Below are 229,107 nucleotides of genomic sequence, written 5' to 3' on the forward strand. Positions count from 1 at the left end.
ATGCGGGCGCTGAACCAGCTGGCGCCGGCGAGCGTGTCGGTGGACTTCCGCGCGGCACGCGAGGGCTACACGGCGACGATCCGCAACACGGGCCGCACGGTGGCCGCGATGGTGCGCCTGTCGCTACGCGAACACGACGGCGAGGAGCGCGTGCTGCCGACCCTGTACGAGGACAACTACTTCTGGCTGCTGCCAGGGGAAAGCCGTGAGGTCACGGTATCCCCCCGGCGGCCCGTGCAACGCCCGCGGCTGCGGGTGGAGGGCTACAACGTCCCGGGAAAGCTGTGGTGAGAGCCCGTCGGGGGTGACCCGAGCAAACCCCACGGTGCGATGTTCACCAGGCACAGCCGGCACAGGCCGCGCACGTAGCGGCTCGACCGGTTGTCCTGGGGCAGCACCAGGGTGGGGCGGGTCAGCACCGCGCCGTTGTAGTGCGTCGCCAGCAGGGCCGGGCGCGCGCCGAACTCCGGGTCGATCTCCGCCAGTGACAGGGCCACCTGGTAGCCGTCCTCGGAGTTGGCCACCACGACCACGTTGAGCAGGCCCCGCTTGTGCCGCGCGTCCACGTCGAAACCCGCCTCGGCGAGCACGTCGTACAGCGGCACTGCGTACACGTGGTGCACCTCGCGCCGCCGCCTGGTCACGTACGGCACCTCGTACCGCTCCCGCGCGCGGGCCGCCAGCTCCGCCGTCTCCAGCACCCGCTCGGCGGCCACCGCACCGGTGATCAGCACCTGCGCGGGCCCCAGCGGCGTGCGCGGCGCGGGGATCGGCGGCGCGGCGGGCTCCATGATCCCACGGTAGGACGGCGAATCCCGCCACGACATCCACCAACCGGGTCGAATCCGCGGAAACGGAACCATCGATCCAGACAAGCACGCACCAGCGGCGAAGAGGGGCCCAGGAAGCCGCAAGCAACCAAACCGCCACCGGACACCACCAGCGTACAAAGGAAGCCAAGAGGTGATGTCCTTGTCCGTGGTGCGGGGTGCCCGGCGGCGCCGGTGGGCCGTGGTGGTGGTCGTGGCGGTGCTGCTCGTCGCCGTTCCCCTCGTCGTTTCCGCGCTGCGCCCCGCCGGGCACTCCCTCGACGCCGCCCGCCTGCGCGACCTCGTGCTCGCCTCGGAGTCCGTGCCGTACCAGGGTTACGCGCAGAGCACCGGCTCGCTCGCGCTCCCGCAGCTGCCCGACCTCGCCGACGTCTCGGCCCTGTTCTCCACCACGACGACCACGCACGCCTGGTACGCCGCCCCGGACCGCTACCGCGTCGCCGTCCTCACCACCGGCGGCGAGCGCGACCTCTACCGCCTGCCCGAGGGCGAGTACACCTGGGACTACGGCGCCGACCAGCTCACCGAGCTGCAGGGCGAAGCGCCGGTCCGCCTGCCACGGGCGGCCGACCTGCTGCCGCCCGAGCTCGCCCGGCGGATCCTGCGCACCGCCCCGCGGGACGCCGTCACCACGCTGCCCGCCCGCCGCGTCGCCGGGATCGCCGCGTCCGGACTGCGCCTCGTACCGGCGGATTCCGGCACCACCATCGGACAGGTCGACGTATGGGCCGACCCCGGCAGCGGCCTGCCGCTGCGCGTCGAGGTCACCGCGCGCGGGCAGCGGGCGCCGATCCTCGTCAGCGAGTTCCAGCAGGTCGGCCAGACCGCGCCCGTGGTCACCGCGCCCGTCCCCGCTCCGTCGAGCGGCTTCACGGTGACGACGGCGCCGGACCTTTCCCGCGCGCTCAACGCCCTCGGCCAGGTCCGCCTGCCCGGAACCCTCGCCGGGCGCCGGGCGAGCCAGACGAACGTCGGCATCCAAGGCGCCGCGCTGTACGGCGAGGGGCTGGCGACGTTCGCCGCGGTCGCCATCCCACGCAACGTTGCCGACTCCGCGGCCGACGCGGCGGCGAAAGCCGGTGCTGCCACCGTTCCGCTGACCTTCGGGGACGCCGTGCTGCTCTCGATCGCGCCGCTGTCGCTGGCCGTCGTGCGCCCGCCCGGCGGCCGTCGCGCGTTCCTGCTCGCCGGGCTGGTCACGCCGGCCGTGCTGCAGGCCGCGGGCGAGGACCTGACGCACCTGCCGCGGAGCTTCCGATGATCGTCACGAGGGCGCTGACCAAGCGCTACGGCCGGGTGCTGGCCGTCGACGAGGTGGACCTCGACGTCCGGGAGGGCGACCGCTACGGCTTCCTGGGGCCCAACGGCTCCGGCAAGACCACGCTCGTCCGGATGCTCCTCGGGCTCGTCTTCGCGACCAGCGGCGAGATCGAGGTCCTGGGCCGCCCGGTGCCGAAGCGCGTCGCGGAGGCGCTGCCCGAGCTGGGCGCGCTCGTCGAAGGCCCCGGCGCGTACCCGCACCTGTCGGGCCGCCGGAACCTCGCGTTGCTCGACGCCGTCGGCAAAGGCGCGCGCCGCACCCGCCGGCAGCGGATCGAGGAGGCGCTGGAACGCGTCGGGCTCGTGACGGTCGACCAGCGGCCGGTGAAGGCGTACTCGCTGGGCATGCGCCAGCGCCTCGGGCTCGCCGCCGCCCTGCTGAACCGGCCGCGGCTGCTGATCCTCGACGAGCCCACGAACGGCCTCGACCCGCAGGGCATCAAGGAGATCCGCGAGCTGCTGACCGGGCTGAACCGCGACGGCACGACGGTGTTCCTGTCGAGCCACCTGCTGACCGAGGTCGAGCAGCTGTGCACGCGCGTCGGCATCGTCGACCGCGGCCGCCTGGTGCTCCAGGACGACCTCGCCGCCCTGCGCGGGGAGACCGGCCGCGTCGTGCTCGCCACCCCCGACCCGGCGGCCGCCGTCGCGTTGCTCGACGGGCGGGTGGAGCACCGCGACGGGGACCGGCTCGTGGTCCGGCACGACGACGCGGCCGAGCTGAACGCGAGCCTCGTCCACGCGGGGGTGCGCGTCCATTCCCTGGTGCCGCACCGGCGGACGCTGGAGGACGTCGTGCTCGACGTGACGGGACCGGGTTCGGACCGCTTCGGGGAGCGCCCGTGATCGGCGTGGAACTGCGGAAACTGGTGCTGCGGCCGCGGGTGTGGGCCAGCGTGCTGCTGCTGTGTCTGCTGCCCGCGATCGTCGCGGTGTTCCTCGCGACCGCCGACTTCGCGCCGCCGCCGGGACAGGGCGGGGCGTTCCTGAGCGCCGTGGTGTCCGACGGCACGCTCTACCCGGCCGCGGCGCTGGCGCTCGTGCTGCCGCTGTTCCTGCCGATCGCGGTCGCGGTGACGGCGGGCGACGCGATCGCGGGCGAGGCGGCCGGGGGCACCCTGCGCTACCTGCTCGTCCGGCCGGTCGGGCGCACGCGGGTGCTGACGGCGAAGCTCGTGGCGATCGCGGTGTACGCGACGGCGGCGATCGGCATCGTCGTGCTCACGTCGCTGGTCATCGGGGTGCTGCTGTTCGGCACGGGCGCGCAGGCGGTGCCGGGGGGGCCGCCCGCGGGCGCGGTGTCGCTGTCCGGGGTGCCGCTGACCTCGTCGTCGCTGGCGTTGCGGCTGCTCGGCGCGGTGGGGTACATCGTGCTGTCGATGGTCGGCTTCGCGGCGATCACGCTGTTCCTGTCGACGGTCACCGAGTCCGCGGTCGGCGCCGCGCTCGGCGGGCTCGCCGTGCTGATCACCAGCTCGGTGCTGGAAACGCTCGACGCGGCGGCGCCCGTCAAGCCGTACCTGCCGACGCACTACTGGCTGTCGTGGCTCGACTTCTTCCGGGATCCCGTGCTGTGGCGCAACATCGACTCCGGGCTGCTGCTGCAGGCCGGGTACATCGTGGTGTTCTTCGGTGCGGCGTGGGCGAACTTCGCGACGAAGGACATCACGGACTGATTCACGGACAGCTCGCCGGTGCGGCCAGGGGAGCGGTGCCGAGCGCCCGCAGCACGAGTGCCGTGGTCGCGGGATCAGTCGGCAGATCGCCGTGTGCCGCATGGTTTCCGGGACAGACCTGTTGCAGCGGCACGTTCACCGCGCCTTCGAGCCGGGCCGAGTCCGGCGGCACGACGGTCTGGTCGTCCTGCGTCCACACCGACAGCCACGGCAACCCGGGCGGCAGCGGCGGGAGTTGGCGAAGCAGCGCGCTACCGGGCGTGAGCTGCTGGCACGCCACCGGGCACGCGCCCGGCACGAGCGCCCCGCCGGCGGACGCGACGGTGGTCCCGTGCATCGGCGCGCCGAGCGTGACGACGCGGCGCGCCTGGTGCTCCCCGCCTCGGTCCGCGACCCACAGCCGCGCCACGACGCCGCCCGCCGAGTAGCCGATCACGTCGACCGAGGGGGCACCCTGTGCGTACGCGCGCTGCACGGCGTCGGCGAGAACTCCGGCCTGCTGCCGGAGATCGCCCGTGCCGTCCCCGGCGAGCGTGAGCACGTCGGCCTGCCGCCCGGTGTCGCGGATGGCCGCGGCGAGCCGTTCGAGCGCGTCGCGGCTCCCGCCGTAGCCGGGCACGAGCAGCACGGGACCGAGGGCGTCCTGACCCGGCCGGCCGCTCTGGGGTGCGGGATCCTCGCTGACGGCGAGCCCGGTGCCGACCGCGGCGACGAGCACGACCGCGACCCCGGCGAACACCAGCCGTCGGCGGAGACTCAGGGCGCGCCACCGGTCGAGGACGCTCACCACGGCCGCCGTTCCGGGAGGGGAGGCCCGGATCCCTTGATTCCGTCCACGCTCCCGATTGTCCCGCCGGTTGTTCACCCCAGCGCCAGCACGAGGCCGAGCGCGACGAACACCGCGGCGGTGAGTCCGTGGACGCCCAGCGCGGTGAAGCGCTTTCCGCCGTTGGTCAGCACGATCACGGCGTCCGCCGTCGGTGTGAGGGCTGTGGCGACCAGCGCCCAGCCGAGCGCCGTGCTGCCGGCGGCGGCCCACACCACGAGCAGCACCACCCCGGCGGTGAGGTCGCGAACGGCCTTGATGGCGGTCAAGGCACGCAGATTGTCCGCGGCGACCCCGTAATCGAGGGTCGCCTGCCGGGGTGCCAGCAGGAAGCGGGCGCCGAGGGTGAGGCCGACGGCACAGACGAGGAGCGCGATGACGAGTCCGGCGAGAGACATGGGGGGACATCCTTCCGAGTTAGTCTAGCAACGTTATCTAACGATGCTAGACTACGCTCATGTCACCCAGACCAGCTCCGGATCTCGAACAACGACGTGCTCAGGTTCTCCGTGCCGCCCGCGAGCTCGCCGAGGCCGACGGCTGGCCCGCCGTCACGGTGCGCCGCCTCGCCGGGGAGCTCGGCGTCACCCAGCCGGTGATCTACTCGGCCTTCGCCGGCCGCCAGGCGGTCATCGACGCGGTGGCGCTCGCGGGTTTCGACGAGGTCGCCGCGGCACTCGAGGCGGTGGACCCGTCGCCCAGGGCACGGATGCGCGCCTACCTCGACTTCGCCGCCGCGCACCCCCGCGTCTACGAGGCGATGTTCTCGCTGCCCTCGGGGTGGGCCTTCGCGACCGACGACAGCCCGGAACCGCTCCGGCGCGCGTTCTCGGCTCTCCAGGCCGCGTTCCCGGACGCCGACGGCACCCGGGCGGAAGTCGCCTGGGCGGCCCTGCACGGCCTGGCCACCCTCCAGGCCGGCGGGCGCCTGCGCGCGAGCCACGCCCAGGCCCGGCTCGACCTCGTCCACCGCATGCTCACCCAGGAGGAGACCCGCTGATGCACACCCTCGTCGAAATCCTTGCCGGTCTGGCGATCCTTGCCAACGGCGTCGTCTACGGCACCGACGTCTTCGGCGCGATCGTCCTGCGCCCCGCCGTTGCCGCGGTCGACGACCGCACCCTCACGCAGCTGCTCGGCCACATCCACCGCATCGCCGACCGCCGTTTCGCGGCCGTCGGCGCCGGTGGCCTGCTCGCCGCCGTGGCGACGGCCGTGCTCGCCGCCGCGAGCGCCCGCTGGGTGAGCGCCGCGGCCGGTGCGCTCGCCACCCTCGCCCTGGTTGTCTTCCTGGCGATCTACGCGCGGATCAGCAAGCCCGTGAACACAGCGCTGACGGCGGCGGCCCTCGCGGACCGCGTGCCGGCCGACGCCCGCCGGCTCCAGGCCCGCTGGGACTCGGTGATCAACGGGCGCGTCGCGCTCCAGACCTTCGCACTCGCCGCACTGTGCGTCGGGCTCGTCGCGGCCTGATGTTCGCAACGGCCACCCGTCCGGCCGCGGTCAGCTCCAGCGGCCGCGGTGCACCACGGTGTCGACGGGCTTCCGGCGCGAACGCAGGTCGCGGGGCGGCTCGTCGCTGTAGCCGAGGGAGATGGCGCCGATCGGCCAGTACTCCGGCGGCACTCCGAACGCCGCGCGGTAGGAGTCGACGCGGTCCTTGGGCAGGCCGAAGAAGCACGCGCCGAGGCCCTCGTCCACTGCGGTGAGCAGCATCAGCAGCGAGGCGAAACCGGTGTCGATGTCCCAGTACGGCGCGGGCCACCAGGAGTCGTCGCGGTCGGTGAAACCCTTGTCGGGCTCGGCGTAGCGGTCGAGGTAGGCGGACTTGTTCGAGTGCGCCACGATGAGCAGCGGCGCGTCGAACGTGGCGGCGAACCAGTTCTCGGGCTGCTCGTCGGGCCGCACCGAGTCGCGGAACAGCGCGAGGTCGCGCGGTTCGTCGAGGACGAGGAAACCCCAGCCCTGGGAGAACCCGCCCGACGGCGCCCGCAACCCGTTCCGCACGATCCGGTCCACCACCTCCGGGGGCACCCGCCGTCCGCGGTCATAGGTCCGGACCATCCGCCTGCGCCGCACGACATCCTGGAATTCCATGCGTCCCAAGGTAGAAGGCCGCCGCCGGGGGCGGAAGTGGTTCGCCCGGCCCGGGATGCGGGCCGGGCGAGAGGCACCACTCAGGCCGTCACCAGTGACAGCCCGTACCGCTGCAGGATCTCGTTCACCGGCTGGAACCACGTGTGCCCGCCGGACGTGCAGTTGCCCGTCGTGCCCGAGGTGACGCCCTGCGCCTGGTCGCCGGAGATGAACGAGCCACCCGAGTCGCCCGGCTCCGCGCACACCGTGGTCTTCGTCAGCTGGTACACCAGGCCCTGGGAGTAGTTCACCGTCTCGTTCAGCGCTTCCACGACACCGCAGTGCCAGTGCGTCGTCGAGCCCGAGCGGCAGATCGACGTGCCCGGCGCGGCCACCGCCGAGCCGCGCACCAGCTGGTCGCTCACCGTGCCCCAGCCCAGCACGACCGGCGTGGTCCACCAACCGTTGCCGATGGTGATGTAGGAGTAGTCGTCGCCGGGGAAGGACGAGCCGACGAACGTGCCCTGCGCCGAGCCGTCCCAGCCCGTGGTGGTGGAACCGGGGCTGCCGCAGTGCCCGGCGCTCACGAACCCGCCCTGCACCGAGAAACCGATGGAGCAGCGGACGTTCCCGTTGATGTAGTACGGGTCGCCGCCGACGGTGCCCGCAGACACGGTTTCCGGCCGCTGCCCCGTCTCCACGGTGACCGGGACCCCGGTCTGCCGCGCCCGCGCGAGGAACGCGTCGGCGTCCGTCGCGCCCGGCAGCACCGTCACGACGAGGCTGCCGCTGCGCGGGTCGGTGCGCCAGCTGGTGACCGAGGCCGGGACGGACTGGGCCTTCGCCGACTCGTCGAGCGCGTTCTTCGCGCCGTCCAGCGCGGCCGCGCTGACCCGGGCCGGGACCGTCGCGGCGCCGGTCCGCTCGACCGCCGCGGCGGCCGCCGGATCCGTGACGCCGACGACGAGCTTGCCCTGTGCGGCGTCGAACCACGCGCCGCCGAACGCCGCGCCCGCGGCGCGCTCGGCCGCGGGCAGCACGTCGGTGGCCGTGTGCTCCTGGCTCAACCTGGTCTGGACCTGTTCGGCGGTGAGGCCGAAATCCCGTTGCATGGCCGCGAGCAGCCCGGGCGACGCCTGCGCGGCGGGGGTGAGGGTGGCGGCGGTGGTGAGGGCGAGCGCTGCCGCACCACCGAGGGCCAGTGCGATTCGTCGACGCATGGGATGCACCTCCAGGGGGACCGGGAAAAACACACCGTGCAGGCAGTGTGCGAGGTGCTACCGATATTGGTCTAGACTTTTTCGCCGCTCTGTCCGATTCCTGTCCCGGACTGCTCCGTTCGGCCCCGGCCGAAAGTTCTGGCGTGTGTCCACACAGGAGGAACGTGAATGTACGGCGGCACTGACGGTGTGGCCGACGAGGGCCCCGCCGTGGTGCCCGCCCGCAACTTGCTGTGTGCCGGGGCTGCGTCAAACCTGGCACCCCCGGCACGGCCCCGCGAACGGAGGGGGTGGATCGCGGAGGCGTTCGCGCTGGGCGCGGCGGTTCATCTCGACGCGGGCGCGTGAGGAACTCGGCTCGCCGCCCCGGCACAGGGACATGCTGGCGGTCCTCGCGCGGAGCTAGAGTCGGCACGAGGAGGAATATTCACCTTGCTGTAACGATCTGTTCATTGGCGGCGACCCAGCAGTGACTCGAGCGTGGTCACCGGAGGTTCGCTGTGCGCAAGGTCGTGATGTTGCGGGTGAGTTTGTGGCGACTTTGGACCTTTCTTCGTCGCCGTCCATGGGCTATCGGCCTGGGTGTCGCGTTGCTGGCGTCGGATCTCTTCACCCCGAAGAATTCCGCACACTTGCTGCTGCTCGCGGTCACGGCGATCGTCGTGGTGAAGGGCCTGGCGGACGTCGTGTGGCCGGCGGTCAAGGATTTGATGACAATCTTCCGAGTGCAGTCACGTCCGCGCCCCGCGCCCGTGCTCCGTCCGTATTCGGGGGTGTATAAGAGCTGGCAGCGCCTGGTCCGCGGCGGCGACGAAGCCATTCACGATCCGGTGCTGGACGCGGAGCTTGCTGATGACGTTTTCATCAAGATCGAGCACAATTCCAAGCTCTGGCTGCCCGGTGGTGAGTACGAGGAGCTGCGAAAGCTGAAGGTCTCGACTCTCCATTTCGACGAATACAAGGCGCGACTCGAGTCCGACCTGCTGCCTGGTGGCAAGTCGGTGCGCCTTCAGAAGACGCTTTACTCGGCGTTTTTGGTCACCAACAGGCTTGCGTCGTCCGAGTACCGGATGCGTGGGAGCCTGCAGGAGTACCTCAGTTTCGACAAGATCGCGTTGGACGACAGGAAACGGATCCCTCGGTTCCCTTTGAGTACCTGCTCCAACCATGTGGGCGTTGACGTGCTCGCGATCTGCGACGGGAAGCTGCTTCTGCAACGGCAAGGTCAGGCGGCCATGGTCAACCCTGGTAAAATCGTGGCTTCCGCCAGTGGCTCTGCGGACTGGGGCGATGCCGAGAACGTGAAAGACCTTTTGACGTTCGTTCGCGCGGCTATGGCTCGGGAAATGAAGGAAGAACTCGGTCTGAGCCGGCAACCCGCTTCGGCCCGAATCAAGGTCTTGGGATACAGCCGACTGACGTCGCTGGCGGGCAAACCACAATTCTACGGCATCGCGAACATCGATCCGTCCAAACAGAAGGTCAAGGGACTTGACCACGTGTTCGTGGACGATTACGTGGTGCAGCAGTTCGATCCGGACGGCGGGACTCGCGATCTTCTGAAGGCTCTCGACAGAGTGGAGAAGAGATACAAAGATCAACTCTCTTTTCCGCTGCACATCACGTTCTGCATGGTCCGTCAATGGCTCGCCAGGGAGCCGGCAGCCGCGAAGTGGTTAGGTATCGCCGCTTAACCGGACGCGGATGTAGGCGCGATCGTCGAAGGAGTTGGCCCCTCGCCCTACTCCTTTCGTCGCTGTCGGCTCCTCGATCATCAACGGGTCGCGCTCGATGCGGCCGGCCAACAGCTTCTCGGACTCGCCCAGCGTGGGTGCGATCGTGACGTAACCATCGGTCGCTATCACGATGTCGTGATCTCCGTCGCGCAAGGGAATGATCTCGGTCAAGTGATCGGGAACCGGGTTCCCGTCTATGGCTGCGTGGGCGAAACGGGACGTCGCAGAGTTGCGCAGCTCCACCAGGGACCGTAGCAGGGGCTCCACAGCGGCGCGGCCGCGATCCACATCGCGGAGGGACTCAGGAGTTTCGCCGGCCGCCAGGAAACTCTCGATCGCCAGTGCTCGTGCGGTGGCGACGACGTCTTCGGCTTGACCGGGAGTGGGAACAGGCCGACCATCGATCATGACCCGTGCCTCGCCCACCCGCCAGATCTGCCTTTTCGCCGGCTGCAGGACGCAAAACGAGACGGCAGAACCACGACCAGGGCGGATGCCGGCCTGGGCCAACATCTCGGCGACCTCGGCCGTCGCCGCCCGGACCGCTTCGGCAAAATCGGCCCCCCTTGGCAGGTTCGCCAGGAGAGTGGAAACCGCGTCGGCCAGAATCGCGCCGTCAGGGCCACGCGGGTCGTCCCACGGCTTTGCGGTTGCGCCGTCCGCGACTCCCCAAGTCGCTGGTCCCGCGATCAGTCGATCGGCGCAGGGGCTATGGTCGGACTTCGGCACCACGACCGACTCGACTACCTCGATCATCGTCCTAGTCGTGCCCGGCCCAGAACGCGCACGCGAACTTCGCCAGCGCGCCTGCTTGCCCGCCGAGTTCCGTCGTGGCTTCCGCTATCGATTCGGCACTGAAGTACCTTTGCGCCGTCGTCACGAAGTCGAGTAGTAGGTACGTTCCGACGAACCGGGCGGCGACGGCTCCGGAAGCCGCCTCGGACAGCGAAAGCTCTTCCCGAATGACCTTCGCTACCGGCTCCGCCAGGTTTCCGCCGGCCGGGTGATGCCGGTTGCCATCCAATGTCGAGAATCCCAGTCTCAGTGCCAGCTCGGCGACGCCTTTCCCTGCGGCAAGGTCGTTCGCGATCTGGAGGGGATTCAATTTCTCGGCGCTTCGGCTGATCAGGGGAAACTGCGCCATCGCGTTCGTGACGGAAAGCAAAGGGGAAGGCTGGACTGCCCTGAGCGTGTCGGCCAATCCCGCTTCGCGCACCTGCCGATCCGCATCCGCGGCCACCCTGGTCTGCGCCATCAGCTCCGCGGCCGTCGCCCTCATCGGGTCGCTGGCGAGTAGACGCTCTGCCAGTATCTGGGCGGTGGTGGGATCCGCCGGAGCCGGTCTGGTCATCCGCAGATCATAGCTGGTGGTCGACGCGAGGAAACTGCTCCGATTGCCCTTGACCGGTGCAATTCGGAAAAGCCGATCAGCCGACGACGCGCACTACTTACGCGGCGCTAGAGTCGGCTCGTAGACGTCACCTCGGGCGTGCGACGGAGCGGTTGCTCCTCGCGCAGCGGCGTTGTCCTGGCAGTTCGGGGCGCTCGAGGGGAGGTCGACTTCGACGAAGCTGTTCCTGAAGCCGTCTCAGGGCGTCCGGCGCGCGCCGGTCGCGTAGTCGCGGAAGGTGCGCACCGCGGGCAGTAGCGGGCGCTCCGCCGACCAGACCAGCCCGATCTCCCGGAAAGCGGGCGACTGCAAGGGGATCTCCACTGTGCCGGGGTTGGGCAGCGGCTCCGACTCCGGCAGGACCGCCACGCCGAGCCGGGCGGCCACCATGCCGCGCAACGTGTCCGCCTCCTCGCCCTCGAACGAGATCCGCGGCGTGCAGCCCGCCTCGGCCAGCAGCCCGTCGATGATGCCCCGCAGCCCGAAGCCCGGCTTCAGCGACACGAACTCCGACTCGGCGAGCTCCGCGAGCCGCACCCGGCGGCGGGTCGCGAGGCGGTGGCCCGCGGGCACCACGGCCACCAGCGGCTGCTGCGCGAGGGCCCGCGTGTGCAGCGCGGGGTCGTCGGCGGGCAGCGGCGCGGTCAGCACCAGGTCCGCCTCGCCCGTCCGCAGCCGCTGCAGGATCTCCTCGTGCGCGCCCTGCACGAGGTCGAACCGGACGCCGGGGTGCGCGGTCCGGAACCCGGCGAGCAGCTCGGGGACGCGGACGCCACCCATGGTGTGCAGGAAGGCCAGCGACACCTGCCCGCGCTCGGGGTCGGCCTCGGCCAGCGCCGCCCGGTAGCCGAGCCGCAGCTCACCCGCCGCCCGCCGCGCGGCCTCGGCCAGGCGCTGCCCTGCCTTGGTCAGCCGGATACCGCGCCCGGCCCGCGTCACCAGCGGCGTGCCCAGCTGTTCGCCCAGCTCCGCCAGCCAACGACTCGCGGTCGGCTGCGGGACACCGGCGAGTGCCGCCGCACGGGTGAGGTTGCTCTCCTCGGCCAGCGCGTCCAGGAGCGCGACGCGAGGCGCCAGCGCCGGAACGCTCGCGGTCAGCGGGTCGTCCATTCGATTCATCCACTCATGGAGGTTTCGAGCACGATCTTCGTATTGGACGCATAATATGTCACTGCTTAGCGTAGGAAGACGTGGACACGAAGACCCAGCCCGCCGTACTCCGGCACCTGCGCGGCACCCCCGGCTTCCGGCGCATCACCCTCGCGCTGTTCGCCTCCGGGCTCGCGACCTTCACCACGCTCTACTGCGTGCAGGCGCTGCTGCCCGCGTTGAGCACCCAGTTCGGGCTGTCGCCCGCGGAGTCGAGCCTCGCCGTGTCGTTCGGCACGGCCGGGCTCGCGGTGGGCGTGATCCCGCTGACCGCGCTGTCGGGCGTCGTCGGGCGCACGCCGATGATGACCGTCTCGCTGTTCACCGCCGCGCTGCTGGGGATCGCGCAGGCGCTGAGCCCGTCGTTCACGGTGCTGCTCGTGCTGCGGGCGCTGCAGGGGCTCGCGCTCGCCGGGCTGCAGGCGACCGCGATGTCGTACCTGTCGGAGGAGATCGACCGCCGCTCGCTGGGCTACGCGATGGGGCTCTACATCGCGGGCAACGGGATCGGCGGCATGGCCGGGCGGCTCATCGGAAGTCTCGTGCTGGACCTGTCGAACTGGCGGTGGGCGCTGGCCGTCGTCGGGCTCGTGGCACTGGGCTGCGCGGTCGTGTTCCGCGTCGCCATCGTGCCGTCGGCGTTCTTCGTGCCCAGCCCGCCGCGCGTGCGGCACCTGGCGGCGTCGGTGGGCCGCGCGTTCACCGATTCCGGCCTCCTCCGCCTGTTCGCGTGCGGTTTCCTGCTGATGGGCTGCTTCGTGACGGTCTACAACTACCTGGGCTTCCGGTTGCTGGCCCCGCCGTTCGCGTTGTCCCCGGTGGTCGTCGGGCTGATCTTCGTGGTGTACCTGGCGGGTTCGGTGTCCTCCACCGTCGCCGGGCGGCTCGTCGACGTGCTGGGGCGGCCGCGGATGCTGCCGGTGACCGCCGTGCTGACGCTGGCCGGGCTCGTGCTGATGCTGTCGTCGAACCTGGTGGTCGTCGTGGTGGGGCTGGTGATCACCACGGGCGGCTTCTTCGCGGCGCACTCGGTGGCCAGCGGCTGGGTCGGCCCCCGCTCGGCGACGCTGGGCGTGCAGGGGCCCGCGGTGTACCTGTTCTGCTACTACCTCGGCTCCAGCGTGGGCGGTTCGGTGGGCGGGCTCGCCTACGGGGCCGACGGCTGGCGCGGCGTCTCGTACTACGCCGGCGCGTTCGTGGTGGCCGTGCTGGTACTGGCCTTCACGCTGCGGAAGCTGCCCCAGGCACGGCCCCGCTGACGTCCGCAACAGCGCACACAATTGTAAACAATCTGGTACACAGTCTTGTCGCCGAACGGACGAACGGCTACCGTCCTGCCGCATGTCCGCCCCTGAGATCCCCGTCGACGCCGCCCGGGTCCTCGCTCGCCTCGACCGGCTCCCGCGCCGCGCGGTGTCGTTCGCCGCGACCGGAATCGCCGGCGCCGCCCTGTTCTTCGTCTTCTACTGCAACTTCGACATCAACGTCTCCTTCATCCAGACCTGCACGCAGATCCGCTCCGGCTGCACGCCCGGTACCTCGCAGGGCTGGCTGGTGCTGCCGACCTGCCTGTACCTCGTCGGCTACTTCGCGGGCGGGCTGCTGTTCGCCCCGGTGTCGGACCGCATCGGGCGGAAACGCGCGCTGGCCATCGGACTGTCCTTCGCCTGCGTCGGTTCGCTGCTCGCGGCCGTCGCGACGGGCTATCCGCTGTTCGTGCTCGCCAGGGCGCTGACGGGGATCAGCATGGGCGCGGTGCTGCCGGTCGCGAACACCTACATCGGCGAGATCGCGCCCGCCGCGGCGCGGGCGAAGTACACCGCGGTCACGTTCGTGCTGTGCACGCTCGGCGCGATGTGCGGCATCGGATTCGGGCTGCTGCTGACCACCGAGGCGGCGTCGTTCCCGGAGGGCCTGCCGTTCGCGCTCGGGCTGGAGTCCGGCTGGCGCTGGATGTACGCGATCGCGACGGTCGTCGGCCTGTTCGCGTTGCTCAACACCGCCCGGCTGCCCGAGTCCCCGCGCTGGCTGATCGAACACGGCCGGGCGGCGGAAGCGGACACCGTGGTGTCGGCGCTGGAGCAGCGGGCGCGCGGACCGCTGCCGGAACCGGCGGCGACCGTTCCGCTGCCGCCCCGGCAGGCCGAGCACGCGTACCGGGAGTTGTTGTCCAGCAAGCGTTACCGGCGCCGGGTGCTGTTGCTCGTCGCGATGTGGTTCACCGGCTACGCGACGGTGTTCAGCTACTCCACCGGGTCCACGGTGATCCTCACCAGCCTGCACTTCACCGCCCCGGTCGCGGGCATGATCTCCGCCGTCGGCGGGGTCGGGTTCTTCGTGCAGGGCCTGTTCTCCGCGCGCTGGTCCGAGCGGCTGGACCGGCGTTACTGGCTGCCGATCGGGGCGGCGCTGACCGTGCTCGGCGGCATCCTGATCGCGACGCTGGGCACGAACATCGGCTGGGCGTTCGCGGGGTCGTTCCTGGTGTTCTTCGGGTTCAACGTGTGGGTGCCGCCGACCTTCGCGCTCTCGGCCGAGAGCTTCCCGACGCGGGTCCGCTCCGCGGGCTTCGGCCTGGTCGACGGCGTCGGCGTGCTCGGCGGGGCGATGGGCGTGCTGGTGATCGCGCCGCTCGTGCCGCGGCTGTCCCCGCTGCCCGCCCTGCTGCTGATCGCCGCTTTCCTGGTGGTTTCGGCGATACTGGCGCAGTTCACCCCGCACACCCGCAACCGGGTGCTGGAGGACGTCTCGCCCTGACCGGCGGAGGACCACCGGCCAGGGCGAGCGCGTGCTACGGGTGCAGCGTCCGCACCGTGACGGGGCGGTTCGCCTGCGCGGGCGTCTTCACCGTCACGGTGTTCGACGCCGCGTCCCAGGTCCAGCTGCCCGCGGCGGCGAGCCGGTTGTCGACGAACACGGCCAGCGGCCGCGTCGCCGCGGTGAACCGGACCGTCCACGTGTGCCGGTCGGGCCGGTAGGCGCCCTGAGGAGCACCGATGGTGACCGTCGAGGAGAAGCGGTCCTCGGCGTAGGTCACCTTCATGGTCGCGCTCTTCGGGGCGGCCTTGCCGTCGTCCTCGTAGAGGGTGAACGAGCCGTTGTGACCGCTCGTGACGTTCACCGTGAGGTCGCCCGCCTTGCCGGTGACGACGATGCCGCCCGACCGGACGAACACCGGCATGGTGTCCAGGGTCGTGGTGACCTGCGCCGAGGTACCACCGCGGTAGGTCTTGCCGGTGAAGTAGTCCGTCCAGTCGCTGCCGGGCGGGAACCACACCGAGGTGGTCGCGGTGGTGCCCGGCGTGGTCACTGGCGCCACCAGCACGTCCGGGCCGTACAGGTACTCCCCGCCGGCCTGGGCGTACGCCTCCTGCTCACCCGGGTACTGCAGGTACAGCGGCCGCACGATGGGCTGTCCGGTCGCGGTCGCCTGCTGGGCGAGCGTGTAGGTGTAGGGCAGCAGGTCCTCCCGCAGGTTCAGGAACTTCGTCGCGGACGCGTCGGCCGCGGCGCCGTACTGCCACGGGAGCCGGTCGCTGTGGTTGGAGTGCAGCCGGTCGATCGGCTGGAACGTGCCGAACTGCACCCACCGCGCGTACAGGTCGTCGGGCAGCTTCGTGCTACCGGGCTCGCTGCCCGGCTCCTGCAGCCCGTTCGTGTGGCCGCCGATGTCGTGGCTGACCGAGGGCAGGCCGGTCGCCGCCGACTCGCCGGGCGTGTAGCCGACCTCGAAGCCGAGCGTGGCCCAGTCGGAGATCGTGTCCCCGGTGAAGTGCAGCGTCGTGCGCTTGTCGGCCCACGGTCCCGTCGGCACGGCGGTCGGCGAGCTGTACCCGCCGGCCTGCAACGAGCCGTACGCGCGGGAGAAGGCGAAGCCGCGCGTACCGTCCGGCGTCGGCTCGTTGGCGTACTGCTGGTTGATCCACGCGTCCGGCGTCACGCCGGGCAGGCTCGACTGCGAGCCGTCGCAGCACCAGTCCAGCCACCAGAAGTCGACGCCCTGCTGCTCCATCGTGCGGTGCAGCCCGAGGTAGGCGTTGAGCTGGTCCGGGTCACCGAAGTCGAACACGTAGCAGTCGCTGCCCCCGCCACCGCAGCCGCCGGGCTTGAGCTTGCCCTTCGCGGCCGCCTGCGCCGCCGGGAACTGCGGGTCCGAGGCCAGGATGCTCGGGTGGATGTTCAGCGTCGTGTGCAGGCCCTGGTCGTGCACCCACTGGAAGAACGCCACCGGGTCCGGAATGCGGGTCGGGTCGATCTCCCAGCCGTTCCAGCGGTTCGGGGACTTGTAGTCGGTGTCGACGACCAGGACGTCGAGGGGCACGCCCTCGGTGCGGAAGCGGTTCACGATGTCCTGGTACTCCGCGGCCGTGCGGTCGAAGTACTCCGAGTACCAGACGCCGTAGGTGTACTGCGGCAGCAGCAGGGCCGGGCCGGTCAGCGTGGCGAGGTCCTTCAGCGCCTGGGAGTAGTCCTGCCCGTAAGCGAAGACGTAACCGTCCTGGTAGGCGTCCGCGGCGTGCGCGGGCCGCTGGGTGACCTTGCCGGTCTTCGGGTCGTACAGGGCCGACGCCGTGTCGTCGAGCAGCGACCAGCCGTCCTGGTACAGGATTCCCGGCGCGGTGACGGCGGTGCCGTCCACGCCGTCGAGGCCGCGCCGGTAGCCGCCGAGCGCCGCGTGCGGGGCGAGCAGCGGTGAGTGCGACGGGGTGACGGCGACGGTGTCGAGGTTGACGTGGCAGCTCGTGGCGTCGGGGCAGCCGATCGTCACGGTCTGCGTGCCCGCCTTGAGCCGCACCGGCACGGCGACGGTGCGCCACGAGTTCCAGCTGCTCGTCGAGGCGAGGCTGACCGTCGAGGCGGTACCGTTCCCGACCTGCACCGAGACGTTCCGGGACTGGACGGGATCCTTGCCCGCGGCCGCGTTGGCGTACCGCAGCTGCAGGTCGTACTGGCCGTCCTTCGGCACACCGGTCACGGTGAGGGTGTCGGACGCGCCGGCCTGTTCGAGACCCGCGAGAAAGCCCTTTCCGGAGTACCCGTCGTGGTCGTTCGCCAGGTGCCCGCCCCCGGCCGCGGTGCCCTGCTCGGCCTCGCAGATCGCGGCGAAGGAACAGGAAACCGCCGCCGGCGGGGTCGGCCCCGGATAGGCCGCGCCCTGCTGGACCAGCGCGAGGCTGTCGATGTTGACGTCACCGGAGTCGGTGGCCGTCCGCTGCACCGTCACCTCGTGCTGCCCGGCGGGCAGGGTGACCGGCACACTGGTCAGCGCCCAGGTGTCCCAGTCGGCGGTGGGGGGCAGCGTGACCGTGCCCGCCGCGCCGCCGTCCACGAGCACGGTGAGCGTGCGCTGCGTGTGCTGGCCGTCGCCGCCGGTCGCGTTGGCGTAGCGCAGGTCGAGCTGGTAGTCGCCCGCCGCCGGGGCCTGGACGCGGAACGCCAGCGAGTTGCCGGTGTTCTCGAAACCGGCCGCGAAGCCGCGCCCGGTGTAGCCGCGATGGTCGGTCGCCACGCCCAGCCCGCTCAGCCGCAGGTCCTCCGCCTCGCAGAGGGCGCCGAAGGTGCAGGCGGGGGTCAGCTTCCCGGCCCAGGGGTTCGCGGTGACGGTCTGCGCGCCCGCGCGCAGCTGCACGGTCAGGTTGTCGTCGCCGAACGGGCCCGACCCGACCTTGTATCGCAGCCGGGCGCCGCTGGTCTCGATGGTGAGCCAGCCGTCCTTCGTCGTTGTGGTGTAAGGAGTCCTGGCGAAGTCCCCACGGCCGACCGCGTTGAACGTGCCGGCGTCCACGAACCGGGAGTCGCCCGCGTACTCGGTCCGGATGAGCGTGGGGGAGAGGACCTCGAACCGGGCCTGCCCCGCCGTCACCACCTGCCCGGGGGTGTGGGCGGGGGTCGCCACCGCGGCGGCCTCCGTCGCCGTCAACGCCGCCACCACACACGCCACACCGGCTACTGCCACCGAGGCCCGTCTCCGGACCCTGCGCGCCATTGTCGCCACTATCGCCTCCTCGACAAATCTCACGCGAAACTAACCGAGGATCGATCAAGGACGAACGGTTCGCGGCAATCCTGGCCGGTGTTCTGTCTCGTTCAAGCCCTTGCGGTGGCGGGGCTCACTCCAGTGCGCCGCCGAGCACGCCTCTCGTCACGCGGTCGTCGAGCGAGCTGACCGGGGACTCGGTGCGCACCCAGCGGTCGCCGCCGAAGTAGGTGGTCACGATGTTCTCCGCGGTGCGCGTCGCCAGTGCCTGCGTGGTCAGCGTGGGGTTCGGGCCGCCGAGCGAGTTGGCCAGCGCCGAGTTGTCCGCGACGAACAACCGGTCCACCCAGCGGGCTTCGGCGTTGTCCTTCAGCACCGAGTCCGCCGGGTCGGTGCCCATGCGCATGGTGGAGTGCACGTGCAGCGGCACCGACGGGAAGTCGATGCGCAGCACCCTCGTCGCGCCCGCGGCCCGCGCGATCCGCGCCGCCTGGTCGCACAGGAACTCGCGGTTGCGCTGCGTCCGCGCGGTGCGGTCGCGGTACTCGAACTCCACCTTCGGGATCGGGCCGTTCTCGTCCGGCGGGAAGGCCGACCGGATCACCCGGTTGTCCGGTTCCACGTCGTCGTCGGTGAGCACGAGGATACTCAGCAGATTGTCCACATCGGACAGCACGTCCTTGAGCTCCGCGCCCATGACGCGGCCCGACTTGCCGTCCCAGGACCCGGTGAACCCGCGACCGTTGTCGTAGTCACCGCGCACGCCACTGGCCGACAGCCCCATGGCGAGCGCCTGCAGCGCGGGCGGCAGGCCCGACTGCTGGATGGAGCCGCGCCCGGGGTAGTCGGCGCGCGCGGCGGACGACGGGCCCCGGGAGTTGCCGGTGTACTCGTCGAAGACGCCGATGACCCAGTCGATGGCGTGGTCGGTGTAGCCGCGGCCGACCCAGTCGTTGGGGTCGGGCAGCCCGCTGTTGAGCCACAGCCGCGGGTTTTCGGTGCAGCCGGCGGACAACACGACCACCGACGCGGTCTCCTCGTGCTGCTCGCCGGTCTGCGTGTCGCGCCACCGCACCCCGCGCGCTACCGTGCTCCCGCCCTGCTGTTCGGTGAGCACCTGGGTGACGAACGCGTTCGGCACCAGGGTGACGCGGCGGCCGCCCGGCGCCCACAGGTCGGCGGTGAGCATCATCGGCAGGTAGGAGTTGTCCGCCTGCCGCTTGGCTTTCAGGTTCCGCGGGGCGCGGCGGGGTTCGAGACAGCCCTGGAAGCAGTAGCCGCAGAAGGTGCAGCCGGTGGCTTCCGGATACCGCAGTCGCGCGTCGTCGTCCGTGCGGCCCGCGGTGCCGCCCGGTTGCAGGATCGCGTTCTCCTGCGGCCGGAAGCTGTCGCGCAGGATGTCCTTCGTCGCGTTCACCGGCAGCCCGAGGCGCTCGCAGCCGCGGAAGAACACCGCCTCCTTCGTGCCCACCGCCGCGGTCTGGACCGGCAGTGTCGCCTCGACCCACTCGTAGTACGGGATCAGCTCCCGGTAGCCGAGCGGGAACCGGTGCGCCACGTCGTAGGCGTCGCTGTCCGCGCCGGTGTAGTCCGAGAACACGCCCGGCATCGCGCGTGGCGAGTTGCCGAAGTAGTGCTGCGTGGTGCCGCCGGTGCCGGCGAGCTGGAACACGAACGAGTACTGCGGCAGCTCCCGGAACCACGGCGGGTGCTCGAACCGGTCCGCCGCCCCGAACCGGAAGTACCCGTCGGCCGGGTTGTTGCAGTCGTTCTCGTACCGCGACCACTGCGTCTCCGGGTCCCGGTAGAACGGGCCCCCTTCCAGGACGAGGACGTCCAGCCCGCGCCCGGCCAGCTCCTTGCTCACCACGGTCCCGCCGCCACCGGAACCGACCACGATCACGTCCGCCATCAGCTCTCCCCGTACTCGGGCGCGGTGGAGACCGCGCGCCGTCCCTGGTAGTAGCCGAGGAACTCGGCCCAGCCGTCCGCCGGCGTCGTCCGGCCCGGCATGTAGTCGCTGGTGTCCCAGCCGACCGGCCGGGCGGTGACCGTCCTGGTGGCCCGGTCGAACACCCCGAACTCCGTGTACGCCGTGAAGGTCGACAGCGTCAGCACCAGGCCACCGGCGAACCGCAGCAGCCCGGACGCGGACTTCGTCAACGGTTCCGGCAGGTGTGCGTCGATCAGCGCGACCAGGTCCGGGTCCGCCTGCTCGATCCGCTGGCAGGCCTGGGCCTTCTCGGCGTGGCCGAGGTTGGCGAACGGCGAACCGGGGAACGGGCCGAGCACCGCGGTCGGGCGGACCTGCGTGGCGGCGAGGTTGAACAGCAACGCCAGCACCAGCGACGCCGGGAGCGCGTTGTCGTTCAGCGCCAGGCGCAGCAGGTCGGCGAGCGTGGCGCCGCCGGGCAGCGGGACGTTCCCGGCGCCGTCCAGGAAGGCCTGGGTAAGCGCTTCCAGGTACTCCAGCGGCCAGGACACGAAGAAGTCCACCGTGTGCTCCATCAGCTCCGGTGCTCGTGCCTCGATGCCACCCGGCGTCGGACTGGTCAGGGCCTGCACGATCGAGTAGCGGTCCGGACCGGGCACGGCGAACACCGAGATCCCCGCGAACGTGTCGTAGGCGAGCAGGTCCAGCGCGGGCTGGACGACGGGTTCCGCGGCGGCGGACGCCGGCACCGACAGCGCGCCCGCCGCGGCGAGCGCACCGATGAGTCCCGCGCGGATCAGCAGGTCGCGTCTGCCCCATTCCCGCGGGATCGAGGCGTGGTTCTCGGTCATTCAGCCATCATGGCGACGGTTCCCGGGTCTCGCGTGATCGACTTCATTTTCCCTTGTGGAGAGGGGAAAAAGTCGTGTGTCGGTGACAAACTTCCCGGGCGTCTTCATCATCGCCACACGATCCGGGCGCCGCCGGGTCCGCTGGCCGGGGACTCGGCGCTGACCGGGGCGGGCGTGCTCTCCGGGTTCCGGACTCCGCCCGCGCGGGCACCGTCCGCAAAGGACATTCGACAGTTTTCCCGGAGCGCGGAATACTGGGCCGCATGCGCCTCGGTGACCTTCCGTTGCCCGACACCGCCGCCTGTTCCCACGCCCTCGAAGTGACCACCACCTACAGCTCGCCCGCGCTGGTGAACCACTGCCTGCGGGCCTACGTGTGGGCGGCGGCTTTCGGCGAGGCACGCGGCATCGCGTTCGACGCCGAGCTGCTCTTCGTCGCGGCGATGCTGCACGACCTCTCGCTCGTCGAGGAGTTCGACAACCACACCGTGCCGTTCGAGGTGGCCGGCGGGCACGTCGCCTGGGTCTTCGCCGCGGGCGCCGGCTGGCCGGCCGACCGGCGCCGGCGGCTCGCGGAGGTCATCGAGCGGCACATGTGGGCCGAGGTGGATCCGGCCGGGGACCCGGACGGGTTCCTGTTGTGCACGGCCACCGGGGTCGACATCAGCGGGCGCCACGCCGACGAGCTTCCCGCCGGGTTCCGGGCGGAGGTGCTGGCACAGTATCCCCGCCTGACGCTGACCGAGGAGTTCCTGCGTTGCTTCCAGGACCAGGCGAACCGCAAGCCGGACAGCTCCGCCGCGGCCGCGATGCGCAACGGCCTGCCCGCGAGGATGGCCCGGAACCCGCTGGAGCAACCCTGAGGAGACGTCCATGCGAGCTGTCACCAATCAAGGACCGCCAGGCCGGTCTCGGCGGGCTCGCCCTGACGGACGTGCCGTACCCGCACGCGTCGGAGAACGACGTCGTCGTGCGGGTGCACGCCGCCGGGTTCACCCGAGGCGAGCTCGACTGGCCCGCCACGTGGACGGACCGCGCCGGCCGCGACCGGACGCCGAGCGTGCCCGGGCACGAGCTGTCGGGGGTCGTCGTCGAGCTGGGGTACGGGACCACCGGCCTGACCGTCGGCCAGCGGGTGTTCGGGCTCGCCGACTGGGCCCGCGACGGGACGCTCGCGGAGTACGTGGCGGTGGAGGCGCGCAACCTGGCGCCGCTGCCCGCGGACGTCGACCACGTCGTGGCCGCCGCGACGGTCATCTCCGGCCTGACCGCGTGGCAGGGCCTGTTCGAGCACGGCCGTCTCGCCGCGGGGCGGACCGTCCTGGTGCACGGGGCCGCGGGTGGCGTCGGTTCGCTGGCCGTGCAGCTCGCGCGCGAGGCGGGCGCCCGGGTGGTCGGCACGGGCCGGGCGGGTGACCGGGACACCGTGCTCGGGCTCGGCGCGGACGCCTTCCTCGACCTGGAAGCCGGGCCCCTCGACGGAGTCGGCGAGGTGGACCTGGTGTTCGACGTGATCGGCGGTGAGATCCGCGACCGCTCGGCCGCGCTGGTGCGCGCGGGTGGCGTCCTCGTCACGATCGCCTCGCCGCCGGAGGTCCGGCCCGCGGCCGGGCAGGCGGTCTTCTTCGTCGTCGAACCGGACCGCGCGCAGCTGGTGGAGCTGGCACAACGGCTTCGCGACGGGCGCCTGCGCCCGATCGTGGGCGCGGTGCGCCCGCTCTCCGAGGCGCCCGCCGCCTTCGCGCCCGGCCGCCGCACCCGCGGCCGGACGGTCATCCGGGTCGCGGAAAACGGATGACCCATCCGGGACCAAAGCCCCCTGTGCGGGGGAGCGCGCCCGGCTAGCGTGCGGGGCACCACGGCCGCACCTTCGAGGAGGCGTCATGCCCCACGTCACCGTCGGCACGGAGAACGGCGCCGACATCCAGCTCTACTACGAGGACCACGGCGACGGCAGGCCCGTCGTGCTCGTCCACGGCTATCCGCTCGACGGCCGTTCCTGGGAACGGCAGGAACGGGTGCTGCTGGCCGCGGGGTACCGCGTGATCGCCTACGACCGGCGGGGTTTCGGCAAGTCCGGCAAACCCGTGATCGGCTACGACTACGACACCTTCGCCGCCGACCTCGCCACTCTGCTGGACCACCTGGACCTGACCGGCATCGTGCTCGGCGGGTTCTCGATGGGCACCGGCGAGGTGACCCGCTACCTCGGCCGATACGGCTCGGAGCGCGTCGCCAAGGCCGTGATGTTCGGTGCGATCCCGCCGTTCCTGCTGCGGACGGAGGACAACCCCGAAGGCGTCGACGGGAAGGTGTTCGAGGACATCAAGGCCACCGTGCTCGCGGACCGCTACGCCTGGTTCGAGAAGTTCCTCGACGACTTCTACAACGTCGACAAGCTCGGGCCGGAACGCATCAGTCCGTACGCCTGGCAGGCCGCTTTCGCCGTCGCGGCAAGCAGTTCGCCGCACGCCTCCTACGTCTGCGTGGACGCGTGGCTGACGGACTTCCGCGACGACCTGCCGAAGATCGACGTGCCGACGCTCGTGGTGCACGGCACCGAGGACCGCATCCTGCCCTACGACGCCACGGCGAAACGGCTGCCGGGGCTGATCAGGGACCTCAAGCTGGTCACCGTCGAGGGCGGCCCGCACAACATCGGCTGGACCCATCCGGAGGAGGTCAACAGCGCGCTGCTGGACTTCCTCGGCGACTGACGTCGCCGGTGCGCTGAACGGCCTGGGTTCGCCGCCGGATTCCTGCCATCCTGGACCGATGTTCGAGCGGTTCAACGACGAGGCCCGCCGGATCGTGGTCCGGGCGCAGGAGGAGTGCCTGCGGCTCGGGCACCGCCACATCGGTACCGAACACTTCCTGCTCGCCCTCGCCCGTCAGGACGCCGGCCGCGCCGCGGCGGTGCTGTCCGCCGCGGGAGTTCCGCACGCCCGGGCCGAGGCGGCGGTCGAACGGCGGGAAGGCAGGGGACACGGCGTGCGGTCGGGTCACCTCCCGTTCACGCCGGGCGCCAAGGCGATCCTGGAACGGGCGCCGTCGGTGGCCGACGAGCACCAGCACGAGGTGGTCACCCCCGAGCACCTGTTCCTCGCGTTGCTCACCGATCCGGACGACACGGTGGTGCGGGTGCTCACCGCGCTGGACGTCGATCCCGCCGCGCTCCTCGGCGACGTCACGGCGCTGGTCGACGGCGCGTCCTGAAAGCGTGTCTGCCTTCCGGGGACGCGGTCGTAACGGCGCGGTGACCGCGTGCGACCGTTATGTCGTGATCCTTTTTCGACCGCTGCTGCCCTGCGTCCTGCTCGCCGCCGTCGTCGCCGGGTGCTCCAGCTCGCAGGGCGGGCAGGCGCAGTCGGAGCAGGCCGCCACCCAGGTGGTCACCGTCGTCGCGGTGGACAAGCTCGGCAATCCGGCGCCGGGCTACGAGGTCGAGGCCTCGGACGGCTTCGTCGAGTCGTGCTACGCGAGCCCAGCGGGTGGCGAAGGGCTCGCGTCGTGCTCGCCCACCGCCGCGGGCGCGGACGTGTGCTGGGTGGACAGCGACCGCGTGACCCTGTTGTGCGGCACGGATCCCTGGGAGAAGAAGCTCGTCCGGATGACGTCGGACGAGGAGATCGGCACCCTGACCCCGAAGCCCACGCCCGACCCGTGGGGGCTCGTGCTCGCCGACGGCGCGCGCTGCCGGCTGCGCAACGGCGGCTCGTGGGGCGGCCGCGCCGATGGCTGGGTCGGCGCGTACTCCTGCGACCGCGGCGAGGGCGAGTACGTACTGGTGGACCAGAACGCCCCGGACACCGTGGTGGACCGCTCCGGTCCGGTGTGGCACGTGCGCATCGGCGCGCTGGGCGGCGCGGACGAGCAGTTCCCCGCGCCCACGCCGATCGCCGTGACGACGGCCTACTTCGCCGGGACCCCGTAGCCATGCCCGTTCGGGACTACCTCGGGCGTGTCGTCACCCCGGACGGCGAGGCGGCGGGCACCTGCTTCCAGATCGCGCCGGGCCTGCTGGTCACCGCCTGGCACGTGGTCGCCGGCCTGCCCGCCGTGGCGGTGGAGGCGCTCGACGGCTCCGGCGAACGCGCCGACGCGCACGTGCTGCGCGCCGACGAGGTGCACGACCTCGCCCTGCTGCACAGCACCGGCCCGCTGCCCGGCTCCGTGCGCCGCTGGCTCGCCAGCGACGGCGTGCCGCTCAACACCGAGGTCGTCGTCACCGGGGTGAGCCGGGTCGACGACGAGGACCGGGAGTACCGCTACCTCGACGCCCCGGGCACCTGGGCCGGCGGCACCACGCGCGACGGGGACGTGGCGCTCGGCCGGTTCTCCTCCGGCGACGTCGTGCTCGGCATGAGCGGGGCGCCCGTCCGCCGGGTCGCCGACGACCGCGTGGTGGGTGTCGTGTCCGCCCGCTACAACAGCGCCGACGGCTGGCTCGCCGGCACGGTGTGGGTCGCGCGCACCGAGGATCTGCGCCGCCTGCTGGAGGACGTCCGCGCCGCGCCCGGCCCGCGGCCGGTGCACTGGGACGAGCTCGGCGGGCTGCTCGACCTGCCCCGCACCGCCGCGGTGCCCGCGCGGGTGAAACCGCTGACCGCGCTCCTCGCGGTGGCCGCGGCGATCGTGCTCGCCGTCGCCGTCACGCTGGTCGTCCTCCGCCCGGGCAGCGACGCGAGCCCGCCGCCGGGCACGCCCGTCCGGTCGGCGGCCAACGCCAGCCCGGTGCCCGCCGATCCGGCCGCGCCGCCGGTGCTCGTCGAGAACGTCACGGCGTTGCGCGACAACGCGAGCGACGGCAGCTTCGCCCTGCCCGAGCCGCTGGCCATGACCCCGGCCGAGCTGGCGCGGTTCAACCAGGAGGTCTCGCCCAGCACGCGGGACTGGGAGGGCTGGTACGGCGACCGCGGCGGCGCCGCGCTCGGCTCGGGACTCACCACGATCACGGTGCGCGGCAACAAGGACGAGCAGGTCCGGATCGTCGACCTCAAGGTGGTCAAGCAGTGCGGACCGCCGTTCGACGGCACGTTCTTCCAGGGCTACAGCCAGGGCACCGGCGACAACGTCACGATCGGCTTCGACCTCGACCAGAACGACCCGTCGGCGCAGGAGATGGCGTTCACCGGCGCCCGCGGGCTCTTCCCCACGGGCGACCACTTCTTCGACCGCCACACCGTCACGCTCGCGCCCGGGGAGGTCGAGACGATCACCGTCGGCGCCTTCACCACGCAGCACTCCTGCACGTTCCGCCTGCAGCTCATGGTCGCGACCGCCGAGGGATCGTTCACCGAGGACGTGACGAACGCGGGCAAGCCGTTCGTGGTCACCGCGATGGCGCCGCCCGTGACGGCGGGCAAACCGCTGTCGGGCTACCGCCAGGCGTACCGGCTCGACGAGGGCCGGGAGTGGATCCAGGTCGCGCCGGGCGCCTGAGCGGAAGGGAGATCGCGTGCGGGTCAAGACGCTGCTCGTGCTGCTGGCGGCGGTCGTGCTGCTCGCGGCAGCGGTCACGGTCGTCGTGGTGGTCAAGCCCTTCGCGGGCTCGTCCGCCGCCGACGACGGCACCTACGCCTACACGACCGAGCGCGAACTGGTGGTGATGCGGGACCGCACGGTGGTCAGCCGGGTGAGCCGGATCTTCGACCTCGCCGACCCGATGCACGACAAGGTGGTGTGGACCGACGACGGCCAGCGCGTCGCGGTCCTGTCCGACACCGCGATCCGCCAGGAGGACCCGCAGGAGACGGAACTGCTGTGGGTCGACGTGCGGTCGGGGGAGCAGCACCGCAGTCCCTGCCCCCACTGCGACGACCTCGCCGCGGCGGGCGGCTCGTCCCTGCTGCTGATGACCTGGGAGTCCGAATCGCGGTCCACGTTCACCACGCTCGACCTCGCCGACCCCGCACACCCCACGCCCGTCGCATTCCCGCCTGCCGCCGACAGCAGCTACCTGCGGATGTTCCTCACCTCCGGCGGCGGCAGGCTGCTGACCCGGCAGGGCGTTTCCGGGCAGCGCAACACCTACTTCCAGCGGGTGGAGCTCGTGCGGATCGGGGATCCGGAGGGCGTCGCGGTGGGCCGGTTCGAGTCGAACGACTACCCGGTGGCGACGGCGAGCTCCGGCGGCGACGGCGGATTCGCGGTGGCGTTCCGGCCGGCTCCGGGGGAGTGCGTGGCGGACTTCCCGGTCTACCTCGTCGACACCGCCGGGCACGCGACGAAGACCGACCTGTCCCAGGCGTATCCGCCCGGGTACGTCCGCGGCACGCAGGGCGGGATCGAGGTCCACGACCTGTGGTGGGGACGCGAAAACCGGCTCTACGCCACGATTTCCTCGTGGACGTGCGACGAGGGCAAGCAGGCCGAGGACGAGAAGCAGGTGCCCGTCCGGCCGTCCTCGGTGTGGCGGCTGGACGGCAACCGGTGGGTGCCCGACGCGGGCGAGGGCGTCACCTCCGCCCGCGAGATCGGCCCGGCCCGGATGGAGCTCGCCGTCCCGTCCTGCACCGGCCCGCGGCCGCCGGGGGCGGACACGGACCCGGCCTACTGCCGCACCGGCCCGCTGTACCGGGCCGAGGACGGGCGGCGTGACCTGGTCGCCGACCACGTGCTGGCGCTGTCCGCGCCACCCCGGGGCTGATCAGGCGCGGGGCCCGGCCTCGTAGGTCAGCTTCACCTTGACCGTCGCGTCGAGGGAACCACCCGCGACGATGATGTTGCCCTTCGCCGAGAACCCCAGCCCGAACTCGATCTCCAGCTTGTCCGGGGACACGGCGTTCTCCAGCCTGCCGAACATCTCCGCGGTGGAGCGTGCGGTGCTCACGATGACCTCCTGGGCCGTCTCGAGCAGGTCCACCGCCCGGCCGCCCGCGTCGCTCAGCCGTGACGTCGGTTCCGAACCCGGCACCGGCACCGTTTCCACGAGCACGTCGACCCCACCGAACCGCATCCGCTCCAGGCGTCCTGCCACCGCGCGTTTCCTTTCGCTCGACCCCGCGACAATCTACGCGGACGGTGTTTCACTGGTGGTGTCCCGGGCGATCCCGGGGGCGGGAGGCCATCATGAGCCCTGTGACGCCGACCAGACGGGCCGGATTCCTGTCGCGCCGAAGCACGGAGGCGGCCCGGAACGTCGACCAGCGTTATCACGCCTCGGCGGGCCTGCGGCGGCAGCTGAACAAGGTGTTCCCCACGCACTGGTCGTTCCTGCTCGGGGAGCTGGCGCTGTACAGCTTCATCGTGCTGATCGCGACGGGCGTGTACCTGACGTTGTTCTTCGACCCGTCGATGCGCGAGGTCACCTATCAGGGCAGCTTCCGGGACCTGCAGGGCGTGGAGATGTCGCGGGCGTTCGCGACGACGCTGGACATCTCGTTCGACGTGCGCGGCGGGTTGTTCGTGCGGCAGCTGCACCACTGGGCGGCGCTCGTGTTCGTGGCGGCGATGATGGTGCACATGTGCCGGATCTTCTTCACCGGCGCGTTCCGCCGTCCGCGTGAGGCGAACTGGCTCATCGGGGGCCTGTTGCTGATCCTCGGGATGTTCGAGGGCTTCTTCGGCTACTCGCTGCCGGACGACCTGCTGTCCGGCACCGGGGTGCGCGCGACGTTGTCCGGCATCGTGCTGTCGGTCCCGGTGATCGGCACGTGGTTGCACTGGGCGTTGTTCGGCGGGGAGTTCCCGGGTGACGTGATCGTGCCGCGCATGTACTCGCTGCACATCCTGCTGCTGCCGGGGATCATGCTGGCGCTGGTCGGGGTGCACCTGGCGCTGGTGTGGTACCAGAAGCACACGCAGTTCCCGGGCGTGCGGCGCAAGGAGACCAACGTCGTCGGCGTGCGGATCATGCCGGTGTTCGCGCTCAAGGCCGGGGCCTTGTTCGCGATCGTCACCGGCGGTCTCGCCCTGATGGCGGGGGTCTTCCAGATCAACCCGATCTGGAACATCGGGCCCTACAACCCGGCGCAGGTCTCGGCGGGCTCGCAGCCGGACTGGTACCTCGCCTGGGCCGACGGCGTGCTGCGGGTGTTCCCGGCGTGGGAGCTGTACCTGGGCCGGTACACGGTGCCGCCGGTGTTCTTCGCCGGGGCCATCGGGCTGACGGTGCTGTTCACCCTGCTGCTGACCTACCCGTTCCTCGAACGCAGGCTGTCGGGGGACACCGCGCACCACAACCTGCTGCAGCGCCCGCGTGACGCGCCGGTGCGCACCAGCATCGGCATCATGGCGCTGAGCTTCTTCATGCTGCTGGAGCTGTCGGGGTTCAACGACATCATCGCGCTAAACTTCGACATCTCCCTGAACGCCACGATCTGGGCGGGCCGCATCGGGCTGCTGGTGGTGCCGCCGCTGGCGTACTTCCTGACGTACCGGATCTGCCTGGGTCTGCAGCGGGCCGACCGCGAGGTGCTGGAGCACGGCATCGAGACGGGCATCATCAAGCGGCTGCCGCACGGCGAGTTCATCGAGATCCACCAGCCACTCGGCGGCGTGGACGGGCACGGGCACCCGCTGCCGCTGGAGTACCAGGGCGCGCCGCTGCCGAAGAAGGTGAACAAGCTGGGCCTGGCGGGCACCCCGGTGCCGGGCAGCCTGCTGCGCCCGGACCCGGACGAGGAGAGCCGCGCGCTGATCCGCGCCCGCCACGCGAACGGCGACGCCGAGGACCGCAGTCAACCCGCGAGAAGCACCACCTCGACCGGCGCCCCGTCGCAGGAACTGCCACCGTAACGGGCGGGAGTGTGAAGTGCGCCTTTCGTGCGGCCGCCGCTGCTTCCCGGCGTCCGGTGGGGCGCTTCGTGGGGTCGCTGCTTTCCGGGTGTCCCGGTGGCCGGGCCTCTCGTGAGGCCGCCACTGCTTCCTGGTGGGGGGCTGGCCCTCCGTGGGCTCGCCGCTGCTTCCTGGTGGTCTGATCGGGTCGCTGTTTCCCCGGCCCGTCACGACGCGGGGCCTGCCATCACCGGATTTCCGGCCCATCGCCACGACCGCATGGGCCCGACCGCGTTGGCGGCCGCCGCTGCTTCCCCGCGGCCTGACCAGCCCCGCCCGCCCGCCTCCGGAGGTCAGTCCGTCCCCGCGGCGGCGAGGCCGATGAGGTACCGGTGCCGCTGGGCGAGTTCGTCCAGGTCCGGGATGTCGGTGACCAGCGTGCGGGGTTCGCCCGCCGCCCTCGGGGGGAGCAGGATCAGCAGCGTCTGCCGCCGCTCGGCGGTGGTGGCGATCCAGTCCTCCGGCATCGCCAGCGGGCCGGTGCCGACGCGCAGGTGGTGACCCGCGGCGGCCACGATGAGGCCGGTTCCGTCGGCGGCGGCGAGGACGCGGCAGCCCGCGGCGAGCGGCCACAGGCCGTGGCGCCACTCCCACGGGTTGAGCGGGGCCAGCCCGGCGCGGGCCAGCACCGCGACGAGGCACCGGTGTTCGTCCGGCCCACCCGGTTCGAGCAGGAGCAGCGGATAAGGAGTGGCGTCGTCGTCGTACGAGACGAGCTCGAACTGCCAGCGGCCTGCCAGTGACATCAGCACGGGGACCCGCCTTTCGGCGTGCGGAGGGAGGGACGCCCGGTGGCTGCAGGCGGCGCGGACCGGAGTCCGGTCACCGCGTGGTACCCCGCCGCGGCGGCGGAAAAACCGGGATTTCCCGGCGTTCGGCGCTGTCCCCGGTCCTCCGGCGGAACCGGTCCCGCTTCGGGTAGCCTCACGAGGCGTGTTCACGAAGTGAACAGCGTTCCCAGGCTCTCGATCACCGTCCGGCGGAGGCTCCCGTGACCAAACCGACCCGGTCGGACGCGGCCCGCGGGGGCGACCAGGCCGACATCCAGGCCGTGAGCCGGGTCAGCCAGATCCTGTCGCTGTTCGACCCGGCCACGCCCGAGGTGACGCCGGGGATGGTCGCCGAGCGGCTGGACCTCAACCGCACCACCGCGTACCGGTACTGCACCTCGCTGGTCGCGGCCGGCCTGCTCGAACGCAGCGCCGAGGGCGGCTACGTGCCCGGCGCCCTGCTGCTGCAGCTGGGCGCGTTCGCCATCGGCCACCGCCGGGTCGTCAACCTCGCGCCGCGGCACATGCAGGCCCTTTCGCGCGCCACGCAGTGCAGTGTCGTGCTCAGCCTGTGGGGCCTCACCGGCCCGGTGGTGTCGCGGGTGGAGGAGAACACCTCGACCATCGTGATCGTGTCCGTGCGCGTCGGCAGCCACCTGCCGATGGACACGGCGCAGAGCAAGGTCTTCCTCGCCTACCACGCCGACCAGCTGTCGATGGAGCGCCTGATGGCGAACCTGCCCGGCCCGGCGCGGGACGAGCTGCGCGCCGAGGTCGAGCGCGTCCGCGAGGTCGGCTACTGCACGGCGATGAGCACGCCCGGCGTGGTCGCGGTGGCCGCCCCGGTCTTCGACGAGTACGGCATCTGCGCCACCATCGCCATCGTCGGCCCGGACAACACGCTCTCGATGTCCGACGACGCGCCGGAGCTGCGCGTGGTCATCGACACCGCCCGCGGTCTCACCCACGAGCTCGGCGGCCACTACCGCCCGGACGGCGCGGTGTAGGGCAGCCAGGCGGGCGACGGGTTCGGCGGGATGTCCGCGTAGTCCCGCGTCCCGGCGAGGGCGCTGCCGGCGAACTCCTCCGGATCGCGCCCGGACAGGTACGCCTCGACTCCGGCGACCAGGTCCGCCAGCACGCCGGGCCCCTTGATCCACAGTGCGGTGACGACCTCGACGGCACGGGCACCCGAGGCCAGGAACCGCAGTACGTCCGCCGCGGTGCGCGCGCCGTTCGTGCCGATCAGCGGCGTACCGGGACCGAGCGCGAGACGCGTTTTGGCGACCCAGTACAGGCTCATCGGCAGGCACGCCGGTGAGCCCCACGCGCCCCACGACCCGAGCACCGCGCCGCCGTCGAGGTCCGGCAGGAAACCCGGGTAGCGGCCGACGAGCCCGACGGCGTCCGCCCCGGCCGAGCGCGCGGCCCGGGCGAGCGCCACGACGTCGGACGCCTGCCCGGGCAGCTTGACGAACAGCGGCACGTCGACCGCGGCCCGCACGGTCCGCACCGCGTCGTGCACGGCGTCCACTTCGGTCAGCTGGCGCACCGCGCGGGCCTCCCGGCCGTGGGGCGCGCCGACGTTCAGTTCGACGGCGGGCACCACCGCCGCCATGGCACGCCCGATCCGGGCGGCCGCGTTCGCGTCGCCGAGGGTGATGCTGCCGAGCACCGGGCAGTTCCCCGGCGCGCCGTGCTCGACCGCGGCGGCCAGCACGCCGAGCCATTCGTCCAGCTCCACCTGCGCGAGCCCGGACCGGTTCAGCAGCCCGTCGCCGAGGTCGGCCGAACCGGTGGGGCGGACCCGCCGGTCGCCGGAGACGAAGGCGTAGCCGGCGATGTCCAGCTGCCGCCGCGCGGCGGCGCTCTCGTTCACCGACTTCGCCACCACGGCCCCGGCTCCCGCGTCGATGCACGCGGTGATGCCGTCGAGCGTCATGGTCAGTTCCGACGAGCCCACCCACACCGGGTTGGCGGTGCGCAGCACGTCCACTCAGGACAGTCCGGGGATCGTGCGGTCGTCGGCCATGTCGACGTCCTTCGTCTCCGGGCCGAGGAAACCGCCGAGGCTGATCAGCAGCCCGGCGAGCGCGATCAGCACGGCCGGTGCCAGGTGCGCGGGCAGCACGCCGTCGAGGCGCTGCAGGTAGAACTGGTAGAACGCGGGCGCGATCAGGGCGAGGCTGTAGCCGACGCCGTACGCGGTGGAGCGGATGCTCGCCGGGAAGCGCTCGGTCAGGTAGGCCGCGATGGGGCCGAACGTGCCCACGGTGAAGATCCCGATCAGCACGCCCCACCCGAGCGCCGCGCCGAAACCGCTGTGCGACACCATCAGCAGGGAGTAGGACCCGGCGCCGAGCACCACGACCGACAGGCCGTAGCCGATGTAGAACCGGCGCCGCCCGATCCGCTGCGACAGCAGGCCGAACAGCGGGTACGACAGCGCCGCGGCGGCGTTGATCACCAGCATGGTGAGCGTGACCTGCTTGCTCGACAGGTGCAGGTGCGAGGCCAGCTGCCCGGGCGTCACGGCGGCCTCCATGTTGGTGGCCAGCCAGGTGCCGGTCATCAGCACGAACACCTGGGCCAGCGCCTTCGGGTAGCGCGCCAGCAGCCGCACGAACGGGAGCTTGTGCCGCTCGCCGGTCACCGCCGCCGGCGGTTCGTGCACCTGGCGCAGGTAGTAGCGGAACAGCACCACGGCCAGCAGCGCGCCGATGACGAACGGCACCCGCCAGCCCCACTGCACGTAGGCGCTGTGCAGGCCCTGCGACGGCAGCAGCTGGAGCATCAGCAGGGTGATCGCGGCGATCATGACGTACGCGCCGGGCGAGGTCGAGGTGATGATCGAGGCGTACAGGCCGCGTTTGTGCCGCGGGCTCCACTCCATCGCCAGCGGGACAGCGGTGGTGTACTCGCCGCCGAGGAAGATCCCGTCGACGAACCGCAACGCGATCAGCAGGCCGACCGACCACACGCCGATCGTCTCGTGGCCGGGCAGGCACGCGGTCGCGAGCGTGATCGTGCCGAACCCGCCGACGGCCACGAGTGTCGTGCGCTTGCGCCCGACGGTGTCCGCGAAGTGGCCGAAGATGATCGCGCCGAGCGGGCGCCCGATGAGCGTCGAGGCGAACACCAGCGACGACAGCAGGGCCGTCGTGCTCGCACTCAGGTTCGCCGCCTGGAAGTAGGCCGTCGCCGGGGCCAGCACGACGATCGGCAGGTAGATGTCGAACTGGTCGACGAAGTAGGCGAGCGTGCCGCCGCGCACGGCGGCGCGGACCTTGGCGGGATCCGGGGCGTGCGCGGTGCGGGGCGGGTCCAGGGCCGCGGTCGGTTCCGTGGCAGGGGACGGTGTGGACATCGTCGTCCTCCGAACTTCCAGTTCGCGAAGTGAACAGCCCATACCGTAATCAGGCCGAAGTGCTGGCACAAGAGGCTCGACGGGGTTGACTAACGGTCCTATAGTGAACTGTGACTTCACATTACGAACGAAGGGCGTCCCTATGAGCCAGCGTCCCGCCGTCGCCGCCGTTCTGGACGGTCTGGTCGACATGCACGTCCACTCCGGCCCCAGCCCGTTCCCCCGGCGCTTCGACCACGTCGAGGCCGCGCAGGACGGCGCGCGGATCGGGATGCGCGCGATGGTCGCGAAGTCCCACCACCACAACACGCAGATGGACATCCTCGCGATGAAGGGCCGGTTCGCCGGCGTGGCCGCGCAGGCGTTCGGCGGCATCGCGCTCAACAGCACGGTGGGCGGGCTCAACGTGCACGCCGTGCGCATGTGCCTGCGCATGGGTGGCAAGGTCGTGTGGTTCCCGACGATCTCCTCCGGCAGGCACATCGAATGCCACCCCGAGGACGGCGCGTTCCCCACCACCACGGTGCCGCTGACCCTGGAGCGCATCGACATCGTCGACGAGCGCGGGGAGCTCAGGCCCGAGGCGGGCGAGATCCTCGACGAGATCAAGGAGCAGGAGGCCGTCGTCAACGGCGGCCACATGTACCCCGAGTACATCCGCACGCTCTTCCAGGCGGCGAAGGACCGCGGCATCACGCGGATGGTGGTGAGCCACCCGGACTTCGTGATCGGTGCCGACCCGGACCTGTGCCGCGAGCTGATCGAGCTGGGTGCGTTCGTCGAGCACGAGGTCGGCATGTACGACCCCGAGGGCACGCAGAAGTGGGACCCGAAGCAGCTGCTGAACTGGATCGAGGCGCTGGGCCCCGAGCACACCGTGCTGGCCTCGGACTTCGGGCAGAAGGCCAACCCGAAGCCGGTCGACGCGTGGCTGCGGGTGAGCGAGGCGCTGCTCGACCTCGGTCTGTCCGAAAAGGACCTACGACGGATGGTCCGTGACAACCCGACGTACCTGCTCAACCTGGACGCCTGAAAGGACTCCCCGGTGTACGAAAAGGACGATCCCCGGTCGGCGCTCGCCACCGCGGCCCGGCCCGACAGCGGCGACGCCATCGCGGCGCCGCAGTACTTCGACCTGCGCGAGCACCCGGTCGTGCGGGCGCAGAACGTCATCCTGGTGCACACCGATGCGCACGCCGGTGACGACCTCGACAACGGGACGCTGGAAGGCGAACTGGCGGTGATCGTCACGGACGCGTCACCGGCGTTCACAGTGCTCACCGCCGACGGCGCGACGAAGGTGACCGAGCCCGGGCTCGTCGTCGTCCCGCCCGGCGCCTCGCGGATCAGCGTGCACGGCGACGGGCCGCTCGTGCGGCTGGTCGAGGCGACCGAACCGGCGTGGCGCGACCGCGTGGCGAACGCCGACGCCTACGCGCAGGACGCCCCGCGGGTGTCCTTGTTGCGGCGCTGGCCGGAACCCGTTGGCGGACAACGGGTCCGCGTCTACCCGCTGTCCGAGGTGCCCGACGATCCGAAGCGGTTCGGCCGCATCTTCCGCACCCGCTCGTTCATGGTGAACTTCCTGCCGCTGCAGGACGGGCCACGGGACCCGCGTAAGCTGTCGCCGCACTCGCACGACGACTTCGAGCAGCTTTCCCTTGCCGTGCAAGGGGAGTACGTGCACCACATCCGCACGCCCTGGCTCACCGACAGCACCGCCTGGCGCGAGGACGAGCACGTGCGGATCGGCAGCCCGTCGGTCACGATCATCCCGCCGCCCACCGTGCACACCTCCGCGGCGAGCGCCCCGGGCGTGAACCAGCTGATCGACATCTTCAGCCCGCCGCGGGTGGACTTCTCGGAGAAACCGGGCTGGGTCCTGAACGCCGACGACTACCCGATGCCGTGAGCGCGCGCACGGGCGGTGGGCTGTTCTCCCGCGACCGGACTCCCGTCGGCACCTGGCTGAAGATCGCGTCGGGCGAACCGGTGGAGATCATGGCCTACGCCGGGTTCGACTTCGTCGTGGTCGACCTGGAGCACGCGCCGCTGGACCTGCAGACCGCGTACCAGATGATCAACTCGGCGGCCGCACTCGGCCTGGCGCCGCTGGTGCGGGTGCCGGACAAGACGCCGTCGACGATCCAGAAGATCCTCGACGCGGGCGCCATGGGCATCCTCGTGCCGCACGTCGACACCGTCGAGCAGGCGGCCGCGGTGGGGCAGGCGTGCCGGTTCCCGCCCCAAGGCGTCCGCGGCGCGGGTGGCACCAGCCGAGCCGGGGCGTGGGGGCTGCGCCCGAACGCCGAGTACCTCGCGACCGGCAACGACGACGTGCTGTGCATCCCGCAGCTGGAAAGCGTCGAGGCGATCAAGGCGGCGCCGGAGATGCTGGCACTGGACACCGTGGACGCGGTGTTCGTGGGTGCGGCCGACCTGTCGATGTCGATGGGCAGCACCCCGGCCTCACCCGAGGTGCTGGAGCTGGTCGCGTCGGCGATCGAGGCCGCGCACGCGGCGGGCAAACGCTGCGGCCTCGCGTTCGGCGGTGTCCCGGCCCGCGCGGCGCAGGCGGTCCGTGACGGGTGCGACTTCGTGCTGCTGAGCAACGACACGTCGATGCTGGCCGAGGCCGCGCGCGGGCTGGTCACGGCGTTCCGGGACGCGGCGGGATGACGCTTTCGCTGCCCCGCACGGCATTGTCGCTGGCCGAGCTGGACGACCTCGATCACGAAGGCGTCGTCCGGTTCGTGCGGAGGCTCGAAGAGTACGGCCACCGGATGGTGTGGCTTCCGGAGATCAACGGCCGCGAGGCGTTCACGACCGCGGCCCTGGTGCTGGCGTCGACGGAGCGGCTGGTCGTCGGCAACGGCGTGGCCCGCGCGCTCGAACGCGTGCCGAAGTCGGCGGGGTCGGCGGCGCGGGGCCTCGCCGAGGGCTATCCGGGACGGTACGTCCTGGGCCTCGGGGTCAGCGGTGCTGTCCGTGCACGCGGGACCGGGCCGCTGCCGTTCCTGCGCGAGTACCTCGACGGCGTCGACAAGGTGGCCGCGGGCGTGCCACGGGTGCTGGGTGCCTACTCGCCCGGAATCACCCGGCTGGCGGCCGAACGCGCCGACGGGCTGATCACGTTCCTCGTTCCGCCGGAGCACACCCGGTGGGCGCGGGAGACCGTCGGTCCGGACCTGTTCCTGTCGGTCGTGCAGTGGGCGGTGGTGGGCCGGGACCGCGCCGCCGCGCGTGAGGTCGCCCGCCGGCGCCTGGCCTACTACCTGACGCTGCCGCACCAGATCGCGAAGCTGACGCGGCTCGGGTTCACCGACGCCGACCTGGCGCCGCCCGGGTCGGACCTGCTGGTCGACGCGCTCGTCGCCGGCGGCACCCCGGAGCAGGTGCGCGAGGCGCTGCGGCGGCAGTACGACGCGGGCGCGACCCAGGTGGCCGTCAGCCTCCTCGGCCCGCTCGACGACGCCAAGCTCGACGCCTACCGGGCCCTCACCGATTCGGAGAACTGATGCGTGCAGCTGAGAAGGTCATCATCACCACGGCGGTCACGGGGTCGGTCAACGTGCCGTCCCAGAGTCCCTACCTGCCGCTGTCCGCCGACGAGGTCGCCGAGTCCGCGCTGGAGGCGGTCGAAGCGGGCTCGGCCGTCGTGCACCTGCACGCCCGCGAGCCCGACGGGCGGCCCACGGCAGACCCGGAGGTGTTCGAGAAGATCGTCGGGCGCATCACCGAGCGGACCGACGCCGTCATCAACATCACCACCGGCGGCGCGTCGTCGATGACCATGGAACAGCGGCTCGCGGCGGCGCTGCGGCTGCGGCCGGAGCTGGCGTCGCTGAACATGGGCTCGATGAACTTCGTCTACTCCGGCATCGCCGACAAGGTGACGGAGTGGCAGCACGACTGGGAGAAACCCTACGTGCTCAACACCTACTCCCACCCGTTCGTCAACACGTTCGACAGCATCGAGAACACGTTGCGGACGCTGGGGGAGTCCGGCACCCGCTTCGAGTACGAGTGCTACGACATCGGGCACCTGTACTCGCTCGCGTACTTCGCCGACAAGGGCCTGGCGAAGCCGCCTCTGCTGATCCAGGGCGTGTTCGGCGTTCTCGGCGGGATCGGCGCGGACCACGCGAACCTGGAGCACATGGTGCGCATCGCCGACAAGCTCTTCGGCGACGACTACACGTTCTCCGCGTTCGCCGGCGGGCGCGACCAGCTGGCGTTCGGCACGCACAGCGCGTGGCTCGGCGGCCACGTCCGGGTCGGGCTGGAGGACAGCCTGTGGCTCGGCAAGGGGCGGCTCGCGGAGAGCAACGCCCAGCAGGTCACCAAGATCCGGGCCGTGGTGGAGGACCTGGGCAAGCAGGTCGCGACCCCGGCCGAGGCACGGGCGATGCTCGCCCTGCGGGGAAAGGAAAGCTGATGCTCGCCGGAAAGACCATCCTCGTCGTCGGGGCGAGTTCGGGGATCGGGGCGGAGGCCGCCCGCGTGTTCGCGGAGGACGGCGCGTCGGTGATGCTCGTCGCCCGCACCGAGGAACCCCTTGCGGCGCTGGCGAAAGACCTGGAGTCGGCGGGGCACGACGTCGCGTACGCCACGGGCGACGTCGCCGACGCGGCGAGCGTCGCCGCGTTCGTCGACGCCACGGTCTCGCGGTTCGGCCGGCTCGACGGGGCGTTCAACGCGGCCGCGATGGGCCAGGGCGGGCGCCTCGACGCGGTGCCGGAGGAGGACTTCGACCGCATACTGGCGGTGAACGTGAAGGGCACGTGGCTGTGCCTCCGCGAGGAGGTGCGCGTCATGGCGGCGCAGGGCTCGGGCTCGATCGTGAACGTGAGCAGCATCGGCGGGCTGCGCGGCAGCTCCGGCATGGGCGCCTACCAGGCCACGAAACACGCGGTGATCGGCCTGACCCGCACCGCCGCCCACGACTTCGGGCCGCTCGGCATCCGCGTCAACGTCCTCGCCCCGGGCCCCACCGAAAGCCCGATGCTGGACGAGCTGCGCCGGACGATCCCCGGCGGGGTGGAGGCACGGATCGCCGCCACGCCGCTGCGCAAGGCCGGCACGGGCCGCGAAGTCGGGGCCACCGCGGCGTTCCTGCTGAGCGACCGGGCGAGCCACCTCAACGGCGTGGTGCTCCCGGTCGACGGCGGCTTCACGGCGTGAGGTGCCGGCGCCCTGCCGGAATTGGTCTGTACCCATCACCTGCACGGCGGTGTGCTCCGCGCGATCTCCGCCGTATGGTCCAGTCCACTGAGGGGGACTGACCCGGAGGTGTGCCATGCCACGGAGACTTCCCCCGCTGTTCCAGGCCGCGTTCCTCGCCGCGGCCACCGTCGCCGCGATGGCGGTGCCCGCGGTGGCCGACGCGGCGCCGGCCGCGACCGCCGCGATCTGCGACAAGTACTGCGACGCCAGGGATCCCGCGCTCACTTCGGGGGACCGGATCGCCACGGCCGTGACGTCCGGGTCCCGCCGGTTCGAGCTGCACCTGGACGACGGCGACGACATGGGCTGGGCCGGGGTCAGCGGCAGCGCCGCCGGGGACCAGGTGTGGCTGGACCGGTCCTTCGACGGTGGCCGGACGTGGGCTTCGGGCAGCAGGCTCGGCAACACCACCACGCCCTCGGGCTACTCCGGCTGGCGGACACTGATGTACAACGTCGACGACTGGAACGCACGCGCGGTCGGGCTGCTGCGGGCGTGCGGCCAGCCCTCCGGCGGCGGCATCGTGTGCACCGGCTGGGCGCGCACCACCTGGAACGCGGGCGACCGGCGCACGGCGGCGGCCACCGCGCTCATGGGCTTCTACAACCAGGGCACCGGGCTGTTCGACACCACGGGCTGGTGGAACTCCGCCAACGCGGTCACGGCGATCATCGACAACATCCGCGCCAGCGGCATGGGCAGCTACACCTACGTGGTCGCGAACACCTACGACCGCAATATCGGCGCGCAGGGCGGCAACTTCACCAACGACTACCTCGACGACACCGCCTGGTGGGGCCTGGCCTGGGTGGATGCCTACGACCTCACCGGCGACAGCCGCTACCTCAACACGGCGCGCGCCGACGCCGACCACATGTTCGCGTACTGGGACGGCACATGCGGCGGCGGAGTGTGGTGGAACACCACGAGGACCGCGAAGAACGCGATCACCAACGCGCTCTACATCGAGCTGAACGCCGCGCTGCACAACAGGATTTCGGGCGACACCGCGTATCTTTCCCGGGCAAGCGCGGGCTGGACGTGGTATTCCGGCTCAGGCATGATCAACTCGCAGAACCTGGTGAACGACGGCGTGAACCTGAGCACCTGCCGCAACGACGGGAACCCGGTGTACACGTACAACCAGGGCGTCCCGCTCGCGGCGCTGACCCAGCTCTACCGCGCGACCGGCGACAGCAGCCTGCTCGACCGCGCCCGCGCGCTGGCGAACGCGTCCACCACGAGCACTTCGCTCAACAGCAACGGAATCCTGCACGACCCGGGCGAGACGGCGGGCGGCGGTGGCCCCGACGGCCCGTCGTTCAAGGGCGCGTACGTGCGAGGGCTGTCGCAGCTGAACGCGGCGCTGTCGGACCACCCGTACACGGCGTACCTGCAACGGCAGGCGAACTCGGCGTACGCGAACGACCGCAACACCGCCGACCAGTACGGCCTGATGTGGGCGGGCCCCCTCGACACCCCCGACGCGGCGCGGCAGCAGTCCGCGCTCGACCTGATGAACGCGGCGGGCTGAACCCGCGAAGGGCGCCCGGCTCGGTACCATCGGGCGGATGGGGGTAGCTCGCGATCGTCCATCCGCGGGGCTTCCGCTGCTCGCCGTCGGGATCGTCGTGCTGGAGTTCGCCGCCGCGGTGACCAGTTTCGTCGCTTCCACCCTCCTGCCGGTCGTCGCCGGCGACCTGGGCGCGCGGGACCGGCTCGCGCTCCTGGTCGCCGGCTCGACGCTGGGGTTGTTCGTCGCGCTGCCGCTGGCGGACCGGGTGCTGCGGCGGCTCGGTACGCGCGGCACCCTGGCCGCCGGGATCGCCGCCTACACCGGCGGGCTCGTCCTCGCCGCCACCGCCCGGTCCGCGGAGGTGTTCGCGCTGGGCCAACTGGCCACCGGCCTGGCCAGCGGGCTACTGGCGGTGTTCGGGGTCAGCTCCGCGATCCGGCACCTCGACGACCGGGTGCGCCTCCGGGTGGTCGCGGCGTCGTCGGCGATGTGGCTCCTGCCGGCTCTGGTGGGCCCGGCCGCGACGCTCGGCCTGGACCACCTCGTGGGCTGGCGCTGGACGTTGCTGGTGCCGGTACCGTTCGTCCTCTTCGGACGGTTGCTCGTCGTGCGTGCCGTCCGGCACGACCCACCGGACCACGGCGCGCCCCGGCCGCTGTGGCGCACCCTGTGCATCCCGCTCGGCGCGGCGTGCGTGGTGCTGAGCGGGGATCGGTGGCCGCTCGCGGTCCTCGGCACGCTCGTCACCGTCGCCGGGACGGTCGCGGTCCTGCCCGAGGGGACCGCGCGCCTGCGGCCGGGAACTCCCGCCGCGCTCGCGGCCATGGTGTTGTTCGCGGTCGGCTACTTCGGCGCGGACAGCCTGGTCACCGTGCTGCTGACGGCCGGGTTCCGGGTGAGCCTCGGGCAGGCGGCGATCGTGCTGAGCGCGGCACCGTTGTGCTGGGCCGCGACGAGTCTGGTCGCCACGCGGTTCACCTCGCGGGGATTTCCCGCGGCCGGCCTGGGCCTGACCGCCCTCGGCACGGCCGTGCTGGCGGCCGACCTGGCCGCGGGCGGGTCGTTCGCCGTGGCGCTCGTCGCGTGGGCCGTGGCCGGAGTCGGCGTCGGGCTCGCCTATCCCGGTCTGTACCTCCGGGCGACCACCGCGGGCACGAGTGGCTTCACCGCGGCGGAGCTGGCCGCGGCGGTCATCACGGCCGAGTGCACCGGCCAGCTCCTGGGCCGCACCCTCGGCGGCACCTTGAGCTCGGCCGACGAGACCGGCGGCCTGTTCGCCTCCTACGTGCTGTTCGCGGTCGCGCTGGCCGCGGCGGCGGTGCTCACCGTGCGCGGCAGGTGACAGAACAGGACAGGATTCCCCGTGCCACGGGAAAAGACCGGCTACCGCGTGGTGCAATGCCAGACGTGCGCAAACTCCGAGCGGGTATCGCGATGTTCGCCGCCGCGGCCCTGTGCAGTGCGGCCCTCGGCTACGGGGCGGGTGGTGCGCAAGCGATTGCGCCCCCGTCCACGCCCTCGCTCGAGTTCGCCAACCCCGACAGTCAGGCGCTTTTCGGCACCGCGTACGACGAGGCGCTGAAGAACCTGCTGCAGACCAACACGATCGCGGCCGACCCCGCGCGGTACGGCAAGAGCGGGCTGCTCGACCCGGACACCGGGATCGTCCGCGCGGGCGGGGGATACGGCCAGCCGTGGACACGCGACGCGTCGGTGAACAGCTGGAACGCGACGAGCCTGCTCTCGCCCGCGCTGGCGGAGAACACGCTCTGGGCGGTGGTCGACAAGGACGCCGCGGGCAACCTGCGGGTGCAGCAGGACGACCAGCAGTGGGACCAGGTCATCTGGGTGACCGCCGCGTGGCACCACTACCTCGTCACGGGGGACGCGGGCTTCCTCGGCAACGCCTACCGGACGGCCGCCGACACGCTGGCGATCCGGGAGCACGCCACGACGGCCGGCTTCAACCCGCGGTACGGGCTGTTCACCGGCGCGTCGTTCTTCAACGACGGCATCGCCGGCTATCCCGCGCCGCCCGCCGACGCCACGGAGTCCGTGAGCACCGGCAGCATGCCCTGGCCGGGCGTCTCGACCGGAATGTTCCTGAGCACCAACGAGGTCTACTACGCCGCGTACACCAACCTGGCGAACATGGCGGAGAAGCTGGGCAGGCCCGGCTGGGAGGTCACCGGGTACCGCGTCAAGGCCGCCGCGCTGAAAACCGCCATCAACAAGCACTTCTGGAACGCCGAGACCGGGTCGTACGACTACCTGCTGCTCGCCGACGGCACCACCGGCGCGTACCAGGAAGGCACCGGGCTCGCGTTCGCGGTGATCTTCGGCATCGCGAACCCGGCGCAGGCCCGGTCAATCCTCGCGCACACCACGGAAATGCCGTGGGGCATCCCGGACACGTACCCGAACTGGACGCGCTACTCCGACGAACAGCCCGGCCGCCACAACGCGATCGTGTGGCCCCTCGTGCAGGGCCTGTGGGCGAAAGCGCTTTCCCAGCAGGGAGACCAGGCCGCGTTCGCGTCCGAGACCGCGCGCCTGGCCAAGCTCGCCGGCAACAACAGCGGGTTCTGGGAGATCTACAACGGCAACACCGGCGTCGTCGACGGCGGCTGGCAGCGACTCGGCGACACCGTGAAGTTCCACTGGGGCTCGGAACCGGACCAGACCTGGTCGGCCACCGCGTTCCTCGACATGGTCCACTCCGGACTGTTCGGAATGGACTTCACCGACCACGGCCTGTCGTTCACCCCGGACCTGCCCGCGGGCTGGGGCGACGTGACGTTGCGGGACCTGCACTACCGCGACGCGGACCTGACCATCGCACTGCACGGCGCGGGCACGCGGATCCGGTCGTTCACTGTGGACGGTGGAAACGTGCCGGGAAACGACATTCCGGCTTCCTTGCGCGGCAAGCACACCATCGACATCACCCTCACCGGAGCGACGGCCGGGGACCGCGACGGTGACGGCGTGACCGACGCGCGGGACCTTTGCCCGGACACGGCGGGCACGACGGCGTTGCACGGATGCCCCGATCCCGCGCACCTCGAAGCGGAGGACGCGCTCAACACCGGTGGCGTGAAGACCAACGTGAACCACACCGGCTACTCGGGCCGCGCCTTCCTCGACGGGCTCTGGGCGCAGGGCGCGTCGTCGTCCTTCACGGTGCACCGCACCACGGCCGCCGCGGGCACGGGCACGCTCACACTGCGGTACGCCAACGCGAACGACGACGCCCGCACGATGACGTTGTCCGTGAACGGCCGGAAGGTGCGGCAGGTGGCGTTCCCGAAGGTCTCCGGCAGCTGGGACTCCTGGGGCACCGTGACGTTCGGCGGCGTTCCGCTCACCGGCGCGAACCCGGTGGTCACGCTGTCCTACGAGTCCGGAGACACCGGCTCGATCAACCTCGACTGGCTGGAGGTCCGCTGACCGCCGCGGCGGATGAGCACGGCGGCCACCGCTGACCCGAGGCGGACCCCCGGCGGCCGCGGTGCCCCCCGGGCGCATCGCGGCCGCCGGAGTTCACAGGCGGCGCACCCGGTAGCGCAGGTGCAGCACGCGGTCACCCTGGAGCACGAGGTGCGGGTCCTCCAGCAGGTACTGGGCGTCGACCCCGCCGAAGTACCGCTTGCCCCGGCCGAAGACCACCGGCACCACGTCCATCGCCACCTCGTCCACCAGCCCGAGGGCGAGCGCCTGACCGCCGACGTCCCCGGCCGCCACCGCGACGACGCGCTCGCCCGCCAGTTCCCGGGCCTTCGCGACCGCCTTCGCCACGTCGTCGACGAAGTGGTACGACGCCTCGGGATGCCACCCCTCCGGCTTGGGCCGGTGCGACACGACGACCACGTGTTCCCCCGCCGGCGGGGTGCCCTCCCAGCCGTTGGTGAGGTCGAACAGGTGCCGCCCGATCACCATCGCGCCGATGCTCGCCCACATCGGCCGCACGTACTCGGCCGAGCGGCGCGAAACCCGGAACGGGCCGCCGTCGACGAGTTCGGTGTCCCCGTTGGAGTACCAGTCGAACAGCGGTCCGACGTCGTCGAGCGGGTCGGCGATGAAACCGTCCACCGACACGACGTTGTGCATGATCACGGTGCCCATGACTTCTCCTCAGCGGTTGCTCCTGCCGGTACAGACCGCTGCGGCGGAGAAGACTCATCGCGGCGGCGCCGGCTCGCACGATGGCCGCCGTCCAGTCGTGATCCGCGGTCAGAGCGGGCACACGGTCCCGGGTTCGACGGCGCGCACGGTGGCGGTCCGGGTCACGCTGGTCTGCGGCGGAAGCCCGAAACTGGCCTCGCTGAAGATGCAGTAGTTCAGCGTCGTGTTGTTGACCAGCGCGCGCACCACGAGCGGCGGTGAATACGCCCGGCTCTCCCCGGAAGGCACTGTTTCCACGGGCGCGCCCGAGCTGGGCACCAGACACAGGTATCCTGCGGGGCACGCGACGCCGGGCCCGCTGCCCGCCGCGGCCGCCGTGCCACCCGTCGCGAGCGCGGCCACCGCCACGGCCGCCATGGTCGCCGCTGTCTTCCTGAACCCCATCGTCCTCTCCTTCGGCTCTCGTTGCTCCCCACCGCCAGCCTGGCCGGACGACGTCGCGAGCCACAACGCATCCCGGCAAAACCGGGACGGCGAGACCCCGGCGACCTGCGCGTTTCACCCCTCCCGGGACGCACCCGGGGCAACGGCTCAACGGTCCGCAATGGACACTCAACCCTTACGGAATCCTCACCACGTCACCGAACCGCTTACCCCGCCTCCCCGGCGTCCCTAGCATCAGGCCCGTGCGAAGCTTTCGTCCGCGGTTCCGCAGTCCGTTGCGCGGTCCGTGGCTCACCTCCGTCCTCGGCGTGGTTCTGCTGGCCTGCCTGCCCGTCGTGCTCGTCACGGGCCTGCTCGACTACGTCGCCTACGGGCCGCACCAGGGGATTCCCGCCGACGTGGGGCTGCTGCACCTGCCGGTGTTCGATTGGCCCACCCGGCCCGCCTGGCTGTTCCGCCTCACCCAGGGCCTGCACGTCGGCCTCGGACTGGTCCTGGTGCCGGTGGTGCTCGCCAAGCTGTGGTCGGTGATCCCGAAGCTGTTCGCGTGGCCGCCGATCTCGTCGCCGGCCCAGGCGCTCGAACGTCTCACCCTGCTGCTGCTCGTCGGCAGCATCCTGTTCGAGATCGTCACCGGCGTGCTGAACATCCAGTACGACTACGCGTTCGGGTTCAGCTTCTACACCGGGCACTACCTCGGCGCCTGGGTGTTCCTCGCCTCCTTCATCGCGCACGTCGCGCTCAAGCTGCCCACCGCCGTGCGCGCGCTGCGGGGGTCCCGGGCGGACGAGAAGGCCGAGGATCCCGCACCGGCGACGATGAGCAGACGCGGCGCGCTCGCGACGGTCGGCGGCGGGGTGCTCCTGGTCGGCGTGCTCACCGCGGGACAGACCATCGGCGGCCCGCTGCGGGACCTCGCGTTCCTGCTGCCCCGCGGCAGACAGCCGGGGGACGGGCCGAACGGGTTTCCCGTCAACCGCACGGCGGCCGCAGCCCGCGTCGTCGTCGGCGAGGACTGGCGCCTCACCCTCGGCGCGCTGAACCTCACTCGCGACGAGCTCCTCGCGCTGCCCCAGCACACCGCGCGGCTGCCGATCGCGTGCGTCGAAGGCTGGTCGACCGTGCAGACCTGGACGGGCGTGCCGCTGCGGGATCTCGCGAAGCTGGCCGGCGTGTCCGAGCCGGAATCGGCGCTCGTGACCTCGGTCGAACAGGGTCCCTTCGCGCAGGCGATCCTCAACGCCGGCCAGGTCGCCGACCCGGACGCGGTGCTCGCGCTGCGGGTCAACGGCGCGGACCTGAGCCCGGACCACGGTTTCCCGGCCCGGATCATCGTGCCCGCGCTGCCCGGCGTGCGGTGCACGAAATGGGTCCGGTCGATCGAATTCCGGAGGACCCCGTGAAGCCCTTCACCCGCCTGTACGGCGCCGGCCCGGCGCACCTGCTCGTGCTGCTCGCGTGCCTCGCGCTCGCCGCGTACGCGGCTTCGTTCCTGCTCGGCGATCCCGCGCTGTTCACGATTCTCGTCTGGTTCGCCGGTGCGGCGGTGGCACACGACTTCGTGCTGTTCCCGCTGGCCGCGCTCGCCGACCGGCTGCTGTGCCGGGCTCCGATGCGGGTGGTCAACCACCTGCGCCTGCCGCTGCTGGGCGCCGGGCTGACGTTCGTCCTGTTCCTGCCGGGCATCGTGCGCCAGGGCGGGGACACCCATCTCGCCGCCACGGGGCTGACCCAGCAGCCCTACCTGGGGCGCTGGCTGTGGCTGGTGCTGGCGATGTTCGTGCTGTCCGGACTGGTCTACGCCGTGCGTGCGCTGCGCGCCCGGTGGGTGGAGGAGGATTCGTGAAGGTGCTCGTCACGGGCGGCGCCGGGTTCGTCGGCTCCCACGTCGCGGACGTGCTGGCCGAACGCGGGCACGAGGTGTGCCTGCTGGACAGCTTGCTGGACAAGGCACATGGTGGCTGCGGCGCTCCACAGTGGACCGTGGGGAAGAACTTCGTCCACGGGGACGTCCGGGACTCCGAGCTGGTCGGAAAGCTCGTCCGCGACTGTGACGTGGTGTGCCACCAGGCCGCCGTCGTGGGGCACGGGCTGGACCCGTCGGACGGCCCGCTCTACGTGGCGCACAACGACTACGCCACCGCCGTCCTCCTCGCCGCGATGCACGAGTCCGGCCGCCGGCGGCTCGTGCTCGCGTCGTCGATGGTCGTCTACGGCGAGGGCCGGTACGCGTGCGCGGAACACGGCGTCGTGCGGCCGGGCCCACGTAGCCGGGAGGACGTCGCCCGCGGCCGCTACGAGCCGCCGTGCCCGGAGTGCGGCCGCGCGCTCGACTGGCAGCTGGTCGGGGAGGACGCGCCGGTCGACCCGCGCAGCACCTACGCCGCGACGAAGGTGGCGCAGGAGCATCTCGCGTCGGCCTGGGCGCGGCAGACGGGCGGACAGGTGTGGGCGCTGCGGTACCACAACGTGTATGGGCCGCGGATGCCACGCGACACGCCGTACGCCGGGGTCGCGTCGCTGTTCCGCTCCGCCCTTTCGCGCGGTGAAGCGCCGACGGTTCTCGAGGACGGGCAGCAGCAGCGGGACTTCGTGCACGTGCGGGATGTCGCGCTGGCCAACGCACTGGCCGTCGAGCAGGCAGGCGAGCCGGGCGCGCTCGTGCCGGTCAACGTGTGCTCCGGCGAGCCGCACACGGTCGGCCAATTGGCGGCGGAACTGGCCAGATCGTGCGGCGGCCCGGATCCCGTGGTGATCGGCGGCGCCCGCTCCGGCGACGTCCGGCACGTGGTGGCCGATCCCCGCCGGGCGGTGGAGCTGCTGGGCTTCCGGGCGGAGGTCGGTTTCGCCGAGGGCATCGCCGCGTTCGCACACGACCCGCTGCGCGAACCGGCGGCGCTGGGCTGACCTGGCCCCGCCGCGGGGCGACCGGCCCTCGAAGTGGTGGTCGGTGGCACCCACTCCGCCGCCGTCCGGCCGCGCGAAACCGGCGGCGCTGACCTGAACTCGCCCGCCGCGAGCGGCAACCGACCCTCGAAACGGCAGCCCGGCCCGTGGTTGTGCAGGTGGACGAGCCGCCGGGTGGTCGGTGGTGCCTGCTTCGCCGCCGTCTGGTTGCGCGAACCGGCGGTGCTGGCCTGAACTCACCCCGCCGCGAGCGGCAACCGCCCCCTCGAAGCGGTGGTCGGTGGGCACCCACTTCGCCGCCGTCCGGCTGCGTGAACCAGCCGCGCTGGGCTGAACTCACCCCGCCGCGGGTGGCGACCGGATGTCGATGTGGTCGTCGGTGGCGCGCCGCCGTCCGGCTGCGTGAACCAGCCGCGCTGGGCTGAACTCACCCCGCCGCGAGCGGCAACCGGACCTCGAAGCGGCAGCCCGGCCCGTGGTTGTGCGCGTCGATGCGCCCGTGGTGCGCCTCGACGAGGCCCTTCGCGATCGCCAGACCGAGACCCGCGCCCGCGGGCTGGTCGCCCGACTCCGGGGTGCGGGCCGCGGCGCCGCGAAACGCCACGTCGAAGACCCGGGCCAGCTCGGCGTCCGGGATGCCGCCGCAGGCGTCGTCGACGGCGAGCACCGCGTCCGTTCCGTCGCGGTCCACGCGCACCGTCACGGTGCCGTCCGGCGGCGTGTGCCGGATCGCGTTCGCCAGCAGGTTGCGCACCACGCGACCCAGTTCCGTGTCGCTGCCCAGCACCGTCGGCCAGGCCTGCGCGTCCGCGAGCACGCGGACTCCTTTGCGCAGCGCGACCGGCGCCTGCGCGGCGAGCGCGTCGCCGACGACCTCGCGCAACGGGACCGCCGCCATGGTCAGGCTCAGCGCCCCGGCCGTGATGCGCGAGAGCTCGAACAGGTCGTCCACCATCCCGGACAACCTGCTGGTCTCGCTGCCGATCCGGGCCGCGTAGCCCGCCACCTCGTCCGGCTCGGCCACGACCCCGTCGGCGAGCGCCTCGGCCATCGCGCGGATGCCCGCCAGCGGGCTGCGCAGGTCGTGGCTGATCCACGCCACCAGCTCCCGCCGCGACGCCTCCGCGGCCCGCTCGCGCTCGCGGGCCTCCCGCTCCCACACGGTGCGGCGCGCGGTCAGCCGCCCGATCACCAGCGCGACCGGCACCACGACGAGCGCCACCAGCAGGCACACCAGCACCATCGTGGCGAGCGTGCTGGTGAACATGAACCCGCTGATGCCCAGCACCCCGGCGAGCAGCGCGACCAGCGGGATCAGCACCAGCAGGGTCATCGTGGTGCCCAGCGCCCGGGTCCGGCGCAGCAGCAGCGCGCCGACCGCGACCACCGGCAGGACCAGCGCCAGCGCCACCGGCAGGATGTGCAGGGCGTGCTGCACCATCGCGGCCCACGGCTCGTGTGGATCGATCACCGGGAGCCCCGCGGGTCGTAGCGGTAGCCCACACCCCACACGGTCGCGATGCGCTCCGGCTTCGCGGGGTCGCGTTCCACCTTCTCCCGCAACCGTCGCACGTGGACGGTCACAGTGGACTGGTCGCCGAAGTTCCAGCCCCACACCCGTTCCAGCAGCTGCTCCCGGGTGAACACCGTGCCGGGGTGGGTCACCAGGAACAGCAGCAGGTCGAACTCGCGGCCGGTCAGCGCCAGCTCGGTGCCGCGCAGCGCGGCCTTGCGCGCTCCCGGGTCGACTTCGAGGTCGCCGTCGGTCACCGGCGCAGTGGACACCGCGGGCGCGACTTTCACGCGGCGCAGCACCGACGCCACCCGGAGCACGAGCTCACGGGGGCTGAACGGCTTGGCCACGTAGTCGTCCGCGCCCAGTTCGAGGCCCGCGATGCGGTGCTCCTCCTCGCCGAGCGCGGTCAGCATGACCACCGGCACGGCGCTGGTCCGGCGCAGCCGGCGGCACACCTCCAGCCCGGTGATCCCGGGCAGCATGAGGTCGAGCACCACCAGGTCCGGCGGGCGCCGCGCGAACGCGGCCAGCGCCTGCTCGCCGGTGCCCGCCACCGCGACCTCGTACCCGGCCTTCTCCAGGTACCGGCACACCACGTCCCGCACCGTCACGTCGTCGTCCACCACGAGGACCCGCATTCCCACCTCACCAGTTGGTCAGCACGAGACTGTTGACCGCGAGCGCTGTCGCCGCCTGCGCGGCGAGCCACCAGCGCCGCGACGCGGCGGGCAGCAGCGCGCCCGCGGCCACCAGCCACACCGCGAACGGTAACCAGATCCGCTCGACCTCCGCCTTCGACAGGCCCGACAGGTCCGAAGCGGCGACCGCGACGACGGCTCCGGCGACCACGGCGGCCAGCCCCGTCCGCGGCGCGCGTACCACCCGCAGCAGGCCCGGCCCCACCACCGGACCGGTGGCCAGCGCGAAGCACGCCAGGTTCGCCCACACCCAGTAGCCGTAGGGACGGACTGTAGCGATGCCCTGGTAGTAGCGTTCCACGACCAGGTGATATCCGTCGAACCACCAGAACCCGGCGGCGGTGAAGCCCGCGACCACCGCCAGCGCGCCCGCCAGCGCCACGGCCAGCGCCGCCCACCGCCGCGTCACCAGGACCACCGCCAGCGCGATCGCGCCGACGAGCACGAGCCCGTAGGACAGGAAGATCCCGAAGCCCAGCACCAGGCCCGCCACCGCGGCCCAGGCCAGGCGCCCGGTGCAGCCGAGCGCGAGCAGCGCGATGCCGAGCGCGGTGACGCCGGTGAACAGCCCGTCGGCCGACACCCCGACCCACACCGCGCCGGGGAACAGCGCGAGGAACGGCAGGGCCGCGCGGGCCAGGTCGCGGCGGCCGAGCGCGGACAGCGTCACCGGCACGGCCACCGCGGCGAGCGCGCCGACGAGGATGCACGCGACGCCCGCCGCGGCGCCGCCGCCGAGCCCGAGGCGGTCCAGCCACACGAACACCAGCGTCGCGCCGGGCGGGTGGCCCGAGACGTGGGTGGTCCAGGAGCCGGGCCGGAAGTCGAGGATGCGGTCGCTGAACGTGTGCAGCATGACCCCGATATCGGTGATGCCGGGTACCTCGGACAGGTATTCGGCGCTCGTGGTGAGCCGTCCCGCGATGCCGGTCTGCCAGCCGTCGATCAGCGCCAGCGAGAAGGTCCACGCGACCGCGGAGCCGTAGGTCGCCGCGAGGGCGTGGCGCCAGGGCAGCCGTTCCGCGAACGCGGGGCCGTGCAGGACGACGGCGAGCGCGATGAACGCCGTGGTGACGGTGGCGGGCCCGGCGTGGGGGAGGAACGTGCCGAGGATCGGCCATTCACCGAACCGCGGGTTCGCCCCGGCGAAGGCGGTGGGACCGAGCTGGCGGCCGGGGTTCCACCACAGGCAGCCGGCGACCGCGGCCAGGACGAGCACGACGACAGCACCGCCGGCGAGGAGATCCCCGCGCCGGGCACGGGTGCGGACGGTGGTCACCGGGGCGACGGTAGTGCCGGGGCGCGACGGCGCGCCAGGGTCCGGGCGGAGCTGTCAGAAGTCCGTAAGACTTGGGTGTGCGTCATGAATCGGTAAGGAGGACAAGGGTTCTCGACCGGCCACTGTGGATTTACGGTGACCGGCGTGAAGCCCGAACCCAGTGTCGACGTGATCCTGCCCTGTCTCGACGAGGCCGCCGCGCTGCCCGGTGTGCTCGCCCGCATCCCCGAGGGGTACCGGGCGATCGTGGTGGACAACGGCTCGACGGACGGTTCACCCGCCATCGCCGCCGCCCACGGGGCGAAAGTGGCGCACGAGCCCCGCCGTGGCTACGGCGCCGCTGTCCACACCGGACTGGAGCTGGCGACGGCGGAAGTGGTGTGCGTGCTGGACGCGGACGGTTCCCTCGACGGGGCGGAGCTCCCCGCGCTGGTGGCGCAGGTCGCCCCGCGAACGCTCGTGGTGGGGGCACGGCGCCCGGTGCGGGGTGAGGCGCGGCCTCGGCGCGCTCGTGCCAGTGGCGGGGCGTGGGCGGTGCTGCCGCGCCGCCGGGGGCGGCCAGTGACCGACGGCGACCCGGTGCGCGCCGGAGACCGGGTGCCGTCGGTGACCGACCTTGCCCCGGTGCGGCGTGGGTTGTGGTCTCGGCCTGCCCGTGCGGGCGGCGGGGCGTGGGCGGTGCTGCCGCGCCGCCGGGAGCGGCGCGACACCAGCGGCGACCCGGTGCGGCGTGACATGCGGCCCTGGCCTGCCCGTGCGGGGAACGGCGCGCTGACGGCCTTGTTTCGCCGCGAGGGGCTGCCGGTGACTGACGGCGACCCGGTGCGTCGTGCTGTGCGGCCCCCTGCGGTGGCGGCTCTGTTGCGCCGCGAGGATCTGCCGGTGACTGACGGCCGCCCGGTGCGCCCTGGCGTGTGGCCTTGGCATGCCCGTGCGGGGAACCGTGTGCTGGCCGCCCTGCTGCGCCGTCGGGGGGTGGTGGTCACCGACATCGGGCCGGTGCGCGTCGGGCGGCGGGTGGATCTGCTGGCGCTCGGGGTGCGCGACCGGGCGTTCGGCTACCCGCTGGAGGTGCTGCTGCGCGCCGGCGCGGCGGGCTGGCGGATCATCGAACTGCCCGTCTCCTACGGGCCCCGCGCCGCGGGCACGAAGAGCAAGGTGTCGGGCTCGGTGCGGGGCACCATGCGGGCGATCCGCGACATGGCGGGTGTGCTGCGGTGACGCGGATCGTGCTCGTGGTGGCCAAAGCCCCGGTGGCCGGACGCGTCAAGACGAGGCTCACCCCGGCGGTGACGCCGCACCAGGCCGCCGACATCGCCGCCGCCGCGCTGCTGGACACCCTGGCCACCGCACTGTCCACTCCGGACAGCCGCGTGCTGGTGGCCCTGCACGGCGATCCCACCGAGGGCGAGCGCGCCTCCGAATTGCACGCCATGTTGTCGCGCTGTGAGATCTTTCCGCAGCGCGGCGAGGACTTCCCGGCCCGGTTGGCCCACGCGCACGCGGACGTCGCCGCCCGGTACCCCGGTGCGCCGGTCGTGCAGATCGGGATGGACACCCCGCAGGTCACGGCCGGGCTGCTGACCGACGCCTTCGCCGAGCTGGCGTCGTTCGACGCGGTGCTCGGCCCCGCCGTCGACGGTGGCTGGTGGTGTCTCGGCCTCAACGACCCGGCCGCCGCCGGGTGCCTCGCGACAGTAACGATGTCACGTGGTGACACCGGTTCCCGCACCCTCGGGGCCCTGCGTGCCCGGGGAAACCGCGTGGGAGCGCTGCCCATTCTGTCCGATGTGGACAACTGGGCCGATGCGCGAGCCTTGGCCGTGAGCGTACCCGGGTCGAGGTTCGCCGCCGCGGTCGCGGACGTGGTCGCGTGCTGACCGGTTTCGAGCCGGGCCTGCTGGGCAGGCGGGTGTGCCTGGAGCTGGGTGACGGATCGCGGATCTCGTTGCCGGTCGACCGGTGGTGGGCGCCTTCGGACGGTGGGGACGAGCTGCTGCTGCGCAGGTGCACCGGACCGACCGTCGACCTCGGCTGCGGCCCCGGCAGGCTCACGGCGGCGCTGACCGACCGCGGGATACCCGCGCTGGGGGTCGACATCTCGCCGGTCGCGGTGGCGCTCACCCGCGGGCGCGGCGCCGCGGCGGTGTGCCGGAACCTGTTCGACCGCCTGCCCGGCGAGGGTCGCTGGCGGCACGCCCTGCTGGCCGACGGCAACATCGGCATCGGCGGTGATCCCGGCGCCCTGCTGCACCGGGTGGGCGAGCTGCTCGCGCCCGGTGGCACCGCGCTGGTCGAGGTGGAGCGCCCGGGCACCGGCCTGCGACGGGGCCACGTCCGCCTCACCGGCGACGGCCACCCGCCGGGGGAGTGGTTCGCGTGGGCGTGGCTGGGGGTGGAATCGCTGCGTGAGGTGGTGGGTGCAAGTGGTTTGGTACCGCGGTGGTTCGCGGAACGGGGCGGGCGTTGGTTCGCGGGGTTGGTGAAGGTGGCGGCTTGAGCCAGCGGCGGGTGGCAGTGGGCTGGTGCCGTGGCTTCAGGAAGCCAGCGCGCTCTGGAAGATGCCGAAGTTCCCGGTCATCCAGCGCGTCGTCAGCTTGAGCCCGGCGATCCGCCAGCCGCTGGCGGTGCGCTCGAAGCGGTTCGTGTAGTACCCGTACACGGTCTGGTCGCTGTCGCCGGTGTTGTTCGGGAGGTGGTGGGTGGCCCGCAGGTAGGCGACGCAGGTGGCGTGATCGTCGCCGTCGAAGGTGATGGCCAGGTTCGTGATCATGTGGTGCGTCGCCGTGAAGGACTCCATCCTCGGCGCGGTGCTCTGCACCCAGTCGTCGGCGTTCAGGCGCACGACGGGCTGACCGAAGCCCTCGCTGAAGTCGACTTCGACCTCGTCGGTGAAACAGCTGCGGAAGAGCTCCCAGTCGCGGGAGTCGGTCCCGGTGGCGTAGCGGAGCTGGACGTCGCTGATCTCGGCGCGGTCGTACAGGCGAGTTTCATGTGACACTGTCATGTGAACTACTGTTTCCCATTCAGCTGACGTTGTCAAGTAAACTCGGCCGCGTGAAACGAACCGAGAGCGCAGCGGCCACGCGCCGGGCTCTCGTCCGTGCGGCGGCCGAGCTGCTCGACGAAGGCGGGCCCGGCGCCGTGACCCTCCGCGAGGTGGGAGCCCGGGCCGGCGTCTCGCGCGGCGCGCCCTACGGGCACTTCGAGAACAAGGACCATCTGCTGACCCAGCTCGCCATCGACACGTGGAGCTCGCTGGCCGACGACGTGGCGCAGCTTCGCGCGGACCTCGCGGATGCTCCTCCCGAAACGCGGCTGGAGCGGGCGATCCTGGCGCTCATCGAGGTCGCCCGCCGCCGGCCGCACCGGTACGCGCTGATGTTCGGCACCCCGGCGGGCACCCCGGCGGCCGCCGAGGCCGCGACCCGCCTGGAGAACGAGTTCCTCACCCTGGTCACGGACGTGGTCGGCGAGCCGGACGCCTTTCGCTACGGCGCCTTGCTGATGTCGAGCGCACACGGCATCGCGGGCATGGAACTCAGCGGCCACCTGGCGAAGGACCAGTGGCAGGTCAGCGTGGAAGAACTGGTTCGCACCCTGGTCGACGCCATCCGGCCGGGCTGAAAATCACTTCTTGAGGTGTCTTTGTGCGGCCTCTCGAAGTGCCCGGGAATTGCGGGGGTTGCCGGCCAAGTCACGCAAGAGCTGACGGCCCCGTTTTTGCTCGAGTTTCTTGGCCTCCAGTGCCGCTTCCAGGCGGAAAGTGTCCTTCTCGTGGCGGTCACAGGCGATTCTCGTCAGCGCGTCCACCGCGGATGTTCCGGTCAGGGAGAGGGCCGCGTCGATCCGGATTTGGCCCTGGTTGCGCTTGACCAAGCCCTTGAGCGCTGACTTCGCGCTCGACTGGTCGAATTTCGCGAGCGCCTGAGCGGCTTCCAGCCGAAGGGTTTCCGGGCGAGCGGTGGTGGACAGCTCGCGAAGCGAACCCATCGCTTCGCGGCCGGCTTCCTGCGCGGCGGCCAAGCGGTAGGGGAAGCTTGCCGTCGTCCTCGCAGCCAGCGCAGCCATCAGGCGCCGCCCCTGGCCCGGGTCGGCCGCGAGGACTTTCCGGGCCGCGGCCAAGGCCGTCTCGTCGTCGGCGGTGGCGGCGATCTCGCTGTAGAGGGCGAGCCGCCGGGGCTTGCCGAGCGCGGGACCGGCGAGATCGACGGCCTGGATCCGAAGCCTGCCTGGGGCGCGCCTGTTCCCGGCGAGCTTCGCGAGTGTCTCCGCGGCGAATTTCGGGTGCAGTGCGTGCGCCTTCTTCAGGAGGTCCAGCCGGCTGCTGTCCAAGGGAGCGCTTTCCGCGAGGGCGACGAGCAACCGCGCCCCGGTTTCCGGCTCGATCCTCCCGGCCTGCTGGGCGGCGCGGGCCCGGTGAGTCCGTGACACGTCCGTGGCTTGGGCGAGTTTCACCAGTGCGGTGACCGGTCCCTGGTGTTCGGTCACGATGTACGTCGCCGCGTCCAGCCGGATTTCCGCGGGCACGGACGCCGTGGCCGACAGCTGTTCCAGCGCGGGGATCGCCTTTGCGGGATCGATTTTTCCGATCAGGATCACCGCGCCGAACCGCGTGCCGCCGTCGACCACGGAATCGGGCGGCCAAGCGACGGCGTTCGCGATGCGTAGCGCTTCCCGTGCGTCGTGGGGCTTCAGCAGTTCCGCGACCCGGAGCCGGGTTGCCGCGGCGGCGGTGGCGGCGAACCGTTGGGCCGCCGCCACTCCCCGGGCGCGATCACGCGTCAGCAGCTCGGAGATCAACCGCAGCCTGGCCTCATCGGACAGACCTCGCCCGTGCTCGACGAGTTCGGCCATGACCCCGGGCCGGCCGCTGGCGATCGCGGCGTCCGCTCGCAGGTCGTGCATGTCGGGGGTGTTCGCGAGCTGCAGCAGCACCCGCACCCCCAGCGCGGGATCGAGGTCGGCGATCGCTCTCGCCACTTCGAACCGTTCCGGTGGGGGACCGCAGAGGTTGGCAGCCAGGATTTCGAGGCTTCCGCGGCCGCGGTCCGGAACGTGCTTCAGGAGCCAGGTGGTGGCCAGCAGCCTCCGCCGATCCGAGGTGCCAGGCAGGGGAAACCGGACGATGGTTTCGAGTTCGGCGACGGCGTTCTCGGGATCGAGCTGGTGGAGCCAGCCGGCGGTGTTCGCCCAGTCCTGCTCGTCCAGCCGGTCGCCGGTGAGCGCCTCGCGCAGGAGCCGCGCGGTCCGTGGCCCCAGATCGCTGCCCGGCAGCAGGTTGCGCCGGACCAGCTCGAGGACGAAGTGGACGTTCGGGTCGCGGTACCGCTCGTGCAGCAACCGCGCCAGCTGTCGTTCCACGGCCGTCCGCGCGCCCGGCCACCAGAGGGCGGCGAGGAAGAGGTGCACTTCGGAGCCGGGCCAAGGCCACGTCGGTTGCGGCGCCAGGTACTTCCAGGTCCGCGGATCCCAGCGGCGGGGCCCGCGGGGATGCCGCCGCACGACCTGCCAGGCGGCGAGGTACGCCTCGACCTCCGGCCGGGCGAACCGGAAGTCCCCGGCGTACTCGACGATGATTCCACAGCCACCGAGCAACCGGCCGACGGTTTCGCGTCGCTGCGCCTCGTTCAGTTCGGGCGGCCAGGTGAACCGCTTCGCTCCGGCAGCGATGTCGACCATCGAGGTCGAGCTGCTGACGAACGCCCGGTGGTGCGCTGTTTCCGCCAGCAGTTCACGGGCACCGGACGGGTCGAGGTAATCGCTCTTGCTCATTTCCTCCACGGCAGCCTGGACGACTCGTTCCAGCTCGACGATTTCGGCGGGCGTTTCGTCGTGAGCTGTCACGCCAGCAGAATAATTTCACGCCTCCCTCCTGCCCAGGACAAAAACATGACAACACCTATCCCCGTTCCCCGGCGCCGTGGGAGAAGGAGGCGCTTTCCTTGCCGTGCTGGGGTTTGTCCTGGTTGCGCAGCCGGGGCAAGACGCGTTCCAGTGCGTCCACCAGCAGGTCCGCCAGGTCGTGGCTGAAGCCGTTGCGCACGACGATCCTCAGCACCGCCAGGTCCTCGCGGTGCGCCGGGAACGTGTACGCCGGCACGAGCCACCCCTGCTCGCGCAGCGCCGCGGACACGTCGAACACCGAGTAGCCGGTCTCGCCCTCCGCGAGGGTGAACGCGAACACCGGTAGCTGTCGTCCGTCGGTGAGCAGCCGGAACGGGCCCAGTGCGGCGATCCGCTCGGCGAGGCTCACCGCGACCTCGCGGCAGTACTGCTGGACCCGCGTGTAACCGGCCCGGCCGAGGCGCAGGAAGTTGTAGTACTGGGCCACGACCTGGCTGCCGGGCCGCGAGAAGTTCAGCGCGAAGGTCGGCATCTCGCCGCCGAGGTAGTTCACCCGGAACACCAGGTCCTCCGGCAGCGCTTCGGCGTCCCGCCAGACGATCCAGCCCACGCCCGGGTAGACGAGGCCGTACTTGTGGCCCGAGGTGTTGATCGACGCGACCCGCGGCAGCCGGAAGTCCCAGTCGAGGTCCGGGTCGCAGAAGGGCGCGATCATCGCGCCGGACGCGCCGTCCACGTGGACCGGGATGTCCCAGCCGCGCTCGGCGTGCAGCCGGTCCAGCGCGGCGCAGATCTCCGCCACCGGCTCGTAACTGCCGTCGAACGTGGAGCCCAGGATCGCGACCACGCCGATGGTGTTCTCGTCGCAGTACTTCACCGCTTCCTCGGCGGTGAGGTGGAACCGGTCGCCGTCCATCGGCACCAGGCGGGCTTCGACGTCCCAGTAGTTCGCGAACTTCTCCCAGCACACCTGGACGTTGATGCCCATCACGAGGTTCGGCCGGTCGGTGGACAGCCCGGCGGCGCGGCGGCGGTGCTGCCAGCGCCGCTTGAGCGCGAGCCCCGCGAGCATGCACGCCTCGCTCGATCCGGTGGTGGAGCAGCCGACGGCGTCCTCGGCGTGCCACAGGTCGGCGAGCATCTTCACGCAGCGCTGCTCCAGGTCGGCGGTGCGCGGGTACTCGTCCTTGTCGATCATGTTCTTGTCGAAGCACTCGGCCATCAGGTCACGGGCCGTGGGCTCCATCCACGTGGTCACGAACGTGGCCAGGTTGAGCCGCGCGTTGCCGTCGAGCATCAGCTCGTCGTGCACGACCTGGTAGGCGGTCTCGTGGTCGAGCTCGCCCTCGGGCAGCCGCCCGCGGGGAATGGTGACCGGTTCGCGCGTGAAGACCGGATTCACCGAAACGTTCTCGCGCGGACCGTCCTGCGGGTGCGAGGGATGGGCGAGGGGCATGGGGAAACCTCCAGTTCGGCGACCGCGGGCAAACTACCCCCGATGCGGGCGACCATGCGCCCCTTCCCGGCGTGCGTCACACTGGGTCCGATGATCAGGAAGCGGGTACTGCTCACCGGCGCCACCGGCAACTGGGGCCGCGCCGTGCTCGCCGAGTTCGCGCGCCGGGCCGACCGGTTCGAGGTGGTCGCGCTCGTGCTGCCGGGCGACCGGCAACGGGCGGTCCTGCGGCGGTACCGGGACGTGGTGCGCGTGGCCGAGGGCGACCTCACCGACTACCGGACGGTCGAGGCGGCCGTGCGGGGCGCCGACTACGTGGTGCACCTGGGCGCGGTGGTGTCGCCGCTGGCCGACGACCTGCCGGAGCTGACCCACCGCGTCAACGTCGGTGGCACCCGCAACCTCGTCCGCGCGATCCGGGCGCAGCCGGACCCGGACGCGATCGGGCTCGTGGCGGCCGGATCGGTCGCCGAGACCGGGGACCGCAACCCGCCCGTGCACTGGGGCCGGGTCGGGGACCCGCTGCGGGTGTCCCGGTACGACGAGTACGGGCAGAGCAAGGTCGCCGCGGAACGCGAGGTGGTCGACTCCGGGCTGAACCGCTGGGTGTGGCTGCGGCAGACCGGCATCTTCCACCCGGGCCTGCTGAAGGTCCGCGACCCGATCATCACGCACACCCCGCTGGGCGGGGTGATGGAGTGGGTGTCGGCGGAGGACTCGGCGCGGCTGGTCGCGGGGATCTGCGAGGCCGGCGCGCCGCCGGAGGTGTGGGGCGGGGTCTACAACATCGGCGGCGGCGAGGCCTGGCGGCTGACGAACTGGGAGTTCCTGGTCCGGCTGATGGGGGCGCTGGGCGTGGCGGACGTGCGCCGCTGGTACGAGCGGCGCTGGTTCGCCACGCGCAACTTCCACGGCCACTGGTTCACCGACTCCGACCGGCTCGACCAGCTGGTCCCCTTCCGGCAGGACACCTTCGCGGAAGCGCTCGCCCGGGCGGTGCCGCCGATCGGACGGCTGGCGGGAAAGGTCCCGCCGTGGCTGGTGAAGAAGTTCCTGCTCGGCCCGCTGACCCGGCATCCGCGCGGCACGATGGCCTGGCTGCGGGACAACGACACCGAACGCCTCGACGCCTACTTCGGCGCGGACGTCGTCGGCGACTGGACGGACTTCGCCGAACCGAGCCCGTCCCGCACCCCGGCCCACCTCGACCACGGTTACGACGAGGACCTCGACCCAGCACAGTGGACAGTGCGGGACCTGGCCAAGGCCGCCGCCTTCCGCGGCGGGGAACTGCTGTCGGAGAACCTGGTTCCCGGTGATGTGCGAACCCCGCTGCGGTGGCGATGCGCCTTCGGGCACACCTTCCCCGGCAGTCCCCGGCTCATCCTGCGGGCGGGCCACTGGTGCCCGGAGTGCGTCCGGAACCCGGCGGACTACGCCCACCAGGCCGAGCGGAACGCCTTCCTGGCACAGGTGATCCGCTGACAGTGGGGGCCTTCCTTCCGGGAAAGCCCCCACTGCTGTCCACTCAGGACGGTACCCGTTCCTCGGCGAGGCGGAACCGGAAGGAGCGGAACAGTTCCGTCTCCCCACGGCCGGCGCCCCGCAGCCGCAGCGCGTAGCTGACCAGCGCGTGGTCCAGCATGTACAGCCGGCTGCCTTCCTCGCGCGCGTCCTCGGACAGGTGCTCGATCACCCACTCCACCGGCGAACGACCGCCGTACCGGGCGCGCGGGGTGAACAACCGGTCCGCGGCCCCGATCTCGCCGAACATGTTCAGCGCGTAGCTGAACGGGTAGGGCCGGTTGGCGCGGTCGAGCGGGGTCCGGTCGAGGCTGGGGAACGCGTCGGCCAGCCGGTCGAGCAGCTCGCCGGTGAGCAGCTCGGTCCGGCCCGTCACCATCGCGGTCTCGATGAGGTACGGGTAGGCGATCCCGTGCAGGAAGAAGTTCTCGCCGGGGTCGATGTCCCGCCACTGCCCGACCAGCTCCGTGACGAACGTGCCGAGGTCGGGCACCTGCTCGTCCAGCCGGCCGAGGTTGTGCAGCGCCACCAGGTAGTACAGGCCCATGTGCGTCCGCTCCACCGGCCCGAGCGCCCCGAGCAGCTCCTTCGCCTCCGCGAGCCGGTCGCGGCCGTAGGTCAGGTACTCCTCGCGGCCGGTCATCGCGATGGCGTTGAGCATCGTCAGCAGCGGGTACACCTTCGGGAAAGCCGGGGACATCGGCTGCGGGAACGCGGGCGGCAGGTTCAGCTCGTCGGCCCGGTCGAGGTAGTCCAGCACCTCCCGCAGGTGGTCGCGTTCCCCGTCGAGCGCGAGCGAGTCGAAGCCCAGCAGCGACAGCACCGAGAACAGCATCGACCCGCCGCGGCCGCGGAAGAACGGCGCGGGCACGCGGTCGAGCAGCGCCAGCGCCTCCCGGACGTGGTTGCGCGGCCCGGAAACCAGCCGGTCCGCCAGCCCCAGCTGTCCCAGCGCGAGGAACACGGCGGTGGACGCCGACAACCGCTCGTAGTCGCCGTGGCGGCCCTGGTTCTCGTCCTTGATCTGGTTCGGCTCGATCTCGTCGAGGACCGCAAGGACCTCCGCGGGGAGCCCGCCCAGCAGCGAGGAGTCGAGCCCGAGCTTCGCGAACGCGTCCATCAGGATGCAGCCCGCCATCAGCCGCCAGTACGGGTTGCGCTCCGCGCGCGCCGCCTCCAGCACGGGCCCGAGCGCCTTCTCGACGTCGGCGCCGGAGGACGGGTCGGCGACGTCCAGGACCAGCTCCGCCAGCAGCCGCGAGAACCGCGTGTACGCGCCGGACGTCTTCGCCGTGAGCCGGCCGAACGCGTCACGGATGCGGGCGGCGGCCACCGGGTCGTACTCGACCGGGTACTGCCCGAGGCCGATGCCGCGCACCATCCGGCTCCACGGCGTGGCGATCATGCGGGACTCCGCGGTCAGGTCCGCCAGTCCCGTCACGGGTGGTGTCATGGGGAACCTCCAAGGAGAACACGGAATTCACGCGCCGACGAGGCTGAACGACCCCTCGTCGTCGAGGTCGCGGCGGGACTGCCCGGCCAGGTGCGGCAGCGCGGGCACGGCGAGGCCGAGGAACTCCGTGCGCCGCCCCTCCAGCATCTCCAGCGCCCAGTTGAGCCACTTGATGCCCTCGCAGTAGATGGCGACGGGCCTGCGCTGGGTCTGGTAGGTGTCGGTGAGCGTCCCGTCGAGCTCGGCCTGGAAGTGGTACGGCGGCATCGCCGTGAAGTGCGTGCCCATCAGGAACACGAAGCGCACCAGCCAGTACGGGTCGTCCCGCAGGTACGGCGAGTCCGGATCGTCCAGTCCGTACACGGCGGTCATCACGGGGGCGAAGAAGTCCTCCATGCCCTGCGGGTCCGCGTGGTCGACCCGGCCGCCGCGGGCCGTCACGTCCCGCACCCGGTACGCCTTCTGGTAGGCGTTGCCAGGCAGGAACTCGACGTCCACGCTGGGCGTCCGCCCCGGCCCGGTGTCCACGCGCAGCCGGAACTGTTCGAAGTGGATCTCGTCGTAATGGCCGAGCGAGTTGTGCCACGGCTTGTTGTCGTACATGGCGTCGTCACGCGTGGCGGCGCCGTCGGTGGCGTAGCCGATCGCGCGCGGGTCGAGGAACTTGATACCGAGGGAGTCCGCGGTGATGTCGGCCAGCGCCCTGTCGACGGCCTCGCGCGGTGCGTTCGCCTCGATCAGCCGCTGCGCGCGCAGCAACGGCTCCACGTCACCGATCTTGATGTTCTCGGTGTTGGTGTCGCCCATGACGAGGCCGTGGTAACGCGGCTCCAGCACCTCGCGGTACTCCGGGTGCTCGCGGAACCGCCGGAGCAGGGCGCCGTGGTTGAGGTAGGACACGCCGTCGATGAGGATCCGCTCGGTGTCGAGCAGCTCGGGCGAGAACGTGGCGGGCGCGGTGCGGCGGCACAGCGCGAGCCGGTCTTCGATCTTGCGGAAGTAGGACTCCTCCAGCGTGCCGCCCGGCGCCGGGGCACGGTTGACCGGGTGCACGTTCCGGTGCAGCACCTGGAAGATCTGCTCGTACAGCCGGGCGATCACCGCGGGCGGCGGGGAGTGCCGCTCGACGAACCGGCTCACCTCCGCGCCGGTCACGTACGCCATCTCGCAGATGACCTCCCTGGCCGTCCCGCCGGACGCGGCCGGGATCTCCCGTTCCACCACCCGGTGCACCTCCGGGAAGTACCGGCGCACCGGCTCCGGCAGCGCCTGCAGGTACTCCGCCTGCTTGCGGGCCTTGGCGAACGGCGGCAGCATCACGCCCTTGCCGTCCGGGTTCCAGCGCGCGGTGGTCAGCGCCTCGCTGAGGATCTTGCGGACGGTGACCCCGTCCCCGCCGTCACGTTCGAGGAAGATCGTCATGGACTCGCTGCCGCCCTTGCCGAAACCGGTGATCCGTTCCCCGGCCTCGACGTAGGCGTGCACGGTGCTGCTGAGCAGGCGGCGGCTCTGCGCGTACCGCACCACGCGTTCGTTCTCGTCGGTGAGCGTGAACACGCAGCGGTCCTCGAACGCGTCGAGGGCCGGGTTCAGGCGCCGCTGCCAGATCTCTTCCGGGTCCACTATGGACACAGCGGCGGTCTCGTAGCCACCGGTGTCGACGTCGCCGGGGTCGAGAGGTGAGCCGAGCGAGAGGACCTCGCAGTTGCCGTTGAGGTGCAGGCGCCGCACCGGTTCCGTCAGCGCCTTCCCGGCGAACACGGCCCGGGTGGCCGCTTCGAGGTCCTTCCTGGACCGCAGGGGCACGCCGTCCGGAGACACGACGGGCAGCTCGGCCGAGGTGAGGGAGAGGATCATCCGGTCCACAGCGGACTCGACGACCTCTCGCGCGGCGCCGCGCAGGCACAGCGCGTAGGGCTCGACAATCTCCTCCAGCGGCACGGCTCCGGCGGCCGCCAGCGCGACCAGCCAGCCGAGCGGGTCCGCGCCCGCGAGGTAGTAGTCGCTCTGCGCGAACAACGCGGGCCGGTGCAGGTGCAGCAGGTGGAACAGCGTGTACTGGTAGCCGAGGCGGCACAGCGCGGGCTCGGCCGGGTCGGCCCCGTGGCGCACCAGCTCGTCGGCGATCTCCGCGGCGAGCGGCTGGCTGTCGAGCATGGGCCGGGCGCGGCGGGCCAGCTCGTCACCGGAAAGGCCGGGCAGGCCGTCGAAGTGGCACACCACCACCTCGGGCCGGGTCGTGTCGGTGGTGTCGCGGACGCTGACGGTGCCCGTCGCGTCGAGGACCTCCAGCTCGGTGTAGGCCCTGCCCACCTGGTCCGGGCCGCCGGTCAGCCGCTTCTTGAGCCGGGCCCGCAGCACCAGCTCACCCTTCGCGGCGTCGATCCGGTCCTGGAAGTTCCACGTGTGCTGGCAGGTTTCCAGGAACTGGTAGAAGGCCGGCGCCGCGCCGCGCTCCGGGCGCAGCATCTCGTCGGCGATGGTGCGGGTCAGTGTCCGGCGCACGTACTGTTCGGTGAAAGCGCTTTCCGCGGCCAGTCCGACGAGCGTCCGGAGCGTCTCGTGGTGGCGCGGCTCCACCCGGCGGCCCGGCGCGTACAGCTGCCGCAGGCCGTCGAGCAGCTCGCCCGTCAGGCTCACCGTGCGCAGCAGGACGTCGGCCTCGGCCGCCGCGCCGGTGTAGGCGAGTGCCGGTGTCTCGATCCCGTTGTCCGCCAACAGGTCCAGGGACTTGTGACCAAGCCCGAGTTCGAGGATCGCGTCGGGCTGCAGGCTCTCGACCGTCTCGACGGTGGTGCGTGACGCCATCACCTCGTCGGTGAGCGCGAGCACCGCGTCCCGCACCTGCGCGGCCGTCGTGAGCAGCCCGGCGCCGGAGTTCGAGACCACCGGGGTGTGCGGATCCCGGAAGACCACGCCGTGCTCGTCGAGGAACCGCTCCAGCGCCGGCCTGGCGGCCCGCAGGCGGCGTGAGTGGGCGAGGAACGTGGTCGGGGGCTTCAGCTCTTCCGCCCGTACGGCGGGGAAGTTCCGCAGGAACGCCTCGAACTCGGCACGGGCACCGGCCCGTACGTAGACGTTCGTCTGCCGCGGCGAGTACAGCTTGTGCACCTCGACGTCGGCTTCGGAAAACGCTTTCGCGACCTCGTGCAGCACCGCGGACAGGTCATCCGGTTCGGCCCGCAGGCCCACGACGTGGTACGGCTCGGGCACGAGCGGCTCCGCGCGGACCGCGTCGGGCAGGAAGCGGCGCAGCTCGTTCGCGAGCGGGTCGTCGTGCGCGCCACCCTCGGCGGCCACGAGCATCAGCGGCGTGAACGCGTGCGCGATCAGGACACCGTCCCGCACCGACAGCGCGCCACCGGCCACGGCGGCCGCGAGGGCGCCGAAGCTCTCGCCCGTGTAGGCCAGGAAGCTCAACGGCCCGCCCCGCTCCTCGGCAGCCGCCCGCAACTGCGCCTCCAGCGCCAGGTTGTGGGCCAGGAACGCGGCACCGAGGAAGCCCTGGCGCGCGAGCCCGCGTTCCGGCAGGTTCTCCGGCACCAGCAGCAGTTTCCGCGGATCGGACAGGCCCAGCGCCGCCGCGGCTTCACGCGCGAGCGCGGCCACCTCGGCGCTGCCGGAATTCAGCGGAGAATCGGTGAGATCTTGGTACGCCGACCGGCTGCCGAGTCCGGGAAAGAATCCGACGAGACGGGCCTGCCCGGTTTTCGCGGGTATCTTCCGCAGGACCTCGTTCCGGCGGCGTGAACGCTCTCGGAAATAACGGAAGGAATTCTCGTGGGGAAGCGAGGAGAACATTTCCGGTCATCTCTTCCAGGCTGTGCGCGGCGGGGTCTCCGCCGGTTTTCGGGTCGTCGGCGCGCCCGGGATGACCGGGCGCGAATGCGGTGGTCCGGCGCGGCTGGAACGTCCGGGGGCGGCGTGTGGCCGCGGCCGGGCTCGCGAGGATCGGTAACGCTCACGGCGGCAGCCCCACACCAGCGTGGTGACTCCTCGCCGCGACATCCATTGAAGCGCGGAAAACGGCAGTGGTCAAGACCACCGGACCGGGTGCGCTCAAATGAGAAAAAAAGGGTTCCCGGCATCAGGAAAGATGCCGGGAACCCGGGGTGGGGGAAATTGCCGGAATTGTTTCAGTTCGCTGCGACGGCAGTCGCGGAAGTGCCGCCGGAGGCCGGCTGGCGGGACCGCACGGACCCGGCGGCCAGTACCGCGAGCCCCGCGACACCGAGCCCCGCGCCGACCCAGAGTGGTGACACGTAACCGAAGCCGGCGCCGAGCGCCAGGCCGCCGAGCCACGCGCCGATCGCGTTGCCGATGTTGAACGCCGCGATGTTGGCGCCGGAGGCCATCGTCGGCGCGTCCTGCGCGTGCTTCATCGTCCGCAGCTGCAGGCCGGGCGCGGTGGCCAGGCCGACGGTGCCCATCAGCAGGAGCGACACGATCGTCATGATCTTGTTGCCCGCGGTCAGGGCGAACACGGCCAGCACCACCGAGAGCAGCGCGAGCAGCGTCGCCAGCGCGGGGTTCAGTGCCCGGTCGGCGGCCTTGCCACCGACGAAGTTGCCGACGAAGGTGCCCGCACCGAACAGGATCAGCAGCCACGGCACGGTGCTGGTGGCGAAGTGGCTGACCTCGGTCAGGGTGAAGGCGATGTAGGTGTACGCGCCGACCACACTGCCGAAGGCGAGCACGCTGACCGCGGCGGAGATCCACACCTGCGGCCGCCGGAACGCGCCCAGCTCGCCACGCAGGCTGGTGCCCGCGGGCGCCGGGGCCGACGGCACCAGCAGCGCGATACCGGCCAGCGCGACCAGGCCGATGATCGTGATGGCCCAGAACGTCGAGCGCCAGCCCAGCTGCTGGCCGAGGAACGTGCCGAGCGGGACGCCCAGGACGTTGGCCACGGTGAGCCCGCCGAACATCAGCGAGATCGCGCCCGCCCGCCGGTTCTCGGCGACCATGTCGGCGGCGACGACCGCGCCGACGCTGAAGAACGCGCCGTGGCACAGCGCGGCGACGATCCGGCCCAGCAGCAGCACCGAGTACGTCGGCGCGATGGCCGAGATCAGGTTGCCCGCGATGAACAGGACCATCAGCGAGAGCAGGACCTTCTTGCGGTCGAAGCGGGTGATCGCGACCGTCAGCGCGAGCGCGCCCAGCGCCACGCTGAGCGCGTACCCGGAAACGAGGTAGCCGGCCACCGGCTCGGAGACGTGGAAGTCCCCGGCGATCTCCGGAAGCAGGCCCACTATCCCGAACTCCGTGAGTCCGATGCCGAAGCCCCCCAGTGCGAGGGCGAGAAGGCCGATAGGCATGGTCAAACCCTCCGTCGCAGTGTTGGTGTCCACCTTCGTACGGCGTCTGCAATGGTTGCACACGCGGGCTACCTCTGCAAGCGGGGTAACGTAGGTCACATTTGTTGCGCACGCGGGTAACAGGCGGGGTAAGCCGGACGATGACCGTTAACCTGGGGGAGAACGGAAGGGGTGAACTTCGTGGTACTGCCCGACGATGCGGTCGAAGCCCGCGCGCACGGCTGGCGGACCCTGGCGGCCCTGCACGCGCTGATCGAGGACAGGCTCGAACGCGCCCTGCAGCGCGAGCACCAGCTCTCCGTCAGCGAGTACACCGTGATGGAGGTGCTGTCCCGGCAGGACGGGTTCCACCTGCGGATGAACCAGCTCTCCAGTGCCGTCGTGCTGAGCCAGTCCGCGACCACCCGCCTGGTCACCCGCCTGGAGGACCGGAGCCTGCTGCAGCGCTGCCTGTGCCCCGACGACCGGCGCGGGATCTACACCGAGGTGACGGAGGCGGGTCGCGCGCTGCTCGACGCCGCCAAGCCCACCCACGACGCGATTCTGTCCACGGCCCTCGCCGAAGCGGAGGAGCGCCCCGAACTGGCGCCGCTGGTGAGCGCGCTGAAGACGCTGGAGAAGCCCGCGGCCGCGCACGCGGGAGTGTTGTAGCCCGGACGTCGGGGGAGTCCCGCGCGTCCGCGTTGATCTCGGTAGGGGTGTTGCGGCCTCGCCTTCTCGACATGCCCACCGCTGTCAATCAGTGATTGAATCAGTGCTGGAAGTGTGCTGCCATGGGTAGGTGACGAGGACGGACGCGGCGACGCGCGAACGGCTGCTGACGGTGGCCGAGCGGCTGCTGCTGGAATCTGGCTACGACGGGGTTTCCGTCCGGGCCGTCAACAGCGCGGCGGGGATGAATCCGGCGGCGGTGCACTACCACTTCGGGTCGAAGGACGGGCTGATCGCCGCGTTGCTGGAGGCACGGCTCGCGCCGGTCTGGCGGCAACGGCTGGACCAGGTCGCCGAGCGGCGGCGTACCGGCTGGGTGCCGGCGGTGCCGGAGCTGGTCGACCTGATCGTGACGCCGCTGGCCGAGCTGGCCGCGGACCCGGTGGGACAGTTGCGGCTGCGGCTGCTGGCCCGGTTCGTGCTGGACCGGCGGGAGCAGGCGTGGACGTCGCGGTGGTTCGGCCTCGGTCCGTGGATCGAGCTGCTGCGGGCGGCGCGGCCGGAGCTGTCGGGCGAGGCCGCGGCGCACCGGTGGCTGCTCGCCTTCACCCTGGTGCTGCAGTTCTTCGGCGACGGGATGCCGGCCGAGGTGCCGGTGGAGACCCTGCGGGGGTTCGTCACCGCGGGACTGGAGGGATCATGACCGACGTCTTCGCGCCCGCGACGCTCGGGCCGGTGCGGCTGCGCAACCGCATCATCAAGGCGGCGACCTTCGAGGGTGCCACGCCGCACGCCCTGGTCACCGACCGCCTGATCGAGTTCCACCGGCGGGTGGCCCGCGGCGGTGCGGGGATGACGACGGTGGCGTACTGCGCGGTGTCGCCGGAAGGGCGCACCGACCGGCACCAGATCTGGATGCGCGACGAGGCGGTGCCCGGGCTGCGCAGGCTCACCGACGCGGTGCACGCCGAGGGGGCGGCGGTGAGCGCGCAGATCGGGCACGCGGGCCCGGTCGCCAACGCGGCGTCGAACCGCGCGCCCGCGCTGGCGCCGGGGCGTTTCCCGAACCCACTGGGGATGCGGATGACGCGAGCGGCCACAGTGGACGATCTGGACCGCCTCGTGCGGGCACACGCGACGGCCGCACGCCTGGCCGCCGAGTCCGGTTTCGACGCCGTGGAAGTCCACTTAGGACACAACTACCTGGTCAGTTCGTTCCTCAGTCCGAGGTTGAACCGCAGGCGGGACTCCTACGGCGGGTCGTTGGAGAACCGCGCCCGGCTGGCGCTGCGGGTCGCGCGGGCGGTCCGCGAGGCGGTGGGGGACCGGATCGCCGTCACGGCGAAGCTCAACATGGACGACGGCGTGCCGGGCGGGTTCTGGCTGGACGAGAGCCTGCAGGTCGCGCGGTGGCTGGAGGCGGACGGCGCCCTGGACGCGCTGGAGCTGACCGCGGGCAGTTCGCTGCTGAACCCGATGTACCTCTTCACCGGAGACGCGCCGCTGCGGGAGTTCGCCGCCCAGTTCCCGCGGCCGCTGCGGTGGGGCATCCGGGCCGCCGGCGGTGCCTTCCTCCGCGAATACCCTTTCCAGGAGGCGTTTCTGCTCGACCGGGCCCGCCAGTTCCGCGCCGCGCTGAGCCTGCCGCTGATCCTGCTCGGCGGGATCACGAGGCTGGAGACGATGCGGCAGGCCATGGCCGACGGCTTCGCGTTCGTCGCGATGGCCCGGGCGCTCCTGCGTGAACCCGACCTGCCACTGCGCCTGCGGTCGGGAGCACGGTCGTTGTGCGTGCACTGCAACAAGTGCATGCCGACCATCTACCGGGGGACGCACTGCGTGCTGGAGACGGAGTCCGCGGAACCGCTAGGGAAGTAAGCGGTTTCTCACCTGCCTGAGGTGGGCGGGCGTCGCTCCGCCCTTCAGCAGGTAGGCGGGCACGCCGCCGTGCCGGTCGTCCAGGTGGGCCAGCGTCCGGAGGATGGTGTCGCCACGGCAGCCGTCCGTGAGCGCGTAGTCCTCGGCGATCGCGGTGGGTGGCACGCCGGCGACGAAGACGCCGGTGATCCGGCGCTGCAGTGCACCGCGAGTGGGCCGGGCGGCGCGTCGCTGAGCTGGATGAAGACGCCGGTGATCCGGCGCTGGTTGTCGTCGAGCATGGACCGGTAGGCGTCCGGCATGGTGGTGCCCTGCTCCGCCAGCTCGGCGATCATGGGCGCGTTGCGGTAGGCGGGATCGCCGGCGAACGGACTGGGCTCCTGCGCGGTTTCCCGCGGCCACCGGAGGTCGAAGATGCGGCTCAGGCCCACGGCGCGGACCGCCGCTATTCCCTCGGTGGTCAACCGGCTGTGGCTGTCCGACCGGAAAAGCGCGCCGAAGCGGATACGGGAACCGCTGGACGAGGGCAGTCCTCCGACGTCGCGGCCGTTGGGGCAGCCGTGCCAGGTCAACGTCATCGAGCAACTCCAGGGTCTTCGCCTCTTGACTTCCCCGTCCTTCGTTGCCACTCTAGCCAGTTCCAGGTCTAGACCAATGTGACACTCCGGCCCGAGAGGAGCGACACGCCTCATGTCTCCCCGGAAACCCCTCGCCGTCGCCGCCGTGCTCGCCGCGGCCGCCGGTCTCGTGCTCACCCAGGGTCCCGCCCAGGCCAGTTCCCGGAGCGCCTCCTGCGGCGTGCTGTTCGACGACTTCCACTACACGGGCCCGGCCGACCCCGCGTTCGGCGCCGCCGGCTGGGCGACCCGCAACGACGTCGGCAGTCCCGGCGTGGCGGGTGCGCACTGGCTGACGAGCAACATCAGTTTTCCCACCGTGGCGGGGGAACCGGTCGCCCAGCTGAGCGCGACGACGGACGGCGGCGCGGCCGGGACGACGCAGGCCGAGCTGTACCAGAACCAGCAGCGCTTCTTCGAAGGCACCTACGCCAGCCGCGTGAAGTTCAGCGACGCGCCGGTCAGCGGCACGGACGGTGACCACATCAACGAAACCTACTTCGCGATCTCCCCGCTGCGCTATGACCGCGACCCGCTCTACAGCGAGCTCGACTTCTCCGAGTACCTGCCCAACGGCGGCTGGGGCGGCTCGCAGGCGGACTACCAGACGTCCTGGTACACCTACTGGAACAGCCCGTCCTGGGACGGCCTGCGCACGTCGACCGCGCAGAACCGCAGCTTCGACGGCTGGCACGACATCGTCACCCAGGTCTCCGGCGGCCACGTGAAGTACTACCTCGACGGCGTCCTCACCGCCGACCACACCACCGACGCCCAGGGCGACCCGGTCTACCCGCGCACGTCGATGTCGATCGACTACAACCTGTGGTTCATCGACACCGCCGGCCACACGAACGGCACCAGCACCTACGCCGAACAGGTCGACTGGACCTACTACGCGGGCAACCAGGTCCTGACACCCGCCGCCGCGGTGGCGCAGGCAGCGACCTACCGCAACACCGGAACGGCCCACGTCGACACGGTCGGCACCTGCGGGGCGTAGCCCTCTGCTCGACTTCGCACTCGGCTCCCGCCCCCGGGGGGCGCCTGGCCTGGTGCAGCACCACTTCGGGACCTCGCCCGCACGCTCGTGAACGGTGACGCGACGCCTGGTCCGGCGGGATTCGCGGGAAGGGTGAACGCGAGGCGTAGTGTCGTCCGTGTTTCACCCTGTCCATCAGCCGGGTACCAGGAAGCGTCGTTCAACAGTGAGCGAGGGGGACCCACGCCATGCCAGACGCAGTCGACCAGCCGTCGCCGGTGGACGAGCCGGCGCGAAGACCCGAAGCCACCCTCGTCCGTGAAGTCGCCGCCGTGCCCGTGCAGGCGACCATCCTCCGCCAGATCCTGGCCCGGTGGGCGCGGGAACGCGGGCTCGCCGCCGAGCTCGCCGAGGATCTCACCCTCGCGGCCTACGAAGCGATGGCGAACGTCGTCGCGCACGCCTACCCCGCCGGGGCGGACGGCACCATGACCGTCGAAGCCCGGGTGGACGCCGCTGCCGTCACGGTGACCGTCAGCGACACCGGACACTGGCACGACGGCGACAGCCGTCCCGGCGGTGGCCGCGGTCTGCTCCTGATCCGCCTGCTCGCGCCCGAGGTGAGCGTCACCACCAACCCGGCCGGTACGACGGTCCGGATGTCCTGGCCCGCGCCGCCCGCCCGCTGAAGATCACGCGAAAACGGCCGGCGACCGCCGGAAATGCGCTAACTTCCTCCGGGTGAGCTCGGTGGTCGTCTTCCTGTTGGGTATGGCCGGGGCGCTGGCTCCGGAGATCGTCCGGCTGTACGGGATCCGGCACGATCCCAGCCGGTTCCGGTGGTCCTGGTTCTACCTGGTCGTGTCGCTGGCGTTCGCGGGGCTGGGCGGGCTGCTGGCGCTGGCCCTGCCGGCCACCACCTACTGGGGCGCGATCTACGTGGGGGTGTCGACGCCGGTGCTGGTGAACTCGCTGGTGCGCAAGGGACGGGAGACCGGCCGGTCGGAGCTGCGCGGCGAGCGGCGGGTCCGGTACTCGCTCGTCGACTCCTACCTCCGCGGGTTCTAGCCCGTGGAACTGGGGTCGCCGCAGGGGATTCGGCTGCGCTTCGCCGGCGGCCTGCTCGCCTCCCTCCTGCTGGACCTGCACCGCAAACCCGAGGCAGCCCTTCGCGAGCACCTGCCGGGGGCGGAGCCGCTGGCGCCGTCGAGCGTGCCGGTCACCCGGGTGCGCCAGGCGCTCGGCGCCGGCACCCGGGAGCTGGAGCTCACCGGCAACGGGGGCACCGTCACCCTGCGGCAGCGGTTCGACCTGCGTTCGCCACTCGACTGGCGGCTGACCGTTGGCGCGCCGGGTGAGGCGACCGAGCGGGGCGTGGTGTTCGCCCTGCCCGGTCAGGTCACCGTGACCGTCGAGTCGGCGGCGCCCTGGGTGGCCGACGGGGGAGAGGTGCGGGTGTCCTTGCCCCCCGGTGCCTCGGAACTCACCGTCGCCGTGGCGAGCGAGCCGGTGTTCGAGGTGGCGGACACGGTGGTCGTGTGCCGGCCGGACCAGCTGCGGGAGGCGGCGGTCGTGGTGTCCTGCCTGCCGGCGGACCGGTTCGTCCCGGTCGTCGCGGTCGAGCCGCCGCCGATGGCGCAAGCGGACTACGTCGAGCTCTACGCACGGTTCAAACGCGCCCAGGACGCCTCCCTGACCCGCATCGGCGGCGCGATCGGGATGGCCGAGGCGCTCGCGGGTGACGCGGAGGTGCGGCAGCGGGCGCTGGCCGAGATCCAGGAGGACTGGCGGCTGCGCAAGGCGCTGTCGCCGTACCGGTCGTGGCTCAAGCACAACGAGCTGGTGTCGGACCTGGTGTCCCGGCTGGGCGTCCGGCGAGCCGTTTTCCTGCACGACTTCGCGCCGGAGGAGCTGCTCACCACGGACCCGGCGCTGATGGCGGAGGCGGACGAGGTGTGGGCCGCGGCCGGTCGCGATGCCGAGGACCCCGGCGAGCGCGGCATGTTCGCGCGAGTGCCGGAAACCGTGCGGCTGGCCGCGGATCTGCCGGAACTCACCACCGCCGCGTGGCGGCTGCTGCGCGACCCCGGCGGCGAGCCGGACCGGGTGCTCGACGTCGCGATCGACGACCCCGGTAGCTGGGTCGCCGCGTTGTTCGCCGCGCTGCACAGGGGCGCCGCGTTGCGGCCCGTCGACCACGCGGTGTCCCGGCCCGACCCGCTGTCCTTCGCCGACGACGGGGACGAGGCGGTGCTGGTGGAGAACACCGGCGACGCCGCCGCCCTGCTCGGCGCGCTCTACGCCCACCACCGCGGCGCCCGGCTCGTCGTGACGCCGCCGCCGGATCTCGAACCGGTCCAGCGCGCGGTCGCCGCGCAGCAGGAACGGGTGCTGGCCGCGGCCAGGGCGAGCGGCCCGGAAGCGCGGTCGGGCGGGTTCGCCGAAAAGCTGTGGCGACGCCTGTCCACCGGCGGACGGAACCCCTACGCCGAAATCGAGGCCGCGGTGACCGCGCAGGTGCCCGCCACCGCCGTCGAGCAGGTGGGGGAGCGCAGGCTGACCGCGTTCACCAGCGGGCTGCCTTACTCGTTCGTGCGCACCACCGAGGCGGACTGGGCCACCAAGCCCATCGGGCACGTCGCGGCCGACCCGGCGCTGACGATCCTGAACGAGCTGTACAGCGCCGGGATCGAACGCTCGCCCGGCACGTTCAGCCTGGTGTTCGACCCCGGCTTCTTCCGCGCGTCGGAGACCCCCGACGTGCTGCGTTCGGTCGGCACCCACTTCACCCACCCCGTCCTGCTGTCCGGGCCCGACGCCTCGTTGCGGGCGCTGATGGACCTGACGAAGGACCTGCCGGTGGAGCTGGTCTTCTTCAACACACACGGGTCGGACGAAGCCATCGTGCTGGGCGACACGGAGCTGTCGAGCTGGCTGATCCCGCAGTGGCTGAGCCTGACCCACCGGCCGATCGTGTTCAACAACTCCTGCCAGTCCTGGACCGGGGTCGGGCGGCAGTTCGTCCGCGCCGGTGCCCGCGGTTACCTCGGGACCTTGTGGAGCATCCCGTCGCGGCCGGCGGCGGACTTCGCCCGCGTCGTGGTCGACCGGCTCACCACCGAGGAGCGGCTCGCGTGCGAAGCGATCGTGCGCACCGGCCTGCCGTCCGGAATCGAGCGTTCCTACCTCTACGTCGGCACGGCGAACGGCAGGCTGGACCAGTGGCGGGACCGGAAAACCACGGCCGCCGAGGCGGCACTCGCCGAAAGCGCGATCCTCGCGGCCGCTGCCCGGAAGTCGGCGAGCCGCCTGCTGCACCGGGAGATCACCACCCTGCGCCGGCAGGCCGACGGCACCCCGCACGAGACCACCGAGTCCTATGTGGACGTTCTGCTGAGCGAGCTGTGGCTGTGCACCGCGCACGATCCGCCGCAGGAGGAAGACCGGGCGACGGCGGAACAGCTGGCCCGGCGCATCGACGCCACGCTGGCCCGGCTCGACCTGCCGCGGGCCGAACTCGACCGGCGGTGGGCCCGGCGTTTCGCGCTCACCGGCAGGCTGGCCCGGCGGTGGTCCGACTGGGACACGGCGCTGGCCGACTTCCGCCGCGGCGTCGGCTACGGCGAGGCGTGCGCGGACCGGGCCGACCTGCTGCTGAGCATGGCGGACCTCACGATGCGCCGGGGCGACCACGAGGAAGCGTTGTCGCTGGCCCGCTCCGCGTACGAGGCGTTCACCGAGCAGCACGACCGTGCCGGGTTGCTCGGCGCGGCCGGGGTGCTGGGCCAGCTGAGCAAACGCCTGGGACGCCTCGAAGAAGCGATGCGGTACGCCGAGGAGGGCTACGAAACCGCCGTCGCGCTCAGGGAGACCGGGAGGCAGGGCGCGTTCAAGCTCGACCAGGCCGTCCTGCACCAGCTGGCCGGGAACTTCGACGCGGCCGTGGCCGCCGCCACCCGGGCATTGGAGCTGAGCCGCGTCACGCAGGACAGCGAGGCCGAGCTCGCCGCGATCGGCCGACTGGCCCTGTGCCACCTCGACCGCGGCGACCTCGACACGGCGCACCGCCACGCCACCGCCGGCCTCGCGCAGGCGGTCGAGCTGGGCGTGGGCCGGGAGACCGCCGCCTTCCACCACGACCTGGCCCAGATCGCCACGCGGCTCGGCCGGTTCGAGGAGGCCGTGGCGCACTACCGGCAGGGCGTCGCGGTGGCGTTCGACACCGGTCACCGGGAGCTGGCGGTGGCGCTGGTGGCGAACCTGGCGGAAGCCGCCTCCCGGGTCGCTGACGTCGACGCGCTGTGGTCGGCCGCCGTCTGGGGGACGACGCTGTGCCGGCTCGTACCGGAGCGCTGGTGGCCGGACCTGTTGTCCGTCGTGATCGGGGCGGTCAAACAAGTGGTCGGAATCGGCCCGGTGGCCACCACCCGGCGTGGTCTCGTCGAGATCGAGGAGGCCGCGGCTCGCGGCGTCCGTGAGCACTCGGTGCCCGCGACCTTCGTCTACCTCCTCGCGTTGGCGCTCACCCGCTGGGTCGCCGGCGAGGACCCCGGCGAAGCCGCCGCGCTGGCGCAGGAGCTGGACTCCCGGACCGGCGGCGCGTTCGATCTGCGGACGTTCGTCGCCACGCCCTACGCTCCTCCCGCCACCGGCGGGCGCCGGTGGCGCCGGAACTGACGTCCGGCCTGTTTGCCGAGGTGATCTCGGGGTAGCCGGGTGCGTGCGCTGGCCCGTCGTTCTCCTCGCCGCCGCGTTGACCGCCTGCTCCGGCTCGGAAAGCGGTTACGTGAGCAGTGCCGAGCAGTCCGCGCAGGAAGGGCTGAGCGCCGCGGGCACGCTCGAACAGCTGGTCCAGGCCCAGGGCCGGTTGCTGCCGCCGTACCGGAAAGCGGCCGTCGACGACGTGCTCAGCACCGCGACGAAGGCCCTCGACGACCTGGAGAGCGAGCCCCCGCCCGGACCGGACGCCGCCCGGGTGTACGACCAGGTGCATCCGCAGTTGCAGGGGCTCGTCGCCGCCGCCGGTCAAGTCCGGGACGCGCTCGACGCGGGCGACGGGAACCGGGTCACCGAGGCCGAGAGGCGGCTTTCCGGGGTACGGGACCAGCTGGACGCGTTCGTGCGGAGCCGGCAGTGAAGAAGGGGCTGGCCGTCACGCTCGGCATCCTGACCGCGATCGGCGGGTTCGTCGACATCGGGGACCTGGTGGCCAACGCCCAGTCGGGAGCGCGGTTCGGGATGCGCCAGGCGTGGGTGGTGATCGTCGGGGTCGTCGGGATCTGCGTGTTCGCGGAGATGGCGGGGCGCGTCGCGGCGGTCAGCAGGCGGCCGGTGTTCGACCTGGTGCGGGAACGGCTCGGGCCCCGGGTGGCGATGGCCAACCTGGTGGGGTCCTACGCCACCACGTTGCTGACCCTGACGGCCGAGATCGGCGGCGTCGCGCTGACGGTCCAGCTCGCGTCCGGCCTGCCGCACCTGCTGTGGGTGCCGCTGGCCGCGTTCGCGGTGTGGGTGGTGCTGTGGCGGGTGAAGTTCGAGCTGATGGAGCAGATCTTCGGGTTCGCCGGACTCGCGCTGGTGGTGTTCGTGATCGCCCTCATCGCGCTGCACCCGCCCTGGGCGGACTTCGCCGGGCAGGTGGCGCATTCGAGCCCGCCGTCCGGCGAGACCTGGGGCACCTACGGGTACATGGCGGTCTCGCTGTTCGCCTCCGCGCTGACGCCCTACGAGGTGTTCTTCTTCTCCTCGGGCGGTGTCGAGGAGAAGTGGGGGCCGAAGGACCTGGTCACCGAGCGCAGCAACACGTTCGTCGGGTTCCCGCTGGGCGGGTTGCTCGGGCTGGCGATCATGGGCTGCGCCGCCACCGTGTACGAACCGGCCGGGATCCAGGTCGACCAGCTGAGCCAGACCGCGCTGCCCGTCGCGCTCGCGCTCGGGAAGACCGGGCTGGTCGTGGTGATGATCGGGTTCTTCGCCGCCACGTTCGGCGCGGCGCTGGAGACGGGCCTGTCCACGGGCTACTCGGTGGCGCAGTACTTCGGCTGGCAGTGGGGAAAACTGGTCCGGCCCCGCGAGGCCGCGCGGTTCCACACGGTCGTGCTGCTGAGCATTCTGCTGGGTACCGCGCTGCTGCTGACCACGGTCGACCCGGTGCAGATCACCGAGCTGTCGCTGGTGTTCAGCGCGGTGGTGCTCCCGCTGACCTACCTGCCGATCCTCGTCGTCGCGAACGACCGCGACTACCTGGGCGACAAGGTCAACGGCCGCGTCACCAACGTCCTCGGGATGATCTTCCTGGTCGTCATCCTGGTCGCCGCCGTCGCCGCGCTGCCCCTGATGATCTTGACGGGAATGGGGGAGTCGTGACCGCGCCCGACCCGCTGCGGATCGAGTTCCACCTGCTCGACCGCCAGATCGTCGACGTCGAAGGGCAGCTCGTCGGCAAGGTCGACGACGTCGAGCTGGCGCCCACCCCGGACGGGAGCTATCGCGTCGTGGCGCTGCTGGCCGGCAGGCAGGCGCTGGCGGACCGGGTCGGCGGCCTGCTGGGACGCGTCCTGCGCTGGCTGCGGCCGGGCACCGTGCGCATCACCTACGACCACGTGCGGGACGTGGGCAACCACGTCACCCTGTCGCTGCGCGCCGAGGTGCTGGACGTCCCACCGCTGGAGACCCTCCTGCGCGAGCGGGTCATCGGCCGGATCCCGGGGGCGGGCCGTGCTGGCGAGTGAGCTGCTGGGCCGGCGGGTCCACGACCGCGCCGGGCGCCCGCTGGGGAAGGTGACCGAGCTGGTGACGCGCCCCGGCGCGGACGGGCAGCCGGTGATCGTGGCGGTGCTCGTGTCGCGCCGGTGGCGGGGCCGCCTGCTCGGCTACGACCGGCCCGCCCGGCAGGGCCCGTGGCTGCTCCGGTGGGGTGCCGCCGTCGTCTTCGGCCGGGCCCGGGAAGTGCCGTGGGCGGAAGTCAGCTGGGACGCCGGGAACTGACCGGACACCGGGCTCGGCGGGGGCGGGCCGATGGCATGATGCAGTCGTGTCTGTTAACCCGCGGGGTGACGCCGAGGACGGTGAGCCGCCAGAGGAACAAGCCACGTTCGAGCTGCACGGCGAGGACCCGCGCATCCTCGAAGTCGGCGGTGAGCTGGACAAGGTCACGGCCGCCGACTTCGAGCACGCCGTGCGGCAGGGGCTGAAGGGCACGCCCGCGGTACTGGTGGTCGACCTGACCCGGGTGGACTTCCTGGGCACGCCGGGGCTGCGGGTGCTGTTCCTCGCCGCCGGCGCGGCCGGGCGGACGGCGCTGCGGGTGGTGTCCAACCCCGTCATCAGCCGGACGCTGCGCGCGGTGGACCTGTCGTCGAAGGTGCCGGTCTTCTCCTCGCTCGAAGAGGCGCTGGCGGAGTAGCCCCGAAGCCGGACCAATACCCGGGCCCGGTGGCTCCGAAGACCGGGTATGACTGCAACCGGCACGAGCACGACGGCACCTCCGGCCCGGACGAGACTCGGGATCGTCGCGGCGGCGTTGTGCGGGGTGCTGGCGTTGCTGGCAGCCCTGGCGGTGGGGCACCTCGCCGCGGGGTTCATCAGCGTCAACGCCTCCCCGTACCTGGCCGTCGGGAACGGTGCGATCGACCTGACGCCGGTGGAGCTGAAGGACTTCGCCGTGCGCACGTTCGGCACGCACGACAAGCTCGTGCTGCTGTCGGGCATGGCCGTCGTGCTGGTGGTGGCCGCCGCGCTGGCCGGGGTCGCCTCGCGCCGCTCGCCGTGGCCCGGCACCGTCGTGGTCGCCCTGTTCGGGGTGCTGGGGATCGTCGCGGTCGCTGTGCGCCCGGACCTCGGGCCGGTCGCGGTGCTCGCCCCGCTGGCGAGCCTGGTCGCGGGGGTGGTGGTGTTCCGGCTGCTGCACCACGCGGCACGCGGGACCGGAGCCGGGCCGCGGGAAGGCAGCTCACGGCGCTCGTTCCTGCTCGCCGGCGCGGGGGCGCTCGCGGGTTCGGCCGTGGTCGGGGTGGGCGGGCAGCTGCTGGGGGCCACGCGGAACGCGGCGGCCTCACGGGAGGCGGTGGGGCGGCTGGTCCCGGCGCGGACCGCGCCCGCGATTCCGGCGGACGCCGATTTCGCCAAGCTCGGCACGCCGCCGTTCCTCACTCCCAACCGGGACTTCTACCGGGTGGACACCGCGTTGACGGTGCCGCAGGTGCGCGCGGAGGACTGGTCGCTGCGGATCCACGGCCTGGTCGACCGGGAAAAGCGGTACCGCTATGCCGATCTCCGCGACCGGCCGCTCGTGGAGCGCACGATCACGATGACGTGCGTGTCGAACGAGGTCGGCGGTCCGTACGTGTCGACGGCGAACTTCGTCGGCGTCGACCTGGCGGACCTGCTGGCGGAAGCCGGGGTGCGGCCCGGCGCCGAGCAGCTGTACTCGTCCAGTGTGGACGGCTGGACCTCGGGCACGCCGGTCGCGGCGGCGCTGGACCGTGGCCGCGGGGCGATGCTGGCGCTGGGCATGAACGGCGAACCGCTGCCGCTGGAGCACGGTTTTCCCGCCCGGCTGGTGGTTCCCGGCCTGTACGGGTACGTGTCGGCGACCAAGTGGGTGGTCGACCTGGAGGTCACCACCTGGGCGGCGCGGCAGGCGTACTGGCTCCGGCGCGGCTGGGCGGAACAGGCTCCGATCAAGACCGAGTCCCGCATCGACACGCCTCGGGGGTTCCAGACCCTGCCCGCCGGAACCGTGCGCGTCGCCGGAATCGCCTGGGCGCAGCACACCGGCATCGACAGGGTGGAAGTCCGCCTCGACAACGGATCCTGGCAACCTGCCGTCCTTTCCGCACAGGACACTGTGGACACTTGGCGCATGTGGTGGGCCGAACTGCGGGTGCCGCCGGGGTCGCACCAGGTCGCCTGCCGCGCCACCGACCACGGTGGCTACACCCAGACCCAGGACCGCGCCGGAACCGTGCCGGACGGCGCCACCGGCTGGCACACCATCACGTTCACCGCGAAATAACGCGCCCCGCGGGCAATCCGGCGCCGCCCGGGCTCCGAATACCCGATGACAGCACGGAAATCCCCGGAAAATGGAGTGATCGTTGTGAAGACTGCTCGTATCGCCGGTGCCGCTCTCGCCTCGGCCGCCGCCCTCTCGCTGGCCGCTTGCGGCACCAGCTCCGGCAGTGGGTCCGGCTCGGCCGGCAGCAGCTCGATGGCGCCGCCCAGCTCGATGTCCGCCCCGATGTCCAGCCCGATGGCCAGCGGCGCGGGCATCACCACGAACGCCGACGTGTTCGGGCCCGCGTGCGGGCAGCTGCCGCAGGGCAACTCGCCCGGCAGCCTGGACTCGATGGGGCCGGAGCCCGTCGCGTCCGCGGCGTCGACCAACCCGTTGCTGACCAAGCTCGTCGCCGCGGTGAAGGCCACCAACCTCGTGGACACCCTCAACAGCCAGCAGGCGATCACGGTGTTCGCCCCGGCGGACAGCGCGTTCGACGCCCTGGGGGACGCGAAGTTCACCGAGCTGGCGCAGAACCCGAGCCAGCTCGCGCCCATCCTGCAGTACCACGTGCTGCCGCAGCGCTACGACGCGAAGGGCCTGCAGGCCGCGGGCTCCGTGCAGACGCTGAACACCGACGGCGGCCCGGTCAAGATCGAGGGCACCGGGGACGCCATGACCGTCAACGGCGCCAAGGTCCTGTGCGGCAACATCCCGACCAAGAACGCCACGGTGTTCGTCATCGACAAGGTGCTCACCCCGGGCACCAACAAGTAACCAGCCCCCACGGCGGGCCCGGCGGTGACGCCGGGCCCGCCGCGTCGACCCCGGAAAATGAGCGGCCCCGACGCCTCTTTGGTTGAAGCGGCGGGGCCTAGGAGGAGCAGTGTCACTCGCGAGAGCGTCAACCTCCCGTGCGACCTGTGCCCCGATCGCCGGAATCGTAAACCTCTGGCGGGGATGTTTTCCGCGGAAAGCCGGGTATCATCGGCGCAGGCCCGTTGACCAGGCAGCGGCTGCCGGTGGGTGGTGCCGTCCACCGGTTTCCCGGCCGGACGACGAGGGACGACGACATGACCGACCAGACCACCGAGCTCCTGCCCCAGCTCGACGAGGTCAAGCAGGCGCTGGAGGTGCTGTCCGAGGCGGTCGCCGAGACCGACGAGCTCGGCCCGCTGCTGCAGGCGGTCTGCGCCCAGGTCGTCCGGGTGGTCCCGGGTGCGGACATGGCGTCCATCACAATCCTGCGCGGCGACGGCGCCTCGACTGTCGCGTCCACGGACGAACGGGCGGTGAAGATCGACGCCGCCCAGTACGACGAGGGCGACGGGCCGTGCCTGCGCGCCGCGCGCAACGGGGAGACGGTGTGCGTCGACCTGCCGGCCGCGGAGCGGATGTGGCCGCACTTCGCGGCGGTCACCCACGGGCAGGGCGTCGGCAGCTACCTGGCGGCGCCGCTGGACGTCGCCGAGGGGCTGACGGGCGCGGTGAACCTCTTCGGGTTCGGTGACCACGGTTTCCGCGATCTCGACCAGCAGTACCTGGAGCTGTACACGCTGATCGTCACCACCGTGCTGCGGCTGTTCCACCGCGCCGGGCAGGCGCGCGAGCAGGTGCGGCACCTGAGCACCGCGATGCAGTCGAGGGGCGTGATCGAGCAGGCGAAGGGCATCCTCATGGCGGCCCGCCGCATCAGCGAGGACGAGGCGTTCCAGCTGCTCGTGGCCCGTTCCCAGCGCGAGAACGTCAAGCTGCACACCATCGCGGCCCGGTTCGTCGCCGAGAGCACCCGCGCCTGACCCGCTCGCCTGCCGGACCCGGTCCGGTGATCCAGGTCTGATTGACGCGCCCGGGAGCTGGAAATCTAGGCCGGTCACGCCGAGTCCGTATCGCGTGCTGGACCAGCTCACCGCCACCTATCGCACCAGGTACGGCCGTGGTGGCGTTGGCCCACTCACCGGCCGAGCCACGGATTGACGGAGCGGAGAGACTGGGACCGTGAAACCTGTATCGAAACTGTCGCGGACCCTCGTCGGCGCCGCACTGGCGGTCACCGCCGTCGGCCCGTTGCTGGCGGACTTCGTCGTTCCCCGCACCGCCCGGCAGCACCTGCGCAACCCGAACTGGCCGCCGCACGCGAAGTTCCACGACGCGCAGTACATCGTGATGGGCATGCTCACGGGCGGGATCGGGCTGCGCGTCCTGTCACGGCGCGGAGGTGACGAACGCGCCCGGTTCCAGCTGGCCGCCGCGCTCGGGTCGATACCCTGGCTGGGCATGGTCGGCGCGTCGCTGTTCCCCGGTACCGCCGCGACGGATCCCGAGTTCGAGGCCACCGAGCCGCAGGTGCTGGGCATGCACCCGCAGCTGGTCATGGCACTGGCCCTGCTGACGGGACTGTCCGGCGCGGTGACGGTCGAGAGCGCCCGTTCTCGCCGCTGACCGGACCGGCTCAGCTCTCGTCCGCCAGCAGGTCCCGCAGCGTCCGCTCGTCCTGTTCGCTCAGGCCGCTGACGAACCGGGTGAGCACCGAGGCGTGGTCGGCTTCCGCGTCGAGCAGCCGTGACATCCGCCACGCCACCAGGCTCGACGGGTCGCCGATGGCGGCGTAGCGGTACGCCCGCCCGTCCCGGTGCCGGGTCACGGCGTCCTTCTCCCAGAGCCGGGTGAGGGTGGTGACCACGGTGCTGTAGGACAGTTTCCGGGCCCGCGGCAGCAGTTCGAGGACCTCGCCGGGCGTCAGGGCGGCAGCGGCCTCACTCAGGACTGTGAGGATTTCGGTGGCGAGAGCGCCGGGCCTGCGCCGCGGCTGAGATTCGTCACTCTGCATGGCCGGTTCATCGTAGCGAGGCGGTAGCGTGACCGGCGAGTCGCGAGGGAGGGGCGGGATGCTCGATCACTTCGCCTGGTCCGTCGTGGCGGTGCCGCTGATCGTGCTGCTCGCGGCCCGGCTGCTGGGCGACCGGCTCCGGCCGGACACCGCCGCCCGGGTGTTCGCGTGGACGGCGCTCGTGGCCGCGGGTGCGGCGGCGGTGAACCTGCTGGCGTTCGCGGTCACCGCGGTGGCCGAAATCCCCGTCGTGGCAAGGACCTTCGACTGGTCGCGAGCCGTCGTCGCCGCCGGCACCGCGCCCGTGCCGGAGGTTTCGTGGCTGGCGCTGGGCTGGGTCGTGGTGGCCGCCGGTGCCGTGGTCCATGTCGTGCGGCGCCGCCGCCGTGCCCTGCGCGGTGCGCGGCGGGAGGCGGCGCTGCTGCCCGCCGGCGAGGACGTGGTGCTCGTGCCCGATCCCGGGGCCGACGCCTTCGCGCTGCCGGGAAAGCCCGGCCGGATCGTGGTCACCACCGGGATGCGGAAGCTGCTCGACGAGCGGCAGTACTCGGCCCTGCTCGCGCACGAGCGCGCGCATCTCGCGGGCGACCACCACGTGCTGGTGTGGCTGGGCGAGCTCGCCGCGGCCGTCCACCCGCTGCTGCGGCCCGTCGCCCGCCGGGTCGGGTTCCTGGTCGAGCGGGCCGCCGACGAGTCGGCCGTCCGCGAGCTGGGGGACCGGCGGCAGGTCGCGGTGGCGATCGGCACGGCCGCGCTCGCCACCACGGAGCCCGCGCGCCCCGGCGCGCGGCTGATGGCGCTGGGTTCCTCGCCCGGAGTCGTGCCGGACCGGGTCCGGGCGCTGCTGCGGCCCGGGCGCGCCGCCCGCTGGCAGGCCGTCGTGCCGGTGGTGCTCGCGGCGACTACCGTGCTGTGGACCGGCGAGTGTCTCCTCGACCTCGTCCAGCTGCTGGAGCTGGCGCGGCTGCGCTGATCGCCGCAGCCCCGGGGCTTTCGCCTGCGGTTAGGTTAGGCTATCTTCTACATTTGAGTAGAAGGTGGCGGTCGCCCGGCGACCCCGTGTCTCCGCGAGGGATGAACGGCCTGTTTCGTGCTGCGCGAAAACAGGGTGAGGAAGGCTGACCAATGGTGTTTTCGAGCGCGCTCATCGGGTTGCGCGAGGGGCTGGAGGCCGCCCTCGTGGTGAGCATCCTGGTGGCCTTCCTGGTCAAGACCGGGCGCCGGGACGCGTTGCGGTTCGTCTGGCCCGGCATCGCGGCCGCGGTGCTGCTGTCGGTGGCCGTCGGAGCCGTCCTGACCTACGGCACGGCGCAGCTGAGCTTCGAGCACCAGGAACTGCTCGGCGGCAGCCTGTCGATCGTCGCGGTGGGCTTCGTCACAGCCATGATCTTCTGGATGCGCAAGGCTTCCCGGCACATCGCCGCGGAGCTGCGCGGCAAGATGGCCGACGCGCTGGAGGTCGGGCCCGCGGCGGTGCTCCTGCTGTCGTTCCTCGCGGTGGGCCGCGAAGGGCTCGAAACGGCCGTGTTCTTCTACTCGGCCGTGCAGACCGCCCAGTCCGACACGGTGCAGCCGCTGATCGGTTTCGTGCTCGGCATCGCGGTCGCGATCGTCCTCGCGTACCTGCTCTACCGCGGCGCGGTCCGCTTCGACCTGGGGAAGTTCTTCACCGTCACCGGGGTGCTGCTGGTGTTCGTCGCCGCCGGCGTGCTGGGCTACGGCCTGCACGACCTGCAGGAGGCCGGTTTCCTGCCCGGCCTGACCACGCTGGCCTTCGACGCCTCGAACGCCCTGCCGGAGACCTCCTGGTACGGCGTGCTGCTCAAGGGGATCTTCAACTACTCCCAGCAGACCACCGTGCTGCAGGCGGTCGCGTGGGTCGCCTACGTCGTCGTCGTGCTGCCGCTGTTCCTCCGGCCCGCCCACAGGAAAACCGCTGCCACCGCGGCGACCCCCGCCGCTGCGAAGGAGTGACCTTGTCCGCGTTCCCCCGAACCCCGCTCGCCGTGCTGGCCGCCGCCGGTGCTCTCGTGGCGCTGTCCGCCTGTGGTGGCACGGGCTCCGGCTCGGCCGGTGGCGGCCCGATCACGGTCGAGGCGTCCGACACGTCCTGCCGGGTCTCGGCGACCACTGCCGCCGCGGGGAACGTGACGTTCGAGGTCACCAACAAGGGCAGCAAGGTCACCGAGTTCTACCTCTACGCCGAGGGCGACCGGATCATGGGCGAGGTCGAGAACATCGCGCCCGGCCTGAACCGGCGGCTCATCGTGGAGGTCCCGGAGGCCGGCACGTACCAGACCGCGTGCAAGCCCGGCATGACGGGCGACGGGATCCGCGGGACGTTCACGGTCACCGGGGGAGCCCAGCAGCAGGGTGATGTGAACGCGCAGAAGGCGGCGGCCACGAAGACCTACGCCGCGTACGTCACCGACAACAGCCGTGCGCTGGCCGCGGAGACGGCGAAGTTCGCCGACGCGGTGAAGTCCGGGAACGTGGCGCAGGCGAAGTCCGAGTACGCGCGCACCCGCGTGTTCTACGAACGGATCGAGCCGGTGGCCGAGAAGTTCGGCGACCTCGACCCGGCGATCGACAACCGCGAGGCCGACCTGGAGCCGGGGGAGCGGTTCACCGGCTTCCACCGGCTCGAAAAGGACCTCTGGGTGACCGGTCTGCAGCCCGACAGCGCGCAGATCGCGGACCAGCTCGTCACCGACGTCAACAACCTGGTCGCCAAGGCCGGGACGCTGCAGCTGACCGCGCTCGACCTGGCCAACGGGGCGAAGGGCCTCCTCGACGAGGTCGCCACCGGCAAGATCACCGGCGAGGAGGAGACGTTCTCGCACACCGACCTCTGGGACTTCCAGTCCAACCTGGACGGTTCCAAGGCGGCGATCGCCGCGCTGCGCCCGGTCATCCAGCAGCGGGACGCCGCGCTGGTGTCCACTCTGGACACCGAGTTCGCGAACGTGCAGTCCCTGCTGGACAAGACCCGGGTCGGGGACGGGTTCAAGTACTACGACCAGCTCTCCCAGGACGAGGTCAGGACGTTCGCCTCGGCGGTCGACGCGCTGAGCGAGCCGTTGAGCAAGGTCGCGGAGGTCGTCGCGCAATGAGCCAGGAGGGTGCTGAGGTCTCCCGTCGCAAGCTCTTCGGCTGGGCCGGGGCGGGGGTCGCCCTCGCCGGCGCGGGAGCGGCCGCCGGGGTCGGCGTCGACCGGCTCGGCACGGCGTCGGCTTCGACGTCCACTGTGGACTTCCACGGCGAGCACCAGGCGGGCATCGTCACGCCCGCGCAGGCGAACCTGCACTTCGCGGCGCTGGACGTGACCACGAGCGACGTGGGTGAACTGCGTCAGTTGTTGCGGGAGTGGACCGACGCCGCGCGGCGGATGACCGCGGGCCAGCAGGTGACGGCCGACGGCGCGGTCGGTGGCGCGGCGGAGGCGCCGCCCACCGACACCGGTGAGGCGCTCGACCTGCCGGCGTCGCAGCTGACGATCACCGTCGGGTTCGGGCCGTCGTTGTTCGACGAGCGGTTCGGCCTGGCCGCGAAACGGCCGCCGCAGCTGGTGGACCTGCCGGTGTTCCCGAAGGACAAGCTCGATCCCGCCCGCAGCGGGGGCGACCTGTGCATCCAGGCCTGCGCGGACGACCCGCAGGTCGCGGTCCACGCCGTCCGCAACCTCGTGCGGATCGGCTTCGGGGTGACGCAGGTGCGGTGGTCGCAGCTGGGTTTCGGGCGCAGCTCCTCGACCTCGCGGGCGCAGCAGACCCCGCGGAACCTGTTCGGGTTCAAGGACGGCACCAACAACGTCAAGGCCGAGGACACCGACGTCCTGCGCGACCAGGTGTGGGCGCAGGCCGGTGACGGGCAGCCGTGGATGGCCGGGGGCACGTACCTGGTGGCGCGGCGGATCCGGATGCACATCGAGACGTGGGACCGGGAGTCGCTCGCCGGGCAGGAGCAGATCATCGGCCGCAGCAAGGGATCCGGCGCGCCGCTCGGCCAGACCGGCGAGTTCGACCCGGTCGACCTCGACGTCGCGGGCGCCGGCGGGGTGCCGGTGATCGCGGAGGACGCCCACGTCCGGCTGGCCTCCAGCCAGACCCGCGGCGGCGTCCGCATCCTGCGCCGGGGTTACAACTTCGTCGACGGCTCCGACGGCGTCGGCCACCTCGAAGCGGGCCTGTTCTTCCTGGCGTTCAACCGCGACACCCGCACCCAGTACATCCCGATGCAGCGCGCGCTCTCGTCGAAGGACGCCATGATGGAGTACGTGCAGCACACGGGCTCGGCGCACTTCGCGATCCCGCCCGGCGTCACGCCGGGAACCAGCTGGGGCGACGGCCTGTTCGCGTAATCGTCCTTTGTGGACTAGCACCGGCTTTGCTCCCGGATGTCCGGTTCGCGTCGCCCCGGCGACCGTCGGCCAGCCCCCGTTTCCCTTGCGTTCAGCGAACACGGGCGTACGCTTCATGTGCTGTGCCTAAGTTTCCTCGCGAGTGCGAAACGAGGAATCCATGGACACGAACCTCGCGGTCAGGGCCCGGGGAGTCAGCAGGTTCTTCGGTGACGTCGTGGCCCTCGACGCGGTCGACCTGGACTTGGCCCAGGGACAGATCCACGGGCTCGTCGGGCCGAACGGAGCCGGGAAGACGACGTTGCTCGGCCTGCTGCTGGGCCTCGCGACCCCCGACGAAGGCACCCTCGAGATCCTGGGCACGCCCGCCGGACGGGCGCTGACGGCTCCCGACGGGGTGGCCGGCTTCGTCGACGGCCCCGGCCTCTACCCCTCGCTCACCGCCCGGCAGAACCTCGCCGCGCTGGCCGCCCTGCGCGGCGGCACGCGGACGGCGCCGATCGACGACGTGCTGCACGAGGTGGGGCTGACCGACGTCGCCGACGACCGGGTGCGCGGCTTCTCCCTGGGGATGCGCCAGCGGCTCGGGCTCGCCGCGGCCCTGCTCACCCGGCCCCGGCTGCTGGTGCTCGACGAGCCGTCCAACGGCCTCGACCCGGCGGGCAAGCGGCACGTGCACGGGGTCCTCACCCGGCTCGCCGCGGACGGCGCCGCCGTGGTGCTGTCCAGCCACCGCATGGACGACCTCGAAGCGCTGTGCTCGGAGGTCACCATCCTCGCCACCGGGCGCGTCGTGTTCTCCGGCCCGCTGGCCAAGCTGTCGGCCGAGAACCGCGAACTGGACTACCGGCTGCGCACCTCCGACCCGGCGGCGGCCAGGAAGCTGGCGGAGGAGACGCCCGGAATCCGGCCCGTCGAGGACAGCGGGGCGCGCCGCGACTCCGAGGTGCTCGTGTTCCGCGCGCTGGTGCCCGCGCTCGACGAACTGGTGACGCGTCTCGTGCGCGCCGGTGTCGCCGTGCGCGAGCTCGCCCCCGTGGTGTCCCCGCTGGAGGCCGCGTTCCTCGCGCTCACCGAACAGGAAGTGCCCGCCCCATGACCACGACCGCCGTTCCCGCCCGCCCCGTCCCGGTGGCGCGCGGCTACCGCTTCGAGCTGGTCAAGCTGTTGTCCCAGTGGCGGGTGCGCCTGGTGATCGCCGCCTGCTGGCTCGCGCCCGCGGTCTTCGTCGCGCTGGTGGGCCAGCAGAGCTCGCTGCCCACCGACACCACGTTCGGCCGCTGGATGCACGCCACGGGCTGGGCCGGTGCACTGGTGATGCTCGGGTTCGCCGGCACCTACGCGCTGCCGCTGCTGACGTCGCTGGTCGCCGGGGACGTCTTCGCCGTCGAGGACCGGCTCGGCACCTGGCGCCACCTGCTGGTGGCGGTCCGCTCGCCGCGCCGGATCTTCGCGGCGAAGGCGCTGGCCAGCCTCACCGTCATCCTGCTGCTCGTGGTGGGGATGGCGGTGTCGGGGATCATTGGCGGGCTCGCGACGGTCGGGAACCAGCCGCTGGTGGGCCTCGACGGTCACCTGCTGGCGCCCGGTGCCGCCGCCGGACAGGTGCTGCTGTCCTGGGTCTGCGTGCTCGCCCCGACCCTCGCGCTGGCGGGGATCGGGCTGCTGGGGTCCGTCGCGTTCGGACGGTCCCCGATGGGGTTGCTGCTGCCCGTGGTCGTCGCGCTCGCGATGGACCTCGCGCAGATGCTGCCGCTGCCCGTCGCGGTGCGCTTCGCCCTGCCCAGCTACACCTTCATCGCCTGGACGGGCCTGTTCACCGACCCCGTGCAGGCCGGCCCGCTGCTGATCGGCGTCGCGGTCAGCCTGGTGTGGGCGGTGGTCGCGACAGTGCTGGCGTACCTGCTGTTCCTGCGGCGCGACTTCACCAGCCAGACCTACGACGGCTCGGGCCGCCGCGCGCTCGTCGCCGGCGCCGTGCCGCTCGTCGCGCTCCTCGCGGTCACCACCGGCATCGTGGCCGTGGCGACGCCGTCCACCGGATCCGGGATCGAGCAGGACGACGTGCAGGCTTCGGTGTCCACGGCGTTCGCCCACCTCTACCGGCTCCAGACCCAGCAGCTGCACCGGCCCGACGTCACCGAGGCGCAGCTGGCGGCCACCACGGCGTGCACCAAGGGCGACGGGCTGGTCGAGCCCGAGGGGCCCGGCAACGACTGGCGCTGCGTCGTCTCCTGGCACCTCCCCGGCGTCGACGCCACCGGCCAGGCGATCTACCAGCTCGACGTGACCTCGGACGGGCGGTACGTCGCCGACGGCGACGGGCCGAAGGAAGTGAACGGCTACTTCCAGGTGCGCACCCCCGCCGGGGACGAACCGAACCCGCTCTGGCAGTTCGACGGCAACGTCGACCTGCTCCCCACCACACCGAAGGGATAACCGATGCAGGTAACACGCCGCAGACGGCGGACCGGGAAGGCGAGCTCACGCCTTCTCCGGAACCGCAGCGGCCGCGTCCGCCTCGCGACCGCCGGCACCACTACCCTCGCGCTCGTCGCGGCGGGCAGCGGGGTCGGCGTCGCCTCGACGCAGCAGTTCGGCCACGAGCACGTCGGCCAGCTCACCGACAAGGGTCAGGTCGTCTCCAGCGACCAGTACATCGACCCGATCGGTGACCGGCTCGTCGTGAACAACGGCAAGATCATGGCGTCGTCGGTGAGCCCGGACGGCAGCCACCTCGCGGCGCTCACCACCGACGGCGGGATCGCGCTGACGATCGTCGACCTGAAGAACTGGAAGGTGCAGCAGCTCGTCGGCAACTCGGCGACGGCGAACCTCAAGATCAGCGGCAACGACGTCGGCCAGGAAGGCCCGACGTACTCGCCGGACGGCAAGTCGCTGTGGCTGGCCCAGACCGACGGCTACACCCGGTTCACGGTGAACGCCGACGGTACCGTGGCCAACCCGACGTCGATCAAGATCCCGGCGGACGGGTCGAAGCACGCGCTGGTCGCACAGGCGTTGTTCTCGCCCGACGGGTCCACTGTGTACTCCGCGGTGAACGGGCAGAACCGCGTCGTCGCCATCAACGCCGCGACCGGCGCGATCCAGCAGAGCTGGGCGGTGGGCAACGCCCCGCGCGACCTGGCCAGGGTCGGGAACAAGCTGTACGTCAGCAACGAAGGCGGCCGCCCGGCGGGCCCGGGTGACAGCACGCTGAACTCCTACGGCACCCAGGTTCCCGCCGACCCCTTCACCGGCGCCACCACCACCGGCACGGTCAGCGTCATCGACCTGGCGCACCCGGCGTCGGCCCCGGGCAGCATCGACGTCGGCCTCCACCCGACGGCGCTGTACGCGAAGAACGGGGCGCTGTTCGTCGCCAACACCAACAGCAACACGGTGTCCGTCATCGACACCGGCCGCGACAAAGTGGTCCAGACCATCGCGACGCAGCCGTGGCCGGAGGCGTCGGTCGGCTACGAGCCGGACGGCATCACGCTCACCGACGACGGGCACCTGCTGGTGACGCTCGGCCGCGCCAACGCGGTCGCGGTGTACCGGTACTCCCGTGCGCAGGAGCCGGTCGGCTACGTCGGCCTGCTGCCGACGGACTACTTCCCGACGGCGATCACCACCGTCGGCAAGGATGTCGTGGTCTCCAACACCCGCGGCATCGACGCGCTGCGCCCCACGACGGCCGCCGGGCACGCCACCCACGACACGACGTCGAGCGTGCAGCGGTTCCGGCTGCCGAACGACCTCGCGATCCGCGGCTACACCGCGAAGGTCTTCCAGCAGAACGGGTGGACCCCCAACTCGGTGCAGGTGGCCGGTGGCCGGGGCAACCAGAAGCCCGTGCCGGTGCCGCAGAAGCTCGGTGACCCCTCGACGATCAAGCACGTGTTCCTGGTCGTCAAGGAGAACCGGACCTACGACCAGCTCTTCGGCGACGACCCGCGCGGCAACGGCGACGCGGCGCTCGCGCAGTTCGGCGAGAGCGTGACCCCGAACCAGCACGCGCTGGAGCAGCAGTTCGGGCTCTACGACAACACCTACGACATCGGCACGAACTCCGCCGAGGGCCACAACTGGCTGATGCAGGCCGACGACCCCGAGTACACCGAGTCCTCGGCCGGTGAGTACCTGCGCAGCTACGACACCGAGGACGACGCGCTCGGCCACCAGAGCTCCGGGTTCCTGTGGACCGGCGCCGAGGCGGCGGGCAAGACGGTGCGGGACTTCGGCGAGTTCCAGCAGTTCCTGACCAAGCCCGCGGCCGCGAGCTGGCAGAACCTGTACTGCGACACGAAGAACATGGCGGCGACCGGGCAGTCCACGGCCTACCCGCTGGTGTCGTCGTCGCCGATCCCGTCGCTGAACGACGTGTCGGTGCCCGGGTTCCCGAAGTTCGACACCTCGGTCCCGGACATCTACCGCACCCAGATCTGGAAGCAGGACTTCGAGAAGAACGGCCCTGCCGACCTGAACATGTTCTGGCTGTCCAGCGACCACACCGGCGGCCCGGCCAACGCGGCCGCACAGGTGGCCGACAACGACCTGGCGCTGGGCCAGATCGTCGACACCATCTCGCACAGCCAGTACTGGAAGGACTCGGCGATCTTCGTCGTCGAGGACGACTCGCAGGCCGGTCTGGACCACATCGACGGCCACCGGGCGCCGGTGCAGATCATCAGCCCGTACGCCCAGCACGGGGTGGTGGACAGCCGGTACTACTCGCAGATCACGATGGTCCGCACGATCGAGCAGATCCTCGGGATCAAGCCGATGAACCAGAAGGACAGCGCGGCCACGCCGATGAGCACGGCCTTCACCGCGAAGCCGGACTTCACGCCGTACACCGCGGTGCCCAACCGCACCTCGCTGACCCTCGGCGTGTCACCGCAGCCGTCGTGCGGCCCGGACGTCGTGGCGCCGCAGGACGCCGCCGCCCAGCCGTCGACCGCGGTCCCGGCGGGGCAGCAGCAGGTGGCGGCGCAGTGGCAGACCTGGCAGGCGCAGCAGCGCCTGACCGGGCCGAACGCCGTGGCCGACTACGCCAACCCCGCGCAGATGAACCACTTCACGTGGTACCAGACGCACGGGTGGACGCAGCCGTACCCCGGTGAGGACCGGATCTACGCCCCGGACCAGGTGCCCGGCGCGTACCTCCCGTCCACCGACTCGGACGGCTGACGCTTTCCGGCGCCACAGGGGCTCCTGGCCGTTCGCGGCCAGGAGCCCTTCGTGCACCCAGGCTGCCGGGCGAGGCCGCTAGCGTGATCCGCTCGTGCTGACGCCCTCGGCTCCCAGCACGTTCAGCAAGGCCAGCGCCTCGCTGTCGCGGGAGCCGGGCGGTGCGGTGTAGAGCACCAGGTGCTGGTCGCGTTCGGTGAGCGCGAGGGAGTCGCAGTCGACGGTGATCTCCCCGACGGCCGGGTGCCGGAACGTCTTGGTGAGCACCGGCGCCGCTTGGATGTCGCGCCGGTCCCAGAGCCGGGCGAACTCCGGGCTGCCGTCGAGGAGCTCCTCGACGAGACCGGTCACCGCGGGGTCCGAGGGGTACCGGGCGAGCGCGGCACGCAGCTGCATGACCACGTGGTGGCGGAACTCGGCCAGGTCGGAGATCCCGTACGGCGCCGCGCCGCGGCGCGACGGCCCGAGGAACGCCCTCCGCGCCAGGTTGCGCTCCCGCGGGGCGAGCCCGCCGAAGTCCTCCATGAGCGCGGCCGCCAGCTCGTTCCACGCCAGCACCTCGAACACCGCGGACGTCACGAACGCGGCTGTCCGCGGGAGCCGGTCCAGGAGCGCGAGGATGCTGGGGCGCACGTCGCGGCGGTGGGTGCCGTTCCTGAGCGGTGCCGTGCCGGCCAGGACGTGGAGATGGGCGGACTCGACGTCGGTCAGGCGCAGCGCGCCCGCGATCCCGGCGAGGACCTCGGCGGAGGGCCGGGGAGCCCGGCCTTGTTCGAGCCGGACGTAGTACTGGGTCGAGATGTGGGCGAGCACCGCGACCTCCTCGCGGCGAAGACCCGGCGTCCGCCGCCGCGGGCCCGACGGCAGGCCGACGTCCTCCGGGTGCAGCCGCGCCCGCCGGCTGCGGAGGAACGCCCCGAGCTCCTGCTTGTCCATACCCCGAGTCTGCACCCTGGGCGGCGGCGGAGCCTGACACCGTCTGTACCTGTCTCCGGATTCCGGCCGCGGAGACGCTGGAGGCATGACCAACAGCACTTCCCTCGGCCTGCTCACCGGCAAGGTCGTGTTCATCACCGGCGCGAGCCGGGGCATCGGCGCGGCCGCGGCCCGGTTGTTCGCCCGCGAAGGCGCCGCTGTCGTGCTCGCTTCCCGCGGCATCGACGCGCTCGACCGCGTCGTGACCGAGATCCGCGCCGACGGAGGCGTCGCCGACGCCGTCGCGCTGGACCTCGCCGACCGGGCGAGCATCCGCGCCGCCGTCGACCGCGTCGGGCAGCTGCACGGCCGGCTCGACGGCGCCTTCAACAACGGCGCAACCGTCCAGCGCCGGCCCGGCCCGCTCGACACGACCAGCGACGAGGACATCGACGAGCAGTTCACCGTGAACTTCCGCGCGCACTGGACGGCCATGGTCGCCGAAGCCGAGCTCATGCGCCGCACCGGCGGCGGGGCGATCGTCAACACGTCGAGCATCGGCAGCCGCCGGGCCAACCCGGAACTGCCCGCGTACGGAGCCATGAAGCGAGCTCTCAACAGCATCACCGAGACGGGCGCCGTGACCTGGGCGAAAGAGGGCATCCGGGTCAACGGCATCACCCCGGGCGGCACCGCGACGGAGATGATCGACACCTGGGAAGCGGCCACCCCCGGTGTCGTCGACCGGATAAACGCCTCGATCCCGCTCGGCCGGATGGCCGAGCCGCACGAGGTCGCCGAGGTGGCGGCGTGGCTGCTCAGCGACCGCGCCGCGATGGTGACAGGCGCGATCATCCCGGTCGACGGCGGTGCGGGCGCCTGACGCCAGAGGCGCCGCCCGTGTCCCGGCCCGTGTCCGGTGTTCAGGGAACTCGCGCGCGGAGGCCGTCCATGAGGAGGTCCAGCAGGCGGCCGGCCTTGGCTTCGTGCCCGGGCCGGGGGGCCACGGTGAAGATGCCGATGAGGGCAGCTGCGATGTCTTCGGCGGTGACGTCGGAGCGGAGGTCGCCCGCCGCGCGACCGGCGTCGAGGATCGTGGTGATGGCCGCCAGCAGCTCGGTCCTCGTCCGCGCGTGGGCGATCTCGCCCGACTCGATCATCGCGAGCAGCGTGTCGAGCATGCCGTTCTTGGTCGCTATCCAGTCCCCGAACAAGTCCATCCAGCGCCGCATCGCCGCGGCCGGGGGCTGCCGGCCGAGCAGTTCGCGGGCGCCGGTCGTCAACCGCACGACCTGGTCCCGGTAAACCGCGTCGACCAGCGACTCGCGGGTCGGGAAGTGCCGGTAGAGCGTGGCGATGCCGACCCCGGCCTCGCGGGCGATGGCCCGCATCGACGGCTCGGCGCCGGCCGCCGCGAACATGCGGGTCGCGACGGCGAGCAACTGGTCGCGGTTCCGGGTCGCGTCCGCTCGCGGCGCGCGCAGCTCCTCCTCGGCCAAAACGGATCACGCTCCAGTTGTGCTAGGGTCGGTCAGGTAAACGGAGCATAGTCCGTTTCGATGCGGCAAGGAGACAGACGCACATGCAGCAGCACACGAGCAGGGCGGTCCGGCTCGACGCGTTCGGCGGCCCGGAAGTGCTCGACGTCCAGGAGGTTCCCGTCCCGCAGGCCGGTCAGGGACAGGTCCGGGTGCGGGTCACCGCGGCCGGTCTCAACCCGATGGACTGGATCATGACAGCCGATGCGGACACTGCCGCGCGGTTCGGCTTGAGCCTCCCGGCCGGGTTCGGGACGGACTACGCGGGGGTCGTCGACCAGGTCGGCGCGGGGGTGACCGGCTTCGCCCCCGGTGACCGGGTGTTCGGCGGCGCCCTGTCCCGCGCGGTCGCCGACTTCGTGGTGGTCGACGCGGCCGGGGGGACCGCGGCGAACGAGGCCCACCACACCCCCGACGGCGTCGACGACCGCACCGCGGCCACCCTCGCGATCGCCGGCCGCACGGCCTCCGCCGCCCTCGCCGTGGTCCGGCCCGGCCCGGCCGACACCGTGCTGATCGGCGGCGCGGGCGGCGGAGTCGGGGTGTTCGCCGTCCAGCTGGCCCGGATAGCGGGAGCGCGCGTGATCGGGACGGGATCGGCGGCGTCGGCCGATTTCCTGCGCGAGCTCGGAGCCGAGCCGGTCACCTACGGCGACGGCCTGGCCGACCGGGTCCGGGCCCTCGCTCCCGGTGGTGTCACCGCCGCCATCGACCTGCACGGGACGGAGACAGCGCACACCGCCCGGGAACTCGGCGTCCCGGACGGCCGCATCTGCACCATCGCCGCGCAGGTCGACGGCGTCTCGGCGGCCAACGGCGCGAACGCCGCTGCCGGCGCCCTGGACGAGATCGCCCGCCTGGTCGCGGCCGGCCGGCTCCGGGTGTCGATCGCGGCGAGCTTCCCGGTCGAGCAGATCCGCCGCGCGGCCGAGCTCCAGGCCGGCCGGCACGTGCACGGCAAGGTGGTCATCGACCTCTGATGTCGTGATTCGGCTCAGGCGGTGAATTCGTCGACGCCGAGGGCGAAGTCGAAGTGCCCCACCCCGTTGCCGGCGAGGCCCATGGTCACCAGGCCCGCGCCTTCCAGCCAGTGCGCCATCTTCAGGCCGCCGACGTCGAGCGGGCGCAGCCCGAGGCTCTCGATGAATGCCGCCACGCCCGCCTTCGCCTGCGCATTGTCGCCGGCGAAGAAGACGTCGGGCCGGCCCTTCTCCAGGACATTGCGGAAGATGGTGTTGAAAGCCTTCACCACGCTGGCGCCGGCCGGGGCCACCTTCGCGACTTCCTGCGCGACCGAGGTTTCCTCGCTGTGGGCCAGTCCGTCGAACGTGGCGTTGAACGGGTTGCTGATGTCGACGATGACCTTGCCCGCGAGGGCGTCTCCGTACTCGGCGACGACCGGAACGACACCGTCGTACAACAGGGCCGTGATGACGATGTCCCCGGCCGGGACGGCGGCCCACTTGCCCGTCGTCGTGCCGCCGCCCAGAGCCTTGGCCAGGTCCTCGGCCTTGGCCTGGTCTCGTCCCATGACCTCGACGGTGTTGCCGCCCGCCACCGCGAGCGTGCCGATGGTGCGGGCCATGTTCCCCGTACCGATGAGGGTGATGCTGCTCATGAAAATGTGCTCTCTTCCTGTTTTCGATGGCCTGCGGTTCAGATGGCGGTGGTGCCGCCGTCGGCGACCAGTTCCAGGCCGTTGACGTAGCTGGAGTCGTCGGAGGCGAGGAACAGGGCGATGGTGGCGATTTCTTCGGGGCGGCCCATCTTTCCGCGGGGAATGAGGGACTCGAAGGCGGTTTTGGTTGCCTCGTCGAACAGTTCTTCCTGTTTGGCGGTGGCGACCTGGCCGGGGGTCAGGACGTTGACCCGGATCTTGTGGTCGCGCAGTTCGTTGAGCCAGACGCGGGCCCACGCCTGCTGGACGGCTTTGCTTCCCGCGTAGAGGCTCCAGCCGGGAAAGGCGCCGAGGGAGGCGTTGGACCCGGTCATGAAGATCGAGCCGTTGTCGTTGATCAGCGGCAGTGCCTTCTGCACGGTGAACAGGGTGCCGCGCGCGTTGAGCCAGAAGGCGCGGTGGAACTGTTCCTCGGTGATCTCGCCGAGAACGGCGGGTTCGCCCATTCCGGCGTTGGCCCACAGCACGTCGATCGAGCCCTTTTCCCGCCTGACGGTGTCGTACAAGCGGTCCAGGTCGTCCAGTTCGGACGCGTCACCCTGGACCGCGGTGACGTTGCGGCCGATCAGCTTGACCGCGTCGTCCAGCGCTTCCTGCCGCCGGGCCTGGATGAAGACGTGCGCTCCTTCCTCGACGAACAGTTTGGCGCCGGCCAGTGCCATGCCGGTGGATCCGCCGGTGATCACCGCTACCTTGCCATCGAGCTTTCCCACGATCACTCCGTTGAATTGAGGGATATCGAAACAGTTGCGATTCGGCTTGCGCCCCTGCCGTCAGCCGGCGGAGAAGTAATGGCCGTTGTCCAGATCGGCGAGCAGGCCGGGCTGAGCGGGTTCCCAGCCGAGGGTCTTGCGGGTGATGAGGTTGGACGCCGGGTAGTTCTGCGTGACTATGTTCGCGAGGAACCCGAAGTACCCCGGCAGCATCAGTACGTCCGCGGGAACGCTCACCGCGGGCAGGCCCAGGCGGCTGCCAATGGCCTCGGCGATCTCGCGGAACGGGATGCCCCCGTCCGCAACCGCGTGCCAGTATCTGCCGGCCGGACCCTTCTCCACTGCCAAGCGGAACACGGAGGCGGCATCGCGGATGTGCACGGCGTTCCACAGATTCGCGCCGTCTCCGGGGTAACCGACGAAACCCTTTTCCTTCGCGAGCGCGATCAGCTGCACGAGGAAGCCCGCGCGATCGGTCGTGCTGTGCGCGATGTTGGCGATCCGCACGATCGAAGACCGCACTCCCCGCTCGGCGAGGCCGATTACGGCGGTTTCCACGACGTTGCGAACCCGCAGGGTGCCCTTGTGCTCATCGCCGCCGGGAAGGGCCGGGTCCTCCTCGGTGGCCGGCCGGCCCAGATTCCCGGGCGAGCCAATGCTTCCCGCCGCGACCAGCGGCTTTCCGGTTCCTTCGAGTGCCTCGCCGTACGCGAGCATGATCGGGAGCTCTGCGGCGGCCACGGCGTCGATCCCGCCGGACGGAAGCAGGTCCTGCCTGTGCGCGACGTGGATGACGCCGTCGGCGTCCGCGGCTGCCTCCTTGAGCCCGTCGAGATCCGTGAGGTCGCCGCGACGCACCTTCGCGCCGAGCGCGGACAGCGCCGCCGCGGCCGTGTCCGACCGGGCCAGGCCGGTGACCTCGTGCCCGGCGGCGATGAGCTCGGGGATGATGGACGAACCGGAATGACCGGTCCCGCCAGTGACGAAAACGCGCATGCTGCTGTTCCTTGTAAGTGATGTGGTGGTGCGGAGGCGCTCAGCCGAGAATGCTGGGGTCAATGTTCCCCAGGCCGATGATGCTGATGCTGCTCATGGAGTGTCTGCTTTCTGAAGCTGGATTCAAATCCCGATGTCGAATTCTTGTGCCGAATTCGCTCGGCCCCCTTTAACGATGCCCTCGGCTTGAGCGAGCGTCCAAGACTTCTTTCAGTCGTGGTGATACCGTGGAGGCATCACCAGGCCGGGAGGCTCCATGGATCTGGACCTGCGCAAACTGCGCTACTTCGTCGCCGTGGCCGATCGGTTGCACTTCGGCCGCGCCGCCGAGGAGCTGCACATCGCGCAGCCGGCGCTCAGCCGTCAGATCCGCGCGCTGGAACAGGATCTCGGCGCCTCGCTGTTCACCAGGGATCGCCACGGCGTGGCGCTGACGGACGCGGGCCGGCAACTGCTGGCCGACGCCGGTCCGCTGCTCGCCTCCGCGCACGCGGTCCGCCGCCGGGTGGCCGTGGCCGCCCGCGGCAGCCGGCGGCTGGTGGTCGGCTTCCGGGCCGGCATCCCTGTCATCCCGGCGACGCGGGCGTTCGAGGCCCGGCATCCGGACGTGGTCGTGGACGTGCAGCGGATGGAATGGGACGACCAGGCCCCGATGCTGCTCGACGGCCGCGTCGACGTCGGCTACGTGCGGCTGCCCATCGACGAGACCGGCCTGCGCGTGACTCCGCTGTACACCGAGCCGCTCATGGTGGTGCTGCCCGCCGGACACCGGTTGGCCGGCAAGGAGGAGGTCACCGAGGCCGACCTGACCGGCGAACCGCTGGTCTGGCATGCCGACCCGAGCACGCACCCCACCCGGCGCCCGCACCCCGACTCGGGGCTCCGGGTGCGCGGGGTGGAGGAGACGCTCGAGCACGTCGCGGCCGGCCGGGGCATCTCGTTCGTGGGGCGTTCGGCGACCGTGTTCTACTCGCGTCCGGACATCAGCTACGTCCCCATCCCGGAACTCGCGCCCGACCAGGTGTGCCTCGCGATGGCGGCAGCACGCACCTCACCGCTGGCCGAGGACTTCTTCACCGCAGCGCAGGCGACGGCCGAGATCACGGCAGAATGTGGAAACTACGATCCGGGTGTGGCTGTCGTGGAGTGATCACTCGGCCTGGGGGACAGGCGTCTGCTGCCCCCACGGAGTATCGGGACTTCGACGGTGGAGCACCGGGTTCGGTGGTGTTGCCGTAGACGAGCAGGCTCTCCGCGGTGGTCCTGCCACCGGGCGGAACTGGACCAGCGACACGCAGGTGTCACCGACCACGGTCGCCGTCGCCGAGCGAACAGCCCTGGCCGACGGAGGCATCGAGAGGAGCTCCGGTGCCCGGTAGCGTCGCCGTGGCCAGGCGCAGGATCGTCACTCCGGCGGCGGGATTCGCCAGTCCTGTCGGCACGGCCCCTGCCTCGGCGCCGTGCCGGAATGGTCAGCGGAAGGCCCGGCTGATCGCTGCGCGTGCCCCCGGCGAGATTCCCGCCGCAATCACACCAATCGTCGTGCCGGACGGGCTGCTGGTCCGGGCCGACGTGCTGCTTGTGATGGAGCGTCGGTCACGGGGGAGCGCGCGGTGAGCGGGGTGGGCGCGTTCGCGTCTTCGGTAGGGCGCCACCACCCTGCGCGATTCCGTCACCGGACCAGCGAATTTCCGCCGCGACGGGATGGCCACTCAACTCTGGGGCTGATGTAGCCGCCTCGCGGCGGCCGAACGGCCCTCGAGTCCGAAATGCCCTGTGCTGACCCAAATGGGCCTTGACAATCCCAGCACCCGGGAAGACCCTGCTATGAAGCCCAATTCTAGAGGGCAGTTCTAAAAGCGGTCGCGCCGCCAGAAAGGTCAGAGCAATGAGGCTCTCCTACGTTCGCGAACTCGACGAGTATCCGACCGGCATGCGCCGGATGCGCGTTCTCGCCATGGCCGTCCTGGCCATCCTGATCGGGTCCTACGAGGCGCAGATCGCGCCCGTGGTCCCGTTGCTGCTCAAGGATCTGCACATGTCCCTGGCCACCTACGGCACCGTCTCCGCCGTGGCGACCATCGCGGGTGCGCTGGCCTCCGCCGCGGGGGGCCGGCTCACCGACCACTACGGCCGGGTCCGACTGCTCGTGCCGTTGATGCTGCTCACCGGCGTGCTGTGCTTCGTCATGACGCTCGTGCACAGCCCGACCCAGCTGCTGTTCGCGCGCATCGCTCTGTCCATTGTGGACGGCATGGCGATGGCGGGCACCGCCCCGCTGGTCCGGGACTTCTCTCCCCGGATGGGCCGCGCGCAGGGCTTCGGCTTCTGGACCTGGGGCCCGGTCGGTGCGAACTTCCTGGCCTCGTTCGTCGCCGGGCTGACGCTGCCCGTCTTTCACGACTCGTGGCGTTCCCAGTTCGTCATCATGGGAGCGTTCTCACTCGTCATCTCCCTCGTGATCACCTTCAACATCGCCGACCTGTCGCCGGAGCTGCGCGACCGCATCCGCCAGACCGAGCACCACGAAGGCGAGGAAGCCCGACTCGCCCGCCCGCCGCGGCTGCGGAACCTCCTGGCGCACCGCCACATCTGGGCGCACGTCGTGGGCATCTCGCTCTGGCTGGTGCTGTACATGACGCTGACCCTCTACGGCCAGACGATGCTCGCCCAGAGCTTCCACCTGACCGCGTCCAAGGCCGCCACGATCATGTCCGTGTTCTGGGTGCTGAACCTGGTCACCCTGATCGTGATCGGCCGCATCTCCGACCGCCTGCAGCTGCGCAAGCCGATCTGCCTCGCCGGCACGATCGCGGCACTGGCCATCTCGGCCTACCTGGTGAGCCTCGTCTACCGGGGCAGCGTTTCCCCCGTGCACCTGGGGATCACCGGCGCCCTGCTCGGCGGCGCGCTCGGCGTCGCGTACGGCCCGTGGATGGCGAACTACTCCGAGGACGCCGAGGACGTCGACCCACGCCTGCAGGGCACCGCGTGGGGCATCTTCGGCTTCATCTCGAAGGCTGTCGCCGTCATCGCGCTGTTCGTCATCCCGCGGGTGGTCGAGGCCGGCGGCGGCTGGGGCATCTGGATGACGGTGGCCACCGTCTGCCTGGCGCTGTTCATCCCGGCGACACTGATGTTCCACGGCCGGTGGCGGCGCCCGGCGGCCAAGCCGAGCGTGCCCACCACCGCGGCGGCCAGCAGCTAGCCCGCCGCCTGTTCCGCCGCCTTCGCGCGCCGCGGTGGCCTGGCCCCCGGGTTGGCCACCGCGGCCGTCACGCTGTAGCCGACCGGGCCGAGCCGGTCGTACACGGTGCAGTGCCCGACCGCGACTCCGTCGGCGCTGGTGTGCCCGCCCGACTGCAGCCCGATGTGCTCGCCCACCGGTGGCCGGCTCAGGTACAGCGTGTAGTCGGCGTTGATGAACTCCAGGTCCTCGTCGCTGCCGTGGGCGAGCGGGCTCGCCATGTCGGCGGCGAGCGCGGCCCGCACGAACGGGGAAAGCTCCTCGCCGTCGACCAAGGCGCCGGGCTCGCGCATCCACATCCGGCGCAGGTCGCCCTCGTTGAACCGCCAGCGTTGCGGGATCGAACCGGGTTTCGCGGGCGGCAGGGTGTGCGGGTCCGGCGCGTCCCAGTCCGGCGTGGCCGGCACCCGGCCCGGTGGCTGCTCGCTCGCGCGCAGCTGCACCGCGGTGGCGCGGGCGACGAGCCCGATCTCCGAGGTCAGGGTCGCTTCGGTGACCCGGATCCGGTGCCCGTCCCGGATCCGTAGTGAGGTGACCTCGACGGGTTCGAGCGGCGCGTTGCGGAACAGGTCCACCGTGAGCCGCCCGAAGCGCAGGCCCGGCGCGCCGTGCTCGGCCTCCAGGGTGCGGGCCAGCAGCCCGCCGAGCAGTCTGCCGTGCAGCATCTTCGGCGCCCACCAGCTGCGGGCGTGCGGGGCCGGGACGAACCGGTCGCCGGCGCGGGTGAAGTAGGCGGGTGGCGCCAAGGCGCGGTCCTTTCCGGGACGGGGAGTCCTAGCCGGACTCGGGACGGTGCACGGGGTCGAGCCTGCGGATCAGCGTCTCCGCCGCGTCGGCGATCGTGTTCGCCTTGCGCTTGGTCGAGCAGTTCGCGATCTCGCGGCCCGCCTCGCCGATGATCGTGGTGATCACCGAGACCGTCAACCGGTCCACCGGGTCCGAACCGGCGCCCAGCAGCACGGCGTTCTGCCGGACCCACTCGCGGTTGCGCGAGCGGCGCATCAGCTCGAACCCGGGCGGCCCGTCCCCGTCCAGGAACACCCGCACCAGGTCGCGGCGCTGCCAGGAGCCCTCGAGGAACGCGCGGGCGCCCACGATGAGCAGGTCGAGCGGGTCCTCCACGCCCTCGGCGCGGGCCTTGGCCACGGCCACCGTCGCGTTGTGCTCGTGGCTCGCCTGGTGGTCCTCCCACAGTGCCAGGTACAGCTCGGTCTTGCCGCCGAAGTGGTGGTAGAGGCTGCCGACGCTGGAGTCGGCGCGCTTGACCACCTCGGCGACGCTCGCCTCGGCGAAGCCGCGCTCGCTGAACACCTCCCGGGCGGCGTTCAGCAGCACCCGGCGGGTCTCCGTGGTGCGGCTCCACTGCCAGGCGTTCCCGCCGCTCGTGGTTCCCGTCTTGCGTGCCATGTGCCCGCTCCGTTCGATCCGTCGAACCCGATTTTAGAACGCCTGTCGCCCGGAAGCGCTCTTGACACCGATCCGCGACCGGCGCAGGCTGAATGAATTACTAGAGTCGTGTTCTAAAAAATGCGCCAACGGCGGTGCGAAGGCGGGCAGGGATGGCGGACTTCTCGGTCAGCGCAAGGGAAAGCACGAGCTCACTGCGGGCGTTGTTCAACCCGGAATCGATCGCGCTGGTGGGTGCGACGGACAAGTCAGGCTGGTCCCGCAACACCTTCGACAACCTCCACGCCCACGGGTTCACCGGGCCCGTGCACCTGGTCAACCCACGCACCGAGATCGTGCACGGGCAGCGGGCGCACCGGAGCCTGAGCGACATCGGGCAGCCGGTCGACCTGGCCTACGTCATGGTCCCCACCCCCGTCGTGCTGCCGGTGCTGCAGGAGGGCGCGCGGCTGGGCATCCGCAGTTACGTCGTGCTCACCGCGGGTTTCGGCGAGACCGGTGCCGAGGGGCGGCTGCGTGAGCGGGAGGTGCTCGACTTCGCGCGCGAGAACGGGCTGACGGTGCTGGGGCCGAACGGGAACGGCTACATCAACGCGGCCGCGAAGATCACCCCGTACGGGCTGCCGATCCTGAGCTCCCTGGCCGGCGGCTCGGTCGGCGTCGTGCTGCAGAGCGGCGCCCTGGCCAGCTCCATCCTCGCCTTCGCCCAGGCGCGGAACGTGGGCATCAGCCTGCTCACCGCGATGGGCAACGAGGCGATGATCTCGGTGACCGACGTGCTGGAGTACCTGATCGACGATCCGGCGACCAAGGTCATCGCGCTGTTCCTGGAGTCGGTCCGCCGTCCGGACGAGTTCGCGGCGGCGGCCCGGCGGGCGGCCGCGGCGGGCAAACCGGTCGTCGCGCTCAAGATCGGCGCCAGCCAGCTCGCGTCCCGCACCGCGCAGGCGCACACCGGCGCCCTGGTCGGCGACGACAGCGTGATCGACGCGGCGTTCCGGCAGCTGGGCGTGATCCGGGTGCGCTCGCTGGAGGACCTGATCATCACGTCCGGCCTCCTCGCCGCGACCCCGCCGCTGCCGGGCCGCCGGGTCGGCGTGGTGACCCCGTCCGGGGGCGCATCGGAGATCATCGCCGACCGGGCCGAGCAGGAAGGGCTGGTGCTGCCGGAGTTCGCGCCGGAGACGGTGGCGCGGCTGAAGGAGATCCTGCCGGAGTTCGCGACCGTGCAGAACCCGCTGGACGTCACCGGGTACGTCGTGGTCGACCGGACCCTGCTGAGCCGCGCGCTCGCGATCGTGGCCGACGACCCGGGCATCGACGAGGTCATGCTGCTGTCCGACCTGCCGCGTGGGGTGCCGCCCGACCCGGAGCTGACGCTGTCGGTGTACCAGACGAGCTCCCGGCTCATCCGCGAGTCGCCGCGGCCGGTGGTGGTCGTGAGCAACGTGCTGGTCGACGTGAGCGAGTTCGGGCGGACCGTGCAGCGGGAGACCGGCTACCCCTATGTGGCGGGCGGGATCGAGCACGGCCTCGGCGCACTCGGCGCCGCCGTGCGCTGGTCGGAACGGACCCGCGAGGTGGCGTCCTGGCAGCCGGTGCCGGTGCCCGCCGTGCCCGAGCTGCCCGGCGAGCCCACCGGCACCTGGGTGGAGCACGAGGCGGCGGCTTTCCTGGCCCGCAACGGGATTCCCGTGGTGCCGGCCGAACTGGCCGGCGACGAGGACAGGGCGGTCGAGGCCGCGAACCGGTTCGGTTATCCGGTGGTGCTCAAGGCGGTCGCCGACGGGCTGGGCCACAAGAGTGACATCGGCGGCGTGCGGCTCGGGCTGGCGAGCGACGACGAGGTGCGGCGGGCGCACCGCGAGATCACCGCGTCCTTGCGCGCCTTGTCCGCCAAGGGGATCGGCACCCTCGTACAACCGCAGCGTTCGGGCGGTGTCGAACTGCTCGTCGGCGTGGTGCGGGATCCGGCGTGGGGGCCGGTGCTGGCGGTCGGGCTCGGTGGCATCTGGGTGGAAGTGCTTCGCGACGCGGCACAACGACTGTTGCCCGTCAGCGCGGCGGATGTCCGGTCCGCGCTCGGTGAACTGCGGGGTGCCGCCGTTCTGCGTGGCTCCCGGGGCCGGGAACCGGCCGATTTGGACAGTGTCGCCGAGGTCGTGACGCGGGTGGGAGACCTTGCCCTCGCGCTGGGTGATCGGCTGGAATCGTTGGAGATCAATCCGTTGCTGGTGCGGGGTTCGCGGGTGGAGGCGCTGGACGCGCTGATCACCTGGCGCTGAGGGAAGGATGGCGAGTGGGCGGGGCGGCGGTACGGGGTGAGAGGTACAAATGGGTGGCGCTGACCAACACGACGATCGGCGTCCTGCTGGCCACGATCGACTCGTCGATCATGCTGATCGCGATGCCGGACATCTTCCGCGGCATCCACCTCGACCCGTTGCTGCCGGAGAACAGTTTCTACCTGCTGTGGATGATCCTCGGTTACCTCGTGACGAGCAGCGTGCTGGTGGTCAGCGTCGGGCGGCTGGGTGACCTGTTCGGCCGGGTGCGGATGTACAATCTCGGGTTCGTCATCTACACCTTCGCCTCGCTGCTGCTCACCATCGACTGGATGAGCGGGCACGCGGGCGCGATCTGGTTGCTGGTGTGGCGGATCGTGCAGGGCGTCGGCGGCGCGTTCCTGGTGGGCAACTCGGGCGCGATCCTGACCGACGCGTTCCCGGCGCACCAGCGCGGGCTCGCGCTCGGCATCAACAACGTGGCCGGGATCAGTGGCACCTTCATCGGGCTCGTGCTGGGCGGGCTGCTCGCGCCGATCAACTGGCGGCTGGTGTTCCTGATCTCCGTGCCGTGCGGGGTGTTCGGGGCGGTGTGGGCGTACCGGCGGCTGCACGACCTGTCCCGCCGCTCCGGCGAACCGATCGACTGGCTGGGCAACATCACCTTCGCGGTCGGCCTGATCCTGGTCATGATCGGCATCACACACGGGATCCAGCCCTATGCGGGGCACACGATGGGCTGGACCAGTCCGGTCGTCGTCGGCTGCCTCGCCGCGGGGGTGGCGCTGCTGGTGGCGTTCGGGATCATCGAGACGCGGGTGCGGTTCCCGATGTTCCGCCTGCCGCTGTTCAAGATCCGGGCGTTCACCTTCGGCACGCTCTCGACGTTCCTGTCCGCGCTCGGCCGCGGTGGGCTGATGTTCATGCTGATCATCTGGCTGCAGGGGATCTGGTTGCCGCTGCACGGCTACAGCTTCGAGTCGACGCCGTTGTGGGCCGGCATCCACATGCTGCCGCTGACGGTCGGTTTCCTCGCGGCGGGGCCGGTCTCCGGGTACCTGTCGGACCGGTTTGGCGCGCGGCCGTTCGCGACGGCGGGCATGCTCGCGGCCGCGACGACCTTCCTGTTGCTGGAGTTGCTGCCGATCGACTTCCCGTACCCGGCGTTCGCCGCGATCCTGCTGCTGAACGGGCTGGCGATGGGCTGTTTCGCGTCGCCGAACCGGGCGGCGGTGATGAACAGCCTGCCGATCAGCCACCGCGGTGCCGGCGGCGGGATGAACTCGACCTTCCAGAACTCGGCGCAGGTGTTCTCGATCGGCATCTTCTTCTCGCTGATGATCACCGGCCTCGCGGCGACCCTGCCCTCGGCGCTGACGACTGGGCTGGAGGCGCACCACGTCCCGCCGGCGGCGGCCGCGGCGGTGGCGGGCAGCCCGCCGGTGTCGGTGCTGTTCGCGGCGTTCCTGGGTTACAACCCGATGCAACATCTGCTGGGGGACAACGTGATCTCGCACCTGCCGCCCGCCGACGCGGCGGCGCTGACCGGCCACGCGTTCTTCCCGGACCTGATCTCGGGGCCGTTCCAGGCGGGTCTGCACATCGCTTTCGCGTTCGCCATCGCGGCGTGCCTCATCGCGGCGGGCGCGAGCGCCTTCCGAGGGAGTCGGTACGTGGCGGCGGAGCTGGAGGCGCCGGTGTTGTCCCACGAGAAGGCTTCGTGAGGGGTGGCTGTCGAGGCGAGTCCGGAAAGGGCAGTCCGGCGGCCACTCAGAACCGCGGCGCGTGGGGCCGGTACTCGCCGTGCACGACGGCCGAGCGCAGCGCCGCGAGGAATTCGCGCGGGCCGTCGAAGTCCGGCATCTCCAGGTACGCCGCGCCGATGCCCGCCGGGTCGTGGGCGTCCGAGCCCGCCGTCCCCGGCAGGTCGTACGCCCGAGCCGTGGCCAGCGCCGCCGCGTTCACCGCGGGGTCCGCGATCTTCGCGTTGAACACCTCCACCGCGTCGATCAAGCCCGCCTCGCACAGCGACGGCAGCTCCGCGCCCACCCCGCCGCGCAGCGGGTCGTACGGGTGCGGCGCGCACACGAGCCCGCCCTGCGCCCGGATGCGCGCCACCACCTCCTCCGCCGGCAGCACGTACGGCACGCGCTCCCGCAGGAACAACCCGATCAGCTCACCCGACCGCGTCCGGATCTCCTCGCCGACGACCACCCGCGCCCCGACGAGCCGCGACAGGTCGTAGTCGGCGATGTGGTTGTGCTCCGTCACGCACACGACGTCCAACCGGCACTCGGCAACCCGTTCCGCGAGCTGCTCGACCGTCGTCCACGCATCGCCGGACTCGACGGTGTGCAGATGACAGTCGACCCGGATCACGGCTTGCGGTTGCTCAGCACCAGCGCGCCCGCGGCCATGAACATCCCGCCGTTGCCCAGCGCGACGCTGACCTCGACGCCCGGCACCTGCGCCGCCGCCTCGCCGCGCAGCTGCCGCACCGACTCCTGGATCAGGAACATCCCGTACATCCCGGTGTGCGTGTACGACAGCCCGCCGCCGTTGGTGTTCACCGGCAGCGACCCGCCCGGCGACGTGTGCCCCTCCGCGATGAACGGCCCCGCCTCACCGCGCCCGAGGAAGCCCATGTCCTCCAGGCCGTAGATCGGCACGTGCGCGAACGCGTCGTAGATCATCACGTGGTCCACGTCGCCGACGCCGATCCCCGCCTCGGCGAACGCGTCCCGGCTCGACCGGCGGAAGGCCGCGGACGTGGTGAAGTCCGCCATCTGCGAGATCAGCGGCGACTCGAAGGTCTCACCGGTGCCGAGGATGTGCACCGGCGGCTTGCGCAGGTCCGCCGCCCGCTCGTCCGACGTCACGATCAGCGCGCCACCGCCGTCGGTGACCAGGCAGCACTCCAGCAGGTGGAACGGGTAGGAGATCATCCGCGAGGCGAGCACGTCCTCGACCGTGATCGGGTCCCGGTACATCGCGCGCGGGTTCCGTGCGGCCCACTTGCGCTGCGCGACGGCAACGGACGCGAGCTGCTCGGGCGTCAGCCCGAACTCCTTCATGTACCGCAGCAACGGGATGGTGAACATCGTAGGCGGCCCGAACACCCCGTACGGCGCCTCGAACTGCGCGTTCGGGCTCGACGCCGGCATCGACCCGCGCGCCGGGCCGACCCGTGACCGCCCCGACTCCCCGTGCGTGATGAGGATCGTGCTGGCGTGCCCGGCCTCGATCGCCGCGACCGCGTGCCGCACGTGCAACAGGAACGACGTGCCGCCGACGCCGGTGCCGTCGATCCAGCGCGGCTGGACGCCCAGCGCGTGCGCGACCTGGATCGGGCCCGGCGCGGAGACCGAGGCGATCCCGTCGATGTCCGAGAGCCGCAGGCCCGCGTCTTCGAGCGCGTTGCGCGCACCTTCGACGTGCAGGCGCAGGGTCGAGTGTTCCGGCAGCACACCGACCCGGTCGGTCTCCGCTGCTCCGGCGATGGCAACCATCAATGGCCTCCGGCGGGGGTGAACTGCGGGATCGTGACGTCGCCGCGCTGCTCGAAGGTGACTTCCAGGTCCATGTCGAGCACGAGGTTGTCCGGGGTGTTCTCGATGCCGACGATGTTCGCCATCATCCGTGGCCCCTCTGCCAGCTGCACCACGGCGATCGCGTACGGCGCGTCGTTCTCGAAGCCCGGCGCGGGCCGGTGGTTGATCGTGTACGAGTACAGCGTCGCGCGGCCGCTCGCGGTGAACCACTCCACCGCGCCCGAGGCGCAGAACGGGCAGCTCGGGCGCGGGTAGAAGAAAGGCTGTCCGCAGTCGGCGCAGCGCTGGATGCGCAGCTCGCCGGCCGCGGCGCCGTCGAAGAACGGCTTGGTCTCCGGCGTCGGCACGGGAACGGGTTTGCCCATCGGTCGCACTCCTCCTAGTTCGGGGCGAGTTCGGCGAGGATCTCCTGCGAGTAGGCGATGCGGCCGCTCGGTGCGCCGGACCGGCACAGTGCGAGCGCCGCGGCCGCCATCACCGACGGCGGTTCCGCCTTCGGGTCGTCCTCGGTGGTGAGGTGGTGGAACAGCGTGCCGGGCGTGGGCACGACCTTGCTCGGCGAAAGCGCGTTCACGGTGATGCCGTCGGCGTGCAGCTCCGCGGCCAGCCCGGTGCTGAACCGCTCGATCGCGGCCTTGCACATGCCGTACACCGTCCCGCCGCGCCGCCCGGAGTCCGGCGCCGGATGGCGCGCGGCGCCCGAGGAGATGTTGAGGATCCAGCCCTCGCCGCGCATTCCCGGCGTGCACAGCTGCGCCAGGTGCACGGGCGCGGTGACCTGCACCTCGAACATCAACGCGAACCGCCGGGCGGAGAACTCCTCGATCGGCGTGAAGTAGGTGACCGCCGCGTTGTTGACGAGGATGTCGACCGGACCGGCCGCCGCCGCGAGCCGTTCGCGATCGTCGCGTTGGGACAGGTCCGCCGCGATCGCCTCGGCCGCGCCGCCCGCCGCTGTGATCCGGCCGACCGTGTCGGAGATGGTGCCGGGCAACCGGCTCTGCTCCGGGGTCACGGTGCGGGCGGTGACCACGACGCGCGCACCCTCGGCGGCGAACAGCTCCGCGATGGCCGCGCCGATGCCCCGGCTTGCGCCGGTGACCAGCGCGACCCGGCCGTCGAGCGCACCCATGTCAGCGCCCCAGCAGGGGGCCGAAGGACGACTCGAGGTGCGTGGCGAGCGAGTCGAGGTCCCACGGGGCGGTGCCGACGATGCGGCTGATCGGTTCCGGGTTGCTGTAGAGCGCGACCTGGTAGCCCGCCGAATGCAGGATGCGGCCGTTGATCCAGCCCGAACCCGTACCCGCCAGATAGGCCACGACGGGCGCGACGTTGTCGGGCGAACGCTCGTCGGTCCGCGGGCTCCTGCGCCGCTCGCCCGGGATCGACGCGGTCATCCGGGTGGCGGCGCCGGGCGAGATCGCGTTGACCGTGACGCCGTACTTGGCCAGCGCGTTGGCGCTGGAGTAGGTCAGGCCGACGATGCCCATCTTCGCCGCCGCGTAGTTGGGCTGACCCGGCGCGCCGTGCAGCCCGGAGACCGAGGTGAAGTTGATGATCCGGTTCTGCGCGGCCTCTTCCCGCAGCGAGCGCCAGTGCGCGGCCGCGAACTTGGTCGTGTTGAACGTGCCCTTCAGGTGCACTCGGATGACGTCGTCCCATTCGCGCTCGGCCATGTTGAACACCATGCGGTCGCGCAGGATGCCGGCCACGTTCACCACCACGTCGAGCCTGCCGAACTGGCCGATCGCGGTCGCCACCAGCTCCTCGGCGGCGGCGTGGTCGGAGACGTCGGAGAAGTTCGCGATCGCCTTGCCGCCCGCCTCGGTGATCTCGGCGACCACCCCGGCGGCCGGTCCGTCGTCGACGCCCGAGCCGTCCAGCTGCGCGCCGAGATCGTTCACCACGACCAGCGCGCCCTCCCCGGCCAGCAGGCGCGCGACCGAGGCTCCGATGCCGCGGCCCGCGCCCGTCACGATCGCGACCCGCCCGTCCAGCCGACCCATGATGACCGCCCTTCGTCGCCCGGTTCTAGAACACGCTTCTGAAATCAGCTTCGGCCGCCGGGCGTGGCCCTGTCAAGGTGGCGGGGGTATTGACACCGGTATCCGGCAGGAGTCTGATGTAAGAATCAGATTCTAATATTGAGATCGACGCGATCGTCGCAGCGGAGCGAGGAGCACGCGCCATGGAACTGGACCTGGGCCCCGAGATCGACGCGTTCCGCGCCGATCTGCGCTCGTGGATCACCGCACACACCCCCGACGGGCTGCCGAACCTGGTCAGCTGGGAGGCGGCGCTGATCACCGGCGGCCGCCGCGCGCCCGGCGTGGACGAGGCGCTGGCCGACCCCCGTTACCGGGAGTGGGAGCAGCACCTGCTCGAGGCGAAACTGATCTGCCCCCAATGGCCCGCCGAGTACGGCGGTCAGGACATGGACGCCGTGCGCGTCGCGGTGCTCAACGAGGAGTTCGCGCGTGCCGGCGTCCCGCGGGTGGTGCGGGGGATGGGGGAGACCCTCGTCGGCCCCGCCATCCTCGTGCACGCCACACCCGAGCAGAAAGCGGCGTTCCTGCCCCGGATCGTCTCCGGCGAGGACGTCTACTGCCAGGGCTTCTCCGAACCGGGCCACGGTTCCGACCTCGCCGCCGTGCAGACCCGCGGGGTGGTCGACGGCGACGACATCGTGGTCACCGGGCAGAAGGTGTGGACCTCCGGCGCCGCGCGAGCCAACAAGATGTTCGTGCTGTGCCGCACCGACCCCGAGGCGCCCAAGCACCGCGGCCTGTCCTACGTGCTGGTGCCCTTCACCGGGCCCGAGGTGCAGTACCGGCCGATCCGCCAGATGTCCGGCGCGGCCGAGTTCTGCGAGGACTTCCTGGACGGGGTGCGCGCACCGCTGTTCAACGTCATCGGTGGGCTGAACAACGGCTGGCGGGTCGCGATGACCACCCTCGGGCACGAGCGCGGCGGCCGCGCGACCGTGCAGCACCTGCGGTTCGAGCGCGAGTTCTGGTCACTGGTCGAGACTGCCCGCAAGTACGGCAGGCACGAGGACCCGCTGGTGCGCCAGCAGCTCGCCTGGGCCTACACCCAGGTGCAGCTGATGCGCTTCAGCGGGCTGCGCACGCTCGCGCAGGTCGCCCAGGGCACCCAGCCGGGGCCCGAGGCGTCGATCAACAAGCTGTTCTGGAGCGAGTACCACAAGCGGCTCGGCGAGCTCGCGATGAGCATCATCGGCACGCACGGGCTGGTCCGCCCCGAGGGGGAGGACTACCCGACCACCCCGTGGCAGAACACGTTCCTGGCCAGCCGGGCGGGCACCATCTACTCCGGCACCAGCGAGATCCAGCGCAACATCATCGCCGAGCGGGCGCTCGGCCTGCCCAGATGATCCGGGAGAGCCGCCATGCAGTTCACGGAAAGCCCTGAACAGTCCGAACTTCGCTCGTCGGTGCGCCGGTTCCTCGCGGAGAAGTCGCCCAGCACGGCGGTCCGGGAGCAGATGGAGACCGTCGCCGGGTACGACGACGCGGTCTGGAAGCAGCTGTCGGTGCAGCTCGGCCTGCCCTCGCTGGCGATCCCCGAGGAGTACGGCGGCGCCGGGTTCAGCTTCGTCGAGCAGTGCATCGTGCTCGAGGAGATGGGTCGCACCCTCTACTGTGGACCGTTCTTCGCCAGCGCGGTGCTGGCCGCGACCGTGCTGCTGAAGTCCGGCGACGAACAGGCGAAGAGCCGGTACCTGCCGGGCATCGCGAGCGGGGAGACCATCGCGACCCTCGCGTTCACCGACGACAGCGGCGGCTGGAGCGGCAACGGTTCCGGCCTCTCCGCCGCCGACGGAAAGCTCACCGGGCACAGGAACTTCGTGCTCGACGGGCACAACGCGGCGCTGGTGCTGGCCACCGCCCGCACACCGGAAGGGTTGTTCCTGTACGCGGTCGACGCGCACGCGGCCGGGCTGACCGCGACCGCACTGCCCACTTTGGACCAGACGCGACGCCTCGCGCGGCTGGAGTTCGACGGTGTCGAGGCGGAGCTGATCGGGCCCGCGGAAGCGGCGCTGGCCGCCACCCTGGACGTCGCCGCGCTGGCGCTGGCCGCCGAACAGCTCGGCGGTGCGCAGGCCGCGCTCGACATGGCGGTGGCGTACGGCAAGATCCGGGAACAGTTCGGCAAGCCCATCGGCAGCTTCCAGGCGCTCAAGCACCGCTGCGCGGACCTGCTGCTGGAGGTCGAGTCGACCCGCTCGGCGGTGATCTACGGTTCCTGGGCCGTCGCGGAGGACGCCGACGAGGTACCGGTCGTCGCGTCGCTGGCCAAGGCGTACGCGTCGGAGACGTTCTTCCACGCCGCGGCGGAGAACATCCAGCTGCACGGCGGGATCGGGTTCACCTGGGAGCACGACGCGCACCTGTACTTCAAGCGTGCCAAGGCGAGCGAGCTGCTGTTCGGCGACCCCGCCTACCACCGCGAGCGGCTCGCCGGACGGATCGGCATCTGATGACGCTCAACCACGACCTGGTCGGCGTCGAGTCCGAACCGGTGGAGCGGACCTGGACGAGCAAGGACACGCTGCTCTACGCCGTCGGGGTTGGTGCCGGCCTCGGCGACCCGGCCCAGGAACTCGCCTTCACCACCGAGAACTCGGCCGGCCTCACTCAGCAGGTGCTGCCCACGTTCGCCGTACTGGCCGCGCAGGGCGGCCGCCGCGGCGACCTCGGCGACTTCGACCGCGCGATGCTCGTGCACGCCGAGCAGGCCTTCGAACTGCACCGCCCGCTCTCCCCGGCGGGCACCGCGCAGGTGACGTCCAAGATCACCGGTATCTACGACAAGGGCTCCGGTGCGCTGGTGGTGACCGAGGCGACGGCGGTCGACGCGGCGTCCGGCGAGCTGCTGGTCACCTCGCGCAGTTCGGTGTTCATCCGCGGCGAGGGCGGCTTCGGCGGCGACCGCGGGCCCGCGCCCGACTGGAAGGAGCCCGCCCGCGCCCCCGACCACCAGGTCACCTACCCGACCCGCCCGGAGCAGGCCCTGCTCTACCGGCTCTCCGGCGACCGCAACCCGCTGCACTCCGACCCCGCGTTCGCCGCGCGGGCGGGGTTCCCGCGGCCGATCCTGCACGGCCTGTGCACCTACGGCGTCACCGGTCGCGCGCTGCTGCACACGCTCGCCGGTTCGGATCCCGCGCGGTTCGCCGGGATGTCCGGCCGGTTCAGCGCCCCCGTGTTCCCGGGCGAGTCGCTGACCGTGTCGATGTGGACCGACGGCGATACCGCCACCTTCCGGTCCACAAAGGACGACGGCACCGTGGTGCTCGACCGGGGAGTGGTATTCCTCCGTCCCCAGTGAAGGGAAGCCGATGCGCAGCCGGTTGTGTCTCCTGCTCGCACTCGTCCTCGCCGCCGCGCCGCTGACCGCCCAGGCGGCACCGGCGCACGGCGCACCACCGACGGTCTCGCCCGGTGCGGGACCCGCGACCATCACCGGCCCGATCCCGGCGGCCGGCGAGCCGGGCGACCCGGCGCACGACTACGTGTTCTATTCGACTCCCTATGACCTGAAGAAGGCGGGCTACGAGGAGCTCGAGTTCTTCATCTCCGGCACCGCGACGCGCTACAACCCGAACCCGACGATCGACCAGCAACAGCAGGCGGCCACCCCGCTGGGCACGACGCCGTACACGACGCGGATCGTGGTGCGGCGGCCGGTCAAGCCATCGAAGTCGGCGGGGGTCGCGGTGGTCGACTGGCAGAACGTGACGGCCGGGCACGACATCGACACCGAGTGGGGTACCAGCGCGGACTACTTCGTGCGCAACGGCTGGACGTGGGTCGGCGCCTCGGTGCAGCACGTCGGCGTCAACGGCGCGCCGTCTGGTCCGACGGCCGGGCTCGGCCTGACCGAGTGGAGCCCGCGGCGGTACGGTTCGCTGGACGTCACCGACCACGGCGCGGTGCTCGACGACTCGCAGTCGTTCGACATCTACACCCAGATCGCGCAGCTGCTGAAGGGCCACGCCCGGACGAACCCGTTGGCGGACCTCGGAATTTCGCAGGTCTACGCGGGTGGCGCGTCGCAGTCGGGCCGGTACCTCGGCGTGTACTACAACACGGTGCAGCCGATCCAGCACGTGTACGACGGGTTCCTGTTCGCGCTGTCGGACAGCTCGCTGCCGGCGCGGCCGGGTGTGGGCACGAAGGCGATCCGGGTGTTCACCGAGAACGACATCTACCGGGGCGCCGGGGTGCCGAGCAAGCAGGCGCCGGACTCGAACACGTTGCGTACCTGGGAGATCGCGGGCGCGTCGCACGTCCCGGCGTATTCGACGGGCACCGATCCGGGCGATTTCCGCGCGACGCTGGGCGCCATCCAGACGCGGGAGTTCGGCCCGGCGCCGCCGGTCGACTGCACCAACCCGGGGCCGAGCCAGGTCGAGTCGTGGGCGGTGTTCCATGCCGCGTACGACGCGTTGGACAAGTGGGTGCGCCGTGGCGTCGCGCCGCGGCTCGCCCCGCCGCTGGCGATCATCGACCCGGGGCCGCCGGCTTCGCTGGCGCGGGACAGCTTCGGCATCGCCGAGGGCGGGATCCGGTTGCCGGACGTGGAGGTGCCGGTGGGGCTCAACGACGGGATCAACTCGCCCGCGAGCCTGACCAACCCGCTGAGCTCGTTCTGCGTGCTGTACGGGACGCACCGGGACTTCACGGCGGCGCAGCTGGGGTCGTTGTACTACAGCGATCGTGACTACCAGCAGCAGGTGCGGGACGTGGTGCAGCGCTTGGTGGGGCAGCACTTCGTCCTGCCGGAGGACGGGCAGGTCCTGATCGACCAGGCCCGCCACCGGCGGCCGGTGTAACCGGTGCGATCCGCCCCGGATGGCAGGGCCCGGGGCGGATCTCTTCGTGCGCGGTTCGTCTGTGCGGGACCTTCGGGTGAGGTCCCGGGTTATCGGATCACGAGTTCGGTGAGGGTGGCGGCCGTCGCCTCGTCGGCGGGGAGGAACGCCTCCAGCCGTAGTTCGGCGATCGTGACGTCGACGGCGGTGCCGAAGTGGGTCAGCGTGGTGATGAGCCGCAGCTCGCCGTCGTTGTCCCCGTCGCCTGTGCGCAGCCGCAGCGGAACGGCGAAACCGAGGTAGTCCGGTGCCGGTTGGCGTGGGCGGTCCGGCACCAGCTCGGTGAGTTCGGCGACCAGGCGCTGGAGCCGGTCGTTCGGATTCCGCACCGTCTCGGTGTGGAGCCGGTCGATGATGTGCCAGGCCCACTCGTCGAGGTTGACGATCCTGGGTGCGAGGCCGTGCGGGTGCAGCAGCACCCGAGGGACGCTGACCGGCGGTACCAGCAGCGGTGGCGCCACGGTGTCGGTCAGCGCGTGGAAGCCGGCGTTGGCCATGACCAGATCACCGCATCGGTCGACGACCACCGCCGGGTACGGCAGGTGGCCTGCCAGGATGCGTTCCAGGGCGGTGCGGACCGGTCCGAGGCCGGGATCGTCCAGCCGGGTCTGCGGGTAGGCCGGGGCGAAACCCGCCGCGAGGAGCAGGACGTTGCGTTCCCGGACGGGCACCTCCAGCGATTCGGCCAGCCGGATAACCATGGACCGGCCCGGCAGTGAGCGCCCGCTCTCGATGAAACTGACGTGCCGCTGTGTCGTACCCGCGCGTGCGGCGAGCTCCAACTGGCTCACGCGTCGCCGCGTGCGCCACGCACGCAAGGCGTCGGCGAACCCGTCCTTCGATCCGGTGATCATTGCCCCTGTCTACCCGTGCGGACGCTGCTCGACCATTCCCTGCGAGGAATTGCCCGGCCGCCGGCCTCGGCAGCACAGTCGTGGCCGAACCCGACCACACCGACCAAGGGACTCGTCATGGCTGACATCGACCCGCAGGAGCTGACCGACCGCTATGTCGCGGTCTGGAACGAGCCGGACGCCGACATGCGCCGCCACACCATCCGGGAACTCTGGGCCAAGGGTGCCACGCACGTCCTGCGGCCACCGCAGGACGTCCGGACGGCCGCCGAAGGGCTCGGCTTCGTCTCCGCGACCCTCGAAGCTCGCGGGTACGCCGCCCTGGAGTTCCGCGTGACCCGGACCTACCAGGAGTTCGTCGCGCCGGGCACTTTCACCTTCAGGTCCCGGCGCAACGCCGACAGGCTTCACGACATCGTCAAGTTCAACTGGGAAATGGTCTCCCGCAGCGGTGAGGTGGCCGGGGTCGGTCTGGAGGTCCTCGTCCTCGACGAGGACGGCCGCATCCGCACCGACTACCAGTTCATCGAAGGCTGATCGTGACGATCGCGATGTGGCCATCGGCTGTGCGCAGTTATCACGTGACCACCGGCGCGGGCATCGACGGACTGTCCTTGCGCAGTGATGAGCCACGGAGTCCGGCACCGGGCGAGGTCGTGGTGGCGGTCCACGCCACCTCCCTCAGCTTCCGTGAACTCCTCGTGCTGCGCGGCCAGTACGTCCTGCCCGTCAAGCCTGATGTCATCCCGATCTCCGACGGCGCCGGCGAGGTCGTCGCCGTCGGTACGGGTGTCCGGCGGGTACGGCCGGGCGACCAGGTCGCCGCCACGCTGTTCCCGAGTTGGCTGGACGGCCCGTTCCGGCCTTCGCATCTGCCGCAGTTGGGTGGCTCGCTGGACGGCATGCTCACCGAATTCGCGGTCCTCCCGGAAGCAGCACTCGTACCGATCCCGGAACACCTCTCCTACGCGGAGGCCGCGACACTTCCCTGCGCCGCCGTCACCGCCTGGAATGCCCTGACCGGTGACGGTCGCGGGGTCCGGCGCGGGCAGACGGTCCTCACACTCGGCTCCGGCGGCGTGTCGCTGTTCGCACTGCAGTTCGCCAAGCTCCTCGGCGCCAGGGTGATCGCCACGACAGGGCGGGCGGACAAGGAGCAGCGCCTCCGCGACCTCGGTGCCGACGAGGTCGTCAACTACCGTGACGTCCCGGACTGGCACATCGCCGTCCGTGAACTCACCGCGGGACAAGGCGTAGACCGCGTCGTCGACGTCGCCGGAACGTTGGAGCAGTCCCTCAGGTCGGTCGCCATCGACGGGCATGTCGCCTTCGTCGGGTCCGTCACCGGCGCCTGGCCCTCGATCGACCCCCGGCTGCTGTTCGGCGCCGCGGCGACAATCCGGGCGGTTACCGTCGGCAGCCGGGCCCAGTTCGTCGAGATGAACCACACCATCGCGGCACATCACCTCAAACCCGTCATCGACCGGGTGTTTCCCTTCGAGGAGGCCGCCGCGGCCTACCGCTACTACGAGTCCGGCAACCCATTCGGCAAGGTGATCATCGCGACCAGATAACCCAGCCGACCGGGCCGCCGGACCGATCCGGAGGCCACCTGCGGCAGCGAGATAGTCGTCACCGTTCCACCGATACTGGATGGGCTGTCCGAAGTCTGGTGCGTGCACCATCTCGCCCGCACCGATGTACAGGCCGACGTGGTGGACGAGTGCCGGGCGGTCGAGCTGGGACAGCGCGTCGGCCAGCGCCCGGCGCGCGGTCGTTTCGCGGCGGTGGGTGGGTAGCCATACCAGGACCGGGGTGGTGATCCCGTTGCGGTGGCGAGTTTTTCGTAGCCGTAGAGCTTGCGGCCGAGTGTGGCGAGGTCTTCGGTGCCGAAGTCGAATTCGAGGAAGAACTCGATCTGCTGGCCGTCCTCGCGCCATCGGCCGTAGGCGTCGGGGCGGACCATGTCGCCGAAGAGTCGGCCGCAGTGCAGCTCGGACCACCACGCGGTCAGTCGTCCCCGTGCGCCGGACTGTCGGCTGAGCGCGATCAGGGTGGTGAAGAAGCCGTTGATCCCGACGGTGTGGGCCAGGCGCAGGGAGTGTGCGATCCCGAGACCGTCTTCGTAGGCCAGGGCGACCGCTCCGGCGATGTCGAGCACGTAGTGCATCGGCGCGGTGCCGGAGCTGACGAACGGTTGGAACCGGTCGATGACCCGCCACTCGAACAGGTCGAGCAGTCGGTGATTGGCCGCGCGCATGCTCGGATAGCACAGCTCGACGATCTGCTGCGTGGTGAACACCTTGTGTTCGTGCAGCATCCGGGCCAGCCACCGGTCCCGGAGCGTGAGCCGGCCGGCGAGCTGGGCGTGGTGCTCTCCGGTGGTGGCGGCTCGTGGGGTGTGGCGCTGCGCCATGTGTCAGCGCAACGCCCGCTGAGGGGTGGGGTTGGAAATCATGGGTACACACCTCCCGGAGACGGGCAGCAGTGGCAAACGGGCGAGGGCAGGTCATGCGGAGCTAGGCCGCGCGGCGTGGGTCCACAGTGGTCTGCGCACCGTGACCCGCGACCGTGGCGATGTGGGTGACGGGGGGACGGGTGTTGACTCTGGCGGCCTTGCGGATTGCTCTGGCGCGGCCGGGAATCACGGGTGGGAGTTTCTCGGTCACCGCGGTGAACGGTGGTGCTTCCTCGCCGCCCAGGACGAGTCGGGTGGCGACGTGGTAGACCCCGAGGTTGGAGAGGTCGTGATCAGAGAGCCGTGGCATGGTGTGGCGGGTCAGCTTCTTCGCGTCCTCCGGTGAGGCGTTGAAGAATATTTTGCTGCGGGCGTTGGTGCTGATGCCTTCCTCGAGTTCCTTGGGGAGCTGGCCGAGGTATTGGTGGGAAGGCCATCGAGAGCCGGTAACCGCGGGCCTCGGTGAGCATGTCTTCCAGCGGGTAGGCGAGGTTGAGGAAGTTGTGGCACTCGTCGATGTACAGTCCGCAGTCGCGACGTTGACGCTGCGGGACACGGGCCCGGCGAGTCGCGGCCTGCCAGGTGCGCGCCACGACGATCGCCACCGGGGGAGGAGCCGCCGGTGCCGCCGCTGTCGGTCTGGCCGACAGGCCAGCGCGACCCGCTCGCGCAACTGCGCGACGCCTGCTACGTGCCCGGCACCGAGCGGATTCCGCCCGCCGTCGCCGACCTGCAATGTCGGCGAACCTCTGTCCCGCGGCAAGCACAGGATGGCGAACCTGACGACCCGTTCACCCAGGGCCTGCGAGCCACAAGCGGACTGCGCTGCAAGCTGTGGCCGAGCTCGACGCCACCGGTGACCTCGAAGGCCGCATGCCCAGCGACGACGAGGTGGCCTTGCTCGATGCCCTGCCGTATGTCGCGGTCAACCTGGCCGAGGCGCCCGAGAACCAGCTGCGGCGCCTGTTCGAGAACCTCCAGTTCACCGTCCGCCTGATCGGTGACACCAACCAGGTCCACCTCGAGATCCGGCTGCCGGCCGAGGATCTGCCCGAAGTCACCAACACCGTGGAAACGACTGGCTGTGTGGATGCTGTACGTGCCCCCGCCGGGACTACCAAAGGATGGGAACGGGTCTGACCTGCGGTTTTCGACCGGCCAGTTGGTTGTCGAGGCGACGTTCGACCTTTCCGCGCCGGGAGGTGGGTCGCAGTGACTGTGGAGCGAGCAGCACCGCGGCGCCCCGACGCGGAGTCGGCCGCCGGCCAAGCCGCCGTCGTCCAGGCTGTCACGGCGATCATGGGAACGGTCGTCGGTCTCACGTTCCTTTTCGGCTTCGGGAACGTACTTGACCTGGCATTGCGGCTTGGCGTTCCGGTCTGGGTGGCGCCGCTGGTGGCGCCTGCGGTGGACCTGTCGATCCTGGGACTGCTCCTTGGTACCCGCCACCTGGTGGTTCAGGGGGTTGAGCTGGACTCGTTGCGCGGCGCGCGACGTTTATTGATCTTCGCCAGCTTCGTGACGCTGGCCCTGAATGTCGCGGACCCGCTGGTCAGGGGCAGCTTGGCAAGGCTGCGTTCGATGCTACTGATCGGTTGGTCGGAGGTCGGACCCAGCCTGCTTCACGCCCTCAGCGCCTCCACCAGCGCAAATTTGGGTGATTCCCCGGACGGAACGGAGGTTCAAGCCGCCCCGCCAGTGCAGGACGCTCTTGCCGGACTGCCGGACCACCCGGATTCTTCGGGCAGCGACGCTACCGCAACGGTCCAACGCATTGAGACGGCAAGCCACCTGCTAGATCGTGCTCGCGAAGAGGATCTCCGCCACCGGTTGGAGCACCAGCGCCCGATCTCCGCCGAGACGCTGCGTCGGCGGCTGCGCATTGGTGCCGATTGTTCACGCCAGTTGGTTGCCCAGGTCCGTCGGGAGACACAGCAGGCGATACCTGCACGGGCAGACGAGAGAGTGGACCGCATCTACCGTAGCTGTGAGCAGAGCGCCATCGGGGGACCGGTCGAAACCAGCGGAGTCAGTACGAACCGGCCGGCAAACACAGCCGCGACGCGCACGCACGCTGCCGGCGTAGCTTCGGTGCCGGCGTAGCACCCATTGGACTCAAGGGGACACCCTCGTGCTGGGCGTACTCGATCAGCGCGCATCCTTGGCACGTGACTTCGCCGACGGCGACCATACCCGACCTACCGGTCGGTGAGGTGCTGCTACGCCCGCTGGAGTCGGGCGACGCCAGCGCGCTCGAACCGATGCCTCAACGATCCCGATCGGCGCGCCATGTTCGGCCACTCTGCCGCCGGGCACACCACGGGTGCGGACTGGATCGCTGGGCAACTCCAACTCCAGCAGGACAACGCCACGGTGACCAGGCACTTCGCCTGGGCAGTCGTCCGCAGCGAATCCGACACGGTGATCGGGTGGACCACCTTAGCCAACATCAACTTCTATGACGGTGGCGAGGTGGAGGTGGTCATCGATCCGGCCCACCGCTGCCACGGCTACGGGGGCCTGGTACTGACCGAGGTGATCCGCTGGGCGTTCGAGGAGTTGGTCCCCACGTTTACGATCGATCCACACGGCGCGTGGACCAGCGATCCACATGCTGACCAAGACCCCGCTGGTCGACCAGTGGACCAGCCGCGCCCGGCTGCTAACAGGAGTGCCTCCGTGCGTCCCGACCATGATGCTGGCGTGTCCCACGGGGAAGTGCACGGCTGCCCGCCGCTCCTGCCGGGTAACGGCAGATGTGGGGTGAACCGATAGCCCACTACGGTTACAGCGAGTAGAAAGGGCCTCATGGTCGACTACCTGGAGGACGAGACATGCCGCCGGTTCGTGCTCCCCGCGCTCGATAGAGCCGGGTGGAACGAGGACCAGATCGCCCCCCAGTACACGATCAACGCTGGCCGTATCCGGGTTACGGCGCGAGGCCACCAGCGGGATCAGGAGCTGCGCGCCGACTACGCCTTGGAGTACGAGCCGGGCCTGGTCATCGGCGTCGTAGAGGCGAAGCGGACCCGCAAGGATGCCCAAGACGGCATCGAGCAGGCCAAGCGGTACGCGGTCAAGCTGGACGTGCCCTTCGCGTACGCCACCAATGGCACGATGATCTACGAGATCGACTTGGCGACGGGCATGATTACGGAGGTCCAGGGCTTTCCCAGCCCGGACGAACTCTGGTCGCGGTACCGGTCAGCCAAGGGCGTCGCCGACGGTCTGCCGAGTGAACTGCTCACAGCACCTTTCGACGCAAGCTTGCGGAACTGGGACAATACGCCCAAACGACCTCGTTATTACCAGCAAGTAGCCGTCAACCGTGCCGTCCACGCGATCGCCCGGGGTGACACACGCATCCTGCTGGTCCTGGCGACCGGTACGGGCAAGACGCTGGCCGCATTCCAAATTGTCTCGAAGCTGTGGCATTCCCGGTGGACCCGTGGGCGTAAACCTCGCGTACTGTACCTGGCTGACCGGAACATCCTGGTGGACCAACCCAAGGACGAGTACTTCGAACCGGTATTTGGTGAGGCCGTCTACAAATTGGGTGGCGGTGAGGCCAAACACGGCCGCAACATCTACTTCGCACTCTACCAGTCCATGGACCAGCCCGGCGACCAAGAAGCACTGTTCAAGCAGTACGACCCCGACTACTTTGACCTCATCATTGTCGACGAATGCCACCGCGGCAGTGCCCGCGAAGACTCGCAGTGGCGGAATATCTTGGAGCACTTCTCGCCGGCGACCCAGATTGGTCTCACTGCCACGCCCGTCAGCTCACGTGACGCGGATACGTACCACTACTTCGGCGACCCGATCTATGAATACTCACTGGCACAAGGAATCGAAGATGGGTTCTTGGCGCCATACCGGGTCCGAAAGGTGCGCCTCAATGTCGACATGACAGGCTGGCGACCTGAGCCAGGCCAGCGCGACATCTACGGCAAAGAACTTCCCGACGATCTATACGGCCCGCGCGAGTACGAGCGAATTATAGCGATTCTGGAACGTACGGGAGAAGCGGCGCAGTATCTCACCGAATATTTGTATAATGCCGACCGTATGGGTAAAACCATTGTGTTCTGTGAGAACACAGACCATGCCGGCCGGATGATGCAGGCGCTACACAATGCAAATCGAGACATGGTGCGACGGTATCCTAACTATGTCTGTCGTATTACCGCCAGGGACGAGTCAGTAGGCAGGGCCTTGCTGGACGGTTTCCGAAAGGTTGACAGCGATCAACCCGTTATCGCTGTGACATCCAGACTGTTGTCGACTGGTGTTGACATCCCCACCGTCCGTAACATCGTGCTGTTTCGCCGCATCGCGTCAATGCCCGAGTTCAAGCAGGTCATCGGCCGCGGCACCCGCTTGTTCGAGGATGCGGGCAAGCTGAGTTTTGACATCATCGATTTCGTCGAGGCCACCAGGCTGTTCAACGATCCCGGCTTCGACGGCATCCCCATCCGTGTATTCCGCGATGATACCGACGAAACCGGTCACCTGATTGAAACGGAGGCCGAGGAAACCGAGCAGGACGCCGAGGGGGAGGTCACCTCTGAATGTGACGACTCAGCGCCGACTCCTGACGACCCGCGCCCGGCGGACCAGGTTGTCGACCCTGACCAGATCAACAACATCATCGCACGCGGACGTCGGTACTACGTCAAGGACGTGCCGGTTTACGTCTGGGGCGATGCCTTCTACCTGGCCGAAGGCGATGGCACCCGGCTCCGGCTGGTCGAGTACCGACAGTACGTCAAGGAGCGAGTGCTTGAGCTGCACCTCAGCCCGACCGAGCTGCGCAGCCAATGGGCTCAGGCCAAGGCCCGCGGCGAGCTCACCGAGAAGCTGGGGGGCGAGTACGGGGTCAGCGTCGAGGAGTTGGCGGAGCAACTCGGCCGACCCGAGGCCGACCCAATCGACCTCCTGATCCATGTTGCGTGGGACGCCGCGCTAGTGACCAGGGAAGAGCGTGCCCGGCGGGTGCGCCGTGAGCACCGCAAGTTCTTGGAGTCGTTCGGCCCGGAAGCGGAGCAGATCCTGGAGCGGGTACTGGAGCAGTACGCATCGCACGGCCCCGATGAGCTTTCACCGCAGGTCCTGCGGCTTGCGCCATTCACCGAGATGGGCAGCGTCGTTGAACTCGCTGGTAGGTTCGGCGGCGCTGAGGATCTGAAGCAGGCCCTTGACCAGCTCGGACAGCACATCTACGACGTGGCGTAACGTCCCGACTACAAACTTCCGGCACAAGCACGGCGAGGCCGGCTGGCCGACGTGACCATGTTCGATACGGTAGCGCGACTATCGACGTGAGCGAAGATCGACGTGAGCAAGATGGAGCTGTTGTGACCACCGAGCAGGGTGAACTGATCTCTCTACCGCCGCAGGCGCGAGGAGGGCGACGAGCATCTCGTAAGGCCCGCAACGGCCAGACCACTAGTGCGCGCCTCAGCGCGGTGATCAAGTCCGCGCGGGACCTGATGCGCACCGATGAGGGTCTCAACAGTGACTTGGAGCGTCTGCCGCAGCTCTCCTGGCTGCTCTTCCTCCGGGCGTTCGATGCGCTGGAGGCCGAGCGCGAGATCACTGAAGTGAACTATCGCCCGGCGATTGAGGCCCCATACCGATGGCGGGACTGGGCAGCCGACCCTGACTTCACTGGTGACGATCTCCTCACATTCGTCAACAGCCACCTGCCGGACGACCGAGACAAGCCCGGTCTGCTCCCGTATCTGCGCAGCCTGTCAAGCGACAAGGCCGACGACCCTCGTAACGTGCTCTCCGCCGTGTTCCAGGAGATCTACAACCGGATGCTCTCCGGCTTCCTCCTCCGTGATCTGGTCACCAAGATTGACGAGATCGACTTCACGTCGGCTGATGACATCCACACTATGGCGTACCTATACGAGTCGCTGCTCAAGGAGGTTCGTGACGCCGCTGGTGACTCGGGTGAGTTCTACACGCCGCGGCCGGTCATCCGCTTCATGGTGGAGCAGAGCTTCCTGGAACTCGGTGAAAGTATTCTTGATCCGGCGTGCGGCACTGGTGGCTTCTTGCTTGAAGCATATGAGGAGCTGGAGAAAAAAGTCCGGACAGTTGTACAACGTCGGCAACTGCACAAGAACCTCCGCGGTATCGAGAAGAAACCGCAACCTTACCTTATGTGCATGATGAACCTCGTGCTACACGGCATCGAGTCGCCTAATGTCATCCGCACCAATGCTCTCGTCAGGATGAGTGATGAGAACAACCCAGCATCTCGTGTAAATGTCGTTTTGACTAACCCGCCATTCGGTGGCGAGGAAGAAAATTCGGTCTCGCAGCGATTTGCTGAAGGGTATCGCACGAAGGAAACTGCGTGGTTGTTCCTCCAGGCGGTTATCGACAAGCTGAAGCCTGGCGGCCGATGCGCAATCGTGTTGCCGAACGGTATTCTGTTCGGCGATGGCGTAGGAATTCGCATCAAGGAAAAGCTACTGCGTGAATGCAATCTACATACAGTCGTTCGCCTACCTCAAGGCGTCTTCGCGCCGTATACGCTAATCCCTGCGAACCTCTTGTTCTTTGAAAAGTCCGGCCCAACAAAGGATGTGTGGTTTTACGAGATTCTTCCTCCCGAGGGGCGCAAAGGCTACACCAAGACAAAGCCAATGCGGTACGAAGAGTTCGCTGACTGTGCCGCATGGTGGGGTGGCAAGGACCGCGTTAGTCGTATAGAGAATGGTCGCGCGTGGCGGACGTCAGTCGCTGACCTGACGGCTAACGGTTACAACCTTGACCTGACCAACCCAACTGCTGCGGATGATCTTGCCCATCGGCCACCCCAAGAACTTCTGGCTGATCTTGTCGCCACCGAGAGGGAAGTCCTCGATCTTCTAACCGAGCTTGAGAAGAAACTGGAGGCGGGGCGTGACTAACTACCCGCGGCGGGCTCTCGGTGAAGCATTGGCGCTCGACTTGGACGAAGTTCGAGTCGATGACAATAGTACCTACAAGATTGCGGGTGTATACGGGTTCGGTCGCGGACTCTTTAAGCGAGAAGCAATTAAAGGAAATGATACTAGTTACAAGAAACTCAATCGCCTCCATGGTGGCCATATTGTAATGAGTAGGCTGAAGGCATTTGAGGGTGCCATCGCGGCGGTGCCTGATCAGTTTGAGGGCTGGTTTCTGTCGCAGGAGTTCCCGACTTTCCGCGTCGACGAATCTCAAGCTTACGTCGGATACATTCGATACATTTGCGGATGGCCAGAATTCTGGACGATGCTGAGCAGTGAGTCCAAAGGGATCGGATCTCGTCGGGAGCGTGTTAGTGCCGAACGTCTTCTGTCAATCAGGGTTCCACTCCCGAATCTAGAAGAGCAGCATCGGATCGCCGCAGAATTGGATTCTGCCTTTAGCAACCTCGATCGGGCTCACCAATTGCGATCCCAGATGCGAAGGAAATCTGCTGCATTAGTCGAAGCGCTGATGTCTACTTCCGTCGACAGTGCAGAAAACGAGGTTCGCCTGTGTGATGTTCTCCGGCTTGAGCGCCGGCCGGTCCAAGTAAACCCAAGCGGCAATTACCGTGAGATCGGAGTCAAGTCGTTCGGAAAGGGAATCTTTCACAAGGCGCCTATCTCCGGCGTCGAATTGGGCGCCAAGCGAGTATTCCACATCGAGCCAGGTGATTTGGTCTTCAGTAACGTATTCGCATGGGAGGGTGCGGTGGCCGTCGCCTCCGAGGCAGAGCGCGGCTTCATTGGTTCTCATCGGTTTATGACTTACCGCGTTAACAGTGAAATCGCGGATCGTGACTACCTCTTTCACTACTTTACTAGCAGGCTGGGACTTGAAACGATCAGGCGAGCTTCACCAGGATCGGCCGGACGTAATAGAACGCTTGGTATTGAAGCATTCGCTCGTGAAAAAGTACGCCTGCCCGATACTGAGAAGCAAAAGAATATTGGAGCCATGCTGACCGCGTTGCGAGAGAAATTGGAGTCCGCTAAAAGTGATGAGCATCTGGAGGCGTTGCGCTTGTCACTCCTGAATGCTGCGTTCACAGGCCAGTTGTGAAGCAGGTTCGAAGTAACCTGGGAATGCTAATATTTCTCTCCCATCAACTTCATCGCCCGCTGGTGGAGAGTCTTTGAGCGAGCAACCAGGAAGCCTTCGTAGTCGTCTCGCATGGCAGCGTCGAACGCCTCATCCGAGACGAGGCAGGAAGTAAGCCGCTCACGTACCACGTCCTCACCATCCGTATCGCACAGATCCTGCAAGTATCGGGACGGCACCTGGTCAGAGATCCAGATGTTGCTGATCGATGTCAGCATGATGATGTTGGCAGGAACATTCGCCTGGTCAGCGGAGACGCCTTGGCGTTTGAGGAACGCCTTCGGGAAGAAGTGGTGCCACTCTTTATCATTAGCCCATAGCAGGGCCTTACCAGGGTCAATGGCGAGGCCGGTGCGTAGGTCCATAGGACCGGCACCAGCCAGCATCAAGGCGAGCATCTTCGAGATGGCGTTGTCCGAGCGGAACGGCGTGCGCCGCCAGATATCGCTGCGGGGCAGCGCAAGCGGGGCACCAACCTCGTCCGTGGTACCGGCCGCAAACTCACGAATTGCCTCACGATCGGCCGCCATCTGCGGCGTACCCCATCCGCCGCGGAAGCGACCATCCAGGACTGAGCGCCAGAACCAGCGCCGGATCGCCGCGTACTGGACGGAGTTCGGCTTGGGAAGCCGTCCGAAGATGGTGGTCAGTACCGCGAACTGGGCGTCGTATGGAAGGGCCACCGATGTGGGGGTCTTGATCTCGGTTGTGAGGAAGTCGACGGCGTGCCGGGCTGCGTCGCCAGTTTGCCTAACGACAGCATCCAGGGCGTCCTTCTCAAGGCTGCGGAGTTGCTCGATGTTCTCCCGTGAGAAGCCGAAGCCGGCAACAGCCGAGATGGCGCGCAGGAGCACCTTAGAGTCGATCTTGCCGTAGTTCTTCTCATCGAGAACAGCGAGAATAGCGTCAATTGAGTCAAGCAGGTCGAAATCTGGGCGCCATGTCGCGGCCCGCATGAGCTCAACGATCGTGAGCGGCGTGCCGGTGCTGTTGATGCGCTCAAAAACCGGTGCAATGGCCTCGATCGGCATGTCGCCGAGAGTGACAACAGCGATTGAATAATCCTGGAACACGTTGAGGAGCCGGTCGCCTTCATCCCGCAACTCCTGACTGTCCAGCCTGCTCAACCAGCGAAAGTAGGCACTCGGGTCAGACAGCAACCGTACAGGCACCTGGTGAGGCGGCGGGTCATCCAGCGAGTTGACATGGAGAAACGACTGCTGTTCCAAGTCGTAGGCCACGTTCCATTGGCTGACGGGGTCTCCGTTTGGTCGCCAGTACAAGGCACCGCAGATGGTGGAGAGCCGCTGCTGTCCGTCCAACAAGTAGTTGACCGGGTAGCCGGGAGGCCGTGAAGCGATTGAGAGTCCCGCGATGGTCCGTTCGCTGGCCAGTTCCTGCGTGCTGCGCCAAAGCAGAATGCTGCCGATGGGATAGTTCCGCGCGACCGAGTCCAGAAGATCGAGTACCTGCTTCCGGTTCCACACGAATCCCCGCTGGAACTTCGGCAACAGGATGTCACCGTCCAGTACACGGTGCGCCAGCTTGGCGATCCGAGGAACGCTCGGCTCCGGATCACGGGCGACGGGGTCGCGTCCGAGGCTGGGCAACATGTGAGCTCCTAGGTGATCAAGTCGTGACCAGCGATTCTACTGCCGACCATGCCACAGGGGGCCGACAGAACAGCCTGTCGGGTCAAGAAAACGCACCACCACTGATGTGCAGGCCCGTCATCCCTTGGTCGTGCCCGTGCTGATGGTCACCGTGCTGGTGCCCCCAAGACCGGCCGGGCGGCGGCTACGTCTATGGCCGATGCCAGGCCACCGAATTGCGCCGCGCCGCCCTGATAAACATCGCCCCGGCCTTGTGATGCTGGCCGCCAAACAGGCCGTCCGCAACCAGGCTCGCCTGGCCACGCCGCCGACGCCACCGCTGCTCGGGCAGCCTTCGATCGAGCACCCGACCTAACGCCCTGAGCGTCCGATCGTGCTGGAAGGGCGTTACGCCGGAGGCGGCACACGCCCGCCGACCCGGTAGGGGCTGGGCCAACAGGGCGGCCGTGACTGGCGTCAACACGTTGCGCTCCGCGGCTGATCAACCGGGCCAGCGGCGGGCACTGTCCTGTGATGACGACGGGCGCCGTGGCCTGTCCAACATTCTCATGCTGAAATGATCAGAGCCAGCCGACCTCACGTTCGGAGGCAGGTCGCCACTGTGCGGCAGGTGGGGGGGCATATCGCCGAATGCCCATTGTTGGACCAGCAGCCGCAATTGCGGAATCGAAATGAACGATTCCGTTGGAAACCGCTTCACAACTGGGTTTGCGGCATCTTGGGTCAGCAGGACGTCGTCGCGGCCGGCATCGCCATGCGTCACCCGCTTTTACTATGATCTGCCGATTCTCGGTGACGAGACGATCGAGCTGGCCGTCTACAGTGCTGGCGGCCCCCGTCGATACGGAGGTTGGGATGAGCTAGCGGCTACATTGCCGACGCTAGACCGCGGATTCGACCTGATCCTCTGCGCAGAGCCGCAGCGCTTCTTTACCCGCAAGGCCGCAGTTGGACTCCGGCGCGAACAGGTTGCCGCCCAGCACGGTGGGTCGGTCGTGTTCACCGACGAGCCGTGGCTTGACCATCTGCCGCCGTTGTCGGCCAGCCGACGTGTGCTCGACCGGGTTCGGATCGCGCTCGCCGAGGAGGACTTCCTGACCGCCCGGCATCAGAGGTGGGTCGGCGATGGGTGATGGGCCACGTCGCGACGAGGTGACGGGGCGACTGGAACCCCGTCCCCGACCCGGAGATGGTCTTCGGCATCCAGACTCTCGACGGGCCGGAAGGCCAACGGCTGGCTGAACAGCAGACACGAGTCATGAGGGAGGTGATCGAATGGCTAGCCTGGAACAAATCCAGGCGTGGGCACGACAATGCGGCGTAGGACGCCCTCGCAGCCGTTACCGGGCAGACGACGGCGACGATCGCCCCGCATCCCAACCGACGATCTTGCGGTTCGCCTGGATGGCCCGAGTCTCCACAAAGGACATGCAGGACCCCACGCTGTCGCTACCGCGCCAACTGTCAAGCTGCCAACGCACGTTGCCTGACAAGGCCGTGATCGTCTGCAACTTCTACGACGTGGAATCCGGCCGCATGGACCTCGACGCCCGTGGGCGCGGGAATCTCCACGAGCTGTTCGATATTCCCATTCCCCGCGACGGCGGCATCGCTGACCTGCTGGCCGAAGCCGAACGTCCCGACCGGCGATTCGACTACGTGATCTGCGAGGGCATCGACCGCACCGCTCGGCATATGTTCTACGGGGTCACCATCGAGCACCGCCTGGAACAGGCCGGCGTGCGGCTGCTGGCCGCGGACGAGCCTTTCCAACTCGCCACCCGCGACGGGCGCAAGCCCAAGATGGCCACCCAGTTGCTCACCCGGCGGGTCAAGCAGAGCATCGCCGAGTTCTACGTGGTGGATCTGCTGGAGAAGTCCTGGGACGGCTTCGCCGAACACACCGAACAGGGCTACAACGTCGGCAAACCCTGTTATGACTACCGCGCCCGTCAGATCCCGCACCCGGTACTGGCCAAGCGCGCCAAAGGGGTCAAGAAGACCTTCCTGGAACCCGACGCGGACCAGGCGCCTGCCGTGCGGCAAGCGTTTGCGTGGCGCGTCGATGAACGACTCGGGTACCAGGCGATCGCCGATCGACTCAACCTCGACCTGGCCACCTATCCACCGCCGGTGCCGGTCTCACCGACTCGCGCGGTCGGCCGCTGGACCTACTCCAACGTGCGCGACATCCTGACCAACCCCAAGTACACCGGATACATGGTGTGGAACCGGCGCGGGCGCAAGAGCCGCGGCAACCGGATCAATCCCATTTCCGAATGGATCTGGTCCCCCTGCCCGGTCCACGAGGCGTTGATTGATCTGGAGACTTGGCTGCGCGCCCAGGACGTCAGCGGGCACCGATTCGGCTCCCGCAGTACCAGCACGCTGAATGTCAACCATCCGGACACCAAGCGGTTCTACCTGTTGCGCACCTACCTGTTCTGTGGCCAATGCGGTCGGCGCATGTCGGGCAAGGCGGTCTATTACAACTGTCAGCCCAAGAAGCTCTACCGGTTTGAAGGGCACCCGAACGGCCTGTGGGTTCGTGAAGACGGGCTGGTCGGCCAACTCAACGGTTTTCTGAGCCAGCATGTGTTCGGCACCTACCGTCGGATGCTGCTCGACAGCGAGCTGCGGCGGTTGGACGTGACTGTGCAGCAGGAACGGGAACAACGTGTGGCGGCGCTGCGCCGTAAGATCGCCGATGTCGAGACCCGCAGCAACAAGAACCTCATCCGCAGCCTGGAGTCGATGCCCGAGCCCGATCAGGACTTCTTCCGGGAACTCAACGAGCGGCGTGCCGAGCTGCGGGAGGAGAAGGCTCGGCTGGAAGCCGACCTCGGCGATGTCGAGCAGCAGATCGAGGAAGCCCCGAACGCGGACCTGCTCGACGCGCTACCCATCGGGCCGATCGAGGTCGATCAACTTCCCGAGGACATGGCCCGCCGACTGTTCGAGGCCCCGCGTCTAGAGATCCACTACGACAGGTTCACCAACCGGGCCACCTGCCGGATCACCCTGTTCGGCTCCACGATGCCCGCGATCCAACGCGCCGCCCACGACGCGGTCGTCATCCCACTTCAACGCACCAAAGAGGGCCGTCGCAGCGCGACGGCCCTCTTTGGTGACAACATGGACTCCGCCGATGGAAACAAGGAGGAAGGTGTCTACCCTTACTCCTGTTCCCATCCTCGTAGTGCCCCCGGTGAGATTCGAACTCACACTGGACGGGTTTTGAATCCGTTGCCTCTGCCAGTTGGGCTACGGGGGCGGCGCCGCCAGACTCTACCGTTCCGACCTGGACCCGAAGCACAGGGGTCGCACTGCGTGATCACCGCTTACACCGGATCGGCGGCTGACACCACGTGGTGAACACCATCTCACGTTCTGGATCGTTCCGGGTAGGCTCGGACCTGCGGTTGTACCGCACCCACCCATTCCGTCGAGCACGCAGGAGGACCCCGGTGACCGAACAGGCTGCCGAGGCCAACGGTGTCGCCACCGAGCCGCAGCGTCGGGTGCTCGTCGCCGAGGACGAGGCACTCATCAGGCTCGACCTGGTCGAGATGTTGCGCGAAGAGGGCTACCAGGTGGTCGGCGAGGCCGGCGACGGCGAGGAAGCCATCAAGCTCGCCGCCGAGCTCAAGCCCGACCTGGTGATCCTGGACGTCAAGATGCCGAAACTCGACGGCATCGAAGCGGCGTCGAAGATCACCGGCGACCGGATCGCGCCCGTCGTGATCCTGACCGCGTTCAGCCAGCGCGACCTGGTCGAGCGGGCCCGGGACGCGGGCACCATGGCCTACCTGGTCAAACCCTTCAACAAGCGGGACCTCGTGCCCGCCATCGAGCTCGCCATCAGCCGGTTCTCCGAGCTGCAGGCGCTCGAGGCCGAGGTCGCGGGCCTCACCGACCGGCTGGAGACCCGCAAGGTCATCGACCGCGCCAAGGGCCTGCTGATGACCCAGCAGGGCCTCACCGAGCCGGACGCCTTCCGGTGGATCCAGCGCACGGCGATGGACCGGCGCACCACCATGAAGGCCGTGGCACAGGCCGTAGTCGAAAGCATCGGTCAGCGCTAGCTGGTTAACCCGCTCGGATGAGCGACTCATTACTGTTCGTCACCACCCGGTTGTCCTCTTAGGGCAACCGGGTGTAAATCTTGGGGCAACTTCCCAGCGGACCGTCACGATCTGAACACAAGACGGTCTGCAGCGCTGTGCAGCGCGCCCCGAGGCGGCTACGTTTTGCGGCCAGTCAGGTTCCCGGCAATGGGGAACGGTCGCACACCTTGGCGGCCAACGGGCATTGGGAGGAAAACGAGTGTCAAGAGCACGACTCACCGGAGTCATCGTGCTGGCGGCCGCGGCGTCGCTCGCCCTGGGCTCCTGCGCGGCGCGGGATAACGGAGGCTCGTCGAGCGACACCACGGGCTCGGCGGCCGCTCCCTCGCAGGCGGCGAACGCGGCCAACCCCGCGGGCGACGGCAAGGCCGTCTGCTCGGGCGTCTCGCTGGCGTACGCGGGCACGATCAACGGCGACAGCGCCGCGCTGGGCCAGAACATCCTTCGTGGCGCCGACCTGGCCGTGAAGCAGCACAACCAGGCCAACCCGAACTGCCAGGTCACCCTCAAGCCGTTCGACACGCAGGGCAAGCCCGACCAGGCGCCCGGCATCGTCACCCAGGTCATCAACGAGGCCGACATCATCGGCGTCATCGGCCTGCCGTTCTCCGGCGAGTCGAAGGCCGCCGGCGGCCTGTTCAACCAGGCCGGCCTGGTCACCATCTCGCCGTCGGCCACCAACCCGGGCCTGGCCAACAACGGCTGGAAGACCTTCTTCCGCGGCATGGGCAACGACGCCGTGCAGGGCCCCGCCGCCGCGAAGTTCCTCACCGAGACCCTCAAGGCCAACAAGATCTGCGTCATCGAGGACGACTCGGAGTACGGCACCGGTCTCGCCGCGCAGGTCACCCAGGCGCTGGGCGCCAAGGCCACCTGCTCGGACAAGGTCAAGCAGAAGCAGACCGACTTCTCTGCCGTGGTCAACAAGCTCTCCACCGAGAGCCCGGACGCCATCTTCTACGCCGGGTACTACCAGGAAGCGGCGCCGTTCGCCCAGCAGCTCAACGACAAGGGTGTCACCGCGAAGTTCGTCGGTCCGGACGGTGTGAAGGACGACGAGTTCATCAAGGGTGCCGGTGCGGGCGCGAACAACGCCTACTTCACCTGCCCCTGTGTCCCGGCGGACAACTTCAAGGACTTCACCGCCGCCTTCAAGCAGACCGAGGGCGCCGACCCGGGCACCTACTCGCCCGAGGGCTACGACGTCACCACGATCATGCTCAAGGGCATCGACTCGGGCATCAAGGACCGTGCCGGCCTGCTGAACTACGTCAAGAACTACGACGGCCAGGGCCTCACCAAGCACTTCAAGTGGGACGCCAAGGGCGAGCTGTCCGACACGCCGGTCTGGAGCTACCGGGTGGAGAACGGCAAGATCGTCAACAACGGCCAGATCAGCTGACGCAACCGACCGACGCCGGGCATGCACGCGGCCACCGCCGCGTGCATGCCCGATCTCCGTACCCGGGAATAGAGTGAACCCTTGCACCCCGCGATGACCGCTGCCCTCGCCCAGACCGACAGCTGGATCCAGTTCGACGTCTCGGGCCTGGCGGACCAGTTCTGGAACAACACCGTCGACGGGCTCTCGCTCGGGGGGATCTACGCACTGATCGCCCTGGGCTACACGCTCGTCTACGGCGTGCTCAAGCTCATCAACTTCGCCCACTCGGAAGTGTTCGTGGTGGGCGCTTTCGCCACCTGGCTCACCTTCTACGTGCTGGGCTTCCGCGCCGGTGCCACACCGGAGCTGTCCGTCTTCGAGATCATCCTCTACCTCGCCATCGCCGGTATCGCCGCGATGGCCGTCTCCGGCGCCACCGCCGTCGCGCTCGAACGCGTCGCGTACCGCCCGCTGCGCAACCGCAACGCGCCCCGGCTGGTCTTCCTGATCACCGCCATCGGCGCGTCGTTCGCGATCCAGCAGGCGCTGAAGCTGATCTTCGGCCTCAACCAGCAGCCGCAGATCCGGCTGCTGCAGCCGCACCCGGTGTTCAAGCTCTTCGGCGCCGCCGTGACCAACGTGCAGATCGTGCTCTTCGTGGCCGCGATCCTGCTGTGGTTCGTCGCCGACCGCTTCGTCAACCGCACGCGCCTGGGCCGCGGCATCCGCGCCGTCGCGCAGGACCCCGACACCGCGACCCTCATGGGCGTGAACAAGGAACGCGTCATCGTGGTCACGTTCCTCGTCGGGGGGCTGCTCGCCGGCGCGGCGGCGCTGTTCTACATGATGCGCATCCCGCAGGGCGCCATCTACAACGGCGGGTTCCTGCTGGGTATCAAGGCGTTCGCCGCGGCCGTGCTCGGCGGCATCGGCAACCTGCGCGGCGCGCTCGTCGGCGGTTTCCTGCTGGGCCTGGTGGAGAACTACGGCCAGTCGCTGTTCGGCGGCGAGTGGAAGGACGTCGTCGCGTTCGTCGTGCTGGTGGTCGTCCTGATGTTCCGGCCCACCGGGATCCTGGGCGAGTCGCTGGGGAAGGCAAGGGTATGAACAACCTCCGCGAGCGCTGGAACGCGCTTTCCCGCCCCGCGCAGTGGGCGATCCTCGTTCCGCTGGTCGTGCTGATCTACTTCCTGCCCGTGCTCAACCCGCCGATCCTCGCGACCACGGGCACCGACTTCCCGACCGCGATGTTCGATGTCGCCCGCTACGCGCTGGTGGCGATCGGGCTCAACGTCGTGGTCGGCCAGGCCGGGCTGCTGGACCTGGGCTACGTCGGGTTCTTCGCCGTCGGCGCGTACGTCGCGGCGCTGTTCACCAGCCCGAACTCGTCGCTGCACAAGCTGCCCTACCTGTGGACGCTGCCGCTGGCGATGGTGGTCACGATGGTCTTCGGGGTCATCCTCGGCACGCCGACGCTGCGGCTGCGCGGGGACTACCTGGCGATCGTGACCCTCGGCTTCGGCGAGATCATCCGCCTGATCGCGGACAACGTGGCCCCGCTGCGCGGGCAGTCCGGGTTCCAGGCCGTGGCGACGGACAACCAGGGCACGCCGTTCTTCGGCAACGCCACCCAGTGGTACTGGCTGACCGTCACCATCATCATCGGGATCCTGTTGCTGGTGGGGAACCTCGAACGCTCCCGCGTCGGCCGGGCGTGGGTGGCCATCCGCGAGGACGAGGACGTCGCCGAGATCATGGGCGTGGCGACCTACAAGTTCAAGATCTGGGCGTTCGTCATCGGCGCCGCGATCGGCGGCCTGTCCGGCGCGCTCTACGCCGGCAAGGTCGGCTTCGTGAACAACCAGTCGTTCGACGTGGTGACCTCCATGCTGTTCCTCGCCGCGGTGGTGCTCGGCGGCGCGGGCAACAAGGTCGGCGTGATGCTGGGCGCGGTCGTCGTGGCGTACCTGCCGCTGCGGTTCGTCCAGATCGCCGAGTACAACTACCTCATCTTCGGCATCGCGCTGATCGTCCTGATGATCTTCCGCCCGCAGGGCCTGCTCGGCGCCCGCCAGCGGCTGCTGGCCAAGGGCCGCCAGGCCTACCAGCGGCTCATCGGCAGGCCGGAGCAGCTCAGCGGTGACAGCGCGCTGGCGAGCGAGCCGGGAGGTACCCGATGACCGAGCCGAACGAGCAGACCACGGAGCTGGGCGGCCTCGTCGCGGAGGTCGCCCGGATGAGCGCCGCCGAGCGCGCCGAGCACGAGGCGGAGGTCGCCGAGGCCGTCGCGCCGGACCGCGACATGCAGGTCGAGGTCGGGCAGACGCTGCTGCAGCTCGACGACGTCACACTGAAGTTCGGCGGCCTGACCGCGCTCGACTCGGTCTCCTTCGGTATCCGCCGCGGCGAGATCCTCGGCCTGATCGGGCCGAACGGCGCGGGCAAGACCACATGCTTCAACGTGATGACCGGCGTCTACCGGCCCACCTCGGGCCGGGTGCTGCTGGAGGACAAGCCGCTGGGCAAGTCGTCCCGGCACCGCATCACCCAGCTGGGCATCGCCCGCACGTTCCAGAACATCCGCCTGTTCGATGAGATGACGGCGCTGGAGAACGTCGTCGTCGGCGCCGACGCGCGGGCGAAGACGAGCGTGCTCGGTGCCCTGCTGCGGCTGCCGCGCCACCACCACGAGGAGCGGCAGTCGGTCGAGCGGGCCATGGCGCTGCTGGAGTTCGTCGGGATCGCCGACCGCGCCGCGGACAAGGCGAAGAACCTCCCGTACGGCTACCAGCGGCGGCTGGAGATCGCCCGCGCGCTGGCGACCGAGCCGAAGCTGCTGTGCCTCGACGAGCCCGCGGCGGGCTTCAACCCGGCCGAGAAGGAGGAGCTGATGGAGCTGATCCGGCGGATCCGCTCCGACGGCTACACCGTCCTGCTCATCGAGCACGACATGAAACTCGTCATGGGCGTGACCGACCGGATCGTCGTCCTCGAGTTCGGGAAGAAGATCGCCGAAGGACTGCCGGCGCAGATCCGGGAGAACCCCGCGGTCATCGCCGCCTACCTGGGAGTGCCTGACGATGACGCTGCTTGAGCTGTCCGGGGTCTCGGTGCACTACGGCCGCATCCAGGCCGTGTCCGAGCTGTCCATCACGGTGGGGGAGGGCGAGATCGTGGCCCTCATCGGCGCGAACGGCGCCGGCAAGTCCACCACCATGCGCGCGATCTCCGGCATCCGACCGCTGTCGGCCGGCTCGATCACGTTCGCGGGTGAGGACATCACGAAGCTGCGCGCGGACCTGCGGGTCGTGCGCGGCATCTCCCAGGTGCCCGAGGGCCGCGGCGTGTTCCCGGGCATGACGGTCGCCGAGAACCTCGACATGGGCGCCTACGCCCGCAAGGACCGCAAGAACCTGCAGCCGGACCTGGACCGGGTCTTCGACCTGTTCCCGCGGCTGAAGGAGCGGCGCACCCAGCCCGGCGGCACCCTGTCGGGTGGTGAGCAGCAGATGCTCGCGATCGGCCGCGCGCTGATGGCGAAGCCGAAGCTGCTGCTGCTGGACGAGCCGTCGATGGGGCTCGCGCCGCAGTTCATCGCGCAGATCTTCCGGATCGTCACGGAGATCAACCAGCAGGGCACGACGGTGCTGCTGGTCGAGCAGAACGCGCAGCAGGCGCTCTCGCGGGCGCACCGCGCGTACGTGCTGGAGACCGGCCGGATCACCCGGCAGGGCACCGGCCGCGAGCTGCTGGCCGACAGCAGTGTGAAGGAGGCGTACCTCGGCGTCGCCTGACGGCGGCCGGGGTCATCCCTTCGGGTAGTCCCGGACGATGCAGCTGAGCCGGGCGGTGCACGTGCGCCGCCCGGCTTCGTCCGTCAGCACGATCTCCGTGGTGATCGTGGTGCGCCCGACGTGCAGCGGCACGGCGGTGCCCGTGACCACCCCTTCGCTCACCCCGCGGTGGTGCGTGCAGGAGAGCTCGAAGCCCACGGTCATCTTGTCGCTGCCGGCGTTGAGCGCGGCGACCGTGCTGCCCAGCGCCTCCGCGAGCACTGCGTTGGCGCCACCGTGCAGCAGCCCGTACGGCTGGCGGTTGCCGTCGACCGGCATGGTGCCGACCACCCGCTCGGGGCTCACCTCGGCGAGGCTGATCCCCAGCTTGTCGTTGAGCTGCTGGCTGGGGTCGAGGCCCGCCATCCGCTCACGGAAGTCCTCCGACAGGTGTTCGGTCACGCACGGCTCCTCAATCGAGACTGTCAGACCCTCACCCTAGACTCGCTCCCGTGAGCCCCAGTCAGAACCGATCCGTAGCGAACGCCACAGCGACACTGCCCCGCTCCGAGCGGCCGCGGCTGTTGCTGATCGACGGCCACTCCATGGCCTACCGGGCGTTCTTCGCCCTGCCCGCGGAGAACTTCAAGACCAAGACGGGGCAGGTCACCAACGCCGTCTTCGGGTTCACCTCCATGCTCATCAACCTGCTGCGCGACGAGCAGCCCACCCACCTCGCGGTGGCGTTCGACGTGTCGCGGCAGACGTTCCGCTCGGAGACGTACGCGGAGTACAAGGCCGGCCGCTCGGCCACCCCCGACGACTTCAAGGGCCAGGTCGACCTCGTCAAGGAGGTGCTCGGGGTGCTGGGCATCCCGGTGCTGGCCAAGGAGGGCTTCGAGGCCGACGACATCATCGCCACCCTCACCACGCAGGCCGTGGGCGAGAACTTCGACGTGCTCATCTGCACCGGTGACCGGGACGCGCTGCAGCTGGTCAGCGAGTTCGTCACGGTGCTCTACCCGCGCAAGGGCGTGTCCGACCTGGTGCGCTACGACCCGGCGGGCGTCAACGACAAGTACGGCCTGACCCCCGAGCAGTACCCGGACTTCGCGGCGCTGCGCGGCGACCCGTCGGACAACCTGCCCGGCATCCCCGGCGTCGGCGAGAAGACCGCCACCAAGTGGATCCAGCAGTTCGGCTCGCTGGGCACGCTGATCGACCGGGTCGACGAGGTGAAGGGCAAGGTCGGCGACGCGCTGCGGGCGCACCTGGACTCGGTGATGCTCAACCGGCGCCTCACCGAGCTGGTGCGGGACGTGCCGCTGGACGCCACGCCGGAGGAGCTGGCGCTGCGGCCGTGGGACCGCGACGCGGTGCACCGGCTGTTCGACGAGCTGGAGTTCCGGGTGCTGCGCGACAGGCTGTTCGCCACGCTGCAGAGCGCCGAGCCGGAGGCGGAGCAGGGCTTCGAGGTGGCCGGTGAGGCGGTGCCGACGGGCGCACTGGCCGCCTGGCTCGAAGAGCACGTCGAGGCGGGCAAGCCGGTCGGGATGTCCTTCCGCACCACCGGCGCCTCGGTGGCCGCCGACGCGCAGTCGCTCACGCTCGCCGCGCCGGACGGACAGGGCGCGTACATCGACCTGTCCACTTTGGACGAGTCGGACGAGAAGGCGCTCGCCGCCTGGCTGGCGGACCCGGAGATGCTCAAGGCGGGCCACTCGCTCAAGGTCCCGCTGCACGCGGTGCTCGCCCGCGGCTGGCGCTTCGCCGGGCTGCACCTGGACACCGAGCTGGCGGCGTACCTCGTGCGCCCGGGTCAGCGCTCCTTCGAGCTCGACGACCTCGTGCTGCGGTACCTGCAGCGCGAGCTGCGCTCGGAGGACGGCGACGACGACGGGCAGCTGTCGCTGCTCGACTCCGACGACGGCGACCAGAAGGTGGTGCAGGCGGAGCTGGTGCGCGCCCGCGCGGTCGCCGAGCTGGCCGAGGCGCTGGTGGAGGAGCTGGGCAAGATCGGCGGCCGGGAGCTGCTGCAGCGGATCGAGCTGCCGCTGCTGGAGGTCATCACCGAGCTGGAGGCCGCGGGCATCGCGGTCGACCTCGACCAGCTGACCGAGCTGGAGTCGCACTACGCGAGCCGCGTGCGCCAGGCCGAGGCCGACGCGTTCCGGGTCATCGGCAAGCAGATCAACCTCGGTTCGCCGAAGCAGCTGCAGGTCGTGCTGTTCGACGAGCTGGCGATGCCGAAGACCAAGCGCACCAAGACCGGCTACACCACCGACGCCGACGCGCTGCAGACGTTGTTCGAGAAGACCGAGCACCCGTTCCTGCAGCACCTCCTGGAGCACCGCGACGCCACCCGGCTGCGCGTCACCGTCGAGGGGCTGATCAAGTCGATCGCCGACGACGGGCGCATCCACACCACGCTGCACCAGACCATCGCGGCCACCGGACGACTGTCCTCTGTGGACCCGAACCTGCAGAACATCCCGATCCGCACCGACGAGGGCCGCCGCATCCGCGACGCCTTCGTCGTCGGCCCGGAGTACGCGGAGCTGATGACCGCGGACTACAGCCAGATCGAGATGCGGATCATGGCCCACCTGTCCGAGGACGCGGCACTGATCGAGGCGTTCCAGTCGGGCTTCGACTTCCACGCCGCCACCGCCGCGCGTGTGTTCGGCGTGGAGCCCACGGAGGTCACCGGCGCGCAGCGGGCCAAGATCAAGGCGATGAACTACGGGCTCGCGTACGGCCTGTCCGCGTACGGGCTGTCCAACCAGCTGCGCATCTCCACCGAGGAGGCGCGCGGGCTGATGGACGACTACTTCGAGCGCTTCGGCGGGGTGCGCGACTACCTGCGCGACATCGTGGTGCAGGCGGCCAAGAGCGGCTACACCGAGACGATCTTCGGCCGCCGCCGCTACCTGCCCGACCTCAACAGCGACAACCGCCAGCGCCGCGAGATGGCCGAGCGGATGGCGCTCAACGCCCCGATCCAGGGCAGCGCCGCCGACATCATCAAGGTCGCGATGCTGAACGTGCAGCGCGCCCTCAAGGAGTCGGAGCTGCGCAGCCGCCTGCTGCTGCAGGTGCACGACGAACTGGTGCTGGAGGTCGCCGACGGCGAGCACGCCGCGGTGGAAGCGTTGGTGCGCAAGGAGATGGGCGCGGCGTACGAGCTGGCGGTGCCGCTGGAGGTCTCCGTCGGCTTCGGCCGCTCCTGGAACGATGCCGCGCACTGACGACGCCGAGCCGGTCGACCCGAGGAGTGTGAACGTGGACCTTCGTCCCTTCAGTGTCACCGAGTGGCGCGAGTTCCTGCGTGACTACAGTGCGAAGTTCCTGGACGACTCGAGTCTGTTGCGCGTGATCGAGAAGAACGGGGCCGGGGAGTTCGTCAGGAGCCATGTCCACCGTGAGGGGTGGATCGGCTACGAGCCGGCCGGCGAGGACGCCGTCGCGGCCGCCGAGGAGCGGCTCGGCGTCCGGCTGCCGCCGACGTACCGGAACTTCCTGCTGGCCAGCAACGGCTTTTGCTATGCAGGCCATGTCGACCTGCTCACCGTGGACGAGATCGGGTGGCTTCCCGACCGCGACCCGGATCTCGTGGAAGCCTGGACCTTCGCCCTCGACGACCCCGAGCGTGAGCTGATCGAGCGGAGCTTGTTGGTCGCACGGGATGACGGCGGTCCCGGCGTCTGCTGGCTGCTGCATCCGGGCGAAGCGGCGGAGGACGGTGAGTGGGCCGCGTACGAGTGGTTCACCGGCGATGGCAGCAGTCCTGATGACGATCGCTACGACAACTTCGGTGCGCTGCTGTTGCACGCGACCCGGCTGTTGGACCGGTTGGCGTGAGCAGGTGAATGGTTCTTCGGTCTCACCGAGCGTCACGAGTTCGGCGGACGTGAGAACTGCGAGTGACGGGAAGGGAGCGGGTTTCGCGTAAAGGGCCCGTATGGGGTCCTGCGATCGGAGTAGTGCCGGGTTAGCGTGGTGTCATGACGGGCAGGAGAGCGCTCATCCTGGCGGGTACCGGCATGCTGACGGAGGTCGCGGAGACGCTGGTCCGGGACGGCTGGCACGTGGTGCTGCCGTGCCGGCGCTACAGGCCCCTCGCGGTGCCGGAACAGCGGACACCGGGAGTGGCGGCGCTCAAGTCCCTGCGCCCGCGCGGCCACCTGCCGAACGGCGGCATCCCGGCCGGTGGGCCCGCGGGGCGGGCGGGCGCCGGCGGCGGTGGTGTCGACCGATTCGCGGGGCGGGGGAGTACCAGGGCTCTGGCCGGTGGCTTCGACCGGTCGGCCGGGCGGGCGCTGTGGGTCGAGGCGGAGTGGACCCGCCCGCGGGACCTGGCGGCGAAGGCCGGCGCGGCGCTCGGCGGGCCCGCGGATCTGGTGGTGGCGTGGGTGCACGAGCAGTACCGGCGGTCGGTGCTGGGCGCGTGCGAGCCCCTGCTGGCGCCGCTGGCCCCGGCCGTGGAGGTGCGGACGATCGGCGGCCCGCCGGAGGAGCCGGAACCGCTGCTCACGGCCCACCCGACGCAGCTCGTGCTGGTCGGAACGCTGTCCGAGCTGCACGACAACCGCCCGCTGTCGCACACCGAGCTGACCGAGGCCGTCCTGCACGCGGTGACCCGCGCCGTGGAGGGCCGGTCCGCCTCGCTGCACCAGGTCGGCCAGTCCCGCCCGCTCGTGCACTGAGCCGAGCGAAAGCCACCGCCGCGCTTGCTGGTGCACCGAGCCACCCGAAGCCCGTTCCGCGGCCCGGCGTCATGAACTACCGCGCCGGGGCAGCCGCTTCACGAGGCGCGCCTCCGCGGCCGCGTCACCCGCCCTCTCCGGGCGGCTGCCGCCTCAGCGAACGCACCCCCGGGCAGGCCCACCACCACCTCAACGCGCCAGACCACGCAGCAGGAGCAGCACCGAGTCCCGCACCTCGGCGCGGCTGCGGTGCGGCTGGAACACCTGCCAGTCCAGCGCCACGACCAGCAGCGTGCCGAACAGGCCCGCCGCCGCGGTGGGCACCTGCACGCCCTCCGGGAGGCGGCCCGCGTCGGCCACGCGCTGCAGCTGGTCCTTGACGATCGAGACGATCTGCTCGCGCAGCAGCCCCAGCGTCTCGTGCCACTGGCCCGGCGTCCGCCACATCTCGCTCACCAGGATCTGCGCGAAACCCCGGTACTCGGCGGCGAACGCGAGCCCGGTGTCCACAAGGGACTCCAGCCCCGTCACGGGATCGGGCTCGTCCGCGTGCGCGCGCAGCCGCTCGGCCAGCTGCCCCAGCCCGTAGCGCAGCAGGGCGTCGATCAGCCCGTCCTTGCTGCCGAAGTTGTAGTACACCGTGCCCTTCGCGACCCCGGCCTCGGCGGCGATGTCGTCCACCGTCAGCCCGGCCAGCCCGCGGTCGCTCGCGAGCTTCAGGGTGGCCTCGAACAGGCGTTGCTTGCTGGTGCTCACAGAACCAACTCCGGGTGCAGCTTCGACACCGTCCACACGCGCTGCCTGCGCGCGGCGAGCGTGGAGATCACGATCGCGGCCACCAGCCAAGCACACAGCACCCCGATGTCGAGCAGGTTCTGCAGCGACGCCCCGGTGTAGAGCAGGTGCCGCAGCCCGTCGACGACGTACCCCATGGGCAGCACCACGTGCAGCGGGTACAGCGCGGCAGGCAGCGTCTGCCACGGGAACGTCCCACCCGCGCTGACCAGCTGCAGCACCAGCAGCACCAGCCCGAGGAACTTCCCGACCGCGCCGAACATCGCGTTCAGCGCGTGCACGATCGCCGTGAACGTCAGCGACGCCAGCACCGCGAACCCGATCGCGGCCAGCGGGTGCGCCACGTGGATGCCCACCAGCCACGTCACCGCCCCGAACAGCACCAGCACCTGCGCCACCCCCAGCACCGCCGACGCCAGCCAGCCGCCGACCGCGACCCGCAGCGGCGCGACCCCGGCGGCGAGCGCCCGCGCCGACAACGGTCGCAGCAGCAGGAACAGCACGAACGCGCCGATCCACGTCGCCAGCGAGATGAAGAACGGCGCCAGCCCGGCCCCGTACGTGCCCGCCGACGCGACCCCGGCCGAGTCGACGGCCACCGGGTCGGCGATCGTGTCGGCGGTCGCCGTGCGGGCCGGGTCGCTGGGGTTCGGAATCTGCTTCAACCCCTCGTTGAGCCCGTCCCGCAGCTGGTTCGCGCCCGTGGACAGCTGCCGCGTGCCGTCGAGTGCGGTCTTCTCGCCGTCGTCCAGCTTCGCGGCGCCGGTGGACAGCGTGTTCGCCCCGTCCGCGGCCTGCGAGATCCCATCCGTCAGCTGGGGTGCGGACGCGGCCAGCGCGGCGGCGCCCGCGGCGACCTGCCGCGAGCCGTCGGCGAGGCGGCCGAGCTGGTTCGACGCGTCCTGCACCTTGGCGTTCGCGTCGTCGACGGGGGAACGCAGGTCGTGCAGCACCGACAGCACCTGCTGGACCTGCGCCTCCGGCACGCCGCTGCCGCGCAGCCGCTGCGCGAGCCGGTCGTCGACGTTGTCCAGCTCGTGCTGCAGGTCCGCCGACCCGCTCGCCAGGGTCGCGCCGACGGCGGCGACCTGCGCGTTCCCGGCGGACACCTGCGCCGCGCCGTCCGCGAGCTGCTGCGTCTTCGCCGGCAGTGCCGCCGTGCTGCTGCGCAACGTGTTCAGCCCGGCCGAGAGCTGCGTGCTGCCCGTGGCCAGCTGCCCGGCCCCGTCGGCCAGTTGCTGCTGCCCGCCGAGCAGCTGGTTCGCGCCGTCGGCGAGCTGCGTGGCGCCGTTCGCGGCCTCCTGCGTCTTGCCGTAGATCGTGGAGAAGCCCATGAGGAACCGGTTCGCCGCCTCGGCACCGACCTTCTCCGCGATCGTGCCGCGGATCTGCTCGGCGACCTGGTCGGCGATCGTGTGGGACAGGTAGTTGTTGGCGTCGTTGGTGGTCAGCCGGATCGTCGCCTGCTCCGGCGTGAAGTTGCCGGAGGACAGCAGCGCCGCCGAGAAGTTCGCGGGAATCGTGATGGCGAAGGAGTACCGGCCGTCGCGCACGCCCTGCTGCGCCTCGTCCCCGGACGTCTCGTGCCAGCCGAAGGTGCCGGACTTCACCACCTCGCCGGTCACCTCCCGCCCGACGTTGCGGTTCTGCGCCCCGGTGTCCTCGTTGACGATCGCGGCGGGCAGCTTGCTCAGCCTGCCGTAGGGGTCGTAGTTGGCGTACAGGTAGAACGACGCGTACAGCAGGGGAACCAGGACGAGCGCGGCCATGGCGAGCTTCGGCAGCTTGCCCGCGGTGAGCCGGCGCAGCTCGTTGGCGGCGATCCGGAAGCTGGTCACGAGGGGTCTCCGATCCGGGCGGGGGTGGCCGGCAGCGCGGCCGGGGGAGTGGTGGCCGTCAGCACCACGACGGCGAGGCCGCGGTCGGCCTGGGCGCGGGCGGTGGCCACCCAGCTGTCCACGTCGCTGGTGTGCCGGTCCGGCGTGTCGAGCACGAGCAGGCGCACGCCCTCGCGGCCCGCGGCGAGCTCGGTCAGCAGGCGGGTGCGGACGGGCGCCTCGACGTTCTCGAACCGCACGTTCGCCAGCCCCGCCACGTCGTGCTCGGCGAGCCAGCGCGCGACGTCGTCCTTGCCGGCGGGGCGCCCGCCCAGCGCGAGCTCCTCACCGACGACGACACGCAGCGGCAGCGCGTCCTCCGGCTCGCTGACGCCGGGCGCGTCGACCACGGCGGAGCACTGCCGCAGCTTCGCCGCGTCGGCCGCACCGTCGACCGTCACCGTGCCGGTGGCGGGCTTGAGCCGCCCGGTCAGCGCGAGGCCGAAGGCGGTCACGCCGGGCCCGGGCTCCCCGTGCACGAACTCCAGGCCGCCCTCTTCGACCTTCACCGAGGTCGGGGGCAGCACGGGACCGTGGGGTCCGGCGACGGTCACGCTGTCCGCGCACACCTGCACGAGCACACCTCTTCGATTTGAACTGACTGGTCAGTTCAAACGATACGGCGGGCGGAGACACCCGGCAACGCGGGATACCCCGGATGTGGTCAGCGCAACGCCGAGGCGGGCTCGACCTCCCAGAACGTCCACAGTGGACGGTAGCCCTGCCGGGGCCAGAACACCGAGGACAGCGGGTTCGTCGGGTTGTAGTACAGGTACGTGCCGACGGCCCCGCGTCGCGCGAAGTCGCGGTGCACGACCGACATCAGCGCGCGCCCGACGCCGCGCCCGCGGGCCTCGGGACGGGTGGCCACGTTGTTCACGTACCCCCAGTGCCCGTGCGGCAGCAGCTCCGCCGCCCACGTGCCGGGCGCGGAGTCAATCCACCCGCAGTCCGCGAGCGCCGTCGCCACGCCGGCGGTCTCGGCGAGCCAGATCGGCGCGCCCGCGGCGAGGTTGCGCCGCAGCTGCGGGGTCATCAGCTCGCGCGCCTCCGGCCGCCCGCGCACGGTCACCAGCGCGGTGTAGTCGAAGGTCAGGCCCGTCAGGTCGAGGACCTCCTCGAAGTCCTCGGGCCGGGCCTGGCGCACGGTGACGCCGTCGGCCGTGGCCTCCGGCGGCGGGGGCGCGGTGCGGATCGCGAGCACTGAGGCGGGCACCATGCCGTGGTTCAGGAACGCCCGGATCGCCGCGGCGTCCCGGCTGGGCCAGGTGACGGTGCAGGCGGAGTCCGGGCCCGGCGACTCGGCGTCCATCCGGTGCCGCCACGCCCGCAGCAGCGCGTCCACGCCCTCGGTCCCGGTCTCGCCGGGGAACGGGAACAGCTGCCACACCCGCTGCGCCGACCACAGCAGGTCCAGCGTGCGCGGCGCGTGGGACTTCTCCTGCAGCACGGCGGCGACCCGCTCGCCGGAGGCGGTGGCGGCCGTCAGCAGCTCCCCGTCCGGCGGCCCCGGCGGGGCGGGCACGAGCGGGTCGGCGGCCGCGAACCGGGCGCGCTGCGCGGCGAGGAGGCGCTCGCCGATCACGGGCCGGCCCGGCGGGTGACGAAGATCGCCGTGCCGGGGAAGAGCTTGCCGCGCAACGGGCTCCACTGCCCCCACAGGCGGGTGTGCCCCTCGGGCCACTCCGGCTCGACGAGGTCCTCCAGCACGAAGCCCGCGGCCGTCAGCGCGCGCACCCAGTCGCCCAGCGTCCGGTGGTACTCCACGTAGGTGGCGCGGCCCTCGGCGTCGACCTCGACGTACGGGGTGCGGTCGAAGTACGGCTGGGTGGCGGTGAGCCCGTTCGGGCCCGGGTCGTCGGGGAAGATCCAGCGCATCGGGTGCGTCACCGAGAACACCCACGGGCTGCCGGGGCGCAGCACCCGGTGCAGCTCCTCGAAGACCGTCCGGGGCGAGGCGACGAACGGCAGGGCGCCGAACGCCGAGCACGCCGCGTCCATGCTGGCGGTGGCCAGCGGCAGCTCCTCGGCGCTCGCCTGGAGCAGGGGAATACCGATCCCGGTCCGGGTGTTGGCCTCCAGTGCATGACGAAGCATTCCACCGGACAGGTCCAGGGCGACCGGGTGCGCGCCCGCGCGGGCCAGCCAGCGCGCGCACGCCGCCTGTCCGCAGCCGATCTCCACGACGCGCCTGCCCCGCACGTCGCCCAGCAGGGCGGCGTCGGCCTCGCGCAACCCCTCGGGACACCACACGAACTCGGCGTCCCCGAGGAACTCGCCGTGGGTGGCCTGGTAGTCGTCGGCGTCGGCGTCCCACCAGGCCAGATTGGCCGCGGTGGCCTCCCGCGCGCCCACCGGGCGGGCGGCGACGCCGACGGTGCCCAGCCGGTGCTCTGCCGAGTCGTGCCTGTCCTGTGCGGTCACGGTCGCATTCTGTCCCAGCCCGGCGCGGGCCGGGCAGAGGTGACCCTGTTTGTGCCGCATACTCCCGGCCGCGTACGATATCTCCAGCGCAGTGGGTTCGCGCTACCTTCCTCCCGGCACAGCTCGAAGCCGGGGTCCGGGTCGCGCACCGTCGGCGGTGGGGTTTCGCGCCCGTTCACGTGGCCGTGAGCACCGTTTGCCGTCGCTCGCTCGCCGCGCGCCAGCAACTGCACACCCCTCCTAATTCCAAGCCGTTACCGGAGCAACCCACCTAATGACCACCGACACCACCACCGTCCCGACGACCGGATCGCAGGCCCAGCAGGTCGCGATCAACGACATCGGGTCGGAGGAAGACTTCCTCGCGGCGATCGACAAGACGATCAAGTACTTCAACGATGGCGACATCGTCGAGGGCACCATCGTCAAGGTCGATCGCGACGAGGTGCTGCTCGACATCGGGTACAAGACCGAGGGCGTCATCCCCTCGCGTGAGCTGTCGATCAAACACGATGTCGACCCCGGCGAGGTCGTCAGCGTCGGTGACGAGGTCGAGGCTCTGGTCCTCCAGAAGGAGGACAAGGAAGGCCGCCTGATCCTGTCCAAGAAGCGCGCGCAGTACGAGCGCGCCTGGGGCACGATCGAGGAGCTCAAGGAGAAGGACGAGCCCGTCAAGGGCACCGTCATCGAGGTCGTCAAGGGCGGCCTGATCCTCGACATCGGCCTCCGCGGCTTCCTGCCTGCCTCGCTCGTCGAGATGCGCCGCGTGCGCGACCTGCAGCCGTACGTCGGGCGCGAGCTCGAGGCCAAGATCATCGAGCTGGACAAGAACCGCAACAACGTGGTCCTGTCGCGGCGGGCCTACCTCGAGCAGACCCAGTCCGAGGTGCGCAGCGAGTTCCTCAACAACCTCGCCAAGGGCCAGGTCCGCAAGGGCGTCGTGTCCTCGATCGTCAACTTCGGTGCGTTCGTGGACCTCGGCGGCGTCGACGGCCTGGTGCACGTCTCGGAGCTGTCCTGGAAGCACATCGACCACCCGTCCGAGGTCGTCGAGGTCGGCCAGGAGGTCACCGTCGAGGTGCTGGACGTCGACATGGACCGCGAGCGCGTGTCCCTGTCGCTGAAGGCGACCCAGGAAGACCCGTGGCGCCAGTTCGCCCGCACCCACGCGATCGGCCAGATCGTGCCGGGCAAGGTCACCAAGCTCGTCCCGTTCGGCGCGTTCGTCCGCGTCGAGGAGGGCATCGAGGGCCTGGTGCACATCTCCGAGCTGGCCGAGCGCCACGTGGAGATCCCGGAGCAGGTCGTGCAGGTCGGCAGCGAGGTCATGGTCAAGGTCATCGACATCGACCTCGAGCGTCGCCGCATCTCGCTGTCGCTGAAGCAGGCGAACGAGGGTGTCACGCCCGACACCGAGTTCGACCCGACCCAGTACGGCATGGCCGCCGAGTACGACGACCAGGGCAACTACATCTACCCCGAGGGCTTCGACCCCGACACGCAGGAGTGGCAGGAAGGCTACGAGAAGCAGCGGGAGGAGTGGGAGCGCCAGTACGCCGAGGCGCAGTCCCGCTACGAGGCGCACATGCGCCAGGTCGCGAAGGCCGCCGAGGCCGACGCCGCCGCCGCTGCGGACGCCGCCACCGGTGTCGACGGGGGCGAGCAGAGCTACAGCTCCTCGGCCTCGGACGCGGGCTCCCAGTCCAGCGGCGGCACGCTCGCCTCGGACGAGCAGCTGGCCGCCCTGCGGGAGAAGCTCTCCGGCGGTGCGTGAGGTGCGCAAGCCCTAGCCTGACGGCTCTCGACGACCCCCGGTTCCGCTTCTGCGGAACCGGGGGTCGTTTGGTTTTGGGGTGTCGGCAGGGGGCACCGGTGGTGGCGGAGGGGGCGTGCTTGCTCTCGCCGGGGTCGAGGGTGCCGGTTGCGGGACGGGCGGAGGCGGAAAGCGCTTTCTCGGCGGCCGGACCGACCGGCGGTGCCGGTGTCGAGTCAGAAAGCGCTTTCTCGCGTGCGGAAAGCGCTTTTTCGGCGTCTAGCGACCGCGGTGGGACCGAGACCGCCGGTTGGGCGCTCACGGTCCCACCGCCGTCGCCAACGGCAGGGGCGGGCCGCAGTGTTTGCCTGTCCCTGCTTGCCTGCTTGCCTGCTTGCCTGCTTGCCCGGTCGACGGTGTCCGGCATCGCCGCGCCGCGCCGCGCCGCTCGCGCTCAGCCCTCGGCGTCGTCTCCGGCCATCACCCAAGGCCACTGGCGCTCCGCCCTACCTGCACCCCGGGGCCTGCGGCCACCGCAGGCGGGCATCACCTCCCGAAGAGGCGTCCCGGTGGGTCCTGCCTCGCCGCCAAACCGGCGAGGGCCGTGAGGATGCCTTCCTGGAAAATGTGGCCGTACGAGTCGTCACCGGGCTTCAGGAACCAGCCCGGCGGGGGCGTCCGCGCGCGGTGGGTCAGTTCGAGGCTCACCAGGCCGTGCATGGTCGTCCACACGAGGTAGCTCGCGCTGTCCGTGTCGAGCACCGGGCCCGCCGCGGGGCGGACGCGCTCCACCAGCAGGTCGTAGCTGTTGCGCTGCGCCAGCATCCGCAGGTCGGGGTCCGGGTCGTAGCCCGGCACTGCGCGCTCGAACATGAACGCGTACCGCGCCGGGCTCTCCAGTGCGAACTCCCGGTACGCGCGCGCGAACGCCAGCACGTCCGGCAGCGGGTCGCCGGACACCGGGGGCAACTTCACCAGTTCCTCGTGCAGCAGCTCGAACGTGCGCTCGTACAACGCGTCCAGCACGCCGGTCCGGCCGCCGAACCGGGTGTACACCCCGATGGTGGAACTGCCCGCCGCTCCGGCGAGGCCCCGCACGGTGAGCCCCGCGACACCCTGTTCGACGAGCACGGTCAGCGCGGCCTGCAGCAACCGTTCCCTGCTGGAGGCTTCGGCAGGCCCGGCCTGGCCGTGACGAGTGGCCATCCGTGCACCCCCTTCGGGTCTCCTGGGAAGCAACTTAGGCTATAACGCCCGTTCTCGCGGAACCGGGATCCCGGGGCAGAATGTGCGGGTGTCCCTCGTCGAACTCGAATTCCGCGGCAGGCCGCTGGTGCGCGACCGCGCGCTGGTCATGGCCATCGTCAACCGCACCCCCGACTCCTTCTACGACCACGGCGCCTCGTTCGAGGACGAGCCCGCCCTCGCCGCCGTCGACCGCGCCGTCGCCGAAGGGGCCGACATCGTCGACATCGGCGGCGTGAAGGCGGGACCGGGCCAGGAGGTCGGCGTCGCCGAGGAGATCCGGCGCGTGGTGCCGTTCGTCGCCGAGATCCGCCGCCGCCACCCGGACCTCGTGATCAGCGTCGACACGTGGCGGCACGAGGTCGGACGGCCCGCGTGCGAGGCCGGCGCGGACCTGCTCAACGACACGTGGGCGGGCGCCGACCCGAAGCTCGCGGAGGTCGCCGCCGAGTTCGGCGCCGGCTACGTCTGCTCCCACACCGGCGGCGCCGCGCCCCGCAGCCGCCCCTTCCGCGTGCGCTACGACGACCTCGTGCGCGAGGTGATCGAGGAAACCACCCGGCGGGCCGAAGAGGTGGTCGCGCTCGGGGTGCCGCGCGGCGGCGTGCTGATCGACCCCACCCACGACTTCGGCAAGAACACCTGGCACAGCCTCGCCCTGCTGCGCCACGCCGCCGCGCTCACGGACACCGGCTGGCCCGTCCTGATGGCACTGTCCAACAAGGACTTCGTCGGCGAGGCGCTCGGCGTGGAGCTGACCGACCGTCTGGACGGGACACTCGCCGCCACGGCGCTCGCCGCCCGCGACGGGGCGCGCGTGTTCCGCGTGCACGAGGTGCGCCAGACCCGGCACGTGCTCGAAATGGTGGCCGCCATCGACGGCGAGCGGCCGCCGGCCCGCGCGATCCGCGGCCTGGCCTGAAAAACGCTCAGCCGCCGTTGCCGCGGTTGAGTCCGTACAGGACGCGCTGCAGGATCTGCGAGTCGGCGTCCATCCGCGGCTGCTCCGGCTGGTACTCCACCGCCGGGGTGCGGTTGGGCGCGCGCTGCGGCAGCGGCACGGCGGCCGCGGACATGCCGGTGGGCAACGGCAGCTCCGACCACATGTTGCGCCGCGAACCGGGCAGCTTCACGGCGTTGATCTGGGCGCCGGGCAGCTCGGGCGGCTCGCCCGAGAGGTCGTCGTCGAGCTCCAGCACCAGCGCGTCGCCGTGCAGCCGCAGCCGCACGGTGAGGAACCGCGGGCTCCCCGGGTCGCTGGCCTCGACCGAAGCCGCGACCAGGTGCCGCACGATCCGGGAGGCCTCCGGGATCAGCGACCGCAGGGACCACTCGGCGAGCGCGAAGCGCACGAACATGTCCGCGCAGTTGACGGCACTGGGCAGCGCGACGAGCCGCAGGTCGTCCACCTGAGTGGTCTGGCCGATCACGGGTGTCCTCCGTTTCGCCTGGCGCGGGCCTGTCCAGTGCACGAGTCGCCACGCATAGTGGCGGACGGCGCGTGCACTGGCTGTTAAGGGAGCGTGCGGGACAGCGTAAGGGCAGTGGTCCGAACCGCGGGAGCCACCCGCTCGGCGCGCACCCGGTTGCTCCAGCCGGAGATCGAGACGGCCGCCCGCGCGGCTCCCGACCGGTCGAGCACCGGGCTGGCGACGCAGAGCACGCCCGCCACCGATTCTTCCCGCTCGTACGCGATGCCTTCCTCACCCACCTTCGTCAGCTGCCTGCGCAACAGGCCCGGTGCGGTGAGGGTCCGCGGCCCGACCCGGGGCAGGCCCGCAGAGATTACCGCCTCCAGCACCGGACGGGGAGAGTGCGCGATGATCGCTTTTCCGACGGCCGTGGCGTGCGCGGGAAACCGGCCGCCGATGCGCGACGGCAGCGCCGGCGCGTCGGGGCCGCGCACGATGTCGAGGTAGACCACCTCGGTGCCCTCCAGCACCGCCAGGTGGACGGTGTTGCGGGTGGCTTCGCGCAGGTCCGCGAGGTAGGGGCGCGCCGCGTCGACGAACCCGCTGCCGCGCACGGCGAGCTGTCCGATCTCGAACAGCTTGAGGCCCAGCCGGACACCGGCACCGTCCCTTTCGAGCAGTCCCTGCGCGACGAGGTGGCGGGTCAGCCGGTGCGCGGACGACTTGGGCATGCCGGTGCGCCGGGCCAGCTCGGACACCCCGAGCCGGTCGTCGCCCGCGGCGAACGCGCTCAGCAGCGCCGCGAGGCGGGCCGCGGTCACGCCCGCGGAGCCGTCCCGCTCAGCGGCACACATGCGTTGATGATGCCCGACGGCGCGGCGGAGGGTAAGGGCATGAGCAAAACCGTCGCGGCGATCGTCGGTCCCGGCAACATCGGGACCGACCTGCTCGCCAAGCTCCGCCGGAGCGAGTTCGTGGACGTGCGCTACATGGTCGGGGTGGATCCGGCGTCGGAGGGGCTCGCGCGGGCCGCGGAGCTGGGCCTGGAGACCTCCGCCGAGGGCGTGGACTGGTTGCTGTCCCGCGCCGAGCCGCCGGAGCTGGTGTTCGAGGCGACCTCGGCGAAGGCGCACCTGGCCCACGCGCCGCGCTACGCCGAGGCGGGCATCCAGGCGGTGGACCTGACGCCGGCCGCCGTCGCGCCGTACACGTGCCCGGCGGTGACCGAGCCCGAGCAGCTCGACACGCCGAACTTCAACATGATCACCTGCGGTGGGCAGGCCACGATCCCCATCGTGCACGCGGTTTCGCGCGTGACACCGGTGCCGTACGCGGAGATCGTGGCGTCGGTGTCGTCGCGCTCGGCGGGGCCGGGGACGCGCGCGAACATCGACGAGTTCACCGAGACCACCGCCCGCGGGATCGAGCAGGTCGGCGGGGCGGAGCGCGGCAAGGCGATCATCATCATTAACCCGGTCGAGCCGCCGATGATCATGCGCGACACGGTGTTCTGCGCCATCGGCCCGGACGCCGACCGCGACGCGATCACCGCGTCGGTCGAGCGCATGGTCGCGACGGTGCAGGAGTACGTGCCCGGCTACACGCTCAAGGCGGCGCCGCAGTTCGACGACCCGCGGCCGGGGTGGCAGGGCAGGGCGCGGGTCGCGGTGTTCCTGGAGGTCGCGGGCAACGGCGACTACCTGCCGCCGTACGCGGGGAACCTCGACATCATGACGGCCGCCGCGGCCCGTGTCGGCGAACTGGTGGCACGGCGGAAGGCGGTGGCGGCATGAGCTGGGCCGAAGACGGGCGGGAGGTGCGGATCGTCGACACGTCGCTGCGGGACGGCAGTCACGCGATGGCGCATCAGTTCACCGAGGACAACGTGCGCGACACCGTGCGGGCGCTCGACGACGCCGGGGTGTCGCTGATCGAGGTCACCCACGGCGACGGGCTGGGCGGGTCGACGTTCAACTATGGCTTCTCGCTCGTGGACGAGCGGAAGCTGATCGCGACCGCGGTCGCCGAGGCGAAGCAGGCGAAGATCGCGGTGCTGCTGCTGCCGGGGCTGGGCACGGTGACCGACCTGAAGGCCGCCGCGGACCTCGGTGCGGGCGCGGTGCGCATCGCGACGCACTGCACCGAGGCCGACGTGTCGATCCAGCACTTCACCGAGGCGCGCAACCTGGGCCTGGAGACCGTCGGGTTCCTGATGCTGTCGCACATGTCCACTCCGGACGCGCTGGCGAAGCAGGGCCGCATCATGGTCGACGCCGGGTGCCAGTGCGTGTACATCGTGGACTCCGCGGGGGCGCTGATCCTGGAGGACGCGGCGGAGCGGGTCGAGGCGCTGGTGGCGGAGTTCGGCGGCGAGGCGCAGGTCGGTTACCACGGGCACCAGAACCTCAGCTTCGGCGTGGCCAACTCGGTGCTCGCCTACCGTGCGGGGGCCCGGCAGATCGACGGTTCGCTGGTGGCGCTCGGCGCGGGCGCGGGCAACTCGCCGACGGAGGTGCTGGCGGCGGTGTTCGAGCGGCTCGGCGTCCGGACGGGCGTGGACAAGGACGTGCTGATGGACGCCGCGGAGAACGTGGTCAAGCCGTACATCACGCGCCTGCCGGTGATGGACCGCTCGTCGATCGTGCAGGGCTTCGCCGGGGTGTACTCGAGCTTCCTGCTGCACGCCGAACGCGCGGCGGAGCGCTACGGCGTGCCCGCGCACGAGATCCTGTACCGCGTGGGGGAGAACCGCTACGTCGGCGGCCAGGAGGACATGATCATCGACATCGCGCTGCAGCTGGTCGCGGAGCGGGGCTAGGAGGTTTTCGAAGCGGCGGAGCCGATTGCTGTAGGGCCGTCAACCGGCACCGCTGCGGGTTCTGAGGTGGCTCCTGGCGAGGACAGCTCCGAAGTGGTGACCTGGCGGTCATGATGAGGAGATCCCGGAGCCAGGGGCCGCCTCAGGTTCCGCTACTCGCACCGCCGCGCAGATCACGACTGGAAACATTCCTAGGAACCGGCTCTGGCGAGGAGGTGGACGCAGTGGGCGATGAGGCGCTCGCGGGACGCGGTGAGCGTGCCCGCGAGGTGGCCGGTGAACAGGTTCGCCAGCGCGCCGACGAGCCCGAGCGCCGTCATCTCCCGCTCGTCGGCCGCCATCCGCTCCGGCAGCTGTTCGCGCACCAGCGCGGCGAACGCGGGCAGCAGGGCCACCCCGCGCGCGGACAGCGCAGGGTCACTGACCGGGGCCAGCAGCAGGACGCGGCCCTTGCGCGGGTCGTCCACGGCCAGCTCGAAGAACGCGTGCACCGCCGCTTCGGCGCGGGCCACCGGGTCGGCGCGGTTGTCGGGCACGGCGTCGACCAGCGCCTGGCGCAGCTCGGCGGCGACCTGCTCGTAGAGCGCGACCACGAGCTGCTCCCGGTCGGCGAAGCTCTCGTAGAAGTAGCGCTCGGTGAGCTTCGCCCGGCGGCAGACGGCCCGCACGCTCACCGCCGCGCTGCCGTCCGTGCCCAGCAGGTCGAGCGCGGCGGCCAGCAACCGGTCCCGCCGCGCGGCCTGCCGGTCGGCCAGCGTGGTGCCCGCCCAGGTCCTGGTCATCGCGTCCCCTCAATTGACTACGCGTGTTGTCACATCGTAGCGTGCCGGTGATGTCACCGCACGCTCGCGAAACGGCTATTGCCGGACTGGGCGTGGCGGCCGCTGAGGGCGGTCCTCGCGCGCGGTTTCGTGTGGCGGACGGTGGTGGGGTCGTACCCGGAGGTCGTGCGCGAGCGGCTGGGCTACTCGTGGTCCGCCACCGACGAACGGCACCACCGGCCGCTCGGCCTCGCCTTCCGGTTCGTGCCGCACGACCGCCGCTACCACCCGCGGCGAGTCCGTGCCGCTGCCGGAGATCCCGGCCCGCACCCTCCCGCCGCTGTCCGAGCGGGACAATCCGACGCACTACTCACCGCAGGAGGCCCCGTGAAGCTCGGCTACCACATCGGCTACTGGCAGTCCGGCCCGCCGCAGGGCGCGCTGGAGTCGATCCTCGCCGCCGAGGAGCTCGGTTTCGATTCGGTGTGGACGGCCGAGGCGTACGGCTCGGACGCGTTCACCCCGCTCGCGTGGTGGGGTGCCTCGACGAGCCGGATCAAGCTGGGCACCAACATCGTGCAGATGTCCGCGCGGACGCCGGCGGCGGTCGCGATGAGCGCGCTGACCCTGGACCACCTGTCGGGCGGGCGGTTCGTGCTCGGGCTCGGCGTGTCCGGGCCGCAGGTCGTCGAGGGCTGGTACGGCCAGCCGTACCCGAAGCCGCTCGCGCGCACGCGCGAATACGTCGACATCGTGCGGCAGGTGATCGCGCGCAAGGAGCCCGTGACCTCCGAGGGCCCGTTCTACCCGCTGCCGCTGAAGGGCGGCACCGGGCTGGGCAAGCCGCTCAAGTCCACCGTGCACCCGCTGCGCGAGGAGATCCCGGTCTACCTCGCCGCGGAGGGGCCGAAGAACGTGGCGCTGGCGGCCGAGATCGGCGACGGCTGGCTGCCGTTGTTCTTCTCGCCCAAGGCCGACGGGTTCTACCGCGCCGCGCTGGAAGAAGGCTTCGCGCGGCCGGGTGCGCGGCACACGGCGGCGGACTTCGAGGTGGTCGCGTCGGTTCCGGTGATCGTGCACGACGACGTCGAGCAGGCGGCGGGGTTCATGAAGCCGTCGCTGGCGTTGTACATCGGCGGCATGGGCGCGAAGGAGGTGAACTTCCACCACGACGTGTTCGCGCGCCTGGGCTACGCCGACGTCGCGGACGAGGTGCAGGAGCTCTACCTCGCGGGCCGAAAGGCCGAAGCGGCGCAGGCGATCCCGACGAGCCTCGTCGAGGACACCGCGCTGATCGGGCCGCCGGACAAGATCCGCGAGGAGCTGGCCCGCTGGGAGGACACGGTGATCACGACGCTGCTCCTGCGCGGCGACGCGAACACCCTGCGTGCGGTGGCGCCGATCCTGTCCTGAGCGTTGGTGGCCCCGGTCACCACGCGGGCGGGCGGCGATGACACGATTCGTCGCGGTTCCCGCGGGCGAAGGAGGGTCATGGCCGCACTGGGCGCTTCGACGAGGTTCGGGTACGCCCTCGGGTCGTTGACCACGGGCGCCTTCGGCACCGTGCCCGGCCTGCTGCTGCTGCCGTACCTGACCGACACGATGGCGGTCCCCGGCGCGGTCGCGGGCGTGATCGTGCTCGTGCCCAAGGCGTGGGACGTCGTGTTCAACCCGTTCGCCGGGCGGCTGTCCGACGCGGACCTCGTCCGGTCCGGCAGCCGCCGCCGGTTCCTGCTGTCCGGCGGGATCGGCGTCGCGGTGCTGTTCGCCGTGCTCTTCGCCCACCCCGGGTTCGGTGGCACGGCCGCGGACGCCACCTACGTCGTGGTCGCGTTCCTGTTGTGCGCCACCGCCTTTGCCCTCTTCCAGGTGCCCTACAACGCGCTGCCCGCCGAGCTCACCGCCTCCTACGACGAGCGGACCCGGCTCACCAGCTGGCGCATCGGCCTGCTCGCGGTCGCCATCCTGATCTCCGGCGGAGTCGCGCCCGCGATCACCGACAGCGTCGGCGGCGTGATGGGCTACCGGGTGATGGGTGTCGTGATCGGACTGGTGATCCTGGCCGGCACGATCGGCGTGTTCCTCGGCACCCGCGGCGCCCCCGTCGGCGACCGGCGGCCGCCGACGACGGGCTGGCGCGACCTGCTGGCCACGATGCGCGCGTGGAGCTCGTTCCGCTGGCTGCTGGGTGTCTACTTCGTGCAGTCGCTGGGCACCGCCACCCTGCTGGCCGGCGTCAACTACGCGGCGCGCCAGGTGTTCGGCGACGCCGGGCTGCAGACGGTGCTGTTCGTCGGCTTCGTCGGTCCCGCGTTGCTGACCATGCCGCTGTGGCCCCGCGTCGGGGCGCGCTGGGGCAAGCTGTGGGGCTTCCGCTTCGCGTGCATCGCGTTCGCGGTGGCGATGCTCGGCCTGGTCGCGGCGCTGGTGCTGCCGTTCGGCGTGTCGATCGTGTTCGTGGCGCTCGCCGGGGTCGGCTACGCGGGCATCCAGGTGTTCCCGCTGGCGATCCTGCCCGACCTGATCAGCGCCGAGGAGGAACGCACCGGCGCGACGCGGGCCGGGATCGCGGCCGGGGTGTGGACGGCCGCGGACACGCTCGGCCTCGCACTCGGGCCGGGCCTGTTCGGGCTGATCCTGTCCGCAGGTGGCTATGTGTCCAGTGTGGACTCTTCGGCGGCGCAGCCGCACAGCGCGGTGGTCGCGATCCTGCTCGGTTTCTCGCTGCTGCCGGGAATCCTGGTGACACTGGGCATTCCGCTGCTGCGCCGCTCGGTGCTGGAGCCCGCGCGGTGACGGACGTCCTCGCCGAGCTGCGGGCCCTGCGGGCGGGAGACCTGCCGACGCACGGCGGCCGCACGCTCGCCTACGTCTACGACAGCGGGCTGGCCGGGCTCGACGAGCTGGCCGGCGAGGCGCACGCGCTCGCGTCGTCGGCGAACGCGCTGGACCCGACGGCGTTCCCGAGCCTGCTGAAGCTGGAGAACGACCTCGTGGCCGCGGCGGCCCGGCTGCTCGGCGGCGGGGCCGGCACGGTGACCTCCGGTGGCACGGAGTCCTGCCTGCTCGCGGTCCTCGCCGCCCGCGGCGACGCGCCCGAGCCGAACATGGTGCTCCCGTCGACGGCCCACGCGGCGTTCCACAAGGCAGCGCACCTGTTCGGCGTGCGGCCGGTCGTCGTGCCGGCCGACCCGCGGACCTTCCGCGCCGACGCCGGCGCGATGGCCGCCGCGATCGACGAGTCGACAGTTCTCGTCGTGGCCAGCGCGCCCTCCTACGCCCACGGCGTGCTCGATCCGGTCGCGGAGATCGCCGCCACGGCCGCCGCCCGCGGGGTCCGGATGCACGTCGACGCCTGCATCGGCGGCTGGGTGCTGCCGTACTTCCGGCGCCTGGGCCGGGACGTGCCCGAGTTCGGGTTCGCCGTCGACGGCGTCACGAGCGTTTCGGTCGACCTGCACAAGTACGCCTACTGCCCGAAGGGCGTCTCCGTGCTGCTGCACCGCGACGCCGGGCTGCGCCGCGGGCACTACTTCGCGAGCGCGCGCTGGCCCGGGTACACGATGCTCAACACCACGCTCCAGTCCACGCGGTCGGGTGGTCCGCTCGCCGCCGCGTGGGCGGTGCTGCGGAAGATCGGCGACGAGGGCTACCTCCGGCTCGCCGAGGAGACGCTCACCGCCGTGACGCGGATCCGGGACGGCGTCGAAGGAATCGACGGCCTGCGGGTGCTCGGCGAGCCGGACTCCACACTGCTCGCGCTCGCGGCGGCGACGGACGAGTTCGACCTGTTCACCGTCGCGGACGAGATGCGCGAGCGCGGCTGGTACGTGCAGCCGCAGTTCGCGCACGAGTCCTCGCCGGTCAACCTGCACCTGACCGTGACGGCGGCGAACCGGGGGAGCGAGGACGAGTTCCTCGCCGACCTCGCGGCCTCGGTCGCCGCCGCCCGCGCCGCCGGTCCCGTGCGCGTGGATCCGGACGTCGCGGCGTTCGTCGCCGCGCTGGACCCGGACACCCTGACGGCCGAGCAGTTCGCCGGGCTGCTCACCGCGGCGGGCCTCACCGGCGGCGGCGCGCCGCCCGCCCGCATGGCGGAGATCAACACGCTGCTCGCCGCGGCGCCGCCCGCCCTGCGGGAACGGCTGCTGCTGGAGTTCCTGGGCGCGCTCTACCGGCCCTGAAAGTGCCGGATCAGCTTGCGCGGCACCAGCTTGCGCTCGCCGTCGACCACGATCGGCACGAGGTCCGGCGCGGTGGCCTGCCACCGCGCCCGGCGGGTCCGGGTGTTGCTGCGCGACATCCTGCGCTTCGGCACGGCCATCAGGAACGCCCTCCCCGTCGCCCGTAACGGCGGTGGAACTTCTCGACCTGCCCCGCCGTGTCCATCACGCGCCGCGAGCCGGTCCAGAACGGGTGCGAGGACGAGCTGACGTCGACCAGCACGATGCTTCCCTTTCGCCGGGTACTTCGGCCCACGACCCGAACGGGTCGGGGTAGGCGCGCCAGGCACCGGGCCCGGCCGCCAGCTCTTCGTCGGTGAGCAGCGCGCCTGCCAGCGCGCCGGAGACCTCCTCGGGCGTGGTCCGGTCGGTCACCACGACCAGTTCCTGCGCCCGGTCGCCGAACACCGGGTCCCAGCGCAGCGGCGCCAGCGCGCCGGTCCGGCGACACGTCGTCCCAGCCCGGCCCGTCGTCGGCGTCGAGCCACGGGCCCGCGTCGCCGACACCGAGGCCGCCGCCCGCGGACTCGATCCACAGCGCGGTGTCCGGCTGGCTGGCGACCCACGCGCGGCCGCGGGTGCGGACCACGCCGTCGAGCAGGACGTCGATCGCCTCGTGCAGGCGCGCGGGGTGGAACGGGCGCCGCGCGGTGAACAGCAGCACCGAGATCCCGCAGTCGGGGTGCAGCGGCGGCTCACCGGCCAGCAGCGGGCCGTGCAGGTCGGTGACCTCGCCGCGGCGCGCGTCCGCCGGGAGCGGAGGCAGGGGATCGGCGATGTCGGCGCACAGTGCGGCGGGCGCGACGCGGTCGAGCACCGCGGCGGTGCGCATCACCTGCGCTCGTCCTCGGGACTGGCCTGGCGGCCGCGCTCGGCGAGCGTGTCGTCGCCCATGGCGTCCGCCAGCCAGCTCGACTCGTCGAGCCGGAGCACGATGCGCGCCACCTCCGGCATGCCCGCGAGGCGGCGCAGCAGCGGCAGCAGGTCCTCGCGCAGGGTGCAGGACACGCAGCCGTGCGCGAGCTCCAGCGTCACGGGCGTGCGGGGGTCGGGAAGGTTTCCATGGCTGTGTACGTTAGATGAAAATGAAAACCAATGCTAACTACGGGTGGTCGATGAACAGGATCTGCCAGGTCACCGGCAGCAGGCCGGGCTACGGCAAACAGGTCTCGCACTCGCACCGGCGCACGGCGCGCCGCTGGGAGCCGAACCTGCAGAACCGCCGGTTCTTGCTGCCGGGCGAAGGCCGCTGGATCCGGCTGAGGGTGTCCGCCCAGGGCATCAAGACGATCGACAAGCGCGGCATCGAAGCCGTCGCCGCTGAACTGAAGGCCAAGGGAGTGAAGCTGTAATGGCGAAGAACGACGTACGCCCCGTCATCAAGCTGCGGTCCACCGCGGGCACCGGCTACACCTACGTGACGCGCAAGAACCGCCGCAACGACCCGGACCGGATGGTCGTGCGCAAGTACGACCCGATGGTGCGCCGGCACGTCGAGTTCCGGGAAGAGCGCTGATGGCGAGCCCCGTGCGGCTGTTTCCGCAAGTTCGGGCTGTCCCGGGTCCGGCTGCGGGAGGTGGCCGCCACGTCCCGTCAAGCGCAGGAAGAACCTGCTGACCACTACGGGGGTGTCCGGAGTGGACTGGAAGGACACCGAGCTGCTGCGCTGCCCTACGGCACGCGCTGACGGTGGTGGGCACGGGGCCGCCCGTGCCCACCACCCGTTCGCGGGACTACGGGGTTGCTCACACTCCCGCGCCCCTGACCCCGTGATCCGCCGGCCGTCCCGCAGAATGGGGCCATGTCGGAAGACCACTACCTCGTCGGCCTCGACCTGGCCGGGCGGCGCGTCGTCCTGGTCGGCGGGGGCACCGTCGCCCAGCGCCGGCTGCCCCGGCTGATCGGCGCGGGCGCCGCGGTCGAGCTGATCTCACCGCACACCACCGCCGCGGTGGGAGCGATGGCCGACGCGGGCGAGGTGGTCTGGCACCGCCGCCGCTACACCGACGGCGACCTCGAAGGCGCGTGGTACGCGCTCGCCTGCACTGACGACCCGCAGGTCAACGCCGCTGTCTGTGCCGAGGCCGAGCGCCGCCGCGTGTTCTGCGTGCGCGCCGACGCCGGCACCGAGGGCACCGCCGTCACCGCTGCTTCCGGACGGCACGAAGGGCTCGTCGTCGGCGTGCTCTCCGGCGGCGAGCCGCTGCGCTCGGCCGCCGTCCGCGACAACATCGTCGCGGCACTGGACAGCGGCCTGATCGCCGACACCGTGCCGCGCCGGGACGGCGAGCTGCCCGGCGTCGCGCTCGTCGGCGGCGGGCCCGGCGACCCCGAGCTGATCACCGTCAAGGGCCGCCGCCTGCTCGCCCGCGCCGACGTCGTGGTCGCCGACCGGCTCGGCCCGCGCGAGCTGCTCGACGAGCTGCGCCCCGACGTCGAGATCGTCGACGCCGCGAAGATCCCCTACGGCCGTGCCGCGAGCCAGGACTTCATCAACCAGACGCTGATCGAGCACGCCAAGGCGGGCCGGTTCGTGGTGCGCCTCAAGGGCGGCGACCCGTACGTGTTCGGCCGCGGCTTCGAGGAGCTGCTGGCCTGCGCGGAGGCGGGCGTGCCCGTCACCGTCGTCCCCGGTATCACCAGCGCGTTCTCGGTGCCCGCGATCGCCGGGGTGCCCGTCACCCACCGCGGCGTCGCGCACGAGGTCGTCGTGGTGTCCGGGCACGTGCCGCCGGGCCACGAAGCCTCGCTGACCGACTGGGACGCGCTCGGCCGGATGCGCGGCACGATCGTGCTCATGATGGGCGTGGACAAGCTCGACCGCTTCGCCGGCGCGCTGCTCGCCGCGGGCCGCCCCGGCGACACGCCCGTCGCGATCGTCGAGAACGGCACCATGCCCACCCAGCGCATCACGAGGTCCACATTGGACACCGTGGCCGCCGACGCGGAGGCCGCGGGCGTGCGCCCGCCCGCGGTCACCGTCATCGGCCCGGTGGCCGGCCTGTCTCAGAACTCGTAGCGCCGCCGCACGAAGTCCACGATCACCTCGGTCAGCCGTTCCGGGTCGAACCGCAGCTCCACGGGACTGCGCGCCTGCACGAACTCCGCGTCCGGCAGATCCGCGGCGAGCGTGTCCGCGTCACCGAACGGGTGAATCGGGTCGCGCTGGTGCCCGATCACCAGCGCGGGCACCTTGATGCGCTGCCGCACGGCCTTCGGCGGCGCGATCCGTCCGAACAGGACTCCGTGCAGCAGCGCGGCCATCGACTCCGGCCGCTGTTCGAGGGTGTCGGTGACGACGTCCACCCACTGGCTGCCGTGCGGGATCCGGGCCGCCGCGGCCGCCACCCCGGCGACCGTGACGGGCAGGAAGCGCGCGGCGAACAGCAGCGGCGCGAAGGTCAGCAGGCCGGCCACGATCGCGTTGTCCAGCACCGGCATCTCGACGACCATCCCGTGCAGGCGCTCCGGCGCGGTCACCGCCACCTCCAGCGCCACGTTGGCCCCCAGCGACGTCCCGCCGACCACCGCCCGCTCGATGTCCAGGTGGTCCATCAGCGCCTGCACCTGCAGGCCGAACGCGGGCATCGAGTAGCGCCACGACTCGGTGGGCCGGTCCGACTCGCCGTGCCCGAGCAGGTCGAGCGTGATCGTACGGAAGCCCTCGGCGGCGAGTCTGCGGGCGAGCGGGGCGTGCATGCGCCGGGTGAACATGATCCCGTGCGTCAGCACGACCACGCGGTCGCTGCCGGCCTCGCCTGCGTACTCGGTGTAGGCCAGCCGGTGCCCCTCGAACGTGAAGGACCCGGCGAGCTCCAGCTGGTGCGGGGTCATGTACTCAGGAAACCATGCCGGTGGTCCATCATGGTACTTATGAGTAACTTCGCCGACCTCGTCTCGCTCCGCGTCGAGCACTCCGGCCCCGTGGCCGAGGTGACCCTGCTGGGTCCGTCCAAAGGCAACGCCATGGGTCCCGACTTCTGGCGCGAGCTGCCACTGGTGTTCCGCGAGCTGGACGAGGACCCGCAGGTGAGGGCCGTCGTGCTGACCGGCAGCGGGCGCAACTTCTCCTACGGTCTCGACCTGCCCGCGATGACCGGCAGCTGGGGGCCGCTGCTGTCCGGCGACTCCCTCGCCGCGCCGCGCACCGGCTTCCTGAAGGAGATCCGGAAGCTGCAGGACTCCGTCACCGCGCTCGCCGAATGCCGCAAGCCGGTGATCGCCGCCGTCTCCGGCTGGTGCATCGGTGGCGGGGTCGACGTGATCGCGGCCGCCGACGTGCGGCTGGCCAGCGCGGACGCCAAGTTCAGCGTGCGGGAGGCCAAGGTCGCCATCGTCGCGGACCTGGGCAGCCTGCAGCGGCTCGCCGGGATCATCGGCGAGGGCCACCTGCGGGAGCTCGCGCTGACGGGCAAGGACATCGACGCCGCCCGCGCCGAGCGGATCGGCCTGGTCAACGACGTGTACTCCGACCAGGAGGCCGTGCTCGCCGCCGCCCGCGAGCTGGCGGGCGAGATCGCCGCCAACCCGCCGCTGGTCGTGCAGGGCGTCAAGGACGTGCTGGCGCTGAACTCGCGGCAGCGGGTCGAGGACGGGTTACGGTACGTCTCGGCATGGAACGCCGCCTTCCTGCCCAGCAAGGACCTGGGTGAGGCGGTGCAGGCGTTCGTGGAGCGGCGGAAGCCGGAGTTCAAGGGAGAATAGGGTGAGCAGCGACGCTTTCCGTCAGGCGCGGGACTACCTCCTCGCACACCGCGAGGACTACGACACCGCCTATCGCGAGTTCTCCTGGCCCGAGCTCGGCGAGTTCAACTGGGCGCTGGACTGGTTCGACGTCATCGCCCGCGACCCGGCGAACGCCGGGCGGTACGCGCTGTGGATCGTCGAGGAGGACGGGTCCGAGGGCCGCTGGACCTTCCCGGAGTTGTCCGAGCGGTCGGACCGGGTGGCGAACTGGCTGCGCGGGCACGGGGTGCGCCGCGGGGACCGGCTGATCCTCATGCTCGGCAACCAGGTCGAGCTGTGGGAGACCATCCTCGCCGCGATCAAGCTCGGCGCCGTGATCATCCCCGCGTCCACCCTGCTGGGCCCCGAAGACCTGCGGGACCGCGTCGACCGCGGCGCGGCGAAGCACGTCGTGGTGCGCTCGGCGGACGTGCCGAAGTTCGCGGACGTGAGCGGTGAGTACACGCGGATCGCGGTGGGGGAGCCGGCCGAGGGCTGGCTGTCCTTTGCGGACGCGTATTCGGCTCCCGCGGAGTTCACCCCGGACGGCGTCACCGCGGCGACCGACCCGCTGCTGCTGTACTTCACCTCGGGCACCACCGCGAAGCCGAAGCTGGTGCAGCACACGCACATCTCGTACCCGGTGGGACATCTGTCCACGATGTACTGGATCGGGCTCGAACCGGGCGACGTGCACCTCAACATCTCCTCGCCGGGCTGGGCGAAACACGCCTGGAGCAACGTGTTCGCGCCGTGGAACGCCGAGGCGACGGTGTTCCTGTACAACTACAGCCGCTTCGACGCGGTCGCGTTGATGGCCCAGATGGACCGGTGTGGCGTGACGAGTTTCTGCGCCCCGCCGACGGTGTGGCGGATGCTCATCCAGGCCGACCTGACCGCGCTGAAGACGCCGCCGAGCAAGGTGGTCGGCGCGGGGGAGCCGCTGAACCCCGAGGTCATCGAGCAGGTGGCGAAGGCGTGGGGCGTGACCATCCGCGACGGCTTCGGGCAGACCGAGAGCAGCGTGCAGATCGCGAACACGCCGGGCCAGCCGGTGAAGGCCGGGTCGATGGGCCGCCCACTGCCCGGGTTCGCCGTCGCGCTGGTCGACCCGGTGACGGGGGAGCGGGCGAGCGAGGGCGAGATCTGCCTGGACCTGGCGAAGCGCCCGGTCGGGCTGATGACCGGGTACGCCGACGACGACGAGCGCACGGCGAAGGCGTTCGAGAACGGCTTCTACCACACCGGTGACGTCGGTTCGATCGACGAGGACGGCTACATCACGTACGTCGGCCGCACGGACGACGTGTTCAAGGCGTCAGACTACCGGATCTCGCCGTTCGAGCTGGAAAGCGTGCTGCTGGAACACGACGCGGTCGCCGAGGCGGCGGTGGTACCGGCCCCGGACCCGATCCGGCTCGCGGTGCCGAAGGCGTACGTCGTGCTGGCCGCGGGGCACGCGCCGGACGCCGCGACGGCCGAGAGCATCCTCGCGTTCTGCCGCGAGCACCTGGCGCCGTACAAGCGGATCCGGCGGCTGGAGTTCACGGACCTGCCGAAGACGATCTCGGGCAAGATCCGCCGCGTCGAGCTGCGCAGCCAGGAGGAGTCCCGCGCCGACGGCCGCGCGCCGGGCGAGTTCCGCGAGGAGGACTTCCCGGGTTTGAAGTCCTGACCCGGGCGCCGGGCCCGTCCGCGCTGAGCGGCCGGGCCCGGCGGTGACTCCGTGGCAGTCGGCTGGATGAGTTCGTGCGGGCTTTCGGGGTCCTGGCCCGGGCGCCGGGCCTGTCCGCGCTCAGCGGGCGGGCTCGGCGGCGACCTCGCGGCCGTCCTCGGTCGAGCAGGTGGCGGTGGCGACGGAGGCGGGCTCGCTGCCGCACGTCCACTCGCCGACCGCGATCGGGCCGGCGCCGTCGGGGCTCGCGGCCGCGGCCGGGGTCACGCGCGCGAAATACTGCGTCAGCAGCGTGACCGCCTCCGCGCACTCGACCTCGCCCAGGCGGATCACCACCTTCGCCTCGTCGCCGTCCCCGGTGGGCACGGTGCCGCACGGGACGTCCTGCGTGGGCGGTTCGGCGAGCACGGCCTCCGCGCCGCCGGTGACGACGGGCAGGGGCGCCGGGGCGGGCTGGCTGCCGCAGGCACTGAGCGTGAGCACGCACGCGGCGGCAGAACCGATCGAGCGAAGCAGGAACTTTCCGGGCACGGGGGATTCCTCAGGGAGCAGGGTCACTCGGTCACGACGCCGGCGAACACCGTCTGGTCCTGCCGGCTGCAGGTGGTGCCGCCCTGGGACGCGGGCGGGCCGGAGACGCACAGCCAGCCGTCGACGGTGGCGCTCGCGGGCTGGTCCGAGCCCGCGGGCTGGCGGCCGGCAAGCTGGGCCTGGAAGCGGGCGACCAGCTGGTTCGCCTCGTCGCACGGCAGGTTCGGGGTGGGCAGGACCTGGAGGGTGAGGCCGCTGGCCGCGGCGACGGTGCCGCAGTCGTCCTGCGCCGACCGGCTCCCGGGTGCGGGGCTCGTGGTGGTCACGGGGGCGAGGGCTCGCGCGGCCGGAGGCTCGGAGCTGCCGGGCGCGGGGGCGGCGGGGCGCGGGGTCGCGACCTGGACGACGGGGTCGTCGTCCCGCGTGCTGCAGCCGGCCGCGGCGAGCAGGAGCAGGGCTCCCGCGGCGAACCGGCCTGGTCCGGCACCCATCCCGTGGTCTCCCCTCGTTCTCCGGCAGCGGAAGGTTACCCGGGGCGACCGCCACCCGCGCGGCCGGAGCCTGTGGGCGTCCTCTGTGGACAGTCACTGATCGTGTGCTTTCTCCACCGGAGCGGGTGAATTCCTGGCCAGTGGCTAACACTGCGGGCGCCGAAGGCGACAGTCCCGGTGTGCCTGGCCGCACAGGCACGTCCGCCCCATCCCCGAGCCCTGAGAGCCATGAGCACCGAAACCGAGCACCAAGCCCAGTCCCCGGAGACCGACGAACCCCCGACCGCCCCTTGCACGGTCGTGTGGAGCCAGGGACGCCCGTACGTACTGGAGCCAGGCACCGGCAACCCCCGCTGGGTCGGCACGGACACCCGAGGCCGCCCGACGACCCTCACGGTCGCCGACCTCCGACGCCGCGGCTGGAGCTACCACCGGGCCAGCTGAGCCCGGTTGCCCCGCGGGGCAGTGGCCGTGGTGCCGCTCGGCAGATGGAGTCCCCACGCCGGCGGGTGACGGCCGTGTCGGAGGGCGGTCGGGTGACCTTCCGGCGGGCCCGGCCGTTGTGCGTTCGGTGGTCACGTTGCGCCGGGCGCCACGCTGGCGGGTGGCGGCCGCTGTGCCGCCGCCGGGCGAACCGAGCTGTTCCGGCGAGCTGAGCGGTTTCCGGGCGGGCGCGGGCTTTCCGGCCTGCCCCCGCCCGGTCTGCACCGTCGCCGGTGGCCCGGCGGCTAGGGTGACCGAGTGAGCGACCCGAGCCCGGAACCCCGTATCGACAGCGCCTCGGCCGACGAGGTGGCCACGGGCTCTCCCCATGGGCACGCGCCCGCCGCTCCGCTGTCCCCGGCTCCCGACGAGGCCGCCGCACCCGCCGCCGCGGTGTCTCCAGGCGCTGTCGCCGCCGGGCCCGTCACTCCACCGGCCCCCGAACCCGCCCCCGAGCGGCCCCTGCTGCGGGAGGCCTTCAACGTCCCCAACATGCTGTCCCTCCTGCGGCTCGCCGGGGTGCCCGTCTTCCTCTGGCTGCTCCTCGGCCCGCGCGAGGACGGCTGGGCGCTCGCGCTGCTGGTGTTCAGCGCCCTCACCGACTGGCTCGACGGCAAGCTCGCCCGGTGGCTCGACCAGATGAGCCGCCTCGGCCAGCTGCTCGACCCGGCCGCCGACCGGCTCTACATCGGCGCCACCCTGGTGGCCTTCCTGGTCCGCGGCATCGTCCCGTGGTGGCTCGTCGTGCCACTCGTGGTGCGTGAGCTGGTCGTCGGCGTGTGCATCCTCCTGCTGCGGCGCAACGGGTTCCTGCCCCCGGACGTCACGTACACCGGCAAGGCCGCCACCTTCGTGCTGATGTACGCCTTCCCCTTCCTGCTGCTGACCCAGGGCGGCTCGAACGTCGCCGCGGTGGCGCGGCCCATCGCGTACGCGTTCACGGCCTGGGGCTGCGTCCTCTACGTGTGGTCCGGCGCGCTCTACGTGATCCAGACGATCTTGGCCATCCGGGGTGCCGCCCGCACCCGCGCAATGTAAGACTTCCCGCGGGCACTTCGCGCAGACCCGCGAACCAAGGCACGAAAGGGGACCGACGTTGTCCGCTCCAGAAGAGTTGCGCTACACCGAGGAACACGAGTGGGTGGCCACCGGCTCGGCGGGCTCGGTCCGCGTCGGCATCACCGAGTACGCGCAGGACCAGCTCGGCGACGTGGTGTTCGTCGAGCTGCCCGAGGTGGGCAAGCAGGTCAGCGCGGGCGACACCTTCGGCGAGGTCGAGTCCACCAAGAGCGTCTCGGAGCTGTACGCCCCGCTCGACGGCGAGGTCTCGGCGGTCAACAGCGCGGTCGTCGACTCACCCGAACTGATCAACAGCGACCCCTACGGCGAGGGCTGGCTCATCGAGCTGAAGGTGACCGACCCGGCCACCGTCGAAGGGCTGCTCGACTCCGACGCCTACCAGGCGCTGACCGCGGGCTGAACCGGCGCGGTCTTGGGGGAGCCCCGGCGGCTGCGACCGGCCGGGCACGGTACGTTGACAACACACGTTCTTGGTAGACGAACACTTCAGTGGTGAGGAGAGCTCAGGTGAGCACGAACGACGGACCCGGCGTTCCCCCGGAGCAGTCTCCGGAGCGGACCTCGGTCTTCCGGGCCGACTTCCTGGCGGACGCGGAGGGCCACGAGCCACCGGCGCCCGAGCCTTCGGTCGCGGGCGTCGACGCGCTGCCGGCGGGCTCGGCACTGCTGGTCGTCAAGCGGGGCCCCAACGCGGGCTCGCGGTTCCTGCTGGACCGCGACACCACCAGCGCCGGACGGCACCCGGACAGCGACATCTTCCTCGACGACGTCACGGTCTCCCGGCGGCACGCGGAGTTCCGGCGTGAGGGCGGCGAGTTCGTGGTGATCGACGTGGGCAGCCTCAACGGCACCTACGTCAACCGCGAGCCGGTCGACCAGGCCGTCCTCGCCGGCGGCGACGAGGTGCAGATCGGCAAGTTCCGCCTGGTCTTCCTGACCGGCCCGGGGCACGGGGGCCAGGGGGCACGGTGACGGCTGCCGGGCGGCCACAGCGCGAGGGGCTGAGCATCGGCGCCGTGCTGGCGCAGCTGCGCGCGGACTTCCCCGACGTCACCATCTCCAAGATCCGGTTCCTCGAGTCCGAGGGGCTGGTGCAGCCCGGGCGCACGCCGTCGGGCTACCGGCAGTTCGCCCCGGCGGACGTCGAGCGTCTGCGGTTCGTGCTGTCCGCCCAGCGGGACCACTACCTGCCGCTGAAGGTCATCAAGGAGCAGCTCGACGCCGCCGACCGCGGTGCCGCCGCGCCCGCGGCGGCGGCCGTCCGGCTGCCCCGCAAGCTCGTGTCGGTGCCGTCGGTCGGCGGTGACGGGCTGCCCACGGCCGAGGACTTCGAGCCCGGGCGCGAAGTCCGGTTCACGCAGGAGGAGCTGCTCGCCGAGGCGGGCATCGACGCGGCCACGCTGGCCGAGCTGGAGCAGTACGGGCTCGTCCGGCCGGGCGCCGCGGGGTTCTACGACCCGGACGCGGTGCTCGTGGCGCGCACGGTCCGCGCGATGACGGAGTTCGGCATCGAGCCGCGGCACCTGCGCGCGTTCCGGGCCTCGGCCGACCGCGAGGTCGGGCTGCTCGAACAGATCGTCACGCCCGTCTACCGGCACCGCGACGCCGACGCGAAGGCGCGCGGGGACGAGATGGTGCGCGAGCTGGCGGCGCTGTCGGTCACCCTGCACACGTTGCTGGTCAAGGCGGGCATCCGCGGCGTGACCGGCGGCTGAGTGCGGCCCCGTGCCCGGTCCTGGTCGGTAATGACACAGTTTCATGACTCTGCCTATCGCCGGAGATGCCGTACCGTTGGTGGTGGGTTCCCGGACACCGGACGTGCTTCGACAGAAGCGAAACAAGCGAGCACGGCGTCCACCGGGCGGGTAGCGTCGGAGTAGTCGGCGCGGGCGCGCCCGGGGTGGCGCTGCAGCCCGCGCACAGGAGAGGGAGGCGAAGTCCGATGAGCGAGATGCGCGTCGTCGGCGTGCGGGTCGAGCTGCCCGCGAATCAGCCGATCTTGCTGCTGCGGGAGACGGAGGGCGAGCGCTACCTCCCGATCTGGATCGGATCCGTCGAGGCCACGGCCATCGCGCTGGAACAGCAGGGCGTGCGCCCGGCCCGGCCGCTGACCCATGACCTGCTCAAGGAGGTCATCGGGGCGCTGGGCCGCGAGCTGGAGCAGGTGGTGATCACCGACCTGCGCGAGGGCACCTTCTTCGCCGAGCTGGTGTTCGACGGCAACGTGCGCGTTTCCGCGCGCCCCAGCGACTCCGTGGCGCTGGCGCTGCGCGTCGGGGTGCCGATCCACGCCGTGGACTCGGTGCTCGAGGAAGCCGGCCTGATCATCCCCGACGAGCAGGAGGACGAGGTCGAGAAGTTCCGCGAGTTCCTCGACTCCGTCTCGCCCGAAGATTTTCGCGGCGCCGACACCTAGGCGAGATTCGCTCGGTCCGCCCGCCGGTGCCGGGAAAATGTGGCGGCCCGGGTGCGGGTGTCCCGCAGGACACCGTCGCGGCGCCGACACCTGAGTTATCCGGACGAGTAACGAAGATCGGGTTTAGCGCCAAATAACTGCTTCCGGCCGCCGCGCGTCGCGTTGACCAGCGGGGCCACCACGCTTACCGTCGAAGGCGGTAAATCGCCACCGTGTGATTTCCGCAGGGGTTCCGCTCCCGGAACCCCGGTGCTTGTTTCGACCGGCCGCCCGGCCGGGCGAGGGGAGGCATGCGTGGTCGACGATAGGCCGATCAAGGCGGTCGACGGAGAGCAGGGCGAACTGTTCCCCGACTCGTCCCTGCCTGATGAGCTGGTCGGTTACCGGGGGCCCGCGGCCTGCCAGATCGCCGGCATCACCTACCGGCAGCTCGACTACTGGGCCCGCACGAAGCTCGTCGCCCCGAGCATCCGCACCGCGCACGGCTCGGGTTCCCAGCGCCTGTACTCCTTCAAGGACATCCTGGCGCTGAAGATCGTGAAGCGTTTACTGGACACGGGCGTCTCGCTGCAGAACATCAGGGTGGCCGTCGACCACCTGCGTGCCCGCGGGGTCGCGGACCTCGCGAAGGTGACGCTGGTGTCGGACGGCACCACGGTGTACGAGTGCACCTCGCCGGAGGAGATCGTCGACCTGCTGCAGGGCGGGCAGGGCGTGTTCGGCATCGCCGTGAAGGTCCCGATGCAGGAGATCAGCGGCACCATCCACGAGTTCCCGGCCGAACGCGCCGACGGCGGCGAGGTCGAGCCCGTGGTGCCGGACGAGCTGACGCAGCGCCGCAACGCCCGCCGGACGGGCTAGCGAGAGGGGCGAGGTGTGTTCGCGGACTGCGCGAACCGGGTCTCGCGCCGTGTGTCTTCCGGGGGTCGAACCCCCGAACCCCCGCCAGGGGGCAAGCCCCCTGGACCCCCGTTCGTCCCCGGCTTGCGAGAGCCGTGAGGCCCTGAACCCGCCGGGGCGTTACCGTCGGGTACGATCAACTGGCAGTCGCCGAAGCCGCGCGGGAGAGTCCGAACCCCAACCCGGGTTCGGCGCCGAAGGAGCAAGTCCTCCCCGGAACCTCTCAGGCCCCCGGACCGCGCGGACGAGACGCCTCTGGAAAGCGGGTCCAGGCCACAACCCGGGACCCCGCCGACGGTGCAAACCCGGTCCAACACACGGGTGAACCTCTCAGGCGCCCGCACGGGCATGGACAGAGTGGGGAGGACCCGGACACCGCCGAGGGTGTCCGGGCCCCGGCCGGTCAGCCCGGCAACTTGTCGAGAAAACCCTGCACCCGCCGGATCTTCCCGTCCGCCACGGTGATCACGTCGAACCCGATCGCGAGCGGTTCGGCCGCGCCCTCCGGCCCCAGGTGCCACGTGAACCGCGCGAGGTCGTGGTGCGCGTCGACCGCGCCGGCGAGCGTGAACCGCAGGCCCGGGAACTGCTGCTGCGCCGCGGCGAGGAACCCGTCGATCCCGTCGAACCCCGCCACCGCCCCGAGCGGGTCGGTGTAGGTGGCGTCCGCGGTGAACACCTCCTCGACCAGCCCCCGGCGCTTCGCGGGATCGGTCTCGTTGAACGCGTCGAGGTAGCGGTGGGCGAGTGCGGTGGTGTCGGTCATCGTGTTCTCCTTGTGCTCCAACGGAAGCTGACGGGAACGACTTTCGCCGCCGCGGCGCGATCTGTCGATTACCCGTGAGGTAATGGCGGAGCGGCGCCCGCAGCCCGTAGCGTCCGGGAGGTGCAGACCACCACCCGTCCCGTCGGCAGCCTCCTGCGCCAGTGGCGCGAACGGCGGCGCCTGAGCCAGCTCGACCTCGCGATCTCGGCGGAGATCTCCGCGCGGCACCTCAGTTTCATCGAAACCGGACGCTCGAACCCCAGCCGGGACATGGTGCTCCGCCTCGGCGAGCACCTCGAAGTGCCGCTGCGCGAACGAAACCAGCTGCTGCTCGCCGCGGGCTACGCGCCCGCGTACCGGGAGAGCGGACTGGACGACCCGGACCTGACGGTGGCGCGGGAGGCCGTCCGCCGGGTGCTGACGGGGCACGAGCCGTATCCGGCGGTGGTGGTCGACCGGTACTGGAACCTGGTGGACGGCAACGAAAGCGTCGCGGTGCTGACCGAGGGCGTGGCTCCCTCACTGTTGCGGGCGCCCGCGAACGTCCTGCGGATCGCGCTGCACCCGGACGGCATGGCGCCCCGCATCCGGAACCTGGGGGAGTGGCGCGCCGACCTGCTGGGGCGGCTGCGGCGGCAGGTGGAGGTCACGGCGGACCCGGCGCTGGCGGAGCTGCTGGCCGAGCTGCGGGACTATCCCGGCGGGGAACAGGAACCCGCCCCCGGCGGCATCTTCGTGCCGCTGCGCCTCGAGCACCGCGGCGCCGAACTGTCGTTCTTCTCCACGATCGCGACGTTCGGGGCGCCGGTGGAGATCACGCTGGCGGAGCTGGCGATCGAGTCGTTCTACCCCGCCGATCCGGAGACCGGGGAGCACCTGCGGCGGCTGCGGTGACCTTGCCCGTCCGCGCACCATCGCTGCCCGTCCCCACCCGAGTTCGACTTACAGAATCCGTCATCTGTAACCAACGGCGGTACGGTCGAACCATGGACACGCTGGACAACTGGGGACGCTGGGGCGCGGACGACGAGCTCGGCACGCTCAACCTGATCACCCCCGAAGCGCGGGCGAGGGGCGCCGCGGAGGCGCGGACCGGGCGGGCGGTGTCGCTGGCGCTGCCGATCGAACCGACGCCGCTGCTCAGCGGTCCCTTCGCCCGGCTGACCGAGGACGCCTCCCCGGTGCAGCAGATCATGGCCTACACGGGCTCGCCGGCGAGCGCGACCGCGGACCTCATGCTGGTGACCAACCACCATCCGCGCTCGACGCACCTCGACGCACTGGGGCACCAGGTGCGGGACGGTCAGGTCTACCCCGGGCGGCCGCTGGGGGAGGCGGTGACCATGGGCGGCGTGCGGCACGGCTCCACGACGGCGTTCGCCGCCGGGATCGTGACCAGGGGCGTCTTCCTCGACCTCGCGGCCGACGGTCCGGTGCCCGGCGGGCACGGCGTGACCGGGGAGGATCTCGACGCCGCCGAGGAACGGCAGGGGGTGCGCCTGGAGTCCGGTGACGCGCTGGTGGTCCGCTTCGGCTGGAGCGCGTCGCCCGATCCCGCCCGGCCCATGCCAGGGATGAGCCTGGATGCCGTGCGCTGGATGCACGAGCGTGGCGTGTCGGTCTACGCCGGGGACATCGCCGACGCCCATCCGCCGCTGGTGCCGGGCGTTCCCGGGCCGGTGCACGCGGTCGCCCTGCCGGGGCTGGGCCTGCCACTCGTCGACGCGGCCGAGCTGACCGAGCTCACCGCGGTCTGCGCCGAGCTGGGCCGCTGGGCCTTCCTGTTCACCGCGGCGCCTCCCCGCATCCACGGGCTGACCGGGGTACCGGTGAACCCGCTCGCGATCTTCTGATGCCCGCCCGGCCCGTCCTCGACGCGGAAACCATCCTGAGCGCCACCGAAGACGTGCTGCGCCGGTACGGCCCGGCGAAGGCGACGGTGGTGGACGTGGCGCGGGCGCTGGGGGTGACGCACGCCAGCGTCTACCGGCACTTCCCGTCCAAGGCGGCCCTGCGGGAAGCGGTCACGCGGCGCTGGCTCGACCGCGTCTTCCGGGACCTCGCGCCGGTCGCGGCCGACACCCGGCTGGCGCCACCCGCGCGGCTGCGCGCCTGGCTCACCGCGCTGTCCGCCACCGCGCGGAGGATGACGTCCGGCGATCCGGAGCTGTTCGCCACGTACCAGGTCCTGGTCGCCGAGCACTGGAGCACGGTGACCGACCACCTCGCCGGGGTGCTGGAGCAGCTGCGCGGCATCATCGCCGACGGCGTCGCGAGCGGCGACTTCGCCGTGCGCGACCCGGCCGCGGCGGCGCATGTCGTCTTCACCGCCACGTCCGCGTTCCACCACCCCGCGCACGCCGCGGAGTGGGACACCCCCAAGACGTCCGCGACCCTGGACGACGTGTGCACGCTCGTCCTCGACGGCCTGCGTCCCCGGTGAGCTAACCGGCGGTGAGGCCCACCGCGGTGAACTCCGGTGCCTGCGCCGGTTCCCGGAGGAAGTCGCGGAACACCTGGGCCGCCCGGGCCTGCACCTCGTCGATGGTGTTGCCTGCGAGGCCGAGGAAGGGGTAGTCGGCCGAGCTGGCGGTGGCGATGGACTCGGCGGGGGCGCCGACCATGCCCGGCTTCGTGGTCTGCAGCTGGTCGACCCAGTACTCGTTCTCGGGCACCCAGGCCGCGGGCAGGCCGCCGATGGTGGCGATGTCCGTCTTGCCGGTCAGCGCGTCGAGCACCTGCTGTGACGGGATCGCCCGCACGTCGATGTGGACGCAGTGGGCGTGCACGACGGTGTTGGCCTGGTTCCAGCGGTTCGCGCTCGCCTGCACCGGTTTCTGGATGCTCGGGGTGACCACGACGGTCAGCGTGGAGTTGCCGTCGGTGCAGGCGTTCGCCTGGGCCTCGGCGCGGCTGTTGAGCACATTGCTGGCCCAGCCCCAGGCGAGCAGCCCGGCCACCACCAGCACGACGAACACCCCGACGGCGATCGGCCACTTCGCGATCCGCCGCCGTCCGGCGACCTTGCCCATCGCGCGGTGGGTGCCGGTGACCGTCGAGCGCCCGTCGCTGACGACGCGGTGGCTGCCGGTGCCGGTGGACCGGCCTTCGCCGACCGGGCGGTGGCTGCCGGTCGAGGTGGCGCGGAAGGAACCGCTGGACGTCGAGCGGCCCTCGCCCGCGTCCTCGCGGACGGGGCGGTGGCTACCCGTGGAGGTGCCGCGCTCCTTCTTCGCCGGGCGGAACCGGCCGCTGGCGGTGGCGCGGCCCTCGGCGTCCTCGCGAACCGGCGGGAAGCCGCCACTGGCGGTGGACCGGCCCTCGGTGGCGGGGGAGCTGGTGCCGGTGAACGCGCGGAAGGCGCCGCTGCCCGTCACCCCGCCTTCGCCGACGTCATCGTTGTCAGCGGTGTCATCCTGGAAGGCCCGGAAACTGCCCGCCGAGGTGACCGGGTCCTCGTCGTCCTGCGTGAACGCGCTGAAGCCGCCGGTGTCCACCATGCGGGCGCTCGGCGGCACCGCGTCGACCGGGACGGGGTGGAAGTTCCCGCTCGCCGTGGCGCGGAACCAGCCGCTGCCGCCGTCGATCGGCTCGCCCCGGCGCAGCGCGTCCGTGCTGCGGAACTCCTCCGGGTCGGGACGGCGGAGGCCGGCCGTGGTGCGGTTCTCGTCCGTCACGGCGGGGATCACGCGCGTGCGGTCGTCGACGGGAGGAAGGGGCCGCTGCGGGCGCACCGGCGCTACCGGACCCGGCCGCATCGGCGCGCGCCCGGCCCCCAGCTGCGGTTGTCTCGGATGCCCACCGCCGCCCGCCGGCCGCCGCGACTCCTGCGGTCGCTCGGGGAGGCGAGGAGCGGGATCGTCGTCCCGGCTGTGACGCCCCATCGGGTTGGTCCCTTCAACTCTCAGTGCCGACTCGGCAAACGAGTTCACCCTAACAGGGGTACAGCGTTAGGAAAACGTGATACGCCCAGGAAGTCTGAAAAACCCAGCGTCACGGGCGAAATGGTCTGTCATTCAGTTGTGAAGCGAAAGTAAATGATTGCACTGCGCTATGAGCTTGTTGCGCAGCGGCGCCGCACGGCGGGCGAACTCTCCCTGCATCCGGGCGTATTCCGCGCGCCCGGAAGCCGACTCGACGCGCACCGGCGGATATCCCAGTGCGGAAAGATCGTAGGGGCTCGCGCGCATGTCCAGCTCGCGGATCCGCACCGCCAGCTCGAAGCAGTCGGCGAGCAGTTCCGAGGGGACGAACGGGTCGAGTTTGTACGCGATCTTGTAGAGATCCATGTTGGCGTGGAGACAGCCCGGCTGCTCGAACTGGGCCTGGGTCGCGCGCGTGGGCTGCAGCGTGTTGCGCGGCCGCGCGGGTTCGGTGAAGAACCGGAATGCGTCGTAGTGCCCGCACCGGATTTCGAGCGACTCCACGACGGCGTCCGTGCCCGTGCCGCCCAGCCGCAGCGGCAGCTGGTCGTGCCGCACCTGCCCGGCGCGCTGTCGGTACACCATGGCCCACTCGTGCAGCCCGAAACAGCTCAGCCGCGGTGCCCGGCTCGCGGTCTTTTCCAGCAGCGCCAGGAAGTACCGGGCCGTGTCCGCCTTCTTCTCCGTGAACGCCGCCTCGTCGAGCGCGACCCCGTCGTCCACCCGTACGTAGCCGGGGCGGGCGAGGAACCGCCTGGCCTCGGCGCCCGCGAGCACCACGCCGAGGCCGGGGTGCCAGCGCTCCAGGTGCGTGGGCCGGTGCGAGTAGTACTGGAACAGGAAGTCCTCGACCGGATGCTTCTCCCCGCGCGAACGCCGCTCCAGGTACGGGCGCGTCCAGCGGGAGACGCGCGCGACGTGGGCGCGCTCGCGTTCGCCCCACTCGTCCGGCCCCAGCACCCGCATGGCGTCAGGCCGCCACGTGCGTGCCGTCGCGAACCGTGCCCACGTACTCCTCGACCAGGTCCTCCAGCGCCACCACGCCGACCGGACGGCCCTCGGTGTCGAGCACCCGGGCCAGGTGCGTGCCTTCCGCCCGCATGGCCGACAGCGCCTCGTCGAGCCGCGCGGCCACCGGGAGGTCGGTCAGCGCGCGGATCTTGTCCGGCGCGATCGTGGTGCCCGGGTCGTCGCCGATCTGGTCCAGCACGTCCTTCACGTGCAGGTACCCGATGAGCTCACCGGCGGGCGAGCAGAGCGGGTAGCGGGAGAAACCGGTCTCCGACACGGCTTTCTCGACCTCGCCGACCGTCGGGGCGGGGGAGAGGGTGGTCAGCTCGTGCAGGGGCACCAGCACGTCCGCCACCGTCTTCGCCACCGACGACAGCGTCTGGCTCAGCCGCTCGTGCTCGGACTGCTCCAGCAGCCCCTCACGGCGCGACTCGCTGAGCAGCTCGGCCAGCTCCGCCGAGGTGTACGCGGTCTCCAGCTCGTCCTTCGGCTCGACCTTCACCGAGCGCAGCAGGGAGTTCGCCAGGAAGTTCAGCAGCCAGATGAACGGCCGCGCGAGCTTCACCCACCCGACGTGCACCGGCACCAGCCACAGCGCGAGCCGCTCGGGGTCGGCGATCGCGAGGTTCTTCGGCACCATCTCGCCGATCAGCACGTGCAGGACCGTGATGAACGCCAGCGCGATCGCGAACGAGATCGCGTGCACGAGCACCTCGGGCACGTGCAGCAGCGCGAAGAACCCGCCGAGGCGGTGCGCCACCGCGGGCTCGCCGAGGCGGCCCAGCAGCAGCGAGCAGATCGTGATGCCCAGCTGCGCGCCCGCGAGCATCAGCGACACGTGGCGGCTGGCGTTGATGACGATCTTCGCGCGCGTCTTGCCCTGCTCCAGCAGGGCTTCCAGCCGGTCGCGGCGCGAGGAGATCAGGGTGAACTCCGCGCCGACGAAGAACGCGTTGAGCAGCAGCAGAACCACGACGAGCAGGATCGCGAGCCAGTCGTTCACCGGTCCGCCTCCTCGCCGGCGGGAGCGGGCTCGTCGAGCCGGTGCACGCTCAGCTCCGCGATGCGGTGCCGGTCCATGGTCAGGACGGTGAGCCGCCAGCCGTCGACCTCCGCGCCGTCGCCCGGCGCCGGGATCCGGCCCAGGCGTTCGAGCACCAGCCCGGCGATCGTCTCGTAGTCGCCCTCGGGCATGCGGAACCCGGTCAGCTCGCTGACCTCGTCCGCGCGCAGCTGGCCCGACACCAGCCACGTGTCGGTGTCCAGCCGCTGCGACGCGGGCGCCTCGCCCTCGTCGTGCTCGTCGCGGACGTCGCCGATGATCTCCTCGACCACGTCCTCCAGCGTGACCAGTCCGGCCGTGCCGCCGTACTCGTCGACGACCATGGCGATCTGGTACCGCGAGTCGCGCAGCCGGGACAGCAGGGCGTCGCCGGGCAGCGACTCCGGCACGGTCGGCATCGGCCGCATCACCGAGCCGATCCGCACGCTGCCGCGCTCCTGCGCCGGGACGACGAACGCCTGCTTGACGTGCACCGCGCCCTGGACGTCGTCGAGGTCCTCACGGTAGACGGGGAAGCGGGAGAAGCCGGTGCGCCGCGCGAGCGCGATGAGGTCGGTGATCGTCTCGTCCACCGTCAGCGACTCGACCTGCACGCGCGGGGTCATCAGCTCGTCGGCGGTGCGGCCGCCGAAGCGCAGCGACTTGTCCAGCAGCTGCGCGGTGGAGGTGTCGAGGGTGCCGCTCTCGGCGCTGGTGCGCACGATCGAGCCGAGCTCCTGCGGCGAGCGCGCCGAGCGCAGCTCCTCCTGCGGCTCGACGCCGAACTTGCGCACCACCCAGTTCGCGCTGTTGTTCATCAGCGTGATGAGCCAGCGGAACAGGGCCGAGAACCGCGAGTGGTAGCCCATCACCGCGCGCGCGGTCCGCAACGGCCGGGCCACGGCGAGGTTCTTCGGCACCATCTCGCCGAGGATCATCGACAGCGACGTGGCCAGCAGCAGGGCGATGACCACCGCCGCGCCCTCGGCGACGGCCTCCGACAGCCCGACGCCGGCGAGCACCGGGCGCACCAGCCTGCCGATGAGCGGCTCCGCGACGTAACCGGTGACCAGCGTGGTCAGCGTGATCGCGACCTGCGCGCCGGACAGCTGGTAGGACAGGTGCGCGTGCGCCTTGCGGACGATCTCCGAGCGGCGGTCACCACGGCTGCGGGCGTCCGCCTCGACGGTGCTGCGTTCCAGTGCGGTGAGCGAGAACTCCGCGGCGACGGCCAGGCCCGTGCCGACGGTCAGCAGGACGAAGAACAGCACGCCGAGCACGGAGACCAGGACGTCCATCACCGCGCCCCCGCCCGGGGGCCGGCGGGATGGTGATCGGGAGAGCCGGGTTCCTCACCCGGCTGGGTACTGTCACCAGGTGACTGCGCGTCGCGCACGGGAAGAGGTCACTCCTTGACGAAGGGGTTCGCGGTGCCGTCCATGATAGCGGGCGAGCCGGTGACCTGCGGACTCGATCGCTTCAGCCGCGCGGGTCGCGGCCGGCGAGCCCCAGCAGGCGGTCCGCCGCCGGCGCGTCGGCGGGCACCGGCACCTCCTCGCCGAGGAGGTCGGTGCCCTGGATGGCCTTCAACTGTGAGCCCACCCTGATCAGCAGCTCCTCGGCGAGGTCGTCCGCGATGGGCTGCGGCGCGCCGATGCCCATCGCCAGGTCCCACGCGTGCACCGAGAGGTCCAGCGTCATCTGCCAGCCGTAGAGGGTCGCGTCGGACTCGCCGAAGGACAGGTGCACCCGCCGGCCGAGGGCGCCGGGCTCCAGCCACGCCTCGCGGGCCGCGGCGGACGCCCGTTCCCACGCCGCCACCGGGTCTTCGCCCAGCACGTCGCCGTCGTAGCGGTCGCCGACCTCGTCGAGCGTCTGCCCGGCGAGCAGGTGCGGGACCCACAGCTGTTCGGACACGAGGTGGTTGACCACGTCCCGCACGGTCCACTCGGTACACGGCGTGGCGGCGTCCCACTGGCCGCCGGTCACCCGGTGCACGGTTTCGTCGAACTCTCGCAGCGCGGCCCCGTGGGCGTCGAGCAGGTTCATGGCTCCACGGAAGCACGAACGCGGTGCCGGCGCACGCTTTCTTCGACGAGATCCAGCACCGGGCCCAGGTTTTCCGCCGGCAGCCCCATCGCCAGGTGCGAGACGAGTCCTTCGAGGACCAGTTCGAGGTACGAGGTGAGCACGTCCACGTCGACGTCGTCGCGCAGGATCCCGGCGTCGCGCTGGCGCAGCAGGCGTTTGCGCGTCGCGGCGGTGAGCTGCTCCGAGCGTTCCGCCCAGCGGCCGCGGAACTCCGGGTCCGTGCGAAGCCGCCGCGAGACCTCCAGCCGGGTGCCGAGCCAGTCCGCGGGGTGCTCGCCGCCCGCCAGCAGGTCCCGCATCACCTGCACCAGCCCCTGGGCGGCGACGACGTCGGCCATCCGCGCCGCGTCCTCCTCGGCCAGCGCGAGGAACAGCGACTCCTTGTCCCGGAAGTGGTGGAAGATCGCGCCGCGGGACAGCCCGGTCGCTTCCTCCAGGCGCCGGACCGTGGCACCCTCGTACCCGTACCGGGCGAAGCAGACACGTGAGCCGTCCAGGATCTGGCGCCGCCGCGCTTCGAGATGATCCTGGCTCACCCGTGGCATTCGCCGATCGTGTCACGCGGGGTAGTTCTTACGCAATCCGTACGTACGTACTGTGGCCCTTCGCGGGCACCTGAAATTGTCGTACCACCCGTGTAGCGTCCGGAACCAGTGCTCCTCCTGACGGAAACAGGTGTGACATGACAACGGTTCGCCACGTTCCGGGGTCCGCTCCCGGCGCCTGCGGGATGTCCGCGAAGGTCATCTCCGACCGCGCCGCCGGCGAGGGCTACGTCGCGTCGGTGTGCTTCAAGCACGGCCCTCCGAGACTGCTCGGGGTCGAGCTGGAGTACACCGTGCACTACGCCGGCGACCCCGCCAGACCCCTGCGGGCTGCTGACCTCGCCCGCGCGCTCGGGCCGCACGCCCCGCGCACCCTCGTCCCCGACAGTCCCGCCGAGCCACTGCCCGCCGGTTCCCCGCTCACCCTCGAACCGGGCGGCCAGGTGGAGATCTCGGCCCCGCCACAGAATTCCCTGCCAGAGCTCGAGCGCGTCGTCTCCGCCGATCTGGCCTTCCTGACCGATCTCCTCGCCCGCGCGGGTTTCACCCTCGGCGAAACGGCGATCGACCCCTACCGCTCCCCGCGACGGCTGCTGACCACGCAGCGTTACGCCGCGATGGAGCGCCGCTTCGCGCCGCTGGGTCCCGGCGGCCTCACCATGATGTGCAGCACGGCGGGGCTGCAGGTCTGCGTGGACAGCGGCGAGCGCGAAGGGATCGCGGCGCGCTGGGCCGCGGTGCACGCGCTCGGCCCGCCGCTGCTGGCCCTGTTCGCCAACTCCCCGCGGCACGCGGGGCGGGACACGGGCCTGGCGTCCGCGCGCTGGCAGGCGGTGCTCGACACCGAGCGCGCCCGCACGTTCGCCGGGCCGGTGACGCCCGACCCGGCGGCGGCGTGGGCGAGCAGGCTCATGGACACGCCGCTGATGCTGGTGCGGCGCGCCGAAGGGCCGTGGGACGCGCCGCCGCGGCTCACCTTCGCCGACTGGGTCGCCGGGCGCGGCGCGGCCGGGCTGCTCGGCCCGCCCACCACCGACGACCTTGACTACCACGTCACCACGATGTTCACGCCCGTGCGGCCGCACGGCTACCTGGAGGTGCGCTACCTCGACGCGCAGCCGAAGGACCGGTGGCTGCACCCGGTGGCGCTGCTGACCGCACTGCTGGCCCGCTCGTCCACTGTGGACAAATTGCTGGCGGTGTGCGAGCCCGTCGCGGACGCGTGGGAGCGCGCGGCGCGGGCCGGGCTGGGAGACGGCGAAATCGCCGCGGTGGCGGCGAAAATGGCGGACCTGGGCTGCGCGGCGCTGCCGGCCACGGGCCTGCCGCAGGAAACGATCGACGAGATCAGCGACGGCGTGCAGCGTCTCGTGCACGCCGGAAGGGGATGAGCGACGTGACCGAGTTCCTGACCGAAACACCGAGCGCCTTCCGCGACGAGAACGCCGAAAGCCTGCGCGAGCACGCCGCGCGTGCGCTCGGCCGGGCACGGGAGCGCAGCACCGCGCTCACCGGCGCGGTGGACGACGAAGACCTGGTGCGCCAGCACTCGAAGCTGATGTCACCGCTGGTGTGGGACCTCGCCCACATCGGCAGCCAGGAGGAGCTGTGGCTCGTCCGCGACGTCGGCGGGCGCGAACCGCTGCGGCCGGACATCGACGACCTGTACGACGCCTTCCAGCACCCGCGGGCCGACCGGCCGGCGCTGCCGCTGCTCGGCCCCGCCGAGGCCCGCCGGTACGTGGGCGAGGTGCGGGCGAAGGCGTTCGAGGTGCTGGAGAAGGCGCCGCTGACCGGGCGCAGGCTCACCGAGGCCGGGTTCGCGTTCGGCATGATCACCCAGCACGAGCAGCAGCACGACGAGACGATGCTGGCCACCCACCAGCTGCGCCAGGGCGAGCCGGTGCTGCACGCCCCCGCGGCGCCGGGCCGCCGCACCGGCCCATTGCCCGCCGAGGTCCTCGTGCCGGGCGGCCCGTTCCTGATGGGCACCAGCGTCGAACCGTGGGCGCTGGACAACGAGCGCCCGGCGCACGAGGTGGACGTCGAGGCGTTCTTCCTCGACACCACGCCGGTCACCAACGGGCAGTACGCGGAGTTCTTCGACTCCGGCGGCTACGACCAGCGGCAGTGGTGGAGCGACGCGGGCTGGGAGTACCGGACCACGCACGACATCACCGCGCCCCGGTTCTGGTACCGGCAGCAGGACGGCTGGTGGCGCAGGCGGTTCGGGGTGCACGAACGCGTGCCGGCCGAGCAGCCCGTGGTGCACGTGTCGTTCCACGAGGCCGAGGCGTACGCGGCGTGGGCGGGCAAGCGGCTGCCCACCGAACGGGAGTGGGAGAAGGCGGCGCGGTTCGACCCGGCCACCGGCCGGTCCCGGCGCTACCCGTGGGGCGACGAGGACCCGGGGCCGGAGCACGCCAACCTCGGGCAGGCGCACCTGAGCCCCGCCGCCGTCGGCGCGTACCCGGCGGGTGCGTCGCCGCTGGGCGTGCACCAGCTGATCGGCGACGTGTGGGAGTGGACGAGCAGCGACTTCTCGGGCTATCCCGGGTTCGCCGCGTTCCCGTACCGCGAGTACTCGGAGGTGTTCTTCGGCCCGGAGTACAAGGTGCTGCGCGGTGGCTCGTTCGGCACCGACACGGCGGCGGTCCGCGGCACGTTCCGCAACTGGGACTACCCGATCCGGCGGCAGATCTTCTCCGGGTTCCGCTGCGCCAGGGACGCCCGGGGTGTGTAGGCACCTGGCGTACGTCGGGCCGCCCGTCGCGCCCGCGGAGCTGGTGTTCGGCGCGCCGCATTCGCTGCTGCACCAGTCGTACGCGCCGGACGACATGCGGGGCGGCGGCACGGTGAACGCCGACGGCTTCGGCCTGGCGTGGTACGCCGATGGCGCGCCCGTGCGGTACCGGCGGGCGAGCCCGATCTGGGCCGACCACGACGCGCCCGTGCTCGCCGCGTCGGTGCGCTCGGGCGCGTTCGTGGCCGCGGTGCGCAACGGCACCGCCGGCATGCCGGCGGCCGAAAGCGCGTGCGCGCCGTTCGTCGATGGGCCCTGGGCGTTCAGCCACAACGGCCGCGTTCCCGGCTGGCCCGGCTCCCTCGCCGGGCTCGCGGGGAAGCTGCCGGTCACCGAGCTGCTCACCCTCGAAGCGCCGACGGACTCGGCCGTGCTGTGGGCGTTGCTGCGGGAGCGGCTGCGGGCCGGGGAGCACCCGGCGGAGGCCGTCTTCGACCTCGTCCGCCGCACCGAGCAGGCCGCGCCCGGCTCGCGGCTCAACCTGCTGCTGACCGACGGCGAAACCCTGGTGGCCACCGCGTGGACCCATTCGCTGTCCTACCGCGTGCGCGGCGACGCGGTGGTGGTCGCCTCCGAACCCACCGATCCGGGGCCGGGCTGGAGCCCGGTGCCCGAAGGCCACGCCGTCGTCGCGCGCCGCGGCTCGGCCGACCTCGTACCCCTCGACGCTGATCGGAGTACCCGTCCATGAGCGAACCCGAGCTCGAAGTGCACCGGCACCCCGCCGACCTCACCGAGGCGCTGCGCACCGACGTCCGGTCCGGCTTCTCGGCGGCGCAGAAGTGGTTGCCGCCCAAGTGGTTCTACGACGCGCGCGGCAGCGAGCTGTTCGAGGAGATCACCGCGCTGCCGGAGTACTACCCGACCCGCGCCGAGCGCGAGGTGCTGGCGCGGGAGGCGGGCGAGATCGCCCGCGTCACCGGGGCCCGCACGCTCGTCGAGCTGGGCTCGGGGTCGAGCGAGAAGACCCGCCTGCTGCTCGACGGCCTGCGCGGGCACGGCACGCTGGAGACGTTCGTGCCGCAGGACGTCTCCGCGTCGGCGCTGGCCGAGGCGGTCGCGGCGATCCGGGCCGGCTACCCGGGGCTGGCGGTGCGCGGGGTGGTCGGTGACTTCACCGAGGACCTCGGGCTGCTGCCCGGGGAGCCGCCGCGCGTGGTGGCGTTCCTCGGCGGGACGATCGGCAACTTCTCCCCGGCCGAGCGCGGCAAGTTCCTCCGCTCGGTGCGCGCCGTGCTGGCCGAGGGGGAGTGGCTGCTGCTGGGCACCGACCTGGTCAAGGATCCGGGGACGCTGGTCCGCGCGTACGACGACGCGGCGGGCGTGACCGCGGAGTTCAACCGCAACATGCTCCGCGTGGTCAACGACCTGCTCGGCGCGGACTTCGACCCGGCCCGCTTCGCGCACGAGGCGTACTGGGACCCGGAGCACGAGTGGATCGAGATGCGGTTGCGGGCCACCGAGGAGCAGACCGTGCGCATCCCGGGCGCGGGGCTGACGGTGTCCTTCGCCGAGGGCGAGTACATCCGCACGGAGATCTCCGCGAAGTTCCGGGCCGCCGGCGTGGCGGCCGAGCTGGCGGAGAGCGGGTTCGCCGTGGAGCGCTGGTGGACCGACGCCGAGCGCCGGTTCGGGGTGTCCCTGTCCAGGGCGGTTCGGGAGGAATGATCGAATAGCCTGGTGAACCCGTTACCCCGTATCGCACTCTGGCTCGCGTCCCAGCCCTGGTTCATGCGCGCGGCGAAGTTCGTCCCGCCGCTCGACAAGCGCCTGCACCGGCTGACCGGGGGGCGCGTGTCGCTGCTCGGGATCGCGGGCCTGCCGTCGATGCGCCTGACCACCACCGGGCGCAAGAGCGGGCTGGAGCGCACGGTCAACCTGCTCTACTTCCCGCGTGGCGACCAGTTCGTGCTGATCGGCTCCAACTGGGGCAAGCCGCGTGACCCGGACTGGGCGCACAACCTGCGGGCCCAGCCGAAGGCGCTGGTCGAGGTGCGGCGGAAGAAGGTGCCGGTGCTCGCGACGGAGGTGACGGGCGAGCGGTACGCCGCGTTGTGGCGGGAGGTGCTGGAGTTCTGGCCGGGATACGCGATGGAGCGTTCGGTCGCGGGCCGGGAACTGCCGCTGTTCGTGCTCGACCGCCGCTGATCCCGGCCGCCCCGTATATCCGATTTGAGCCTGAATGGGAGGAAACCGAGGTGAACTCTCGTTGAACCTCGCGCGGAAACCCCCGGCAGGGGCGTGAAAGTCCCCGCCAACGCTTACGCTCCGTTCGGCAATCATCCGTTCGAGCGATAGGAGCAGGGTGTCGCGCTGGCTCACGGGCGTGGTGCTCGCCGCCGTGGTGGTGGTCGTCGGGGGAGTGGTGTTCCTCGCCTGGCAGGGCACTCCCGCGGCCGAACCCGGCGATCCGATGATCACCGTCTCGCGATCGTCCTGCGGCGAAGGCTGGACCGACCCGAAGCCGGGCATCCAGTCCTTCCGGCTGCACAACACCGGTTCCGTCACCGCCGAGGCCGACCTGGTCGACCCCGCGACCGGCACCGTCTTCGGTGAGGTCGAGGGCATCGGCCCGGGCACCACCCGCACGCTGCAGGTCACCCTCGGCAACGGCGTCTACGCCTTCCGGTGCACGCCCGAGGAGACCGACCCCATCACCGGCCCCAGCGTCACCATCACCGGCGGCGACGAGCGCTCCGGCCCGGCCGTCGTGCCGGTCTCCCGCAACGACCTCCTCGCCCCGCTGCGCGACTACCAGACCTACGTCACCGCGGGCGTCGACACGCTCTCCACCCAGGCCGACGCGCTGCGCGACGCCGTGCACGGCGGGAACCGCGCCGCGAGCGAGGCCGCCTGGCTCACCGCGCACCTGACGTACGAACGCCTCGGCGCCGCGTACGACGCCTTCGGCGACTCCGACGGCGCGATCAACGGCACCACCGACGGCCTGCCCGGCGGCACCGCCGACGAGGGCTTCACCGGCTTCCACCGGCTGGAATACGGCCTGTGGCACAACGAGGACCTCGGCGCGCTCGCCGCGGTGGCCGACCAGCTCGACGCCGACGTGCACCAGCTGCGCACCGACCTGCCCCGCCTGCAGGTCGACCCGAACGACCTGGGCCTGCGTGCCCACGAGATCCTGGAGAACACCCTGCAGTTCGAACTCACCGGCCGCACCGACTACGGCAGCGGCACCAACCTCGCCACCGCGCTGGCCAACCTGGACGGCACGCGCGAGGTGCTGACCGTGTTGCGGCCCCTGCTGACGTCCCGGATCCAGATGTCCGATGTGGACAGCTGGGTGGACCGCACCGACCAGGCCCTCCGCTCCGCGCAGCGGCCCGACGGCGGCTGGACGCCCGTCACCCAGCTCACGCGTGAGCAGCACGAGAAGATCGACGGCGCGGTCGGCGGGCTGGTCGAACGCCTCGCCCCGATCGCGGCCATCACCGAGCCGAGGCGGGTCCCGTGACCGCGAACCGCCGGACCTTCCTGCGTGGCGCCGTGCTCGGCGCCGGGGTGACCGCCGCCGCGGCGGGCACGGGCGTTGCCGTCGCCGCTGCCACCACCGCCACCACTGCCGGCACCGGGGAGTCCCTGCCCTTCCACGGCACGCACCAGGCCGGGATCCTGCGTTTCCCGGCGCCCCAGTCGATCGTGGCGTCCTTCGACGTGATCGCCGGGAACCGGGCGGAGCTCACCGACCTGCTGCGCGCCGTCACCGACCGGGCCCGCTTCCTGACCACCGGCGGCTCGCCGACCGCCGTCGGGATCACCGCGCCCCCGGCCGACTCCGGTGTGCTCGGCCCCACCGTTCCGGCGGGCGACCTCACCGTCACCCTCGGCGTGGGGGCGTCGCTGTTCGACGACCGTTACGGCCTCGCCGACCGGAAACCCGCGAAGCTCACGCAGATGCGGATGTTCCCCAACGACGCGCTCGACGAGGCCCAGTGCCACGGCGACCTCAGCCTGACACTCGCCGCCAGTGACTCGGACACCGTCGTGCACGCGCTGCGCGACATCGCCCGCGCGACCCGCGGCGCGATGCAACTGCGCTGGCGCATCAACGGGTTCAGCTCGCGCCCGCGCCCGGAAGGCACGCCCCGCAACCTGATGGGCTTCAAGGACGGCACGGTCAACCCGGCGGCGGACGAGCTCGACCGGCTCGTGTGGGTGTCCGGCGGCGGCGAGCCCGCGTGGACCACCGGCGGCAGCTACCAGGTGATCCGGCTGATCCGCATGCTCGTCGAGTTCTGGGACCGCGTCTCGCTCTCCGAGCAGGAGAACATGTTCGGCCGCCGCCGCGACAGCGGGGCGCCGCTCGACGGCGCGGCCGAGACCGACCTGCCGAACTACGCCGACGACCCGACCGGCACGGTCATCCCGCTCACCAGCCACATGCGGCTGGCCAACCCGCGCACGCCGGAGACCGACTCCAGCCGCATCCTGCGCCGGGCGTGCAACTACGACCGGGGCGTCGACAGCAACGGCAACCTCGACATGGGCCTGATCTTCACCTGCTACCAGCAGGACATCGCCCGGCAGTTCGAGGCCGTCCAAACGCGACTGATCGACGAGCCGCTGACCGACTACATCTCGCCGTTCGGCGGCGGCTACTTCTTCGCACTGCCCGGCGTGACCGGGCCCACCGACTTCTTCGGCCGGGCCTTGCTGGCCTGACCGGGGAGAACCCGTTCCCACCCATCCAGCAGGAGGACACTGTGGACAGAGCTCCCGGGCGCTGGCGCCGAAAGCGAGTGCTGTTCGGCGCCGGTGCGCTGGTGACCGCGGCCGGTGTGGCCGTCGCCGTCACCACCGCGGTCGGCGGCGCCGACGCGCAGCCGCTGCAGGCGCAGCACGCCGACTGGCTCCACACCGCCACCCCGATCAAGCACGTCGTGGTGATCTTCGGCGAGAACATCTCGTTCGACCACTACTTCGGCACCTACCCCAACGCGGCCAACACCGACGGCACGCCGTTCACCGCCGCGAAGAACACCCCGAAGGTCAACGGGCTGACGCAGCAGCTGCTCACCGACAACCCGAACGCCTACGACCCGAAGCGGCTGGCGCCGAGCCAGGCGCTGACGTGCGACCAGAACCACAACTACGGCGCCGAGCAGAAGGCGTTCGACGGCGGCAAGATGGACAAGTTCGTCGAGAACACCGAGACGGACAAGTGCACCGGGCAGCCGATCCTGTTCGGCGAGCCGGGCCTGGTGATGGACTACTACGACGGCAACACCGTCACCGGCATGTGGAACTACGCCCAGCACTACGCGCTGAACGACAACTCGTTCAACACCACGTTCGGGCCCTCCACCCCGGGCGCGATCAACCTGATCTCCGGGCAGACGCACGGGATCCAGGCCGTCGACCCGGTGACGCACCAGCCGGTCAGCGACTCCTACGTGGTGGCCTCGCCCGACAAGAAGGGCGTCGGCACGGTCATCAACGACCCGGACCCGGCGTTCGACGACTGCTCGGACAAGAACCACACCGCCACCGACAACCTGGGTGTCATGCAGGGCACCAACGTCGGTGACCTGCTCAACTCCCGCCACGTCACGTGGGGCTGGTTCCAGGGCGGCTTCCGCCCGACCGGCACCGCCAACGGCTACGCGGTCTGCGGCGCCAAGCACGCCAACATCGGCGGCATCTCCGCGGTCGACTACAGCCCGCACCACGAGCCGTTCCAGTACTACAAGTCGACGGCGAACGAGAAGCACCTGCCGCCGAGCTCGGTGGCCGCGATCGGGCAGACCGACCAGGCCAACCACCAGTACGACCTGACCGACTTCGACGCCGCCCTGCAGGCCGGGAACATGCCCGCGGTGAGCTTCCTCAAGGCGCCGGAGTACCAGGACGGGCACGCGGGCTACTCCGACCCGCTGGACGAGCAGCAGTTCGTGGTGAGCGAGATCGACAAGATCCAGCACTCGAAGGACTGGGCGTCCACCGCGATCGTGCTGGCCTACGACGACTCCGACGGCTGGTACGACCACCAGGCGTCGAAGATCGTCAACGGCTCGAAGGACGCGTCGCAGGACTCGGCGGTGTGCACGAGCACGAAGTCGCAGCTGGCCGGTGAAGCCGACCGCTGCGGTTACGGCCCGCGCCTGCCGCTGCTGGTGGTCTCGCCGTTCGCGAAGACCAACTTCGTCGACCACACCCAGACGGACCAGACCTCGGTGCTGCAGTTCATCGAGGACAACTGGCTCACCGGCCGCGTCGGCGGCGGCTCGTTCGACACCCGCGCCGGCGGGCTGTGGAACATGCTCGACTTCTTCGGCCACCGTGCCCCCGCGGTGCAGCTGGACCCGAAGACGGGCGCCGTCGTGCGCTGAGTTCCGCCACGAACCGACACGGTGGGGCCGCGCGAATCCCCTGCTTTCGCGCGGCCCCGTTCCGTGTCCGGCGGACGGCTAGGAAGCGCAGGCGGTGTTGCTGCTGTAGAACGACGAGATCTTGTCGTTCATCGAGTAGCTCCGCAGGTCGCTGATCGAACTGTGCGGATGCAGGCACACGTGTGGCTCGCCACCGTAGGAGTTCGCGTAGAAGCGGACGTAGTAGTTGCTGTTGTTGGTGATGGAACTCGCCTTGTCGTTCGCGCCGACGTCGCTGATGTTGCCGTCGCTGGAGTCGTTCGGCCAAGTCCAGGGCTGGCCGCCGTAGCCGATGTCGGGGTAGAGGCAGATGCGGGTGTTGCCGCAGGCGATGACGTCGGGGGTGGCTCCGGTGGCCGGACCCGCGGCGGCCACCAGTGCCCCTGCCGCGCCGAGAGCCGCGATCCCGGTCGCGAGCACCCGAAGGTTCCTGTTGCGCATGGGACGATCCTTTCCGCTCCGGCCCACCGTCCTTCGGCGGCCGCGTGGAAGCCACGGTCCCGCCACCTCGAACGAGGCACCACCTGTTTCGGGCTGTCCCGAAAGCCCCGGGAAAAGAAGTCACAGCGATTTCACAGGTGCGGTCGTTGATGCCGATCACGCGGCGGTGCCACACTTTCCCCATTGGGGGCGGCGGATGCTCAGAATCCATTTCACCGGTGACGATCTCGCCCGCGTCCGGGTGCTGCGGGAACCGGACCCGATGTGGGAACTGGTCCTGAGCCTGCACGTGCTGCAGCGCAAGGACGTCCCGCCCTGGCTGGACCAGTGGCAAGCCCGGCTGCTCGCGTTGTCCGCCGATTCCCCGGTCCGCGCCGCGATCAGGTTCCTGGCGCCGCTGAACCCGGCCTCGAAGTACTTCCCCGATTTCCTTACTCCCGCGCCGTCCGGGGGAAGCCCGGACACGGTGATCGACGACGTGCTGCACACCCCGGCCGCGCGGATGCGGCGGGAACTGGCCATCCTGTCGGCCCATCGGCCCCTGCCGCCGTGGACCACGCAGCTCGCGCGGGGAAAGGCCGATCTCGTCCGTGCGCTGGGAAAGGCACTGCGGACCTACCGCGAGACCGCGCTGGCTCCGTGGGCGGGTTCGCTGCGCGCCGCGGTCGACGCCGATCGCGCCGTGCGGGCACGAGCTTTCCTGGAGAACGGCGTGGACGGGCTGCTGGCCAGCTTGCGTCCCACCCTGACCTGGGAGCCGCCGGTGCTGTGGGCGGACTACCCCGTCGAGCAGACCGTGCACCTCGACGACCGTGGCCTCGTCCTGATCCCCTCGTTCTTCTGCCTGCGCCGTCCTGTCACCTGCGCCGATCCGGCGCTGGCGCCCGTGCTCGTCTACCCGGTCGCGCACGATCCCGCCGTGCTCGGGCGCGACCAAGGCCGGACGCTCGGCAGGTTGCTGGGCCGGACCCGTGCCGCGGTGCTGGAACTCGCCGAAGCGGGGGCGACGACCGGTGAGCTGGCCCGGCTGGCCCGGATTTCCCCCGCTTCCGCCAGTGAGCACGTGGGCGTCCTGCGCGCGGCCGGGCTCGTGGCGAGCCGCCGGGACGCGAACTCGGTCCTGCACACCGTGACCCCGCTCGGGGCCCGGCTGCTGCAAGGCTCCTAGCACGAGCGACGCTCGTCTTCGTCTTACCCCAGCGGATACCTGCCCGCCGCGGGTGCGGCGCGAATTCCCGGGGCGAGCGGTGCTCAGTCCGCGAACGACGCGCGGAGCACTCCGTCGGGGTCGGTGGACTCGCTGAAGTCCTCCCAGTCCATGTTGGCGATCGAGAGCTGGGTCTCGACGTCCACCAGCGCGTGCGGGGTCGCGCGGAAGGTCCGTGGCCGGTCGTGGTCCGGGCCGACCTCGATGACGAGCACGGGGTGCTCAGGCGAGGCGAGGGTCACCGCGTCCACGACGAAGACGAGGTCGTGGTCGGTGCGCGACAGCAGCGCGGCGAGGTCTCCGGCGGTCCAGCCGTCGAACTCGGGCCGGGCGACGAGGGTGGCGCCGAGGACGACCTCGCCGTCCCAGTACCCCTGGGGCGCCGTGATGTCGCTCCAGGCCGCTTCCCACGCCTGCGGATCGGAGAAGTCGGTGCGCACGATCGGCGTGGACGCGGCGCTGCGCAACGCCTCGAAGGCGGCGGATGTCCACACGGGAGGGTCGGAGTCCGCCGGCGCGGCGGACGGTGGAGTCCGCAGTCCCCGGTAGGCGACGGGGAAGTGGCCCGCGCGCTGGCGGTGGCCGGTGAAGCCGGCGGTGCCGGCGAGGAACCGGACGGCCGCCAGCTGCAGGTGCGGGGACCCGTTGTTGCCGGTGATGTCGAGGCGGTAGTGGTCGCAGGCGGCGGGGTCGGCGATCCGGTACGTCCTGGACTGGTGCCGGCCGGGGAAGGACTGGCCGGTGCGGGAGTCCAGCGCGTGCCACCGGTGCCCGTCCGCCGAACCACGCAGCGTCCACGCCGCGGGGTCACGGTCGGGAGCGTCGTTGCCGGAGGTGAGGACGTACCGCTCCACCACGACCGGCCGCGGCAGCCGGAACTCCAGCGCCGCGCGAGGGTACGGGGCGAACCACTTGCTGTGCGTCCCGTCGACGAGGTTCGCCGCGACCTCGCCCATCTCGGGGTGGTCGGCGGTCGCCCACACCGAGGTCACCAGGTCCGTGACGTCCGCGCTGCCGGACGGGCTTTCCGAGCGCAGGGCCAGCGAGCAGGCGCCGCCGGTGCCGTCGCGCCAGGCCACCCACCGCAGCGGTTCCCCGGACCCGTCGTCGACCAGCAAGCGCAGGCGGCCCGGGGTCTCCTCGAACTCCGTGTCGAACTCGTACCCGCCGCGGGGCTCGTCCTCGCCGCTGAGCTCGCCGCGGACCTCCGCCACCGCACCGGTGGGCAGGGAGCGGTGGCCGTAACAGGTGGCCAGATCGGGCGAAAAGCCGAGCGAGGTCTGGGCGCCGTCGGCCGTGCCCCACGACAGGTGCTCCGGCGCCACGCGCGCACCATCGTCCAAGTGTACCAGCAACGGATGCCCCGGCCGCCACCCGGTCTCGTCGCCCGTACGCCAGAACATGCGGAAGGTCAGCACAGGATGCGAGGCTAGTGCCGGTGGCGTCCGATCGGGCAGAAGTTGCCCGGGCACGCCAGAAAATCTGCCTCGGATTCCGGTTCCCGGTGACTTGGGCGGCCTCGTGGCACGACCAGTCCACATCGGACCCACGGATGCGGTCTGTCTGAACCACACCCCGCGATGGAATTTCGGGCATGGCTTTCCGGTCGAGCGCACCAACCCCATTGACCGGCTCACGGGCCCAACCCAGGCTGGAGAGGTCCGGACCACACCGGACCTGCACTGTCTAGGAGCTGTAGCCCCCCATGTCATCTTCCGGGCTTTCGCACGCTGTCTCCCGTTCGACCGGTTCCCCCGAGGCCGAACCCGTCGCGATCGTCGGCATCGGGTGCCGGTACCCCGGCGGCGTGGCGGACCTGCGCGGGTTCTGGGAGATGCTCGAAGCGGGCACCGACGCGATCACCGACATCCCCGAAGACCGCTGGCGCACCACCGACTACTTCGACGCCGACAAGGCGACTCCCGGCCGGATGTTCGTGCGGCAGGGCGGATTCCTGCACACGCCGGTGGACGAGTTCGACGCCGGGTTCTTCGGCATGTCGCCGCGCGAGGCCGCTGCGCTCGACCCGCAGCAGCGGCTGCTGCTGGAGGTCACCTGGGAATCGCTGGAGGACGCGGGAATTCCGCCGAGCTCGACCGCGTCCGCGAACGTCGGCGTCTTCGTCGGCGGCTTCACGTTCGACGCGGCGACCCTGCAGCTGTCCGAGTCGAACCAGCACCTGGTCAGCTCGGCCACGCCGACGGGCGTGAGCATGACGATGCTGGCGGCGCGGTTGTCCTACGCGTTCGACTGGCGTGGCCCGGCGTTCACCGTGGACACCGCGTGCTCGTCCTCTTTGGTGGCACTGCACCAGGCGTGCACCGCCCTCGCGCTCGGCGACTGCGACCTCGCGGTGGCCGGCGGCGTGAACGTGATGGTGAACCCGGTCACCAGTATCCTGATGTCCAAGGGGCAGTTCCTCTCGCCCGACGCCCGCTGCAAGTCGTTCGACCACCGCGCCAACGGTTACGCGCGCGGCGAAGGCGCCGGAATCCTCGTGCTGAAGCCACTTTCGGCCGCGCTGCGGGACGGCGACCGCATCCACTCCGTCATCCGGGGCACCGCGGTGAACCAGGACGGGCGCACGCCCGGCATCACCGTGCCGAGGGTGGAGTCGCAGCGGACGCTGATCGAGCGCGCCTGCCAGGTCGGTGGCGTGGAACCGGCTTCGGTCGGCTACTTCGAGGCACACGGAACCGGGACCGCGGCGGGAGATCCGGTCGAGGCGACCGCGATCGGCGAGGTGCTCGGCGACTCGGGCGACACCCACTGGATGGGGTCGGTCAAGTCCAACTTCGGGCACACCGAGGCCGCGGCCGGGGTAGCCGGCGTGATCAAGGCGACGATGTGCCTGCAGCGCGGGGAGATCCCGCCGAACCTGCACTTCGAGAAGCCCAACCCGCGGATTCCCTTCGACCGCCTGCCCATCCGCGTGCCCACCGAGATGGTTCCGTTCCCGGAGCGGAACGAGCCGCGGCGGGCGGGCGTCAACTCCTTCGGTTTCGGCGGCACCAACGCGCACGCCATCCTCGAACAGGCCCCGGCCGCCGAGCCCGCGGCCGACGAGGTGGACGACGGCCGTCCGGTGCTCCTGCCGCTGTCGGCGCGGAGCCAGGACGCGTTGCAGTCGCTTGTGGACAGTTACGCGACTCTGCTGGAGAGCCCGGACGCCCCGGCGCTGCGCAGGATCGCCCGTGCTGCCTCGCGGCAGCGCGACCACCATCCGATGAGGACGTTCGTCGTCGCCGGGAACAACGAGGAGGCCGCGGAGAAGCTGCGGAACCTCACCCTCGCCCCGGCCCGGACCACACCGCCGCCGGTCGCGTTCGTCTACACCGGAATGGGTCCCCAGTGGTGGGGCATGGGCCGCGAGCTGCTGGAGACCGAGCCGCGCTTCGCGGAGTTCGTCGCCGCGTGCGACGAGGTGCTCGCGCGGCACGGACTGTCCATTGCGGACGAACTGCGTCGCGACGAGAACGAGTCGCGGCTGACGAGCACGCTGTACGCGCAGCTCGCGAACTTCGTCGTGCAGGCCGGGCTCACCGCGCTGTGGCGGGACTGGGGAATCGAACCCGCGGTGATCGTGGGGCACAGCGTGGGCGAGGTCGCCGCGTTCCACGCGGCCGGCGTGTACTCGCTCGAAGACGCGCTCACCGTGAGCTTCCACCGGGCGAGCCTGCAGGCCCGCACCGCCGGGCGCGGCGGGATGGCGGCGGTCGACCTGCCCGCGGCCGAGGTGACGCCCCACCTCGTCGACGGCGTGACCGTCGCCGCGGTCAACAGCACGTACGCGACCACCATCGCCGGTGACTCCGACGGGCTGGCGGTGGTGAGCGAGGCGCTGACCGCGGCGGGCGCGTCGGTGAAGCAGCTGCGCGTCGAGGTGGCCTACCACAGCCCGCAGATGGACGAGATCCACGAGCCGCTGCTCGCCGCGCTGGCGGGGATCCGCCCGCGCCGCGCGAAGGTCCCGCTGGTCTCGACGGTGACCGGGGACTTCGTCGACGGCTCCGAGCTCGACGCGGAGTACTGGTGGGGCAACGTGCGGCAGCCGGTGCGGTTCGCCGACGCGTTCCACAAGGTGCTCACCCGCAACGTCGGCGCCGTGCTGGAGGTGGGGCCGCACCCCGTGCTGGCCTCCGCCATCGACGAGGCGCTGGCCGGCCGCCCGGCCGCCGTTGCCCGGTTCACCTCGCTGCGCCGCGACCGGCCGCAGCGCGAGCAGCTCGCGGAAAGCCTGGGCGGGCTGTACGAGGCGGGCGCCGACCCGGCGTGGGACCGCGTGCACCCCGGTCCGCGCGAACACCTCGACCTGCCCCACTACCCGTGGCACCGCGAACGCCACTGGATCGAGTCGGCATCCTCCCGCCAGCGGCGGCTGGGGCACGACGGCCTGCGGCTGGGCGGCCGGGCCGTCTCGTCCGTCGCCCCGATCCGGGACGTCGAGCTGTCCGCGTCCGCGTTCCCGTACCTCGGCGACCACAAGGTCGGCGAGTCCGTGGTCTTCCCCGGCTCCGGCTACCTCGAAGCCGCGCTCGCGGCCTTCCCGGAGGACGAGCCGTGCGTCCTCGCCGACGTCGTCTTCCACCGGCCGCTCGCGCTCCCGCCGTCGTCGGTCACGACGCTGCGCATCGGGCACGACCCGGCGCGGCAGCTGGTCACCCTGCACAGCCGGGTCCAGCCCGACGACACCACCTGGACGCTGCACGCCGAACTCCGCCGCGCCCACGTCGTCAAGGCTCGCGCCGAGGCGCCCCGGACCGAGACCCTCGACGAGCTCACCGAAGGGCTGCCGGAGCTCGGCCACGACGACGTGTACGAGCGCCTGGGCGGCACCGGGCTGAACTACGGGCCCGCGTTCCGCGTCGTGCGGCGGCTGTGGTGGCGGACGGAGACACGCGAGGTCTTCGGCGAGCTGCGGCTCGACACCGTCGAACAGGACGGCCACCGGCTGCACCCGGTGCTCCTCGACGGCGCGCTGCAGGCCGCCATCACGGGCGCGCACCTGCTCGGCGGCGAGGTGCAGCCCGGCACCTACGTGCCCGCCCGCATCGACGCGCTCCGGTTCTTCCGGTCCCCGGGCACCCGGCTGTGGATCCACGGCCGGGGCCGGGAAGCCACCGGGCCGGGCACCATCGAATGCGACCTGACCCTCGTCACCGACGACGGCGAGGTGGTCGCGCGGGTCGAGGGCCTGCGGGCCAGCAAGCTCGCCGAGGCCGAGGAGCAGCGGGCGAACCTGCGCTACGAGCACGTCTGGCAGCAGGAACCACTGGACCGGGTCGCCGGGGCCGAAGGCCGCTGGATCGTCGTCGGCGCCTCGGCGACGGCGGACGACCTGGCACGCGGACTGTCCGAACTGGACGGTGAGGTCGTCCGCACCGCCACCGCCGACGACCGCTGGCTCGACCAGGTCCTCGCCGCCGTGGCCGGCGCGGAGAACTGCCGCGGCGTGGTCTACGTCGAGGGTGCGCAGCACGAGGGTGCGCCGTCGTGCAGCCCGGTCGCGGCGCCGCTGCGGCTGGTCCAGGAGCTGCCCGCCGACGCCGGCCGCCTGTTCCTCGTCACCGCGGGCGCGCAGAGCGTCTCCGCCGACGACCCGACCACCGCACCTGCGGCCGCGTCGCTGTGGGGCTTCGGCCGCGTCGTCACCGCCGAACGGCCCGAGCTGCACTGCCGGCTGATCGACGTCAGCCCGGACGACCCGGCGGCCGGCACCCAGGACAAGGTTCTCGACGCCCTGCTCACCGAGCTCGTCCAGGACGGCGCCGACGAGGTCGCGCTGCGCACCGACGGCCGGTACGTCCGGCGGTTCGCGCACGCCGGGGAGGGTTCCGACCTCGACCACGTCCGCACCCGGACCGACCTCACGCCGGTGCGCCTGCGGCAGGCCGGGGGAGCGGGGTCCGAGCTCGGCTTCGTCGCGACCACCCGCCGGGAGCCCGGGCCGGGCGAGGTCGAGATCGAGGTCTCGCACGTCGGCGTGAACTTCAAGGATGTGCTCAAGCAGACCGGGTTGATCTCGCCGCACGCCATCGAAGGCAGCCACTCGGGCGAGACGCTCGGGCTGGAGTGCTCCGGCACCGTCGTCGCCGTCGGTGCGGAGGTCACCGACCTGGCCGTCGGGGACGAGGTGTTCGCGCACAGCCGGGACCTGTTCGTCTCGCACGTGACGCTGGAAGCGGTCCGTGTGGTGCGCAAGCCGGCGACGCTGTCCGGCGCCGAGGCCGCGTCGCTGCTGCCCGTGGTCACCGCGCACCTGTCCCTGGTGCGGCTCGCGAACGTCCGTCCCGGCGAGCGCGTGCTGATCCACTCGGCCGCCGGTGGCGTCGGCCTGGCCGCGGCGCGGATCGCGAAGTGGCTCGGCGCCGAGGTGTTCGTCACCGCGGGCAGCGAGCCGCGGCGGGAGCTCCTGCGCCAGGAGGGTTTCACCCGCATCGCCGACTCGCGGTCCACGTCGTTCGCCGACGACATCCTGGAGTGGACCGGCGGCGAGGGCGTCGACGTCGTCGTCAACTCCCTGCCCGCCGACATGATCGACCACAGCCTCCGTGCGATGGCCACGTTCGGGCGGTTCGTCGAGCTGGGCAAGCCCGGTGACGTCGCGGACCACGCGGTCCGGCTCGCCTCGGCACGCCGGGCGCTGTCGTTCCACTCCTTCGACTACGACCAGATGATGGCGCTGCGGCCCGAAGACGTCCGCGCGAGCATGCGGGCCGTCGCGCAGCTGCACGAGCAGAACGCGATCGCCCCCCTGCCGTGCCGGGAGTTCCCGGCCGACGAGATCGGCGAAGCGTTCCGCGTGATGGCGCGCCCCGAGCACCACGGCAAGATCGTGGTCCGGATGGCGGCCGAACCGGTGCGGGTCCCGGCGGAGTCGCTGCCCGGCTCCCCGGTCCGGCCGGACGTCACATACCTCATCACCGGCGGTCTCGGCGGCCTCGGCCGGACGGTCGCGCGCTGGCTGGCCGACAACGGCGCCCGGTACGTGGCGCTCGTCGGCCGCAACGGCGTCACCTCGTCCGCCGCGGCGCAGGACGTGGCCGAGCTGACCGCGCGCGGGGTGCAGGTGCGGGTCCTCAAGGCCGACGTCAGCGACCGCGAACAGGTCCGCTCGATGCTGGCGCGGGTGCGTGCCTTCCTGCCGCCGCTGGGCGGGATCGTGCACGGCGCGGCCGACTTCGACGACGCGATCCTCTCCGACATGGACGCGGCCCGGCTCGTCGGCGCCACCCGGCCGAAGGCGGACGGCGCCTGGTACCTGCACCAGGAGACCCTGGGCGACCAGCTGGACTTCTTCGTGCTGTTCTCCTCGGTCGCGGCGCAGCTCGGCGCGCTCGGGGCGGGCGCGTACGCGACGGCGAACGAGTTCCTCAACGGACTGGCGCGCTACCGGCGCGGGCAGGGACTTCCCGCCACCGCCATCGGCTGGGGGATGATCGACGACGTGGGCGTGGCGGTGAGCCGCGAGGGCTACGTCGGCAACGTCCTGCGCCGCAACGGTCACCTCGGCATGGCGCCCGCGCGGCTCGTCGCCGAGCTGGGGACGCTGCTGCGCACCCGGCCGGCCGAGGTGTCGGTCGCCGACATCGACTGGCCGCGGTGGACCCGCGCCAACCGGCAGCTGGCGGCGCTGCCGAAGTTCCGCGCCGTGGTGCCGGAAGGCGCCGCGGACGGGGAAGGCGACTTCGGCGGCGAGGAAACGGTCGGCAAGCGGCTGCGGGACGCGAGCCCGGCCGAGCGCGCCGCGCTGCTGCCCGCCCTGGTGACCCCGCTGCTGCAGCGGACCACCGGGCTGAGCGAACAGCAGCTCGGCGAGCAGCAGGCGGTGGACGTCGACTCGCTGACCGCGGTCGAGCTGCGCGTCCTGCTCCAGAAGCAGCTCGGCGTCGCCGTGCCGGCGGCGCGGCTGCAGCGCAGCCTGTCCGTCGACGTGCTCGCCGGCCTGCTCGCCGAGGAGCTCGACCGGGCGCAGCCCGAGGACGGCGAGCCGGCCGACCGCATCACGGTCCACGAGATCACCTCGGACGACGGCACGGTGGTCTACGGCCACCTCAGCCTCCCGGCGGGTCCCGGACCGCACCCGGCGGTGGTCGTGTGCATGCCGGGCCACGGTGGGGTGCTCGACTCCAGGGGCGAGTACCGGCACACCAGCGAGCACGCGCCGCTGACCGCGGCCGGTTTCGCGGTCCTGTCGGTCGACCAGCGGGGCGCGCCCGGGCACGGGCCCGAGTTCCGCGCGATGGCCCAGATGGGGGGCGGCGACATCGACGACGTGGTGGCGGCCACCCGTTACCTCGCCGGGCTGCCCGACATCGACGAGTCGCGGATCCACATCCTGGGCACCAGCCGCGGCGCGTACTCCGCGCTCCTGGCGGTGGAACGAGCGCCCGGGCTGTGGCGGCGCGCCGCGTTGCTGATGGGCGTCTACGACCCGGTCGGGTTCGTGCTGGCCGACCAGGAACGGCCAGACTCGCTGCTGCCGAAGACCGATCCCGCGGAGGTCGAAAGGTACTTCAGCGCACCGGAGCGGCGGCCGCTGGCCGCGCTCGGCGACGTCACCACACCCCTGCTCATCGTGCACGGCGACGCCGACCCGGTGATCCCGCCGGCCGAGTCCGAGGAGCTGGCCGCCCGGATGCGCGAGGAGGGGCTGCCCGCCGAGCTGGTCACCGTGCCGGGCCTGACGCACGACCCCGACCACGAGGACGCGGTGTGGGCCGAGTTGTGGCCGCGGATCACCGGCTTCCTCCAGGACGGCGGCGCGCGATGAGGTACAGCATCTTCCTGCCCACGGGGTTCGCCCAGGAGTTCGCGGGCTTCAGCGACCCGATGGTGGCGTTCGCCAGGGTCGTGGAGCTCGCGAAGATGGCCGATGACGCCGGCTACCACGCGCTGCTCGCGCCCGACCACCTCACCACCGTGCGGCCGTCGAACCACCTGGTGTTCGAGGCGTGGACGCTGATCACCGCGCTGGCACGGGAAACCACGAACGTGCGGGTGGGGCACCTGGTCACCGCCAACGGCTACCGGAACCCGGCGCTGCAGGCGAAGATGGCGTCCACAGTGGACGTCCTTTCCGGAGGGCGGCTGGAGTTCGGCATCGGCGCGGGCTGGCTGGAGCCCGACCACGTGCAGTACGGCTACGACTACGGCACCACCGGCGAGCGGCTGCGCAGGCTCGAAGAGGCGCTCCAGGTGATCCGTGCACTGTGGACGGAGCAGAAAGCCGAGTTCGCCGGGCAGTACTACCGGGTGCAGGGCGCGGTCAACGAGCCGAAGGGCGTGCAGCGCCCGCACATCCCCCTGATGATCGCCGGCTCCGGCGAGAAGCGGACGCTGCGGCTGGTGGCGCAGTACGGCGACGCCTGCAACATCATGGACTCCGCTGAGGTGGCGAAGCACAAGTTCGCCGTCCTGCGGGACCACTGCGAGGACGTCGGCCGCGACTACGGCACCATCAGGCGCACCGTCACGACGCCCTGCATCATCCGGGACACCGACGCCGACGCGCGGGCGCTGATCCCGCTGGCGTCGAAGTTCGTGTTCCCCGGCGACGTGGGAGCGTACGGGCTGGTCGGCACCCTGGACACGGTCAAGCGGCGCATCGCGGAGTTCGAGGAGGCCGGGGTGCAGGAACTGGTCGTCTACTTCGAGGACCCGACCAGCGTGACGCAGGTCGCCGAGTTCGCGCGGCTCTTCGTCTGACAGGGGTGGGCACGGTGACCGGACGGGTACTCGTCGTCGGCATGGGAGTCAGCGGGATCGCCACCGCGGCGCGGCTGCGGAAAGCCGGGTGGCAGCCGGTGCTCGTGGAACGGGCGGCGGCCCGGCGGGACGGGGGCTACTTCATCGTCCTCTTCGGAGCCGGGCAGGCGGCCGCGGCCCGGCTGGGGATGCTGGACGCCCTCCACGACCGCGCCCCGGCCACGCGGAAGCTCGACGTCGAACGCGACGGCACCAGCCGCCCTGGAATGTCCTTTTCGGACCTTCCCGGCCACCCGTGGACGATGCTGCGCGGGGACATCGAGGCGGCCGCGTTCGCCATCCTGCCCGGCGACGTGGAGATCCGGTACTCGACGGTGCCCACCGCGATCGAGCAGGACGCGGACGGCGTGGACGTGACGTTGCTCGACACCGCGGCGGGCACGTCGGTGACCGAACGGTTCGACCTCGTCGTCGGCGCGGACGGGCTGCGCTCGACGGTGCGGGAGCTGGTGTTCGGCCCGCACGAGCGGTACCTGCGGCGGCTGGGCTACATGATCAGCGCGTTCGAGTTCCCCGGCACGCCGGCCGGTCTCGAACCCGGCCAGGCGGTGACCCTGCTCGAACCGGGCCGCGCGATGTGGGTGTTCGCCTACCGCGACCACGACCCGACGGTCCTGGTGACCTACCGCACCGACGACGTCGACGCGGAGTTCCGCCGGCCGCCCGCGGAGAGGTTCCGGGCCGTCTTCGGCCCGCAGGCGCTGGGCAGCACCCTGGGTGCGGTGATCGACGCGGCCGAGGACGCCGGGGAGATCCTGTTCGACTCGGCGGAGCAGGTCCGGATGGACCGCTGGTACTCCGGTCGCGTGGTCCTCATGGGGGACGCCGCCTGGTGCGTGACCCTGTACGCGGGCATGGGCGTCTCGTCGGGGCTCGTGGGCGCGGAGCTGCTCGGCACGCTGCTGGAACGCCATCCGGGCGACCTCGGCACGGCGCTGGCGGAGTGGGAACGGGGTCTGCGGCCGTACCTCGACCACTACGCCGAGGGCGCGGCGGCCGACCGCAGGATCTTCGTGGTGGACAGCGCGCTGGAGATCCGGTTCCGGCGCGCGGTGCCGTGGCTGCGCCGGTTCCGGCTGGGCAGGCGGCTGGTCGACCGGCTCGTGCGGATCGACGAGATCGCGAAGTACAAGAACGCGGACATCGTGGGCGAGGTGCTGGGCGAGCCGCTGGAGCAGGCCGCCGCTCTTTAGGCGTTCGCCCGGCGGAGGCGCTCGGCGGCCTGTGCCCGCAGCGCGTCGCCGCACAGCGGGGCGGCGTCGTGCAGTACCTCCCACCGGGCGTGGTGGGCGGCAGGCCACAGGCTCGCCGCCCACGCCACCTCCCGCTCCTGCGGGGTGAAGGCACGACCCCGGAAATCCTGGTACGCCACCAGGAACGCCTCGGAGCTCTCGACGGGCGCCAGCGTTGCCGGTGCGGCACCGGCGAAACCCCCGCTCGCCGCTCCGGCCAGCGCGGCTTCCGGCTGCCACGCCAGGCTGTCCCAGTCGTGCACGGTCCACACCCGCGGCCCGTGCCACCGGAGGTTCTGCGCCTCGAAGTCGCCGTGCCCCAGCACGTTCGGCAGGCCGGCGGCCAACAACCGCTTACGCACCCGCTCCGCCGTGGCGACGACGTGCGCGGGCACGGCGCTCTGGTCCCGCTCGTCGAAGGACGGGATCGACGGCCACACCCCGGGATCCTCGTGGTCCCAGCGGATCCAGCGCGGGTTGGGCAGCGGCGGCGGCACGCGCACGCCGGCGAGGGAGGCCATCAGCAGGGCGAACACCTCGGCGTACCGCACGGCCACGCCGGGGGAGTCGCCACGCAGGACGTCCCCGCCGGGCCGGAACTCCTCGGCGTGCACGGCCAGCGACCCGACGGCGACGGCCGGCGTGAGCGGTCGCGCACAAGGAAACCCGCGCTCGGCGAGCGCCGCCTGCGCCGCGACACAAGCCCCGGCGCGCCCGTCGTCGTCCCGCGCCTTGACCACGACGTCCGAACGGCCCAGCCGGAGCCCGAACACCTCCGACATCTGGCGTAGCCGGAACACCACCGCGACCGGCTCGCCACCCAGGTGCTCCCGGCACCAGGGCGCCAGCCAGTCGGGGAGGTGATCCTGCGGCACGGTCACCACCGTAGCCACCCGGCCCGGTGTCGTCGGTTCCGGGATCGACGGAACGCCCTGCCCCTTCCCGGAGGGCGCTTCGCCGTTTCACCACTGCAGTCGCTGGGTCAGCACGTCCTGCTCGGCCGGGTTGGCCGTCAGCGCGAGTGCGCGGAGGTTGGCGTCACGAGCCTCGCCGTGGCGGCCGAGTTCCCGCAGCAGCTCGGCGCGGGTGGCGTGGAAGAGGTGGTAGCGGTCCAGACCCGAGATCGCGTCCACTTCGGACAGTGCGGCGGCCACGCCCTCGGTGTACCGCAGGGCGATCGCCCGGTGCAGCCGCGTCACGGGCGAGGGCGCGTAGCGCAGCAACAGCTCGTAGAGCAAGACGATCTGGGGCCAGTCCGTGTCCTCCCAGCAGGCGGCTTCCGCGTGGCACGCCACAATCGCCGCCTGGAGCTGGTACTGGCCGGGTCGCCTGAGCCGTCCCGCCCTGGTGAGCAGCCGGATCGCCGAGCCGATCGCCTCCCGGTCCCAGCGGCTCCGGTCCTGGTCCCGCAGCAACAACAGGCCGCCGTCGGCGTCGAACCGCCCGCCCGCCCGCGCGCGGTGCAGCCGGATGAGGGCGAGCAGGCCCAGCACTTCCGCCTCACGGGGCATCAGGTCCGCCAGCGAAGCCGCGAGCCACTCGGCGTCGGCGGTCAGGTCGCGGGAGTGCGGCTGTGTGGTGCCGAGGTACCCCTCGTTGCACAGCAGGTAGATCACCCGGAGCACCCCGTCGAGCCGCTCACCCAGCTCGTCGTCGGCGGGCAGGCGGTACGGGATGACGGCCGCGGTGATCTTGCGTTTCGCCCGTGTGATCCGCTGTGCCATCGTCGTCTCCGGCACCAGGAACGCCCGCGCGAGCTGTGCCGTGGTCAGCCCGCAGACGGTTTTGAGCGTCAGCGCGACGCGGGCCTGCGGCGCCAGCGCCGGGTGACAGCAGGTGAACAGCAACCCCAGCTTCTCCGCCGGGTCCGGCGGGCCGGGATCGGCCAGCAGCGCGAGCTTGTCGCGGAGCCGGGCCTGGCGGCGCAGCACGTCCAGCCCCCGGCGGCGGGCGACGGTGAACAGCCAGGCGTCCGGCCGGTCCGGGATGCCCTCCACGGGCCAGCGTTCGAGCGCGGCGAGCACCGCGTCGGCCACCACGTCCTCGGCAGCGGCGAAGTCGCCCAGCAGTTCGACGAGCGCGGTCGCGAGCCGGCCCGCGTGGTCGCGCACCACGCGGGCCAGCGTGTCCTCCGCGTCCGGCACCGGTTTCAGAAGGCGATCGGCCGGATCTCGACGAGCGGGCAGCCGGGCCAGCCAAGGGCCATCCGCAGCGCCTCGTCGAGGTCGGGCACGTCGACCTCGACGTAGCCGCTGACGACCTCCTTGCCCTCGACAAACGGGCCGTCCGTGATCACGGGCTCACCCTCACCGAGCCGGATCGAGGTCGCGGTGTCCGGTTCGGCGAGCTTCGCGTTGTGCGTGATCCGGTCCGAGTGCTCCGCCAGCCACGCCATCACCCGGCCCGTGGCGGCCTCACGCTCGGCCTCGTCCATCGCCTCCCAGTCCTTCTCCCACTGTTCGGTCTCGCAGAACAACATCAGGTACTTCATGCGGTACCACCTCCTGCCCTGTAGACGAACGGGGATCGCCCCGATTCGACACCGGCAGGCGGCAAAAGAAAAGCGCCGCGAGCCCATCCGGGCCCGCGGCGCTTCCCGCCTCACCGGATCAGGCGCGGGTCATCTTGCGCAGCACGTACTGCAGGATGCCGCCGTTGCGGTAGTAGTCCGCCTCGCCCGGGGTGTCGATCCGGACGACCGCGTCGAACTCCACCTTGCCGCCGTCGGACTTCGTCGCGGTGACGTGGACCGTCCGCGGGGTCTCACCCTCGTTGAGCTTGGTGATGCCCGCGATGTCGAACGTCTCCGTGCCGTCGAGGCCCAGCGACGCCGCCGACTCGCCCTGCGGGAACTGCAGCGGGATGACGCCCATGCCGATCAGGTTCGACCGGTGGATGCGCTCGAACGACTCCGCGATCACCGCGCGCACGCCCAGCAGCCGGGTGCCCTTCGCCGCCCAGTCGCGCGACGAGCCGGAGCCGTACTCCTTGCCGCCCAGCACGACCAGCGGGGTGCCGGCCTGCGCGTAGTTCTGCGCCGCGTCGTAGATGAACGCCTGCGGGGCGCCCTCCTGCGTGAAGTCGCGCGTGTAGCCGCCCTGCACGCCGTCCAGCAGCAGGTTGCGCAGCCGGATGTTGGCGAAGGTGCCGCGGATCATCACCTCGTGGTTGCCGCGCCGCGACCCGTACGAGTTGAAGTCCTTGCGCTCGATGCCGTGCTCCTTGAGGTACTTCCCGGCCGGGGAGTCCTCCTTGATCGCACCGGCGGGCGAGATGTGGTCAGTGGTGACCGAGTCGCCCAGCAGCGCCAGCACCCGCGCGTCGGCGATGTCCTCGACCGGCGAGGGCTCCGGCTGCATGCCCTCGAAGTACGGGGGCTTGCGCACGTAGGTGGACTCGGGGTCCCACGCGAAGGTCTTGCCCTCCGGCGTCGGCAGCGACTTCCAGCGCTCGCCGCCGTCGAACACGTCCGCGTAGTCCTTGGAGAACATCTCCTGCGTGATCGCGGAGTCGATGGTCTCCTGGATCTCCTGCGGCGACGGCCAGATGTCGCGCAGGAACACGTCGTTGCCCTGCTCGTCGCGGCCCAGCGGCTCGTTCTCGAAGTCGAAGTCCATCGTGCCGGCCAGCGCGTACGCGATCACCAGCGGCGGCGAGGCCAGGTAGTTCATCTTCACGTCGGGGTTGATCCGGCCCTCGAAGTTCCGGTTGCCCGACAACACCGACACGACGCTCAGGTCGTTCTCCTGCACCGCGGCCGAGATCTCGTCGGGCAGCGGGCCGGAGTTGCCGATGCACGTGGTGCAGCCGTAGCCGACCAGGTGGTAGCCCAGCTTCTCCAGGTACGGCCAGAGCCCGGCCTTCTCGTAGTAGTCGGTGACGACCTGCGAGCCTGGCGCCATCGACGTCTTGACCCACGGCTTGACCGACAGGCCCCGGTTCACCGCGTTGCGGGCGAGCAGCGCGGCGGCCAGCATCACCGACGGGTTGGAGGTGTTGGTGCACGAGGTGATCGACGCGATCACGACGTGGCCGTGGTCGAGCTCGAACTCGCCGCGCTCGGGCGAGGTGACCTTGACCTTCTTCGACGGGCGGCCGGAGACCGGCGCGTGCGCCTGCTGCTCCTCGGACCCGCCGTTCGCCGAGGGGGAGTAGGCGGGCGCGTCACTGGCCGGGAACGACTCCGACGACGACTCGTCCACTCCGGACAGCACGCCCTGCGGCTGCTCCTGCTGCGGCACGCCGGGCTTGCGCTCGGCGCTGCCGGTGACCTCGGCGGGCACGTAGTCGGCGAGCGACTCGCGGAAGCCCTCCTTCGCCCGGACCAGCTCGATGCGGTCCTGCGGGCGCTTCGGGCCCGCGATCGACGGCACCACGGTGGACAGGTCCAGCTCGAGGTACTCGGAGTAGGTGGCCTCGTGCGCCGGGTCGTGCCAGAGGCCCTGCTCCTTGGCGTACGCCTCGACCAGCGCCAGCTGCTCGGCCGAGCGGCCGGTGAGCTTCAGGTAGCGCAGGGTCTCCTCGTCGATCGGGAAGATCGCCGCGGTGGAGCCGAACTCGGGGCTCATGTTGCCGATGGTGGCGCGGTTGGCCAGCGGCACCGCGGCGACGCTCTCGCCGTAGAACTCGACGAACTTGCCGACCACGCCGTGCTGGCGCAGCATCTGCGTGATCGTGAGCACCACGTCGGTGGCGGTCACGCCGGCCGGGATCTCACCGGTGAGCTTGAAGCCGACGACGCGCGGGATGAGCATCGACACCGGCTGGCCGAGCATCGCGGCCTCGGCCTCGATGCCGCCGACGCCCCAGCCCAGCACGCCGAGGCCGTTGACCATCGTGGTGTGCGAGTCGGTGCCCACCACCGTGTCGGGGTACGCCTGGCCGCCCCGGGACATGACGGTGCGGGCCAGGTACTCGATGTTGACCTGGTGCACGATGCCGGTGCCGGGCGGGACCACCTTGAACTCGTCGAAGGCGCCCTGGCCCCAGCGCAGGAACTGGTAGCGCTCGCGGTTGCGCTCGTACTCGATCTCGACGTTGCGCTCGAACGCGTCGGCCCGGCCGAACACGTCGATGATCACCGAGTGGTCGATGACCAGCTCGGCGGGGGCCAGCGGGTTCACCTTGTCCGGGTCGCCGCCCAGGTCGGTGACCGCCTCGCGCATCGTCGCCAGGTCCACCACGCACGGCACGCCGGTGAAGTCCTGCATCACCACGCGGGCGGGCGTGAACTGGATCTCGATGGACGGGTCGGCGGTCGCGTCCCAGTCGCCGAGCGCGCGGATGTGCTCGGCGGTGATGTTCGCGCCGTCCTCGGTGCGCAGCAGGTTCTCGAGCAGGATCTTGAGGCTGTAGGGCAGCCGTTCGGAGCCCTTCACCTTGTCCAGGCGGAACACCTCGTACGAGTTGTCGCCTACCTGCAGGGTGTCGCGGGCGCCGAAGCTGTCCTTGCTGGCTGGTGCGGTCACGTCTGTCTCCAGGGGGCTGGGACGCCGCCGCGCGGTGGTGCCCTTGGCGGCGTCCCGGTCGTCAGTCGGGTCTTTGAAGCGAGTCTCGCGCACGCGCACGACGTCCGCAGACGTGGGGACGGCGCAGGCTCCCTACGAGCCAAACAGTACGCTTGTCCTTTTTTGCTGGCAAGCGCGACACACCCCTGGTCCGCTGTGACCTCAGGCGTGCTCCGCCAGATAGTTCCGGTTGGCGTCCATCAGGTCGTCGAGCGCGGCGCGAGCCGCGGTGAGGCTGTCGATGGCGAGCGAGAGCCGCTCCCGTTCACGCCGCATGGCCGCGAGCGCGCGCTCGGCCCCGGGCCTGCTGGGTTCCGCCATGCACGGCACCAGTTCGGCGATGGTGTGGCTGGGCAGCCCTGCGGACAGGAACGCCCGGATGAGTTCGACGCGCCGGACGTGCTCCTCGTCGTAGTGCCGCTGCCCGCTGGGCGCCCGGACGCTGGCCAGCAGCCCCTGTTGCTCGTAGTAGCGCAGGGAGCGCTGGCTGACGCCGGTCCGCTTCGACAACTCGCCGATCCGCATCGTTCCCCCCGGCTGTGCCCTGTGTCACGCGGGCTTGCCTTTGACATGAATGTCAACTTTTAGCGTAGCCCGGTTAGCACAGGCAGGGGTGCAGGAGAAAGCCGATGATCAAGTTCGTGTACCTGGTCGACCGCGTTCCGGGCATGACCTTCGAGGAGTTCGTCGCGTACCACCGGGAGCACCACGCTCCGCTGTTCACCTCAATCCCGGAAGCCCGGCGGTACGTCAGGCGCTACACCGTCTCCCACCCGGTGCCCGCCCCCGGCTACCCCGGCCCGGCCTGCGACGGCGTCACCGAGATCTGGTTCGACAGCTGGGCCGATCACGACGCGTTCTTCGGGTCGGCGAACTACCGGGAGCTGGTGAACCCGGACGAGTCCAGGTTCATCGACCTCGGTTCCGTGCGCACGGTCGTCACGGACGAGAAGGTGGTGCTGTGACCTACCCGGCCGCGTGGAGCAGGGCGGTGATGTCGCCGGGCTGGAGGCTGCGCAGGATCGTCATGCCCTGTTCGGTGAGCGTGCGGACGGGGCTGACGTAGTACTTGCCGTCCACCTTCGTGGTGACGACACCGACGCCCTGGCGCAGGATCCCGCTGCTGAGGTGCTTGAGCACGTCACGCACCGCGGTGGGCAGCTCGCCCGCCTCGCTCTCGATCTGGTCGGCCAGCTCGTCGGCGCACAGCCGCTGCGTCCGGCCCTCGCCGGTGACCTCGTAGCAGTCGTCGGTGCGGGTCACCGAGTACGTGCCGCCCGAGGGGTCCTGCAGCTTCAGCGACGTCAGCGTGGCCCGGGTGCCGCCGGTGACGTCCGAGGTCGCGGTCTGCAGGTCCAGCACCTTCGCGCCGGTGGGCTCGGCCTGGCCCTTCGCCGCGTCGACGAGCGCGGGGCCGGCGTCGTGCAGCACGCCCATCTCGTCCGGCGGCAGCAGCTCGATGACGCGCTGCACGTCGGCGTCGAGCCCGGCCTGCACCAGGTCCTTCACCGCGTCGTTGGCGGACGCCGCGCCGTTGGCCGGGATCGACGTCGACGGCCACTGCTCGCCCGCCTCCCGCAAGGCGTAGTCGGCGATCGTGTAGAGCAGGCTCGGGTACCACTCGCCGTCGACCTCGACGGTCGCGATGCGCACCGGCTCGCCGCTCTTGCGGACCTCCTGGCCGATGTCGATGGTCTCGGTCTGCTGCCCGGACTTCGGCGTGTCCGGCAGCTCGCCGAGGAACTGCTTCGCGAGCGGGAGCTTGCTGAAGTCACTGTTCACGGTCAGCGTGCCGCCGGTGAGCTTGGTGATCGTGACGTGGCCGTTGACCTTCTGGGCCCCGGCCTCGTCGAACGTCAGGTTCTGCGACGTGACCTTGATACCGGACAGCGCGTTCGGGTCGGCGTTGCCGTCGAGCACGCCGAGGCGCTTGAGCTCGGCGGTACCGTCGTTCACCGGATCGGTGAACAGCGCGGCCTCGGCGGGCGCGAGGCTGTCGAGCACGCCGACGAGGTCACCGTTGCCGAGCGAGCCGGTGAGCTTCAGCGCCGCCTCGGTGGGCGTGTCGGAGCCCGAGCCACCCTGCGCCAGCAGGTACCACGTGGTTCCGCCCCCGGCCACCGCGACCAGGGCGATGACCAGCCCGATGATCAGCCCGCGGCGGCGCTTGCGCGGCGGCTGCTGCGGCACGCCGTAGCCCGGCTGCGGCGGGGGATAGCCGTAGCCCGGCTGCTGCTGGGGCGGATAGCCCTGCTGCGGCTGCTGGTACGGCTGTGGCTGCTGCTGCCACGGGCCGGGCTGCTCGGGCGTGGTCAAGGGTGGCCCCCAGTTCTCGCGGTCGTCGGGTGGTGGCGCGCCGCGGCCCGGAACAGGACCGAGGCGAGCGCGCCGGCCAGCGCGAGGCTCGCGCCGGCCAGGGTGGTGGCGGGGCCGGCCGGGGAGATCCCGATCGGCCCGTCACCGCTTCGGACGACAGCGAGCAGCGCGACGGTTCCCACGAAAGTCGCGAAGAGACCCGTGACTGTTGCAGCCGTTCGAGTGACCCCGAGCACTAACAGGCCCAGGCAGACCGCCGTCACGAGCGGCACGGCGACCCACGCGTGCAGCACCGCCCGCAGGGCCGGGGCACCCGAGAGCGCGAGCCGCCCGGCGACGTCGGCGGCCTGGTAGCTGTGCCGCTCGACGGCGCCGGAGTGGAACCAGGGCAGGAAGGTGCCCGCGACCAGCACGGCGAGGCCGAGTGCGGCCACCACCGCGGGGATCCGCCGGAAGCCGGCCATGAGTCTCCTTCCACGCCGGGGATGTCCTCTTCGGACGCTGGATCGGCTGAAAAAGGTCCCCCGGACGGGCAATTGTTTCACCAGTGAAGGAAGTTCCTGGTGGTACTTCTGATACGACTGTGACGCAAGGGTGGGGAGTTGTCTCAGTGGTCGGAGGTGGCAGGTGGGCACGAACACGCCCGCGCGGGGGTCCCGCTGGACGGCTGCCGGGGTGCTGGCGCTGGTCATCGGGCTGGGGATCGGGGGCACCGCCGCGGCCGTGCCGCCCCCGCCCGCCAACCCGAGCGACTCCGAGATCAGCTCCAGCCAGGCGCAGGCCGACGCCAAGGCGGGCGAGGTCGGGCAGCTGACCAACCGGCTCGCCGAGGCCGAGGCCCGGCTGTCGGACCTGCAGGACCAGGTCGAGCTGAAGATGGAGGAGGCCAACAAGGCACTCGTCGACCAGCAGACCGCGCAGGACGCCGCCGACCAGGCCCAGGCCGACGCCGACGCCGCGCGGCGCGAGTCCGACGCCGCGGCCCAGCAGATCGAGACCGCCCGCGCCCAGCTCGACGCGTTCATCGCCGGCAGCTACCAGCAGGGCAGCACGATCGGCTCCATCTCCGCCTACCTCGACTCCAGCAGCCCGCGGGACCTGCTCGCGCGGGCCCAGCTGCTGTCCTCGGTGAGCGGGAGCCAGCTCAACGCGCTGGAGCTGATGGAGCAGGCGCAGACCGACAAGTCCAACAAGGACGCCGCCGCCCGCGCCGCGCTGGAGCGGGCCCGGCAGAAGCGGGCGGCGGCCGAGCAGGCGAAGCGCACCGCCGACGCCGCGCAGGCCACCGCCGTGCAGGCCCAGCAGAACCAGGCCGCGCAGACCGCGGCGCTGGAGTCGGACCGCAACGCCGTCGAGCAGCAGCTGTACGACGCGCAGCAGCGGGTCGCGGGCCTGCAGGGGCAGCGGCAGCGCTACGAGGACTGGGTCGCGCAGAAGCAGCGCGAGGAGGACGAGCAGGCGCGGCAGGCCGCGCTCGCCGCGAGCAAGGGGAGCTCGGGTGGTGGCGGCGGGGGTTCCGCACAGCCGGTGTCCGGTTCGGCGTCCGCGATCATCGAGCGGGCGATCGCGCGGGCCATGTCCCAGCTGGGCATGCCGTACGCGTGGGGCGGCGGCAACGCGAGCGGCCCCACGCGCGGCATCCACGACGGCGGGGTGGCCGACTACTACGGCGACTACCGCAAGATCGGGTTCGACTGCTCCGGCCTGATGATCTACGCCTACGGCGGCGCGGTGGCGCTGCCGCACTACAGCGGTTACCAGTACGACGTGGGCCGCAAGGTGCCGCTGTCCCAGATCCGCCGCGGCGACCTGCTGTTCTGGGGTCGCAGCGGCATCCACCACGTCGCGCTGTACCTCGGGAACGGGATGATGATCGAGGCGCCGGAGTCGGGAATGGTCGTGCGGGTCGCGCCGGTGCGCTACGGCGACATCCTGCCGTACGCGGCCCGCGTGGTGGGCTAGCCTTCCCGGATGGGGAAGCTCGCCGGGATCGTGCTCGCCGGCGGTGCCGCGCGGCGGATGTCCGGTGTGGACAAACCGATGCTGGAGGTCCGCGGCAGGTCCTTGCTGCGGCGGTCGGTCGACGCCCTTGCCGCGGCGTCCCCGGTCGTCGTGGTCGGGCCCGAGCGCGACGGTTTTCCCGGGGTGCGCTGGACGCGGGAGGACCCGCCGGGCGGGGGACCGGTGGCCGCGCTCGCGGCCGGGCTCGCGGTGGCGGGCGACGCGGAGCTGGTGGCCGTGCTGGCCGGGGATCTCGCCGCGGTCACGCCGTCCACTGTGGAGCGTCTGGTCGCCGCTGTCGAGGCCGACGGAGCCGTCGTGGTGGACGCCGGAGGGCGGCGCCAGTGGCTGCTCGGGGTGTGGCGCACGGCCCGGCTGCGGTCGGTGCTCCCGGCCGGGCCCGCGGGCGTCTCGTTGCGGTCCGTGTTCGGCGCCCTGCGTGTCGCGGAGGTGCCGGAGCGCGACGGCGAGGCCGCGGACGTCGACACGCCCGAAGATCGACTACGGCATTCGTGAAGCTCACAGCCCTCACACCGGCGCCGGTATGTACTACCGATACGGTCGCACGGGAGAGGCGAACGTGAGCGAGGAGGGAACCGTGACCGAGCCCGGCTACGCCGAGGGCACCAACGGGCGGCAGGCCGCGACTCCGGCCGGTGACGGCCAGCTGCTGGAGCGGACCGTCTTCGAGGTCAAGCGGGTGATCGTCGGACAGGACCGGCTCGTCGAGCGGTTGCTGGTCGGCCTGCTGGCCAAGGGTCACCTGCTGCTGGAGGGCGTGCCCGGCGTGGCGAAGACCCTCGCGGTGGAGACGTTCGCGCGGGTCGTCGGCGGCACGTTCTCGCGCGTGCAGTTCACCCCCGACCTGGTGCCCGCCGACATCCTCGGCACCCGGATCTACCGCCAGGGCAGCGAGAAGTTCGACGTCGAGCTCGGCCCCGTGGTGGCCAACTTCGTGCTCGCCGACGAGATCAACCGCGCCCCGGCGAAGGTGCAGTCGGCGATGCTCGAGGTGATGGCCGAGCGGCACGTGTCCATCGGCGGGAAGACGTTCCCGATGCCCGACCCGTTCCTGGTGCTCGCCACGCAGAACCCGATCGAGAACGAGGGCGTGTACCCGCTGCCGGAGGCGCAGCGCGACCGGTTCCTGTTCAAGATCGTCGTCGACTACCCGACGGCGGAGGAGGAGCGGGAGATCATCTACCGGATGGGGGTCACCCCGCCGGAGCCGCACGAGGTGCTCAGCCCGGCGGAGCTGGTGCGGCTGCAGGGCGTGGCGTCGAAGGTGTTCGTGCACCACGCGCTGGTCGACTACGTCGTGCGGCTCGTGCTGACCACCCGCACGCCCGCCGAGCACGGCCTCACCGACGTCGCGGGCTGGGTGTCCTACGGCGCCTCGCCGCGCGCGAGCCTCGGCATCATCGCCGCCGCGCGGGCGCTGGCGCTGGTGCGCGGGCGGGACTACGTGCTGCCGCAGGACGTGGTGGACGTCGTGCCGGACGTGCTGCGCCACCGGCTCGTGCTGTCGTACGACGCGCTGGCCGACGCCGTGCCGCTGGACCACATCATCAACCGCGTCCTGCAGACGGTGCCGCTGCCGCAGGTCTCGGCCCGCCCCCAGGCCGGGCCCGGCCAGCCCGCCCCCATGGGCGCCGCGGGCTACTGAGAGATGGCGGGCGAGGACAAGGGCAGCAGGCCCGCGTGGGCGCCGCCGGTGCTGCGGGGCGACCGGCTCGAAGCCGGGCTGCGGACGCTGGAGCTGGACGTGCGGCGCCGGCTCGACGGGCTGCTGCAGGGCAACCACCTCGGCCTCGTGCCGGGGCCCGGGTCCGAACCGGGGGAGGCGCGGCCGTACCAGCCCGGTGACGACGTGCGCCGGATGGACTGGGCGGTCACCGCGCGCACCACCGTGCCGCACATCCGCGAGACGGTCGCCGACCGCGAGCTGGAGACGTGGGTGGCCGCGGACCTCTCGGCGAGCCTCGACTTCGGCACCGCGCTGTGCGAGAAGCGCGACCTGGCGCTGTGCGCGGTCGCCGCCATCGCGTACCTCACCGGGGGCGGCGGCAACCGGCTCGGCGCGGTGCTGTCGAACGGCGCGGACACCGTGCGCGTGCCCGCGCGCGGCGGCCGGCCGCACGCCCGGAGCCTGCTGCGCCGCATGGCCGAACTGCCCCGGGCGGCCGAAGGCACGCGCGGCGACCTCGCCGCGATCCTCGAACAGCTGCGCCGCCCGCCGCGGCGGCGCGGGCTCGCCGTCGTGGTGTCGGACTTCCTCGGCGGCCTGGAGTGGCAGCGCCCGCTGCGTGGCCTGGGCGCGCGGCACGAGCTGATCGCGATCGAGGTGCTCGACCCGCGGGACGTGGACCTGCCGGAGGTCGGCACCATCGTGCTCGCCGACCCGGAAAGCGGCCGGCAGCGCGAGGTGCACGCCTCCGCGCTGCTGCGCCGCGAGTTCGCCGCCGCCGCGCAGGCGCACCGCGAGCAGGTCGCCCGCGCGCTGCGCCAGGCCGGGGCTGCGCACCTGACGCTGCGCACCGACTCGGACTGGATCGCCGACACCGTCCGGTTCGTGGTGGCGCGCAAACGCCGGTGGTCGGGAGGGGCCGCGTGAGTCTCACCGGGTTCAGCGCCCCGTGGTGGTTCCTGCTGCTGCTCGTGGTGGCCGCCGTCGCCGTCGGTTACGTGCTCGCGCAGCGCGCCCGCCGCAAGCGCACGATGCGGTTCGCCAACCTGGCGTTGCTGGAACGGGTCGCGCCGCGGGCGCAGGGCTGGCCGCGGCACGTGCCCGCGGCGTTGCTGATCGTGGCGCTGCTGCTGCTCACGGTCGCGCTCGCCGGCCCGACCGCGGAGCAGAAGGTGCCGCGCAACCGGGCCACCGTGATGCTGGTGGTCGACGTGTCGCTGTCGATGGAGGCCACGGACGTCAAGCCCACCCGCATCAAGGCGGCCCAGGACGCGGCGACGCAGTTCGCGCAGGGGCTCACGCCGGGGATCAACCTGGGCCTGGTGTCGTTCGCGGGCACCGCGACCGTGCTCGTCGCGCCCACCACACAGCGGCAGAGCGTGGTGGCCGCGATCGACAACCTCAAGCTCGCCCAGTCCACCGCCACCGGTGAGGGGATCTACGCGGCTTTGCAGGCGGTGCAAGGGTTTTCGGCCGTCGTCGGCGGGGCCGAGGGGCCACCGCCCGCCCGCATCGTGCTGATGAGCGACGGCAAGCAGACGGTGCCCGAGGACCTCTACGCCCCGCGCGGCGCGTTCACCGCCGCGGAGGAGGCGAAGAAGGAGCAGGTCCCGATCTCGACGATCTCCTTCGGCACCAACCACGGCACGGTCACCATCGACGGCCGCGAGGTGCCGGTGGACGTCGACGACGGGTCGCTGCAGGAGGTCGCACGCCTGTCCGGCGGGGACTTCTACCAGGCGGGCTCGGCCGAGCAGCTCAAGGAGGTCTACGCGGACCTCGGCGAGCAGATCGGTTACGAGCTCAAGGAAGCCGACGCGAGCCGCCCGTGGGTGGTGCTCGGCACGCTGGCCCTCATCGCCGCGGCGGGCAGTGCGCTGTTCCTGGGACAGCGCCTGCCCTGAGGCGACGTCACCAGGGCACCACCCCGTCGTCCTCGAAGAAGCCGCCCGTCGGGCCGTCGTCGGGCAGTGTCGCGAGGTGGAGTGCGATCGCCGCGCCCTGTTCGGGGGTGCGCACGCCGCGGAAGCCGTTCAGGTCGGTCGCGCAGAAGCCCGGGCAGCCGGCGTTGATCAGGATGTTCGTGTCGCGCAGCTCCTTGGCGTACTGCACGGTGACGGCGTTGAGGAACGTCTTCGACGGCGCGTACGCGACGGCGATCGGGCCCGTCTCGGCGCCGGGCGTGCTCTGCCGCGTCAACGAGCCGACGCTGCTGGACATGTTCACGATCCGCGGCGACGCCGAGCGGCGCAGCAGCGGCAGCATCGCGTTGGTCACGCGGATGACGCCGTACACGTTGGTCTCCACCGCGGTCCGCACGGTCTCGATGTTCGCGGTGGTGGGCAGCTGGTCCATGCCGCCGGTCACGCCGGCGTTGTTGACGAGCACGTCGAGCCGTCCGGCGTGCTCCTCGACCAGCTTCGCGGCGGCGGTCACGCTCACGTCGTCGGTCACGTCGAGCGGCACGCCGAACGCGTCGACCCCGGCCGCGCGCAGCTTCTCCACCGCCGCCTCGCGCCGCCGGTCGTCCCGCGCGCCCACCCCGATGCTCCAGCCGAGCGTGCCCAGGCCCGCCGCGATCTCGTAGCCGATTCCCTTGTTCGCGCCGGTGACCAGCGCGGTCGTGTTCTCGTTCATGCCTCGATCCTGTCCCGGACCCCGCCGCGGCCTCCAACACCGATCGGGTCCGCGGCGATACCGCACCGGTATCGCTGCCGGTAGCGTGGAGAACGTGGAAACACGCGAGCTCCGGTACTTCGTCGCGGTCGCCGAGGAACTGCACTTCGGGCAGGCGGCCCGGCGGCTCGGCATCGCCCAGCCCCCGCTGTCGCGGGCGATCCAGCAGCTCGAACGCCGCCTCGGCGCGACGCTGCTGGAACGCACCAGCCGCGGGGTCACCCTCACCGAAGCGGGAGCGGTGCTGCTGCGCGAGGGCCGGGCGGCGCTCGACGCGGTGGACGCCGCCGACCGCCGCACCCGCCGCGCCGCCGGCCAGGGCGGCGTCGTCCTCGTCACGAAGGCCGGGGCGTCCGGGGAACTGCTGGCGAAGCTGCTCGACGCGTACGCCGCCGAACCCGGCGCGGTCCCCGTCGACGTGCTCCTGTGCGGGCCGGGCGAGCAGGAACGGCTGCTGCGCGACGGCCGGGCCGACGTCGCGCTGCTGCACCGGCCGTTCGACTCGACCACCGGGTTCGACGTCGAGGAGCTGACCACCGAAGGACAGGTCGTGGTCCTGCCCGCCGGGCACCCCCTCGCCTGCCGGACCTCCGTGCGGCTGGCCGAGATCAGCGAGCTGCCCGGCCTGCCGCTGCCGCGCTGGCCCCGCGCGGACGGCACGTCCCCCGACGGCCCCGGCCCGCGGGTGCGGGACAACGTGCAGCTGCTCCAGCTCGTCGCGCTCGGCCGCGCCTCGGTCGTGCTGCCGGAGTCGGTCCGGTCGCACCTGCGCGACGACGTCGCGGCGGTCCCGGTGCTGGACGCGCCGAAGGTCACGACGGTGATCGCGTGGCCGCCGCACAGCCGGTCGCTCGCCGTCGCCGGACTGGTCCGGGCCGCGACGCGCCTCTAGGAGGTCACCGGCCGAAGGTGGTGTAGAGGGACCGGAGCCGCTGTTTGGAGAACTTCCCGGTGGCGGTCCTGGGAATCTCGTCGCAGAAGAACACCTGGTCGGGCAGCCACCAGGAGGCCACCCGGCCCCGGAGGTGGTCGCGGACGTCCTCGGCGGTGAGCGTGGCCCCGGCGGCGGGCACCACGCAGGCCACCGGGCGTTCGCCCCACTTGTCGTCGGCCACCCCGATGACCGCGGCTTCGGCGACGCCGGGGTGGGCCATGATGGCGTTCTCCAGCTCCACCGAGGAGATCCACTCCCCGCCCGACTTCACGAGGTCCTTGGTGCGGTCGACGATGCGCACGTAGCCGTGGCGGTCGATGGTCGCCACGTCCCCGGTGCGCAGCCACCCGTCCTCGGTGAAGGCGGCGGTGCCGCCGTGCTCGCCGAAGTACCGGGCGGCGATGGTCGGTCCGGCGGCCTGCAGTTCGCCCGGGGTCCGGCCGTCCCACGGTGCCTCGCTCCCGTCCTCGCCGACGACGCGGACCTCCGTCAGGGGAACGGCGGGCCCCGGCGTGGCGAGCAACTCCCGCTGCTGCTCGGGGGTGAGGTGGTCGTGCGCGGTGGCTATCCGGGAGGTGGTGACCACCGGGCTGGTCTCGGTCATCCCCCAGGCGTTGGTCAGCGGCACGCCGATGGCCTCGTCGTAGGCGCGGGTGAGCGCCTCGTCGACCGCACCCCCACCGGAGACGATCTGCCGCACGGCGGACAGGTCGTGCCGGCCGAGCAGGGGCAGCAGGCCGCGCCACACGGTGGCGACCGCCGCGCCGAAGGTGACCCGGTGCCGGGCGAGCATGCCCGCCAGTTCCGGTGGGCTCATCGCCGGTCCGGGGAGCACGAGATCCGCTCCGCAGAGCATGGCGCTGTAGGGCAGGCCCCAGGCGTTGACGTGGAACATCGGCACGATCGGCATGACCACGTCGCGTTCGTTGATGCCGAAGGTGTCCACCATCAGCAGCAGGGCGGCGTGCAGCACCACCGAGCGGTGGCTGTAGAGCACGCCCTTGGGATCGCCGGTGGTACCCGAGGTGTAGCACAGCGCGGCGGCGGTGTTCTCGTCGTCGACCCCGAACTCCCGGCCGGTGTCGCCGGCCCGGGCGAGGAGTTCTTCGTAGTCGAGGACGCGGGGGTCGTCGGGGATCTCCGCGTCGCTCCCGTCGTCCATGACCACCACCGCGCGCACGGTGGTGAAGGTGCCGGCCAGCGGCCAGATGACGGGCAGGATCGAGCGGTCCACGAACAGCACGTCGTCGGCGGCGTCGTTGACGACGTAGCTGATCTGCTCACCGAAGAGCCGGTGGTTGACCGTGTGCAGCACGCGCCCGGTGCACGGCACGGCCAGGTACAGCTCGACGTGCCGGTGGCTGTTCCAGGCGAACGTGCCCACGCGGGCGCCCGCCGGCACGCCGAGTTCGTCGAGCGCGGCGGCCAGGCGCCGTACCCGCGCGCACACCTCGCCCCACGTCATGGTCGTCTCCCCGCCCACGCGGCCGGACACCACGCTCTTGTGCCCGAAGTAGCGTTCGACACGCCGGAAGACGTGCGGCAGGGACAGGGGACGGTCCTGCATCAAGCCGAGCATGCGGCACCCTTCTGTTCGGGGGATCTTCAACGCGTGCAGACGAAGCTCGACGCGCTGTCCGGATCACCGGCGCGGTAGCGCGGCCACTCCGGGTACGCGCAGAGCGGACGCGTGCGGTCGTCGTTCACGTCGGTCACCACCGGGTCCACAGGGGACTGTCCTTTTTCGACCCAGTGGTCGAGCGCGGAGAGCGAGTCCCAGCCCGCGGCGAACGCGGGCGTGCCGAAGTTCGCGTGGTTCGCACCGGGCACCAGGTAGTACCGCAGGAAGGCGTCGGTTCCCCGCGGCCCCGCGACGTCGCGGACGCGCTGGTAGTAGTCGCTCGTCGAGCGGGGCGAGACGAGCTCGTCCGCGGCGCCGTGGAGCAGGATCAGCTTGCCGCCGGCGGCGGCGAACGGGCGAAGGTCCGCGTTGTTGCGGTCCTCGATCGTCGACAGGTAGCTGATCCGGCCGAGCCACTTCCCGGGGTCACGCGGATCCACGGCGAGGGAGTCGTGGTCCGGGTCCCGGGTCAGGAAGTACTTGACCCACTGGTCCCAGTACTGCATCCCGTAGCCGCTCGTCACCGGCATCGGATCGGCGGGTGCGGTGGTGCCGAACCCGAGGAACGGGGTCCGCATGTCCGCCCCCGAGAGGAACGGGAAGCCGGGATATCCGGTCTCGCCGCTGGCGACCCGGTAGGGCCACCGGAACGGGGAGGACAAGGCGAGCACGGCGGCGATCTGGGCGTCGGACAGGCAGATCGCCCCGGTGTCGGCGCCGTCCGGGCAGCGCAGCGTGCGGGGATCGAAGTGACAGCCGGCCGGGTTCGAGACGACGTGGTCCCTGACGCCGTCCAGGCCGTCGCACGCCTGGATGACGCTGTCGTAGAGGAGCGTCTGCTTCTCCGGTCCGGGGAAGGCGCCGGGGCGGGACAGGACCTGCGCCAGGTACCCCAGGTCCAGGACCTCGGCCAGGTTGTTCCAGGCGGGGTAGGCGGAGATCACGCCGTCGAACGCGGTGGGCCACCGCTGCGCGACGGTCAGGGCTTCGCGGCCGCCGGTCGACCCGCCCGCGAAGTACGTCTCGGCGGGGTTCGTCCCGTAGGCGTGCCGGATGAGGAACAGGCTCGCGTCGCGCGTCTTCTTCAGCGCGTCACCGGCCGCGAAGTTGAGCAGGGCCTCGTCGTTCATCCCGAACGAGCCGTCCAGCGACGGCGGGGACGCCGGGTTCTGCTGGTGCCCCGAGTCGCTCGCGAAGGTCGCGTACCCCCGCGCCAGCGGCACCGGCTGGTCCGCGGGGCCGAACGGCACGTTCGCCGTCAGATCGGGAATCGTGCCGTCGTAGCCGCCGCCACCGAACATCAGCGCCTTGCGGTTCCAGCCGGCGGGCAGGTCGACGCGCATCTTGATGGCGGGCGCGGCCGGATCGACGGGGAAGATGTCGGCGTCGGCCTGGCAGTAGGTGATCGTCCTGCCACCGACCGGGCCGGTCACGACCGAGGTGGCCGTGACGCGCCCGCCGGTGGTCGGCAGGCTCATCACCGAGGCCGGGATCCGCAGCTGGTCCAGCCCCGCGCACGCGGGAGCCGCCTGCCCGGCGGTGGCCGGGGGGAACCCGCTCGCGCCCACCAGCACGAGCACGGCCGCCAGCACGGTTTTCGTTCTGTTCATACCGCCCTCTTCTCGGCGTAGAGGTGCGCGCCCGGGACGGCGTGCGGATCGGAGCGGACCGGGGCGGGGTTCGTCTCGGGCAGGAACCACGCGCTGACGAAGGTGATCAGCCCCATGAGCAGGATGTAGGCGGCGACCGGCATGGTGCTCCCGGTCGCGGCGATGAGCGCGGTCATGAGGAACGGCGTCCCGCCGCTGACGATGATCGCGGATAGCTGGTAGGCCAGCGACGCGCCCGAGTAGCGGACGGCGGGCGCGAACAGCTCGCCGAGGAAGCTCGCGATCGGGCCGTAGGTGAGGCACTGGAACACGAAGCCCACCACCACCGCGACGAAGATCAGCGGCAGCGACGCGGTGTCGACGAGCCAGAAGTACGGGAAGGCCCACAGCGCGACGCCCAGACCACCGATCAGGATCAGCGGACGGCGGCCCACCCGGTCCGAGAGGTGCCCGGACCAGGGGATGGTGGCGAGCATCGCGACGGAACTGACCAGCACCACCGCGAGCAGGGGGTTGCGCGGGAGCCCGAGCGTGCCGGTGCCGTAGCTCAGCAGCCCGGAGATGCTGACGTAGAAGAGACTGTTGGTGGCCGAGAGGATTCCGCAGCCGAGCAGGATGGTCAGCCACTGGCTTCGCAGGACCTGGGCCAGCGGAGCCCGGACCACCGGCTTCTCCTGCCGCGACGCCCGCCGCTGCAGCTCGCGGAACTCCGGCGTGTCCTCGACCTTGGTCTGGATGTAGAGGACCACCGCGAACATCACGACGCTCACCAGGAACGGGATGCGCCAGCCCCAGCTGAGGAAGGGCTCGTTCGGCATCAGGCTGCTGGCCGCCACGAAGATCAGGTTCGAGATGATCACGGCGACGGGCACGCTGGTCTGCCCGAAGGTGCCGGCGAAGCCGCGCCGCTTGGGCCCGGCGGACTCGGTGAGCAGGAGGACGATGCCACCCCACTGGCCGCCGGCCGCGAGCCCCTGGACGAAGCGCAGTGCGACGAGCAGCGCCGGGGCCAGCGAGCCGACCGCTGCCGCGCTGGGCAGGCAGCCGATCAGGAAGGTCGCGGCCCCCATGAGCGCCAGGCAGGTGACGACGACCGGCTTGCGCCCGTACTTGTCACCGAGGTGCCCGGCGAGCACCCCGCCGACGGGCCGGGCCACGAAACCGGCCCAGAACGTGCTGAAGGCCAGGAGGGTGCCCATCAGGGCCGAGGAGTGCGGGAAGAACACCTTGGGGAACACCAGCGCGGCCGCGGTGCCGTAGAGGAAGAAGTCGTACCACTCGATCGAGCTGCCGGCGAGCCCCGCGGCCAGCAGCTTGCGGAAGGAGCGGCGCTGGATCGGGGTCGGGCCGGCGCCGAGCTGTCCGGATCGTCCTTCGGGTTGGGCGAGCGGGCTTGCCATACATGCCGCCTTCGTTGGGAGCACGGGAAGGTGATGGCGGTCAGGTTAGGAGCGCCACTACGGTGTGGGTGAGGTGTGCATCGTCCACACCTCACGCCGTTCCGGTGGGTGTTTCCACCACCCGGTGCGAGGAGGGAGGGCATCGTGGCCGGCCCCGGTGGCGAGGCGGAGTCGTCCTCGCTGGTGCGCCGACAGCGCGAGCTGGCGTCGTTGTACGCGATCGCCAAGTCGCTCACCGCGCTGGGCGAGCTCGACGAGGTGCTGCGGTCGATCGTGCGCCACGCGCACGACCTGATCGGCACGGACTTCACCTACCTGTCACTGGTGGGCCCGGACGGCAGGCTGTCGGCCAGGGCGTCGGAGGGCACGATCTCGGCCTCCTTCCTCGCCGCGGGCATACCGGCGCACGTGGGTCTCGGCGGCAAGGTGCTGCGCACCCGCAGCCCGCACTGGGTCAGCGACTACGCCGTGGCGACCCTCTTCGACCACGACCCGGACTTCGACCGGGTGGCCAAGGTGGAGGCGCTGGTCGCGCTCCTCGGCGTGCCGCTGGTCATCCGGGGGGAAGCGGTGGGCGCGCTGTTCGCCGCGGACCGCTCCGAACGCTCGTTCCAGGCCGACGAGATCGCGTTGCTGAGCGCGTTCGCCGACCACGCGGCGGTGGCCCTCGACAACGCCCGGCTCTACGACGCGAGCCGGACCGCCCTGCAGGAGCTGCGGACCGCGTACCGGAAGATCGAGGACACCATGGCCGTCATGGAGCGGGCGCAAGCCATCCACGAGGCCCTGACCGGTGTGGTGCTGCGGGGCGGGACACCCGACGACGTCGTGCAGCTGCTCGCCGACCAGCTGGGCGGCAGCGTCGCACTCCTCGATCTGACCGGTGCCGCTCTCGTCCGCCGGGCCTCGGCGTCGGTCCCGTGCCGGACTCCGCCGGAGACCGACCTGGCGGACGCCGTCGTGAACGCGCGCCGGTCGGGCCGGTGCACGACCTCGGTCGACCCCGCCGGAACCGCCCACAGCGTGGCGTCGATCCAGGCGGGCGACAGCTACCTCGGCGCACTGGCGTGGAGCCGGGAGGCGGGTCTCGGTGCGCCGGACGACGCGGACGTGCGGACCCTCGAACGGGCCACCCACATCCTGGGGCTGCTCATCCTCAAGGAGCGGGCCGTCGCCGAGGCCGGCGAACGGCTGAGCGGGGAGCTCCTGACCGACCTCATGGTCGGCGGTCCCGGCATCAGCCCGGCCCAGCGCGCCCGCACCCGGGCCCGCAACATCGACGCCGACCGCCTGGACCTGGTCCTCGTCGCGGACTCGCCCACGTTGTCGCCGACGGACCTTTCGCGCTACCTGCACGACATCGCCCGCGACCGCTCGGCGCTGGCGGGCGAACACCTGGGCCGGGCCACGATGGTGCTGCCCAGCGACGACGACGACCGGACCGTCGAGGAGGTCCACCGGCGGCTGCGCCGCACGCTGGGCGGCCCCGTCGTCGTGGTCGGAGAACGCGCGGTGAACCACGACTGGGCACGCGCCTTCTCCCTGGCCAGCCGGTGCGCGGCGGTGGTGCGGGCGCTCGGGCACACCGACCTGGGCGCCACCACGGCCCGCTACGCCCTCTACGCGATGGTCTTCGACACCGAACGCGTCCGCGACCTCGACCGGTTCATCGCCGGTTCCCTCGGCCCGCTCCTGGACTACGACCGGCGGCGCGGTACCGATCTCGTCGGCACCCTCGGCGCCTACCACGTCCACCGCGCCAACGTCGCGGCGACGGCCCGCGCGCTGCACCTGCACGTCAACACGCTGCTCAAGCGACTGGACCGCGCCGGTAAGGTGCTCGGCCTCGACTGCCGCCAGGACAACGACCTGGAACTGCGGCTGGCGCTCCGGCTGCACCAGCTCAGGGAGGTCGTGCCCGCCCCCGCGTGAAGGGGAGCGTCTACTCGCCGCCGGCGAAGTCGTGCTGGCGCCACGCCTCGTAGATCGCGATCGACGCGGTGTTGGCCAGGTTCAGCGAGCGCGAGCCCGGGCGCATGGGCAGCCGCACGCGTTTCGTGATCTGCGGCGCCAGCTGCACCTCGTCGGGCAGCCCGACCGACTCAGGGCCGAACATCAGCACGTCGCCCGGCTGGTAGGCGACGTCCGTGTAGCGGTGCTCCGCCCGCGCGCTGAACGCGTACACGTTCGCCGGCAGCAACGCGGCCCACGCCGCGTCCAGGTCCGGGTGCACCCGCACGTGCGCGAGGTCGTGGTAGTCCAGCCCGGCGCGGCGCAGGTGCTTGTCCTCGAAGGCGAACCCGAGCGGCTCGACCAGGTGCAGCTCGACACCGGCGTTCGCCGAGAGCCGGATCGCGTTGCCCGTGTTGGGCGGGATCTCGGGTTGGTAGAACAGCACGCGGAACACGGGGAGATCGTCTCACCGCAGGGCTTCCAGCACTTCGGCGGTGGTCATCACCCGGCCGAAGAAGGAGCGCATCGTGTGCAGCGTCGCCTCCTGGGCGGCCTCCGACAGCGCGCCCGTGGCGTCCGAGACGAAGGCGACCTTGTAGTCCCGCATGAAGGCGCTGCGCGCGGTGGACTCGCAGCACACCTCGGTCAGCGTGCCGGTGATGATCAGCGTGTCCACCACGTTCAGGCCGCGCACGGTGGCCAGCACGCTTTGCAGCGGCGTGTTGTGGAAGGCGTCGTACCGGTGCTTGCGGACGACGTGGTCGCAGGGCTCGGGCCTGAGCTCGTCGACGATCTCCGCGCCGTACGTGCCGTCCCGCATCCCCACTTCGCGCAGCTTGGGCTGGTACGCGGTCTCCAGCGGCGACACGTCGAACGAGTCGTACAGGATCTGCTGCGTGTACACGACCGGCACGCGCCTCGCCCGGCAGGCGTGCACCAGCGTGCGGATGGCGGGCAGCCGGCTGCGGGCCATCGGGACCTCCATCGGGAAGCCCTCGCGCACGAAGTCGTTCTGCATGTCGATCACCAGGAGCGCGCAGGACTCCGGGTCGAGGTGCCAGGGCGTCATCGCCCTCCTTTCCGTCTGTGACGCCGGTTATACGTGATCACCGCTACCGAGGGGTAGCGGTGGCGGGTGCGGACAGGCGGCCCGGCGGCGGATAACCTCAGCCCGGCACATCCGGAAACGAAGCACGAGGAGTGGGCACGTGGGACGGTCCGTACTGGTCACCGGCGGCAACCGCGGCATCGGCCTGGCGATCGCCCGGGACCTGGCCGAGCAGGGGCACCAGGTGGCCGTCACGCACCGCGGCTCGGGCGCGCCCGAGGGGCTGTTCGGCGTCCAGGCCGACGTCACCGACGCCGAGCAGATCGACGCCGCGTTCAAGCAGGTCGAGGAGCACCAGGGCCCGGTCGAGGTGCTCGTGTCCAACGCCGGTATCACCCAGGACACGCTGCTCATGCGGATGAGCGAGGAGCAGTTCACGAGCGTCGTCGACGCCAACCTGACCGGGGCGTACCGGGTGGCCAAGCGCGCGTCCCGCGGGATGCTGCGCGCCCGGTGGGGCCGGTTCGTCTTCATCTCCTCAGTGGTCGGGCTCTCCGGCGGCGCCGGGCAGGTCAACTACGCGGCCAGCAAGGCGGGGCTCGTCGGGCTGGCCCGCTCGCTCGCCCGCGAGCTGGGGTCCCGCAACATCACCGCGAACGTCGTCGCGCCCGGGTTCGTCAAGACCGACATGACCGACGCGCTGAACGAGGAACAGAAGTCCGCCGCGCTCGCGCAGATCCCGGCCGGCCGCTACGCCGAGCCCGCCGAGGTCGCCGGCGCCGTGCGGTTCCTGGCGTCCGACGAGGCCGCCTACGTCAACGGCGCCGTGCTGCCCGTGGACGGCGGCCTCGGCATGGGCCACTGAGTTTTCCCACTGTAGAAAGGACTGGCTTTGCCCGGACTGCTCGAAGGTAAGCGGCTGCTGATCACCGGTGTCATCACCGACGCCTCGATCGCCTTCCACGCCGCCAGGGTGGCGCAGGAACAGGGCGCGAAGGTGGTGCTGACCGGCTTCGGCCGGATGTCACTCGTGGAGCGCATCGCCAAGCGGCTGCCCGAGCCCGCGCCGGTGATCGAGCTGGACGTGCAGAATCAGGAGCACCTGGACACCCTGGCCGACCGGGTGCGCGAGCACGTCGACGGCCTCGACGGGGTGCTGCACGCGATCGCGTTCGCGCCGCAGACGTGCCTGGGCGCGCCGTTCCTGGACGCGCCGAAGGAGGACGTCTCGGTGGCGGTCCAGGTGTCGGCGTACTCGCTCAAGTCGCTGGCCGTGGCGTGCCTGCCGCTGCTGGGCGAGGGCTCGTCGATCGTGGGCTTGGACTTCGACGCCCGCGTCGCATGGCCCGCCTACAACTGGATGGGCGTGGCGAAGGCGGCGCTGGAGTCGGTCAACCGGTACCTGGCGCGCGAGCTGGGCCCGCGGGGCATCCGCGTGAACCTCGTGTCGGCGGGCCCGCTCAAGACCATGGCGGCCAAGTCGATCCCGGGCTTCGGCGAGCTGGAGGGCGGGTGGGGCGACCGTGCGCCGCTGGGCTGGAACGCCGAGGACGCCACCCCGGTGGCGAAGAGCATCTGCGCGCTGCTGTCGGACTGGCTCCCGGCCACCACGGGCTCCATGGTGTGGGTCGACGGCGGGGTGCACGCGCTCGGGCTGTGAAGTTCCGGCCCGGCCGCGCGTGGGGCGCGTCATAGCGGCAGGATGGTCACCGTGAGTTTCGACGCGCTGCTGTGGTTGTCGTTCGGCGGGCCCGAGGGACCCGGCGAGGTCATGCCGTTCCTGGAGAACGTCACGCGCGGCCGGGGCGTGCCGCGGGAGCGGCTGGCCGAGGTCGCCGAGCACTACCAGCACTTCGGCGGGATCTCGCCGATCAACCGGCTCAACCGCGAGGCCATCGCGGCGGTCGAGAAGGAGCTGGCGGCGCAGGGTGTCGACCTGCCGGTGTACTTCGGCAACCGCAACTGGCACCCGATGGTGGAGGACACCCTCGCGCGCATGAAGGCCGACGGCGTGCGGCGGGCGCTGGTGTTCCCCACGAGCGCGTACGGCGGCTACTCCGCGTGCCGGCAGTACGACGAGGACATCGAGCGTGCGCGGGCCGCCGTGGGCGAGGGCGCGCCGGAGCTGACGAAGCTGCGCCAGTTCTTCGACCACCCGCTGTTCGTCTCCGCCTTCGCCGACGCGCTGCGCGACGCCCACAAGGGCCTGGAGAACGCCCGCACCGTGTTCACGGCGCATTCGGTGCCGGACAGCGCCGACCTGGCCGCCGGGCCGCCCGAGGAGGGCGGACGGCGGTACTCGAAGCAGATCGCCGAGGCCGCGCGGCTCGTGGCCGCCGAGGCGGGCGTCGCGGAGTACGACGTGGTGTGGCAGTCGCGGTCCGGGCCGCCGCAGGTGCCGTGGCTGGAGCCGGACATCGTGGACCACCTCGACGCGCTGCACGCCCAGGGCGTGCCCGCGGTGGTCGTCTGCCCGGTCGGGTTCGTGTCCGACCACCTCGAGGTGATCTGGGACCTGGACAACGAGGCCGCCGAGCGCGCCGCGG

The 229,107-nt window shown here is 71.2% G+C and carries 210 protein-coding genes, 1 tRNA gene, 7 pseudogenes and 1 riboswitch (2 of these 219 cut by a window edge); of the genes and pseudogenes, 134 read left to right on the top strand and 84 right to left on the bottom strand.

Translation table 11 applies throughout. The features are described from left to right. Positions 1–291 carry the 3' portion of a discoidin domain-containing protein gene (locus FHX82_RS18880; protein ID WP_145934217.1) on the top strand. It extends 3,288 nt beyond the left edge of the window, so the window shows 291 of its 3,579 coding nt (coding positions 3,289–3,579); the start codon falls outside the window, past its left edge; the stop codon is at positions 289–291. Here FHX82_RS18880 and FHX82_RS18885 read toward each other — a convergent pair. Further along, positions 264–791, bottom strand: coding sequence for a molybdopterin-binding protein (locus tag FHX82_RS18885; protein WP_145934216.1), 528 nt, complete (start codon positions 789–791; stop codon positions 264–266). The two genes, FHX82_RS18880 and FHX82_RS18885, sit on opposite strands and share 28 nt — an antisense overlap. A gap of 175 nt (positions 792–966) precedes the next feature. Between FHX82_RS18885 and FHX82_RS18890 the strand changes: the two genes are divergently transcribed. From FHX82_RS18890 to FHX82_RS18900, 3 genes are read left to right on the top strand one after another with little or no spacing between them, the layout of a single operon-like run. Beyond that, positions 967–2,091 carry a LolA-like protein gene (locus FHX82_RS18890; RefSeq protein WP_145934215.1) on the top strand — a complete coding sequence of 375 codons (1,125 nt, stop codon included), beginning with the start codon at positions 967–969 and terminating at the stop codon, positions 2,089–2,091. Continuing rightward, positions 2,088–2,996 carry an ABC transporter ATP-binding protein gene (locus tag FHX82_RS18895; protein ID WP_145934214.1) on the top strand — a complete coding sequence of 303 codons (909 nt, stop codon included), beginning with the start codon at positions 2,088–2,090 and terminating at the stop codon, positions 2,994–2,996. The genes FHX82_RS18890 and FHX82_RS18895 overlap by 4 nt, the downstream gene beginning before the upstream one ends. Continuing rightward, entirely contained in the window at positions 2,993–3,826 is an 834-nt protein-coding gene (locus FHX82_RS18900) for an ABC transporter permease (protein WP_145934213.1), read from the top strand. Before FHX82_RS18895 ends, FHX82_RS18900 begins: the two co-directional genes overlap by 4 nt. A 1-nt stretch (position 3,827) precedes the next feature. On the opposite strand, the gene FHX82_RS18905 is transcribed toward FHX82_RS18900, so the two are convergent. Both FHX82_RS18905 and FHX82_RS18910 read right to left on the bottom strand, forming a co-directional pair. Next, complete coding sequence (locus FHX82_RS18905) at positions 3,828–4,613, bottom strand: esterase/lipase family protein (RefSeq protein WP_229880605.1); 786 nt, start codon at positions 4,611–4,613, stop codon at positions 3,828–3,830. A gap of 74 nt (positions 4,614–4,687) precedes the next feature. Beyond that, on the bottom strand, positions 4,688–5,050 hold the full coding sequence (locus FHX82_RS18910; RefSeq protein WP_145934212.1) for a DUF4267 domain-containing protein: 363 nt from the start codon (positions 5,048–5,050) through the stop codon (positions 4,688–4,690). A 59-nt stretch (positions 5,051–5,109) separates the two neighbouring features. Here FHX82_RS18910 and FHX82_RS18915 point away from each other — a divergent pair, with 59 nt between their 5' ends. Both FHX82_RS18915 and FHX82_RS18920 read left to right on the top strand, forming a co-directional pair. Then, positions 5,110–5,652, top strand: a complete 543-nt coding sequence (locus tag FHX82_RS18915; protein ID WP_145934211.1) for a TetR/AcrR family transcriptional regulator — start codon at positions 5,110–5,112, stop codon at positions 5,650–5,652. Then, positions 5,652–6,125, top strand: coding sequence for a DUF1772 domain-containing protein (locus tag FHX82_RS18920; protein WP_145934210.1), 474 nt, complete (start codon positions 5,652–5,654; stop codon positions 6,123–6,125). Before FHX82_RS18915 ends, FHX82_RS18920 begins: the two co-directional genes overlap by 1 nt. 30 nt (positions 6,126–6,155) lie before the next feature. On the opposite strand, the gene FHX82_RS18925 is transcribed toward FHX82_RS18920, so the two are convergent. Together FHX82_RS18925 and FHX82_RS18930 are read right to left on the bottom strand one after the other, a co-directional pair. Continuing rightward, the gene (locus FHX82_RS18925; protein ID WP_145934209.1) at positions 6,156–6,749 is read right to left on the bottom strand and encodes a nitroreductase family protein; all 594 of its coding nucleotides are present in this window, start codon (positions 6,747–6,749) and stop codon (positions 6,156–6,158) included. Between the two features lie 80 nt (positions 6,750–6,829). Next, entirely contained in the window at positions 6,830–7,948 is a 1,119-nt protein-coding gene (locus tag FHX82_RS18930) for a S1 family peptidase (RefSeq protein ID WP_145934208.1), read from the bottom strand. A gap of 500 nt (positions 7,949–8,448) precedes the next feature. Here FHX82_RS18930 and FHX82_RS18935 point away from each other — a divergent pair, with 500 nt between their 5' ends. Beyond that, positions 8,449–9,642 (top strand): NUDIX hydrolase, encoded by a 1,194-nt coding sequence (locus FHX82_RS18935; RefSeq protein WP_145934207.1) that lies wholly within the window; start codon positions 8,449–8,451, stop codon positions 9,640–9,642. Here the strand turns inward: FHX82_RS18935 and FHX82_RS18940 are convergent. From FHX82_RS18940 to FHX82_RS18950, 3 genes are all read right to left on the bottom strand, one after another. Then, the gene (locus FHX82_RS18940; protein ID WP_145934206.1) at positions 9,625–10,440 is read right to left on the bottom strand and encodes a hypothetical protein; all 816 of its coding nucleotides are present in this window, start codon (positions 10,438–10,440) and stop codon (positions 9,625–9,627) included. The genes FHX82_RS18935 and FHX82_RS18940 overlap by 18 nt on opposite strands. 4 nt (positions 10,441–10,444) lie before the next feature. Then, the gene (locus FHX82_RS18945; RefSeq protein WP_145934205.1) at positions 10,445–11,035 is read right to left on the bottom strand and encodes a hypothetical protein; all 591 of its coding nucleotides are present in this window, start codon (positions 11,033–11,035) and stop codon (positions 10,445–10,447) included. Between the two features lie 237 nt (positions 11,036–11,272). Next, positions 11,273–12,184 carry a LysR family transcriptional regulator gene (locus FHX82_RS18950; RefSeq protein ID WP_145934204.1) on the bottom strand — a complete coding sequence of 304 codons (912 nt, stop codon included), beginning with the start codon at positions 12,182–12,184 and terminating at the stop codon, positions 11,273–11,275. 80 nt (positions 12,185–12,264) lie between these two features. On the opposite strand from FHX82_RS18950, the gene FHX82_RS18955 reads away from it, so the two are divergent. Next, the gene (locus FHX82_RS18955; RefSeq protein WP_145934203.1) at positions 12,265–13,482 is read left to right on the top strand and encodes an MFS transporter; all 1,218 of its coding nucleotides are present in this window, start codon (positions 12,265–12,267) and stop codon (positions 13,480–13,482) included. Positions 13,483–13,564: 82 nt separating this feature from the next. After that, on the top strand, positions 13,565–14,980 hold the full coding sequence (locus tag FHX82_RS18960) for an MFS transporter (RefSeq protein ID WP_145934202.1): 1,416 nt from the start codon (positions 13,565–13,567) through the stop codon (positions 14,978–14,980). A 34-nt stretch (positions 14,981–15,014) separates the two neighbouring features. On the opposite strand, the gene FHX82_RS18965 is transcribed toward FHX82_RS18960, so the two are convergent. From FHX82_RS18965 to FHX82_RS18975, 3 genes are all read right to left on the bottom strand, one after another. Further along, the gene (locus tag FHX82_RS18965; protein ID WP_229880607.1) at positions 15,015–18,179 is read right to left on the bottom strand and encodes a TIM-barrel domain-containing protein; all 3,165 of its coding nucleotides are present in this window, start codon (positions 18,177–18,179) and stop codon (positions 15,015–15,017) included. Between the two features lie 154 nt (positions 18,180–18,333). After that, entirely contained in the window at positions 18,334–20,112 is a 1,779-nt protein-coding gene (locus FHX82_RS18970) for a GMC family oxidoreductase N-terminal domain-containing protein (protein WP_145934200.1), read from the bottom strand. After that, positions 20,112–20,984: a hypothetical protein gene (locus FHX82_RS18975; protein WP_145934199.1), complete on the bottom strand. Its 873-nt coding sequence runs from the start codon at positions 20,982–20,984 to the stop codon at positions 20,112–20,114. Before FHX82_RS18975 ends, FHX82_RS18970 begins: the two co-directional genes overlap by 1 nt. Before the next feature lie 263 nt (positions 20,985–21,247). Here FHX82_RS18975 and FHX82_RS18980 point away from each other — a divergent pair, with 263 nt between their 5' ends. The 7 genes from FHX82_RS18980 (at position 21,248) to FHX82_RS19010 (ending at position 27,633) form a co-directional block, all read left to right on the top strand. Continuing rightward, positions 21,248–21,847 (top strand): HD domain-containing protein, encoded by a 600-nt coding sequence (locus FHX82_RS18980; protein WP_145934198.1) that lies wholly within the window; start codon positions 21,248–21,250, stop codon positions 21,845–21,847. 71 nt (positions 21,848–21,918) lie between these two features. Beyond that, positions 21,919–22,782 carry an NADP-dependent oxidoreductase gene (locus tag FHX82_RS18985; protein ID WP_229880609.1) on the top strand — a complete coding sequence of 288 codons (864 nt, stop codon included), beginning with the start codon at positions 21,919–21,921 and terminating at the stop codon, positions 22,780–22,782. 85 nt (positions 22,783–22,867) lie between these two features. Next, entirely contained in the window at positions 22,868–23,701 is an 834-nt protein-coding gene (locus tag FHX82_RS18990) for an alpha/beta fold hydrolase (protein WP_145934197.1), read from the top strand. Between the two features lie 58 nt (positions 23,702–23,759). After that, complete coding sequence (locus FHX82_RS18995; protein ID WP_145934196.1) at positions 23,760–24,200, top strand: Clp protease N-terminal domain-containing protein; 441 nt, start codon at positions 23,760–23,762, stop codon at positions 24,198–24,200. A 64-nt stretch (positions 24,201–24,264) separates the two neighbouring features. Further along, on the top strand, positions 24,265–24,918 hold the full coding sequence (locus tag FHX82_RS19000) for a hypothetical protein (protein ID WP_145934195.1): 654 nt from the start codon (positions 24,265–24,267) through the stop codon (positions 24,916–24,918). Between the two features lie 2 nt (positions 24,919–24,920). Beyond that, complete coding sequence (locus tag FHX82_RS19005) at positions 24,921–26,426, top strand: S1 family peptidase (RefSeq protein ID WP_145934194.1); 1,506 nt, start codon at positions 24,921–24,923, stop codon at positions 26,424–26,426. 16 nt (positions 26,427–26,442) lie between these two features. Then, on the top strand, positions 26,443–27,633 hold the full coding sequence (locus FHX82_RS19010) for a hypothetical protein (RefSeq protein ID WP_145934193.1): 1,191 nt from the start codon (positions 26,443–26,445) through the stop codon (positions 27,631–27,633). On the opposite strand, the gene FHX82_RS19015 is transcribed toward FHX82_RS19010, so the two are convergent. Then, on the bottom strand, positions 27,634–27,963 hold the full coding sequence (locus FHX82_RS19015) for a CU044_2847 family protein (RefSeq protein WP_145934192.1): 330 nt from the start codon (positions 27,961–27,963) through the stop codon (positions 27,634–27,636). Between the two features lie 89 nt (positions 27,964–28,052). Between FHX82_RS19015 and qcrB the strand changes: the two genes are divergently transcribed. Next, entirely contained in the window at positions 28,053–29,723 is a 1,671-nt protein-coding gene (qcrB, locus tag FHX82_RS19020) for a cytochrome bc1 complex cytochrome b subunit (protein WP_183176735.1), read from the top strand. Positions 29,724–30,055: 332 nt separating this feature from the next. Here qcrB and FHX82_RS19025 read toward each other — a convergent pair whose 3' ends face one another. Beyond that, positions 30,056–30,514, bottom strand: a complete 459-nt coding sequence (locus tag FHX82_RS19025) for a hypothetical protein (protein ID WP_145934190.1) — start codon at positions 30,512–30,514, stop codon at positions 30,056–30,058. Positions 30,515–30,753: 239 nt separating this feature from the next. Here FHX82_RS19025 and FHX82_RS37740 point away from each other — a divergent pair, with 239 nt between their 5' ends. Then, positions 30,754–31,539, top strand: coding sequence for an IclR family transcriptional regulator (locus tag FHX82_RS37740; RefSeq protein WP_145934189.1), 786 nt, complete (start codon positions 30,754–30,756; stop codon positions 31,537–31,539). On the opposite strand, the gene FHX82_RS19035 is transcribed toward FHX82_RS37740, so the two are convergent. Together FHX82_RS19035 and FHX82_RS19040 are read right to left on the bottom strand one after the other, a co-directional pair. Beyond that, complete coding sequence (locus FHX82_RS19035; protein WP_145934188.1) at positions 31,515–32,528, bottom strand: dihydroorotate dehydrogenase; 1,014 nt, start codon at positions 32,526–32,528, stop codon at positions 31,515–31,517. The genes FHX82_RS37740 and FHX82_RS19035 overlap by 25 nt on opposite strands. Next, positions 32,529–33,899: an MFS transporter gene (locus FHX82_RS19040; protein ID WP_145934187.1), complete on the bottom strand. Its 1,371-nt coding sequence runs from the start codon at positions 33,897–33,899 to the stop codon at positions 32,529–32,531. A 142-nt stretch (positions 33,900–34,041) separates the two neighbouring features. Here FHX82_RS19040 and FHX82_RS19045 point away from each other — a divergent pair, with 142 nt between their 5' ends. From FHX82_RS19045 to FHX82_RS19085, 9 genes are all read left to right on the top strand, one after another. After that, complete coding sequence (locus FHX82_RS19045) at positions 34,042–34,932, top strand: DUF6282 family protein (RefSeq protein WP_145934186.1); 891 nt, start codon at positions 34,042–34,044, stop codon at positions 34,930–34,932. A gap of 12 nt (positions 34,933–34,944) precedes the next feature. Then, positions 34,945–35,811: a cupin domain-containing protein gene (locus tag FHX82_RS19050; RefSeq protein ID WP_145934185.1), complete on the top strand. Its 867-nt coding sequence runs from the start codon at positions 34,945–34,947 to the stop codon at positions 35,809–35,811. After that, positions 35,808–36,578 (top strand): HpcH/HpaI aldolase family protein, encoded by a 771-nt coding sequence (locus FHX82_RS19055; protein ID WP_145934184.1) that lies wholly within the window; start codon positions 35,808–35,810, stop codon positions 36,576–36,578. Before FHX82_RS19050 ends, FHX82_RS19055 begins: the two co-directional genes overlap by 4 nt. Then, complete coding sequence (locus FHX82_RS19060) at positions 36,575–37,417, top strand: LLM class flavin-dependent oxidoreductase (protein WP_145934183.1); 843 nt, start codon at positions 36,575–36,577, stop codon at positions 37,415–37,417. Before FHX82_RS19055 ends, FHX82_RS19060 begins: the two co-directional genes overlap by 4 nt. Beyond that, positions 37,417–38,337 (top strand): 3,5-dioxohexanoate:acetyl-CoA acetone transferase, encoded by a 921-nt coding sequence (gene kce, locus FHX82_RS19065; RefSeq protein ID WP_145934182.1) that lies wholly within the window; start codon positions 37,417–37,419, stop codon positions 38,335–38,337. The genes FHX82_RS19060 and kce overlap by 1 nt, the downstream gene beginning before the upstream one ends. After that, on the top strand, positions 38,337–39,083 hold the full coding sequence (locus FHX82_RS19070) for an SDR family NAD(P)-dependent oxidoreductase (protein WP_145934181.1): 747 nt from the start codon (positions 38,337–38,339) through the stop codon (positions 39,081–39,083). Before kce ends, FHX82_RS19070 begins: the two co-directional genes overlap by 1 nt. 115 nt (positions 39,084–39,198) lie before the next feature. After that, positions 39,199–40,659 (top strand): glycoside hydrolase family 76 protein, encoded by a 1,461-nt coding sequence (locus FHX82_RS19075; protein ID WP_183176705.1) that lies wholly within the window; start codon positions 39,199–39,201, stop codon positions 40,657–40,659. A gap of 37 nt (positions 40,660–40,696) precedes the next feature. Beyond that, on the top strand, positions 40,697–41,983 hold the full coding sequence (locus FHX82_RS19080; protein WP_145934180.1) for an MFS transporter: 1,287 nt from the start codon (positions 40,697–40,699) through the stop codon (positions 41,981–41,983). A gap of 65 nt (positions 41,984–42,048) precedes the next feature. After that, entirely contained in the window at positions 42,049–44,091 is a 2,043-nt protein-coding gene (locus FHX82_RS19085; protein WP_229880611.1) for a glycosyl hydrolase family 65 domain-containing protein, read from the top strand. A gap of 93 nt (positions 44,092–44,184) precedes the next feature. Here the strand turns inward: FHX82_RS19085 and FHX82_RS19090 are convergent, their stop codons facing one another. Together FHX82_RS19090 and FHX82_RS19095 are read right to left on the bottom strand one after the other, a co-directional pair. Beyond that, on the bottom strand, positions 44,185–44,766 hold the full coding sequence (locus FHX82_RS19090; protein ID WP_145934179.1) for a dihydrofolate reductase family protein: 582 nt from the start codon (positions 44,764–44,766) through the stop codon (positions 44,185–44,187). A 108-nt stretch (positions 44,767–44,874) separates the two neighbouring features. Then, positions 44,875–45,210, bottom strand: coding sequence for a hypothetical protein (locus tag FHX82_RS19095; RefSeq protein WP_145934178.1), 336 nt, complete (start codon positions 45,208–45,210; stop codon positions 44,875–44,877). Between the two features lie 242 nt (positions 45,211–45,452). Here FHX82_RS19095 and FHX82_RS19100 point away from each other — a divergent pair, with 242 nt between their 5' ends. Genes FHX82_RS19100 through FHX82_RS19110 form a run of 3 tightly spaced genes read left to right on the top strand, consistent with a single transcriptional unit; the run spans position 45,453 to position 48,117 of the window. Next, positions 45,453–46,613 carry a molybdopterin-dependent oxidoreductase gene (locus tag FHX82_RS19100; protein WP_145934177.1) on the top strand — a complete coding sequence of 387 codons (1,161 nt, stop codon included), beginning with the start codon at positions 45,453–45,455 and terminating at the stop codon, positions 46,611–46,613. After that, a complete protein-coding gene (locus tag FHX82_RS19105; protein ID WP_229880613.1) occupies positions 46,610–47,056 on the top strand; it encodes a hypothetical protein in 447 nt (148 codons plus the stop codon). The genes FHX82_RS19100 and FHX82_RS19105 overlap by 4 nt, the downstream gene beginning before the upstream one ends. Continuing rightward, entirely contained in the window at positions 47,053–48,117 is a 1,065-nt protein-coding gene (locus tag FHX82_RS19110) for an NAD-dependent epimerase/dehydratase family protein (protein WP_145934175.1), read from the top strand. The genes FHX82_RS19105 and FHX82_RS19110 overlap by 4 nt, the downstream gene beginning before the upstream one ends. Positions 48,118–48,544: 427 nt before the next feature. Here FHX82_RS19110 and FHX82_RS19115 read toward each other — a convergent pair whose 3' ends face one another. Genes FHX82_RS19115 through FHX82_RS19125 form a run of 3 tightly spaced genes read right to left on the bottom strand, consistent with a single transcriptional unit; the run spans position 48,545 to position 51,610 of the window. Next, positions 48,545–49,588, bottom strand: coding sequence for a sensor histidine kinase (locus FHX82_RS19115; protein WP_145934174.1), 1,044 nt, complete (start codon positions 49,586–49,588; stop codon positions 48,545–48,547). Beyond that, on the bottom strand, positions 49,585–50,271 hold the full coding sequence (locus tag FHX82_RS19120) for a response regulator transcription factor (RefSeq protein ID WP_145934173.1): 687 nt from the start codon (positions 50,269–50,271) through the stop codon (positions 49,585–49,587). The genes FHX82_RS19115 and FHX82_RS19120 overlap by 4 nt, the downstream gene beginning before the upstream one ends. A 7-nt stretch (positions 50,272–50,278) precedes the next feature. Beyond that, complete coding sequence (locus FHX82_RS19125; RefSeq protein ID WP_145934172.1) at positions 50,279–51,610, bottom strand: hypothetical protein; 1,332 nt, start codon at positions 51,608–51,610, stop codon at positions 50,279–50,281. Positions 51,611–51,778: 168 nt separating this feature from the next. On the opposite strand from FHX82_RS19125, the pseudogene FHX82_RS19130 reads away from it, so the two are divergent. The 4 genes and pseudogenes from FHX82_RS19130 to FHX82_RS19145 form a co-directional block, all read left to right on the top strand. After that, positions 51,779–52,207, top strand: a pseudogene (locus FHX82_RS19130) (glycosyltransferase family 2 protein); the annotation flags it as partial. Positions 52,208–52,501: 294 nt separating this feature from the next. Further along, positions 52,502–52,831, top strand: a pseudogene (locus FHX82_RS19135) (glycosyltransferase family protein); the annotation flags it as partial. Further along, the gene (locus tag FHX82_RS19140; RefSeq protein WP_145934171.1) at positions 52,828–53,490 is read left to right on the top strand and encodes a TIGR04282 family arsenosugar biosynthesis glycosyltransferase; all 663 of its coding nucleotides are present in this window, start codon (positions 52,828–52,830) and stop codon (positions 53,488–53,490) included. The pseudogene FHX82_RS19135 and the gene FHX82_RS19140, both read left to right, overlap by 4 nt. After that, the gene (locus FHX82_RS19145) at positions 53,487–54,110 is read left to right on the top strand and encodes a methyltransferase domain-containing protein (protein ID WP_145934250.1); all 624 of its coding nucleotides are present in this window, start codon (positions 53,487–53,489) and stop codon (positions 54,108–54,110) included. The genes FHX82_RS19140 and FHX82_RS19145 overlap by 4 nt, the downstream gene beginning before the upstream one ends. 36 nt (positions 54,111–54,146) lie before the next feature. On the opposite strand, the gene FHX82_RS19150 is transcribed toward FHX82_RS19145, so the two are convergent. Further along, positions 54,147–54,617: a nuclear transport factor 2 family protein gene (locus FHX82_RS19150; protein ID WP_145934170.1), complete on the bottom strand. Its 471-nt coding sequence runs from the start codon at positions 54,615–54,617 to the stop codon at positions 54,147–54,149. 50 nt (positions 54,618–54,667) lie between these two features. Here FHX82_RS19150 and FHX82_RS19155 point away from each other — a divergent pair, with 50 nt between their 5' ends. Continuing rightward, entirely contained in the window at positions 54,668–55,237 is a 570-nt protein-coding gene (locus FHX82_RS19155) for a TetR/AcrR family transcriptional regulator (protein ID WP_145934169.1), read from the top strand. Between the two features lie 3 nt (positions 55,238–55,240). Here FHX82_RS19155 and FHX82_RS19160 read toward each other — a convergent pair whose 3' ends face one another. Both FHX82_RS19160 and gad read right to left on the bottom strand, forming a co-directional pair. Then, entirely contained in the window at positions 55,241–57,457 is a 2,217-nt protein-coding gene (locus FHX82_RS19160) for a hypothetical protein (protein WP_145934168.1), read from the bottom strand. A 55-nt stretch (positions 57,458–57,512) separates the two neighbouring features. Further along, positions 57,513–58,913, bottom strand: a complete 1,401-nt coding sequence (gene gad / locus FHX82_RS19165; protein WP_145934167.1) for a glutamate decarboxylase — start codon at positions 58,911–58,913, stop codon at positions 57,513–57,515. A gap of 90 nt (positions 58,914–59,003) precedes the next feature. On the opposite strand from gad, the gene FHX82_RS19170 reads away from it, so the two are divergent. Continuing rightward, positions 59,004–60,398 (top strand): NAD-dependent epimerase/dehydratase family protein, encoded by a 1,395-nt coding sequence (locus FHX82_RS19170; protein WP_145934166.1) that lies wholly within the window; start codon positions 59,004–59,006, stop codon positions 60,396–60,398. A 43-nt stretch (positions 60,399–60,441) separates the two neighbouring features. Here the strand turns inward: FHX82_RS19170 and FHX82_RS19175 are convergent, their stop codons facing one another. The 3 genes from FHX82_RS19175 to FHX82_RS19185 all read right to left on the bottom strand — a co-directional run bounded on the left by FHX82_RS19175 (position 60,442) and on the right by FHX82_RS19185 (position 67,211). Next, complete coding sequence (locus FHX82_RS19175; RefSeq protein ID WP_145934165.1) at positions 60,442–61,890, bottom strand: hypothetical protein; 1,449 nt, start codon at positions 61,888–61,890, stop codon at positions 60,442–60,444. 27 nt (positions 61,891–61,917) lie between these two features. Further along, positions 61,918–65,499 (bottom strand): ACP S-malonyltransferase, encoded by a 3,582-nt coding sequence (locus FHX82_RS19180; RefSeq protein WP_221216163.1) that lies wholly within the window; start codon positions 65,497–65,499, stop codon positions 61,918–61,920. 527 nt (positions 65,500–66,026) lie between these two features. Further along, positions 66,027–67,211, bottom strand: coding sequence for an MFS transporter (locus FHX82_RS19185; RefSeq protein WP_145934164.1), 1,185 nt, complete (start codon positions 67,209–67,211; stop codon positions 66,027–66,029). Between the two features lie 180 nt (positions 67,212–67,391). Between FHX82_RS19185 and FHX82_RS19190 the strand changes: the two genes are divergently transcribed. The 3 genes from FHX82_RS19190 (at position 67,392) to FHX82_RS19200 (ending at position 69,740) form a co-directional block, all read left to right on the top strand. Further along, positions 67,392–67,862 carry a MarR family winged helix-turn-helix transcriptional regulator gene (locus tag FHX82_RS19190; protein WP_145934248.1) on the top strand — a complete coding sequence of 157 codons (471 nt, stop codon included), beginning with the start codon at positions 67,392–67,394 and terminating at the stop codon, positions 67,860–67,862. Between the two features lie 130 nt (positions 67,863–67,992). Continuing rightward, a complete protein-coding gene (locus FHX82_RS19195) occupies positions 67,993–68,565 on the top strand; it encodes a TetR/AcrR family transcriptional regulator (protein ID WP_145934163.1) in 573 nt (190 codons plus the stop codon). After that, positions 68,562–69,740, top strand: a complete 1,179-nt coding sequence (locus FHX82_RS19200) for an NADH:flavin oxidoreductase (RefSeq protein ID WP_145934162.1) — start codon at positions 68,562–68,564, stop codon at positions 69,738–69,740. Before FHX82_RS19195 ends, FHX82_RS19200 begins: the two co-directional genes overlap by 4 nt. Before the next feature lie 44 nt (positions 69,741–69,784). Here FHX82_RS19200 and FHX82_RS19205 read toward each other — a convergent pair whose 3' ends face one another. Further along, complete coding sequence (locus FHX82_RS19205) at positions 69,785–70,318, bottom strand: tyrosine-protein phosphatase (protein ID WP_229880614.1); 534 nt, start codon at positions 70,316–70,318, stop codon at positions 69,785–69,787. A 112-nt stretch (positions 70,319–70,430) separates the two neighbouring features. Between FHX82_RS19205 and FHX82_RS19210 the strand changes: the two genes are divergently transcribed. The 13 genes from FHX82_RS19210 to FHX82_RS19270 all read left to right on the top strand — a co-directional run bounded on the left by FHX82_RS19210 (position 70,431) and on the right by FHX82_RS19270 (position 82,779). Beyond that, on the top strand, positions 70,431–71,360 hold the full coding sequence (locus FHX82_RS19210) for a glycoside hydrolase family 16 protein (protein ID WP_145934161.1): 930 nt from the start codon (positions 70,431–70,433) through the stop codon (positions 71,358–71,360). Between the two features lie 227 nt (positions 71,361–71,587). Further along, positions 71,588–72,028 carry an ATP-binding protein gene (locus tag FHX82_RS19215; protein WP_145934160.1) on the top strand — a complete coding sequence of 147 codons (441 nt, stop codon included), beginning with the start codon at positions 71,588–71,590 and terminating at the stop codon, positions 72,026–72,028. Between the two features lie 52 nt (positions 72,029–72,080). Beyond that, the gene (locus FHX82_RS19220; RefSeq protein ID WP_145934159.1) at positions 72,081–72,407 is read left to right on the top strand and encodes a hypothetical protein; all 327 of its coding nucleotides are present in this window, start codon (positions 72,081–72,083) and stop codon (positions 72,405–72,407) included. A gap of 3 nt (positions 72,408–72,410) precedes the next feature. Then, a complete protein-coding gene (locus FHX82_RS19225; protein WP_145934158.1) occupies positions 72,411–76,016 on the top strand; it encodes a tetratricopeptide repeat protein in 3,606 nt (1,201 codons plus the stop codon). Positions 76,017–76,059: 43 nt separating this feature from the next. Next, the gene (locus FHX82_RS19230; protein WP_145934157.1) at positions 76,060–76,476 is read left to right on the top strand and encodes a hypothetical protein; all 417 of its coding nucleotides are present in this window, start codon (positions 76,060–76,062) and stop codon (positions 76,474–76,476) included. After that, positions 76,473–77,705: an NRAMP family divalent metal transporter gene (locus FHX82_RS19235; protein ID WP_145934156.1), complete on the top strand. Its 1,233-nt coding sequence runs from the start codon at positions 76,473–76,475 to the stop codon at positions 77,703–77,705. The genes FHX82_RS19230 and FHX82_RS19235 overlap by 4 nt, the downstream gene beginning before the upstream one ends. Further along, positions 77,702–78,070, top strand: coding sequence for a hypothetical protein (locus FHX82_RS19240; protein ID WP_145934155.1), 369 nt, complete (start codon positions 77,702–77,704; stop codon positions 78,068–78,070). Before FHX82_RS19235 ends, FHX82_RS19240 begins: the two co-directional genes overlap by 4 nt. Then, the gene (locus tag FHX82_RS19245) at positions 78,057–78,326 is read left to right on the top strand and encodes a PRC-barrel domain containing protein (protein ID WP_145934154.1); all 270 of its coding nucleotides are present in this window, start codon (positions 78,057–78,059) and stop codon (positions 78,324–78,326) included. Before FHX82_RS19240 ends, FHX82_RS19245 begins: the two co-directional genes overlap by 14 nt. A 46-nt stretch (positions 78,327–78,372) precedes the next feature. Next, the gene (locus FHX82_RS19250; RefSeq protein ID WP_183176706.1) at positions 78,373–78,744 is read left to right on the top strand and encodes an STAS domain-containing protein; all 372 of its coding nucleotides are present in this window, start codon (positions 78,373–78,375) and stop codon (positions 78,742–78,744) included. Positions 78,745–78,792: 48 nt separating this feature from the next. After that, positions 78,793–80,355 (top strand): molybdopterin-dependent oxidoreductase, encoded by a 1,563-nt coding sequence (locus FHX82_RS19255; protein ID WP_183176707.1) that lies wholly within the window; start codon positions 78,793–78,795, stop codon positions 80,353–80,355. A gap of 84 nt (positions 80,356–80,439) precedes the next feature. After that, positions 80,440–81,114 (top strand): fasciclin domain-containing protein, encoded by a 675-nt coding sequence (locus FHX82_RS19260; RefSeq protein ID WP_145935571.1) that lies wholly within the window; start codon positions 80,440–80,442, stop codon positions 81,112–81,114. Positions 81,115–81,410: 296 nt separating this feature from the next. Beyond that, positions 81,411–82,136 carry a GAF and ANTAR domain-containing protein gene (locus FHX82_RS19265; protein ID WP_145935638.1) on the top strand — a complete coding sequence of 242 codons (726 nt, stop codon included), beginning with the start codon at positions 81,411–81,413 and terminating at the stop codon, positions 82,134–82,136. A gap of 199 nt (positions 82,137–82,335) precedes the next feature. Beyond that, complete coding sequence (locus FHX82_RS19270) at positions 82,336–82,779, top strand: DUF6640 family protein (RefSeq protein ID WP_229880616.1); 444 nt, start codon at positions 82,336–82,338, stop codon at positions 82,777–82,779. A gap of 10 nt (positions 82,780–82,789) precedes the next feature. Here the strand turns inward: FHX82_RS19270 and FHX82_RS19275 are convergent, their stop codons facing one another. Beyond that, on the bottom strand, positions 82,790–83,167 hold the full coding sequence (locus FHX82_RS19275; RefSeq protein WP_145935572.1) for a BlaI/MecI/CopY family transcriptional regulator: 378 nt from the start codon (positions 83,165–83,167) through the stop codon (positions 82,790–82,792). Between the two features lie 58 nt (positions 83,168–83,225). Between FHX82_RS19275 and FHX82_RS19280 the strand changes: the two genes are divergently transcribed. The 7 genes from FHX82_RS19280 to FHX82_RS19310 all read left to right on the top strand — a co-directional run bounded on the left by FHX82_RS19280 (position 83,226) and on the right by FHX82_RS19310 (position 92,723). After that, positions 83,226–84,140 carry a M56 family metallopeptidase gene (locus FHX82_RS19280; protein WP_145935573.1) on the top strand — a complete coding sequence of 305 codons (915 nt, stop codon included), beginning with the start codon at positions 83,226–83,228 and terminating at the stop codon, positions 84,138–84,140. A 152-nt stretch (positions 84,141–84,292) separates the two neighbouring features. Then, positions 84,293–85,141: an iron uptake transporter permease EfeU gene (gene efeU / locus FHX82_RS19285; protein ID WP_145935574.1), complete on the top strand. Its 849-nt coding sequence runs from the start codon at positions 84,293–84,295 to the stop codon at positions 85,139–85,141. 2 nt (positions 85,142–85,143) lie between these two features. Next, the gene (efeO, locus tag FHX82_RS19290; protein ID WP_145935575.1) at positions 85,144–86,280 is read left to right on the top strand and encodes an iron uptake system protein EfeO; all 1,137 of its coding nucleotides are present in this window, start codon (positions 85,144–85,146) and stop codon (positions 86,278–86,280) included. Continuing rightward, positions 86,277–87,527 carry an iron uptake transporter deferrochelatase/peroxidase subunit gene (gene efeB / locus FHX82_RS19295; RefSeq protein WP_145935576.1) on the top strand — a complete coding sequence of 417 codons (1,251 nt, stop codon included), beginning with the start codon at positions 86,277–86,279 and terminating at the stop codon, positions 87,525–87,527. The genes efeO and efeB (FHX82_RS19295) overlap by 4 nt, the downstream gene beginning before the upstream one ends. A gap of 160 nt (positions 87,528–87,687) precedes the next feature. Then, entirely contained in the window at positions 87,688–88,626 is a 939-nt protein-coding gene (locus tag FHX82_RS19300) for an ABC transporter ATP-binding protein (protein ID WP_145935577.1), read from the top strand. Further along, positions 88,623–89,966 carry an ABC transporter permease gene (locus FHX82_RS19305; protein ID WP_145935578.1) on the top strand — a complete coding sequence of 448 codons (1,344 nt, stop codon included), beginning with the start codon at positions 88,623–88,625 and terminating at the stop codon, positions 89,964–89,966. Before FHX82_RS19300 ends, FHX82_RS19305 begins: the two co-directional genes overlap by 4 nt. 3 nt (positions 89,967–89,969) lie before the next feature. Then, positions 89,970–92,723 carry a bifunctional YncE family protein/alkaline phosphatase family protein gene (locus FHX82_RS19310; RefSeq protein ID WP_145935579.1) on the top strand — a complete coding sequence of 918 codons (2,754 nt, stop codon included), beginning with the start codon at positions 89,970–89,972 and terminating at the stop codon, positions 92,721–92,723. A 78-nt stretch (positions 92,724–92,801) separates the two neighbouring features. Here FHX82_RS19310 and FHX82_RS19315 read toward each other — a convergent pair whose 3' ends face one another. Then, positions 92,802–93,659 carry a helix-turn-helix transcriptional regulator gene (locus FHX82_RS19315; RefSeq protein ID WP_145935580.1) on the bottom strand — a complete coding sequence of 286 codons (858 nt, stop codon included), beginning with the start codon at positions 93,657–93,659 and terminating at the stop codon, positions 92,802–92,804. 85 nt (positions 93,660–93,744) lie between these two features. On the opposite strand from FHX82_RS19315, the gene FHX82_RS19320 reads away from it, so the two are divergent. Beyond that, positions 93,745–94,521: an SDR family NAD(P)-dependent oxidoreductase gene (locus FHX82_RS19320; RefSeq protein WP_145935581.1), complete on the top strand. Its 777-nt coding sequence runs from the start codon at positions 93,745–93,747 to the stop codon at positions 94,519–94,521. A gap of 40 nt (positions 94,522–94,561) precedes the next feature. On the opposite strand, the gene FHX82_RS19325 is transcribed toward FHX82_RS19320, so the two are convergent. Next, positions 94,562–95,137 carry a TetR/AcrR family transcriptional regulator gene (locus FHX82_RS19325; protein WP_145935582.1) on the bottom strand — a complete coding sequence of 192 codons (576 nt, stop codon included), beginning with the start codon at positions 95,135–95,137 and terminating at the stop codon, positions 94,562–94,564. Between the two features lie 83 nt (positions 95,138–95,220). Between FHX82_RS19325 and FHX82_RS19330 the strand changes: the two genes are divergently transcribed. Then, the gene (locus FHX82_RS19330; RefSeq protein ID WP_145935583.1) at positions 95,221–96,156 is read left to right on the top strand and encodes an NADP-dependent oxidoreductase; all 936 of its coding nucleotides are present in this window, start codon (positions 95,221–95,223) and stop codon (positions 96,154–96,156) included. A gap of 14 nt (positions 96,157–96,170) precedes the next feature. Here FHX82_RS19330 and FHX82_RS19335 read toward each other — a convergent pair whose 3' ends face one another. Genes FHX82_RS19335 through FHX82_RS19345 form a run of 3 tightly spaced genes read right to left on the bottom strand, consistent with a single transcriptional unit; the run spans position 96,171 to position 98,563 of the window. Beyond that, positions 96,171–96,794 (bottom strand): NADPH-dependent F420 reductase, encoded by a 624-nt coding sequence (locus tag FHX82_RS19335; protein ID WP_145935584.1) that lies wholly within the window; start codon positions 96,792–96,794, stop codon positions 96,171–96,173. 38 nt (positions 96,795–96,832) lie between these two features. Beyond that, positions 96,833–97,567 carry an SDR family NAD(P)-dependent oxidoreductase gene (locus tag FHX82_RS19340; RefSeq protein WP_145935585.1) on the bottom strand — a complete coding sequence of 245 codons (735 nt, stop codon included), beginning with the start codon at positions 97,565–97,567 and terminating at the stop codon, positions 96,833–96,835. 60 nt (positions 97,568–97,627) lie between these two features. Next, positions 97,628–98,563 carry an SDR family oxidoreductase gene (locus FHX82_RS19345; protein ID WP_145935640.1) on the bottom strand — a complete coding sequence of 312 codons (936 nt, stop codon included), beginning with the start codon at positions 98,561–98,563 and terminating at the stop codon, positions 97,628–97,630. Positions 98,564–98,819: 256 nt separating this feature from the next. Between FHX82_RS19345 and FHX82_RS19350 the strand changes: the two genes are divergently transcribed. Beyond that, entirely contained in the window at positions 98,820–99,713 is an 894-nt protein-coding gene (locus tag FHX82_RS19350; RefSeq protein WP_145935586.1) for a LysR family transcriptional regulator, read from the top strand. A gap of 738 nt (positions 99,714–100,451) precedes the next feature. Then, on the top strand, positions 100,452–101,771 hold the full coding sequence (locus tag FHX82_RS19355) for an MFS transporter (protein WP_145935587.1): 1,320 nt from the start codon (positions 100,452–100,454) through the stop codon (positions 101,769–101,771). Here FHX82_RS19355 and FHX82_RS19360 read toward each other — a convergent pair. Then, the gene (locus FHX82_RS19360) at positions 101,768–102,556 is read right to left on the bottom strand and encodes an acyl-CoA thioesterase domain-containing protein (protein ID WP_229880618.1); all 789 of its coding nucleotides are present in this window, start codon (positions 102,554–102,556) and stop codon (positions 101,768–101,770) included. The genes FHX82_RS19355 and FHX82_RS19360 overlap by 4 nt on opposite strands. 28 nt (positions 102,557–102,584) lie before the next feature. After that, positions 102,585–103,217 (bottom strand): TetR/AcrR family transcriptional regulator, encoded by a 633-nt coding sequence (locus tag FHX82_RS19365; protein WP_145935588.1) that lies wholly within the window; start codon positions 103,215–103,217, stop codon positions 102,585–102,587. A 152-nt stretch (positions 103,218–103,369) separates the two neighbouring features. Here FHX82_RS19365 and FHX82_RS19370 point away from each other — a divergent pair, with 152 nt between their 5' ends. Together FHX82_RS19370 and FHX82_RS19375 are read left to right on the top strand one after the other, a co-directional pair. Then, a complete protein-coding gene (locus FHX82_RS19370) occupies positions 103,370–105,502 on the top strand; it encodes an acetate--CoA ligase family protein (RefSeq protein WP_145935589.1) in 2,133 nt (710 codons plus the stop codon). A gap of 53 nt (positions 105,503–105,555) precedes the next feature. Next, entirely contained in the window at positions 105,556–107,226 is a 1,671-nt protein-coding gene (locus FHX82_RS19375) for an MFS transporter (RefSeq protein ID WP_229880620.1), read from the top strand. A gap of 46 nt (positions 107,227–107,272) precedes the next feature. Here the strand turns inward: FHX82_RS19375 and FHX82_RS37745 are convergent, their stop codons facing one another. From FHX82_RS37745 to FHX82_RS19400, 5 genes are read right to left on the bottom strand one after another with little or no spacing between them, the layout of a single operon-like run. After that, entirely contained in the window at positions 107,273–107,881 is a 609-nt protein-coding gene (locus FHX82_RS37745; RefSeq protein ID WP_145935591.1) for a PHP-associated domain-containing protein, read from the bottom strand. Next, positions 107,878–109,011: a thiolase C-terminal domain-containing protein gene (locus FHX82_RS19385; protein ID WP_145935592.1), complete on the bottom strand. Its 1,134-nt coding sequence runs from the start codon at positions 109,009–109,011 to the stop codon at positions 107,878–107,880. Before FHX82_RS19385 ends, FHX82_RS37745 begins: the two co-directional genes overlap by 4 nt. Then, positions 109,011–109,418: a Zn-ribbon domain-containing OB-fold protein gene (locus tag FHX82_RS19390; RefSeq protein WP_145935593.1), complete on the bottom strand. Its 408-nt coding sequence runs from the start codon at positions 109,416–109,418 to the stop codon at positions 109,011–109,013. The genes FHX82_RS19385 and FHX82_RS19390 overlap by 1 nt, the downstream gene beginning before the upstream one ends. Positions 109,419–109,432: 14 nt before the next feature. After that, the gene (locus tag FHX82_RS19395; RefSeq protein ID WP_145935594.1) at positions 109,433–110,185 is read right to left on the bottom strand and encodes an SDR family NAD(P)-dependent oxidoreductase; all 753 of its coding nucleotides are present in this window, start codon (positions 110,183–110,185) and stop codon (positions 109,433–109,435) included. Between the two features lies 1 nt (position 110,186). Beyond that, the gene (locus FHX82_RS19400) at positions 110,187–111,059 is read right to left on the bottom strand and encodes an SDR family NAD(P)-dependent oxidoreductase (RefSeq protein WP_145935595.1); all 873 of its coding nucleotides are present in this window, start codon (positions 111,057–111,059) and stop codon (positions 110,187–110,189) included. Between the two features lie 182 nt (positions 111,060–111,241). Here FHX82_RS19400 and FHX82_RS19405 point away from each other — a divergent pair, with 182 nt between their 5' ends. The 4 genes from FHX82_RS19405 to FHX82_RS19420 are packed head-to-tail and all read left to right on the top strand — an operon-like array spanning position 111,242 to position 115,915. Beyond that, positions 111,242–112,447: an acyl-CoA dehydrogenase family protein gene (locus FHX82_RS19405; RefSeq protein WP_145935596.1), complete on the top strand. Its 1,206-nt coding sequence runs from the start codon at positions 111,242–111,244 to the stop codon at positions 112,445–112,447. Positions 112,448–112,462: 15 nt separating this feature from the next. After that, positions 112,463–113,557, top strand: a complete 1,095-nt coding sequence (locus FHX82_RS19410; RefSeq protein ID WP_145935597.1) for an acyl-CoA dehydrogenase family protein — start codon at positions 112,463–112,465, stop codon at positions 113,555–113,557. Next, positions 113,557–114,408 (top strand): MaoC/PaaZ C-terminal domain-containing protein, encoded by an 852-nt coding sequence (locus FHX82_RS19415; RefSeq protein ID WP_145935598.1) that lies wholly within the window; start codon positions 113,557–113,559, stop codon positions 114,406–114,408. Before FHX82_RS19410 ends, FHX82_RS19415 begins: the two co-directional genes overlap by 1 nt. 10 nt (positions 114,409–114,418) lie before the next feature. Continuing rightward, on the top strand, positions 114,419–115,915 hold the full coding sequence (locus tag FHX82_RS19420; RefSeq protein ID WP_145935599.1) for an alpha/beta hydrolase domain-containing protein: 1,497 nt from the start codon (positions 114,419–114,421) through the stop codon (positions 115,913–115,915). A gap of 89 nt (positions 115,916–116,004) precedes the next feature. Here FHX82_RS19420 and FHX82_RS19425 read toward each other — a convergent pair whose 3' ends face one another. After that, positions 116,005–116,808, bottom strand: coding sequence for a helix-turn-helix domain-containing protein (locus tag FHX82_RS19425; RefSeq protein WP_145935600.1), 804 nt, complete (start codon positions 116,806–116,808; stop codon positions 116,005–116,007). 117 nt (positions 116,809–116,925) lie between these two features. On the opposite strand from FHX82_RS19425, the gene FHX82_RS19430 reads away from it, so the two are divergent. Both FHX82_RS19430 and FHX82_RS19435 read left to right on the top strand, forming a co-directional pair. Next, positions 116,926–117,345 carry a hypothetical protein gene (locus FHX82_RS19430; protein ID WP_145935601.1) on the top strand — a complete coding sequence of 140 codons (420 nt, stop codon included), beginning with the start codon at positions 116,926–116,928 and terminating at the stop codon, positions 117,343–117,345. A 44-nt stretch (positions 117,346–117,389) separates the two neighbouring features. Then, positions 117,390–118,382, top strand: a complete 993-nt coding sequence (locus tag FHX82_RS19435; protein WP_311733350.1) for a zinc-dependent alcohol dehydrogenase family protein — start codon at positions 117,390–117,392, stop codon at positions 118,380–118,382. A gap of 42 nt (positions 118,383–118,424) precedes the next feature. On the opposite strand, the pseudogene FHX82_RS37750 reads toward FHX82_RS19435, so the two are convergent. Continuing rightward, positions 118,425–119,224, bottom strand: a pseudogene (locus FHX82_RS37750) (replication-relaxation family protein); the annotation flags it as partial. 103 nt (positions 119,225–119,327) lie between these two features. Beyond that, positions 119,328–119,868: pseudogene (locus FHX82_RS19445) on the bottom strand (type VI secretion protein); the annotation flags it as partial. Between the two features lie 232 nt (positions 119,869–120,100). Here FHX82_RS19445 and FHX82_RS19450 point away from each other — a divergent pair. The 6 genes from FHX82_RS19450 to FHX82_RS19475 all read left to right on the top strand — a co-directional run bounded on the left by FHX82_RS19450 (position 120,101) and on the right by FHX82_RS19475 (position 127,342). Then, positions 120,101–120,406 carry a hypothetical protein gene (locus FHX82_RS19450; RefSeq protein ID WP_145935602.1) on the top strand — a complete coding sequence of 102 codons (306 nt, stop codon included), beginning with the start codon at positions 120,101–120,103 and terminating at the stop codon, positions 120,404–120,406. Positions 120,407–120,478: 72 nt separating this feature from the next. Next, the gene (locus FHX82_RS19455) at positions 120,479–121,369 is read left to right on the top strand and encodes a hypothetical protein (RefSeq protein WP_183176708.1); all 891 of its coding nucleotides are present in this window, start codon (positions 120,479–120,481) and stop codon (positions 121,367–121,369) included. A gap of 105 nt (positions 121,370–121,474) precedes the next feature. Continuing rightward, complete coding sequence (locus FHX82_RS38015) at positions 121,475–122,041, top strand: GNAT family N-acetyltransferase (protein WP_373308602.1); 567 nt, start codon at positions 121,475–121,477, stop codon at positions 122,039–122,041. A 33-nt stretch (positions 122,042–122,074) separates the two neighbouring features. Further along, on the top strand, positions 122,075–124,504 hold the full coding sequence (gene hsdR, locus FHX82_RS19465; RefSeq protein ID WP_221216165.1) for an EcoAI/FtnUII family type I restriction enzme subunit R: 2,430 nt from the start codon (positions 122,075–122,077) through the stop codon (positions 124,502–124,504). Positions 124,505–124,626: 122 nt separating this feature from the next. Continuing rightward, positions 124,627–126,198, top strand: coding sequence for a class I SAM-dependent DNA methyltransferase (locus tag FHX82_RS19470; RefSeq protein ID WP_221216166.1), 1,572 nt, complete (start codon positions 124,627–124,629; stop codon positions 126,196–126,198). Further along, entirely contained in the window at positions 126,191–127,342 is a 1,152-nt protein-coding gene (locus FHX82_RS19475) for a restriction endonuclease subunit S (protein WP_183176709.1), read from the top strand. The genes FHX82_RS19470 and FHX82_RS19475 overlap by 8 nt, the downstream gene beginning before the upstream one ends. 26 nt (positions 127,343–127,368) lie before the next feature. Here FHX82_RS19475 and FHX82_RS19480 read toward each other — a convergent pair whose 3' ends face one another. Next, entirely contained in the window at positions 127,369–128,994 is a 1,626-nt protein-coding gene (locus FHX82_RS19480; RefSeq protein ID WP_145935605.1) for a GmrSD restriction endonuclease domain-containing protein, read from the bottom strand. A gap of 671 nt (positions 128,995–129,665) precedes the next feature. Between FHX82_RS19480 and FHX82_RS19485 the strand changes: the two genes are divergently transcribed. Together FHX82_RS19485 and FHX82_RS38020 are read left to right on the top strand one after the other, a co-directional pair. Continuing rightward, entirely contained in the window at positions 129,666–130,127 is a 462-nt protein-coding gene (locus FHX82_RS19485) for a hypothetical protein (RefSeq protein ID WP_145935606.1), read from the top strand. A gap of 295 nt (positions 130,128–130,422) precedes the next feature. After that, positions 130,423–131,283: pseudogene (locus tag FHX82_RS38020) on the top strand (recombinase family protein); the annotation flags it as partial. A 911-nt stretch (positions 131,284–132,194) separates the two neighbouring features. Here FHX82_RS38020 and FHX82_RS19495 read toward each other — a convergent pair. Further along, positions 132,195–132,268: transfer RNA gene (locus tag FHX82_RS19495), tRNA-Leu, on the bottom strand. Between the two features lie 193 nt (positions 132,269–132,461). On the opposite strand from FHX82_RS19495, the gene FHX82_RS19500 reads away from it, so the two are divergent. The 6 genes from FHX82_RS19500 to FHX82_RS19525 all read left to right on the top strand — a co-directional run bounded on the left by FHX82_RS19500 (position 132,462) and on the right by FHX82_RS19525 (position 138,299). Further along, positions 132,462–133,079: an ANTAR domain-containing response regulator gene (locus FHX82_RS19500; protein ID WP_145935607.1), complete on the top strand. Its 618-nt coding sequence runs from the start codon at positions 132,462–132,464 to the stop codon at positions 133,077–133,079. 271 nt (positions 133,080–133,350) lie between these two features. Then, the gene (locus tag FHX82_RS19505; protein WP_145935645.1) at positions 133,351–134,523 is read left to right on the top strand and encodes a branched-chain amino acid ABC transporter substrate-binding protein; all 1,173 of its coding nucleotides are present in this window, start codon (positions 133,351–133,353) and stop codon (positions 134,521–134,523) included. Between the two features lie 93 nt (positions 134,524–134,616). Further along, positions 134,617–135,612: a branched-chain amino acid ABC transporter permease gene (locus tag FHX82_RS19510; RefSeq protein ID WP_145935646.1), complete on the top strand. Its 996-nt coding sequence runs from the start codon at positions 134,617–134,619 to the stop codon at positions 135,610–135,612. Next, entirely contained in the window at positions 135,609–136,685 is a 1,077-nt protein-coding gene (locus FHX82_RS19515) for a branched-chain amino acid ABC transporter permease (RefSeq protein ID WP_145935608.1), read from the top strand. Before FHX82_RS19510 ends, FHX82_RS19515 begins: the two co-directional genes overlap by 4 nt. Next, the gene (locus FHX82_RS19520; RefSeq protein WP_145935609.1) at positions 136,682–137,599 is read left to right on the top strand and encodes an ABC transporter ATP-binding protein; all 918 of its coding nucleotides are present in this window, start codon (positions 136,682–136,684) and stop codon (positions 137,597–137,599) included. Before FHX82_RS19515 ends, FHX82_RS19520 begins: the two co-directional genes overlap by 4 nt. Further along, complete coding sequence (locus FHX82_RS19525) at positions 137,586–138,299, top strand: ABC transporter ATP-binding protein (protein ID WP_145935610.1); 714 nt, start codon at positions 137,586–137,588, stop codon at positions 138,297–138,299. Before FHX82_RS19520 ends, FHX82_RS19525 begins: the two co-directional genes overlap by 14 nt. Positions 138,300–138,311: 12 nt before the next feature. On the opposite strand, the gene FHX82_RS19530 is transcribed toward FHX82_RS19525, so the two are convergent. Beyond that, on the bottom strand, positions 138,312–138,740 hold the full coding sequence (locus FHX82_RS19530) for a hotdog fold thioesterase (protein WP_373308603.1): 429 nt from the start codon (positions 138,738–138,740) through the stop codon (positions 138,312–138,314). A 50-nt stretch (positions 138,741–138,790) separates the two neighbouring features. Between FHX82_RS19530 and polA the strand changes: the two genes are divergently transcribed. From polA to FHX82_RS19545, 3 genes are all read left to right on the top strand, one after another. Beyond that, positions 138,791–141,526, top strand: a complete 2,736-nt coding sequence (polA, locus tag FHX82_RS19535; RefSeq protein ID WP_145935611.1) for a DNA polymerase I — start codon at positions 138,791–138,793, stop codon at positions 141,524–141,526. A 34-nt stretch (positions 141,527–141,560) separates the two neighbouring features. Then, positions 141,561–142,139, top strand: coding sequence for an SMI1/KNR4 family protein (locus FHX82_RS19540; protein ID WP_221216169.1), 579 nt, complete (start codon positions 141,561–141,563; stop codon positions 142,137–142,139). A 143-nt stretch (positions 142,140–142,282) separates the two neighbouring features. Continuing rightward, positions 142,283–142,984, top strand: coding sequence for a Rossmann-fold NAD(P)-binding domain-containing protein (locus FHX82_RS19545; protein WP_229880626.1), 702 nt, complete (start codon positions 142,283–142,285; stop codon positions 142,982–142,984). A 189-nt stretch (positions 142,985–143,173) separates the two neighbouring features. Here the strand turns inward: FHX82_RS19545 and FHX82_RS19550 are convergent, their stop codons facing one another. The 5 genes from FHX82_RS19550 to FHX82_RS19570 form a co-directional block, all read right to left on the bottom strand. Further along, complete coding sequence (locus tag FHX82_RS19550; RefSeq protein WP_145935613.1) at positions 143,174–143,740, bottom strand: TetR/AcrR family transcriptional regulator; 567 nt, start codon at positions 143,738–143,740, stop codon at positions 143,174–143,176. After that, positions 143,737–145,617 carry a YhgE/Pip domain-containing protein gene (locus FHX82_RS19555; protein WP_145935614.1) on the bottom strand — a complete coding sequence of 627 codons (1,881 nt, stop codon included), beginning with the start codon at positions 145,615–145,617 and terminating at the stop codon, positions 143,737–143,739. Before FHX82_RS19555 ends, FHX82_RS19550 begins: the two co-directional genes overlap by 4 nt. After that, positions 145,614–146,231 carry an ABC transporter ATP-binding protein gene (locus FHX82_RS19560; RefSeq protein WP_145935615.1) on the bottom strand — a complete coding sequence of 206 codons (618 nt, stop codon included), beginning with the start codon at positions 146,229–146,231 and terminating at the stop codon, positions 145,614–145,616. Before FHX82_RS19560 ends, FHX82_RS19555 begins: the two co-directional genes overlap by 4 nt. A gap of 89 nt (positions 146,232–146,320) precedes the next feature. Next, positions 146,321–147,241 (bottom strand): GNAT family N-acetyltransferase, encoded by a 921-nt coding sequence (locus FHX82_RS19565; protein WP_229880628.1) that lies wholly within the window; start codon positions 147,239–147,241, stop codon positions 146,321–146,323. Then, the gene (locus FHX82_RS19570; RefSeq protein ID WP_373308604.1) at positions 147,238–148,080 is read right to left on the bottom strand and encodes a class I SAM-dependent methyltransferase; all 843 of its coding nucleotides are present in this window, start codon (positions 148,078–148,080) and stop codon (positions 147,238–147,240) included. Before FHX82_RS19570 ends, FHX82_RS19565 begins: the two co-directional genes overlap by 4 nt. 274 nt (positions 148,081–148,354) lie before the next feature. Here FHX82_RS19570 and rpsA point away from each other — a divergent pair, with 274 nt between their 5' ends. After that, complete coding sequence (gene rpsA / locus FHX82_RS19575; protein ID WP_145935618.1) at positions 148,355–149,854, top strand: 30S ribosomal protein S1; 1,500 nt, start codon at positions 148,355–148,357, stop codon at positions 149,852–149,854. A 525-nt stretch (positions 149,855–150,379) separates the two neighbouring features. Here rpsA and FHX82_RS19580 read toward each other — a convergent pair. Next, a complete protein-coding gene (locus FHX82_RS19580; RefSeq protein ID WP_145935619.1) occupies positions 150,380–151,039 on the bottom strand; it encodes a TetR/AcrR family transcriptional regulator in 660 nt (219 codons plus the stop codon). A 148-nt stretch (positions 151,040–151,187) separates the two neighbouring features. On the opposite strand from FHX82_RS19580, the gene folP reads away from it, so the two are divergent. After that, the gene (gene folP / locus FHX82_RS19585) at positions 151,188–152,000 is read left to right on the top strand and encodes a dihydropteroate synthase (RefSeq protein WP_145935649.1); all 813 of its coding nucleotides are present in this window, start codon (positions 151,188–151,190) and stop codon (positions 151,998–152,000) included. Positions 152,001–152,007: 7 nt separating this feature from the next. Here the strand turns inward: folP and FHX82_RS19590 are convergent, their stop codons facing one another. Further along, the gene (locus FHX82_RS19590) at positions 152,008–152,508 is read right to left on the bottom strand and encodes a hypothetical protein (protein WP_145935620.1); all 501 of its coding nucleotides are present in this window, start codon (positions 152,506–152,508) and stop codon (positions 152,008–152,010) included. An 83-nt stretch (positions 152,509–152,591) separates the two neighbouring features. Beyond that, the gene (locus FHX82_RS19595) at positions 152,592–153,344 is read right to left on the bottom strand and encodes an IclR family transcriptional regulator (protein WP_145935621.1); all 753 of its coding nucleotides are present in this window, start codon (positions 153,342–153,344) and stop codon (positions 152,592–152,594) included. Between the two features lie 39 nt (positions 153,345–153,383). Here FHX82_RS19595 and FHX82_RS19600 point away from each other — a divergent pair, with 39 nt between their 5' ends. Next, positions 153,384–154,283: an acetaldehyde dehydrogenase (acetylating) gene (locus FHX82_RS19600; protein WP_145935622.1), complete on the top strand. Its 900-nt coding sequence runs from the start codon at positions 153,384–153,386 to the stop codon at positions 154,281–154,283. Then, complete coding sequence (dmpG, locus tag FHX82_RS19605) at positions 154,280–155,308, top strand: 4-hydroxy-2-oxovalerate aldolase (RefSeq protein WP_145935623.1); 1,029 nt, start codon at positions 154,280–154,282, stop codon at positions 155,306–155,308. Before FHX82_RS19600 ends, dmpG begins: the two co-directional genes overlap by 4 nt. Before the next feature lie 191 nt (positions 155,309–155,499). Here dmpG and FHX82_RS19610 read toward each other — a convergent pair whose 3' ends face one another. After that, positions 155,500–156,090 (bottom strand): TetR/AcrR family transcriptional regulator, encoded by a 591-nt coding sequence (locus FHX82_RS19610; protein WP_145935624.1) that lies wholly within the window; start codon positions 156,088–156,090, stop codon positions 155,500–155,502. 129 nt (positions 156,091–156,219) lie between these two features. On the opposite strand from FHX82_RS19610, the pseudogene FHX82_RS38025 reads away from it, so the two are divergent. From FHX82_RS38025 to FHX82_RS19625, 4 genes and pseudogenes are all read left to right on the top strand, one after another. Then, positions 156,220–156,270 (top strand): annotated as a pseudogene (locus FHX82_RS38025) (hypothetical protein); the annotation flags it as partial. A gap of 186 nt (positions 156,271–156,456) precedes the next feature. Further along, a complete protein-coding gene (locus FHX82_RS19615) occupies positions 156,457–157,482 on the top strand; it encodes an LLM class F420-dependent oxidoreductase (protein ID WP_145935650.1) in 1,026 nt (341 codons plus the stop codon). Positions 157,483–157,560: 78 nt separating this feature from the next. After that, the gene (locus FHX82_RS19620; protein WP_145935625.1) at positions 157,561–158,865 is read left to right on the top strand and encodes an MFS transporter; all 1,305 of its coding nucleotides are present in this window, start codon (positions 157,561–157,563) and stop codon (positions 158,863–158,865) included. Beyond that, the gene (locus FHX82_RS19625; protein ID WP_145935626.1) at positions 158,862–160,253 is read left to right on the top strand and encodes a pyridoxal phosphate-dependent decarboxylase family protein; all 1,392 of its coding nucleotides are present in this window, start codon (positions 158,862–158,864) and stop codon (positions 160,251–160,253) included. Before FHX82_RS19620 ends, FHX82_RS19625 begins: the two co-directional genes overlap by 4 nt. On the opposite strand, the gene rpmF is transcribed toward FHX82_RS19625, so the two are convergent. The 4 genes and pseudogenes from rpmF to FHX82_RS38220 form a co-directional block, all read right to left on the bottom strand. Then, on the bottom strand, positions 160,241–160,393 hold the full coding sequence (gene rpmF / locus FHX82_RS19630; RefSeq protein ID WP_145935627.1) for a 50S ribosomal protein L32: 153 nt from the start codon (positions 160,391–160,393) through the stop codon (positions 160,241–160,243). The two genes, FHX82_RS19625 and rpmF, sit on opposite strands and share 13 nt — an antisense overlap. Next, positions 160,393–160,548, bottom strand: coding sequence for a 50S ribosomal protein L31 (gene rpmE, locus FHX82_RS36580; protein WP_506265830.1), 156 nt, complete (start codon positions 160,546–160,548; stop codon positions 160,393–160,395). The genes rpmF and rpmE overlap by 1 nt, the downstream gene beginning before the upstream one ends. 279 nt (positions 160,549–160,827) lie before the next feature. Further along, positions 160,828–161,124, bottom strand: a pseudogene (locus FHX82_RS38215) (CobW C-terminal domain-containing protein); the annotation flags it as partial. Next, entirely contained in the window at positions 161,124–161,327 is a 204-nt protein-coding gene (locus tag FHX82_RS38220) for a hypothetical protein (protein ID WP_145935629.1), read from the bottom strand. The gene FHX82_RS38220 and the pseudogene FHX82_RS38215, both read right to left, overlap by 1 nt. An 80-nt stretch (positions 161,328–161,407) precedes the next feature. On the opposite strand from FHX82_RS38220, the gene rpmB reads away from it, so the two are divergent. The 3 genes from rpmB (at position 161,408) to cobA (ending at position 163,311) form a co-directional block, all read left to right on the top strand. After that, complete coding sequence (rpmB, locus tag FHX82_RS19645) at positions 161,408–161,644, top strand: 50S ribosomal protein L28 (RefSeq protein WP_145935630.1); 237 nt, start codon at positions 161,408–161,410, stop codon at positions 161,642–161,644. Beyond that, a complete protein-coding gene (gene rpmG / locus FHX82_RS19650; protein ID WP_145935631.1) occupies positions 161,644–161,808 on the top strand; it encodes a 50S ribosomal protein L33 in 165 nt (54 codons plus the stop codon). The genes rpmB and rpmG overlap by 1 nt, the downstream gene beginning before the upstream one ends. Positions 161,809–162,093: 285 nt before the next feature. Beyond that, positions 162,094–163,311: a uroporphyrinogen-III C-methyltransferase gene (cobA, locus tag FHX82_RS19660; protein ID WP_145935632.1), complete on the top strand. Its 1,218-nt coding sequence runs from the start codon at positions 162,094–162,096 to the stop codon at positions 163,309–163,311. Here the strand turns inward: cobA and FHX82_RS19665 are convergent. After that, positions 163,299–164,126 (bottom strand): alpha/beta fold hydrolase, encoded by an 828-nt coding sequence (locus tag FHX82_RS19665; protein ID WP_145935633.1) that lies wholly within the window; start codon positions 164,124–164,126, stop codon positions 163,299–163,301. The genes cobA and FHX82_RS19665 overlap by 13 nt on opposite strands. A gap of 39 nt (positions 164,127–164,165) precedes the next feature. On the opposite strand from FHX82_RS19665, the gene FHX82_RS19670 reads away from it, so the two are divergent. Both FHX82_RS19670 and FHX82_RS19675 read left to right on the top strand, forming a co-directional pair. Beyond that, a complete protein-coding gene (locus FHX82_RS19670) occupies positions 164,166–164,996 on the top strand; it encodes a crotonase/enoyl-CoA hydratase family protein (protein WP_145935634.1) in 831 nt (276 codons plus the stop codon). A 1-nt stretch (position 164,997) separates the two neighbouring features. Continuing rightward, entirely contained in the window at positions 164,998–166,692 is a 1,695-nt protein-coding gene (locus FHX82_RS19675) for an AMP-binding protein (protein WP_145935635.1), read from the top strand. Positions 166,693–166,812: 120 nt separating this feature from the next. Here the strand turns inward: FHX82_RS19675 and FHX82_RS19680 are convergent, their stop codons facing one another. Next, a complete protein-coding gene (locus tag FHX82_RS19680; protein ID WP_183176710.1) occupies positions 166,813–167,223 on the bottom strand; it encodes a hypothetical protein in 411 nt (136 codons plus the stop codon). 23 nt (positions 167,224–167,246) lie between these two features. Beyond that, positions 167,247–167,714: a hypothetical protein gene (locus tag FHX82_RS37080; RefSeq protein WP_229880630.1), complete on the bottom strand. Its 468-nt coding sequence runs from the start codon at positions 167,712–167,714 to the stop codon at positions 167,247–167,249. 228 nt (positions 167,715–167,942) lie between these two features. Between FHX82_RS37080 and FHX82_RS19690 the strand changes: the two genes are divergently transcribed. The 7 genes from FHX82_RS19690 to FHX82_RS19720 all read left to right on the top strand — a co-directional run bounded on the left by FHX82_RS19690 (position 167,943) and on the right by FHX82_RS19720 (position 172,554). Continuing rightward, positions 167,943–168,158 carry a hypothetical protein gene (locus tag FHX82_RS19690; protein ID WP_145939378.1) on the top strand — a complete coding sequence of 72 codons (216 nt, stop codon included), beginning with the start codon at positions 167,943–167,945 and terminating at the stop codon, positions 168,156–168,158. 501 nt (positions 168,159–168,659) lie between these two features. Continuing rightward, the gene (clsA, locus tag FHX82_RS19695) at positions 168,660–169,235 is read left to right on the top strand and encodes a cardiolipin synthase ClsA (RefSeq protein WP_145937901.1); all 576 of its coding nucleotides are present in this window, start codon (positions 168,660–168,662) and stop codon (positions 169,233–169,235) included. Positions 169,236–169,293: 58 nt separating this feature from the next. Then, on the top strand, positions 169,294–169,677 hold the full coding sequence (gene gcvH, locus FHX82_RS19700) for a glycine cleavage system protein GcvH (protein WP_145937894.1): 384 nt from the start codon (positions 169,294–169,296) through the stop codon (positions 169,675–169,677). Positions 169,678–169,784: 107 nt separating this feature from the next. Beyond that, positions 169,785–170,249, top strand: coding sequence for a glycogen accumulation regulator GarA (gene garA / locus FHX82_RS19705; protein ID WP_091503393.1), 465 nt, complete (start codon positions 169,785–169,787; stop codon positions 170,247–170,249). Further along, positions 170,246–170,992, top strand: coding sequence for a transcriptional regulator FtsR (gene ftsR / locus FHX82_RS19710; protein WP_183176711.1), 747 nt, complete (start codon positions 170,246–170,248; stop codon positions 170,990–170,992). Before garA ends, ftsR begins: the two co-directional genes overlap by 4 nt. Positions 170,993–171,219: 227 nt before the next feature. Next, positions 171,220–171,693: a bifunctional nuclease family protein gene (locus FHX82_RS19715; protein WP_145937893.1), complete on the top strand. Its 474-nt coding sequence runs from the start codon at positions 171,220–171,222 to the stop codon at positions 171,691–171,693. 294 nt (positions 171,694–171,987) lie between these two features. Beyond that, on the top strand, positions 171,988–172,554 hold the full coding sequence (locus FHX82_RS19720; RefSeq protein WP_145937892.1) for a MerR family transcriptional regulator: 567 nt from the start codon (positions 171,988–171,990) through the stop codon (positions 172,552–172,554). Positions 172,555–172,744: 190 nt separating this feature from the next. Further along, positions 172,745–172,842: riboswitch (glycine riboswitch) on the top strand. Positions 172,843–172,996: 154 nt separating this feature from the next. Here FHX82_RS19720 and FHX82_RS19725 read toward each other — a convergent pair. Next, positions 172,997–173,359, bottom strand: a complete 363-nt coding sequence (locus tag FHX82_RS19725; RefSeq protein ID WP_145937891.1) for a nuclear transport factor 2 family protein — start codon at positions 173,357–173,359, stop codon at positions 172,997–172,999. A gap of 120 nt (positions 173,360–173,479) precedes the next feature. Here FHX82_RS19725 and FHX82_RS19730 point away from each other — a divergent pair, with 120 nt between their 5' ends. The 3 genes from FHX82_RS19730 (at position 173,480) to FHX82_RS19740 (ending at position 175,802) form a co-directional block, all read left to right on the top strand. Beyond that, on the top strand, positions 173,480–174,253 hold the full coding sequence (locus tag FHX82_RS19730; protein ID WP_145937890.1) for a helix-turn-helix domain-containing protein: 774 nt from the start codon (positions 173,480–173,482) through the stop codon (positions 174,251–174,253). A 92-nt stretch (positions 174,254–174,345) separates the two neighbouring features. Then, a complete protein-coding gene (locus tag FHX82_RS19735) occupies positions 174,346–175,212 on the top strand; it encodes a cyclase family protein (RefSeq protein ID WP_145937889.1) in 867 nt (288 codons plus the stop codon). Beyond that, entirely contained in the window at positions 175,212–175,802 is a 591-nt protein-coding gene (locus FHX82_RS19740) for a TetR/AcrR family transcriptional regulator (RefSeq protein ID WP_145937888.1), read from the top strand. The genes FHX82_RS19735 and FHX82_RS19740 overlap by 1 nt, the downstream gene beginning before the upstream one ends. A 1-nt stretch (position 175,803) precedes the next feature. On the opposite strand, the gene FHX82_RS37755 is transcribed toward FHX82_RS19740, so the two are convergent. From FHX82_RS37755 to FHX82_RS19770, 6 genes are all read right to left on the bottom strand, one after another. Beyond that, positions 175,804–177,036: a substrate-binding domain-containing protein gene (locus tag FHX82_RS37755; RefSeq protein ID WP_229880631.1), complete on the bottom strand. Its 1,233-nt coding sequence runs from the start codon at positions 177,034–177,036 to the stop codon at positions 175,804–175,806. Positions 177,037–177,375: 339 nt separating this feature from the next. Next, complete coding sequence (locus FHX82_RS19750; RefSeq protein WP_145937887.1) at positions 177,376–178,248, bottom strand: 3-methyladenine DNA glycosylase; 873 nt, start codon at positions 178,246–178,248, stop codon at positions 177,376–177,378. A 4-nt stretch (positions 178,249–178,252) separates the two neighbouring features. After that, positions 178,253–179,296, bottom strand: a complete 1,044-nt coding sequence (locus tag FHX82_RS19755) for a hemolysin family protein (protein ID WP_145937886.1) — start codon at positions 179,294–179,296, stop codon at positions 178,253–178,255. After that, positions 179,293–180,633 (bottom strand): hemolysin family protein, encoded by a 1,341-nt coding sequence (locus FHX82_RS19760; protein WP_221216170.1) that lies wholly within the window; start codon positions 180,631–180,633, stop codon positions 179,293–179,295. Before FHX82_RS19760 ends, FHX82_RS19755 begins: the two co-directional genes overlap by 4 nt. Positions 180,634–180,814: 181 nt before the next feature. Beyond that, positions 180,815–181,384 carry a TIGR03086 family metal-binding protein gene (locus FHX82_RS19765; protein ID WP_145937884.1) on the bottom strand — a complete coding sequence of 190 codons (570 nt, stop codon included), beginning with the start codon at positions 181,382–181,384 and terminating at the stop codon, positions 180,815–180,817. Further along, complete coding sequence (locus FHX82_RS19770) at positions 181,381–181,971, bottom strand: TetR/AcrR family transcriptional regulator (protein ID WP_145937883.1); 591 nt, start codon at positions 181,969–181,971, stop codon at positions 181,381–181,383. The genes FHX82_RS19765 and FHX82_RS19770 overlap by 4 nt, the downstream gene beginning before the upstream one ends. 137 nt (positions 181,972–182,108) lie before the next feature. Here FHX82_RS19770 and FHX82_RS19775 point away from each other — a divergent pair, with 137 nt between their 5' ends. The 8 genes from FHX82_RS19775 (at position 182,109) to FHX82_RS19810 (ending at position 191,121) form a co-directional block, all read left to right on the top strand. Continuing rightward, positions 182,109–183,362 carry a glutamate-cysteine ligase family protein gene (locus FHX82_RS19775; protein WP_229880632.1) on the top strand — a complete coding sequence of 418 codons (1,254 nt, stop codon included), beginning with the start codon at positions 182,109–182,111 and terminating at the stop codon, positions 183,360–183,362. Then, positions 183,359–184,714 (top strand): ergothioneine biosynthesis protein EgtB, encoded by a 1,356-nt coding sequence (egtB, locus tag FHX82_RS19780; protein WP_145937882.1) that lies wholly within the window; start codon positions 183,359–183,361, stop codon positions 184,712–184,714. Before FHX82_RS19775 ends, egtB begins: the two co-directional genes overlap by 4 nt. Further along, positions 184,707–185,465, top strand: a complete 759-nt coding sequence (gene egtC, locus FHX82_RS19785; RefSeq protein ID WP_145937881.1) for an ergothioneine biosynthesis protein EgtC — start codon at positions 184,707–184,709, stop codon at positions 185,463–185,465. Before egtB ends, egtC begins: the two co-directional genes overlap by 8 nt. Then, positions 185,462–186,442 (top strand): L-histidine N(alpha)-methyltransferase, encoded by a 981-nt coding sequence (egtD, locus tag FHX82_RS19790; RefSeq protein WP_145937880.1) that lies wholly within the window; start codon positions 185,462–185,464, stop codon positions 186,440–186,442. The genes egtC and egtD overlap by 4 nt, the downstream gene beginning before the upstream one ends. 63 nt (positions 186,443–186,505) lie before the next feature. Beyond that, complete coding sequence (locus FHX82_RS19795; RefSeq protein ID WP_145937897.1) at positions 186,506–186,922, top strand: nitroreductase family deazaflavin-dependent oxidoreductase; 417 nt, start codon at positions 186,506–186,508, stop codon at positions 186,920–186,922. A gap of 157 nt (positions 186,923–187,079) precedes the next feature. Next, the gene (locus FHX82_RS19800; protein WP_229880633.1) at positions 187,080–188,246 is read left to right on the top strand and encodes an EfeM/EfeO family lipoprotein; all 1,167 of its coding nucleotides are present in this window, start codon (positions 187,080–187,082) and stop codon (positions 188,244–188,246) included. Then, entirely contained in the window at positions 188,243–189,454 is a 1,212-nt protein-coding gene (gene efeB, locus FHX82_RS19805; protein WP_145937879.1) for an iron uptake transporter deferrochelatase/peroxidase subunit, read from the top strand. Before FHX82_RS19800 ends, efeB (FHX82_RS19805) begins: the two co-directional genes overlap by 4 nt. Before the next feature lie 41 nt (positions 189,455–189,495). Further along, positions 189,496–191,121, top strand: coding sequence for a phospholipase C (locus tag FHX82_RS19810; RefSeq protein ID WP_145937878.1), 1,626 nt, complete (start codon positions 189,496–189,498; stop codon positions 191,119–191,121). A 78-nt stretch (positions 191,122–191,199) separates the two neighbouring features. Here FHX82_RS19810 and FHX82_RS19815 read toward each other — a convergent pair whose 3' ends face one another. Continuing rightward, positions 191,200–191,601, bottom strand: a complete 402-nt coding sequence (locus FHX82_RS19815; RefSeq protein ID WP_145937877.1) for a peptidase inhibitor family I36 protein — start codon at positions 191,599–191,601, stop codon at positions 191,200–191,202. 196 nt (positions 191,602–191,797) lie between these two features. Between FHX82_RS19815 and FHX82_RS19820 the strand changes: the two genes are divergently transcribed. Beyond that, a complete protein-coding gene (locus FHX82_RS19820) occupies positions 191,798–192,769 on the top strand; it encodes an ArsR/SmtB family transcription factor (RefSeq protein ID WP_145937876.1) in 972 nt (323 codons plus the stop codon). A gap of 83 nt (positions 192,770–192,852) precedes the next feature. On the opposite strand, the gene FHX82_RS19825 is transcribed toward FHX82_RS19820, so the two are convergent. Next, positions 192,853–194,520, bottom strand: coding sequence for a DUF6924 domain-containing protein (locus tag FHX82_RS19825; protein WP_308431562.1), 1,668 nt, complete (start codon positions 194,518–194,520; stop codon positions 192,853–192,855). Here FHX82_RS19825 and FHX82_RS19830 point away from each other — a divergent pair. Genes FHX82_RS19830 through FHX82_RS19840 form a run of 3 tightly spaced genes read left to right on the top strand, consistent with a single transcriptional unit; the run spans position 194,514 to position 203,769 of the window. Beyond that, positions 194,514–201,581, top strand: a complete 7,068-nt coding sequence (locus FHX82_RS19830) for a type I polyketide synthase (protein WP_145937874.1) — start codon at positions 194,514–194,516, stop codon at positions 201,579–201,581. The two genes, FHX82_RS19825 and FHX82_RS19830, sit on opposite strands and share 7 nt — an antisense overlap. Next, a complete protein-coding gene (locus tag FHX82_RS19835; RefSeq protein WP_145937873.1) occupies positions 201,578–202,516 on the top strand; it encodes an LLM class F420-dependent oxidoreductase in 939 nt (312 codons plus the stop codon). Before FHX82_RS19830 ends, FHX82_RS19835 begins: the two co-directional genes overlap by 4 nt. A 14-nt stretch (positions 202,517–202,530) precedes the next feature. Further along, positions 202,531–203,769: an FAD-dependent monooxygenase gene (locus FHX82_RS19840; RefSeq protein ID WP_229880634.1), complete on the top strand. Its 1,239-nt coding sequence runs from the start codon at positions 202,531–202,533 to the stop codon at positions 203,767–203,769. Here FHX82_RS19840 and FHX82_RS19845 read toward each other — a convergent pair. The 5 genes from FHX82_RS19845 to FHX82_RS19865 all read right to left on the bottom strand — a co-directional run bounded on the left by FHX82_RS19845 (position 203,766) and on the right by FHX82_RS19865 (position 209,840). Beyond that, complete coding sequence (locus FHX82_RS19845) at positions 203,766–204,683, bottom strand: phosphotransferase (protein ID WP_145937872.1); 918 nt, start codon at positions 204,681–204,683, stop codon at positions 203,766–203,768. The two genes, FHX82_RS19840 and FHX82_RS19845, sit on opposite strands and share 4 nt — an antisense overlap. 87 nt (positions 204,684–204,770) lie before the next feature. After that, positions 204,771–205,952, bottom strand: coding sequence for an RNA polymerase sigma factor (locus FHX82_RS19850; protein ID WP_222425991.1), 1,182 nt, complete (start codon positions 205,950–205,952; stop codon positions 204,771–204,773). Between the two features lie 5 nt (positions 205,953–205,957). Beyond that, complete coding sequence (locus tag FHX82_RS19855; RefSeq protein ID WP_145937870.1) at positions 205,958–206,299, bottom strand: YciI family protein; 342 nt, start codon at positions 206,297–206,299, stop codon at positions 205,958–205,960. A gap of 118 nt (positions 206,300–206,417) precedes the next feature. Next, positions 206,418–209,276, bottom strand: coding sequence for an aconitate hydratase (locus tag FHX82_RS19860; protein ID WP_145937869.1), 2,859 nt, complete (start codon positions 209,274–209,276; stop codon positions 206,418–206,420). A gap of 201 nt (positions 209,277–209,477) precedes the next feature. Further along, positions 209,478–209,840: a MerR family transcriptional regulator gene (locus FHX82_RS19865; protein ID WP_145937868.1), complete on the bottom strand. Its 363-nt coding sequence runs from the start codon at positions 209,838–209,840 to the stop codon at positions 209,478–209,480. Between the two features lie 104 nt (positions 209,841–209,944). Between FHX82_RS19865 and FHX82_RS19870 the strand changes: the two genes are divergently transcribed. Further along, a complete protein-coding gene (locus FHX82_RS19870) occupies positions 209,945–210,280 on the top strand; it encodes an EthD domain-containing protein (protein ID WP_183176712.1) in 336 nt (111 codons plus the stop codon). Between the two features lies 1 nt (position 210,281). On the opposite strand, the gene FHX82_RS19875 is transcribed toward FHX82_RS19870, so the two are convergent. Both FHX82_RS19875 and FHX82_RS19880 read right to left on the bottom strand, forming a co-directional pair. Next, entirely contained in the window at positions 210,282–211,631 is a 1,350-nt protein-coding gene (locus FHX82_RS19875; protein WP_145936239.1) for a flagellar basal body-associated FliL family protein, read from the bottom strand. Further along, positions 211,628–212,095, bottom strand: coding sequence for a hypothetical protein (locus FHX82_RS19880; protein ID WP_221216172.1), 468 nt, complete (start codon positions 212,093–212,095; stop codon positions 211,628–211,630). The genes FHX82_RS19875 and FHX82_RS19880 overlap by 4 nt, the downstream gene beginning before the upstream one ends. Before the next feature lie 163 nt (positions 212,096–212,258). Between FHX82_RS19880 and FHX82_RS19885 the strand changes: the two genes are divergently transcribed. From FHX82_RS19885 to FHX82_RS19905, 5 genes are all read left to right on the top strand, one after another. After that, positions 212,259–213,593, top strand: coding sequence for a C40 family peptidase (locus tag FHX82_RS19885; protein ID WP_145936238.1), 1,335 nt, complete (start codon positions 212,259–212,261; stop codon positions 213,591–213,593). A gap of 9 nt (positions 213,594–213,602) precedes the next feature. After that, positions 213,603–214,148 (top strand): molybdenum cofactor guanylyltransferase, encoded by a 546-nt coding sequence (mobA, locus tag FHX82_RS19890; protein WP_145936237.1) that lies wholly within the window; start codon positions 213,603–213,605, stop codon positions 214,146–214,148. Between the two features lie 82 nt (positions 214,149–214,230). Then, positions 214,231–215,298, top strand: a complete 1,068-nt coding sequence (locus FHX82_RS19895; protein ID WP_145936236.1) for an AAA family ATPase — start codon at positions 214,231–214,233, stop codon at positions 215,296–215,298. 3 nt (positions 215,299–215,301) lie between these two features. Beyond that, on the top strand, positions 215,302–216,246 hold the full coding sequence (locus FHX82_RS19900) for a DUF58 domain-containing protein (RefSeq protein WP_145936235.1): 945 nt from the start codon (positions 215,302–215,304) through the stop codon (positions 216,244–216,246). Then, on the top strand, positions 216,243–217,223 hold the full coding sequence (locus tag FHX82_RS19905; protein ID WP_145936234.1) for a VWA domain-containing protein: 981 nt from the start codon (positions 216,243–216,245) through the stop codon (positions 217,221–217,223). Before FHX82_RS19900 ends, FHX82_RS19905 begins: the two co-directional genes overlap by 4 nt. A gap of 7 nt (positions 217,224–217,230) precedes the next feature. Here the strand turns inward: FHX82_RS19905 and FHX82_RS19910 are convergent, their stop codons facing one another. Then, positions 217,231–217,956 (bottom strand): SDR family oxidoreductase, encoded by a 726-nt coding sequence (locus FHX82_RS19910; RefSeq protein WP_145936233.1) that lies wholly within the window; start codon positions 217,954–217,956, stop codon positions 217,231–217,233. A gap of 94 nt (positions 217,957–218,050) precedes the next feature. Here FHX82_RS19910 and FHX82_RS19915 point away from each other — a divergent pair, with 94 nt between their 5' ends. Then, a complete protein-coding gene (locus FHX82_RS19915; RefSeq protein ID WP_145936232.1) occupies positions 218,051–218,887 on the top strand; it encodes a LysR family transcriptional regulator in 837 nt (278 codons plus the stop codon). A gap of 4 nt (positions 218,888–218,891) precedes the next feature. Here FHX82_RS19915 and FHX82_RS19920 read toward each other — a convergent pair whose 3' ends face one another. Genes FHX82_RS19920 through FHX82_RS19930 form a run of 3 tightly spaced genes read right to left on the bottom strand, consistent with a single transcriptional unit; the run spans position 218,892 to position 223,560 of the window. Next, on the bottom strand, positions 218,892–220,496 hold the full coding sequence (locus tag FHX82_RS19920) for a long-chain fatty acid--CoA ligase (RefSeq protein WP_229880636.1): 1,605 nt from the start codon (positions 220,494–220,496) through the stop codon (positions 218,892–218,894). 38 nt (positions 220,497–220,534) lie between these two features. Next, positions 220,535–222,160, bottom strand: coding sequence for a tannase/feruloyl esterase family alpha/beta hydrolase (locus FHX82_RS19925; RefSeq protein ID WP_145936230.1), 1,626 nt, complete (start codon positions 222,158–222,160; stop codon positions 220,535–220,537). Continuing rightward, the gene (locus tag FHX82_RS19930) at positions 222,157–223,560 is read right to left on the bottom strand and encodes an MFS transporter (RefSeq protein WP_145936229.1); all 1,404 of its coding nucleotides are present in this window, start codon (positions 223,558–223,560) and stop codon (positions 222,157–222,159) included. Before FHX82_RS19930 ends, FHX82_RS19925 begins: the two co-directional genes overlap by 4 nt. A gap of 144 nt (positions 223,561–223,704) precedes the next feature. Between FHX82_RS19930 and FHX82_RS19935 the strand changes: the two genes are divergently transcribed. Next, positions 223,705–225,492 (top strand): helix-turn-helix domain-containing protein, encoded by a 1,788-nt coding sequence (locus FHX82_RS19935; protein WP_229880638.1) that lies wholly within the window; start codon positions 223,705–223,707, stop codon positions 225,490–225,492. 10 nt (positions 225,493–225,502) lie between these two features. On the opposite strand, the gene FHX82_RS19940 is transcribed toward FHX82_RS19935, so the two are convergent. Continuing rightward, entirely contained in the window at positions 225,503–225,967 is a 465-nt protein-coding gene (locus tag FHX82_RS19940; RefSeq protein WP_145936228.1) for a tRNA (cytidine(34)-2'-O)-methyltransferase, read from the bottom strand. Positions 225,968–225,979: 12 nt separating this feature from the next. Beyond that, positions 225,980–226,582 carry an isochorismatase family protein gene (locus FHX82_RS19945; protein WP_145936227.1) on the bottom strand — a complete coding sequence of 201 codons (603 nt, stop codon included), beginning with the start codon at positions 226,580–226,582 and terminating at the stop codon, positions 225,980–225,982. Between the two features lie 139 nt (positions 226,583–226,721). On the opposite strand from FHX82_RS19945, the gene fabG reads away from it, so the two are divergent. The 3 genes in view from fabG to FHX82_RS19960 are tightly spaced (at most 51 nt apart) and all read left to right on the top strand, a layout consistent with a single transcriptional unit that may run on beyond the window. Further along, positions 226,722–227,426, top strand: coding sequence for a 3-oxoacyl-[acyl-carrier-protein] reductase (fabG, locus tag FHX82_RS19950; protein WP_145936226.1), 705 nt, complete (start codon positions 226,722–226,724; stop codon positions 227,424–227,426). Positions 227,427–227,453: 27 nt separating this feature from the next. After that, the gene (gene fabI, locus FHX82_RS19955) at positions 227,454–228,221 is read left to right on the top strand and encodes an enoyl-ACP reductase FabI (RefSeq protein ID WP_145936225.1); all 768 of its coding nucleotides are present in this window, start codon (positions 227,454–227,456) and stop codon (positions 228,219–228,221) included. Between the two features lie 51 nt (positions 228,222–228,272). Then, positions 228,273–229,107, top strand: the 5' portion of a protein-coding gene (locus tag FHX82_RS19960) for a ferrochelatase (RefSeq protein WP_145936224.1). The gene runs 200 nt beyond the window's last position; only the first 835 of its 1,035 coding nucleotides appear in the window; its start codon is at positions 228,273–228,275; its stop codon lies off the right edge, out of view.

This window comes from Amycolatopsis bartoniae, assembly GCF_014191255.1.
Classification (GTDB): domain Bacteria; phylum Actinomycetota; class Actinomycetes; order Mycobacteriales; family Pseudonocardiaceae; genus Amycolatopsis_E; species Amycolatopsis_E bartoniae.

Coding starts and splice junctions, on each gene's coding strand:
- FHX82_RS18885 (WP_145934216.1), bottom strand. CDS start 791: ATGGAGCCCGCCGCGCCGCCGATCCCCGCGCCGCGCACGCCGCTGGGG.
- FHX82_RS18890 (WP_145934215.1), top strand. CDS start 967: ATGTCCTTGTCCGTGGTGCGGGGTGCCCGGCGGCGCCGGTGGGCCGTG.
- FHX82_RS18895 (WP_145934214.1), top strand. CDS start 2,088: ATGATCGTCACGAGGGCGCTGACCAAGCGCTACGGCCGGGTGCTGGCC.
- FHX82_RS18910 (WP_145934212.1), bottom strand. CDS start 5,050: ATGTCTCTCGCCGGACTCGTCATCGCGCTCCTCGTCTGTGCCGTCGGC.
- FHX82_RS18915 (WP_145934211.1), top strand. CDS start 5,110: ATGTCACCCAGACCAGCTCCGGATCTCGAACAACGACGTGCTCAGGTT.
- FHX82_RS18920 (WP_145934210.1), top strand. CDS start 5,652: ATGCACACCCTCGTCGAAATCCTTGCCGGTCTGGCGATCCTTGCCAAC.
- FHX82_RS18925 (WP_145934209.1), bottom strand. CDS start 6,749: ATGGAATTCCAGGATGTCGTGCGGCGCAGGCGGATGGTCCGGACCTAT.
- FHX82_RS18930 (WP_145934208.1), bottom strand. CDS start 7,948: ATGCGTCGACGAATCGCACTGGCCCTCGGTGGTGCGGCAGCGCTCGCC.
- FHX82_RS18940 (WP_145934206.1), bottom strand. CDS start 10,440: ATGATCGAGGTAGTCGAGTCGGTCGTGGTGCCGAAGTCCGACCATAGC.
- FHX82_RS18945 (WP_145934205.1), bottom strand. CDS start 11,035: ATGACCAGACCGGCTCCGGCGGATCCCACCACCGCCCAGATACTGGCA.
- FHX82_RS18950 (WP_145934204.1), bottom strand. CDS start 12,184: ATGGACGACCCGCTGACCGCGAGCGTTCCGGCGCTGGCGCCTCGCGTC.
- FHX82_RS18960 (WP_145934202.1), top strand. CDS start 13,565: ATGTCCGCCCCTGAGATCCCCGTCGACGCCGCCCGGGTCCTCGCTCGC.
- FHX82_RS18970 (WP_145934200.1), bottom strand. CDS start 20,112: ATGGCGGACGTGATCGTGGTCGGTTCCGGTGGCGGCGGGACCGTGGTG.
- FHX82_RS18975 (WP_145934199.1), bottom strand. CDS start 20,984: ATGACCGAGAACCACGCCTCGATCCCGCGGGAATGGGGCAGACGCGAC.
- FHX82_RS18980 (WP_145934198.1), top strand. CDS start 21,248: ATGCGCCTCGGTGACCTTCCGTTGCCCGACACCGCCGCCTGTTCCCAC.
- FHX82_RS18990 (WP_145934197.1), top strand. CDS start 22,868: ATGCCCCACGTCACCGTCGGCACGGAGAACGGCGCCGACATCCAGCTC.
- FHX82_RS18995 (WP_145934196.1), top strand. CDS start 23,760: ATGTTCGAGCGGTTCAACGACGAGGCCCGCCGGATCGTGGTCCGGGCG.
- FHX82_RS19005 (WP_145934194.1), top strand. CDS start 24,921: ATGCCCGTTCGGGACTACCTCGGGCGTGTCGTCACCCCGGACGGCGAG.
- FHX82_RS19040 (WP_145934187.1), bottom strand. CDS start 33,899: ATGTCCACACCGTCCCCTGCCACGGAACCGACCGCGGCCCTGGACCCG.
- FHX82_RS19045 (WP_145934186.1), top strand. CDS start 34,042: ATGAGCCAGCGTCCCGCCGTCGCCGCCGTTCTGGACGGTCTGGTCGAC.
- FHX82_RS19060 (WP_145934183.1), top strand. CDS start 36,575: ATGACGCTTTCGCTGCCCCGCACGGCATTGTCGCTGGCCGAGCTGGAC.
- kce (WP_145934182.1), top strand. CDS start 37,417: ATGCGTGCAGCTGAGAAGGTCATCATCACCACGGCGGTCACGGGGTCG.
- FHX82_RS19070 (WP_145934181.1), top strand. CDS start 38,337: ATGCTCGCCGGAAAGACCATCCTCGTCGTCGGGGCGAGTTCGGGGATC.
- FHX82_RS19075 (WP_183176705.1), top strand. CDS start 39,199: ATGCCACGGAGACTTCCCCCGCTGTTCCAGGCCGCGTTCCTCGCCGCG.
- FHX82_RS19080 (WP_145934180.1), top strand. CDS start 40,697: ATGGGGGTAGCTCGCGATCGTCCATCCGCGGGGCTTCCGCTGCTCGCC.
- FHX82_RS19090 (WP_145934179.1), bottom strand. CDS start 44,766: ATGGGCACCGTGATCATGCACAACGTCGTGTCGGTGGACGGTTTCATC.
- FHX82_RS19095 (WP_145934178.1), bottom strand. CDS start 45,210: ATGGGGTTCAGGAAGACAGCGGCGACCATGGCGGCCGTGGCGGTGGCC.
- FHX82_RS19120 (WP_145934173.1), bottom strand. CDS start 50,271: ATGCGGGTCCTCGTGGTGGACGACGACGTGACGGTGCGGGACGTGGTG.
- FHX82_RS19150 (WP_145934170.1), bottom strand. CDS start 54,617: ATGACAGTGTCACATGAAACTCGCCTGTACGACCGCGCCGAGATCAGC.
- gad (WP_145934167.1), bottom strand. CDS start 58,913: ATGCCCCTCGCCCATCCCTCGCACCCGCAGGACGGTCCGCGCGAGAAC.
- FHX82_RS19170 (WP_145934166.1), top strand. CDS start 59,004: ATGATCAGGAAGCGGGTACTGCTCACCGGCGCCACCGGCAACTGGGGC.
- FHX82_RS19175 (WP_145934165.1), bottom strand. CDS start 61,890: ATGACACCACCCGTGACGGGACTGGCGGACCTGACCGCGGAGTCCCGC.
- FHX82_RS19185 (WP_145934164.1), bottom strand. CDS start 67,211: ATGCCTATCGGCCTTCTCGCCCTCGCACTGGGGGGCTTCGGCATCGGA.
- FHX82_RS19200 (WP_145934162.1), top strand. CDS start 68,562: ATGACCGACGTCTTCGCGCCCGCGACGCTCGGGCCGGTGCGGCTGCGC.
- FHX82_RS19205 (WP_229880614.1), bottom strand. CDS start 70,318: ATGACGTTGACCTGGCACGGCTGCCCCAACGGCCGCGACGTCGGAGGA.
- FHX82_RS19210 (WP_145934161.1), top strand. CDS start 70,431: ATGTCTCCCCGGAAACCCCTCGCCGTCGCCGCCGTGCTCGCCGCGGCC.
- FHX82_RS19215 (WP_145934160.1), top strand. CDS start 71,588: ATGCCAGACGCAGTCGACCAGCCGTCGCCGGTGGACGAGCCGGCGCGA.
- FHX82_RS19255 (WP_183176707.1), top strand. CDS start 78,793: ATGACTGCAACCGGCACGAGCACGACGGCACCTCCGGCCCGGACGAGA.
- FHX82_RS19265 (WP_145935638.1), top strand. CDS start 81,411: ATGACCGACCAGACCACCGAGCTCCTGCCCCAGCTCGACGAGGTCAAG.
- FHX82_RS19275 (WP_145935572.1), bottom strand. CDS start 83,167: ATGCAGAGTGACGAATCTCAGCCGCGGCGCAGGCCCGGCGCTCTCGCC.
- FHX82_RS19280 (WP_145935573.1), top strand. CDS start 83,226: ATGCTCGATCACTTCGCCTGGTCCGTCGTGGCGGTGCCGCTGATCGTG.
- efeU (WP_145935574.1), top strand. CDS start 84,293: ATGGTGTTTTCGAGCGCGCTCATCGGGTTGCGCGAGGGGCTGGAGGCC.
- efeB (WP_145935576.1), top strand. CDS start 86,277: ATGAGCCAGGAGGGTGCTGAGGTCTCCCGTCGCAAGCTCTTCGGCTGG.
- FHX82_RS19300 (WP_145935577.1), top strand. CDS start 87,688: ATGGACACGAACCTCGCGGTCAGGGCCCGGGGAGTCAGCAGGTTCTTC.
- FHX82_RS19305 (WP_145935578.1), top strand. CDS start 88,623: ATGACCACGACCGCCGTTCCCGCCCGCCCCGTCCCGGTGGCGCGCGGC.
- FHX82_RS19310 (WP_145935579.1), top strand. CDS start 89,970: ATGCAGGTAACACGCCGCAGACGGCGGACCGGGAAGGCGAGCTCACGC.
- FHX82_RS19315 (WP_145935580.1), bottom strand. CDS start 93,659: ATGGACAAGCAGGAGCTCGGGGCGTTCCTCCGCAGCCGGCGGGCGCGG.
- FHX82_RS19320 (WP_145935581.1), top strand. CDS start 93,745: ATGACCAACAGCACTTCCCTCGGCCTGCTCACCGGCAAGGTCGTGTTC.
- FHX82_RS19330 (WP_145935583.1), top strand. CDS start 95,221: ATGCAGCAGCACACGAGCAGGGCGGTCCGGCTCGACGCGTTCGGCGGC.
- FHX82_RS19335 (WP_145935584.1), bottom strand. CDS start 96,794: ATGAGCAGCATCACCCTCATCGGTACGGGGAACATGGCCCGCACCATC.
- FHX82_RS19345 (WP_145935640.1), bottom strand. CDS start 98,563: ATGCGCGTTTTCGTCACTGGCGGGACCGGTCATTCCGGTTCGTCCATC.
- FHX82_RS19350 (WP_145935586.1), top strand. CDS start 98,820: ATGGATCTGGACCTGCGCAAACTGCGCTACTTCGTCGCCGTGGCCGAT.
- FHX82_RS19355 (WP_145935587.1), top strand. CDS start 100,452: ATGAGGCTCTCCTACGTTCGCGAACTCGACGAGTATCCGACCGGCATG.
- FHX82_RS19365 (WP_145935588.1), bottom strand. CDS start 103,217: ATGGCACGCAAGACGGGAACCACGAGCGGCGGGAACGCCTGGCAGTGG.
- FHX82_RS19370 (WP_145935589.1), top strand. CDS start 103,370: ATGGCGGACTTCTCGGTCAGCGCAAGGGAAAGCACGAGCTCACTGCGG.
- FHX82_RS19385 (WP_145935592.1), bottom strand. CDS start 109,011: ATGGTTGCCATCGCCGGAGCAGCGGAGACCGACCGGGTCGGTGTGCTG.
- FHX82_RS19390 (WP_145935593.1), bottom strand. CDS start 109,418: ATGGGCAAACCCGTTCCCGTGCCGACGCCGGAGACCAAGCCGTTCTTC.
- FHX82_RS19395 (WP_145935594.1), bottom strand. CDS start 110,185: ATGGGTGCGCTCGACGGCCGGGTCGCGCTGGTCACCGGCGCAAGCCGG.
- FHX82_RS19400 (WP_145935595.1), bottom strand. CDS start 111,059: ATGGGTCGGCTGGACGGGCGGGTCGCGATCGTGACGGGCGCGGGCCGC.
- FHX82_RS19405 (WP_145935596.1), top strand. CDS start 111,242: ATGGAACTGGACCTGGGCCCCGAGATCGACGCGTTCCGCGCCGATCTG.
- FHX82_RS19410 (WP_145935597.1), top strand. CDS start 112,463: ATGCAGTTCACGGAAAGCCCTGAACAGTCCGAACTTCGCTCGTCGGTG.
- FHX82_RS19415 (WP_145935598.1), top strand. CDS start 113,557: ATGACGCTCAACCACGACCTGGTCGGCGTCGAGTCCGAACCGGTGGAG.
- FHX82_RS19420 (WP_145935599.1), top strand. CDS start 114,419: ATGCGCAGCCGGTTGTGTCTCCTGCTCGCACTCGTCCTCGCCGCCGCG.
- FHX82_RS19425 (WP_145935600.1), bottom strand. CDS start 116,808: ATGATCACCGGATCGAAGGACGGGTTCGCCGACGCCTTGCGTGCGTGG.
- FHX82_RS19430 (WP_145935601.1), top strand. CDS start 116,926: ATGGCTGACATCGACCCGCAGGAGCTGACCGACCGCTATGTCGCGGTC.
- hsdR (WP_221216165.1), top strand. CDS start 122,075: ATGGTCGACTACCTGGAGGACGAGACATGCCGCCGGTTCGTGCTCCCC.
- FHX82_RS19480 (WP_145935605.1), bottom strand. CDS start 128,994: ATGTTGCCCAGCCTCGGACGCGACCCCGTCGCCCGTGATCCGGAGCCG.
- FHX82_RS19485 (WP_145935606.1), top strand. CDS start 129,666: ATGAACGATTCCGTTGGAAACCGCTTCACAACTGGGTTTGCGGCATCT.
- FHX82_RS19510 (WP_145935646.1), top strand. CDS start 134,617: ATGACCGCTGCCCTCGCCCAGACCGACAGCTGGATCCAGTTCGACGTC.
- FHX82_RS19515 (WP_145935608.1), top strand. CDS start 135,609: ATGAACAACCTCCGCGAGCGCTGGAACGCGCTTTCCCGCCCCGCGCAG.
- FHX82_RS19520 (WP_145935609.1), top strand. CDS start 136,682: ATGACCGAGCCGAACGAGCAGACCACGGAGCTGGGCGGCCTCGTCGCG.
- FHX82_RS19525 (WP_145935610.1), top strand. CDS start 137,586: ATGACGCTGCTTGAGCTGTCCGGGGTCTCGGTGCACTACGGCCGCATC.
- FHX82_RS19545 (WP_229880626.1), top strand. CDS start 142,283: ATGACGGGCAGGAGAGCGCTCATCCTGGCGGGTACCGGCATGCTGACG.
- rpsA (WP_145935618.1), top strand. CDS start 148,355: ATGACCACCGACACCACCACCGTCCCGACGACCGGATCGCAGGCCCAG.
- FHX82_RS19580 (WP_145935619.1), bottom strand. CDS start 151,039: ATGGCCACTCGTCACGGCCAGGCCGGGCCTGCCGAAGCCTCCAGCAGG.
- folP (WP_145935649.1), top strand. CDS start 151,188: ATGGCCATCGTCAACCGCACCCCCGACTCCTTCTACGACCACGGCGCC.
- FHX82_RS19595 (WP_145935621.1), bottom strand. CDS start 153,344: ATGTGTGCCGCTGAGCGGGACGGCTCCGCGGGCGTGACCGCGGCCCGC.
- FHX82_RS19600 (WP_145935622.1), top strand. CDS start 153,384: ATGAGCAAAACCGTCGCGGCGATCGTCGGTCCCGGCAACATCGGGACC.
- dmpG (WP_145935623.1), top strand. CDS start 154,280: ATGAGCTGGGCCGAAGACGGGCGGGAGGTGCGGATCGTCGACACGTCG.
- FHX82_RS19610 (WP_145935624.1), bottom strand. CDS start 156,090: ATGACCAGGACCTGGGCGGGCACCACGCTGGCCGACCGGCAGGCCGCG.
- FHX82_RS19620 (WP_145935625.1), top strand. CDS start 157,561: ATGGCCGCACTGGGCGCTTCGACGAGGTTCGGGTACGCCCTCGGGTCG.
- rpmF (WP_145935627.1), bottom strand. CDS start 160,393: ATGGCCGTGCCGAAGCGCAGGATGTCGCGCAGCAACACCCGGACCCGC.
- rpmB (WP_145935630.1), top strand. CDS start 161,408: ATGAACAGGATCTGCCAGGTCACCGGCAGCAGGCCGGGCTACGGCAAA.
- rpmG (WP_145935631.1), top strand. CDS start 161,644: ATGGCGAAGAACGACGTACGCCCCGTCATCAAGCTGCGGTCCACCGCG.
- cobA (WP_145935632.1), top strand. CDS start 162,094: ATGTCGGAAGACCACTACCTCGTCGGCCTCGACCTGGCCGGGCGGCGC.
- FHX82_RS19665 (WP_145935633.1), bottom strand. CDS start 164,126: ATGACCCCGCACCAGCTGGAGCTCGCCGGGTCCTTCACGTTCGAGGGG.
- FHX82_RS19670 (WP_145935634.1), top strand. CDS start 164,166: ATGAGTAACTTCGCCGACCTCGTCTCGCTCCGCGTCGAGCACTCCGGC.
- FHX82_RS37080 (WP_229880630.1), bottom strand. CDS start 167,714: ATGGGTGCCGGACCAGGCCGGTTCGCCGCGGGAGCCCTGCTCCTGCTC.
- FHX82_RS19690 (WP_145939378.1), top strand. CDS start 167,943: ATGAGCACCGAAACCGAGCACCAAGCCCAGTCCCCGGAGACCGACGAA.
- FHX82_RS19715 (WP_145937893.1), top strand. CDS start 171,220: ATGAGCGAGATGCGCGTCGTCGGCGTGCGGGTCGAGCTGCCCGCGAAT.
- FHX82_RS19725 (WP_145937891.1), bottom strand. CDS start 173,359: ATGACCGACACCACCGCACTCGCCCACCGCTACCTCGACGCGTTCAAC.
- FHX82_RS19735 (WP_145937889.1), top strand. CDS start 174,346: ATGGACACGCTGGACAACTGGGGACGCTGGGGCGCGGACGACGAGCTC.
- FHX82_RS19740 (WP_145937888.1), top strand. CDS start 175,212: ATGCCCGCCCGGCCCGTCCTCGACGCGGAAACCATCCTGAGCGCCACC.
- FHX82_RS19750 (WP_145937887.1), bottom strand. CDS start 178,248: ATGCGGGTGCTGGGGCCGGACGAGTGGGGCGAACGCGAGCGCGCCCAC.
- FHX82_RS19760 (WP_221216170.1), bottom strand. CDS start 180,633: ATGGACGTCCTGGTCTCCGTGCTCGGCGTGCTGTTCTTCGTCCTGCTG.
- FHX82_RS19765 (WP_145937884.1), bottom strand. CDS start 181,384: ATGAACCTGCTCGACGCCCACGGGGCCGCGCTGCGAGAGTTCGACGAA.
- FHX82_RS19770 (WP_145937883.1), bottom strand. CDS start 181,971: ATGCCACGGGTGAGCCAGGATCATCTCGAAGCGCGGCGGCGCCAGATC.
- FHX82_RS19775 (WP_229880632.1), top strand. CDS start 182,109: ATGACAACGGTTCGCCACGTTCCGGGGTCCGCTCCCGGCGCCTGCGGG.
- egtB (WP_145937882.1), top strand. CDS start 183,359: ATGAGCGACGTGACCGAGTTCCTGACCGAAACACCGAGCGCCTTCCGC.
- egtD (WP_145937880.1), top strand. CDS start 185,462: ATGAGCGAACCCGAGCTCGAAGTGCACCGGCACCCCGCCGACCTCACC.
- FHX82_RS19795 (WP_145937897.1), top strand. CDS start 186,506: ATGCGCGCGGCGAAGTTCGTCCCGCCGCTCGACAAGCGCCTGCACCGG.
- FHX82_RS19815 (WP_145937877.1), bottom strand. CDS start 191,601: ATGCGCAACAGGAACCTTCGGGTGCTCGCGACCGGGATCGCGGCTCTC.
- FHX82_RS19820 (WP_145937876.1), top strand. CDS start 191,798: ATGCTCAGAATCCATTTCACCGGTGACGATCTCGCCCGCGTCCGGGTG.
- FHX82_RS19830 (WP_145937874.1), top strand. CDS start 194,514: ATGTCATCTTCCGGGCTTTCGCACGCTGTCTCCCGTTCGACCGGTTCC.
- FHX82_RS19825 (WP_308431562.1), bottom strand. CDS start 194,520: ATGACATGGGGGGCTACAGCTCCTAGACAGTGCAGGTCCGGTGTGGTC.
- FHX82_RS19835 (WP_145937873.1), top strand. CDS start 201,578: ATGAGGTACAGCATCTTCCTGCCCACGGGGTTCGCCCAGGAGTTCGCG.
- FHX82_RS19855 (WP_145937870.1), bottom strand. CDS start 206,299: ATGAAGTACCTGATGTTGTTCTGCGAGACCGAACAGTGGGAGAAGGAC.
- FHX82_RS19865 (WP_145937868.1), bottom strand. CDS start 209,840: ATGCGGATCGGCGAGTTGTCGAAGCGGACCGGCGTCAGCCAGCGCTCC.
- FHX82_RS19870 (WP_183176712.1), top strand. CDS start 209,945: ATGATCAAGTTCGTGTACCTGGTCGACCGCGTTCCGGGCATGACCTTC.
- FHX82_RS19880 (WP_221216172.1), bottom strand. CDS start 212,095: ATGGCCGGCTTCCGGCGGATCCCCGCGGTGGTGGCCGCACTCGGCCTC.
- mobA (WP_145936237.1), top strand. CDS start 213,603: ATGGGGAAGCTCGCCGGGATCGTGCTCGCCGGCGGTGCCGCGCGGCGG.
- FHX82_RS19900 (WP_145936235.1), top strand. CDS start 215,302: ATGGCGGGCGAGGACAAGGGCAGCAGGCCCGCGTGGGCGCCGCCGGTG.
- FHX82_RS19910 (WP_145936233.1), bottom strand. CDS start 217,956: ATGAACGAGAACACGACCGCGCTGGTCACCGGCGCGAACAAGGGAATC.
- FHX82_RS19920 (WP_229880636.1), bottom strand. CDS start 220,496: ATGCAGGACCGTCCCCTGTCCCTGCCGCACGTCTTCCGGCGTGTCGAA.
- FHX82_RS19925 (WP_145936230.1), bottom strand. CDS start 222,160: ATGAACAGAACGAAAACCGTGCTGGCGGCCGTGCTCGTGCTGGTGGGC.
- FHX82_RS19930 (WP_145936229.1), bottom strand. CDS start 223,560: ATGGCAAGCCCGCTCGCCCAACCCGAAGGACGATCCGGACAGCTCGGC.
- FHX82_RS19945 (WP_145936227.1), bottom strand. CDS start 226,582: ATGACGCCCTGGCACCTCGACCCGGAGTCCTGCGCGCTCCTGGTGATC.